We start from the raw sequence: 228,305 nt of genomic DNA on the forward strand, positions 1-228,305 counted from the left end.
CGGACCATCAGTTGAACGTTCAGGTCATCTGAAATTCTAGCGGGAATATACCGACTACGCCGTGAGCACGAGTGGGACGTTTTTGACAAGATAGTCAGAATTTATGGTAAATCAGTAAAACCGGTTCCTCGCGCATTTATCCTTTCTGCCGCGCCCGGCGTGCGTAATATTACGCCCCTGACGACCTTGGCTCGCTATCGTCGTCTTGCGGCCCTGGGGCCCTTGCTGGACTCTACAGACGCATCGCTGTCCGGTCTGGCCGGCATCAATCTGCTGAGGGACTATGTTCTCGCCGAGGACGATCGCGCTCATGCCTATGCACGGGCCATGGCGCGTTTTATGGCGAGCCAGTTCCCGGATACATACAACGATGAATTGGCCAAGCCCGGCAGTGACGGCACTGAGCGTTATCTCAGTCGCCAGGCGGCTTTCCTTCTTGGTATCTCCCTGGTGCAGAACGCCGGTGACGTGATTGTCGCCGTTGATTCGGCGGTTCAGGGCAGCTATGCAAACCTGGACGTTGATCTGATCGACTTACCCGAGGTTGCGGTGGAGTTGAGTGACCCGCTACTGCTGACAAGCCAGCGAGTTTATGCCCAGCCCGGACGCTCGGATACGCTTCCAGCCAACCGTTCGGACTTGCTGATTTCAGCAGAGCTGATGTTTGACTACAGCGAGGATGGGCGCGTGCAATCCATCAGTTCCGAAGGCTGCCTGGCGCCCTCCATGCAAGAGCTTGCCCGGCTGTTCGGTGTTAATGGTTATATGGCAAAGCTCAGTACCCAGTGGTTGCCATCGGCGTCGCTATCCCCTCAGAGCAGAATTGCGTATTCAAATCCGGGTATTGATGAGCGGCTGGTGTTCGACTGGGCAGCCGGCACAGCCACCTTCGAAACCGGCACAACGTGCCATCTGCTGGAGGGCATTCAGCCGGGCTCGACAGAGTTGGGTGGAAATCCGGAGATAACTTACAGCTGGAGTTTCAGCAATGGAAAACTGTCAGAGGTGGTCGCCCGGATTCCCCGGCAGTCCGGCACTATTGTTCGGACATTGGTGCCGGAGTTGTCCAACGCGCCAGCCGGGTTTTTTGGGTACCGGATGATGGAAGAAGGAGTTGAGCAGGAGTCACTGATTTATAGCGGTGGGCTTCAGAATTGTACAGTTGAGGACGATGTTGATGCGCAGATTACGGCGCAGGTAGTGACCGCATATCAGAGCTATGCGTTCTCCGGGTATGAGCCTCAGCCAGCTGGTTTTAACGGCCTGGTGTTGGAGTTTGATACACGAGGCGAACTCAACCGGCCGCTGAGATACGGTTTTCTGTCACCAGAAATGGCCGGGCTGGATACCGTCGATGCCGAGCCTGGATTCGAATGGGCGCTGTATTATCCTGCCGGAAACAGCAGTATGCCTGCGGGTGAGGCCCTGAACCTGATCCAGGCGGCCTATCTCAAGAGCTATGGCGGAAGCCGCAACTGTGGTCGCGAGTTTGAGGGGGTGCCGTCTGGCGTTTATGCAAGAGTAGACTATATCTACGAGAATCTGTCGGAATACCTTGTCGGGCTGCTGGAATGATCAGCGGCTACGAAGGATCAGACAATAACAGGGAGTTGGAGTAATCGCATTTCTCAGGGAGAGAAATGGTGCCGAGGAGAGGACTTGAACCTCCACGCCCTTGCGAGCACTAGCACCTGAAGCTAGCGTGTCTACCAATTTCACCACCTCGGCAGGTGATTTGCAGATTTACCGTTAGTTTGTTGAAAACTAGGCGTTTCTGCCAAAGATGAAGGTATGCTTCATCAGATGGCGCGTACTTTAATAATTCCGACTGTAGCTGTCAAACGTTTTTTCAGTAATTGGACGGCAGGTATTTGTGCCTATAAAGGGTGGGTTGTTAGGCAGTCGATCCGTACCAACGTATACTACATTGCAAACGAATATGAACAGCGCCGTTGTGGCGCCGCATTTAGCAAGGATTTTAATGGTTTCCAGGAATAAAAAACACAAAGACCCCCACGCGGGCCGTGAGGCTCAAAACTATGAAAACCCGATTCAAAGCCGGGAATTCATTCTCGCGCACCTGAAAGAACGTGGGGCGCCGGCAACGCACGAGACATTGTGTTCCGAGCTTGGCCAGACCACTCCGGAAGGTATCGAAGCACTCAGGCGGCGCCTGATTGCCATGTGCCGGGATGGTCAGCTTATTTGTAACCGTCGCGACGCGTTCCTTCCGATTGAGGAAGCCGATCTGGTCAGCGGTCGAGTTATTGGTCACAGAGATGGCTTCGGCTTTCTGGTGCCGGATGATGGTGGGTCTGATCTGTTTCTTACCGCACGCCAGATGCGCATGGTGTTTCACGGTGACAGGGTTGCCGCACGGGTAGACAAGGTTGATGATCGTGGTCGGCGTGAAGGCGTTATCGTTGATGTTATAGAACATCGCACGCACCAGACCGTCGGGCGCTTTTTTAATGAAAGCGGTATCGCCTACGTGGTACCCGAGAATGCCAGGATCAACCACGAAGTGCTGGTGCCGGAAGAGCATATTGGTGAGGCTTATCACGGTCAGTACGTTGTTGTGGATATTTTGCGCCAGCCCACAATGCGCAGCAAGCCCACCGGCAAGATCGCAGAGATTCTGGGGGAACATATGGCCCCGGGTATGGAAATTGATGTGGCTATCCGTTCTTACGACATTCCCCATAGCTGGCCAACGGAAGTAGGCGCTCAGGCAGCGGCTATTCCAGGGGAAGTGGAAGAGAAAGACAAAGCCAATCGTGTGGATATCCGCAATATGCGGCTGGTGACCATCGATGGCGAGACCGCACGGGATTTCGACGACGCCATATATTGTGAGCCGAGGGGCCGTGGTGCCTATCGTCTGGTCGTAGCAATAGCCGATGTATCCCATTACGTACGCACCGGCTCGCCTCTCGATGAAGAAGCCCTGCGCCGGGGCAACTCGGTGTACTTTCCGGACCACGTGGTGCCCATGCTTCCGGAGAAGCTGTCCAATGGCCTGTGTTCCCTGAACCCTGACGTTGATCGCCTGTGCATGGTGGCAGATATGACCATCAGCGCTGCTGGGAATATCAGTGGGTACACTTTCTACCAGGCGGTTATGCGCAGCCATGCGCGGCTAACCTATAACAAAGTCAGCGACATGCTGGAGCGGCCAGATTCAGAACCGGGTTATCGGTTGTCTGCCCAGTACGCAGATGTGCTTCCGCATCTGCATAACCTGTACGATCTTTACAAGCTGCTGCGTAAAGCGCGAACGGAACGTGGGGCTATCGATTTTGAAACCACGGAAACCCAAATTGTTTTCGATGCGGAACGTAAAATCGAAGAAATTGTGCCGGTACATCGCAACGATGCCCACAAGATTGTGGAAGAGAGCATGCTGTGCGCCAACGTGGCCGCGGCGCGTTTCCTGAAGAAGCACAAGATGCCGGCACTTTATCGTGTGCATGATGGCCCCTCGGAAGAGCGGCTCAACTCGGTGCGTTTGTTCCTGGGTGAACTTGGTCTGCAGTTGGGTGGCGGAGACAAGCCAACTTCGGCCGATTATCAGGCGCTGCTATCCCAGATAACAGACAGGCCGGACGCCAATGTGATCCAGACGGTTATGTTGCGTTCGCTGAGCCAGGCGGTCTACAGCCCGGAAGAGAGTGGCCACTTTGGCCTTGGCTTCCCGAGTTACGCCCACTTTACCTCGCCGATTCGCCGATACCCGGATCTGGTTGTGCACCGGGCTATCAAGTCCCGGATTCATAACCCCGAGGTTACGAAGGATGTCGTGTCACCCCGCGTCTTTGATCCGGAGTTAGTCGAATACCCTTACGACTATGCCCGTATGGAGCAGCTGGGTGAGCATGTGTCGATGACCGAGCGGCGCGCTGATGATGCCACTCGCGATGTTATGGCGTGGCTCAAGTGCGAGTTTCTCAGTGATCATGTCGGAGAAGAGTTTGACGGGGTTATAGCCGCCGTTGTGCCGTTCGGGTTTTTTGTCGAGCTGTCTGGTGTGTATATCGAAGGCCTGGTGCATGTTTCCACACTCAGCGGTGATTACTTCCACCACGATGCGGCTAAGCATCGCCTGATTGGCGAGCGCACAGCGGTTAGCTTCCGCCTGGGTGACGAGCTGCGCGTCCGAGTGACGCGGGTTGGTATGGAAGACCGCAAGATTGATTTGGAGCTGGTTAGTGAGCCAAGGCGTCGGCAAGCAGATCGGGATGCTCTGGATGTAGCCAAGCGGGATACCCGAAACAAGGATGGCAAGCGAGCTGATAAGGGTCGCAGCCGAGGCAGAACGCCTGCGGGCAGCAAATCTGGCAAGGGCGGAAAGTCTGGAAAGCCTGCAAAGGCAAAAAAACCGGCCAGTGCAAAGGCCCAGTTGGTGGCGGATGCCGCCCAAGAGGCCAACCAGAAGCCGAAAAAAGGCTCTCGCAAGCCAGCCGGTGTCAGCAAGCCTCGGAAGCCACGCAAAACAGATAAATAACAGGAAACCTAACCAGTGTCCGAAGAATTTGTATTTGGCTGGCACGCGGTTGAGGCTGTCCTCAAGCGCGAGCCGGGAAGGTTGCAGAGGGTCTGGATTCAGACTGGCCGGCAGGACAAGCGAGTAAAAACCATCACCGATGCCCTGGATGAGTTGGGGGTTAAGTGGGGGGTTGTGCATCGTAAGGAGCTGGATGAGCGGGTTGGCGGAGTTCACCAAGGCGTTGTTGCGGCGGTCAGTGAAAGCCGCGAATGGACGGAAGACGATCTTCTGACTCAACTTGCGGCAAGTGATAAATCCCCTTTTTTGCTTGTGCTGGATGGCGTAACCGATCCTCACAATCTGGGAGCGTGCATGCGTACCTGCGATGCAGTCGGTATTCAGGCTGTTATCGTGCCGAAAGACAAATCAGCTTCGCTGACAGCGGTAGCGCGGAAAGTTGCCTGCGGTGCGGCGGAGACTGTTCCTTTTGTTCGCGTAACCAATCTGGCGCGGTTTCTTCGCACCCTGAAGGATCAGGGTGTGTGGTTGATCGGTGCTGCTGGTGAAGCCGAGGCTACGTTGTATCAGGCAGACTTCAAGGGCCCGGTTGCGTTGGTTATGGGTGCGGAGGGCGCGGGCATGCGCCGGCTCACGCGGGAGCACTGCGATCAGCTCATCAATATTCCCATGCTGGGGCATGTAGACAGCCTCAACGTTTCTGTGGCGACCGGTGTCTGTTTGTATGAGGCATTGCGCCAGCGCCTTGGTTAACTCTTGCACGGACGGTCGTGTCCGCCTAGAATACGTCACCCCTTTTCCAAGGGGGAGGTTTTGTATTGCTTTTAATCAGGCATGCTTAGTCTCGCTTTTGATCGGGCCTTTCTTGTAACGCCTTATTGATAAAGCAAAAAACCGGCGGCTCAGGCTGCCACCTCCTTGCTTTCTTGCTTCCCGGCCAGTCCGCGAATTAAGGAAAGCTGTTCAATCCGTAGGGAGAACTCATGCGTCACTACGAAATCGTGTTTATGGTACACCCGGATCAAAGCGAGCAAGTGCCCGCGATGATCGAGCGTTATACCAGCGTCATCACTGAAGATGGCGGCAAGGTACATCGCCTGGAAGATTGGGGCCGTCGTCATATGGCTTACCCGATCAACAAGATTCACAAAGCTCACTATGTGCTGATGAACGTAGAATGTTCACAGGCAGCGATGGACGAGCTGACTCACAACTTCCGGTTCAACGATGCCATCATCCGCGACTTGATTCTGCGTCGCGATGAAGCCGTTGCTGATATCTCTCCGATGAAAGCCGCTGAGTCCCGTGAGGACCGTCGTTCCGGCGGAGATGATCGCCCACGTCGTTCAGCTGAATCTGATGACCGTCAAGACGACAGTCAAGATGACAGTCAGAAAGCTGAAACCCAGGACGAAGAAGAGTAATTAACCGGAGTTGAGGAGTTACGTTATGGCTCGTTTTTTCAGACGTCGCAAGTTCTGCCGTTTCACGGCGGAAGGTGTTAAAGAGATCGATTACAAGGATCTGGACACCCTGAAAGGCTACATCACTGAAACCGGCAAAATCGTGCCCAGCCGTATCACTGGCACCAAAGCACGTTATCAGCGTCAGCTGGCAACCGCTATCAAGCGGGCCCGCTTTCTGGCACTGCTGCCGTACTCGGACAGCCACGATAACTAAGTAACAGATAGACAGGACTTGGGACCATGCGTGCACTGGCACAATTTGTAATGCGCGGTCCCCTTCAGGCCAGCGGAGTAGCAGCAGTAACAACTGCGGTACCCTTGCTGTTCTGGATTGGCGCAGCGGTTGTCGGCCTGGTTATTCTCAGGCTTGGCATCAGTCAGGGGCTTACTATTGGACTCTGGGCATTACTTCCAGCGCTTGGCTGGGGTGTGTTTGGAGGTGATCCGACAGCCTTGGCGGTTTTGCTGCAAGTGATGCTGATGGCGTCATTGCTCAGAACAACGCTGTCCTGGGAAAGAGCCCTTTTAGGAGGGAGCTTTCTGGCGATCGTTATGGGGCTTACGTTGCCCATGATGTATCCCGGTTTGCTGGACGAACTCGTTCGCGCCGGGGTCAGTTTTTACGAACAGTACAATGCTGAGGTGGCTCGTACGCTCGGGAGTGATCTTGAGACGGTTATACGGGACACCATGAACGCCAGTATGGCGGGCAGTTATCTGGCAGTAGGCTTGGGCATGACAATGCTGGCCAGATCATGGCAGGCGGGATTGTATAATCCCGGCGGTTTCCGTTCGGAATTCCATGGTCTGAAGTTGTCTCCCGCTGTTGCTGCGGTCTTTGCCGCCACCATGGTTGTAGGTCCGTTTCTCGGGCTGAACTCCATGTTACTGATATGGGTAGCCGGAACGCCGATGTTTTTGGCGGGTCTTGCACTGATTCATGGCATTGTCGGACGTAAGAACCTGAGTGGCCAGTGGCTTGCAATGTTCTATGTTGCGCTGGTTCTTCTGGGCCCAAGTCTGATGATTCTGTTAGTAGTTCTGGCATTTGTGGATAGCTGGCTGGATATCCGGGGGCGAATAAAGCCTGCCGGGCCGGCTGAATAAAGCACGAAGAGGTTAACGAGATGGAAGTTATTCTGCTCGAGAAAGTTGCAAACCTTGGCACCCTGGGTGACAAGGTAAAAGTTAAATCCGGTTACGGCCGTAATTACCTGCTTCCGTACGGTAAGGCTGCGCCTGCCACTGAAGCAAACCTGAAGGCGTTTGAAGAGCGTCGTGCTGAGCTTGAGAAAGCTGCAGCCGGCAAGCTGGCAACGGCTCAGGCGCGCGCTGAGGCTCTGGAAGGTGCATCCTTCACAGTTACCTCTAAAGCGGGCGACGAAGGCAAGCTGTTCGGCTCCATTGGTGTTCGCGATATTGCAGACGTGATCACTGCTGCGGGTACCGACGTTGAGAAGAGCGAAGTTCGTCTTCCGGAAGGCCCGCTGCGGACGACCGGTGAGTACGAAATCGAACTTCAGCTGCACTCAGACGTTGAAGTGACTGTTAAGCTGGCGGTTGTTGCCGAGTAAGTTTCTTACCCTGTAACACGCTGGTGGCTTGCCGTGAGCTCTTTGGAGTTCATTGCCAGCCAAACCGACAGGCCCGAACCGTTTATACGGCTTTCGGGCCTGTTGCTTTCTGGTATGCTGTCAGCATCCAGTAACCCCCTCCCATCGCTACGACATTCCACATACACTGTCGTGGTGACGATGCTTAACTGAAGATATGTTCATGGCCAAGCCTAATCTGAAGCCCGCTAGTACTGATCCAGAGACCAGCCGAATCAAGGTGCCCCCTCATTCCGTTGAAGCGGAGCAGGCAGTGCTGGGTGGCCTGATGCTGGACAACCGGCGGTTTGATGAAATTACCGAGATAATCTCCGCAGCGGACTTCTATCGCCAGGATCACAGGCTGATTTTTGGTGCGGTAGAGCGCCTTGCCAGCGAGAACGAACCGTTGGACGTGGTCACCCTGGCAGAGTTTCTGGAGCGGGCCGGTGATATTGAGGATGCCGGAGGGTTGTCTTATCTTGCTGAGCTGGCAGAGAAAACGCCGGGCGCTGCCAATATTCGTGCCTACGCCGAGATTGTTCGCGAGCGCTCGATCCTCAGGCAGCTTGTGGAGGTTTCCGGGAAAATATCAGACTCTGCGTTTAATCCCCTGGGCCGCAACAGTAATGAGATTCTGGATGAAGCTGAGCGAAACGTATTCCAGATCGCTGAATCCAGGGTTAAAGAAGGTTCCGGTCCGCAGTCCATCAACCCGATTCTGACCAAAACACTGAGTCGCATCGAGGAGCTGTTCGAATCTGGTGAGCAGACAACGGGGCTTACCACCGGGTTCAGAGATCTGGATGAACAGACGTCGGGTATGCAGCCGGCCGATCTCATCATCGTGGCGGGTCGACCCTCGATGGGTAAGACCACATTCGCCATGAACATTGTCGAGAATGCACTGATCAGCACGGGCACTCCGGTTCTGGTATTCAGTATGGAGATGCCGGCAGATGCGCTGGCCATGCGTATGCTTTCGTCTCTTGGCCGTATTGATCAAAGCAAAGTACGCGGCGGCAAGCTTGAGGAAGATGACTGGCCCAGACTGACTTCTGCCGTCAGCCTGCTTAAAGACAAGCCGCTGTATATTGATGACACGCCCGGCCTCAGTCCTACTGAGCTGCGCTCCCGGGCGCGACGAATTGCGCGTGAGAACGACGGTAAAATTGGCCTGATCATGGTGGACTACCTGCAGTTGATGCGGGTGCCAGGCAACACCGAAGGCCGGACGGCGGAGATCTCCGAAATTTCCCGGTCTTTGAAGGGCATTGCGAAAGAACTCAGTTGCCCTGTTGTAGCGCTTTCGCAGCTAAACCGGAGCCTTGAGCAACGTCCGAACAAACGTCCGATCAATTCCGATCTGCGGGAATCCGGTGCGATTGAGCAGGATGCCGACGTAATCATGTTTGTGTACCGTGATGAGGTATACAACGAGGATACGCCAGATAAGGGCATTGCCGAGATTATCATCGGTAAGCAGCGTAATGGTCCCATTGGGACGATTCGTCTGGCGTTTATCGGCAAATACACTAAGTTTGAAGATCTCGCCCACGGTGACTACAACGACTATGGTGGTGAATACTGATGCCGCGCAGCACAACTGCCCACATTGATCTGGATGCTCTGCGCACCAACTATCGCAAAGCTTGCGAGCGTGCGGGCAATGCCAGGGTTATGGCTGTTGTGAAGGCTGATGGCTATGGCCATGGTATTGCCCGTATTGCATCCGCCCTGGCGGATATAGCGCCCAAATACGCCGTTGCCTGCATTGAAGAAGCTTTTGCTATTCGTGCTGCAGGCCATCCTCAGCCGGTGGTATTGCTTCAGGGTGTACATGCTGCGGATGATCTGGCGGATTGCGTAAAAAATCAGTTCGAACCGGTGTTGCATGGTGGGCACCAGTTGCAGTGGCTGGGACAGGGTAACCACCTGCCAGACTTCTGGCTGAAGGTTAACACCGGTATGAACCGCCTGGGCTTTCGGTCTGATGACCTCCCGTCTGTTATGGCCAGGCTTGAGAAAATGAACGCTTTTCCCTGGCTTCAGGGCTTTGTCAGCCACTTTGCCTGCGCCGACGATGCCGGGAGCACAATGACCTCGGCCCAGACTGCCACCTTTGAGGCGGCAACCTCTCCCTGGCCCTCGCTGATGAAAAGCGTGGGCAATTCTGCGGCTCATTTTATTCCCGGCCAACCACTGTTTGACTGGAGTCGCCCGGGTATCATGCTTTACGGCGGTTCACCTATAGTCGGCAAGACAGGCCCCGAGCTGGGCCTTGAGCCTGTGATGACCCTTGAGGCGCCTTTGATAACCACCCGAACTGTCAGGGCCGGTGAGAGCGTCGGTTATGGGGCGGCCTGGGTGGCAGAGCGCGACACCCGTATGGGTATGGTGGCTATCGGATACGGAGACGGCTATCCCCGCCATGCTGGCACCGACACACCGGCCGCCATTGGTGGTCGCCGTATCCGGCTGATTGGCCGGGTGTCCATGGATATGCTGGCGGTGGATCTGAGCAATGCGCCGGAGGCCCGGGAAGGCGATATGGTTGAACTCTGGGGGCGCACCGTTGGGGTGGATGAAGTGGCCAGCTGTGCTGGCACCATTTCTTATGAGTTGCTGACAGGTATCACCAGCAGGGTTCCTCGCATCTGCGGATAGTGTGCTCAGGCATCTTCAGGCTGATGAATGATTTCCTCGATGAAATCGAGAATAGAGGCCAGACTGCGGTCATCGAGTTTTTTAAGCACTTTGTGGACGACCATTTTGCTGCCTTTGAGCATGCTGCTGATGCCCACCCTGGCCATGCCCAGCATCATGTTGCTGGCCCTAAGGCGCCGAAGTGGCTCCAGGAAAAAGAAATCCAGGCCTGCGTCGGTCAATTCCACGATCAGATTGTAGAGTTTGTCGACTGCCTCTTTGTCGGCTTTGCCGCGCTCACGCAGCTCCTCCACAGTATAAAGGGCGCGAGTGCGTAGCTCGTCGGGAATAGGTGCAACAATGTGGCTGTGTTGTTTCAGCATGGCGATCCCTGTTGTTGTATGCTTCTGAAAATGTATACAAAGGTGCTGCTGTTGCCGGCATCTTGAGGTGCAATCATTTTACAAAGCCGTCGCGGGAAGCCATTGGCCGGCAGGATGCCCATGACGTGTCATATCAGTAATATCCGGAGGCATTGAACCCTAGTGCATGTACTTGTCGTTCACGATTATGGCCCCTTGGGAAAAGTCCTGCTTGAGCGTCTCAGAGAGACATCTTTGCATGTCAGCCCCTTGCTGGTCAGTAACCCTGCCAGCGCCAATCTCAGCGCGCTGGAAAGCTGGATCCCGGAAGACACCGATCTGATCGTCAATGCACTATGGCTGGCAGACCCGGAAGCCGCTGAGCTGGACCCTGAAGGTACACACAGAGCCGCGTTTTCCTTGCCGGTGGCCATTGCGGAGTATGCCCGCGACAGGGGGGTTGCGTTGTTCCAGCTGTCGTCGTGCTATGTGTTTGACGGACGTAAACAGAGTGGCTATATCGCCTCCAATCCCGGCCAGCCGGTAAATGAGTTGGGCAACTGGCAATGGGAGTGCGAGCAGGCATTGCGCACGCTTTTGCCCCGGCACATTATTTTACGCACCGGCTGGAGCCTGAGCCGCTTTATTCGGAAGGTTCAGGCCAGCACCGCATCAACTGACGCGTTGGCCTTGCCTGGGCGGTGTGTGGGCCAGCCTGTATCTGTGAGGGATCTTGCGCGGGTCATGACCGCCGTTATACAGCAGTTGGATTGTGGGGCCGAAGTGTGGGGGACATTCCAGTATGCCGGCGCGGAGGAAATCAGTCTGTATGAGCTGGGCCTGGCGATTGCCGGCTTACCGGGAATACCGGAAAGCCTTCATGTGGTAGATAACACGCCGGCATGGGGCGCTTTGGAACCGCCAAATACCACGCTCATCTGCACAAAAATCCGCAATACGTTTGGCATCAAGCAGTTTCCCTGGCGCTCCGGGCTGGTTGATGAGTTGGCAATACTGAGAAGCGAGGCTAAGCAGGTAGAGGCCCGAACGCCGACCGCATAGCGGCAGGCGGTTTCAGAAAACCCAATCTATTGCTGGCAGCCCTGGCGGGAAAATTCCCGGGTTACCAGTTGCAGTGCTTCAACATCCAACAGTTCTACTTCCCGGCCTCGTGCACGGATGATGCCCTGATTCTGGAAACGGGTAAAAACACGGCTGACGGTTTCAACAGCGAGTCCCAGGAAGTTGGCTATGTCATTTCTTGCCATGGGCAGGCTAAAGTTTGTGGGCGACATGCGCCGGCGCTGGAAACGACTGGACAGTGACAGAAGCAGCGATGCAATGCGCTCCTCGGCGGTGTTTTTGCTCAACAGCATCGCGAGTTGATGACTGTTCTGGATTTCCTGGCTCATCAGGCGGTACATGTGGTGCTGCAGGTCGGGAAGCTTGCCTGTGAGTTCCTCCAGCTTTTCAACCGGAAACTCGCACACGCTGGTGCGCTCCAGAGCCTTGGCTGTGCAGGCATACGCTTCGCTGCTCATGCTGTCCAGGCCGACAATCTCACCAGGCATAAAGAAGCCTGTGACCTGCTCTTCACCGCTTTCGGTAATGATGGATGTCTTGATTGACCCGCTCTTCACAGCAAAGCACGAACGAAACTGTGTGCTCTGATCAAAAATGTGCTCGCCGCGATTGTAGATGCGACCCTGTTGAACGATGTCTTCCAGGCGGTCCAGATCGTTATCCTGAACAGCGAGTGGCAGGCAAAGATTGCTAAGGCTGCACTGGTGACAGGAAGCTTTCAGGGGAGAGGGTGCTTGGCGGAATCTGAGTGCTTGGGCCATTGCGGATAACCGTCCAAATTGATGCAAGTCAAATGGGTACTTTAATACGCGAGCGCGACTTTGCCAATGACCAAACTTAAGGAGATGTGCATATAGCAGAAAAAAGGCGGAGCCGCAGAACCGAACCCCGCCTCGATAGCCATCAGTCTGGCAGTCTCTCGAACACCAGAGAGGCGTTTGTCCCGCCAAAGCCGAAGCTGTTGGACATAACAGTATCAAGCTTTGCCTCGCGGCTCTGAGGGCCCACCAGTGGCATATTAGCAATGGCCTCATCTACCGAGGAGAGGTTGGCAGTGCCGGCAATAAAATCATGTTGCAGCATCAGCAGGGAATAGATGGCCTCATGAACGCCTGCAGCGCCGAGTGAATGCCCTGAAAGAGATTTGGTGGATGAAATGGCGGGAATATCCGAACCAAACGTTTTCTGCACGGCGCCCATCTCGGCGACGTCGCCTACCGGAGTACTGGTGCCGTGGGCGTTGATGTAATCAATTTTACCGCGAATGGTCGCCATTGCCTGCTTCATGCAGCGCTGGGCGCCTTCGCCAGAAGGCGCCACCATATCGTAACCATCTGAAGTAGCACCGTAGCCCGTGAGTTCTGCAATAATGGTGGCGCCACGCTTCTTGGCATGTTCCAGTTCTTCAAGCACCATCATGCCGCCGCCACCGGCGATCACAAAGCCATCCCGCCCGGAATCGAAGGGACGAGATGCGGTTTCAGGCGCATCGTTGTATTTGGTGGAAAGCGCGCCCATGGCATCAAACATCATGGTGAGGCTCCAGTCTTCTTCTTCACCACCACCGGCGAAAACAATGTCCTGCTTGCCGCTCTGGATCTGCTCCATGGCGTGACCAATACAGTGCGCACTGGTAGCGCAGGCAGAGGACATGGAGTAGTTCACACCACGGATCTTGTAGGCCGTCGCCAGGCAAGCTGAAACTGTACTGGTCATGATACGGGGCACCATGTAGGGGCCGATGCGCTTCACGCCTTTTGCCCGCATGATGTCGGTCGCTTCCACCTGGCTTGAACAGGAGGAGCCCCCTGAACCGGCAATCAGCCCCGTGCGATCGTTGGAGATCTGTTCTTCGCTCAGGCCCGCTTGGGCAATTGCCTGCTCCATGGCGAGGTAGCTATACATGGCAGAAGGGCCCATAAACCGTCGCATTTTACGGTCAATAACGGTGGTATCGACTGTCGGAGAACCAGAAACCAGGCTGCGAAACCCCATCTCTTTGTATGTTTCGTTGAAGCGGATACCTGAGGCCCCGTTCCTCAGGCTTGCATGAACCTCATCAAGAGAGTTTCCGAGGCACGAAATGATACCCATGCCGGTGACGACGACTCGTCTCATAATGTTCTCCTTCAGTGGCGGCGGCCAGAATGGATTGCTTTGGAAGCGGCCTTCTTCTCTCTGAGTTTAGACTCTTTTTCGGCGTCGGCCGCAGCGGCTTTAATAATTTCCCGTTCCACCATCTCGGGTGTCTCCAGAGAAATCCGCCCCAGAGTGCCGGCACGAAACTCATTGAGCAGTACTTCGGAGACCTTGTTCAGATCGGGTACGCCACCACGACCCAGGAAATGACGCTTGGCCGCGATACCATCCATTATGGCCAAGCCATCCACCGGCAGTTCATCAAAACCGTAACGCGCTTTTATCAATTCCGGATAGGCTTCCCGTAAATAATCGGCTTCAAACAGGGCGATATCTTCGAAATCCAGTACGGAGCTGCGAATGGCTCCGGTAATCGCCAGCCGGTAGCCGCAAGCTTCGGGTGAGAGCTTCGGCCACAGAAAGCCGGGGGTGTCGTAAAGAAGGATGTTGTCCGGCAGCTTGATGGTTTGCTGCGATTTGGTCACGGCCGGCTCATTGCCGGTTTTCGTGGCCGGGCGCCCGGCCAAGGTGTTGATCAGAGTGGACTTTCCGACGTTGGGTATTCCCAGAATCATAACCCGCAGGGCGCTTTTCTGACGATCGTGGTTGGGCGTCATTTCGCCGGCCAGCCGCAGGATATCCAGTGCCTCACCGCGTTGATTATGGGTGAGGGTGATGGTTCGAACGCCGCGTTCTTTCTCCAGCCATGTTTGCCACTTTGCAGTGATCTCAGGATCGGCCAGATCGCGCTTGTTAAGGACTCTGATCAGCGGTGTTTCCCCACGCAGTTCGGGCACCAGCGGGTTTTCGCTGCTGAAAGGAATACGTGCATCGAGTACCTCAATGATGAGATCCATCTGAGGCATGATCTTTTTGATCTCCTTGCGGGCTTTGTGCATGTGCCCTGGAAACCAGTTAATAGCCATCTTTTACGCTCCGGCGGTGTTTTAACCGCATCATTATGAAGGGGAATGACCAAACTTTCACATTTGTTTCAATGCACTCGTGTGGCGGGTTCCAGGAGAACATGGTGCACAACATGTACAAAAAGAAGGGGTACCGGGGTGAAAAACAGGCGCGGGATGTTTTAGGGTGTACCAAATCGCTCAACTAAATCGTTAACGGAGATTTCTATGAAACTCGCAAAACTGTTCGGTACCGCCCTTGTTGCATTGAGCCTGTCGGCCCCGGCATTGGCCCAGCAAGCAGCGGGTGGTCAGCCGGATCAGGTTGCCCAGCTCGCACAGATGGTCGGGTTGTCAGAGGATCAGCAAGAAGAGATTCGAGGCATTCTTGACGAAATGGAGGGTGAAATTGGAACACTGCGTGAAGAAGCGCGTGCCCTGCAACAGCAAATGCAGAGTGAAATCAAAGCGGATTACGATGAAGATTCCATCCGCGAGCACGGCGAAGATCTGGGTGATGTGACCGGCGAGATTGCGGCGCTTTCAACCCTTATGCAGGCCAAAGTAGACAGCGTGTTTACTCAGGAGCAGCGCGACGAGCTGGACAAGAAGATGCAGCAGATGCGCCAGCAAATGCAGCAGCAGCGTCAAATGCAGCAGGGGCAATAAGCTCTCTGCGGCTTTAACGGCTCTGTAAAGTGGCCGCCTCAGTCCACGGTGACTTTTGAGGCGGCTTCTTCCAGAGAGTCAATCAGGTGCTTCAGGCGCTGGCTCATGTCAGCACTCTCTCCCAACTGAACAACCATGCTCTGGGTGGCTTCACGAATGCCCTGCACGTTAGCAAGCACAGCATCTGTTCCTGCAGCCTGCTTCGCGGAGACGTTGGCAATTTCTTCGTTCGTCTGATCAATCTGGCCCACCACCGTGTTAATCGCTTCCAGCGCGTTGCGCCCCTCTTCCGATTCTTCCACGCAACGGCTTGCTTCAACTGAACTGCCGGTCATTTGCTGCACGGCGGCTTCCATGGTTTTAAGCAAGCGATCTATCGTGTCCTGAATCTGGCCGGTGGAGACTTGAGTTCTTTGTGCCAGGTTGCGAACTTCATCAGCCACTACGGCAAAGCCTCGCCCCTGTTCGCCGGCTCTTGCGGCTTCTATAGCTGCATTCAGCGCCAACAGGTTGGTCTGCTCGGCAATGCCCCGGATTTCGGTAATAGCCTGTCCGATTTCATGGCTGTTCTCCGCCAGGACCTCGACGCTGCTTGCAGAGTTGCGAACCGCTGTCGCCAGTGTGCGAATGCTGTCTGCACTGCGACCAACACGCTCGCTTCCTGACATCGCCGTTTCCCGGGCTTCATGAGAAAGCGTTTTGGCGATACCGGCTTGCTCGGCAATTCCGACAAAACTCTGCAGCATCTGCTCGATGACTTCTGTGGAGCGATCGGCGTTTGCTTGCTGCCGGTTCAGATCATCGCGTCGCGCATCCGCTGCGACCGTCAAAGTTTGAGCCTCGCTGTTCAGCCTCTCAATCGCTTGTTTCATGCTGCGCACGACACCAACGGTTCGGTCCTGCATGGCATTGAACGCCTGTGCCATTTCGCCGATTTCGTCGCTGGAATTTATATCTGCCCGCCGGCTCAGGTTGCCACTGCTTTGTACCTGAACCATGGTGTCTTTCAGGCGGTTGATATGCCGCTCAATAAAGGAAATCAATAACTGGGAGCCAGCCATTTCCACGGCCATGAGCAAGGCGACTACAAGAGCAAAGCCTGCTGCGGTATTGCGAAATACGCTGGGGAAGCTTTCCCCGGTGTGGCTGGCAATGGTGTGCATGGCGTAAAACGCCAGCAAGCCAAGAACGATAAGCACAAGGATATTCAGCAGCCAGAACTTGTACTTCAGCCGGGCGTTTCTCAGCAGCGTTAACATGGTGACTCAGTCCAGGGATTTTACGGGAATCTGCATGGCGTTTGAGGCGGCAGGCACCTCTGGCACCGCAAGCCCAAGGTTGTTCTTGTCGAATACTCTGTCGGCGCGATAACTCGAGCGAACCATCGGGCCCGAAGGCACCTCCATAAAGCCTTTCTCAAGACCGATCTCGCGATACCGGTTGAACGCTTCCGGTGTTACATACTGCTCTACCGGTAGATGATTGGGCGTGGGTCGGAGGTACTGGCCCAGCGTAAGGATGTCCACGCCAATGGCGCGCAGGTCGTCCATCGTGGCCAGAATTTCTTCTTCGGTCTCGCCCAAGCCCAGCATCAGGCTGGTTTTGGTGAGCACGTCGGGGCGGTACTGTTTGGCATGGGCCAGCACGCTGAGGGTTTTCTGGTATCCGGCACGAGGGTCACGTACGCGGCGCGTCAGCCTCTCCACGGTTTCCACGTTCTGCGCGAATACTTCAAGGCCCGAATCCAGCACCTTTTCTACATCAGACATCACTGCATCAAAGTCTGGCGTCAGTGCTTCCACCGCAACATCGGGTGTGCGCTTCTTGATCGCTGAGACGCAGGCGGCGTAATGGGCGGCGCCGCCATCATCCAGGTCGTCCCGGTCTACTGAGGTAAGCACAATGTAGCGCAGCCCCATGAGCTCCACGGATTTGGCTGTGTTTTCCGGCTCGTCTTTGTCCAGCCATCCATTGGGATTGCCAGTATCTACCGCGCAGAAACGGCAGGCGCGGGTGCATACCGAGCCCATCACCATGATAGTTGCGGTCCCTGCGGTCCAGCACTCACCGATGTTGGGACAATGAGATTCCTGGCACACGGTGCTCACCCGGTTTTCGGTGACGTTTTTGCGCACGGCTTCAAAGCGTTCACCACCTGGCATGCGTGCTCTCAGCCATTTGGGCTTGCGGTCAACCGGTACCGACTCGTGCTTTGCTGAGCGCTTCACGCCATCCTTGATGGCCGAAAAACCATGCTCGTTGCGGAATTTGGAACCACTGGTGACGCGGGGCTTTGCGCTTTCGCTCATTGCAACCGGACTCTCATTAAGGCTAAAGGGAACTTTAGAGAATAATCGGCTGACGGGGCAGTTACAAGGCAGGTAAGGGCAATCACGAGGTGCTGGAAGGGGGTCGAAAGGTACCGGGCACGACCTTCGTCGTACCCGGTTGAGGCTAATCAAGCCTGAGCTTTATCCAGCGCCTGGGTAATGTCGGCCAGTATGTCGTCTATGTGCTCAATGCCGATGGACAGGCGCACCAGGTCTTCACTTACGCCTGCGTTCTTGAGCTCCTCCGGGTTCAGCTGGCGATGCGTCGTGGTTGCAGGGTGACAGGCCAATGATTTGGCATCACCAATGTTCACCAGACGGTAGATCAGATCCAATGCATCAATAAACTTGGCGCCTGCTTCGCGCCCGCCCTTAATGCCGAAACTCACGATGCCAGAAGCTTTACCGCCGCAAATTTTCTCGCAAGTGGCTTTAAACGGACTGTTCGCCAGAGCTGCATAGTTTACCCACTCTACTGCAGGGTGATCCTGCAGGAAGTTGGCAACCTTTTCGGCGTTCTCGCAATGGCGCTCCATGCGCAGCCCCAGAGTTTCAAGGCCCTGCATGATCAGGAACGAGTTGAACGGCGAGAGGGCAGAGCCGGTGTTACGCAGCGGCACAACGCGGCAGCGACCAATAAACGCAGCAGCGCCCAGGGCTTCTGTGTAAACCACGCCGTGGTAGGACGGATCTGGCTCGTTCATCATCGGGAATTTCGCGCCGTTGGCTTTCCAGTCAAACTTGCCGGAATCCACGACGATGCCGGCTACGGTGGTACCGTGGCCGCCAATATACTTGGTGAGAGAGTGCACCACGATATCCGCGCCGTGCTCGAACGGGCGGCAGATGTAGGGCGTAGCTACAGTGTTGTCCACGATCAGCGGAATGCCATGCTTATGAGCAACTTCGGCCCAACGGGCAATATCCACTACATTGCCCGCCGGGTTGCCAATGGACTCGCAGAACAGAGCGCGGGTCTGGTCATCGATGGCTTTTTCGATCGCATCGAAATCGTCGTGGCGAACCATGCGGCATTCAATACCCTGGTTGGGCAATGAGTGGGCAAACAGGTTGTAGGTGCCGCCATACAGCTGGCTGGTGCTGACAATGTTATTGCCAACCCGGCAAATGGTTTGCAGTGCATAAGTAATGGCAGACATGCCAGAGGCAACTGCAAGCGAGCCCACGCCGCCTTCAAGGGCGGTCATGCGCTCTTCAAGCACCGAGTTGGTCGGGTTCATGATCCGGGTGTAAATGTTGCCCGCAACCTTCAGGTTGAACAGGTCTGCACCGTGCTGGGTGTCGTCAAACGTGTAGGACGTGGTCTGGTAGATCGGTGTAGTGGCCGCCTTGGTGGTCGGATCGCCTTTGAAACCGGCGTGAAGGGCGAGCGTCTCGAATTTCATAGTAACTTCCTTGCGAATGGACAATTGGCGTTATTGGGTTCGGACGTCAGTATGCCATATAGATTTGGCGGGGTTTATAACGGTATGCGATCAAGGCATGCCGGAAAATAATTTGGACTCGACAATAGCCAGCTACCGCCTTGACGGGGCGACGGAGTCCGAGTCCGGGAAGAGGGTGTCGTAGCACCAGGTGAACACAAAGGCGTACACGAGATAGAACAGCGCGAACGAAATATCCAACACGAGCGCCTTCAGCAACTCGATGTCCATCCACCAGGCAATAATCGGAAGGAAGGCCGTCAGCAGGCCTAGCTCAAAACTGAATGCGTGCAGCAAACGAAGTTTGAAGGATTTGCGTGTTGAGCCCGTCAACCGTTTTAGCGTGTGGTCAAAGCCCAGATTGAAGATGTAGTTCCACACAGTGGCCAAGGTTGCGCCAATGAGCCCGAGCACGCCGGTTTTTTCAAGAGAATAACCAAAGGCAAAGGCCGCAAGGGGAACGGAAATCAGCAGGCCAATAATTTCGAAGGAAACCGCTTGGCGGATTCTGTCGCCAGTCGTTCTCATGAGGTCTCTCCCCAGAGGCAGGGCGCAGAAGGTTTCGTTGCCCGGAAATAAAAAAAGGCCGCGACGTGAATCGCGGCCTTTCTCGAATAATGGTAGCAAGGGGCGGAGTTGAACCGCCGACCCCAGCATTATGAGTGCTGTGCTCTAACCAACTGAGCTACCTTGCCATCGCTTCACCAAAGGAAGCGGCGCGTATATTATGTACGGAGGGTCAAAGTGTCAAGAGCTGGCCGGTAAATCTGATCGAGGAACGCTTTCCGTATGTGTGCTATCTTCCTTTAAATTCTTTTGAAACATGGCGTTGAAGCGCTCTCCGGATTTCAGGCCGCCCCCTTGGGAAATAGGATTTACCATGGTTGAAGACCGCACAGACAGCCCCCTGACCTTAAAATTCGGGCATGAGGAACTGATCATTCGCCGCCGCTACGAGTTGATCAGCATCGTTAACGACTTCTTCATTGCTATCTGGTTTCTTCTGGGCAGCATCCTGTTCCTGTATCCGGAATACGAAAAAGCGGCCATCTGGATGTTCATTATTGGCAGTTTCCAGTTTCTGGTTCGCCCCACCATCCGGCTGATCAGCCACATCCACCTGCAGCGGATACCGTCGAGCAACTGGGAAAGCTAGAAACCGTCATCGACAGAGCTGCGGACACCGAACCCGCTTTTGCGAACAGCGTGGGTGTAAAATTCGGTGAAGCGCGTTCTGTTAGTTTGCCGTACCGCGAGGTGCGACAAAAATCGCTTCGCCTCCTTTGCCGAGCAGACAGAAGGATGTTGCATATCATGAAAACGGATGAAGCGTTTGACCCAGTGACAGTGGGCCTGTTTGGTTTTGCAGGACAGCCCATTGAGCTCGACTCGCCGTAATTGCATGGCGAGAAACGGAACAATTCGACAATTGTCGAAAAACTTCGTAATTTTCGGCTGGACAACTTACAACCTTGTGAAAAATATGGAATATTCAACGAGTAGCGATGGTAAATAGGCGTATATTGATAGATGTCATTTGTTGCTGAATTAGCGGTTATGTTCTCGGAAAATGGAGTTGAAATTGACCAAAACGTTTTTGCTTGATACCTGGTTATTTTTTAGATCTAATTTTAATTATATTATTCTGATAGTGTTTCCATTCACTATACCGTTAGAAATTTTTTCGTTCGTCTACTATGAATTTTTAGCCGAGGCTGAAGGTGGATTGGCACCATTTATCCCTGAGCTTTTCTATTTGTTTTTTTACCCGATCTTCAATGCAGCCTTAGTGTTTTTTGTGGCTTCCGTCATTAAGGGGCGATCTATAACTGCTACCCAAGCATGGGGGCTCGGTATAAAGTATTGGCCGTCGTATTTTGTATTGACGGTTATTTTGATTTTAGTGGTTGGTTTTGGGTTCGCAATTTTTATATTTCCAGGCCTGATTTTGGCTGCGCGGCTTGCCTTTTCTGAATTTGATCTATTAATAAAAAACGAAAGCGTTGGGCAAAGCCTGAAATCAAGCTGGAAATCAAGTAAAGAGTATTTTTGGGTTCTGCTGAATGGAGGGTTGGTAATAACTTTTGTTATTTATGCGCCTTATTTCCTGATCTTTTCTATTCTCAGCGAAATTGGCTTGTACTCAGAAATTTTGTATCTAATTCTTAGTATCATCGAGTCCGCGTTGATGGCTTTATATACGATATATGCCTTTAGGGTTTACGACTTTTCTAATCAACAACACAACAAACAACGAAAGGCGGATGCGTGATACGCGCCGCCTAGTTCTACGTTATAAACTACATTGCCGCCCGTGCTGGCGGCATTAAAGCCTCTGGTTGCCCGAGTACCATCAGCAAGGTTGGTCCAAAGATTCACATCTCACTCCATTCAACTGTCACGATGGTAAATACCGTCAATCAGTGACAACAGAATTGCTTTGTGTCGTGGAAGGTTCGTCACAGTATCTTTAGCAGCCACAAGGTTTCCATCAAGTCGCATGCTTATGTAGCCGTGAATCATTGACCATATCGCAATTGCATCTGTTTCGATGTCCACGCGGTGGTTTGCATGATCTTGTCGCAGCAATGAAAGCAGGGCGGAATAGACTCGCTCCATTTCCTTGGCTATAACTGGATCGTCCTGATCGATCAGCTGGCGTTGCCAGAGGAGCTGATAGCGATTGGGGGTGTCGAAGGCAAACTGGAAACAGGTTTCAGCGAAGGCCTGAATGGCCTGTTCTGGTTTATCTGATAAACCGGTTATCGCTTTTACGGTTAGATCAGCCAGGTTGGCAAAAACTACCGCAGCGATGGCGGTCAGCAGTGCTTGCTTTGTTGGGAAGTGATTGGCGGGGGCTGAATGGGCCACGCCGGTATTGCGTGCTACGGCGCGAATAGTGACGCCCTCAACTCCTTGAGTATCGAGCAGCGCTAATCCTTCTCGAAGCAGCTCTATCCTCAGATCGCCGTGCTTTTGCCCCGCGGTACGTTTCTGTTTCGTTTTCAAATTGACACCGTCCATATCACTCAATAAACTGACACTGTCCATTTTAACGCCTCAAGCTGGTTGTTCTACTAACTTCTAAACAATAAAGAGAAATCCAATGAACTCAAACCACATCATTTGGCCTGTGCTAGCGCAAGTTTTTCTGACCCTGATCATGCTCATTATGCTTGGAGCGAGAAAGGCCAAGGCAGTAAAGGCCGGTGAAGTAAATCGGAAACAGGCGGCATTGAACAATCGAGTATGGCCGGAAGATGTGGTCAAGGTCTCCAACAACATTGCCAACCAATTTGAAGTGCCGGTGTTGTTCTACGTGTTATGTTTGGTGCTCTACAGCATTAATGCCGCAGGCGTGGTCGCCTTGGTTTTGGCATGGCTTTTCGTGGTGAGCCGATTCGCTCACGCCTACGTGCATATTGGTTCCAATTATGTCCCAATGAGATTCCGGCTGTACCTTGTTGGGTGTTTGGTATTGATTGCAATGCTTATACTGGTAGCCTGGAAGCTCGCAACGCTCGGCCCATTGGCCTCTAACTGATGCAAGACGCTAGCTCCCTATGGAGATGAAATGTCTTTACAAGTGATCTCATCAGATGAACTCACACAGCGTTGCAGGCTGTCGGATGGCCGGCTAGTTGATATTGAAATTGATGACACAGGTCTGGAAATAACGGTTACCGCTGTTAATGGTCCGAAACTTGGTTCAGTCGAATTGCGAGCCACAAAGTCCGGCCACTACTATTTGATGTGGATGTACCTTGATCAGGATGGAGGCGCATTCAAAAGGTGCGGCATCGGGCGCCAAGCCCTGAAGTTTCATAATGAATCCTTCGGCAGCCTATTTACGGCCGCTCCAAATGATGGGCGGCAGCGAGACGATCGCAGCCACCTCACTGGCGATGCACGCGGTTTCATTCGGAAAATGAGGGATGAGGGCCTTGTTTTACCATCAGATCCTTACCTGTAGCCTGAGAGCCAAGAATTCACGGAATCTGCATCTGAACTGCAATTCGGTTCAGGTTCCCTTCACGCTGCTTGCTGCGGCTCAAGTGTTCATGATCATGATCTTCTTATGAAGTCCAAAACCAGTCGCCTCGATCGTTTTGTTAGCCAGAATACTGATTTTTCGATTTCAGATACACGTTTGCTGGTTGCTCAAAAACGGATTCTTGTGGATGGCTTGCCGGCATATTCAGTCCAGCAAAAGGTTACGCAATTCACTCATGTTGTGCTGGATGGCAGGTGCCTGAAGAATAACGATCCCGTTTATTTTATGCTGAATAAGCCCAAGGGTGTTGTTAGCGCGACCAAAGACCTCAAGCACCGTACCGTTTTGGACCTTATCCAGCACCCTCGAAAGAACGAACTGCACATCGTCGGGCGCCTGGACCTCAATACCACGGGGCTGGTTTTATTGACTAACGACGGCGCATGGTCGCGTTTGATCAGTTTGCCGGAGACAAAGCTCGCAAAGACTTATGAGGTTACTGTCTCCGAGCCGTTGATTGATGAGTACGTTGCGGTGTTTCGAGAGGGTATTTATTTTGCCTATGAAAACATCACAACTCAGCCCGCGTGTTTGGAGATTCTCTCCGAGTACACCGCCAGGCTCTCACTGGTTGAAGGCAAGTACCATCAGGTCAAGCGGATGTTTGGCTACTTTCGAAACGAAGTGTTGGCACTTCATCGGGTTTCTGTCGGGAATATATCTGTGGCTGGGCTTGGAGTGGGGGAGAGTAGGCCGCTGACTGAAAAAGAGCGCTGCTGTTGAGTAAGGTACTTGTCGGTTCAGTAGCCGGTTGGCGTGTTAGTGTGTTGGTTCAGAAATTCTTACCTTATTATCTGCTGGGAGGCTTGCCATGAATTTGGCGATTGCACTGCACGCGTTATCTGCGGTTGTCTGGGTTGGCGGTATGTTCTTCGCCTATATGGCGTTGCGCCCTGCTGTGGTTGAGGTGGTGGAGGCTTCCCGGCGCGGTGGGCTCTGGTGTCAGACGCTGACCCGGTTTTTTCGTTGGGTCTGGCTGGCGATTGCGTTATTGCTGGTGACCGGTTACTGGATGATTTTCAACGTGTTTGGCGGCATGGCTGGAGCGGGCTGGCACGTTCATGTGATGCAAGCTCTTGGCCTGATCATGATGCTCCTGTTCTTCCATGTTTACTTCGCCCCTTTTCGCAGGTTGAAGCACGCGGTTGCCGAGAAGAATCCCGAACAAGGCGCTCGTTGCGTAGGCCAGATCCGCAGGTTGGTGGGTATCAATCTGATCATCGGTCTTGTGGTGGTTGTGATTGGAGCAGGTGGGCGCTGATGGTTAGCCCCTCCTTTCAATGAAGGAGGGGCTGGACGGGCACTGAATTAAACGTTAAACCGGAAGTGGATCACGTCGCCATCCTTAACAATGTATTCCTTGCCTTCAAGGCGCCATTTCCCGGCTTCTTTGGATCCGGCTTCGCCGTTGTACTTCACGAAATCGTCGTACCCGATGATTTCCGCACGGATGAAGCCGCGCTCAAAGTCGGTGTGGATGACGGCGGCGGCCTGTGGAGCAGTCGCGCCTATTCTCACAGTCCAGGCCCGTACTTCTTTTACGCCGGCTGTGAAGTAGGTCTGTAGGCCCAGCAAGCTGTAACCGGCGCGGATAACGCGATCAAGCCCCGGCTCGTCCATGCCCATTTCACTCAGGAACATGCTTTTTTCGTCGTCTTCGAGCTCGGAGATTTCCGATTCGATTTTGTTGCAGATGGGAACGACAACTGCGTTCTCGGTTTCTGCAATCTCGCGCACGGTATCCAGGTATGGATTGTTTTCGAAGCCGTCTTCGCTCACGTTGGCGATGTACATGGTTGGCTTGATGGTTAGCAGGCAGAGTTCGCGGATCAGCAGCAGTTCGTCTTTATCCAGCCCCATACCGCGCACGGGCTTGCCTTCGTTCAGTACGGGCAGCAAGCGTTCAAAGATTTCGATCTGGGCTTTTGCTTCTTTGTCACCGCCTTTGGCAATCCGCTGAACACGCTTGATGGCCTTTTCAACAGTATCCATGTCGGCCAGTGCAAGTTCGGTATTGATGATCTCGATATCGGCTGCGGGATCAATTTTATTGGCAACGTGAATAACGTTGGGGTCGTCAAAGCAGCGTACTACGTGAGCGATGGCTTCGGTCTGGCGAATGTTGGCCAGAAACTGGTTGCCCAAGCCTTCGCCTTTGGATGCGCCCGCGACCAGGCCGGCGATATCTACAAATTCCATGGTCGTGGGCACGGTGCGCTGCGGTTTAACGATTTCCGCCAGTTTATCAAGCCGGGGGTCGGGCATGGCGACTACGCCTGCGTTCGGCTCGATGGTGCAGAACGGGAAGTTTTCCGCGCCGATGCCTGCCTTGGTCAATGCGTTGAACAGGGTGGATTTGCCGACGTTTGGTAGGCCGACGATGCCGCAGTTAAAACCCATGGAATGCCTCTGGTGGTACGGGGAAGTTTGGGCGGATTATACCGGTGTCCGGCAGAGTGTGCGAGTAAGGGATATCAGGGGTGGCGCTTTGGCTCGGAGTGTAATCGTGAAGGGTCAGGCGATGGTGGGTTTGAAGCTGTGCAAACGGTTCATTGCGGCAGCAAGATTGCCAGAGGCAGCATCGGGCAGAACCCGCATGGTTTCGTCGAATACTGCGTTCAGATCTTCTGTTTCACGCTTGCCCAGGCGGCCCAGTACGTAACCGGTGACCTTGCGGCTGTCGCCAGGGTGTCCGATACCAATGCGCAGTCTCTGGAACTCATTGGTGCCAAGATGGGCGATGGAGTCTCTCAGGCCGTTGTGCCCGCCGTGGCCTCCGCCTTTTTTAAGCTTGGCAGTGCCGGGGGGAAGGTCGAGCTCGTCGTGAGCGATCAGTATCTGGCCGGGGGGTATCTTGAAGAAGTCAGCGAGGGCTTTTACGGACAAGCCGCTGCGATTCATGAAGGTAGCGGGGTTCAGCAGGTGAAGCTCAAGGCCTTGCCACTGAATGCGGGCGTAGTGCCCATGGTACTTCTTTTCGGGGCGGAGCGACTGGCCCGCATGGCGGGCCAGTGCTTCGACGAAGAGTGCGCCGGCATTATGGCGGGTATTCTCATATTCGGGACCGGGATTGCCCAGTCCAACCACCATGACAATATCCTGTACCATCTGCCAACGCCTCCGGAGTTATTACTCCTTTTCTTCGCCTTCTTCGCCTTCTGCTGCTTCGTCTTCTGCATCGTCAGCCTTGACGCCTTTCGGCTTGCTGACAGACACAACAGCGTGATCGTGCTCTGCACCGTGCTGCAGGGCAGGAATACGAACACCTTTCGGCAGTTTCAGGTCGCTCATGTGAACAATCTGGTCCATCTCTACATCGATCATGTCGATTTCGATGAACTCCGGCAGGTTTTGCGGCAGACAAGCTACCTCAACCTCGGTCATCAGACGGAACGCAACGCCACCAAAGGTCTTGATCGCAGGAGCCGCGTCTTCGTTCACCAGGTGCAGCGGAACGTGAACAAAGATTTCCTGGTCCTTCTCCACGCGCTGAAAATCGGCGTGAGTCAGCAGCAGCTTGTACGGGTGCCGCTGAAGGTCCTTCATGATCACGCTCTCTTTCTTGCCATTCAGTTCGATGGTCAGGATGTGAGAGAAGAAGGCTTCGTTTTCCAGAGCTTTTTTCAGCTCGTTGTGCCAAATGGAAATCGGAGTGGCTTCTTTGCCGGCACCGTAAATGATGGCCGGAATCTTACGCTCTTCGCGACGCAGGCGGCGGCTCGCACCTCTCCCCTTGTCGTCACGAGGAAATGCTTCAATAACAAAGTCCTGAGACATGGTTTGTACCTCAATCGTCACCTGAACTGCCCGCGACCAGGCGTTGGGACAGGTGATGTTTTCGAAAAGCCGGATGTTTCCGGCTTACTAAAAGAGTCGGGAGCCTGATCAGGCTCCCGACTCGGTATCTTTATGACAGCTTCTGGTAACTTGCTGTTTTTCCGAGTATTACGGCGTTCCGTTTACTCAGATATTCTCAAACAGGGCACTGATGGACTCTTCGTTGCTGACGCGGCGGATGGATTCCGCGAGCAGTCCGGCCATGCTGAGGGGGCGGATTCTATCACAATTCCTGGCTTTGTCACCCAGAGGAATGGTATCGCATACAACGAGTTCATCCAGGTCGGAGGCACTGATGTTTTCGATAGCCGGGCCGGAGAGGACAGGATGGGTGATGTAGGCCACTACCCGGGATGCGCCACGTTCTTTAAGCGCATTGGCTGCTTTGCAAAGTGTGCCGGCGGTATCCACGATGTCGTCCACCAGGATGCAGGTCTTGTTTTCAACGTCGCCGATAATGTGCATTACCTGAGAAACGTTCGCTTTCGGCCGGCGCTTGTCGATGATGGCCAGATCGGCGTCATCCAGTCGTTTGGCAACAGCGCGGGCACGTACAACGCCGCCTACGTCCGGAGAAACCACAACAAAGTTCTCGAACCGCTGCTTTTCGATATCTTCCAGCAGGACTGGCGTGGCGTAGATGTTGTCTACCGGCACGTCAAAAAAGCCCTGAATCTGGTCAGCGTGAAGGTCTACGGTGAGAACGCGGTCGACGCCAATGCTGGAGATCATGTCGGCAACAACTTTGGCGCTGATGGCGACGCGGCTGGAGCGCACCCGGCGATCCTGGCGAGCGTAACCATAATACGGGATGACGGCGGTGATGCGTGATGCAGAAGCGCGGCGCAGGGCGTCGGCCATCACGATCAATTCCATCAGGTTGTCATTCGTGGGATAGCACGTGGGCTGGATGATGAACACATCGTGGCCACGTACATTTTCATTGATCTCAACGGTGGTTTCGCCGTCACTGAAGCTGCCTACAGTGGCCTCTCCCATGGGGATGTGGAGTTTTTTGGCGATAGCATGGGCAAGCTCTGGGTTGGCATTGCCTGAGAAAATCATCAGCTTGGACACGATGGCATCCTTCTCGTTTTCGGCGGTTTGGTCAGAAGAAGCGGGAGAAAGTTGGCTGGGGTGGCAGGATTCGAACCTGCGCATGACGGGATCAAAACCCGTTGCCTTACCACTTGGCGACACCCCAGTATCGTGCTTTTTTGGCATCATTCCAGCTCTGTCAGCTTTTGGTGAAGAGGTGATACGTTCACCCCTTTAGCTACGAACCCGGTGATGCCGGAGGGTTTGCTTTCCCAGATAATCCGGGCTGCGGATTCTGTAGGGAAACGTCCAAATATGCAAGCCCCGGTTCCGGTTAATCTTGCAGGTCCGAATTCTGCGAGCCATTCCATGCTCTCGTTGACCTCAGGATACAGTCTTCTGACCACATCTTCACAGTCGTTTCGGCACCTCGAGGCGTCTCCCTCAAAAGCGGGCGCTATTCTGATTCTCGGGGTGTCCCTTGTCAACCCTTGCTCTGAAAATATCTTTCCGGTGTTGATGCTACAGGCAGGTTTCAGGACCAAAAACCAGTCTTCTGGCGGGGAAGCAGGGGTCAGTTTTTCGCCTATACCTTCCCCGAAAGCAGCATGGCCTCGCACAAACACCGGCACGTCGGCGCCAAGTGTCAGGCCGATTTCCGCAAGCTCGTCGAGCCCCAGCCCAAGTTGCCAGAGGTGGTTCAATCCCAGCAGTGTGGTGGCCGCATTGGAGCTACCGCCGCCAAGCCCACCGCCCATAGGCAGGCGCTTGGTGATGCCGATGGTTACACCTGGCAGGTCGCCTGATGTCTTTTTCGCAAGCGCACGCGCAGCTCTGATGATCAGGTTGTCTTCATCCGCCACCCCGCTTATGGGGCTCTCAAGCCGGATATCAGACTGCTCAGGGTTCAGGCTCAATGTGATGTCATCACCGTAGTCGAGAAACTGGAACAGTGTCTGCAGCTCATGGTAGCCATCCGGCCGCCGTCCAACAATGTGCAAAAAAAGGTTCAGTTTGGCTGGAGATGGCAGTGTGATAGTTGCTGTCACGGAGTCAGGTCCTGCCAACTGCTTACTACAACACGTACGCGCTTATCCTCTTTCAAGGCGGTGATTCTGGCGGGCAGGGCGGGTACGTCGCCTTGTAGCTCGTGCCAGCGATCGTAACGGATTTCCCAACCGGCCTGGCGAATCATGGCGAGTTCACCCCGATCGTCAAACAGTAGCCGAAAATCACCGCCAGGTGCAGGCAGGCCGCGTATCCACCACGTCAGGCTCTCCATCGGGAGTTGCCAGCCGGTGGCGGCTTTCATCAGCGCATCCGGGTCTCCGGAGCGATAGGTTTCACCGTTAGAGAGCGTCAGCTCAATGAAGCCCGGCACGCCTTTCAGATTCGTGCTGCCCATTCCGAGGAATGATGATGACAAGCCGAGATCGTAAGCTTCGCCTTCCTGTATCCAGTAGTTGATGATGGCGGTGCCACTGTCCGAAGGCTGGCGTACTGCCAGTTTTCCAGACAGTTGCCAGTGATCAAACCGCCTGAGCTTGGTGGAGCGGTCCTGCCAGTCAGCTGGAGGTTGGTCGGTCATGCCCTCGGGCAGTGGCTCCAATTGAATGGTGGTACAGGCGCTCAGGCTGGCAATCAGAATCAGGGCTGCCCAAATGCGAATAGCCTGCCCCATCATTGGTCACCGTTGTTGGTCAGCCGCTCAATGGTCTCACGTAAAACAGCGTGATCCGGATCCTGCTCAAGCCCTTCTTTCCAGACAATTTGGGCCTGCTCTTCGGCACCGTTCATCCACAATGCTTCGCCATAGTGGGCAGCGACTTCCGGATCCGGAAAGGCGGCCCAGGCGCGAGACAGGTAATCCAGCGCAGGCTCGAGTTGGCCTTCCTGGAACAGAACCCATCCCATGCTATCGAGAATGGCGGGGTTTTCCGGGTCGAGCGCGAGAGCCTGTTCGATGTAGCTGCGGGCTTCCTTCATCCGGTCCGTACGAGTTGTGAGTATGTACCCCAGGGCGTTGAGTGCGACGGCGTTGTCGGGGTTGTCTTCAACAATCTGCTTGAGATCTTCTTCGGCTTTGTCCGGCTGATCCAGAGCATCGAACAGCATGGCTCGCGCATAACGTATCTGAAGGTTCTCAGGGAACTCCTCAAGTGCGCTGGAGCCCGCTTGGAGTGCCTCTTGCTGCAGCCTTTGGTCGAGCAGAAGATTTACCTCCAGTAGCCAGTAATTTTCTGCCCGCTCCGGGTTGGTGCTGCGCAGAGAACGAATGTTGTCCCGAGCCTCCTCGAGCCTGCCTTCTGCGGCCAGCAATGCGCTGGCCCGGGCGAGAGCGGGCAGGTAATAGTTGCCCTGTTCCACGCTCTGGTAGTAACCGATGGCTTGCACTGCGTTGCCGGCCTCATCTTCAATTCGGCCCAGATAATAACTTGCTTCGCTGGTGTGGTGACCCTGTTCGATAAGTCGCGTGAGTTCTTCCTTTGCGAGTTCAAGCTGTCCGTTTTCCAGAGCTACAAGCGCGTGTGATAGTCGCAGCCCGGAGTTGTCGGGGTAGCGATCTGACAGGCGGCTAAACTCATCCTGAGCGGCCTGCAATTCACCTTCGCTGATCAACATGCGTCCGTAGAGCGTGCCCATTTGGCGATTGGCCGGGAAGCGCCGGGTGTTTACCAAAAGGTGATCAAGGGCTTCGATTACTTCGCCGGTTTGGTACAGCAGGTCGCCCTTGAGAATGATGGCGGGCTGAAAGTTGGGTTCTTCTTCAAGCAGAGGCTCCAACCGTAGAAGCGCAGCATCAGGATCCCCTGTGATTTTTAGCAGCAGGGCAATGCTGTATTCCAGTTCCGGGGTGTCCGGATGGCGGTTTGCCATTTCTTCATACAAGGCCAGCAATTCTCGTTGCTGTTCCTGAGGGAGGTTTCCTGCCATGGCCGCAAGGCTGTCGAAATCTGCGTCGCCACCCTGGTCCAGAATCCTTTCCATATACCCCAGGGCGGATTCGAGTTCATTGCGTTTAACGGACTGTATGGCCGAAACCCGAAGTGCCTGAAGGTTTTCCGGATCTACATCAAGCCAAAGCTCTGCCAGCTGCTTTTGCGCATTGTCACCATTGAGCGACTGGGCAATGCGCATGGCCCGCTCAATAACATTTTTATCCCGGGATTGTTGCGCAGCTCTGAGGTAATTGACAAGAGTGACATCGTACCGGCCACGCTGAGCTGCAATTTCTGCCGAGAGGAGCAGGTACAGGGTTTCCGGCTCAAAATCAGCGTATTCAACCGGCAGGTCGCCGCTTGTTTGCCCGATGCCTTCCTGCTGGTTTGTGTCGATTTTCTCGTCGGCGGCCGATGTGTCCCCCGAACCGGTTATACTGGCGCAACCTGCCAGTGAGAGGCCGAACAGACAGGTAACCAAAAGCGGTGCGGATTTGTGCATGCAACTTCCCGTGATTTGTCGACTACGCATCTTGAGTAACCCGTATCACCTCTTTTTTTGAGTTGAGTCGGGTCCCGGCGGCGACCGGTTCCCTATAATGGCATAAGCTCCTGTTCTTGCCCAACCTGTCCGCACTTCCCGAAGCACGGTTGGTTTTGGGTGGCAGCTGACGGCTTGGGCCGCTAAAATGCCTGCAGAATGGCGTTCGTTTACATCGCACATCGGTAAAGGATTGTAGAACCAAGAATGGCATTGCTAACGCTGGGAATTAATCATCGCACGGCCCCTGTCGAGTTACGGGAGCGGGTTGCGTTTACGCCTGAGCGCATGTCAGAGGCGTTTGCGGAGCTGCGTGCGGCGTCTGGCGCCAGTGAGGCGGCCATTCTTTCCACCTGCAATCGCACAGAACTCTATCTCGCGGGCGACGATGATTGCGCGCCGATGGTGCTGCGCTGGCTGGCGGGCTTCCACGATCTGGATGCCGCCGAGCTTGAAGAAGTGCTTTACATCCACCGCGACGCGGATGCGGTCAGGCACATGATGCGCGTTGCTGCCGGTCTGGATTCCATGGTTCTGGGTGAGCCACAGATATTCGGCCAGTTAAAAGATGCCTACGCTCTGGCCCGGGAACACGGCGGGAGCGGCTCGTTTCTCTCTCGCATGTTTGAGCAAACCTTCTCCGTTGCCAAGCGCGTTCGTACCCAGACCGCCATCGGCGAAAACCCGGTTTCCGTCGCTTATGCCGCCGTAAACATGGCTCATCGCATTTTCGCGGATATGTCGCAGAATAAGGCGCTGCTGATTGGCGCAGGCAAAACCATCGAACTCGTCGCTCGCCACCTTGCAGATGCCGGCGTGAAGAACTTCATTGTTGCCAATCGCACGTTGGAGCGAGCTCAGGCTCTGGCAGAATCCCGAGGCGGCCGCGGCATTCTGCTTTCGGAGATTCCGGATTACCTGGCCGATGTCGATATTATTATTTCATCCACTGCCAGCCCGCTGCCTATTCTCGGCAAAGGCGCGGTGGAGCGCTCTCTGAAGAAACGCAAGCATCGGCCGTTTTTCATGGTGGATATTGCTGTGCCCAGGGATATCGAGCCCGAAGTGGCTTCCCTGGCGGATGTGTATCTTTATACCGTTGATGACTTGCGCCAGGTGATCGAAGAAAATATTCGTACCCGTGAGGGTGCTGCCCGTGAAGCGGAAAATCTCATAACAGCTGGCGTGCAGGAGTTTCTCAGCCAGCTCCGCGCACTGGATGCGGTTTCCACACTGAAACAGTTCCGGCAGCGTGCGGAAGTGTTACGAGACATAGAAACCGAAAAAGCCCTGCGCGCTTTGCGCAATGGCGGCGATCCCGAAACAGCGTTGCGCAGTCTAGCGCGAGGCCTTACAAACAAACTCCTGCACGAACCTTCTATACAGGTTCGCAAGGCCACCACCGAAGGGCGTGCTGAGGTGACTGAGTGGCTGAGAGAGCTGCATCAGCTCGATGTGTTGGACGCAGACGCGACGACCACCCCGGAAAAAATATGAAACCATCGATACAGTCCCGCCTCGAGCAGCTTGTAGAGCGCTACGAGGAGGTGAGTGCTTTGCTCAGCGATCCCGCCACAATCGCACACCAGGACAAGTTTCGGGAATTATCCCGGGAGTATTCCGAGATTGAGCCTGTGGTGCAGTGCTTTCAGGCTTGGAAGCACTCTCTGGACGATATCAGTGAGGCAAAAGAACTCGCGAAAGACGGCGATGCCGACATGCGGGAGATGGCCGCAGAAGAACTTGAAATTGCCGAGCAGAAAACCGAAGAGCTGGATGAAGAACTGCAGCGCTTGATGCTGCCTAAAGATCCGAATGACGGCAAAAACGTGTTTCTGGAAATCCGCGCGGGAACTGGCGGTGATGAAGCCGCAATTTTTGCCGGAGATCTGTTCCGCATGTACAGTCGTTACGCCGAGCGCCGGCGCTGGCAGATTGAAGTGCTCAGCGAGAACGAAGGTGAGCATGGCGGTTATAAGGAAGTCATTGCCCGGGTTGCGGGCGACGCTGTATACGGCGCATTGAAATTCGAATCCGGTGCGCACCGGGTTCAGCGGGTGCCGGAGACCGAATCCCAGGGCCGCATTCACACCTCTGCCTGTACCGTTGCCGTTATGCCAGAGGCCGATGAAGCCGAGGCGATCGAGATCAACAAAGCTGACTTGCGCGTGGATACCTTCCGCTCCTCGGGTGCGGGCGGTCAGCACGTTAACAAAACCGATTCCGCCATCCGGATTACCCACCTGCCAACCGGTATCGTGGTGGAGTGTCAGGAAGAGCGCTCACAACATAAAAACCGCGCCAAGGCCATGAGCTTTCTGGCTTCACGGTTGAATAATGCGGAAACTGAGCGGCAGCAGAAATCCATGGCCGAGACCCGCAAAAGCCTGGTGGGTAGCGGCGATCGCTCTGAGCGTATTCGTACGTACAATTTCCCCCAGGGCCGGGTAACCGACCATCGCATCAACCTCACGCTTTACAAGCTTGATGATGTCATTGCGGGTGATCTGGATTCCGTGGTTGTGCCTCTTCAACAAGAGCATCAGGCGGAGCTTCTGGCCTCGCTTTCCGATGACGAGTAAACCTTCACTGACCTGTGAGGCGCTGCTGGACGATGCGGCGCGCCGGATTGCAGGTGATTCCTCCCGGCTCGATGCCGAGTTGCTCCTTGCCCAGGTTACTGGCCTAGGCCGTTCTGCCTTCCGCGCCTTTCCCGAGCGCGAAGTGGAAGTGCGGCTGGCAATAGAATTTGAAGAGCTTGTAATGCAACGTGTGCAGGGTATGCCGGTTGCCTACCTGTTGGGTCATCAGGAGTTCTGGTCCCTTCCGTTCAAAGTAAGCAGCAGTACATTGATTCCCAGGCCGGACACCGAGTGCCTGGTAGAGCAGGCGCTGGAATTGCCCTTGCCGGACAGTGCCCGGGTTGTTGATCTTGGCACCGGCACAGGAGCCATCGCTTTGGCGCTGGCCAGCGAGCGGCCCGGCTGGGCGATCAGTGCCTGCGACCTGATGGAAGATGCGGTGGCATTGGCACAGGCAAATGCCAGCCAGCTAAAGTTACCGGTGGAGGTTTTCCAGAGCCGTTGGTTTGCCGGATTGCCCACTGGCAGTTTTGATCTGATAGTTTCCAATCCACCTTATGTCGCTTCGGGTGACCACCACCTCGATGAAGGCGATGTTCGCTTTGAGCCGGCCTCTGCACTGGTATCCGGAGCTGATGGCCTTGATGACATTCGCCTGATTGTGAGTGAAGCGCCTGCCTGGCTGAATGCCGAAGGTTGGCTGCTTCTGGAGCACGGATTCGATCAGGCCGAAGCCGTTCAAGGGCTGTTCACCACCCGAGGGTTTGCTAAGGTGGAAAGCCGGAAAGACTACGGCGGCAACGACCGCATGACCCTGGGGCAGTGGCCCCGAAAAGGAGACCTCCATGCTCAGTGATGAAGAACTCCTGCGCTTCAGCCGTCAGATTTTGATGCCCCGCTTTGATATTGCGGGGCAGCAGGCACTGAAGTCCGCCCGCGTTGTGATAGTAGGGTCTGGTGGCCTCGGTTGCCCGGTTGCGCTTTATTTGGGGGCGGCCGGTGTTGGCCACATAACGTTGGTAGATGATGACGTTATTGAACTGGCCAACCTGCAGCGCCAGATCGCATTTGAGACGGCTCAAATTGGCGAGTCCAAAGCGGAAACCCTGGCCGCGCGAGTACGCAGTATCAATCCGGCAGTGTCTATTTCTGTGGTTAACCGCCGCCTTGAACTGAACGACTTTGACCGCGAAGTAGCCGAAGTCAGCCTGGCACTGGATTGCTCGGATAACTTCAGCACCCGATTCGCCTTGAACCGCGCTTGTGTAGCCGCCGGCGTTCCGTTGATCTCTGGCGCAGCTATCCGGGGTGAAGGCCAACTCAGTGTTTACGATAGCCGGAATCCCGAATCCCCTTGTTACCACTGTCTGTATCCCGAGCAGGGCAACGAAGACCTGACCTGTTCTGAAGCCGGCGTGATCGCCCCGCTCGTTGGTATGATCGGTTCGGCCCAGGCGATGGAAGCTATCAAAGTAATTTCCGGAGTTGGCAGACCCCTTGTGGGTCGGTTACTGCTTCTGGATGCCTGGGAAATGCAGTGGCGTGAAATGAAGCTTAACAAGGATCCTGATTGTCCGGTTTGTGGGTCTGAGCACGTCTGATCGAAGCAGGAGCGGCAGGCAGACATCGCCAAAACACGCTGTGAATACTTCCCTGTGCGCTCGGCTCCGCCATCCATGGCTCCGCACGGTTTTGGCGATGTCTGCCTGCCGCACCTGCTTCTACATTTGTTCCGCGTTCTAGCCTTTCAGCGCCTGAAACTTCGCTATTGCCTCTTTTCTACTTTCCTTCAAATCAATGATCGGCCTTGGGTATCCACCCGGAATCACGCCGCCCTTGGACGGATCGTGGATGCGCTTGTTATCCAGCTTTGCCAACTCAGGCACCCACTCGCGGATAAACTCACCTTTCGGATCGAAACGCTCGCTTTGAGTCACCGGGTTGAACACACGGAAGTAAGGCGCCGCGTCGGTGCCTGTAGAGGCGCTCCACTGCCAGCCGCCGTTGTTGGAGGCCAGAAAACCATCCACCAGTTTTGACATGAAATAAGCCTCGCCCAGCCGCCAGTCGATGAACAGGTTTTTGGTCAGAAACATCGCCGTAACCATACGCAGCCGGTTGTGCATCCAGCCGGTCTGGTTGAGTTGGCGCATGGCGGCATCTACCAAGGGGATGCCGGTGTTGCCGGATTTCCAGGCTTCGAAGTGCTCGCCGGGATCGTTCCATTGCAGCGCTTCGGTTTCCGGTTTGAAGGCGCGATGCATGCTCACTCGGGGGCAGTGGTACAAGGTGTGTATGTAGAAATCCCGCCAGGCGATTTCGTTAATCCAGGTCACCAGGCCTTCCTGGTTGCCTCCCATGCCTTGCGCTTGTCGCCCGGCGACCAGGCATTGGCGGCCTGAGAGCACACCATTGGCCAGATAGGGTGAAAGCTGGCTTGTGCTATCAAGAGCAGGGAAGTCTCTATGCTCTTTGTACGCGCGGCCGTGTTCGCTGAGGAAACACTCTAGCTGCGAGTGCGCTGCATCTTCTCCGGTTTCTACCAATGCTGGCGGGGCATTTTCAAAACCATCGGGAATGCTTGTAATGCGTTCCGGCTGAATGGCATCGCCCCGGGCCTTGGGTACTGGGTAAAGTGTTGGCTGGGTTGCATCAATCCAGGTGCGCCAGCGGCGGGAAAAGGGGGTGAATACGGAGTAGGGTTCGCCCTGGCCGGTCAGTATTTCACCCACCGGCGCCACGGTCTGGTCGCGATATTTGCAGGTAGTGATGCCCAATTCATCAAAGCGGTGCTTCACGGCTTTGTCGCGCTTGCGTTCGTTAACGCCATATTCTTCGTTGAAGTGAAGCTGGCGGACGCCGAGGTCCTGGCAGTGGGCTTCAAGCGCTGAAATGCTGTCGCTGAAGTCCTCAGCTTCTATAAAACAAAGCGGTATGCCGAGTTTTGCCAGTTCCTGGGCCAGGGCATTGGCATGGGCAACCACAAACTGAACCCTGGCTGGCGACCAGTCGTGCTCCTGCCATTGTGCTGGCGTGAGGATGAAACAGGCGCGAACGTCTGTGTTGCCTCCCGGTTTATCCGATTCTTTGCAGGCTGCGGTAAGGGCCGGATTGTCGGCGATTCGCAAGTCGTTTCTGAACCATACCAGTTGCGTCATTGTCTGTTCCGTATAGGGTTCGGGCTTTGAATGTAAGGGTAATTACATCGCTCTGTGGTAATAAAATCACATAGTTGGATATTCGCCCGGGGTCACTGATTGGATTATAGTTGTCGCAACTTTACCAGCCGTATTCGTGGGAGATTTACAGCGTTTATGGATATCGAAACCGAAAGCCGGCGTGACGGTGTCTGGGCTCAACCGTATGAGTTTGTGACCGGCCAAACCCAGCACCACAAGCTTGGGCACGTTCGGCTGTGGGTCACTTTGCTGGAAAAAGAATGGCAGGTGCGTACGGAAACCCGGGAGCCAGAGACAGATCCCGTGGGCTGGACAGAATCCACAGGCCATCGGTTGCCTCCTGAAAGCGAGTCCCTGAAGCGGTTTGTCCGGGACGGGAATTCCTCCACGGTAACCTTCATACCGGCGGTGGCCAATCTTCCAACGGTGATTCGTCCTTACCACCCGCTGACCATTCCCGCGGGCACTCGTTGCACGATTTACGTAGGAACGGTTGTCTGGATGAAAATCTGTACCGGACAAAACCAGACCCTTCTCACAGAAGTTCCTCTGGCGGTGCCATCGCTTACCTGGGTGGGCAGAAATACGATGGAGGGTGAGTTGTGCTACGCGTCGTCAAACTTTGGCCGCCTGGTACTTGAGGCCGTGCCGAAACGTGCATGGCGGGCGGTGACTCCGGTCACGATTATTAATCGCAGGACCGAGCCTTTGCTGTTGGAGCGCTTCAGCCTGCCTACGCCGTTATTGTCATTGCATCAGAACGATCGCGGAGAGCTTTGGACACCGGGAGTGGTTGTGGAAGTGGCAACGGATATGAACTCCGCGAGTTTGCATGTGGATGAAGGGTTGCTTGTTGCTGCAGGCCCTTGCAAGAAAGTGGCGCCGGCCCGTGAAAAGACTGCCAAAGGGCGTCTGGTGCGCGCTATCGACCGGGTGTTTGGTTAATGCACATTCTGTGGAGTAACGATTGTGGCTGAAGAGCTGAAAACAGGTGCATTGAGCGTGTTTTCCGACATAGCCTGGGGGCAGTGGATCAGCTCCGGCTTTTTGCTGGTGCTCGGCATCGTGCTTGCGTCATTGGCTGCGCGCAGTGTGTCAAAGGTAATGGCGAAGCGCAGTTCCCGGCACCACACAGTCATGGTTCGGCGGCTGGTTTTTTATGTCATTTTTATTCTTTTTGGTATGGCAGCGCTGAGGGAAGCCGGATTTTCGCTGGACGTCGTGCTGGGTGCGGCCGGTATTCTGACCGTCGCCATCGGTTTTGCGTCGCAAACGTCTGCGTCCAACATGATCAGCGGTCTGTTCCTGCTTGTTGAAAAGCCCTTTGAAATCGGTGACTTCATTGAAGTGGAAACTATCATGGGCGAAGTGGTGGGAATCGACATGCTCAGTGTCAAGCTGCGAACCAGAGATAACCTGTATGTGCGCATTCCTAACGAAACCCTGATCAAGACGCCGGTTGTTAACCGCTCACGTTTTCCCATTCGCAGGATCGACCTTCAGGTTGGGATTGCCTATGCTGAAGACGCACAGAAGGTAGAAGCCCTGTTGCTGGAGCTGGCGGAAAAGAACCCTGCCTGCCTTGAAGAGCCAAAAGCGTTTGTATTGGTAACCGCTTTTGGCCCTTCGTCGGTGGATTTGCAGTTTTCCTTCTGGGTGCCAAAAGACAAGGTACTCGAGAGCAAAAGCGGTATGCTCGTTGCTGTAAAGAAAACTCTGGACAGGGCTGGCATAGAAATACCCTTCCCGCATACCAGTATCTATGCCGGCAGTCATTCCGAGCCCTTCCGTGTACAGCTTATGGCGCCGGAAAAAGCCATCGAAAAGGAACCGTTGGATGTCGACAAAGACAGCTGAAGCTATCAAAACCATTGAGCCGACACCTGCTGACAACAAACTCAGCCTTGGCTGGCGGGAGTGGGTGGCATTACCTGATCTGGATATAGGCCGCATCAAGGCGAAGGTGGATACCGGAGCGCGTACCTCCTGCCTGCACACGTTTCGCACGGAACCCTACACAAAGGATGGCGAGCGCCGGGTTCGGTTCTGGGTGCATCCGGTTCAGAATGATATGCACCACGTGGTGGAGTGTGATGCCCGTGTTCTCGATGAGCGTGATGTATCGGATTCAGGCGGCCACAAGGAACTGCGGCTGGTCATTGAGACCACTCTTGTCGTTGGCGGCCAAAGCTGGCCCGTTGAAATGACCCTGACAAACCGGGACACCATGCGGTTTCGCATGCTGATCGGTCGTACCGCCATGGCGGGCCGCACGATGGTTTATCCCGAAGCTTCCTATCTCGCCGGGGAACCGGCTTTAAGGTCTGAAAAATGAAAATTGCTGTTCTTTCGCGCAACCGGCATTTGTACTCTACCCGTCGTCTGGTGGAAGAAGGTGTCAATCGTGGTCATGAAGTGAAGGTTATCGATTGCCTGCACTGCTCCATGAATATTACGTCTGCCAATCCACGGATTCATTATCACGAAGAAGTGCTGGAAAACTTTGACGTTGTGATCCCCCGTATCGGAGCGTCCGTTACCTTCTATGGCACAGCGGTTCTGCGCCAGTTCGAAATGATGGGAACCTTCCCGGTGAACGAGTCTGTTGCCATCACCCGTTCCCGGGACAAACTGCGCTCCCTGCAGTTGCTTGCCCGCAAAGGCGTCGGCATGCCCATTACCGGTTTTGCCAACAAACCGGATAACGTGCCGGAGCTGCTGAAAATGGTGGGCGGTGCGCCGGTTGTTATCAAGCTGCTGCAAGGCACTCAGGGCATTGGCGTAGTGCTGGCGGAAACCCGCACAGCGGCGGAGAGCGTGATTGAGGCCTTCATGGGCCTCAAAGCCGACATTCTTGTGCAGGAGTTCATCAAGGAAGCCGGCGGCGCCGACATTCGTTGTTTTGTTATTGGCGACAAGGTGATTGCGGCCATGAAACGACAGGGTGCCGAGGGCGAGTTTCGCTCCAACCTGCACCGTGGTGGCAGTGCGTCTCTGGTTCGTATTACGCCGGAAGAGCGAAAAACAGCCATTACCGCAGCCAAGTCCATGGGCCTGAACGTGGCAGGTGTCGACTTGCTTCGCTCCAGCCGTGGCCCGTTGGTGATGGAAGTGAATTCTTCGCCCGGTCTGGAAGGTATTGAAAACGCCACTGGCAAGAACGTAGCGGGCATGATTGTGAACTGGATTGAAAAGAATCAGGCGCCCTGGCGCACCAAAACAAAAGGTAGAGGATAATCGATGGCGCGCGCGCCCTTTGAAATGGCCGGAGTAAAAGTTCAGGCTGGCACCCGGCAGACCATAGAAATTCCGGTAGCAAAGTTGTACACCCATACCCCCTTGCACATACCTGTGGAAATTGTGCACGGGCGCCGGGACGGCCCGGTACTGATGGTGTGCGGAGCCATACACGGTGATGAAATTGCAGGTGTGGAAATTGTGCGCCGTGTGCTCACCAATTCGGCGCTGCGCCATCTGCGCGGTACTCTGGTGGCGGTGCCTATCGTGAACATTTTCGGATTTGTGCACCGCACGCGTTATCTGCCCGACAGGCGCGACCTGAACCGCTGCTTTCCTGGCAGCGAAAGAGGCTCTCTTGGTGGGCGTATTGCGTATCTTTTGCGTACCCAGATTATGGAGCAGGTAACGCACATCATCGATTTGCACACGGGCGCCATTCACCGCTTCAACCTGCCGCAGGTTCGGGCGGAACTGAAAAACCCGGAAACTGCCCGTATGGCAGAAGCATTTGCGGCACCGGTGATTATTGATGCAGGCCTGCGGGACGGCAGTTTGCGCGCCTACGCAGATTCTCTGGATATTCCTGTAATCACCTATGAGGGCGGCGAAGCACTGCGCTTTGACGACGTTGTAATTGGCAGTGGCGCCAAAGGCGTGATGCGAGTGATGCGGGAACTGGAAATGGTTCCTCCACGCAAAGGCCGCAGTACGACGAAAAAGCGTTCGGAAATTGCAGCCAGTTCGCAGTGGGTGAGGGCAGAGATCGATGGCATCATGCGCCCCGTTGCGCAGCTCGGGCAGAAAGTACGCAAAGGCCAGAAGCTTGCCATGGTAGCCGATCCCTTTGGTGAATCTGAAACAGCGATTATATCACCCTGCTCGGGCATCGTGATTTGTGTGAATAATCTGCCTTTGGTTAACGAAGGCGAGGCGATCTATCATATCGCGCGGTTTGACGAGCTGAACGAAGCCGAGAAAGCCATGGACTATTTTCGCAGCTCATTTGAGGCCGAAGTGAGCGAAGCCGTTGTGCCCATGCACCCCTGGGACGAACTCCAGAAATAAACCACAGGAGCCGCCATGATCTGGGATCAGACGTTTGTTGACCTGGCACCGCTGCCGCGAGGATTTCATCTGGTAAACAATGAAATCCTGGCCCAGGCGCCGGACATGACCAACTGCGAAGTGGGTTTGCTGCACCTGTTTATCCAGCACACCTCCGCTTCGCTGGCAGTCAACGAAAACGCCGACCCGGACGTGCGCGGTGACCTTGAACGCCACTTTAACGTGATGGTGCCTGAGCGGGCCCCCCACTATGAGCATGTTATGGAAGGGCCAGATGACATGCCTGCCCACATCAAGAGCATTCTTATAGGCCCGTCACTCACTCTGCCCGTGCATCACGGGCGCCTGGCGCTTGGAATATGGCAGGGCATTTATCTTTGCGAGCACCGGGACAAGGCCGGTGGCCGCCGGATTGTGGCTACGCTGCAAGGGCGTTGGTGAGCAGCTTTGGCTGCGATCACATACTGGCAATCGGTTCAACGGGGAACCATTCGGTTACACCCTCAATACGGCTGCGGTTATCGCCGATGCGTATGGGTATACTCCAGCGCTTGACCACGCCAGATCGCGTTGGGTCCTCAACCGTGTCGGCATGGGCTGCACGGGGTTCGATCCAGCCATAACTTCGACCGTTCGAAACCTTTGCCCAGCGCGCTTCGGTATCGCCCTTGCTGTCGACGAACGAAGGGGAACCCGCAGGGGCTACCATGCCCCAGGTAGGGCTATGACGATTGGCTTCGACGCCCTGGGCTGAGAAACGCAGGAAGGGCTCATCTTGCTCGCCCATCAGCGTTAACGGTGAATCGCCGCGGTAGGACAAAAAAAGCCCTGGGCGAGCACTGCCAGGCATGGCTCTTATCAGCGCCTGACCTTTCAACGCACCGACGTCCTCTACCCGTGCTTCGACGATACCAACTGCCGTGGGCACATACTCGAAACGACCGGAAATCGCGCTTTCGGTATCGCCCAGCGTGACCGGCACCGACCATTGGCCAACAAAGGCACGCTCTCCCGCATCCACTACCTGGTGGGGCAGATCGACCGCGTCTGTGCGCAACCGCAGATCGAACCAGCCCCAGTTAGGCGTCGCTTCAACGACCGTCCAGCGTGGATCGCCCGAAGCGTTCGCCGGAATCGCGCCGGGTGCCATGAGGGTGTTGGTGCGGTGAAACGCTGCGGTGCCCAAATCCCCTTCGGTGTTTTCCGGGCCAATGCGCAGAAAAAGCCGACCTGTTTCATCCTCGATGGTCAGCGACTTGCCCGTGGGATTGGAAACCAGCAGTTGGGGTGCCAGGGTTTTGCGCAGTTGCACCCGCAGTGACGACAGTTCCGCCGGCAGAGGGTCGAGCACTGCGTACACGCTGCCGTTGTCTTCATTCGAACTTCCGCCGTGGCCATGGGCGGCAAGCGCCCAAAGCAAATTGGCGGCGATGAGCGCGAAAAAAAGCCCCCCCCGAGGGGGAAGGCTAGGGTTGCAGCGACTCATCAGTTGTTGCCAGCGAGATTGGTGAAGTCGATAACCAGGCCTTGCAATGCGACTGGCAAACCATCGACGGTCTGTTTAAGCACCGAAGCACCGCCGTCGATTGCAATGCCGCCCTCGGTCAGAAGCTGCGGCGTGCCGTCACGAAGCTGGCCAAGAGTGGGTACTGCGCTAACGCCACCCGAGCTCAGGTCGAGGAGTGGATCCAACAGCGAACCGCCATTGTTGCCACTGTTGAGCAGTCCACCAAGCAGACCTCCAGCCACACCGCCATTGTTTTCGTCTTCTTGCGGCGCCGGTTCGATCTGCTGGGCGAGTGGGCCATGCGGGTTACCAGGGTCGGCCAGCACGCTCACAGGCGTGGACTTCGAAGGTAAACGCATGCCGTCTTCGGCCTTGTAGCTTACAAACAGCATATACTGGCCAGCCGGCAGAACCGCGCGGTTGCTGGTCATCTTGACCGTTACCTTGTCGCTATTGCGGCCTATGATCGGCAACGCCACGGCGCGCTGATCGCCATCAATCAGGTGGGTGGTTGCCTTGCGACGAATAAGCATGACCTGGTCAATATCTGTCCGGTCCGTGCGGATATCAAACTCACCGCCATTTGTCAGCAGGGCGACTGGCGCTTCTTCGATCGTCGGGCGATCGTCACGCGTAGCGTAGGGCGGTGTGTAGATCTCGAACGAGGGGTCACGCCCGGCGTAGTCCGCAAATCCCAGCTCATCCAGGTTGATGAACGATAGATAGGCTGTGTTGATCGGCGAGTGGCCGCCCACCAGAACCCGTCCGTCGGTCATCAGTACAGCTGTGTTGTGGTAGGTGCGCTCACGATGAGCCGAGGCCATCGGCTTCCAGGTTTCGGTTTCAATATCAAAACGTTCAGACTGGATAATCGCGCCTTCCAGCCCGGTCGCTACCACGCCGTCGCGGGTGCCGCCGGAGAACACCATAACGCTGTTGTCGGGCATCATCACGCCCGAACCGTACCAGCGTGGCTGGTTGAGTGAGCCGGTCAGGCGCGACTCATACGCCATGTCGTCGCCGTTTGTGGTAACGGTGTCGATACGCGACGAGGAAATTGGCAAATAGCCACCCGGGCTGCCAGCCGTAACATACGTTGGTACACCACCAGCCGTCAGGAACTCAGACTCGTGATAACCGCCGTTGCTGTCCGGCCGCAGTGGCAGCTGAATCGAGAAGGTTGAACCACGCATGCCGGAGCCGATGGCGCGCTCTAGTGCTCGATCGTCGACCGGGGTTTCCAGAAGTTGACCGATTGCGGCCGTTGGGTCATCCAGGGTCTGGCCGACCAGGTTACCCAGAAGTTGCTCCACCTGGTCCGGATTGATATTGGTTGGATTCAGCGTGGTGCTCAGCGCTGCCAGACCTAACTCGTTGAGCCGCAGCGGAAGACCGGCATAACCAAGATCGGTCCACTGCTTGGTGGACGGGTTATAGGTGCCGACAATGTTCCAAAGCGCCTGGTCATAGGCCTGCCCGAATGGGTTGAATGCTTGGCCGCCGGCATTGTAGAAAACGTGGCCGTTGGGCAGCAGATGCATGCGCGGGAACAGTGGCAACGAGCGTTGTGCCGCCGAGCCGTTATTGCTCCAGGTGCCGCTGTCAATATCGTAGGTTTCGGTCTGTGCGACGTTTCGGCCAGACTGAAGCGGGTCCTCAGGGTAAACCGGCTTGAGCAGTTTGGTTACGCCGCTGGCCACAAATATGTCGCTGTTGGCCAGGCTCACCAGACTTGGATACCAGCGGCCGTACTGCATGTCACCGCTCTGGCTCCAGGTGTTGGTCTCGGGATCATAGATACGTGAGGCCTTCAGGCCTTCCAGCTCCACTACGCCCACAGGCAGGCCGTCGATGCCGGGCTCCGAATAGTAGTCGGTGCCGCCGACCGCCATCATTCTGCCATCGGGGAGAAATACCACGTCGGCACAGAACAGCGCGCCGTCATTCATGTCGGTGTTGTCAGCCGTATCAAGTAGTCCGCCGGTCAGCGTGGTGCTGTCGTTGCCGTCGGGGTTGGCGCCACCGTCGTTCTGCGCCGGCTTGATCCAGGTTGGTTGGTCATTCTCGTCCAGAGTCATAACGCGCGACTGGTCGTTGACCGACACCTCGCCAAACTGGGCTATTACTGCGAGTTCCGCGTTTTCCGTACCCTCAAGCGCATTCAGATAAATGAAACGGCCATCACCCAGCACAGCAATGGTGCCTGCTGCTGGCTTGCATTGAAGGTTGCCGTCGGCTTCCTGGATGCAGCGTTCGCTGGTAGCAATCTGCTCCCCGTCTACCTGAATGGTCGGTTCGGCGAAGGGTTTACTGAAGAATCCACCGTCGCCTGTGACTTCAGAAGGTTGGCCGTCACCGGCACTTTTGCCGTTGCCGCCAAGCAATCCACCCAGTAGGCCAGCGTGTGCCGGCGTTGTCCCGACGATGGCCAGTGCCATCGCGGATGCGAAAGATACTCGAATGTAGCGCTTTGCTATGCGCATGCAACTTTCTCCTGGCATGAGCCGCCCCAAGTGCGGTTCTGCGTTTTTGTTGTATTTCCCACCCGGTATTAAAAACGGGCAGCCAACACCAGATACGCAGTGGGAGTGGAGAAAGTTGCAGCTGGTTATGTGTTTTTTCTCATCTTCAACGAAATGGCGGCTCATCAAAGCTACGCAGCTTGCGCGAATGCAGGGTGTAACGTTCAGTGCGCATCAGTTCCAGCGCGCGGATGCCGATATGCAAATGCTGGGTAACCGCACTTTCATAAAAGGCACCTGCTGCTCCGGGTAGCTTGATCTCACTGTGCAGTGGTTTGTCGGAGACGCACAGCAGAGTGCCGTAAGGCACGCGAAACCGATAACCCTGCGCGGCGATGGTGCCGCTCTCCATATCAACCGCGATGGCGCGGGCCAGGTTAATCTGCGAGCGCTCCTGCGCCCAGCGCAGCTCCCAGTTGCGATCGTCGTAAGTTAATACAGTGCCGGTGCGCAGTCGGCGCCGGAGCGTGTCACCCTCGTCGCCGGTGATCTCCGCCGCCGCCTGCTGCAGCACTTGCTGTACTTCAGCTAGCGCCGGCAGTGGAATGTTCGGTGGCAGTACACGGTCAAGAATGCCGTCTCTGCGCATATAGGCATGGGCCAGCACATAGTCACCAATGACCTGTGACTGTCGTAGCCCACCGCAGTGACCGATCATCAGCCAGCAGTGCGGGCGCATTACGGCGAGGTGATCGGTGATGTTCTTGGCGTTGGATGGCCCTACGCCAATATTGACCAGGGTAATACCTTGCCCGGGCTCCGAAGCCTTCAGGTGATAAGCTGGCATCTGGAACCGGTGCCAGACCACAGAGTCGACAATCGCCTCCATTTCATCGTCGGCCATGCCCCGCTCAATCACCACATTTCCGGGCAACACCATGCTTTGAAAGCGTGAACCGCCCTGCAGCATGTCAAGCCCGTGACGAATAAACTGGTCGACGTAGCGATGGTAGTTGGTCAGTAATATCCACGGCTGCACATGTTGCCAGTCACTGCCGGTGTAGTGCACCAGCCGGCGCAATGAAAAATCCGTGCGCGCCGCATCGAACAGAGCCAGAGGCATTTGCTCCAGCTCCTGCCAATCGTAGAGGCCATCGGCGGTGCTATCGCTGGTGGCGGACAGGTCAGTACTGGGAAATACCCGCGACAGCTCGCTGGCGGTAACGCCCGAAGCGCCCAACTCGTCGCCTTGCTCAACAACATAGGGATAGGGAATGTTGACCTGGCTCCGCCCGACAGCCACAACGACGGTGAAATCCCTCATCATATGCCCCAGCTGGCTCTCCAGATATCGCCTGAAAGCCTCGGGCTGAGTCACGGTAATAGTGTAAACACCGGGCACCTGCAGCCGCGCGTAGGCACGTATGCTGTTGGGCACTTCGCCCTGGGATTGATAGGTCAGGCGCAGTTCCGGGTAACGGAAGGTGCACTGGGAATCCTGCGGCAGTTGGCGATAATCAAGATACTGCTTCAGCGCCGCGCGCAGTGCGCTGGTGGCTTCTTCATAAAGGGTGGCAAGGCGATCAACCGCCGCTTCAGGGGTGGTTACTACAATAAAATCATCATCGCGAGATGGTGTCATGACAGGCCTCAAAGTTATTTAACAGGCTTTTACGTCCCACTGCCCTCGTTGCAACCGGTAAAGTACATGCGGCCGCAACGGGCTACGCTCGGGCAACCCGGGATGCTCAAACTCTCCACTGTAGTTCATGCCGATGCGCTCCATGACACGGCGCGATCGCCGATTGCCAACAGTGGTAAAGGAGACAATTTCAGAAAGCCCTAGCTGCTGAAACGCAACATGTAACGCACCGCGAGCAGCCTCAGATGCATAGCCTTTCCCCCAGTGAGTTGACGATAACCGCCAACCAATCTCGACACACGGAGAAAAAGGTAGCGTAGCAATAGGCACGTGTAACCCACAAAAACCAATAAAGGGCTCGGTATCCTTAACCTCTACCGCCCAGAACCCCCAACCGCGCTGCTTGATGAGCGTGCGGATTTTCTCCGCCATTTCATTGCTCGCCTGACGGCTCAGCGGCTCGGGAAAGTGCTGCATAACCCGTGGGTCTGCGTTCAGAGCTGCGAATGACTCGAAATCGCTTTTTTGCCATTGCCGTAATCTGAGCCGACTGGTCTCAAATTCGAATAGTTCTGCCATAGCGGGAGACATTTTCCTCCTGAAACCTAACGCTTTGGTTTCGCGTCGCCTACCGATCGGTGCTCGGTAGGCGTTCGGGGTAGGGCTATCAGGCCCGGAACTTACTACAGTGATTGGTTATACACTCCCTGAAACGAGGGCACCGCTTAATCAAACCGCAAGGTAGGTGGTCTCGGTCGGACTTGGTTGTTCAGCCAGTTAATGTTGAAAAAGTGGGTGATAGGGCCGGCTTCATCTTCCTCCAGAGCTGATTCAAGGTCTGAAAGCTGTGCCACCAGAGACTCCAGTCTTTCATTTGTTGGAGCTCCCAGGTATCTGATGTTCAGGAGTTCTCTCAGGGTCTCAGCTTCGGCAAGACCGATAAGGTAAACTTCACCAATGCTTTCGTTGCACAACCTGTCATACCCGGCCATGGCCGCCTCAAGACCCCTGCGACATTCCCGGACCTCAGCGAGAAATACCGAGACAACTCCGGCGGTGACGGGGCTGCCCTTCAGTTGAGCTTGCAAGGCATGCAAACGTCTGAGGTGAAGGTGAACACCAATACCCGTTGCGTAGCTTGGGAGAATAAGCCGGGCAATGTCCGGCTGTGTGTTGAGATAGGTTATGGAATTATTCAGCGACCCGTCGCCAGTTGCGTTGAACTGATCGTTGACAAAGGCAATAAGCTGTTGCTCATAGGTTGTCCCACTGCCTGAGTCATTCATTTCTGACTTGACCAGCCTGGTCAGTTCAATGAATTTGCTGGACGTGGTGAGCAAATCAACGGAAAGATCTATCGCTCTATCTCTTGTAAGTTCATCTCTGATAACCTTTTCAATAACGGCTTTTATCTGCTGAATATTGGGCGCAGCGGGAGGCTCCTGATCTTCGAAAGCCAGTAAGGCTAACCCCCCGAGAGACAAAACCAACCCCGCAGGTAATGCCCCCACTGGACCCAGTGCCGCAATACCCGTTGCGAGACCACCAATCAAGGCAGCGGCAATCAAGAAACCAGTGTTGTCAGGGGAGACGCTGCCGTGAGTGAAAATTTCATCATTTTCGCTCTGATATTCGTTCAGTACCGTTGTCCAGTCAACCAGCTTGAAATGGCGGCCATCATAGTTTGCGATGAGCGTGTGCGATGCATTATAAGGCCCGCCACGATCTGATTTTGCCGCCCAACCAACCCCTCCATTCATACCACCAGCAGACCAACTGATCATAAGGCGTTTCGATCCATGGTCGTGTTGCCATTGCGGATTCGCAGCGTTTACAGAGCCGTGTCCTCCGCTACTGAAAGACGCAATCATGAATTCGGGTGCCTTGCGGTTGTAATCGTTCCAGTCAAACAGTTTAAAGCTGAAGCTACTAACCCCTTGTCCACATTTGATCGTTAACATGGTATTCCCTTTCCTTGAGAGTCTGATTTCGCGCCAACGAACAGCCTGATCAAATGGCACTTTGATGTGGTTTTAGCCAGTGCACCGACGGTCTGACTGGGCACTCATAAGAAACATAGCCGGCAATGGTGATTCTTGCACTGAACTTACCGCATTAGCGGAGTGATGCACGGTATTCGCAACGTTGGCCTGATTGAGTAAACGCCGAGCATCTGTGAGCAAGGACTTAAGACCTAACTCGAAATGCGGGCGGTTGCAGCGGCTCAATGTTTCCGCTCATAAAGCGTCTATTAGCACTCAAGTTCAGTGTGGCGGAATTCAACCCATAGGCCTTTATTAATGGGTGAGAACGTACCCATTCCTTAGGGTTTATTTTCAGGTTTTTCAGAAAACCTTTGTTTTATGGCCGTTTTTTAATCTGGCCTGCTCCTTGCTACTTCTTTTGCATCGCAGCCCTTCCGGGCTTCGTCGAGCACCCAATAAACAAAATGAACCAGGGAGCATTCTCTATGAAGACCCAAGCCATTATGGCGGCGGCATTCGCCTCTACTCTTATTGTTGCTAGTCCTGTTATTGCCCAGGATCGGGCCGGATGGCCGGATAACTTTACCGTGGGAACGGCCAGCCAGGGCGGTACTTACTTCGCCTATGGTTCAGGCTGGGCTAACTTTGTTGCGGAAAACCTGGGTGTTTCCGGAGGTGCTGAAATCACCGGAGGCCCTATGCAGAACATGGCATTGGTACATACCGGTGATCTCAAATTTGGCTTGACCACCATGGGTCCGGCTCGTGAATCCATGGAAGGCAACAGCCCTCTGGCTCCAGGCATGAAGATGGACAACGTTTGTGCCATGTTCCCCATGTATGAGACGCCTTTCTCGGTGACTGCGCTTAGCAGCTCCGGTATCACTTCTATTTCCGACATTCCGGATGGTGCCACTATCGGTTTTGGCCCGGCGGGCTCAACGTCTGACACCTATTTCCCGCGCATGATGGAAACCTTGGGTGTGGACTTCAAGCGCCGTAACGGCAGCTGGTCTGATCTTGGTGGTCAGCTACAGGATGGCCTGATTGATGTTGTGGCTTTTGCTGCAGGCATTCCGATTCCGGCTGTGAGCCAGCTGGAAGTTCAGACCGATGTAAACATCATTGGCATGACCGATGAGGAAGCAAAGAAGGTTACTGATAACTTCCCGGTATCTGAATTCATTATTCCGGCAAGCACCTATCAGTCTCTGGACAAGCCGTCGCGTGTGGTTTCCATGTGGAACTTTGCCATGGTGAATTGCGATGTGCCTGAAAGCTTTGTGTATGAAATCACCAAACTGACCATGGAGCAGAACGAAAGAATGGTCTCCATCCACAAGGCCGCCCGTAACTCGGTTCCCGAGAATTACAAAAAGAACAACGTTCTGCCCTGGCATGCCGGTGCAGCTCGCTGGTTCAACGAGAACGGTTACACCATCGAAGAAAGCAAGATCAAGTAGCACTCAAGCAAAGCCAGTTGATCTGAATGCTTGAAAGAAGGGGGCCGCAAGGCCCCTGAACAATAGCCGGCAGTTAGCCGGCTCCGATTTGCCTGCAGGCAGGATACCCAATGACACTTGAACGAGACCCCAAAGATTTTTCCGACGTGGAGGTGGGCGAAGACCACGTGCTTGCCCACGATGTGGACCAGGAACCTGTAGAGGCAAATCGCAGGCTGTTTGAAGGCAGCATGATGAAGTTTGTTTCTTTGCTCGCGATTGTTTACTCATCCTTCCATCTCTATGTGCTGAACATCGCACCTCTGGAAACCTGGTCGTTCAGGATCGTGCACATTGCCGGGGCGCTTGTTCTGGGTTTTGTTCTGTTTGCCGGGGCCCGTTTTGTTTCTGCCGAAGAAGGCTCTGCGCGCCATCGCTGGACTACGTGGATAGGCGCCGCTGCGCTTTTACCGGCATTTTACGTGCTGTATCAGACGTTTTCGTTCTGGCAGATGGTCCAGAACGGCGCCATGCGAATTCCCGTTGAACTGGAAACCTGGCATTTTGGCTGGCCCCTGCTGGCGGTAACGGCTGTAGGCATTGTGTTGAGCTGGTTCCATCAGCGTGAACGCTCGCGTTTCAGCGTGCCGGATCTAGTGTTGATTGTATGCTCGATCGCCGTCGCGGCTTACTTTCTGGTGGCTTACAACACCGCCATGCGCATGTCGACGGGCACCTCGTTTGCGCCGGTGGGCATATCCTTTGCCGCCGTTGCGGGCACAGCGCTGATTATGGAGCTTACCCGCCGGGTCGCCGGCCTGGCGCTGGTAATCATTGGGCTGGTGTTTCTGGTGTATGTGTTTGCCGGGCCATATCTGCCGGGCTTTCTGGGCTATCCGGGGCTGTCTGTACAGCGTTTTTTCAGTCAGGTTTATACCGATGCCGGTATTCTTGGGCCCACCACGGCGGTGTCGTCCACGTACATTATTCTGTTCATCATTTTTGCCGCGTTTTTGCAGGCCTCAAAAGTGGGTGATTACTTCGTAAACTTCGCGTTTGCGGCGGCCGGGCGTTCACGGGGTGGTCCCGCCAAGGTGTCCATTTTTGCCTCCGGCCTGATGGGTATGATCAACGGCACCAGCGCCGGCAACGTGGTATCTACCGGGTCGCTGACTATCCCGCTGATGAAAAAAGTGGGTTACAGCAAAAAATCCGCCGGCGCCGTGGAAGCGGCGGCCTCTACCGGTGGCCAGATCATGCCTCCGATTATGGGGGCAGGTGCCTTCATCATGGCCGAGATTACCGGTATTCCGTATACCGAGATCGCCATCGCGGCCATTATTCCTGCAATTCTGTATTTCGCGTCTGTTTACTTCATGGTCGATTTTGAAGCTGCAAAAACCGGTATGCGTGGCATGCGGGAAGACGAGCTGCCAAAACTGCGCACCATGGTTAAACAGTGCTACCTGTTTATACCGATCATCATTCTGGTGGTGGCGTTGTTTATGGGGTATTCGGTGATACGGGCCGGTACTCTCGCCATGGTGTCTGCAGCGGTTGTCAGCTGGTTCTCGCCGAACAAGATGGGTGTTCGCGCGGTTCTGCATGCGTTGGAAATTGCCTCGTACATGGCCATACAGATTATCGTGGTGTGTGCGGCGGCAGGCGTTATCGTTGGTGTGATTTCCCTGACCGGTGTCGGTGCCCGCTTCTCGGTTCTGTTACTTGATGTGGCAGAGGCCAGCCAGCTTCTGGCACTGATCTTCGCCATGTTCATCTCCATTCTTCTGGGTATGGGAATGCCGACAACGGCCGCCTATGCCGTTGCCGCTTCGGTGGTCGCGCCGGGCCTGGTGCAGCTGGGTATTGAGCCGCTGACGGCGCACTTCTTCGTGTTCTATTTTGCGGTGGTTTCTGCCATTACGCCGCCGGTTGCTTTGGCATCTTATGCTGCCGCAGGGATCTCCGGTGCCAACGCTATGGAAACCTCGGTAGCCTCTTTCCGGATTGGTATTGCGGCGTTCATCGTACCCTTCATGTTCTTCTACAACGGTGCGCTGTTGATGGAAGCAGGATGGATTGATATCGCCCGTGCTCTGGTCACCGCGCTCTTTGGTGTGTACATGTTGTCGGGCGGCGTAATGGGTTGGTTTGCCGATGTGTCGGCCCCCTGGCTAGCGCGTTTGATGCTGATCGGCGCTGCATTGCTGATGATTGAGGGCGGCCTGGTATCGGATCTGGCAGGTATCGCGCTTGCAGCGATGGTGTTTGTGATGCAACGGCAGCGCAAAGGGCGCGTGGCAGCGGCCTGAGTGTTCCGGCATTGGTAAGTGTGGGGAGGGCGCAGCACTGAACGTGCTTGCCCTCTTTGCGCTTGTCCTTCAAAGGGCCGGGCTATACTCTGGCGTCCTTTAACGGTGTTGCGGGAACCGGGTTATGTCCTACCGGATAGGCGCTTTTTTTGTCTTTGTGGTCACCCTAGCGGTGTCCTGGATACTGGGTGGCTGGGTTGGCTACCGGCAGGTTGAGCAGGACAGTCTTGAGGAGTCTTTCCGCTATCGCCAGCTTGTCGGGAACGAGCTTAACCGATACCTGCCTATTCCCGAACTTATGGCAGAGCACCCCTTGCTTGCCGCCGCACTGAGCTCTCCTGACGATCCCGCCATTATTCACCAGGCCAACGAACAGATGCAGCGCATGGCCACGATTGTGGGCAGTTCCGATGTTTATCTGATGGACACGTCGGGGCTTACGATTGCGGCCAATAACTACCAGCAGGCAGACAGCTTTGTAGGCCGGAATTTCGCCTTCAGGCCGTACTTTTATGAGGCGATGGAAAGCGGCCATTCGGCGGTCTACTTTGCACTTGGGCTTATGTCGGGCGTTCGGGGCCTCTACTTTTCTCACCCGGTTCGCGGGCAGGGCTCCGAGGTTCTGGGCATTGTTACGGTAAAAGTACTGGTGCATGAGCTGGAGTCTCAATGGCACCGGCCAGGTTCCTTACGCGAGGCCGAAATGGTGGTGCTGGATGAAGCTGGTGTCAGCTTCCTGGCGAGTAAGTCCCAATGGCTTTACCGGGATTTTACCGGCAATGCCGAAGACGCTCCAGGTGAGGCGTCGCGCCAGCGTTACCCGGGCCGTGACCTCAAACCGGTCGCCCTGAACTATCAGGAGAAGCCCCTTGGCTTGTCTGGCTCCTCCGAGACGTTACGCATTAGTGAGAATGGCGGTGGCCGGGAGTACCTGAGTGTTCGAACACCTTTACCCAGGCTGGACTGGACGCTGCAGGTTATGGTGAGCACTCGCTCGGTTATCTGGGCACGGCTCGGGTTTGTGGCCGGAGGCGTCGCGATCTTTTTCGGTGGTTTTCTGGCCTGGCTCTACTTGCGTGAGCGTTACCGTCGCGAAGCGGAACTGGCCCTCAGGGGCGAGCAGCTTGAGCTCAGCGTGGCGGAGCGAACGGTAGATCTGGAGCGTTCCAATCGCAAACTGCTGGACGAGATACGGGAGCGGGAGCGCACCCAGAGTGAGTTACGGGAAACCCAGCAAGAGCTTATTCAGGCAGCCAAGCTGGCGGTGCTGGGGCAGATGTCTGCGGGCCTTAATCATGAAATGAGCCAGCCCCTTACCGCCATTCAGACCTACGCAAGAAATAGCCGTCGCTTCCTGGAAAAAGGCGCCGCCGATATGGTGGATGAGAACCTCAGTGAAATCGTACTCCTTTGCGACAAGATGGCGGAGCTCACCCGGCAGTTCAAGGTTTTTGCCCGCAAGTCTGAAGGTCCGCCAACAATTGTCGATTTTCGCCTGTCGGTGGATGCGTCGCTGAAAATTATTACGGCGCAGAAGAGCAGCGCGGGTGTTGATATTAAATGGGGCCGCCCTGAGCACCCGGTTTTTTGCCATGGGGATCTGATTCGCATTGAGCAGGTGATGGTTAACTTGCTTGCCAACGCTGTGCAGGCTGTTGAAGGCCAAGCGCAACCGGAAATTACCATAGAGGTTGAGGGCAAAGAGGGGAGCTGGTGCTGTCTGGTTCGGGATAACGGCTCCGGACTACCGGCGAATACAGAGCAGATTTTTGAACCTTTCTTTACCACCAAGTCAGTCAAGCAAGGCCTCGGGCTCGGGTTGTCTATCTCAAGGCAGATTGCTGATGCCTTGGGTGGCCGGCTTACCGGTCGCAACCGCAGTGATGTATCCGGTGCGGAATTCGAATTTACCCTGAAAAAGCGGGAGGCCACGGAATGACAGAACCCTCGGTAATCTTTGTGGATGATGATCCACACATCCGTAATGCCATCGCTCAGGCGCTGACTCTCGAAGAGATGCCTGTGCGCTGTTTTGAGAGTGCCGAATCCGGCCTTGCAGCCATTACGCCGGAATACAACGGCGTGGTGCTGTGTGATTACAACATGCCGGATATGGACGGGCTTGAGATGCTGAGCGCCGTTCAGGCTCTGGACAAGACTATTCCCGTTATTATTCTGACTGGGCAGGGCGACATTAGTACGGCGGTTTCCGCCATGCAGCAGGGTGCCTATGATTTCATCGAGAAGCCGTTTAATCACGACGAGCTGATCGAACTGCTAAGGCATGCGTTGGAGAAGCGGCACCTCGCGCTGGAAAACCGTCGCCTGAAGGCCCAGCTGCGCCATCTGGCCCGGCCTGGCCCGAGGATTCTTGGCGATACACCCAGCATGCGCAAGGTGATGGATACCATCGCACCGATACTGGACATTACCGCGAACATTCTGCTGTTTGGTGAGACCGGCTCCGGCAAGGATGCTCTGGCTCGTTATATCCACGAAAGCGGACCGCGTGGCGCGCACAATTTTGTGGCGATCAACTGCGGTGCTGTTCCGGAAAACCTGATTGAAAGTGAGCTGTTTGGCCACGAAGCCGGGGCGTTTACCGGTGCGGATAAACGCCGCATTGGCAAGATCGAGCATGCCCACCGTGGTACCTTGTTCCTGGATGAAGTTGAAAGCATGCCCATGCCGCTGCAGATCAAGCTGCTCAGAGTGCTGGAAGAGCAAAAGGTCGAACGCCTGGGTAGCAATCAGGTTCAGGAACTGGATGTGCGCATTATTGCGGCTACCAAAGCCGATCTCAAAACCCTCAGTGACGAAGGCCGTTTTCGCGCGGATCTTTATTACCGGCTGAATGTGGTGAAAGTGGATATTCCGCCGTTGCGCGAGCGCAAAGAAGACATCCCGATGTTGTTTCACCACTTTGTTTTGATTGCCGCCGCTCGTTACGACCGGGAAAGCGTGCCACTGGATGCCAGCCAGGCCGCGCGGCTTATGCACCACAGCTGGCCGGGCAATGTACGTGAGTTGCGCAACCTGGCAGAGCGCTATGTGCTGCTGGGTGCAGCGGCTCTGGAGGAAGGTGAGCCGGCAGCCAAGGCCGATGTGAGTGGGCGGCGAACCCTCACCGAAATGATGGACAGCTTTGAGCATTCGGTGCTGACCAGTGCGCTCAACGCTTGCAACGGCAGTATCAAGGACACCATGGTGCAATTGGGTGTTGCCCGCAAAACGTTGTACGACAAAATGAAGAAGCACGGTCTGGATAAAGTTCAGTTTAAAGACTGACTCATGGTAAAACCATGTTTCGTATGGTGATCACCGATCGATTGATAATGGTACGAGTGTTTACACTCTGTATAAAAAATACGTAATACTCTTAGTGAAAATTTGTTCGGGTGTTCTTACTATCGCGGGTTCTTTTTCAGGGCCGGAGTTCCGGCCCATTCCCGCAATAGACAGAAGAATCGCCTGACATGAAAAATCTGACCATTCAAACACGGGTGCTGCTTCTGGCCCTGGTGCCTGTAGGTTTACTAACGGTGCTTTTGACCACGTATAACCTGAAGCAGGCCAAAGACATTGGTGATGAAGCGTTGGCCGGGTTTTACTCGGATATGGAGGCGAGCAAGCGCCAGGAACTTAAAAACTATATCGAACTTGCGCGAACCTCAATTAGTCATCTTTATAATCAGCCTGGCTCGGCTAATGATCCCGAGGTTCGAGCGCAGGCATGGGATATCCTGCGTCAGCTACGTTTCGATGACTCCGGCATTCCGGGTTATATCTTCGCCACTGACACCCGTGGCCTGACCGTTATGCATGGCGCAAATCCGGCATTAGAAGGCAAGAACCTCTGGGACGTTCAGGATCCCAACGGTACCTATCTGATCCGCGAACTGGTCAGAGTGGCCCGTAGTGGCGGTGACTATGTTTCCTATGAGTGGCGGAACGAGAGCACAGGTCAGGTTGCAGCGAAGCTTGGTTATGCAGTGATGCTTCCGAAGTGGGATATTATGATTGGTACCGGGTTTTGGGTAGATGGCCTGGAAAAACAGGTCGCTGCCATGGACAAGAAAGTCGGGGAGGCCCTCAGTAGCGCAGTAATCGGTTCAGTAACCACTTCGTTGATCGCATTGGCCATCATCGTGTTTTTAGCCTTGATTGTAGTGCGCAGCATTATCGGGCCACTTAAATCGGCGGTATCTGCCATGAATGACATCGCCAGTGGCGATGGCGACCTGACCCGTCGGTTGGAGGTAGGCGGCAAGGACGAATTGGGCCAGCTCGCGACGGCTTTCAACAGCTTTGCAGACCAGGTGCACGGGTTGGTTGAGCGGGTACTTTCGTCCACTCGCACTCTGAATGAAGCTTCTACGGAGCTGAATCAGATAATGGGGGAGGCAGAGCAGGGAGTAGAACGGCAGAAATCTGAGAGTGATCAGGTCGCGACGGCCATGAACGAGATGACCGCCGCTGCTCAGGAGGTTGCCAATAACGCCAGTGAAGCGTCTGATGCAGCGGACCAAGCCAACGTGCAGGTATGCGATGCTCAGGGGCTGGTACATCAGACCATCGATGTGATCGGTGGCTTGTCCGAGCAGGTTGAAGAGGGCGTTAAAGTTATTGAGAAGCTTGGTGCTGATTCCCGCAAGATCGACAGCGTTCTGGAGGTGATCCGTGAAATAGCTGACCAGACAAACCTGCTTGCCCTGAATGCTGCCATCGAAGCGGCACGCGCCGGCGAAGCGGGTCGGGGCTTTGCGGTTGTGGCAGATGAAGTTCGCACGCTGGCAAGCAGGACCCAAAAGAGCACTCAGGAAATCCAGGAAACCATCGAGCGGCTACAGTCCGGTGCTGGCAACGCAGTGAAGGTGATTGGTTCGATCAGTGAGCGCAGTGAGGCCGCCGTTGCGGAGACGCGCAAGGTGAATGATGCGCTGCAGAGAATCAATCAGGCGGCCGGTACGATCAACGATATGAACACCCAGATTGCCAGTGCCGCCGAGGAGCAGACCAGCGTTTCCGAGACCATCAACCAGAACGTTCACGAGATTGTTGCGATCACGGAGCAGACAGCTCAGGGGACCTATCGGGCAGGCTTGGCAACACAGCGGCTTAAGGCGCTGGCGGCAGATATGTCAGATCAGGTCAGTCGTTACCGGGTGTGAGTGCCAGAGCGTTAAAAGCCGGGGCCTTGACCCCGGCTTTTTTGGCTCTGTATCAGAGGTTGGCTTCCGCAAACTCCGCAAGCAGTGAGCGCGGCACACCTTGCAGGTGAATGTGCCCGCCGTGACCGAAGTTCTTGAAGCGTTCGGTCATGTAGGTCAGGCCAGAGCTCAGAGCACTCAGGTAGGGTGTGTCGATCTGCGCCAGGTTGCCCAGGCAGATCACCTTGGAGCCGTTACCCGCGCGGGTGATGATGGTCTTGATCTGGTGTGGAGTCAGGTTCTGGGACTCATCAATAATGATCAGGCTGTGCTGGAAGCTGCGGCCACGAATGTAGTTCATGGATTTGAAGTGCAGGGGCACCTTGCTGAGAATGTAGTCCACACTGGCGGTCATGTTCTCATCGTCTTCGTGCAGTGCTTCGAGGTTATCCACGATGGCGCCCAGCCAAGGCTCCATTTTTTCAGCCTCGGTGCCGGGCAGAAAACCGATATCCTCATCCAGGCCCTGGGTAGAGCGTGTGGTAATAATCCGCTTGTAAAGCTTGCTGGCAACGGTCATTTCAATGCAGGCCGCCAGCGCCAGAATGGTTTTACCGGAGCCGGCTGAGCCGGTGAGGTTGACCAGGTGGATATCCGGATCAAGCAGCAGGTTCAGGGCCATAGCCTGATAGATATCCCGGGGCACCAAGCCCCAGACCTCTTCGTTCATCAGATCGTGCTGGTGCAAATCCCGGATGACCACCTGAGTGTCGGTGATATTGACTGCTCTGCCGATAAAGCCCTGTTCATCAAGCACAAACTCGTTGATGTTGAGTTTTGCCAACTCGCCTTCGCGTTTGAGGATATGTTCGGTTACCCCCTCGCGCTGCTGGGTTTCCACTTTGGCAATGGTGTCCCAGAAGGAGTTCGGGAACTCGATATAGCCTTTTGGAAGCAGGTCAATGTCATCAACCAACTGGTCGTTTTGGTAGTCCTGGGCCTCGACACCAAAGCCACGGGCTTTCAAGCGCATGTTGATGTCTTTACTGACCAGTATGATATCCCGGGACTTGTGCCGTTCCTGAAGCGCAGCGAGGGTGTTGATGATCTTGTTGTCGTTCAGGTGCTCGGGCAGTGAGTGGTTGCCGGTGTGCTCGGTGCTCATCAATATGGAGAGCGTGCCCAGGGGCTTCGCCATCTTGGCCCGAACGATGGGTACACCTTTTTCAATATCCTTGGGGCTCGCGTCACCAAGTAGCCGGTCGATGGTGCGGATTGCCTGGCGACAATCAGCCGCGACACTCTGCTTACCGGATTTCAGGCCGTCGAGTTCTTCAAGGACGGTCATCGGGATGATGACATCGTGTTCTTCAAAGTTGAGGAGGGCGTTCGGGTCGTGGATCAGGACGTTGGTATCGAGGACGTACATTGTTTTTTGAGCTTTCGGTGCACTTTCCGGTGTTCTGGGCATAGGGGGCGCTACCTCTGTGATGGTTCAGCTGTTACTGGCGCAGCGTTTCGTAAGCTCCTCATTCGAGACGACTTTCAGCATATCATATGTCGTTACAATGCCGGTTATCTTTGCATCCCGGGTGACAAAAATCCGGTGCAGATGCTCGCTCATCATGATGTTGGCAATGTCGCGCACCGGCGTTGTTTCGTCAACCGATAATACGATGGGCGTCATGATATCCCTGACTTCTACCGGCACTTTGCCCATTTCCTCAAAAAGCACCAAGCGTAAACGCCTTGCTTCCTGTTGGTCTTCCACGGTGAGTTCATTGCCGGGCTCGGATCGCTTGGCATTCCAGCGGAATTCTGTGATGTCTTTGAGTGTGGCAATGCCAACAATGTCACCGGATTCATCCGTAACAGGGCTGCCGGTAATTTCGTTGTCGGTGAGAAAGCGGGCCAGGCGATCCATAGTCCAGGATTGCGGTACCGCCTTGATGCTGGGTGTCATTATCTCGCGAGCAAGCACGGTCATCGGATGTTTTCTGCCTTATGAATCTTTTCCCCAGAGCTTAGCGCTTCGCACTCTGCCCGTCACCCCTCAGTTGCCGTCAGGTTGCCTTACATTAACCAGGCGGCCATCTGCGTCATATACCAGGCTGAAGCCCTGATAGCGCTCTTGGGCAGATACCCGTTCCAACGTTTCCATGGACCTCACCGGTATATCAATCAGAAGCGTGTTTACAAGCCATCCCGGCAGTGCGCCGTTCGGGTCTGTGTGTTGTAGCCAGATCATTCGGGTTTTGGTGCCTTCGGGGATAAACCGGTACAGGGTGTCTGAGCGATCAACCCTTATCCGGTTGCTGATTTCTGCCCGTTTGCCGGGGGTGGCGCTCATCTCCATGATGATTTCACCGGCAGACTCGTTACCGCGTGTGCGGATATTCAGAACATAATCACGATCTGTTACCGGCCACGGCATGTCATTAACAGAGTAGGCATAGCGATCATGAAAGCTGTTTTTGCCCACGCCGTAGGATTCGGAGCAGTTCAGCACCCACTCAATACAGGATGCCGGATCCACCATGACAGCCATTATGGCTTCGATGGGGGCGTCGAGCAGAGCCTCTGCTTTGAATGCCTGAAAACTGGAGTCGCTTTGCTCCATGGTGTATACACGAATATCGCCGGTTTCCTTGCGCAGGCTCCATGCCTCGCTGTCTTCGGTCGGCAGTGCCGCGCGGGCGGTGGCAGCTGCTATCGCAGAAACCAGCAGGGCGCAAATCACACCGCTGATGACTGAGGCCCAGCCTTTCAATCCATGGGCTTCGGTCTTTCTCATAAGCTACACTTCCTTGGCGATAAGGAGGCCGAGTCTAACATGAGGCGTTGGGCGTTATGTCTCCTGAACCAGGGGATTGTGAACCAGGTAGCGGCCCGGTGAAGCAGTTCGTAAAATTGGCCCGATCTGACGATAACAATGACCAACACAAAACTGATTGATGCAAAGGGGCGCATCTCACCGGGTGTGCTTGACCGGCCCGTAGATGAAATAAACTATCTGGATTACGACTTGCGAACCGTGATGGATCGCCCGCGTTCGGAGCTGGCCCGGCGGTGGGGCTTCAACCAGTTTCAGTTCGTCAGCGCGACGGGACCTGGGTGGGTGTTTGGCCTGGCTATTGTAGATTTGAAATTGATGGGAAGTGGTTTTTTCTATCTTTACGATTTCGCCTCCAGACAAATGCTGGAACACAGTTTCATGAGCCCGTTGGCGCTGGGCACCCGGATTGAGCCCTATCCAGAACATGGGGCAGCCTCCTTTACTAAAGGTGAGGTTATCATGCGCATTCTGCCTTTTGCCGGGGGCAGGAGTATCTCTGTATCCGCGCCTGGCGGTATCCGCGTGGAGCTAACGCTGAAAGAGGATAATGATCCTCTGCGTCTGCTTTGCCCGGCGGGCTACAACGGTTGGGTGTTTACCCGAAAGTCGGCGGGCCTGCCGGTGGAGGGTGAGGTCCGCTGGGACCATCGCCTCTGGCGGTGTGATGAGACCACCCGTGGTGCAATTGACTGGAGTTGCGGCTTCATGCGCCGTGAAACCGCCTGGAACTGGGCAAGCCTGGCCGGCCGTTTAACGGATGGCCGTTCCATAGGCATTAACCTGGCCGCCGGTGTTAATGAAACCGGCATGACAGAAAATGCGCTCTGGCTGGATGGACAATGCCAGAAGCTCGGTGCTGCCCGGTTTCACTTTGATCGTTATCATCCCGGAGGCGACTGGCATGTGAGCACCGAAGATGGCCGGGTTGATCTGCACTTTGAGCCCGCAGCCGCAAGGAAAGAAAAGCTCAACGCGGGGATTATGGCGTCCAATTTCCGGCAGTATGTTGGTACCTTTAATGGAATCATTACTGATGAGGGAGGCGAAAAGATTGCTATTCAGGGCTTGAAGGGGTTGGCCGAGGACCATTTCGCCCGGTGGTAATGGCCAAGTCTCAGTGAAGGGCACCTGCCTGTACAGAACCGGGCAGGTGCTTTTTTTCATGTCAGGCGGTCTGGCCTGAGCTGGCTTCAGCGTTCCGGCAGCGTTACGTTCAACTCCAGAACGGAGCAACTGCCGTTGCGGTCAACTTCTACCTGGACCATATCATCACTGATCTGGACATATTTGCGGATCACCGCCAACAGTTCCTGCTGCAATTGCGGCAGATAGTCGGGCTGGTCGCGCTGGCCGCGCTCGTGGGCCACAATAATCTGCAGCCGTTCTTTTGCCACATTGGCGGAGCCGGTCTTTTTGCCTCTGAAATAATCGAGGAAACTCATCCGTCAGCCTCCTTTGAACATCCGTGAGAAGAAGCCTTTTTTCTGGTTGGTCATGAAGCGCTGTTCACGCTCCTCACCCAGAAGGCGTGCAACTGCGTCATCGTAAGCCTGGCCGGCATCGCTTTCGGCTTCCAGAATAACCGGCAACCCCTGGTTTGAGGAGTTGAGAACAATCTGGCTTTCCGGGATAACGCCCAGCAACGGAATGGCGAGAATCTCTTCGACATCCCCTACAGAAAGCATTTCGCCCCGCGCAACCCGGTCCGGGTTATAACGGGTCAGTAGCAGATGCTCTTTGACCGGTTCCTGGCCCATTTCAGCGCGCCGGGACTTACTTTGCAGAATGCCAAGAATCCGGTCGGAGTCCCGAACAGAGGAAACTTCCGGGTTGGTTACGACAATGGCTTCATCTGCATAGTACAAAGCCATCATCGCGCCGTGCTCGATACCGGCAGGCGAGTCGCAAATGATGTAGTCGAATGTTTCGGAGAGTTCGTTGATGACTTTCTCAACGCCCTCTTTGGTGAGAGCTTCCTTTTCCTTCGTCTGGGAGGTTGGGAGGATATAGAGCGTATCGACCCGTTTGTCCCGGATTAGCGCCTGGCTCAACGATGCTTCGCCTTGTATGACATTTACGAAGTCATACACTACACGGCGTTCGCAGTTCATGATCAGGTCCAGGTTGCGCAAGCCAACGTCGAAGTCAATCACGACCGTTTTGTGGCCACGTTTGGCAATCCCGGTGCTGATGGAGGCGCTGGTGGTGGTTTTACCGACGCCGCCCTTTCCTGAGGTAACGACAATGATTCTAGCCAAGGTTCAATTCCTGTGTCTCGGTGGATTCGTCGTGTCTGCCGGTTAAACCGGTCAAATTATTAGGCTTGATTCCGGTGTCAGGCCTTATCCAGTGGCGTTACCACCAGCAAGTCGTCCCTGAGCTGAATCTGCACAGCGCTTTTCCAGCCACTATCCTGAAGATCTTCGGAGATTTTATAGTGTCCTGCGATGGACACAAGCTCTGCCTCAAGTGATTGGCAAAAGATTCTTGCAGATTCAGCTCCGTGGATGCCCGCCAAGGCCCTGCCTCGCAGTGGTCCGTAGATGTGAATGTTGCCTGCCGCCAACACTTCTGCGCCCGCCTGGACCGAAGCCAGAATAACCAGATCGCCATCGGGAGCGTGGACTTGCTGGCCTGAGCGAACCGGTTGGCTGATGATTTTGGCTGGCACAACATCCGGCGCAGCCCGAGGTGCGGGTGCTGCAGGTGGCTCTGGTGCTTTTTCAGCTGCGGCGCCAGTGTCATGGGCCCGGTCTCTCTGGCCGGTTCCAGGCATCAGGGCTAAAGCGGCTCCCCGGGCCAACCGTCGCTGATCGTCACTACCTCCGCGAACGCCAATAACATGGATATTGTTACGCCGGCAGGTGCCGATAATTTTGAAGAAATCCAGCTCACTGTCGAGGCCTTCGTACTTTTCCAGGCTGATGATAAGCGGAATATCCCGGAAAAAACCGGGGGCCTGGCTGATCTTGTCCCTCAATGTTTCTTCAAATTCGTCATTATCGAAATAGTAGAGTTCCAGAGCTGTCATGGAAACGCTGGCGCTTCTCAGCTGGAATCCCTGTTTTATCCCGGAGGTGGCGGTGTCACTCATGAGTGGGTCTCTTCCCTGGTGTCTGGCTCGGGTGGTGTTTCGCGTAGGCGCAGCGGTGGGTTTTCAAAACGGATGCCGGACCAGCCTGTACTGATGAACTGTCGGATATTGGCGTGGCTTTCATCGGCGGGGTTGTCCAGAACCTGCTGATAATGCTGCGCAAATAGCTTGAGGGTATCGGCCTCGTTAAGGTTACAGTATTGAGCAATGCCGAACACCTGGCAGGATCCTGTGTTTTCTCCGGCGGCATTGAATCCAGGGCCGTTATGGAAACCCGTAGGCTGATAGGTAAAGTGCCGTTCGATCAAAGCCAGAGTGTCACCAAAATCCGCATGGCCACCGTCCAACGACGCCAGGTGAATACGCAGTGCATCGTTTACGTTCATTATTTGTGGTCCTGCCTGGGACCGGTCTGGTTGGCCGCCTTCCACTCTTCGTAGGGCATGCCATAGATCTCTTCACGGGCGGCGGGATCAGACATCTCAAAGCCCCGCTCACCGGCTTCTGCCCGGTACCATTTGGAAAGGCAGTTGCGACAGAACCCGGCCAGATTCATCAGATCAATATTTTGAACATCGGGGTTGTCGCGCAAATGTCCAACCAGACGACGAAATGCCGCTGCTTCTATTTCGGTGCGTTCAGAATCTGGAATGGGGTTTGTCATGGGGCCTCGTGATGATATCCGGTAGTGATCTTGGAGTTCCTGACATTCTCAGCATCTTACTTTAAGATACAAGGCTGTATAAATGTACAGAAACCCGACGCGAGCGCAGTGATTATGCCTCAACGCAAGATCATCCACGTGGATTGTGACTGCTTTTATGCGGCAGTAGAGATGCGTGACGACCCTACACTGCGAGATGTTCCGCTGGCGGTGGGCGGTGCGGATGGCCGAGGTGTTGTTACCACCTGCAACTACAAGGCCCGTGCGTTTGGTGTGCGCTCTGCTATGCCCGGCAGTGAAGCCCGGCGGCTGTGCCCGGGCCTGATAACTGTGCCAACGGATATTCCCCGTTATCGGGTCGTGTCGCAGCAGATTATGAGCATTCTCCGTGAACTGACGGATATTGTTGAGCCTTTGTCCCTGGATGAAGCCTTTCTGGATGTTTCCGATATTACCGATCACCGTGGCAGCGCCACGCTGATGGCCCGGTACCTGCGGGAGCGGGTTAAAAAGGAAGTGGGGATCACTATTTCTGCGGGCGTGGCCCCCAACAAATTCCTCGCCAAGATTGCCAGCGACTGGAAAAAGCCCGATGGGCTGTTTGTGGTAAAACCTGAGGATATCAACGATTTCGTCCGGGAGCTGAAGGTTGAGAAGCTGTTCGGGGTGGGGCAGGTGACAGCGGCGAAACTGCATGCACTTGGCGCACAAACCTGTGGTGATCTGCAGGCGCTGGGCGTCGAGGTGTTGATCGAACATTTTGGTAAGCAGGGGTATCGGCTGCATGAAATGGCCCATGGCCGGGACGAGCGCCCTGTGGTGGTTTCGCGGATTGCCAAATCCGTGAGTGTAGAACGTACGTTCTCCCAGGATTTGCCCGATATGTCGGCCTGTGAAACCGTGCTGGCATCGCTGGCCGCCGATCTTAACCTCCGGCTTTCTCGCAAAGGGCGGGAGAAGCCTATCCACAAACTGTTTATCAAAATACGGTACAGCGATTTTTCCACGCACACTCTGGAACGCGTGCGGGAAAATATAAAGGAACCGGCTTTTGAGGATTACCTGCCACTTCTGACTGAGCTGGTAACCAATCGCGATCGGCCAGTTCGCCTGCTGGGCCTGGGTGTGCGTTTTCGCAATGATGATGCGCCCGTTACTCAGCTTCGGTTGTTCGATTAAGGTCAGCCGGGAAACAGGGCGAGGAAGTCGCTGAGAAAGTACAAAGTTGACAGATAACCCATCAGGCTTCCGATCAATGCACCAGCTACAACGTCGGTGGGGTAGTGCAGTCCCAGAACAACCCGCGATGCAGCCACGCTCAATGTAAATGGAAGGGTGGCCAGCGCCAGTTTGGGCGTCGTTGTGAATAGCATGCTCTGAAAGCACGCGGCGTGAAGCGTGTGTCCGGAAGGAAAACTATAGCGGTCTAGCGGAGGCGTACCGCAGTTAATGGACGGGAAGGATATAAACGGTCGTTCGCGGATCAGCCAGTGTTTAAGGAGTTTATAGACCAAGGTGCAGGTCAGGCCTGTGAGTGTCATCAGCAGCGCCAATCCAGCGCCAGCGTGGGGTGCGACGAAGGGGGTGGCCAAAATCAAGGCGTACCAGAACCATCCGTCACCCAACCGGCTTACCAACTGGAAATAGCAGAATACCGGCCGGAACCTGACCATTCGATTGATGCTCTGACAGAAGGCGTACTCACGCTGATCTGCCAATTCAAAGAAGCGAGATGCTTTGCCTGTTAATGGCATAATGTTGGGCCTTTGGGCGTTCGTTTAGCACGAGTTGCTCGAATTTTTCGATCTGCGAGTCCCAGCTCAGTTGGAGCGCATCCAGCCGTGCCTGGACGCGAATACGGCTGAGCAGAGTTGGTTGGTTAACCAATCGGAGAGCCCCGCTAATGAATTTCTCATCCATGGCCAGTGGAGCCTTTATGCCGTTTTCTTTGTGGCGGATGTGTTCGCTGGCCGCGGCGTCGTCGTAAGCAACGACGGCGAGACCGCTAGCCATTGCTTCAAGTACGACGTTCCCAAATGTGTCGGTTTTGCTGGGAAACAGGAACAGGTCACCGGATGCATAATGGCGGGCGAGATCCTCGCCACGTTTGATGCCGCAAAAAATATAGTCTGGGTGTTTCGTGGCCAACTGTTTGCGCATCGGGCCATCACCCACCAGTACAAATTTGGCTCGAGGATGCAACTTGCGTATGCGCTCATAACATGCCACTGCCATCCTGAGGTTTTTTTCTGCGGCCAGTCGCCCTACATAAAGCACTGCGCAGCTGTTTTCATCGAGTCCCCAATGTGTGCGCAGCGATTCGTCACGCTTGTTGGGTGTAAAGTAGCTGCAATCCACTCCACGGCTCCAAAGGCCGGTCGGCGTGATGCCCATTTTTGCTGTGACCTGCTGCATTGTCTTTGTGGGAACCAGCGTTATCGCTGTGCGATTGTGGAACCAGCGGCCATAGGCGCAAAGCAACTTTTCCAGAGCCCCGACGCCGTAGTATTGGCTGTACTGGTGAAAGTTGGTGTGGAAGCCAGAGCTGACAGGGATGCCCATTTTTCTTGCCGCAGAGACTGCAGCTATGCCTAAAGGCCCCTGGGTAGCGACATAAACTGCGTCCGGCCGGTTGGTATGCCAGAGCTGCCGGAGTTCGCTGCTTTTGGCTAGGCCGAAACGCAGATCGGCATAGCCGGGCAGGGGCAGACCCGCCACAACATATTCCTGCGAGAACAGCGCTTTATTTGCGCTCAATATCACGCCTTTGCGCTCTTGGCGTTGCCGTGGGCGTACAACGGTGACTTTGTGCCCATGCTGCATTAGCCCTTGGCACAGGTGCTTCAGCGTGTTGGCAACGCCATTGATTTCGGGCGGAAACGTTTCAGAAACGATGGTAATGTGGTGCTTTCGCGGGCTGGCCTGCTTGTTTTTCATCACAACGTTTTCCGGAGTTGCCTTGACATGCCTTCACTATGGGCGTGACGAGTGACAGTTATGCGACGCTCCTGTGACATTCTCTTTACTTATTTAACAATCTGAACCGGAGATGCTATGCAAACCCGAAAGCTCGGCAGTACGGACATAGATGTCACCCTGATCTGCCTTGGCACCATGACTTGGGGCGAGCAGAACACTGAGCAGGATGCTTTTGAACAGTTGGATTACGCCACTGCTGAGGGCGTGAATTTTATCGATACCGCAGAAATGTATCCGGTGCCGCCGCGGGCAGAGACTCAGGGGCTGACCGAAACCTATCTGGGCAACTGGCTGGCCAAACGAGGGCGCCGTGATGATCTGGTAATTGCCTCGAAAGTCGCCGGGCCGGGGAATGGGTTGGGTTATTTGCGCGGTGGTCCGCGACTGACCCGCGATCAGATTGTGAAAGCCTGTGATGCCAGTCTGAAGCGCTTGCAGACCGATTATATTGATCTGTACCAAGTGCATTGGCCGGATAGAAACACCAACTATTTCGGCAAGCTCGGTTATGAGCACGACTCGAAAGAGAAATCCACGCCGATTGAGGAAACTCTGGAAGCGCTCAATGGATTGGTTCAAACAGGAAAGGTTCGGCATATCGGCCTCTCTAACGAGACGCCTTGGGGCACGATGGAGTACCTGCGGCTGGCTGGCGAAAAAGGCTGGCCGCGGATTGCCAGCATCCAGAATCCCTACAATCTGCTGAACCGGTCTTTTGAAGTGGGCATGGCCGAAATAGCACACCGGGAGTATACGGGTCTGCTGGCCTATTCGCCTCTGGCTTTCGGTATGTTGTCTGGCAAATATATGGGCGGAAAATGGCCTGAGAAAGCCCGCCTGACGTTGTTTGAGCGGTTTAGCCGCTATACCAGCGGTGGTGGTGCAGATGCGACTCGCGCCTACGTGGAGCTTGCCCGGCAAAATGGCCTGTCTCCGGTTCAGATGGCTCTGGCTTATGTAAATAGCAGGAGCTTTGTTACCAGTAACATCGTGGGCGCTACTACCATGGAGCAGCTTCGGGAAAACCTTGGCTCGCTCAGTGTGGATCTTAGCCCGGATACACTGGAAGCGATTGAGACCATTCACAAGGAGTTTACTTACCCTTGCCCCTGAACGGTGGGTGTTATTGAACGTTGACCCAGGTTATTGAACCAAAAGGGATGGGCCGCTTCGGACGAGGTGGTCGTTACAGTTCGAAACATTGCGGATTATTTTTTGACAAAAAGAATGCAGTCCGGTGACAAAAAGGCGGCGCAATTGTGTGTGAATTCACATCTTTTCGTCGCCCAGAGGTTAGACTTTGGCCTAAGGTGAAAGTATTATTCCGGTTCAATGAAAAGGTCATCGTAAGTATCATGATTATTCGCATTTTTGTCGCATTGCTTGTTCTCAACGTTACCGCATTTGTGGTTCGCGCTGACGCATCTGAGCGCATGTTTAATGAGCCGAGCGAAATCATGACCGCTGAAGACATTTATGAGCTTCAACAACGTATGGCCGGGGATTTTGATGACGCCGCAGATGCCGTTGCTGAAATCGGCTCTCGCCTGCTAAGCCTCTCACTGGTGCGAACAGATAACAGCGGTAAGCAGTACGCGTCGTCTCCTGTTCAGGCGGACCACGGCGTTGCGCTATTGAATGAAGGTGCCAGCCTGAACCTGAAATGGAACTTCTGATCCCTGCAGCCCGTAATCAGCCTCTGAATATACGGTCTGTTGGCCTTCTCCTCCCGCTCACCCCGAGCAGCCGTCAGTTTTCCTCTTTATTTATCTGATTCTTCAAGCCATAGCTGATTAACGCTCGCAACCATGATCTGATGCATTGTCTGGTTAGATTTGTCATGTGATGATTCACTGATGGCTACACGCTGATTGATCATGAGGATGCGTATATGGCGGTAAGCAGCAAACAACGTTTGAATGACCCGGAGCGTTGCGTGGATGAAGTTATCCAGCGGGTTGGCAAAAAAATCATGTTGGGCCTGCCTCTCGGGCTCGGAAAGCCGATCCGCTTTCTTAATGCGCTTTATCAGAGGGCCAAGGATGACCCGGAGATAAATCTTCACATCTTTACAGCGCTGTCACTTCTGGCTCCCACCGGAAGTTCGTCCCTGGAAAAGCGTTTCATGGGGCCGTTTGCAGAGCGCCTTTACGGTGATATTCCGGATTTGCAGTATGCCCGTGATGTCAGCAATAACTGCCTGCCGCCCAATGTTCAGGTTTCCGAATTTTTCTTCAAAGCTGGTAGTTATCTCAATAACCGTAGCCAGCAGCGTCACTATGTATGCACGAATTACACTCATGCCGCGCGTGACCTGATGGACCTGGGTGTCAATGTGGTGGCTCAGATGGTATCGCCCGGTGAACTGCATGATGCTCCGGGCACGGTCAGCTTCAGCTGCAACCCGGATTTGAGTCTTGATCTGTTGCCAATGCTTCGTGCGCGGGAAGCTGAAGGTAATCCGGTGGCCATCGTGGGCGAAATCAATCGCCAGCTTCCCTGGTTCGGTCGTGATGCTGCCGTGGCCGAAGATGAGTTTGATATGGTGTTTGAACATCAGGCTTCGGAATATCCGCTGTTTTCTGCACCCCAAATGGCCATCAGTCCGGAGGATCACCTGATTGGCTTTTACGCCAGTGCGATGCTCAAGGACGGCGGGACCCTGCAGCTGGGCATCGGCTCTCTCGGAGCAGCTCTGGTGCATAGCGCAATTCTTCGCCACAGCGATAACGATGCCTGGCGGACTATTTTTGATTATCTGAAGGTCGCTGAAAATTTCCCTCTGGTGGAAAAAGAAGGTGGAACCGGAACCTTCGAAAAAGGCCTTTATGGTTGCAGTGAAATGATGGTGGATGGCTTTCTGTATCTTATGCAGGCTGGGGTCGTCCGGCGAGAGGTATATGATCATGCTGATCTGCAAATACTGATCAATAATGGCGAAATTGATGAACAGGTTTCGCTGGCTACATTGGATGTGCTTCGCAGGGAGGGGCTTATTGATTCACCTATGCGGGCCCGGGATGTAGCCTGGCTGACGCGGTACGGGATTCTCCGCGCAACGGTTGAATTCAAGGGCGGCCGACTCCGGATTGGAGAGGATTCACTGGACGCGGACCTGGATGACCCAGGGGCAAGGGAGGCGATTGGCGCTCTGGCCCTCGGTGAGCGTCTTACAGGGGGAGTTGCGATGCACGGCGGGTTCTATGTTGGCCCCCAGCAGTTTTATCAGTCGCTTCGCGAGCTTTCAGATGAAGATCGCAATCGTATCTGCATGACGAGTGTCAATTTTATAAACCACCTTTACGATCATCGCTTTGGCAATCAGCGACTCAAGGCGGCCCAGCGGATACACAGCCGGTTCATCAATACGGCCATGATGTATACCCTGAGTGGCGCGGCGGTTTCCGACGGGCTGGAGGATGGCCGCGTCATCAGCGGTGTCGGTGGTCAGTATAATTTTGTTTCCATGGCCCACGAATTGCCGGAAGCCCGCTCCATTATCGCTTTGCGAAGTACTCGTAAAGCTCAAGGCACAGTGGTTTCGAACATTCTTTTCAATTATGGGCATTGCACGATTCCACGCCATCTTCGGGACGTCGTGATCACCGAGTACGGCATTGCCGATCTGCGCGGGCAGTCAGATGAACAGGTGTATCTGCGTCTGATCCGCATCGCAGATTCCCGTTTTCAGCAGGGTCTGCTCAGACGGGCTCAGAAAGCCGGAAAGGTCGATGTGGCATTCCGGTTGCCTGCGAGCTGGCTGAATAACACTCCGGAGGCCATCGCAAAGCTGTTTTCAGAGGCTGGAGGCAAAGAGTGGTTCCCGGCGTTTCCCTTTGGTCGGGACTTTACTGATCAGGAGCTGGTTCTGGGTAAGGCACTCAAAAAACTGAAGACTGAAACGGCGACTCGCCGTGGTAAACTGTCGGCCCTCCTGCAAGCCATTCGCGCCAAGGATGAACAGGGTCGGTATGCAGAGTTGCTGCAACGAATGAGCCTGCATCAGCCTTCAGGGCTGCGTGAAAAACTGGATCGCGGTCTTGTGATCCACGGTCTGCAAATGACAGAAAATCCATCGGATACAGGAAACTCGAAAGCCTGATGCAAGCTTCTCAAGAAAAACCGGACGTTTTTACCGTTCATTATGTGCTGAAGAACAAGATCGGAGAGTTGGTTGATACCTCCGAGGGCAGTGAGCCGCTGCACTTTCTTTACGGTAGCCCCGATATCATCAAAGGTATCCAGGAGGCCGTGAAAGATCGCAATGCCGGGGACTGTTTGGAGGTGACCGTTCCACCCTCGATGGCCTATGGCGAACACAGGGAAGATCTGGTTCGGAAGATTCCCAAATCCATGTTTGAAGGTGTCGAAAACCTGCAGGTCGGCATGAAATTCCAGACCAATACTGGCGACAATGCACAGATTGTTCAGGTTATGGGAATCGACGGCAATCTCATCCGGGTCGATGCCAATCACCCGTTGGCCGGTTTCACCCTGTATTTTGACCTGGAAGTCATTGAGCGCCGTGAAGCAACCGACGAAGAAATCGCCCAAGGTCGGCCACTTTCCTGAGTGAGCCGGCGTGACCCGGGCAGAGCTCGGCCGGGCTCAGTGTTTGTCACTGCGCGTAACCGCAGGATAGCTCCATGTATATTTCTGAATAGCATGTATAATTGCTGTTACATCAGGTTGTCTGTATCGTCAGATGCAGGCAACAAACTGAACCCGGAAAAATAAAATCAGAGATGGACCGCGTGGAACAGACAAACGAAAGTTGGCGAATTCTTATTGTCGAAGATGATGAGCGGCTGGCCGAGCTGACCCGGGAATACCTCGAAAGCAACGGCTTGGCTGTATCACTCGAAACGCATGGCGGCAATGCCGTAGAGCGCATCCGCAACGAGCAACCAGATCTTATTGTGCTGGATTTGATGCTGCCTGGTGAAGATGGTCTTTCCATTTGCCGCCGTGTGCGACCGTTTTACTCCGGCCCTATCATTATGCTGACTGCGCGTACTGATGATCTGGACCAGGTGCTTGGTCTGGAAATGGGCGCGGACGACTACATCGGCAAGCCTGTTAAGCCCCGTGTGCTTCTTGCCCGTATCCGCGCCTTGCTGCGCCGTGTGACGGAAAATGCGCAAAACAGTGCGGATGAAGCAAATGGCGAAGAGCCTTCGCGCCTGCAGTTCAATGACCTCGTGGTAGATCGCTCCATGCGTGAAGCCTGGCTTAGCGATGTGAGTATTGACCTGACCAGCGCCGAGTTCGATCTGCTTTGGCTTTTGGCCAGCAACGCCGGTCGAGTGCTGAGCCGTGAAGAGATTTTCACCGCGTTGCGGGGCATCGAATACGATGGTCAGGACAGGTCCATTGATGTCCGTGTTTCCAGGATCCGTCCGAAAATCGGCGACGATCCTATCCATCCCCGCAGGATCAAGACGGTTCGAAGTAAAGGCTATCTGTTTGTGAAAGAAGCCTGACAATTCAGCTCTTAACGCCGGCCCGGGGTTTCCGGTCGGCGTATTCCTGCCAGGGTTCGTTGACATGCCCCTGAAGTTTTCCCTCAAGCTCTATGCCCGCCTGGCCAGCCTTGCTGCGCTGGTGATATTGCTTTGTGTTGCCCTGTTCGTTGGTATCAACTCCGTACGTTCCCAGTTTTGGCATGAGCGATTCTCTGAACCGCTGATGCGTTGGCTGGCTTCCTCACCTGCGCCGGAGCAACAGTACCATTGGCTGGTATCCCGGTACGATCTCAGGGCCGCAGGTGCCAGCGAACTCATGCTTTCCGAGGTTATCCGTGAACGCCTGGGCTATGACCAGGTGGTGGCGGTAGAAACCAGCCTGGGATATCGGTTTCTCATCACCGGGTTTCACGGTGAGGCTCTGCAGTTCAGGGCATCTGACCCTTACAGGGATATCGCTGTGGCCTCTGCACAGATTTTACGTGTGCACCTGGATGCAGCCGGTTATGAGGAGCGGGAAGAGGCGGTTGAGCGGCTGGCAGCGGGTCTGAATGTGACCGTTCTCAGGGTTCAGGGCCCTGATTCCTTGCCGGGTGATGAGGTTCTGGAGCGGGTTTACAGCCGCGGCTCCGCTTTTTATCACGAAAACGGGGAAGGGCGGGTTCTTGTGCAGTTGGCAGACGGCGAATTGATTCAGGTTACCCTGCAGGAGCCCTTCAACCCCTGGGCATGGCCTGTTGTTTTGCTGTTGCTGGTGGTGTCAGGCAGCATTCTGGCTTTGTCTCTGATTCTCGTTCTCCGTGGGTTGGACAGCAATTTGCGTAAAGTGGAATCCGTTGCCGTTCGAATTGCCCGCGGGGAGATGGGTGCGCGAGTAGAGGCGGGCGAGGGCACTACCGTGTCACGGTTGGCTGCGGCCTTTAACGGCATGGCGGAGCATATACAGCGTCTTGTGAACGTTCAGCGTGAAATGATTCATGCGGTTTCCCACGAACTGAGAACACCGGTTGCCCGCATTCGCTTTGGCGTGCAGATGATTGAGGATTGCCAGGGCCAGGAAGCCCTGCAGAAGCAGCTTGACGGTATCGATGGCGATATTCAGGAGCTGGACGAACTGATTGACGAAATCCTGACCTATGCTCGCCTTGAGCAGGGTGGTCCGGTGTTTTCGCTTGAGGAGGCTTCCGTCACGGACATCGTGACTCAGGTTGTGGCGGAACAGCAGCGCGTCCGGCCTGCTCTGAGCATTGCAGGCGAAATCGATGAAGAGACAGAGCGCTTGGCTATGGCCGACGTTGAGCCGCGCTACATCCACCGTGCTATCCAGAACCTTGTTGGGAATGCCGGACGCTACGCAACGGGCAAAGTGCTTGTTCGCTGTCATATCGATGAAGATCATTGCCGGGTTGATGTGGAGGATGATGGCCCGGGTATCCCGGAAGAAGAGTGGGAAAAGGTGTTTACAGCGTTCGCTCGACTTGACGACAGTCGCACACGCACCTCGGGTGGGTATGGGCTGGGCCTCTCCATCGTACGCCGCATTCTGTACTGGCATAACGGGCAGGCGTTCGTAAGCAGGAGTGACAGCCTTGGCGGTGCGCGTTTCAGCCTGGTGTGGCCGCGTAAAAAACCGCAGGAACCCGGTTTTTGAGGAAAGTGTAAAAAGACCATGAAGGCAGTGTGAGACAGCTCTCAGGCTATCACCTGATGTAACAAAGCTGCTACACAATCACTACTGAAATTCAAGCCGCCTGTGCCGATAATCGAAAGCGTAAGGGATGACTTTTGATGTTGTGATTCTTACGAACTTTCCTTGTTTCATTCGTCATTTGAGGGTCGGTTTTCCGGCCCTTTTTTTTCTTGATTTTTCATGCCTCCTGCGACTTTCCACCGCCTGTTTTTCTCCTGAACCCGCGCCAGTATTCCTGTTCTCTGGAGTCTGCTGGTTAGGCTGTGCGCTCAAAAGCTATGAGATGGTCGGCTTCTACCCGTACCGGAACAGTTTCGCCCAGATTGAAGTCCAGGTGGCTGCGGAAAAGCGCTTCAAACTCGGTATCTTCAGAGCAGCGGAAGCGATAAAGCGTTGAAGTGCCAGCGAAGGTCTTTTCCACGACTTTCGGGCGCAGGTCTGAATCCGCATCGTAAATAATATCATCAGGGCGAATGAGCACGTCAACCAGAGTGCCGGGAGGCCATTTATAGGCGCGGTTGCCATAAATAATGCCCAGCTCGGATTCTATGATATCCGGCCCCACGGCCTTGCCCGGAACAAACCCGCCTTGCCCCACAAAACTCGCAACAAAACGGTTCACAGGTTCGTGGTAAAGGTTATAAGGCACATCCCATTGCTGGATTTTACCGTTCTGGAGCACCGCCACCTGATCGCACATGGCAAAGGCTTCTTGCTGATCGTGAGTCACAAGGATAGCGCTGATGCCAAGTGTTTTCAGAATCTCACGAACGTCCAGACTCAGCCTTCGGCGCAGGTCGGTGTCCAGATTTGAAAAGGGCTCGTCAAGCAGGATCAGCGTTGGCTCCGGGGCGAGGGCCCGGGCCAGTGCAACCCGCTGTTGTTGGCCGCCCGAAAGTTCGTGCGGATAATTCTCCGCCAGATCCTGAAGGTGAACAACGTGAAGCAGTTCCATGACTTTGAGTCGTTTCTCGGTTTTATCCAGCCCACTTAGTCCGAAGCCTACGTTGTCGGCAATGCTCAGGTGCGGAAACAGGGCGTAGTCCTGAAAAACCATGCCTATGCGGCGCTTCTCAGGCGCAAGCGTACGGCCTGGGAGGCTGATCTGCCGGGACTGCAGGCATATTTCGCCTCCGGTTAGCGGAAGAAATCCTGCCAGTGCCCTCAGGATGGTACTTTTTCCGCAACCACTAGGCCCGAGCAGGCAGCCGATGTCTCCATGGCTGAGTGCGAAATTGACATCTTTTACAACAGCGTCTCCGCCATAGCCACAGGTCAGGTTATTTACTTCAAGCAACCAGTTGTGAGAGGTGGTTTCGGGCGTGCTCATAAATCTTAGTCCAGGCGGTTCAGGATCAGGAATTCCAGCAGAGCTTTCTGGGCGTGGAGCCGGTTTTCTGCTTCGTCCCAGATTACCGAGCCTGGGTGGTCCAGCATGTCTGCAGAGATTTCCTCGCCACGGTGAGCGGGTAGGCAGTGCATGAGCAGAGCGTCGGTCGCTGCAATATCCATCAGAGCCGAGTTGATCTGGTAGTTTCTGAAGGCTTTTTCGCGGGCTTTCTGTTCGTCTTCCTGGCCCATGGAGGCCCACACATCAGTGACCAGCAGGTCGGCGTCGCGCGCAGCTTCAGCGGGCTCGCGCATAAGGGTTACGTGGGCGCTGTGAGCTTTTACGAGTTCAAGGTCTGGCTCGTAACCTTGAGGTGTTGCAACGTTCAGGTGGAAATCGAACTGTGTGGCGGCATTAATATAGGAGTGGCACATGTTGTTGCCATCACCTATCCAGGCCACGGTTGCGCCCCGGATACTGCCGCGATGCTCGCGATACGTCTGCATGTCGGCCAGCAACTGACAGGGGTGGAAGTCATCTGTGAGAGCGTTGATAACCGGTGCGCGCGAAGCCCGTGCAAACTTTTCAACCGTTTCGTGGGCGAATGTGCGAATCATTACCGCATCGACCATGCTGGAGATAACAATGGCTGAGTCTTCTATAGGCTCACCGCGGCCAAGTTGCGTATCCCGTGGAGACAGAAACATGGCGGAGCCGCCCAGTTGAGCCATGCCGGCTTCGAAAGAAACCCGGGTGCGAGTTGAGGACTTTTCAAAGATCATCGCCAGCACGCGATTTTTCAGTGAATCCCTGACCTTGCCCTGGCGCCATTCGTTCCGGAGCTTGGATCCATGATCCACCAGATTCTCCAGCTCGGTCGTGGTCATGTCATTCAATGTCAGAAAATGCCTTGCTGCCATGTGATGGCCCTTACCTTGGTGAAGCCCTGGATGAGTATAAATACTGGTGAAAAAACGGGGGCATCAAGTCTATCCGTTCACGCCAATGATGACAACGCTGCGGGCTGAGGGCTTGCCCTGCGTCAAATAGTAGTGTTTGTTGAGGAGCTCGCCCGCCGTGTACAATGGTGTCTACTAAAAGCAGGTCCACAGCGCAAAACGCGCACCAGGCTGTTCCGTTTCAATCAGAGGTGAATGTTCATGGACATTAACGAAACCATTAAAACGCAACTCGCAGACAACCCGATTATTCTTTACATGAAGGGATCGCCGCAAGCTCCGCAGTGTGGTTTTTCTGCCAAGACGTCTCAGGCTTTGATGGCATGTGGTGAGCGTTTCGCGTTTGTAAATATTCTCGATAACCAAGAGCTGCGTGAAGGCCTGAAAGTTTATTCGAGCTGGCCTACGTATCCGCAACTTTACATCAACAGTGAGCTGGTGGGCGGGTGCGACATCATTATGGAGATGTCCGAGAACGGCGAATTGGCCAAGTTGGTTAAAGAGGCTGCCAAGCAAGCCGAGGCCTGATTTCTCTTTATCCTGCAGGTTTCCTGCAGGGTCAGAGCCGCGACGGAGAGAAGACCAGTTTTACTTCGAAGCGGTTCTTGCCACTTTGCTCAGGCGGTGGTTCCGGATAAGGGCTTGCAGACAATGCAGCCCTGTATGCTGCGTTGTCTATTGGTTCTATCCCCGTCGAATTGATCACCCTCACCCTTGTTAGTGCGCCATTATTCAGCAACTGGAGCTCAAGTTCCATAGCGCTTGAGCGTGTCAGTTCCCTGATTTCCGGTATTCGCAGTGTTTCCAGCTTGGCAGCGAGATGCATGGCCAGTTTGATAAGGTAGGGGTCCTGTTCTGCAGGTGACTGCGTGATCCTTGCGACCTCGCTGGAGCTTTGACTGATCGTAGGCTGCTTTCGGGATTCTGGTTTTGGCGCTGCCTCTGCCCCTGAAGAGCTCGAAGCCACGACAGGTTCCGCCAGCCTTTTTTGTGTCTGTGTTGTCGGCTTTTTTGCCACTGCTTTACTGTCTGGCGTGATCTCAAATGGCAGGTTGCGGTGAACAACTCTATTACCAGGGTCTGAGCTGAAAGGCGAGGCAGGGGCACTGGAAGGACTTTGCGCAGAGATCAGTTCCAGGCTCAGTTTTTGCTGGTGTCGAGCTGGCAGATCGGGCAGGACGGAAGGAACGCCAGACAGCAAAAGCGTGTGAATCAGGAATGCGCTTGATAAGGCGAGGGCGATCCGATACTTCGCCGGAAGGCTGTTATAGCTGCCGTGCTCCAGCATTGATCTCAGGTTGCTCCATTATTACCGGATGATCGCTGCGCCGAGTGCCTTGGACCCACAGGTCGACTGCGGGCCCAAGGCAGGTCAGGCAGTCTTGCTGCGCAAGGAACCGACTACGGCATCCAGTGCCCGATCAATAAACGCCCCTTGTTCCAGCAGTGTCATTCTCCCGCGCCGCATTTCATGGGCGAGTTCTACCCGGTTTTTTTCAATAACTTTCAGGCCCATGCGATTCACAAATACAAAGCAGTCTGCCTCTTCGATGATTGCTGAAAGCTTGCACCGGAAGCTCGCACCGTTTACCAGGCGGAACTCAACCCAGTTGCCTATCTCGATACCGTCAATCTGAGCCATAAACTCCGCAATAGCAGCGTCCTCAGGCTGAAGTTCAGCTTTGCTTCTGACGTCATCTTCCTGCTCGTCTTCAGTCGCCAGTGGCGGCTCGGGGAATTCCATGCTGGAGCTTGCACGAAAGGCTTCTGCCAATTCGTGCTTGAGCTGGCTCATGGTGTCATCAAGCTTGGTGGCGTTGTATGAGACCTCTTCCAGCCCTGCACGAAGCGACTTGAGCAGGCCGGGTACGACGCGAACCCACTGGTCTCTTTCGGCATCTTCCTGATGCGGATGGAGGCACCAGATTAAATCATCAACAACTTTTACGCTTTCCTGCCAGCGATGCTCCACATCGTCCCGAAGATAGGCCAGAAACATGACCCGGCTCCAGCCATTAATGAGGATGTTATAGGTGGGTTCCGGCAGCCGATAACGAGCTACGCGTTCTTTGATCACGCGATCGACCAGTTCCTGGGCTTTCTGGGATTTGATGCGCCCACGCTCGGATTCACGGGTACGCTGTTCCACCAGGGATGCCTTGCGATTTTCTCTGGCAAGAAATTCTTCAAACTCGTCGTTCAGCGCTTCGAATAAAGCGATATCACCGTCGAACTCACTGAGGATTCTCTGCACAATGCCGTGAATTTTATCGTACAGTTTGTCTCTGGTTTTTTCGTCACTGTTACTCCAGCCTATGCCGGCACGGGCAAGAGCATTGAGAAGCTTCCTTGCCGGGTGCGTGGTCTTGCTGAAAAAGCTCTTGTCTTTGATGACAACTTTCAGGATAGGTATTTGCAGCCGGCTGATGAGGACCTGAACCGGTGCAGACAAATTGTAGTCATCAAGGATAAATTCAAAGAGCATGGAGACAAGGTTAATCAGATCCTCGTCCATTTCCTTGAGTGCAGGCTTTTTGCCATCTCTGGTGTTGGCCTGGGCCAGAATCTGTTGAACCGCCTCACGAAGGTCAATGGTAATCGGTTCGCCTGCGCTGAGGTTGTGTTCAGAGCCGGCCTGAGTGCTGAAAGGTAACGATGCCAGCAAACTGACCAGTTCACTGCCCCCGATAACCCGAATATCGGGATCATGTTGGCGCGAAGGCACTCCGGCATTTGCCCGTTGGCGCGCCAGCAGTTGATGAATTTGCTCAAACACGGCGTTGCTGCCAGCGCCGCCGTCTTGCCGGCCTTCATCGGATCCAGTCGCGCTTTTCGTGCTCTCGGCAGTGGATTGACCTTTAGCAGCACTGTGTTGCTGGCCACTTTTTCCGTGGTAGCGGAAATTGGGGATGACGCCTGCCTGGATGAGAATTCTGTTTGCTTCGTCCAGCAGCATGCCCAGATTCGATACAACGTACCGATCGAACTGTTTGAGCAGTATCAGCCGTTCGCGGATCTGTATTTCAAGCGCCTGGATGGCTTCGGTGAAGGCACTGCAAAGATGCTCGGGTGCCATGGGGTTTACTGGCGATTCGTCCGTGGCGCCGTCGTAGACCTGACTAAAGCGGGTCTGGAGCTGCAAGAGAGGCCCCTGAAAATGGGCTTTGGCTTTGGTGATCATGGCGTTCAGAGCAACTTGCTCTTCCAGATCATCATTGCCGACGAGTGCGAGGCTGTCGGCATTTGCCTGCCGACTCAGGGTCTCTTCCTGAACCGGTCCAGTGTAGGGAGGATTGGCAAAAAATTGCGCAACCGTATTCTGAAAGTGACGCTCTACGCCTTTCCGCTTGATGCGGATCTCGCGCATGGCCTCAAAATAGCGGTTCTGCTCATTGTTACTTCGGGCATTATTGGCCAGTTCGAAAAGCGAATCATCAACAGCATCGAACGCGCCTTGCAGCAGATCTCCGAGCCCGGCAACTACTGTGTCGCGGATGCGGGTGACCTCCACAGGAACCGGCTGACTGCTTCCCGCTTCCCTGTGCTCACGGAGGTAATGTATGCCGGACTGCTTATTCATCGCCGACTCCTGTTTACGGCTCAACCGGGTACATGACCGAGCTAGACTGTCTGTTTTTTGGTTATAGACTAAATTTACCGCATTTTCTGCTTGGTTAACATGAATAAAAACTAACCTGTGTGTTAAACCGAAAAATAAAGGGTGTTCCGGCGGAACACCCTTTATTTTTACGCCGACGTGAGAGCCGAGCTTCCGCCCTCAGGTTACGTATTCCGGGCCAACACCCATGCTCCAGATCACTACGCTTATTGCCAGGAGGGCGACAAACATGACCAGCCCGACAGTAAGCACCGCTGTAGCAAACATGAATCCGCGATCCTCAGGAATCTTCATCAGGATGGGCAAGCCTTCGTAAAGCAGGTATACCGCGTACGCAACGGCGACTAGTCCTGCCAGCATAACGACCCAGATACTGGGGTAAACCGCGATAACTCCGATCAGGAACATAGGTGTGGCGGTGTACGCGGCCATTGTAACGCCCCGCGGCGTTTGATCCGCCACGCCGTAAGTTGCTGCAAAGAAATCAATGAACTTGCCGAGAATGAATATGCCGGACAGCATGGCGGCATAAAACAACAGGGACAGGCTCAGGGCACTGCTGATTGACAGGCGCGTTATCTGACCGTCACCGATTTGCCAGCCCACCTGGCTGGTTCCAAAGAAACCTGCCAAAGCGGGTATCAGAGCGAGAAGCAACACGTGCCCTGTATAAAGCCGGGCAACAGACTCGGAATCTTTTCGGATGGCTTCCCATTGTTGATCGGGATTAGTCAGAAGGCCAAAGGTATGCGTGAGACTCATGGACAAACTCCTAGCGATTATTATTGTTTCGCACTCACCCTCAGTGTTAGCGGTGGATTGATATGCGTCAAGGAGTCAGTTACATTTTGATCTTTCTAGAACATGCTCTTCTATAACCGGAAGGTCTATCGGGAACAGGTGGGGAGGCGTGTCAGCCTATGGAAAGTGCTCGTTTTTTGCGCTTTTTCGGGTGCACAATCGCCGCCTTTACGACGTTGTCCTTGATCTGCAGCACCTCCACCCGGTGCCCGGTTACCTTCAGGCAAACGTTGGTGTCCGGAATGTTCTCGAGGGTTTCCGTGATCAGGCCGTTAAGCGTTTTAGGGCCGTCTGTGGGTAGTTTCCAGCCCAGGGTTTTGTTAATGGTGCGCACGGCGGCCGTGCCATCAATAATGAAAGTGCCGTCTTCCTGAGGAATGATATCGGGACTGGTTGCCGCGTAGTCTGTTGTGAACTCGCCAACAATTTCTTCCAGAATGTCTTCCAGAGTAGCGAGCCCGAGCACATCGCCATATTCGTCGACAACAATACCAAAGCGGCGCTTACCTTTCTGAAAGTTGATGAGCTGCGTATTCAGGGGGGTGCTTTCGGGAACAAAATAGGGTTCCTGGCAAAGCTGCAGGACCATGGCCTTGTTAATGTCCTCTTGCTGCAAAAGCTTCGTGGCACTGCGCAGGTGCAGAATGCCCTGAATGTCGTTGATATCTCCCTTGAATACCGGAAGTCGTGTGTGCTGGCTGTTTCTCAGTTGTCGCAGGATGGTGTCGATGTCGTCGTCCAGATCGATTCCGGAGACTTCGTTGCGTGGCACCATGATGTCGTTGACCGTCACATTTTCCAGGTCGAGAATGCTGACCAGCATATCCTTGTGCTTTGCTGGTATCAGTGCTCCCGCTTCATTTACCAGGGTTCTGAGCTCCTCTCTGCTGAGATGGTCGCTGGCGGCGTCGTCCGGGGAAATCCTCAGAATCCTGAGGATGATTCCTGTAAACAGGTTTACAGCCCACACGATCGGATAAAGAATTTTCAGTAACGGCCCGAGAATGTAGCTTGCAGGGAAGGCGATTTTTTCGGGGAACAGTGCGGCCAGGGTTTTGGGCGTGACTTCGGCGAAAATCAGAATGACGATTGTTAGCAGCAGAGTCGCGATCGCAATGCCTGCATCACCCCATATGCGGATCGCAATAACGGTGGCGATGGACGACGCCAGGATATTGACGAAGTTGTTGCCGATCAGAATTATGCCGATAAGCTGATCGGTACGTTGCAGCAACCCCTGCGCCCGCTTGGCGCCTTTGTGACCGGTTTTCGCCATGTGCTTCAGGCGATACCGGTTGAGCGACATCATTCCGGTTTCAGAGCTGGAGAAAAATGCCGATAGCATGATTAGCCCGACGAGGATAATCGACAGCGCAGTAAGCGATGTACCGTCCAAACCAGAGGTGTCCTTATGTTGCTGACAAGTAGCGAAAGTAGGTTGTGATCGTGCATGGTGTCAAGATGTTATGGCTGAGATATCAGCTGCCCATCTGGAATACCAGTTCAAGAACGAATTTGCTGCCATAAAAGGCCACCATCAGGAGCGCGCAGCCTGCCAGTGTCCAGCGGCTTGCAGTCATGCCGCGCCAGCCCTTGGTGTAACGCCCGACGAGCAAGGCAACGAAAACCAGCAGCGAGAGCAGAGAGAAGACGGTTTTATGGGCCAGATTCTGGGCAAACAGGTTTTCAATAAAAAGTGCGCCCGTCACGATGGCCAGAATGAGCATAACCACGCCAGCCCAAACCATTTCAAAAAGCAGGGACTCCATGGTTTGCAGCGGCGGCAGATTGCGTATCAGGGTGCTGTTATAGTTTTGTTTCAGTTGCCGGTTCTGGAAGTACAGCAAGGTTGCTTGTATAGCCGCCAGGGAAAACAGGCTGTAGGCTGTCACCGATAATGCGATATGAGAAAGCACACCGTAGCTTTCATCGGAGACCAGACGCGATGGCGTATGGGTGATCAGTGTCATGATAATGGTGAGCGCCGCCAGAGGGTAAACGCCCAGAAAAAGGCTCTGTACCGGTTTTCTCAGGTTAAGGCCCAGCAAAAGAAAAACGATCAGCCAGGAAATCAGAACCGAGCTTTTGAAGAAGCCCAGGTCTACGCCACCATCGTGAAGGATGGTCTGGGTAATCAGGAGCCCGTGAGCTGCAAGCGCCAGCATGCCGATCAGGGTAGTGATTGCAATATTACTGTGCACCTGACCACGAAAGTGAAGTGCTTGTAGAGCGGTGCCGACGCTGTACAGAAAAAGAGAGGTGACCGCGAGAATCAGCGTTCCCATGACTTCCTTATTAACCACTGTGCTGGCTGGGAATCGGCAGGCATCGCTGCCGATTTGACCGGATTGGTCGTTTCAGGACGATAGTCTGGTTATAATGTCGCGATTATGCAACAGGAATCAAGGAGCCGGACCCGGCTCTGTGGTTTGTGCACTCAATTTATCCGGGGTACGGAAGAGCAACATGTTTGAGAACCTCCAAGACCGACTTTCCGGCAGCCTGCGCAAGATTTCCGGTCAGGCGCGGCTCACCGATGACAATATTAAGGACACTCTCCGCGAAGTGCGTATGGCACTGCTGGAGGCGGACGTCGCCCTGCCGGTAGTGAAGGACTTTGTTGAAGGTGTCCGTCAGCGGGCTATAGGCCAGGAAGTCCAGCGCAGCCTTACCCCGGGCCAAGTGTTCGTAAAGGTTGTACAGCAGGAGCTTGAGCGGGTAATGGGTGAGGGTAATGAGACCCTCAATCTCGCCGTTCAGCCACCGGCAGTTATCATGATGGCCGGCCTTCAGGGTGCGGGCAAAACGACCACGGTTGCGAAATTGTCGCGTTTTTTGAAAGAGCGACAGAAAAAGACAGTCATGGTGGTGAGCGCCGACATCTATCGACCAGCAGCGATCAAGCAGCTGGAAACCCTGGCGGCGGAAGTTGGTGTTGAGTTTTTCCCCAGTTCCGCTGATCAGGACCCGATAGCCATTGCTGAAGGGGCGGTTGCAGCTGCTCGCAAAAAGCACATCGACGTGGTGATTCTCGATACCGCGGGGCGCTTGCACGTTGATGAGCAGATGATGGGTGAAATCGGTCGCCTGCATAAAGCAGTAAGCCCGGTTGAGACCCTCTTTGTAGTTGATGCCATGACAGGGCAAGACGCGGCGAATACTGCCAAGGCATTTAACGATGCTTTGCCGCTGACCGGCGTGGTACTGACCAAGACCGATGGTGATGCCCGGGGGGGTGCGGCTCTCTCTGTGCGGCACATCACGGGTAAACCCATCAAGTTTCTCGGGGTTGGCGAGAAAATAGATGCTCTGGAGCCGTTTCACCCGGATCGGGTTGCGTCCCGAATTCTTGGTATGGGCGATGTGCTCTCCCTTATTGAAGAAGCCGAGCGCAAGCTGGATCAGAAAAAGGCTGAGAAGCTCACCAAAAAGATCAAGAAAGGCAAAAGCTTTGATCTTGAGGATTTCCGCGACCAGCTTCAGCAGATGAAGAGTATGGGTGGTATCGGCGGCTTGCTGGACAAGTTGCCAGGTATGGGTCAAATGGCCCAGGCCGCGCAGCAGCAGGTGAACGACAAGTCCATGGGGCAGCTGGAAGCGATCATCTGCTCAATGACCGCGAAAGAACGCCGCCATCCGGATGTAATCAATAATTCCCGTAAGCGCCGAATCGCTACGGGTTCAGGAACACAGATACAGGATGTGAACCGTCTGCTCAAGCAGCACAAGCAAATGCAGAAAATGATGAAGAAATTTGGCAAAAAAGGCGGAATGGCGAATATGATGCGCGGTCTCGGTGGTATGATGCCGCCGGGCGGTGGCGGCGGTGGGATGCCACCATTTGGCCGTATGTAAAAAGCCTTACACGGAAAACCTTGAAACAGTCTGTTTCACTGTTTTCTTTGGCGCATTTTTAGCATAGAATAGCGCCCCTTTCGAGTATGGGTCTCCGCGTCAGCCACCATTGTGGCCAGCGTGAAACGTACAAAGTTCGTATAACAGAACAGGATATTGGTTAAATGGTAACAATCCGTTTGGCTCGTGGCGGTTCCAAGAAGCGCCCGTTCTATCATCTGACAGTAACTGACAGTCGCAGATCACGCGACGGCGCCTTCATTGAGCGCGTTGGCTTTTTCAACCCGATCGCCCGCGGTCAGGAAGAACGTCTTCGTGTTGATCGTGACCGTGTAGATTTCTGGATTGGTCAAGGTGCACAAACCAGCGATCGCGTTGCGCAATTGCTCAAGGCTGCTGTGTAAGTTTTACTGACCACCGGGGTTGTTGTATGACGCAGAATCCTCAGGAAACTGTGATCGGTCGGATTACCTCGGTATTTGGGGTTAAAGGGTGGCTTAAGGTTTTTTCTTTCACCGACCCCAAAGAAGGGATACTTGAATACACCGGCTGGGTTCTTGATCTCGACGGTAAGCGTATCCCAGTGAAGCTTGAGGAAGGTCGTCGCCAAGGGCAGGCGATCGTAGTCAGGCTGAAGGGTATTAGTGATCGCGAGCTGGCTCGTACGTATTGCGGAGCCGAAATCAGGGTTCCGACTACAGAGTTACCGGTGCTTCCTGAAGGGGAGTATTACTGGCACCAGCTGGAAAAGCTTGATGTATTCACCGTTGACGGCGAATGCTTCGGCTGTGTGGATCATCTGATTGAAACCGGCTCCAATGATGTTCTGGTGGTGCATGCGACAGCAGGCTCCATCGATCAGCGCGAGCGTCTGATTCCCTATCTTCCCGGCGAAGTGGTTCGGGAGGTGGATCTGGCAGATCGCAAAATGATCGTAGATTGGGATCCGGAGTTCTGACGGGTGTGGATTGGCGCAGTCAGTCTGTTTCCGGAGATGTTCCAGGCGGTAACGAACTACGGGATAACGAGCAGGGCAGTGCGCGACGGTCTTCTGACCTTCGATAGCTGGAATCCCCGCGAGTTTACTCATGATCGTCATCGTACGGTTGATGATCGGCCATACGGTGGTGGCCCCGGTATGCTGATGAAAATTCAGCCTCTCAGGGATGCCATTCACGCAGCGAGGAACGCTGCGCCCGGAAAAGCCTGCGTGGTTTATCTTTCGCCTCAGGGTGAGACGCTGAACCAAGCCGTTGTCGAGTCGCTTGTTGCTGAAGAACAGCTGATTCTGGTAGCTGGGCGGTACGAAGGCGTTGATGAGCGCCTGATAGCGGCAGAGGTTGACCGGGAGATTTCGCTGGGAGACTTCGTGCTTTCTGGTGGCGAGTTGGCGGCTATGGCTGTCATCGATGCGGTTACACGCCTCATCCCCGGAGCGCTGGGTCATGCGCAGTCGGCAGAGCAGGATTCTTTTGCTGACGGGTTGCTGGATTGTCCGCACTACACCCGGCCCGAAGTTTACGAAGGTCAGGCGGTGCCGGATATTTTGTTGGGCGGTCACCATGGTCAGATCCGGCGTTGGCGGCTTAAACAGTCGCTGAGGCGAACCCGGGAGCGACGCCCCGACCTGCTGGAAAAGCGGGTGCTTACGGACGAAGAGCGTGAGCTGCTGGGTGAGATTTTAAACGAACCGTGTGCCTCTGAGTCATCAGGGCATTAAAAGATTGGGTATCAGGAGCATTACGATGAGCGGCAAGAACAACATCATCAATCAACTTGAAACAGAACAGATGACCAAGGAAATCCCCGCGTTTGCGCCTGGTGATACCGTGGTTATTCAGGTTCGCGTAACTGAAGGCAACCGTGAGCGTCTACAGGCGTTCGAAGGCGTTGTTATCGGCAAGCGTAACCGTGGCATGAACTCCTCTTTCACCGTACGGAAAATTTCCTACGGCGTTGGTGTTGAGCGTACATTCCAGACCTTTTCCAAGCTGATCGACAGCGTTGCGGTGAAGCGTCGTGGTGACGTGCGTCAGGCCAAGCTTTACTATCTGCGCGAGCTTTCTGGTAAGGCAGCGCGTATCAAGGAAAAGTTGGGCTGATCAGCGATTTGCTGAACAACCTTGCAGTGAAAAAGGCAGCCTGAGGGCTGCCTTTTTCGTTTATGGCAGGCCTGAATGCAGTGTTTGAAAAGTGGGGTGTCAGAGGGCGACAGTGTGAGATCAGAGGATGAAGCGGTAATTGTCCGGTTTGTTGATGCAGTCTGGCTTGAGGATGGTTTGGGTGAGAATACCCGACAGGCGTATCGAAGCGACTTGCAGCGTTTGGCGGCCTGGTTGGAAAAACAGCCCGGGCGGCCGTTGTTGACTAATGCGCGGCGAACGGATGTGCTGGCCTGGATGGCCAGCGGGCTCGCAGAGGGCGTAAAGACGTCTACGGCAGCTCGTCGACTTTCAGGCATTCGTCGATTTTACCGCTTCTTGCTCCGGGAGCGGCTCATTACCGAAGATCCTACATTGCGTATAGACAGTCCTCGGCTTCCCCGCCGCTTGCCGGATTCGCTGACCGAAGAGGAGGTGGATGCACTGCTTGCGGCACCGGATCCCGGGTTGCCGATTGAGCAGCGCGACAAGGCCATGCTGGAGATTCTCTATGGTTGTGGATTGCGGGTGTCGGAACTCACGAGCTTGCGTGTTGACCAGGTGAATCTGCGCCAGGGGGTTATACGCGTGACCGGCAAAGGTGATAAGGAGCGCCTGGTTCCGCTGGGGGAGGAGGCCCTGGACTGGCTCCTGCGGTATATGAAGGAAGGTCGCCCAGAGCTGCTCAAAGGGCGCGCGTGTGATGCGCTGTTTCCAGGTAACCGGGCTGCGGCCATGACGCGACAAACGTTCTGGCACAGGATCCGCCATTACGCCGTGCGCACCGGTATCCGCAAGCATTTGTCGCCTCATACGCTCCGTCATGCCTTTGCAACTCATCTGCTTAATCATGGTGCAGATCTGCGCGTGGTTCAGATGTTGCTGGGTCACTCCGATCTTTCGACAACGCAGATCTACACCCATGTTGCGCGACAACGTTTGCAATCCTTACATCAGGCCCACCATCCTCGTGGTTGAGCCTGCGAATATTAGGTAAGGTAACGATTTGAACTTTTGTGGCGAGCAGATGTCGCACGTAAATCCGATAATACCCGACTGAAAAGGTATATTTACCAGAATGAATGTAAAACGGTTTTTTATGGTAGCAGTGATGGCGGCTGGTGTTCTGGGTTCGCCTTTTAGCATTGCCGGTGATGTTGAAGACAGCATCAGCGAGCGTCTCTCCAGTGCCGTGCCCGGGCTGAAAATATCGTCAGTGAAGGAGTCTGAGGCGAAAGGGCTTTATGAGGTTCGGAGCAACAACGGAGACACGATCTACACGACATCCGATGGTCAGTACCTGCTAACCGGCGATTTATTGAAGGTTACCAGCGGGGGCATTGCCAATGTGACAGAAGAGGGCAGGGCCGGTGAGCGGCGCAAAACCATGGAGAGTTACGGTGAAGACGGCCTTATCACTTACAAGGCCAGCAACCAAAAAGCAGTTATTGATGTGTTCACCGACATTGATTGCCCGTACTGCCGCAAGCTCCATGATGAGGTGTCACAGCTCAATGATTACGGTATTACCGTGAATTACTATGCCTACCCACGATCCGGCCCTGGCACCCCATCTTTTGCAAAGTACATCTCGGTCTGGTGTGCCGAAGATCAACAATCGGCGATGGATGCAGCTAAATCTGGTAAAGCCGTTGAAACAGCGACCTGTGCCAACCCTGTTCTGGAGCAGTTCGAGCTTGGTCGGCGTATTGGTGTAACCGGCACTCCGGCTATCGTGCTGGAAGACGGCAACGTCGTGCGGGGCTATGTGCCTGCAAGGGATCTTGCGAACGGCCTGGGACTGCTCTGATATAACTGTTCGACGGGTTGCATCCCTGTCGATTAATGTTATATGACAAGCTTTTGGTTCAGGGCTTATTCAGCGAGCCCTGAACCGGTATACTATGCGGCCTTTCAGTGCTGCAACATCATAATGCTGCACTATTACAATACATCAGCACCCCTTCGGGATCAGAGGTGAGAGCTTGAAAGACGTCAGTGTCGGAATCTGCGGACTGGGAACCGTTGGCGGCGGTACATTCAATGTATTGACTCGCAACGCCGCTCTTATTGCGGGCCGTGCGGGCTGTAATATCCGGATTACCCGGGTTGCCAGCCGACGCAATCGCGACGATCTGGATTTTGGCGATGTGCCTTTCAGCACAGAAATTTTCGACGTGGTGAACGATCCTGCGGTTGACGTTGTGGTAGAGCTGATCGGCGGCTACGAAACCGCGCGTGAACTCGTGCTCGCGGCCATTCGCAACGGCAAACATGTTGTTACCGCCAATAAGGCGCTCGTCGCCGTTCACGGCAATGAAATATTTGCCGCAGCGGAAAACGCAGGCGTTGTGGTTGCTTATGAGGCCGGTGTGGCCGGTGGCATTCCTGTCATGAAAGCCATTCGCGAAGGCCTGGCGGCTAACCGTATCGATTGGATTGCCGGCATCATCAATGGCACGGGAAATTACATTCTGACCGAAATGCGTGCAGGCCGGGCTTTTGCTGAAGTTCTTAAAGAGGCTCAGGAGCTCGGTTACGCAGAAGCAGACCCCACCTTTGATGTTGAGGGTATTGATGCTGCCCACAAACTGACTATTCTTGCTTCGGCCGGCTTTGGCGTTCCTCTGCAGTTTGAAAAAGCCTTTACCGAAGGGATTTCATCAATCACACCCTACGATATCGCTCATGCCGAGCAGCTTGGCTACCGCATCAAGCACCTGGGCATTGCTCGCCGTCGGGATGAAGGTATTGAGCTTCGCGTACACCCGACACTGGTTCCTCAAAGTCACCTGATTGCTCAGGTTGATGGAGTCCTGAACGCCGTTCTTGTAGATGGTGATGCGGTTGGCCAGACCATGTATTACGGCCCGGGTGCCGGCGATGAAGCAACGGCCTCTGCTGTGATTGCCGACATTGTGGATGTTGCTCGCATTGTCGCGAGCGGAAGTACGCTGCGAGTACCTCATCTCGGGTTTGCTCCGGATGCCCTGGAAAATCTCGACGTCCTCTCCATGGAAGATATTCAGTCGGCTTACTATTTGCGCATAACGGCTCTGGATCGTCCTGGCGTCCTGGCCAAAATTGCATCGATTCTGAGTGAGCATGGCATCAACATTGAGTCGATCATGCAGAAAGAATCCGAGGTGCAGGATGGCCGCATTCCCGTCATTATCCTGACCCACACAGTGCAGGAACGACAAATCAACCGCGCTATCGAAGAGTTGGAATCCCTGTCCGATACTGATGGCCCGGTCGTTCGCATCCGCGCCGAAAATTTTAACTGAGAAACCCTAACTGGCAGGTACACACGTGAGATACATCAGTACGCGGGGAGAAGCACCCGCACTGGGATTTGAAGACGTTCTGCTCACAGGTCTGGCCCCGGACGGCGGCCTTTATGTACCTGAGGCACTTCCGCACTTCAGTCTGGAGGAGATCCGCAGCTGGCGCGGGCTTCCGTACACAGAACTTGCGTTCAATATCATGTACCCGTTTGTGGAGGAGGCCATTCCCGAGGCTGAGTTCCGGCAGATGCTTGATGACACTTATGGCGTGTTTGCGCATAAGGCGGTCGCACCGCTGGTTCAGCTCGATACTAACGAATGGGTGATGGAACTGTTTCGCGGGCCGACCTTGGCATTCAAGGATTTCGCCCTTCAGTTGCTGGGCCGGTTGCTGGATTACGTGCTCGGAAAGCGCAAGGAACATGCAGTCATAATGGGTGCGACCTCCGGTGATACCGGCTCCGCAGCCATTGAAGGCTGTCGTCGATGCGAGCACGTGGACATCTTTATCCTGCACCCTTACGAGCGCGTTTCGGAAGTGCAGCGCCGCCAGATGACCACGGTTCAGGGTGACAACATTCATAATATTGCCGTTCGTGGTAATTTTGATGACTGCCAGCGTATGGTCAAAGAGAGCTTCGGCGACCAGTCGTTCCTGGGTGGCAAAGCAAAACTGGCGGCTGTTAACTCGATCAACTGGGCCCGGATCATGGCTCAGATCGTTTACTACTTCCATGCGTCTCTGGCCCTCGGTGGCCCGGATCGCAGCATGGCGTTCTCGGTGCCCACCGGTAATTTCGGGGACATCTTTGCCGGTTATCTGGCGAAGAAAATGGGCTTGCCGATATCGCAGCTGGTTATCGCCACCAACAGAAACGACATTCTTCATCGCTTCATGAGTGGCAACAAATACGAGCAGCACCAGCTTGAACATACGCTCTCCCCGAGCATGGATATTATGGTGTCCAGCAACTTCGAGCGTTTGTTGTTTGATCTGCATGGACGCGATGGGCAGGCGGTTAAAGAGTTGCTTGAAAACGCGGCTAAAGGCCCTGTCAGTATCGAAGGTTATCGGTGGAAGAAGGCCCGCAAGCTGTTCGACAGTGCGGCAGTTGATGACAAGGCTACGTGTGACACCATCCGTGAAGTCTACGAGCAGAACGAATACCTGCTGGACCCACACACCGCTATTGGCGTGCGCGCTGCTCGTGCCTGTCGCCGGGATACCGGGATTCCGATGATCACTCTTGGAACAGCCCATCCGGCCAAATTCCCGGACGCCATCGTCGAGTCCGGCCTGACTGTAAAACCAGCACTTCCGGCTCACATGGCGGATCTGTTCGATCGTAAAGAGCGCTATACGGTACTTGATAACGACCGGGCAGGTGTACAGGCATTCATTGCCAAGCACTGGAAGAATACCTGACCCGGTATGACGCCAAAAAAGATCCTGCGTCGCCTCCGCCCGGATAATACTCCGGGCTGGGGGCAAAACCTGCCTCCCTTGCTCCGCCGCCTGTACGCCGCTCGCGGTGTTACCTCCGATGACCAGTTAAGCTATACCCTCAGGCATCTTGCTTCCCCTTTTGAGTTGCGGGGCATTGAGCGTGCGGTCGAACTGCTGGCAGACGCTATCACTCAGAACCAGCGGGTACTTGTACTCGGAGATTTTGACGCCGATGGCGCTACCAGCACTGCGGTCGCCATGCTCGGGCTTTCCATGCTCGGTTTAAAGAGTATTGATTTCAGGGTACCTAGCCGCTTTGCGGATGGCTATGGATTGACTCCGGGGATCATTGAGCGCCTGCAAGAAGAGGGTGAACTGCCGGATCTTCTGGTGACGGTGGATAACGGAATCTCGGCCATCGAAGGTGTAGACGCGGCGAAGAAACTGGGTATCAAGGTGGTGGTTACGGATCATCACCTTGCCGGCGAAACGCTGCCGGACGCCGATGCAATAGTAAATCCCAATCAGCCCGGTTGTGCCTTCCTGAGCAAAAACGCCGCTGGCGTAGGCGTGATGTTTTATGTGCTCACGGCGCTGCGCAAAAAGCTGAGGGAAGCAGGCCGCCTGCCGCAACCAGAGCCCAATCTGGGTAACCTGCTGGACTTGGTGGCGCTTGGCACTGTAGCCGATGTTGTGCCGCTGGATCACAACAACCGCATCTTCGTTGAGCAGGGCCTGCGCCGAATCCGTCAGGGCGAAGCCCGTCCAGGAATTCTCGCACTGCTTGAAGTGGCTGGCCGGGAACACACCAACATCAGCTCGACCGATCTGGGGTTTGTGGTTGGCCCACGCCTCAATGCCGCTGGCCGGCTGGACGATATGAGTGTTGGCATAGCCTGCCTGCTGGCGGACAGCCCGGATGAAGCCCGGCGCCTTGCCCGTGAACTGGATACCTTCAACCGGGAACGCCGCACTATCGAAAAGGACATGAAGACTCAGGCGCAGGATTTGCTCGCCTCCATGTCTTTGGACCTGGAAGGGCTGCCCTGGGGGCTGGCGCTATTTGATCAGGATTGGCATCAGGGTGTAATCGGTATTCTTGCGGCCCGTATTCGCGAGCAGACCCATAGGCCGACGATCGCCTTTGCTCCAGACGAAAATGGCGTGGATATAAAAGGTTCTGCCCGATCAATTCCGGGGCTCCATATCCGCGATGTGCTGGCGGTTGTGGATTCCCGTCATCCTGGTGTTATGCATAAATACGGCGGCCACGCTATGGCGGCAGGTATGACCCTGGCACGGAGTGATTTTGATACCTTCATCCGGGCGTTTGATGCGGCAGTGAGGGATACCCTCACTGCCGCAGATCTCGAGGCTGCAATCACGACTGATGGGCCGTTGAGTTCTGATGAGCTGTCCCTGGAAACGGCGGCTCTGCTGAAGCGCGCTGGCCCTTGGGGGCAGCATTTCCCGGAGCCTTTGTTTGATGGCGAGTTTCGGGTGGTCAGTCAGCGTATTGTTGGCGAAAATCATTTGAAGCTGGTTTTGCAGCCAGTGGATGGCAGCGGGATCATTGATGCTATTGCGTTCAATACCGGGCCGGAAGTTCCCGATTACACGCGCACGGGTGTTCGGGTGGTTTATAAGCCCGACGCCAATACCTTCCGAGGTCGGACGAACCTTCAGCTGTTGGTGGATTATCTGGAGCCACTTTCCTAGCTGGGCTGGCTTTTGAGGCTGGCCAGGAGGCGGGTGCTCTTTTCTTCTGGAAAAAGCAACTCGCTGCGCTCAGACATCTTTTTCCGGCAGAAAAGAGCACCAGCCTCCTGACCGATTGGAAAGCACGGGTAGATCAACAGCGGAGAACTCCGTTTGTTAACATGCGGCTTGCTCCCAATGTCGGGCGCTGGTCAGGAACGGCCTGCCGGGAGTGTCGAAAACATGGATGTTTTCGTCAAGCGTACATGGACGTATTCACAGCGTCTCCCGGCAGGCCGTTCCTGATCAGCGCTTGTGCCAAACCAGCGGACAACGGCTGATTTGCCGTCAGAATTCGGGTAGAATCCCGCCACGGTTTTTCTCACCATTTTCCAATACGAGTAAGGTTTTCATGGAAATTAATCCCATTGTGACGAAGATTAAAGAGCTTCGTGAGCGTACTGAAGCGCTCAGGGGGTATCTTTGACTATGATCAGCGTAGTGAACGACTAGTTGAAGTAGAGCGTGAGATGGAAATGCCCACAGTGTGGGATGATCCTGAGCGCGCGCAGGCATTGGGCAAGGAACGCTCCGATCTCGATCTGATTGTAAGCACCATCGACAACCTCACAACCGGTCTTTCCGATGCAGAGAGTCTGCTGGAGATGGCTGTAGAGGAAGACGATGCAGACACAGTAACCGAGATTGAATCCGATCTCGAAACTCTTGATGCCAGGCTCGAAAAGCTCGAGTTCCGTCGGATGTTTTCCGGTGAAATGGACGCCAATAGCGCCTATCTCGAAATCCAGGCCGGGTCTGGCGGTACCGAGGCTCAGGATTGGGCGAATATGCTTCTGCGCATGTACCTGCGCTGGGCTGAGAGCCGTGGTTTCAAGACAGAGATTGTGGAACTGCAGGAAGGTGATGTGGCTGGTGTGAAGAGTGCCACCATTCATATTCAGGGCGAGTATGCGTTCGGTTGGGCGCGCACTGAAACCGGTGTTCACCGCCTGGTTCGCAAGTCGCCTTTTGATTCAGGTAACCGTCGCCATACCTCTTTTTCTTCAGTGTTTGTGTCGCCGGAAGTGGATGACAGTTTCGAGATTGAAATTAACCCGGCAGACTTGCGAGTGGATGTTTATCGCGCCTCTGGCGCCGGTGGTCAGCACGTCAACCGGACAGAATCTGCGGTGCGCCTGACTCACAATCCGACGGGCGTTGTTGTGGCCTGTCAGGCCGGTCGCAGCCAGCATCAGAACAAAGATCAGGCCATGAAGCAGCTTAAGGCCAAGCTTTATGAGCGTGAGATGCAGGAGCGTAACGCCGAGAAGCAGAAAGCCGAAGACGCAAAATCCGATATTGGATGGGGCAGCCAGATTCGTTCCTACGTGCTGGATGATGGCCGTATCAAGGATTTGCGTACCAAGGTCGAAACCAGCAACACCCAGGCGGTGTTGGACGGTGATATTGACAAGTTTATTGAAGCCAGCCTGAAGATGGCGCTGTAATCAGCGCCATTGCCAGGCCAACCCGGACACCCCTGATTTTCTAGTGAGCCAACATGACTGAACACACCAAGAATGCACCGCAAGAGGACAACAGGCTGATTGCCGAGCGTCGCGCCAAACTGGCAGAGCTGCGCGAGAGTGGCAATCCCTTCCCCAACGATTTCCGACGCGATGCCACCGCCGCCGAACTGCAGGCGAAATACGGTGACAAGAGCAAGGAAGAGCTGGAGTCCATGGGCATAAAGGTTGCCATTGCCGGTCGCATGATGCTTGATCGCAAGGCATTCAAAGTGGTTCAGGATATGACTGGCCGTATGCAGATTTACGCGACCAAAGATGTGCAGAAAGATACCAAACACTGGGATCTTGGGGACATTGTGGGTGTGCGGGGAATGCTGACCAAATCCGGCAAGGGCGATCTGTATGTGACGATGGATGAGTATGTTCTGCTCACCAAGTCACTGCGTCCGCTGCCGGAGAAGCACAAAGGCCTGACCGATACCGAATCGCGCTATCGTCACCGCTATGTGGATCTGATGGTCAATGAAGACAGCCGCCGGGTATTTCTTGCGCGCTCGAAGATCATTACCGCCATGCGTCAGTTTTTCGCCGATCGCGATTTCATGGAGGTGGAAACTCCCATGCTGCAGGTTATTCCCGGTGGTGCGACCGCGCGGCCGTTTATGACCCACCACAACGCTCTGGGCATTGATATGTACCTGCGCATCGCGCCTGAACTGTATCTGAAGCGCCTGGTTGTAGGCGGTTTTGAGCGGGTGTTCGAGATCAACCGTAATTTCCGGAACGAGGGGCTTTCTACCCGCCATAATCCGGAATTTACCATGGTGGAATTCTATCAGGCGTATGCCGATTACAACGACCTGATGGATCTTACCGAAGACATGCTGCGCGCTATTGCTGAGCAGGTGCTGGGCACGACCAAGGTAGTCAATACCCGCATCCTGGCTGACGGCACGGAAGAGTCTATCGAGTACGACTTTGGCAAGCCCTTTGAGCGCCTTACAGTAGTGGACGCTATCCTGCGCTACTCTCCGGATGTCACTGCCGAGCAGCTTGCGGATGAGGCTTCTGCGCGGCAGGTGGCCAATGACTTGGGCATTCACGTGAAAAATGGCTGGGGTCTGGGCAAGATTCAGATCGAGATCTTTGAAGCGACCGCAGAGCATCGCCTGATGCAGCCTACGTTCATCACCGAATACCCGAAAGAAGTGTCGCCGCTTGCGCGCTGCAAGGACAGCAACCCGTTCGTGACCGAGCGCTTCGAGTTCTTCGTGGGTGGCCGCGAGATTGCCAACGGCTTTTCCGAGCTTAATGATGCGGAAGATCAGGCAGAACGCTTCCAGGCGCAGGTTGCTGAAAAAGATGCCGGCGACGACGAGGCCATGTTCTACGACGAAGATTACGTTATGGCGCTGGAGTATGGCCTGCCACCAACTGCAGGTGAGGGCATAGGTATTGACCGGCTGGCCATGCTGCTGACCAATTCGCCCTCCATTCGCGACGTAATCCTGTTCCCGGCCATGCGCCCGGAGCACAAAGCCGAGAGCTCCAAACCGGAGGAATGACCATGCACCCGGTTGAGGAACTGGCAAGCCATCTCAGGCCCGACCGGGGCTGGAGTGAATACCTCGCCGGCGAATTCCGTCAGCCCTACATGCATGTGCTGGCGGAATTTCTCGCTGCTGAAGAAAGCGCCGGGAAGGTTCTCTTCCCGGACAGCAAACACTGCTTTAATGCCTTGAATAGCACGCCTCTGGATCAGGTGCGTGTTGTCATTCTTGGGCAAGACCCCTACCACGGCCCCGGCCAGGCCCACGGCCTGTGTTTTTCCGTGAGGCCGGATGTTCCGCCGCCACCGTCACTTGTTAACATGTTCAAGGAAATCCAGAGTGATCTGGGTATTGCGCCGCCGGATCACGGCTGTCTGCAACCTTGGGCGGAGCAGGGCGTGTTGCTGCTTAACAGCGTACTAACGGTGGTTCAAGGGCAAGCCGGCGCGCATCAGGGAAAAGGCTGGGAGGCGTTTACCGATCGCGTGATTGAGACAGTGAATCAGGAGCGTGAAGGTGTTGTGTTCTTGTTATGGGGCAGTTATGCCAAAAAGAAGGGGCGGCACATTGATCGTAACCGCCACCTTGTGCTGGAAGGGCCGCATCCGTCACCGCTCAGTGCTTATCGCGGTTTCTTCGGTTGCAAGCATTTCTCCCGGGCCAATGAATGGCTCCGGGAGCAAGGGGGGGAGCCTGTAGATTGGAGGTTGCCTTCCAAAGCAGGCCTGATTGCCCGTTATAAATAGTCCTGATCCTATTGAAGCAAAGCCATTGCAGCTTCCATCTGGGCGTTCAAATCTTCCTCTTCATTCATATCGATATTCGGGTCAATACCGAGGCGATCGAAAGCTGAGATGGCCGTCCAATCCATCTCTGCCCATGGGTGCTCGGAGCCTGCAACCAGTTGCAGATTGGCGACCATGACCAAGTCGGCGTAATCGGCTGAAGGTACTTCTCTCTGGAAGTTGGCGTATTCCAGGGGAACATTCTGCAGGTCCTTCGGGAAGTCCCACTTTTTAAGAATGGCTGTTCCGATTCTTGGATGCAGTTCCTCAATGATATTGTCCAGCATTATGCTGCTGACCTGCACATCCTCGTCTTCCACATAGCGCAAAATGGGCAGTACACCAATCAGGTGCACCAGGCCAGCCAGGGTGGCCTGATCCGGCTTCAGCTTTGTGTAATGCTGGGCCAGTACGTGGCAAACACCAGCCACTTCGGTGCTGGTTTGCCATGTTGCACGCAGGCGCTTGTCGATCATGTCAGAGGTTGCCTGGAACATCTGCTGCATGGCCAGGCCCATAGCCAGGTTGCTGGTGTAGGCCATACCGAGCCGGCTTACCGCCATGTTCAGGTTCTCTATAGCACGGTTGCCCCGGAACAATGGGCTGTTGCAAACGCGGATGATGCGAGCCGAGAGGGCTGTATCGTTGCTGATAACCTTGACCAGGTCACCAATGGCCGAATCTTCGGACTCGGCGATATCGCGCACCTGAAGCGCAGCTTCCGGCAGGGTGGGAAGTACCAGTTTGTCGTTTTCGATTGCGGCCGTAAGATCCGCTTTGATGGTTTCGGCAATATTCGACATAGTTAGGCAAGGGTCCGCTTGTCAGTTCGGGAGGCCCGTGATGGTGTCGAGCGGGCGCTCCGGAAGGTCAGAAATATGAACTCTATTTATAGCAAATTCTCACGAGTTTGCCTGTCAACTTATGTATCCTTTGGTGCGCCGCCTTCACGTTCGGTAACGGTGTAGGGCAGCGGTCGCTGTTCCAGTAAAGCTCCTGGCTGGCCATCTGTTGACAGTTCGCCATTGGCAGCGTCGTGGCGGATGACCGCAAGCAGTTCGCAAGAGCCGTCGTCGAAGCCCACGGAGTTGACCACTTCGCCCACTGAGCGTTCGCCCGCCTTGACGGAGGTTCCCGGTGTGGGAGGAGAGTTACCCCCTGCGACGCTAAAGCGAAACAGACTTTTCTTGAGCTGCCCAAGGAAATGCATCCGCGCGATCACTTCCTGGCCGGTGTAGCAGCCTTTTTTAAAGTGGACGCCGCCCAGATGTTGCCAGTTGAGCATTTGAGGCACATAGGATTCGCTGGTGGCGGTGCTTAGCATGGGCACGCCCGCTGCAATCTCGGATGCCTGCCAGTCGGCCAGAGTCTTTTGGGGAATGTGATCCAGTTTCAGATCTCCTGCGGAGGGTTGCCACAGCTCAAAGCGCGGGAGCCCTTCCGTTGTGTTTTCTGTGCGGATCAGAAACCCGGAGTCGAGCGTCAGAGTGTCGCCCGGCAATGCCAGGCTGAGCAGTTCTCCTCCCGCAATACTCGAGGCGGCTTCATTGCCCAGCAGCCCGATGATTTGCCCCTCGGTTTGTGCTGTCATGGAGGTGCCACGGAACAGCATCATGTATTTGCGCAGGTGAGCCATGACTGGATCTGCCAGTTCGGAGGGAAGATCCATCAGAATGTCGTTGCCGTCGCGCACAAGACGAGTCAGGCAGTAAGCGCGGCCTTTGGGCGTCGCGCCGGCTGCCCGGAGCGATGTGCCTGTTTTGATGTCATCAAGGTTCTGGCTTAACTGTCCCTGCAGGAACTTGTCGGTACCCGGGCCGGAGATACGAACCAGAACACGATTGGTCAGCAGGATGTGGCCCGAAGTCGGGGGTGGAAGCTCGGCTGATGTGTATGCGGGCGTGGCTGAAACAGGTGTTTCTGTACCAGTCATGGGAAAACTCCGGGCAGAAAGCTATTCAAATGATTGCTGAGCGCGGCCCAGTCGGAGCCACATTCTCAGGCGGCGAAACTGATCTTCGGATACATTACCCGCAATCCATCCACCAGAGAGTAGCACAACCGGGTATGAAGAAGACCTGGAGGCTACAGGCTGCAGTTTCAAGAGCGCAAATTTCGAATTGATGCGGCTCGACGGTCTGGCACTTACCGCCAGAGTTTGCCCGTTGCCAAGGCGGGCATAGAGCGTACCCATGTCCTGATGCAACGCCAGAACGGCCGCATTCCCTGCCAATAATCCATTCAACCGATACTGGTAGAGCGCGCCTGCCAGGGTTACCGGTGCCAGCGCGTACATCCAGTGCTTTCCGGAGGCGCCGGCTATCAGTGCGAAAGTGCTGGCAACCAGCCATGGTGCAGCGGCCAGGCAACCCGCCACAACACTGCGTGTAATCGTCAGGTCAATCCGGTTGGACACGGGCAAGGATGATGTCAACGATGCGCTGGAGATCCGGATCATCAGAGCGGCTGCGCTGCATGAACCATTCGAACATATCGGCATCCTCACAGCTCAGAAGCCTGTTGTAGCGTGCCTGATCATCCTTGTCCAAATCCCGGTAGGCTTCTTCCAGAAATGGAATCAGCAGGACATCCAGTTCCAGCATTCCGCGGCGGCTGTGCCACCAGAGACGGTTGAAATCCGCATTGCCCGCTTGGGTGTCTTGCATATTTGCTCTCTTGGTCGTTCCCTTTACGGTGAAGGGGTTCTGTAGGTTGTTGGTATCAGTACGGTATCACGGACCTCGTGTAGCAGCCCCGGATAATCCAGTGTGTAATGCAGGCCTCGGCTTTCCTTGCGTTGCAGCGCGGCACAGATAATCAGGTCGGACACGGTGACCAGGTTCCTGAGTTCAAGAAGGTCGTTGGTTACCCGATAGTTACTGTAAAACTCGCCGATTTCGTCGGACAGGAGATCAACCCGGTGCTTCGCCCGCTGCAGGCGCTTGGTTGTACGCACAATGCCCACGTAATCCCACATAAAGTGACGCAACTCGTCCCAGTTGTGAGAAATTACAACGTCTTCATCTGAATCCCGAACCTGGCTTTCGTCCCATGCCGGGGCCTCAGGGGGAGAAGGGATGTCCGCTTCCCGGCGCGCAATATCGGCTGCCGCTGCCTGACCATACACGAGGCATTCCAGCAACGAATTGCTGGCCATACGATTGGCGCCATGTAGCCCGGTAAATCCGGCCTCCCCGACTACGTAGAGCTGGTTGATGTCGGTTCGTGCCCGCTCATCGCTGACAATGCCGCCGCAGGTATAGTGCGCTGCAGGCACCACAGGAATGGGCTCGCGAGTAATGTCGATGCCAAACTCGAGACATTTCTCGTAGATGGTGGGGAAATGATGCCGGACGAAATCCGCAGGCTTGTGGCTTATGTCCAGATACAGGTGGTCTGCACCCAGCCGCTTCATTTCATGGTCGATGGCCCGGGCCACTATGTCCCGTGGTGCCAATTCGCCGCGCTTGTCGAAACGATCCATGAAGCGGGAGCCGTCCGGCAGCTTCAGAAGTCCCCCTTCGCCCCTTACCGCTTCGGTAATCAGGAACGACTTGGCGTGCGGATGGTACAGACAGGTCGGGTGGAACTGGTTGAACTCCATGTTGCCAACACGACAGCCTGCACGCCAGGCCATGGCAATGCCATCACCGGATGCGCCGTCAGGATTGGTGGTGTAACGGTAGGCCTTGGATGCGCCACCGGTAGCGATGACGGTGAAGCGCGCCCGGAAAAGTTCTACATGGTTGTCTTCAAGGTTCAGTATGTAGGCGCCAACGCAGCGGTTGCCTGGCAATGCCAGTTTGCGATTGGTAATCAGGTCTACCGCAACACGACCTGATCTGAGTTCGATGTTGGGTCGCGCTTGGGCCTGAGCTGCCAATGTTGTGGATACCGCGTACCCCGTGGCATCAGCGGCATGAATGATGCGTCGGTGGCTATGACCACCTTCGCGGGTCAGGTGGAGCTGGGCATCGGTGTCCCGGGTAAAGTCAACGCCGGTGCCGATGAGCCATTCAATGCTTTCCTTGCTGTGCTCCACAGTGAAACGCACGGCTTCTTCGCTGCACAGGCCTCCGCCAGCAGCGAGGGTATCCTGCACATGGTTTTCGGTGGAGTCCTGGTCGTCCAGAACAGCTGCTATGCCGCCCTGGGCCCAGAGTGTGGCTCCGCTGCTGATGTCACCCTTGCTGACCACGCATACCTTTAGATGCTCCGGCAAGTTAAGCGCAACGGTCAGTCCGGCAGCGCCGCTGCCGATAATGAGAACATCATATTCATAGGACTGTGGCATCGGGTCGTTATCGCGGGCCATAATGTAGACGTGTATTGAACTAAATTTTACGCTTGCTGTCTATTTGGCCTGACAGATGATCGGTCTTATTAGGCTGAGTCGTCGTTTCGTAAAACGGGCGCCGGACAGTGAGCATGAACCATCAGAAACTCGTATCGGCCGGTAAGCTGGCCACTAAAACAGAGCGCACCGGCATAGCGTCCATGGCACCCGAGAACGACCAGAAACAGGCTGAACAGCCAGATAGTCAGACCGATCTGCAACTTGTTCGCAAAGTCCGGAACGGGGATCGCGCAGCGTTTGATCTTTTGGTGGTCAAATATCAATCAAGGTTGGCTTCTATAATCAGCCGTTATGTTTACGACAGCCAGGAAGTCATGGACCTTACCCAGGAAGCGTTCATCAAGGCTTACCGGGCCATCGACCGTTTTCGTGGTGACAGTGCCTTCTACACTTGGCTTTATCGTATTGCGGTGAACACCGCGAAAAATCATCTCGAGTCTCGCAGCCGAAGGCCCCAGGGTAGCGCGGATTCGGCTGAAGCGGAGAATTTTGATGACGGTCGGCGGCTGCGGGATATCGCTTCGCCGGAACGTCTTTTGCAGCGTGATCAGCTGCAGAAGGAGCTAAGTAGCGCCATAGCCAACCTGCCAGAAGAGCTCCGTTCGGCATTTTTGCTGCGGGAGTATGACGGGCTCAGTTATGAGGATATAGCGCGAATTCTGGAGTGCCCGATCGGGACAGTGCGCTCACGTATTTTCCGGGCCAGAGATGCTGTTGATAGACATCTTGGGCCTCTGCTCAATCATTCGGTGACGTAATTGAAGGTGCATCCTATGGATGATCGTCTCAGAGAAACACTGTCGGCCATGATGGACGATGAAGCCGACGAACTTTCGGTTCGACGCCTGTTATCACATGAAGGTCAGGACGACGTGCGTGCTCAGTGGCAGCGATGGCAGGGCATTCACGATCTTATGCATCGGGGCCATTCACCGGCTGAGGGCGTTGATGTCAGTGTGGCCGTGCGCGAAGCGCTCGACGGCCGCATCAGATCGCAGGTGCCGGCTGTATCGCTCAGCTGTGAAGCGCCGCGCCGCTGGCAATGGCCGGCGGTGGCAATGGTTGCCGTTGCTTTACTGGTGGGCTTTGGTGCTGGCGCGGGCTGGGATGCCGGAGAGGTGTCTCCCGGTGCGCTGGCGTCTGCACCTGTAACGGAAACGTCCGATGCCGAGTCTGCGGGCAATGTATCGGCCGGGGAGCGTGCACCGGTTCAGGAAGTTGCCTTGCAAGGGCTTGATGAAGAGCAGTGGGAGCACATGAGCCGCTATCTGCTGGAACACGCCCAGCACAACAGCGTAGGTGCCGGACAGGGCTCGGTGGGTTATGCCCGCCTTGTCAGTGCAAATGGCGGCTATTGATAGCAATTAATGAAGGTGTTCATGAACAAAGCCCGTTATTTCGGCCCGAGTCTGACTAACCTGTCATTGCGTTGGCTCCTTACGCTTACATTGGCGATGGTTTTGCCCGCGTCAGCGTTTGCTGAAGAGAAGTCAGCGGCCTACTGGCTGGAACAGTTGGGGCCGGCCCTTAACATGACCTCTTATCGCGGCGTGTTTGTATACGCCCGAGGGTCCAGTGTGCACTCCATGCAGATTGCCCATCGCTTTCACAACGGCATTGTGGAAGAGCGCCTGGTTCTACAGGACGGAGGCAGTGGAGAGATTGTTCGCCGGGATATGAATGTGGTCTGCGTGCTCCCTGAGCAGGGGAAGGTAAGGCTGGATCAGGTTATTCCATCCGGGCCGTTCGCGGAGGCATTTGCAAGCCAGCTGATTCCCGTAAGCCGCTGGTATAGTGCCGAATTGAAAGGCGAAGACCGTATAGCCGGCTATGACGTGATTACGGTAGCCCTGACGGCCAAAGACCGGCATCGATACAGTCACCGGCTGTGGCTGGAAAAATCCACCGGTCTTTTGGTGAAAAGTCACGTGCGGGCCGCTGGTGGCGAGGTGCTGGAGCACTTTCAGTTCACCAGTCTTGAGATTACTGACGATATTCCTGACGGTGAACTTGAGATCCGCACCGAGGGTCGTGAGGTCTCCCGTACACTGGGTGATGCAGGTCAGCGTTTGGGTTCGCAGGATGGCTTGTCAAAAGCATCGCGTATGCATGGTTGGCATCTTGGCTGGCGCCCGGAAGGTTTTGAGCCTGCTGCAGCGCCCATGTCGGGCAATGGGCAAACAGTTGCGTTTTCAGACGGGTTGGCGGCTTTCTCTGTATTTGTTGAGTCCGCAGGCAGAGTGAGCATGCCCACGGGCGCAACCCGCATTGGGGCAACAACGATTTATATGCACCAACTGCAAAGCGGGAATCAGGCCGTTCTGGTGACCGTAGTAGGCGAAATACCGCCAGCAGCGGCGCGCCAGGTCGCTGAATCGGTGCAGGTCAACGAAGCGTTTATTTCGGGTGCCTCTGAACCGTGATTACCGAGACAGGAAAAGTCGTTGCTGTGACCGGTGAGCACGCCTGGGTCCAGACTATACGTACCAGCGCCTGCGAGAGCTGTGCGGCACGTAATGGTTGTGGGCAGAAGGTGCTGGCTTCGGCAACTGGCGGCCGTGCCAATCAGGTTCGTGTCGTTAATTCCGTGAACGCCCGTGTGGGTGAAGATGTGACGCTTGGTATTAACGAAAGCGCACTCCTTGGTGCTTCTCTGCTGGTATATGCGCTTCCTTTATTGCTCATGGTTGCGGCCAGTATAATCGGGCACCAGCTGTCCGATGAGAGTGATCTGGCGGCTATGGCGGGCGCCGTTGTCGGTCTTGCATTCGGCTTTTTGATAAGTCGAAAATTACAGAGCCGGAATGCCGGCAACTATGAACCCATGCTGCTCCGGATTAACCGCATCCCGGCCGGGGTAGCTTCTCATCCCGACTCATTAACCTGATATACAGGGGGTTCCGACATGCTGAGAACAACTATTGAAGTAACCCGGCTCTCCCCGACATCACTCACTCAGAGGGTGTCGGGTTCTCTGTTGGTGGTACTGTTTGCTATGGTGCTGCTGGCTTGGAGCCAGGCAGGCTTCGCACGAGGTTTGCCGGACTTTACCGGGCTGGTTGAGGAAAACGCAGGCGCGGTCGTTAACATAAGCACCACCAGTGCTCCCGCAACAGGAAACACGCGCTTTCACGGTTTGCCTTTTGATGAGCGACAGCTCGACCAGTTGCCGGAGTTTTTCCAGGAATTCTTTCGCGGTCCCCAGTCGCCCTTCGGTGGCGCCCCGGGTAATTCTCAGCCGACTCGCTCCATGGGGTCAGGGTTTATAGTGTCCGCCGATGGTTACGTGTTGACCAATAATCATGTAGTTGAAGGCGCTGATGAGATTATTGTCCGCCTCAACGACCGTCGTGAGTTGCCGGCGACTCTGGTAGGCACAGATCCCCGTTCGGATATGGCCGTTTTGAAAATCGAGAATGGGGACGACCTGCCTGTGGTAAAAACAGGGCGCTCCAAGGACCTCAAGGTCGGTGAATGGGTGTTTGCGATCGGCTCACCGTTTGGCTTCGATTATACCGTTACAGCCGGCATTGTCAGTGCGTTGGGTCGTTCGCTCCCGTCAGAAAACTATGTGCCGTTTATCCAGACCGACGTAGCCATTAATCCGGGAAACTCTGGGGGCCCTCTGTTCAATCTTGATGGCGAAGTGATTGGTATTAATTCGCAGATATATACTCGCTCTGGCGGTTTCATGGGGGTCTCGTTTGCTATTCCCATTGACGATGCCATGAGCGTATTTCGTCAGATTCGCGACAAGGGCGCGGTTTCCCGTGGCTGGTTGGGTGTGCTGATCCAGGAAGTGAATCGTGATCTGGCAGAGTCTTTTGGGCTCAAACGCCCACGGGGCGCATTGATTGCCGAGGTTATGGATGGTTCGCCAGCCGAGGCTGGTGGCTTGCAGTCTGGTGATATCGTGCTTGAGTACGATGGTGATGACATTCAGCTCTCGTCGGATTTGCCGCCCATGGTGGGCCGCACTCCGGTAGGTGAGACGGCTCGATTGACCGTTCTTCGCGGAGGAAAAGAGATCGCACTGGATGTAGAAATCGGTCAACTGCCAGACGAGCGCGGTGCCCAGCAGTCTGTTCCCTCTGGTGGTGGTAGCTCGTCTACGGCGCCGTTAGGGCTGACCGTTGAGCCTCTGCCTTCGGATCTCGCTGACTCTATTGGCGTGCCAGGTGGCGTTCTGGTGGCTGGTGTTGGCAAAGGGCCAGCCTATGATGCCGGCATACGCACCCGTGATGTGATCACCGAAATAAACAGGAAGGCGGTGTCGTCAGTTGCGGATTTCCGAAAAGTCATCAAAACACTGCCAGAAGGGCGTGCGGTATCCGTTCGCGTAGTGCGCCAGGGCAGGGCGATCTATCTTGTTATGAAGCCCTGATGGCAGGTGTTTGAAAAGACATAGCAATATTACAAAGAGCCCCGAAACCTGATGTTGGAAACGACAGGCTTCGGGGCTTTTGCTATACTGCGATGCTGAAATAATAAGAGCTGCCACGGAATGGATCAGGCCAGATTATGAACAGAAAGGATCTCCCCCTCCTGCAACTTCTGAAACCTCGTAATGCCTGGCTCGCCTGGCTGCTTCTGGTCATAGCGATCGCTGTAACGGTGGCGTCCTGGCAGTTTTCCATCCGGTTGGTCGAAGATCGCACGGAAGCCCGGTTTCGTACCCAGTCGCTGCAATTGAAAACCGCCATTGAGGAACGATTGCTCAACTATGAGCAGGTTCTGGCGGGCAGTGCCGGTCTTTTCGCGGTCGCGGGTGACATTTCCCGTGATCAGTGGCGGGAATATGTTCACAAGGTCGACATCAATCGTTATTACCCGGGCATTCAGGGCATCGGGTATGTTGAGCGTATTGAAGTGCGGGATATGGCCGAACACATTGCTTTGGTGCGTGCAGAGGGGGTTTACAAGTATTTGGTGAAACCCCTGGGAACCGGGCCTTTCTATTACCCTATGGTTTATCTGGAACCCGGGACTGAGCGCAACCTGAAAGCACTGGGCTATGACGCGTTCAGTGATCCGGTTCACCGCAAAGCCATGGAGCGGTCAAGGGATGATGCCATTCCGACGGTAACGGCCAAAGTGGTTTTGGTGCAAGAAGAGCTGGCGGAGGGGCAAGCCAGTTTTCTGATGTACTACCCGGTTTATCAGGGTGGGGAGGTGCCGGGAATACGGGCAGAACGCCGCATGATGCTGGCGGGCTTTGTGTTCAGCGCGTTTCGTATGAATAACCTCCTTGACGGCATCATCGGCCTTATTTCACCGTTTCTCGACATCCGTATTTACGATAATGGCGTCGTTGGCCGTGAAAATCTGATGTACGGTTCGAACCTCGGCTCCCTGGACAATGAGTTCAGTTTTGAAATGAGCCAGACTGTAAGCCATGGCGGACGTGACTGGCTCCTGCAAACCCGTTCCACGCCAGCTTTTGACTATCTTGCGTCCGACCCGCGCCCGTCGATCGTGCTTGGAAGCGGCGTTGTTATCAGTTTGCTGCTTTTTGTCGTGGCACTGGTGTTGATTCATTCTCGCCTTATGGCGCAGATCGGTGCCGGGCGTTATCGAGCGATTACGGAGGGCGCGGCCAACGTTACGCTGGTTATGGATGAGGAGGGTACGCCGCTTTATGCCAGCCCCTCCAGCTATGACATTCTCGGGTTCGATCCCGACGAAGTTCAGGCGCTTGCGCTGGAAAGCCTTGTGCACGAAGATGACTGGCCACAGTTGGAGCAGGGTTTTGACAATGCTGTGGAATCACCGGGCAAGCAGATGCCGGTTATCCGGGCACGGATCCGCGATGCCGATGACAACTGGCGCGACATGGAAGGCACCTATACCGCCATGCTGAAGGTGCCCGGTGTTAACGGTGTAGTGCTAAGCCTGCGTGACCTGACCCAGCTGAAAGCGGCGCAGTCCGAGCTCCACAGGCTTGCGTTTTACGACCCCCTTACAGGTCTGGCCAACCGCCAGTTATTCCGTGATCGTCTCAACAACATCGTGCGCAGAAGCCGCAGAAGCGGTGTTCCTGCAGCGCTGATGTTCCTGGACCTTGATGGCTTCAAGCGTATTAACGATACGCTGGGGCACGATGCCGGCGACGAACTTCTGTGCCAGGTGGCACAATGGCTTGGCGGCTGTGTGCGTGAAGAAGACTCTGTGGCAAGGCTTGGTGGCGATGAGTTTGTGGTGTTGTTGTCACAGGTCAGTGGCACCGATGCGGCTGCCAAGATTGCAGAAACGATTCTGCGCAGGTTGTGCCAGCGGATTCGTCTGAGTGATCATGAGGTGGGCATTACAGTCAGTATTGGTGTCACCATGATTCCCGATGATAGCGAAGACCCCGGCACCTTGATGAAATATGCGGATTTGGCGATGTACCGGGCCAAGGAAATGGGCCGTAATACCTATCAGTTTTTTAAGCCCGCCATGAACATCAAAGCCGCCCGCCGTTTACTTCAGCAGGAAGAGCTGGCGAGCGCTCTTGAAGGCGAACGCTTTGTTCTGCATTACCAGCCCAAGGTAGATCTGAGCAGTCAACGGGTGATTGGTGTTGAGGCATTCCTGCGTTGGCACCACCCGGAAAAGGGTCTGGTCTCTGCGCAGCAGTTTATCGGCTTGGCAGAAGAAACCGGGTTGATTGTACGTCTGGGTGAAATGGCATTGCGCCAAGCCTGTATTCAGGTTCAGGCGCTTGAGCGGGCTGGCTTTGAGGCCTTGAAAATGGCGGTCAATCTTTCTGTCAGGCAGGTCACCGACTCCCGTTTCCTCGATATGGTTCGGCAGGTGATTACCGAAACAGGTGTCTCGCCCGAAAAGCTTGAACTGGAAATGCCGGTGGAACTGCTGAATGAAGACCCGCGCATGCTACGTGAGTTGCTTGTGTCACTAAACGATCTGGGTGTCTGCCTGATTCTGGACGATTTCGGAGCCGGTTCCTGTTCCCTGGTTGCTTTGCAGCAGCTTCCTCTCGATGTTATAAAAATTGATCACCGCTTTATCCGCGATATTCCGTACAATGTCAGCGCGACCGATGTGGCTTCTGCAGTTATTGCGCTGGCGCAGGAGCTCCACCTTACCGTGGTTGCCGAGGGTGTAGAAACACCGCAACAACTTAGCTTCCTGAAATCTGCCGGATGTACGCAGTGCCAAGGCAACCTTTTCAGTTATCCGCTGGATGAAGATGCGCTGATTGGCTTTCTTATCCGGCAGTATGAGCGGCCGCTGATTTGCTGATCATGGCAATGGCGGCCGGTTACCGGTAAAATCACGCCGGCCCCGGACCTCGTAATGGCACCCCCGGGCTCAATCCTTTGCCTTTTTATGAGTATTCATTGTCTGTGACTGAACTGAGCCGAATCCGTAACTTCTCCATTATCGCCCACATTGACCATGGAAAATCCACGCTTGCAGACCGTTTTATCCAGGTTTGCGGAGGCCTGACGAATCGGGAAATGGCCGAACAGGTGCTGGATTCCATGGATCTGGAACGGGAACGGGGCATCACCATCAAAGCTCAGTGTGTCACGCTGCACTACACGGCGCAGGATGGCCAGGTATACAAACTGAACTTTATTGACACTCCCGGTCACGTGGATTTTTCCTACGAAGTATCGCGTTCGCTGTATGCCTGTGAGGGCGCACTACTGGTTGTGGATGCCGGCCAAGGGGTGGAAGCCCAGTCTGTAGCCAACTGTTATACCGCCATCGAACAGGGCCTGGAGGTTGTGCCGGTTCTGAACAAAATGGACTTGCCCCAAGCCGAACCGGAGCGGGTTGCTGCGGAAATAGAAGACATTATCGGTATTGATGCTTCGGATGCGGTGCGCTGCTCCGCCAAAAGCGGAATGGGTGTTGAAGATGTTCTGGAAGACCTGATCAGGAAAATACCGCCACCTCAGGGTGACCGTTCGGCACCATTGCAGGCATTGATCATAGATTCCTGGTTCGATAACTATCTGGGTGTTGTCTCTCTTGTCCGGGTTACCCAGGGCATTATGAAAAAAGGCGACAAGATCGTTATCAAGTCTACCGGCAAGGCCTGGAATGCCGACAAAGTGGGGATTTTCAACCCCAAACCCTACGACACCAACATTCTGGAAGCCGGTGATGTGGGCTTTGTGGTTGCCGGTATCAAGGATATTCACGGTGCTCCGGTCGGCGACACCATCGTGCATCACAAGTTTGCCGCGGATACACCTATGTTGCCCGGGTTCAAGAAGGTGCAACCGCAGGTTTATGCGGGGCTGTTCCCGGTAAGCGCTGACGACTACAACGATTTCCGCGACGCGCTGGAAAAACTCACCCTGAATGACGCCTCACTGTTTTACGAGCCTGAGAGTTCCGATGCTCTGGGCTTCGGCTTCCGCTGTGGTTTTCTGGGCATGCTGCACATGGAGATCATTCAGGAGCGGTTGGAGCGTGAGTACGATATTAATCTGATCACCACCGCGCCTACGGTTATATACGAAGTATTGACCAAGCAGGGTGAGACACTGTCGGTGGACAGTCCCTCAAAGTTGCCGGATATTGGCTCGATCGAGGAAATGCGCGAACCCATCGTCGAAGCGAATATCCTGGTGCCTCAGGAACACTTGGGTAACGTTATAGCGCTTTGCGAGGAGAAGCGAGGCGTTCAGAAAAACATGCACTTTACCACCAATCAGGTGCAGCTGACCTATGAGCTGCCAATGGCCGAAGTGGTGCTCGATTTCTTTGATCGCATCAAATCTGCCAGCCGTGGCTTTGCTTCTCTGGATTACCACTTCGTGCGTTTCCAGCAGGCGAATCTTGTGCGCCTGGACGTACTTATCAACGGTGAGCGTGTGGATGCTTTGGCGTTGATCGTTCATAAAGAACAAGCGAACTACAAAGGGCGTCAGCTCATTGAGAAAATGAAAGAGCTGATCCCCCGGCAGATGTTCGATATCGCCATTCAGGCAGCCATCGGTAATCAGGTGGTGTCCAGGGTCAGTGTGAAAGCGCTGCGCAAAAACGTAACCGCAAAATGTTACGGCGGAGATGTCAGCCGAAAGAAAAAGCTGCTCCAGAAGCAGAAGGAAGGCAAAAAACGCATGAAGCAGGTGGGCAATGTTGAGGTGCCTCAGGAAGCGTTTCTTGCCGTATTGAAAGTCGATAATTAAAAGGCATCTGGATGGATATTGATTTTCCCCTGATTCTGGTGGTTCTGACCTTTGCGTCGGGGCTTATCTGGTTGGCAGATATACTGTTTTTGCGCAAACGTCGCCTTTTGGCGTCTGAGACGGACGTTGGAAGAGAGGAAGCGCCTAAAGAGCCCTACCTGGTCGATGTTAGCCGTTCATTTTTCCCGGTGCTGGCCATTGTGCTGGTACTCCGGTCCTTTCTGGTCGAACCCTTCCAGATCCCCTCCGGCTCCATGCTGCCAACGCTGGAAGTCGGCGACTTTATTCTGGTTAACAAATACGCCTATGGCCTGCGATTGCCGGTTTCCGGGACTAAAATACTGGATATAGGGGACCCGGCCCGGGGTGATGTGATGGTCTTCCGCTACCCCAAGGACGGCGAAACCAACTATATCAAGCGCGTGATCGGTCTCCCCGGAGACACGGTGCGTTATCGCGACAAGCAGCTCTTCGTCAACGGTGAGCAGGTTGAAAGCGAGTTTGTTGTGCGTCTGCCGCCGGTGGAAGTTCGCAGGGAAGATCTGGGAGACGTGGAACACGACATTTTCCTGACCATGGGACGCCCGGGTGCGGCCGGTGAAGGCGAGTGGGAGATACCGGAAGGGCACTATTTCATGATGGGCGATAACCGTGATAACAGTAACGACAGCCGTTACTGGGGTACGGTTCCGGAGGAGCTGATCGTGGGCAAAGCCTTTGCAATCTGGATGCACTGGCAATCTTTCACCAGCCTGCCATCCTTCAAGCGTGTAGGCGGTATTGAGTAATTCTGACTATTCTGGAGTTCAGTTGTAATGAAGAAAAATAATCTATCCGCCATGGGCCGCCAGAGTGGTGCTTCGGCGCTTGTAATTCTGATTATGGTGTTATTTTTCGGCAGCCTGCTGTCTCTGGTTATCAAGATCGGGCCGGTGTACATGGATGACCATACCATTCAACAAGCTCTGGAGGGTCTGGATGGCACTGAGGGTTTGTCTCGTATGGGGCCAGCACAGCTCCGTACCCTGATCAACAAGCGCTTGAGCGTTAATAATATCCGCGGCTTTGATGCCAAGGATATTACGGTTGAGAAAGACGGCGAGCTGGTGATAATCAATGTGGATTACGAAGTTCGCAATAACATTTTCCGCAATGTGGATACGGTTGTTCACTTCCAGCACAAATATGAGTTGAAGGGCAAGTGAGTTCGCAGCCGGATCTGGATCAGCTACAGCGGCGCATTGGCTATCAGTTCAAGTCGCCCGAGCGCCTTACGCTGGCGCTTACTCATCGAAGTTATGGCAACCAGAATAATGAACGGTTGGAGTTCCTTGGAGACTCCATCGTAAATATGGTCATCGCTGAGTATCTGTTCCTGAACTTTGAAAAGGCCCGGGAAGGTCATCTAAGCCGCTTGCGGGCCAGAATGGTCAAAGGTGTCACTTTGGCTGAGATCGGCCGCGAATTCCAGCTCGGGAGCTACATGCGTCTGGGGTCAGGCGAGTTGAAAAGCGGCGGCTTTCGCCGTGAATCCATCCTCGCCGATGCGGTAGAATCAATCATTGGTGCCATCTACCTCGACAGCGATTTCGAGACCTGCCGGGAACAGATATTGCGTTGGTTTGAGCTCCGCCTTGAGCAGCTGGACCTTCAAGACACCCAGAAAGATCCCAAGACCCGTTTGCAGGAATATCTGCAGTCCCGACAGTTTCCGCTGCCCAGATACGATGTTATCTCTGTAGATGGAGAAGCTCATAACCAGACATTTCATGTGTCCTGTGTGTTGTCTTCGCTGGATCGTGAAACCAGCGGGATTGGCAGCAGCCGCCGCGTGGCGGAGCAGGAAGCGGCACGTAGCGCGCTGAAACAACTCGGCGTGGAGACACCCTGATGAACGATATTACCCGTCCTGAAAACCCCGACAGCCGTTGTGGTTTCGTAGCGATTGTTGGTCGCCCCAACGTTGGCAAGTCGACTCTGCTGAACCATATTCTGGGGCAGAAGTTGAGTATTACCTCTCGTAAGCCACAAACCACGCGCCACAAGGTGCTGGGCATTAAAACCATAGGTCCGGTGCAAGCGATTTATGTGGACACGCCCGGCATGCATGTGGAAGAGCCCCGAGCTCTGAACCGTTACATGAATAAAGCGGCGACTTCGGCACTTTCCGGTGTGGATGTGGTGGTATTCGTGGTGGATCAGTTGGCTTGGACCACTGCCGACGAAATGGTGCTGGAAAAACTGGGTAAGCTTGAGTGCCCGGTTATTCTGGCGGTAAACAAGGTGGACCGGATTGAGAAACGGGAAAACCTGTTGCCGCACCTGGATATGCTTTCCCGGAAACGCGACTTTTCTGAAATCATCCCTATGTCAGCGTTGAAGGAAACTAACCTTGAGCCTCTTGAAGAGGCGGTGAGCCGTTTTCTGCCTGAGAGCGTCCATTTTTATCCCGACGATCAGATAACCGATCGCAGCGAACGTTTTATGGCTTCGGAGATGGTGCGCGAGAAAATCACTCGCCAGCTCGGGGCCGAGTTGCCGTACTCAGTTGCGGTCGAAATAGAAGAGTTCAAACGCGATGGCAAGACACTGCATATATCGGCGTTGATTCTCGTGGAACGCGAGGGTCAGAAAAAAATCATGATCGGCGATAAAGGCGACAGGTTGCGCAGCATCGGCCAGGACGCCAGGGCCGATATGGAGCGCATGTTCGACAGTAAAGTCATGCTGCGATTGTGGGTGAAAGTGAAGCGCGGTTGGGCCGACAGTGACCGCGCTCTGAAAAGCCTGGGCATGAACGATCTCTGAGGCTGCCATGCGCGCTGAGGCGCTCTCCTTGAGGGACTCTCGTTGAGACACTATGAGCAGAGACGCGCAACAGCAAGAACCCGCTTATGTGATACATCGACGGCCCTGGCGGGAAACCAGCCTCATGGTCGATCTGTTTACCCTCAATCACGGTCGCATGAGCGTGGTTGCCCGGGGTGCCAGTAGCAGCAAGAGCCCGCTCAAGGCTCAGCTCCAGCCCTTTCAGCCCCTGTTGCTGGGCTGGGTAGGGCGCGGTGATCTCAAAACCCTGACTCAGGTAGATGTGCGCGATGGCCCGGCGTTGCGTCGCACCATATCTCTGTACAGCGGCTTGTATCTGAATGAGCTGATGCAGCGGATATTGCCCCAGGCCGACCCCCATCCAACACTTTTTGCGGCTTATATTGAGGCGCTTGGCCTGCTTGCTGAAACGTCTGATGTCGAGCCTGTGTTAAGGCGATTCGAGCAGGCGTTTGCCGCGGCTCTGGGTTACGATTTTGCCTGGGATCTGGCGACGGATACAGGCCAATCCATCCGTGCTACGCACACCTATTGCTACGATCCGGAACAGGGTATTGTCGAAGGTGCTTCTGCCGGTGTGCGCTTGCAGAACCTGCCCGGAGACGCCCTTTTGGCGCTTGCCGCCGGGGATTACGAGGCCGCCGCAAGCCGTCGGGTCTCAAAGCGGGTCATGCGCGTACTGACAGATTATCTGTTGCAGGGGCGCCCGCTGAACAGTCGCAGCCTTTTCAGTCATCCAAGGGGAGAACGACATGAATCCTAGAGTATTGCTTGGTGTCAATATCGATCATATTGCTACCTTACGTGAGGCCCGGGGGACGCGATATCCCGATCCTGTCCAGGCGGCATTGATGGCGGAGGAAGCTGGCGCAGACGGCATAACAATCCACCCCAGAGAAGATCGGCGGCATATTCAGGATCGCGATGTATTGTTGCTGAAGGAAGTGCTTCAGACAAAAATGAACCTTGAGATGGCTGTCACCGATGCAATGCTGGATTTTGCCGAAAAGGTTAATCCTGAATGCGTCTGCCTGGTTCCGGAAAAGCGGGAAGAGTTAACGACCGAGGGCGGGCTTGATGTGGAGGGCCAGGAAGACCGTGTCGCCAGGGCCTGCGAACGATTGGCCAAGCAGGGTGCAGAGGTTTCCCTGTTTATCGATCCGGATCCTGCGCAGATTGATGCTGCGGTGCGCTGTGGAGCTCCGGTTATAGAGCTTCACACCGGGGAATACGCTGAGGCGGTTGGTGCAGAAGCTCAAGACTCGGCCTTCAAGGCTCTGGCTGATGCAGTGTCTTACGCTCGCAAAAAGGGCCTGATTGTGAATGCGGGCCATGGTTTGCATTATCACAACACCGAGCGGGTCGCCGCGCTCCCTGGAATAAACGAACTTAATATCGGGCATGCGATCATTGCCAGAGCGGTATTTTGTGGCCTTAAAGAGGCTGTCCGGGATATGAAGGAGATTCTTGAACGGGTGCGCGGAAGGGCCTGACCAGCCCTGATGGCGGAGTGTTGCATAACATCATCAGCTGGTCTCCCGCTGATGATGTTTTCTGAACAGCTCTTGCCAGTCAGTCTGCTCGCTCCAGCTTTGCAGTCGCTCCACGGCGGCGATCAGCTGATTCTTCTGCAGCTCTGCGTCTGGGGTTGAACCCTTGAGCGCAGTTTCCAGGCGATTTGCCGCCGAGCGCAGCTCCGGAACCCCGCAGTAGCGTGTTGCGCCGTGAAGTTTGTGCACGCATTCCAACAGGTTTTCCAGGTCGTCTTGGCCCCAGAGCTGTTCAATCCGGGTCAGGTCGGCAGGCAGCTGCTCCAGGAGCATACTGAATAGCTCTTCTGCAAGATCGGCCTTGCCTGCTGCCAGCTGAATGCTTTCATCCACACTCACGCAGTCCCGCTGCATTTTGCGTGTTGAGGGTCTCAAAGCACGTCTTGTATCCCGGACTTCCGGCACAGAAAACAGGCCAGCTTGGCTGGCACCTTCGCAGTGGTACCCCGTGCACTCCAGTATGGTTTCGGCAAGCTGTCCGCTGCTGATGGGCTTGGGAAGGTAACCGTCAAAGCCCTGTCTGAGCAATCGTTCCTGTTCGTCGGCCAGTGCATGCGCCGTAAGTGCAATGATCGTTGTTCGGTGATTGCTGGTGTCCAGTTCACGAAGGCGGGAGGTGGTTTCCACGCCGTCCATACCCGGCATCTGAAGGTCCATGAAAACCAGATCAAACGATTTTTTCCGGGTTTTGCTCAGTGCCTCAAATCCGCTTGATGCGCCCTCTGCAGCCAACTGATAGTCCTGCAGCAGCGTCATGACGAGTTTCAGGTTGGCTTCGTTATCATCCACGGCCAGTATTCTGGGCATGGTGACGGGAGGCGGTGGCAGGTGGGGCGCATTTTCCTGGTGCGAAATACCGTGCCCAGCGGTGTTAATGCCGTGCACCAGAAGAAGCAGTTCGTTATAAAGAGCGTCACGGCACACCGGTTTGGAAAGGTGACCACTTGCCAGTCCGGATAAAAGTGTATCGTGCACTTCCAGGGTGGGGGTGAGCAACAGTGTGCGGCAATCGCGTTCGATCTCCAGAGCCCGAACCAGTTCACAGTACTGGTTCGAATTGAGCAGGTGTCGGGTAATTCCGACAATCGCGGCAGCGTACCCTGACTGGTTTTTTTGAGCGTCCTCGATCTGTTCCTGCATGGCGCCTGGCGATGCAACGCGGTCAACCGTCATGCCCCATTCCCGCAGGAGATGCTCAACCGCAAGGCCGCAGGTCTTCTGGTGTTCCAGGTAGATAATCCGCTCACCTCGTAGAGCATCTCGGGGCGCAATCACCTCACCGCTGGAAGAAAGCTCCGGTGTCAGGGTAAACCAGAAGGTGGAGCCTTTCCCCAGTTCACTTTGCAGACCAATCTTGCCGCCCATCTCTTCCACCAGGCGCTTGGAAATAGCCAGGCCCAGCCCGGTTCCGCCGTACTGCCTGGCCGTTGACGCGTCGGCCTGACTGAATGCGTTGAACAGTGATTGTTGCTGAACCCGAGACAGTCCCACGCCGGAATCTGTGATGCTCAGGCGAAGGGTAGCCCGATTGTTTTCCTTGTCCTCATCCTCAAGACTGGCACGCAGTACCACCTCACCGGTCTGGGTAAATTTGATGGCATTGTTGACCAGATTGGTGATCACCTGCTTGACCCGCAGGGGATCGCCCATGATGTTGTCCGGTACATCGTTGTAGACCAGAGGCACAAGGTCCAGGTTTTTGCTGTGGGCTGCAGGTGCCAGCATAACCATGACTTCTTCCACTATGTCCCTGAGTTGGAAAGGAACGCGATCCAGGATCAGCTTGCCGGCCTCAATCTTCGAGAAATCCAGAATGTCGTTGATGATCGTCAACAGAATTTCGGAAGACTTGCGTATGGTGCTCAGGTGATCTCTTTGCTGGCGGGGCAGCGGACTTTTGAGCAGTAATTCGGTAAAGCCGATAATACCGTTGAGCGGCGTTCGGATCTCATGGGACATGTTTGCCAGAAATTCAGACTTTATCCGGCTGGCCTCCAGGGCCTCCTTGCGCGCGAGGTCCAGTTCAATATTCTGGATTTCAATGGTCTCCAGAGTCTCGCGCAGGTCTTCCGTTGCCTGATCAATGTTCTGTTGCATTTCTGCCTGGGCGTTGCTCAGTTCCTCCGCCATGGCGTTGAGGCCGGATTCCAGCTGCTCAAATTCCGGACCTGCACAGGTATGAACCCGAGTATCGAGTTTACCTTGTTTGAGCTTAGCCACTGCCTCGTTCAGTTCGAACACCGGGCCGGTAAAGGCGCGGCTCAGGCGCAGTGCGATCAGCAGACTGAAAACAACGCCGCCAAGTACCAGTAGAAGCGAGAGCAACAAGGCCTTGTAAGTCTCTTTTTCAGTGCGGATATGGGACATCTCTACGGCTACCCAGCCCAATGGTGCGCGTTGTTGTGCGGCTGACTGCAGGGAGTCCGTATCAAGCATGCTCTGAATCATCAGGTCCTGCAGGAAAACCGGAGTGACAAAACGGGTGCTGGTTTTGCGGGCGATGCGGCTTGCCTGTTCGCTTGCCAGCTCTTTGCTGTCAAGGTTGTCAGAACTGCCCGGGCCGGTGTGCAGCAAGCGGCGGCGGTCGCTGTCGAAGAACGTGATTGATCGCACATCCTGCTCTTCCAGAAGCGCGTTGGACAGGTTGCTTAACAAACTGCGATTGGCGGTGAAAAGGCCGTATTCAGAGCCGGCAGCAAGCTGGCGAGAAAGCGATTCGCCGCGATCCTTTAGCAGGCTTTCAATGTTGGTCACCCAGCTATAGGTAAAAAACAGCCCCAGCATCAGTGTGGTGAGGAGGGTGGGAACCAGAGTTACCACCAGCACTTTTTTGCGAATGCCCCAACGCCGCATACCAGATTCCCGAAGAATAGCTTAACGCCGCTTGTTGAAGCGGGTTACGTCCTTGTAATAGTAGATCGTCCGGGCACATTTAACCTTGTTTTCAGTGCCAATCTGAACGGAAAATACACACGTGATATAGCCGGCAGTCATGGAATTAGCGAGAAGCTGTATTGGGCGACCGGGGCCATAACGCGTATCATGCCAGCGCAAAAGTGTACCACAGGGTTCTCATATGCATTTTCCCACAATTGAAGATTATGTCGGGCATACGCCTCTGGTTCGGTTGCAGCGCCTTCCTGGCGATACCAGCAATGTGATTCTGGCAAAGCTGGAGGGCAATAACCCGGCCGGCTCCGTAAAAGATCGGCCGGCCATCGGGATGATTCAGGAAGCTGAGCGCCGTGGTGAAATCAAGCCAGGCGACACGCTGATTGAGGCAACCAGTGGCAATACAGGTATCGCTTTGGCGATGGCTGCGGCAATCAAGGGTTATCGCATGATGCTTATCATGCCGGCGAATATGAGCGAGGAGCGCCGGGCATCCATGCGCGCTTACGGCGCCGAGATTATCACCGTAAGCCAGGAGGAGGGCATGGAAGTGGCCCGGGATATGGCGCTCAGAATGGAAGCGGAGGGTAAGGGCAAGGTGCTTGACCAGTTCAGCAACCAGGATAATCCGCTATCCCATTACCGGACTACCGGCCCGGAAATCTGGGAGCAGACCGAAGGGCGTGTCACTCACTTCGTCAGCTCCATGGGTACCACAGGCACTATTATGGGTGTTTCCCGCTACCTCAAAGAGCGCAATCCTGACATCAGCATCATTGGCCTTCAGCCAAAAGAAGGTGCGTCCATACCTGGTATCCGCCGTTGGCCGGAAGCCTATCTTCCCAGCATATACGACGCGACGCGTGTGGATCGTGTGCTGGACATCGGCCAGCAGGAAGCCGAAGAGACCATGCGCGCTCTCGCAGAGAGGGAAGGTATTTTCTGCGGAGTGTCTTCTGGTGGCTCCATCGCAGCGGCGCTTCAGCTTTCAAAGCAGGTTGAAAACGCCATTATCGTGGCCATTATCTGCGACCGTGGCGACCGCTATTTATCGACCGGCGTCTTCCCCGGCGCCTGAACCTGACGACACCAAGAGAACAGATTATGAGCAGACGACGCAGGAAGGTACTTCCTACGGAACCCGTGCGCTGTGACGTGGAAAAGCTAAGCCATGATGGTCGCGGTATCGCTCGTCAGGACGGCAAAATCCTGTTCGTGGATGGCGCTTTGCCGGGCGAAAAAGTGATGGCCAAGGTGGTGTCGACCCGAAGCAAGTTTGATGAGCTGCGTACGCTTGAGGTGCTGGAGGCAGCGCCCGATCGACAGCTGCCCCCCTGCGAGTTCGCAGACCTGTGCGGTGGCTGCAGTCTGCAGCACATGAGCAGCGACGCGCAGATCCGGTTCAAGGAAGACACGCTGCGCGAGCAATTTGCGCATTTTGGCGGCATAGAGCCTGAAGAGTGGATTGAACCGCTGCGTCCGGATAGCAACCTGGGATACCGCCGCAAGGCGCGCATGGGCGTGCGCTACGTCAAAGCCCGTGAATCGGTTCTTGTGGGTTTTCGGGAGAAACGCAATAGTTTCCTTACGGATATTGATCGCTGTGTGGTGCTGGATCCACGCATTGGCGAGCGTATTGTTCCGCTGCGCGAGTTGCTGCACAGCATGGACGCCTATGCCCGCATCCCCCAAGTGGAGGTTGCCTGTGGTGACGATACTGCGGCCATGGTGTTCCGCAATATGGATGACCTGAGCGGTGGCGACCGGGAAAAGCTGATTGCTTTTGGCCAGGCCCACGACTTGCATGTTTACCTTCAGCCCAAAGGCCCCGATACAGTTCACCGAATTTGGCCGGAATCAGCGGGCCGGGTTGATGAGCGCCTCAGTTACCGGCTTGATGCGTTCGATCTGACCATGAAGTTTCATCCCATGGACTTTACCCAAGTCAATGCGGGCATCAACAAGGCTATGGTAAACAGGGCGGTGGATTGGCTGGATGTGCAGTCGGGAGAGCGAGTGCTGGATCTGTTCTGCGGTCTTGGCAACTTTACGCTACCTCTGGCACGAAAGGGCGCTCAAGTCATTGGTGTGGAAGGTGACGATGCCATGGTAGCCCGAGGTCGCGAGAATGCAGAACTCAATGGGCTCACGAATGTCGCATTCCATGGCGCTGATCTACACGGTGATTTTACGGGCCAGAGCTGGGCAAAAGAGGGTTTTGATAAAATTCTGATTGATCCGCCGCGCTCCGGTGCAGAGGAAATCTGCAAGTACCTGACCGCATTTAATGCCAGACGTATCGTGTATGTGTCCTGCAATCCGGCCACACTCGCCCGGGATGCAGGCGTGATGGCGCGGAACGGGTACCGCTTGGTGCGCGCCGGTGTGATGGACATGTTTCCTCACACCACCCATGTCGAGTCTATAGCTCTGTTTGAGCAAGACTCGCGTTGAATCTTTTTGTACGCAGCAAAGGACTGCTGTGTGAACCATCGGGATTAACAAGGCAGATATGGTAAAAGTCCGCGAAGACTATGCAATGACTGGCGATGGCCAGGTCGATATTGAGGGATGGGTGCAACAGATCGCCTCGCAGACTCAACTGGAGGATGTGGAGCAGTTTCGCCGGGCTTGTGAAAAAGCCGCTGAAATCGATTTGCAGGCATTTCGGGAAGATCGGCTGTGGGCCTCTGGTTCCAGCAGTTTTCGCATTGGCATTGAAATGGCTCAGGTGTTGGCGGAGCTGCGCCTTGATCAGGCCAGCCTTGTTGCCGCCATTCTGTACCGGGCTGTGCGAGAAGAGCGGGTTGCCCTTGAGGTTATCCACAAGGAGTTTGGTGACGAGATAGCCGGGCTGATCAATGGTGTACAGCAGATGGCGGCCATTTCCTCCATACACCATCCGCTCAAAGGCAATGTCCTTGGGCAGAGTGAAGGCCAGTTGGACAATGTCCGGAAAATGCTGGTTACCATGGTTGATGATGTCCGGGTCGCGCTGATCAAGCTTGCTGAGCGCACCTGCGCTATCCGCGGTGTGAAGAACGCACCGGAAGAAAAGCGTATGCGGGTCGCCCGGGAAGTATTCGACATCTATGCGCCTTTGGCTCATCGCCTGGGTATAGGTCACATCAAATGGGAGCTCGAAGACCTCTCGTTTCGTTACCTGCATGAGACGGCGTACAAGAAAATAGCGAAACTTCTGGATGAAAAACGCCTCGATAGAGAAGGCTATATCCGAAACGTCATTGGCACCCTGCAGGCAGAGCTGAAAGCCTCAGGCATTGAAGCCGCGCTCTCCGGCCGCGCCAAACATATCTACAGTATCTGGCGAAAAATGCGCCTCAAAGGCATCGATTTTTCCCAGGTATACGACGTCAGGGCTGTGCGGATTCTGGTCCCGGAGGTTCGGGATTGTTATGCGGCTCTCGGAATTGTGCACACGCTCTGGCGCCACATACCGAATGAGTTCGATGATTACGTTGCCAACCCCAAAGAAAACGGCTATCAGTCGCTGCATACTGCGGTGATTGGGCCGGATGGCAAGGTCATGGAAGTTCAGATTCGTACTCATGCGATGCACGAAGATGCTGAGTTGGGTGTTTGCGCCCACTGGCTTTACAAGGGTACGGACAGAGGCAACAAATCTTCCGGCTACGATGCCAAAATAAACTGGCTTCGCCAGGTACTGGAGTGGCAGGAAGAATTGGGTGATCTGTCCGGGTTGGCGGATCACCTGAAGTCTGATGTGGTCTCGGATCGGGTCTACGTTTTCACGCCTGAAGGGCATGTTGTTGATCTGCCCCAGGGCGCAACACCGGTTGACTTCGCGTACCGTGTTCACACAGAGGTTGGCCACGCCTGCCGCGGTGCCAAGGTGAACGGTCGTATTGTACCGCTGACGTATCCTTTGAGGACGGGCGAGCAGGTATCCGTTCTCACCTCTAAAAACCATGTCGCGCCTAGCAGGGACTGGTTGAACCCGAACCTTGGCTATATTCAGACCTCAAGGGCCCGAGCCAAGGTAACGCATTGGTTCAAATTGCAGAATCGCGAACAAAACGTGACCGACGGCCGTGCCATTATTGAAGACGAATTCAGACGTCTTTCTTTGCACGATATAGACCTGGGTGCGCTGGCGGTAAAAGTGAACTATCACAATGCCGAAGATATGTTCGCTGCTATTGGCGCCGGTGATCTTCGCCCAGCGGCCGTCGCCAACGTTGCGCAGCAGATGCTGGAGCCGAAATCCGAACAGCTTGACCTGAAGCTGACAGCTCAGCGACGCAAACCCTACGATACAGAATCCGATATCCACATCCTGGGCGTGGGCAAGTTGAAGACTCAGGTTGCTAAATGCTGCAAGCCTTTGCCTGGAGATGCCATCGGCGGATACATCACGGTTGGACGAGGCGTCACGGTTCACCGCCAGGATTGCCTGACATTTCTGAATTTACGGGAGCTGGAGCCCAACCGCATTATTGAAGTGAGTTGGGGTGGGCAACAGGCTTCAGTCTACCCGGTGGATATCGAAATCGAAGCATACGACAGATCCGGTCTGTTGCGGGATATCACCCAGGTTTTATCGACATCAAAGAGCGATGTTCTGGCCCTCCACACGGTGACAAATCGTGATGAGAACACTGCCACCATGATTCTCAGTGTGGAGATCTCCAGCCTGGAGCAGTTGGCGCGATTGCTGGCTCAGATCCGCAACCTCCCCAATATTATCGACGTCAGGCGCAAGCGTTCATGAGCTATTCCATTGATGACCTGAAAGTGTTGATGGCCCGTCTGAGAGACCCGGAGACCGGTTGTCCCTGGGACGCCAGGCAAACATTCAAAAGCATTGTGCCGCATACACTTGAAGAGGCCCACGAAGTGGCGGATGCCATTGAGAGGGAGAGCCATGCGGATCTAAAAGACGAATTGGGCGATCTGCTGTTCCAAGTGATTTTTTACGCACAGATAGGCGCGGAGGAGGGCCATTTCAGCTTCGATTCTGTGGTCGATAATCTGGTGCGCAAGCTCGTACGCCGTCACCCTCATGTGTTTCCGGAAGGCACGCTGGAAAGCCGTATTGATCCGGACAGCCGGCCAGATGAAGCCTGGATCAAAGAGAGTTGGGAGCGCATCAAAGCTGAAGAGCGGGCTCAGAAACAGATGCAAGATTCACTGGCAGCGACGCCAGGCCGGCTTGACGGCATCGCCCGGACCTTGCCGGCGATGGTGCGGGCCGAAAAATTGCAAAAGCGGGCGGCACGGCACGGGTTTGACTGGCCCAACATAGAGCCGGTGTTCGACAAGCTGCACGAAGAAATCGATGAACTGAAGGAAGCCTGGCAGGCCGCCGAATCCGGACAGGGTGATCTTGATGCCGTTGAGGATGAACTGGGTGACCTGCTGTTCGTGTGTGTGAATCTGGCGCGCTTTATGAAGGTTAACCCGGAACAGGCGGTCGGCCGTACCAACCACAAGTTTGAGGCGCGGTTTCGGGCCATTGAGCAGGTTCTGGAGCTCCAGGGCCGCTCATTTGACGAAGAAACCCTCGAAGCACTCGATGAGATCTGGCAATCCGTTAAGGGTGTGGAAAAGAAAAACTGACAACCGGTAGGCATAGGTACAATCCGTTACCAAATTGCCAGGTTTCCAGTCATGAGCTTCGTCTACACTTCTCACAAGCAAACGCACCTTTGTTTGTGCGCTGTGTGTTCTCAACTGGATGCAGGAGTCAGGTTCGATGAAAATCAATGATCTGGTCAGTTACTGGGACAAGCATGCACGAGGTCGGCTTGCCAGAGATGCCTGTTTTATGGCGTTGTCTGATCAGCACCACCGGCAGCTTGAAAAGCTGGCGGCCCTCTATCCCCTGAAAGCCCCTCAGGATCTGATGCGGGACTTGATATCGGCCGCGCTGGATGAAATAGAAACCGACTTCCCCTACGTCCAGGGAGCCAAGGTAGTGGCTTACGATGAGGACGGCTTTGAAATATACGAAGATGAAGGTGTCACCCCCGAATTCGTGCGCCTGAGCCAGAAGCACTTCAAGCGCCTGAAAGCACGCCAGCTTGAATCCGTGGCGTGACTGAGCAGCCCTGAGTCAGGCTGGCTTAACTGCTTTTACCTTCCAACTTTTCTTTCAGTGGGCCCTGGCTGGCCAGATCGTCCAGGGCTGCACCAATCACATCATTGAGAATGTCGCTTTCGCTGCGGTCAGGATAAAGCTCTGCCAGCGCAGAGATGCGCGCTGCGTCTTCCAGCGGAAGTCTGAGATTGTAGTCGTGGGTTCGCTCTGCAGGCTGTTTTTTTTGTTCCCACTGTTTGGGCAGGTCCGTGACTTTCATGGAAGCTCCTCGTATGTGTTACCGCAACTACGGCAGCAATCGCCAATAGACTTTTCCGGCTGTTCCTTAGTATCGTTAGTTTACTTTGCCTCCGTCAATTTAAAAGGACGCCAATGTGACTGAGTTGCACCCTGATCTTCGTGAAAATGTCCGTATGCTGGGCGAGCTGCTGGGGCAGAGTATCCAGCGCCATCCTGGTCAGGACTGTTTCGAGCTTATTGAGGAAATCCGTGCTGCGGCCAAATCTGATCGGCGGCAGGAAAGTGGCTCCGGTCAACGCCTGGTCAATCTTCTCGGCAAGCTGAGTGACGATGAACTGCTACCGGTTACCAGAGCGTTTAACCAGTTCCTCAATCTTGCGAACCTTGCTGAACAGTATCATGGCATTCGCCGAAGGCGGGGTCACCCTTCTGACCTGATGGTTGAACCGATCGACGGCGTATTTGAGCGCCTGGAAAGCAGCGGTGTCAGCCCTGAAGCGCTGCACAAGTGCGTGGCGGACCTGCGGGTAGAGTTCGTGCTAACAGCGCACCCTACTGAAGTGGCGCGCCGTACGCTGATCATGAAATATGATGAAATGTCGGAGTGCCTGGCCAGCCTGGATCACGATGACCTTATGCCGGCTGAGCGAGAGGCGATTACAGAGCGTCTGTCCCGGTTGGTGGCAGAGGCCTGGCACACGGATGAGATCCGGCATGAGCGGCCCACCGCAGTTGATGAAGCCAAGTGGGGGTTTGCGGTTATCGAAAACAGTCTTTGGCATGCTCTGCCGCGGTTTCTCGGGAACCTTGACGCATCCCTGCAAAAGGCGACTGGAAAGGGCTTGCCATTGCAGGCGACTCCAGTTCGCATTGCGTCCTGGATGGGTGGAGACAGGGACGGCAACCCGAACGTCACCCATCAGGTGACTCAAAAGGTGTTTCTGCTCGGGCGCTGGATGGCGGCGGATCTTTTTCTCCGTGATATTCAGTCATTGCGGGCCGAGCTTTCCATGTGGCAAGCGAGTGACGAACTGCGGGGCCTGGCAGGCGACTCCCGGGAGCCTTATCGGTTTGTGCTGGCCGAACTCCGGGAGCGTCTGCTCAAAACCCGGGATTGGGCTGAGGCCAGGGTTAGTGGCGAGCCTGGAGATTCTGCAGGCATCCTTTTTGAAAACCACGATCTGACGGCTCCGCTGGAGCTCTGTTATCGCTCATTGGTTGAGTGCGGGCTCGAACACATCGCCAAAGGTTCGTTGTTGGATACCATTCGCCGAGCTCACACGTTCGGGCTTCCTTTGATTCGTCTGGACATCCGGCAGGAGGCGACCCGCCACGCCGAGGCAGTAGCCGAGATGGTGGAGTATCTTGGTCTGGGCGACTATCTGTCCTGGACGGAAAACGAGCGCCAGGCATTTCTTGTGCGGGAGCTCCATGGACGTCGACCGCTGGTTCCCCGGAACTGGGAGGCTTCTGAGTCGGTGCGTGAGGTGCTGGACACTTGTGAGGTGGTTGCGAAGCAAACACCGGAAGCGCTGGGCTCCTATGTTATTTCCATGGCCAGCAAGCCCTCGGATGTGCTCAGTGTTATCCTTCTGCTCCGCGAGTCGGGTATGAAATTTCCCATGCGCGTGGTTCCTTTGTTTGAAACCCTGGACGACCTTCGTGGCGCGCCCGACAGCATGGCGGCGCTTTACCAGGTTGAGTGGTATCAGAAGTACTGCGAGGGCCGACAAGAGGTCATGATCGGCTACTCGGATTCGTCCAAGGATGCCGGCCAGCTGATGGCCGCATGGGCTCAGTATCAGGCCCAGGAGAAGCTTACTCAGGTAGCGAGTCAGTACGGCGTGCATCTGACGCTCTTTCACGGCCGCGGCGGAACGGTTGGACGTGGTGGCGGACCGGCGAATCGCGCGATCCTGTCACAGCCCCCAGGCTCGGTGAATGGCAGTTTCCGTATTACCGAACAGGGTGAAATGATCCGCTTCAAATTTGGCCTGCCGCAACTGGCAGTGCAAAGCCTGACGCTTTACACCACAGCGGTGATCGAGGCGACGCTGCTGCCACCACCAGAGCCGCAAGACAACTGGCGTGAAACCATGGACTGGCTGACCGAACGCTCACTCAAGGCCTACCGGGAAGTGGTTCGGGAAAACCCGGATTTTGTGCCTTACTTTCGTCAAGTGACTCCTGAGCAGGCGCTGGGGAAACTGGCGTTGGGTAGCCGGCCCGCGCGCCGCAAGGCCTCAGGTGGTGTGGAAAGCCTTCGGGCCATTCCCTGGATTTTTGCCTGGACCCAAATGCGGCTGATGCTGCCCAGTTGGCTGGGCAGTGATGTGGCGCTCGAAGATGCGGCCAGAGAAGGGCGGCTGCCCGTGCTGCGTGAGATGATGCAGGGCTGGCCATTTTTCCGGACCTATGTAGACATGCTTGAAATGGTATTGGCCAAAGCGGATCTTCGAATCGCCGGTTACTACGAAAAGACCTTGTTGGACGACGATAAGTTGAGAGCGCTCGGTGCCAGCCTGGGCCAGCGTCTTGAGGGCTGTGTTCAGCGCCTTTTGGAGCTCAAGGAACAACAAGAGCTGCTGGAAGGAGAGCCGGTGTTTGCCCACTCCATGCGTGTGCGCAACCCCTATACCGACCCCCTGCACTATTTGCAGGCGGAGCTGCTGAAGCGCGATCGTGAGAGCGAAGGCAAGGGTAAGGTTCCAGAGCTGGTAGAACGCGCGCTTAAGGTTACAATGGCGGGCATTTCCGCCGGTATGCGAAACACCGGTTAATAGCACCGGTAACGGATAAGGGGTGTAGCCCCTGCCATGGACAACAGGAGTATTCTTGTGGCTCTCGCAGTGCGACTGGAGCGGTTCCTAGATCAACAAGGCATAGCCTACAAAGAACGAGCTATTGGTCGGGTTCCAAGCCTGGATGCGGCGGTCGCTGCTTTGGGACAATCCCGTGAGACGGTTATCAGAGCAACGCTGCTGATTGATATCAGCGGTATTGTGATGGTGGTTCACAGATACGACAGTGCGCTTGATGCAGAAGCCCTCCGGCAAATGACCGGCCGTCACTTGCAGCCACTCACGGCGCACCAGACCATGCGGCTGTTCAGCGACTGCGATCCGGGATTTATACCACCGATTGGCAATGCTTATGATCTGTCCGTTCTGTTGGACGATGATATTGCCCGGGCCGAGCAGGTTCTGTTTTCCAGTGGCACGGACCACTCTCTGGTTGAAATGAATAGCCATGCTCTGAGCATGGCCATGGCCGGCTCGCGGGAAGGGCATCTGGCGATCCGCGGCCCGGGTGATGATGGTGCCCGGGAAGCGCTGACGTTAGCAGAAGTGGCCAGCAAGCTGAAAAAACTGTATCGCCTGCCACCCATGCCGGCATTGGCGTTACGCATACTGCGCCTGACTTCCAACAGCGAAGCCACGGCCCGTGAGTTGGCAGAGCTTATCGAGTTTGACCCCAGCCTGACAGCACAGGTGATGCGCTATGCACGATCGGCACTGTTCAACTACCCCGGCCAGATCAATTCCGTTCAGGAGGCAGTAACCCGCGTACTGGGCTTTGATCGTGTCGCCCATATCGCACTGGGTATTGCCTCTGTGCGCGCGTTTGAAGTGCCCAGGGCAGGCATCCTGGGAATGGATAATTTCTGGCGCCACTCACTATACTGCGCCTTTTTGTGCCAACGAATTGCGCCTCGCTGTGGTGCAGCCAAGGGCTTGGCATATCTATGTGGCCTGCTGCACAACTTTGGTTTGCTGCTCGTTGGCCACCTGTTTCCCACCGAATTCAAGGAGCTCAACCGGTTGCGCGAAGCGAACCCGGAAACCAGCATGCAATCGCTTGAGCAGCAGGTGTTTGGTCAGGGCGGCGAGCAGGAAATTATTGCGGTTGGGCACGGAGCCATTGGCGGTATTTTGCATAGGTTATGGGAATTGCCTGACCCGGTGGTCAAAGCAGCCGGTGTTCATCAGCAGCCAGGTTATCAGGGTGAGCATGAGAATTATGTGATGATGGTTCAGCTGGCCAATGCGTTGTTGAAGGAACGAGGTATCGGTGATGAGTTTAACCCCGATGACATTCCGGCCTTGCTGAATGGGTTGGAATTGGCGCCTGCGGTCGTAAGCGAGTTGATGGACGAAATTGAACAGGTTGCGCCGGAACTGGACGCTCTTGCATCATCACTGACCACCTGACAGCGACCTTCCGGATCTTCTGCAACGCGTGCGTTTTCTTGAGATGATACGGAGGTCGACTTTCTCTGAGGTGCCTGACTTCGTATAATGCGCCATCGTTGAATCCTTCGGGCATCGGTTCTGAAGGGAGAGGTTGTCGCAAAGGCGCAGATTTTTGCCGCAACTTTTCAAACTATAATGACGAAAACGGGAGCACAGCGTTATGCGAATCATCATGTTAGGCGCACCAGGCGCGGGAAAGGGGACTCAGGCCCAGTTCATCACTGAACGCTTTGGCATTCCCCAGATTTCCACCGGCGACATGCTTCGGGCAGCGATCAAGGCTGAATCCGATCTTGGTAAACAGGTCAAAGAGGTTATGGCAACCGGTGGCCTGGTGTCTGACGACATCATCATTTCGCTGATTGAAGAGCGGATAAAGCACCCGGACTGCAAAAATGGCTATTTGCTTGACGGTTTCCCCCGCACTATTCCCCAGGCTGAAGCCCTGAAAGACCAGGGTATTGTTATCGACTACGTTGTCGAGATTGCCGTGGATGACGAAGAAATTGTCAGCCGTCTGTCAGGCCGCCGGGTGCATGAAGGTAGTGGCCGTATCTACCACGTCAAATACGATCCGCCCAAGGTGGAAGGCAAGGACGACGAAACCGGTGAGCCGCTGGTGCAGCGCGCGGACGACAAGGAAGAAACCGTTCGCAAACGCCTGAAGATTTATCACGATCAGACAGCGCCTTTGGTCGGCTATTATAAGGATCTGGCTGAAAATCAGCCTGAACTGGCACCTGAATATGTGCGGGTAGACGGAGTTGGCAGCCTGGACAGCATCCGTGATCAGATTCGCGCCAGCCTGAAGTAATCCAATGACGCTCTGCCGAGGCCGCGCTCGCTTGTGAAACTTTTGGCACTGGACACCTCCTCGGAGGGCTGCTCTGCAGCCCTTTTTGCAGATGGTAAAGTTACCGAAAAATTTGAGATTGCTCCTCGAGGGCATACACGTTTGCTGATGCCGATGATTCGAGCGTTGTTGGCGGAACAAGGACTGAAACCTGCAGGTCTTGACGCTTTGGCGTTCGCTCGCGGCCCCGGCTCATTTACCGGCGTTCGTATTGCCACAGGTGTGGTTCAGGGATTGGCGTGGGGCCTTGGGCTACCAGTTGTTGCTGTATCTTCTCTGGAAACGGTTGCTTTGGGGGCCATTGAAGCTTTGCAGGTGGGTGAGGGCGAGGGCATTGCTGTTGCTTTTGATGCCCGTATGAGTGAGGTCTACTGGGGATGTTTTCGCAATCGTTCGGGTATGCCGGAATTGCTGGGTGAGGAGAGGGTTTGTCCGCCATCCAGAGTGGCTCTGATGGACGCTGGTATTGCAAATTGGATTGGCGCAGGCCAAGGCTGGGCTTTTCGCGACGGCATGCCTGCCGACGTATCAGCACGAATCAATTCCGTAGATGAAGCACTTATCCCCCGGGCCGGCTGGGTAGCACGCCTGGCTGCGGTGAAGTATAGCCAGGACATGGCTGTGCCGGCAGAGCAGGCCCAACCGGTATACATTCGCGATGAAGTTACCTGGAAGAAGCTGCCTGGCCGCGAGTAAGTCTTTTAATCAATCCGGACTTCTTTCATACTTCGGTAAATTGCGATGATTTCTCCGAAGCCAGTGGTGCTCTGACGATGATTGGTGGTATTAATCCAGGCAGTACACTTTCCTATCATTCGGGCGCCAACAGCCCCGTACGGGAACGCAGTGATGTTGCCCGCTCCCCGGCATCTTCTCCCGAGAAGACGGCCGAATCAGCCCGCCGTGATCTTGCAGAGAGCCCACTTCAGCCAGCTTCAGAACGAAGTGTCAGTGAAAGCACGGAGCGTCGTGTAGAGGCTCGCCGCGCGGTTGAGGATGTGCGCCTGGAGCGTTTCCGGGCGGATGAGGTACCACTACCTGCGGCCCGGGCGCTATCGACCTTTGCCAGCGTCGCTGCTTCAGGTCAGGAATCCGGTAGCACCGTGCTTGCCGGAATCGATGTTATGGTCTGATGTCGCGCTCCAACGTTTCGAATGTCTCTCCCAACGCTGAAACCATCCCGCTGGCAATTGCCAGAAGCCCCCTTGGTGATGATCACCAAGCGCTGTCCCTGAGTTCTGATCTTTCCTTGCCTTACCTGGGTGTTGTGCTCCCGAAAGATCTGCGACATGCCAATGCACTGCTGTTTCTGGATGAAAACGGTTTGTGTCTTCAGGTCGCTGGGAAAGGTGCTCCAGGCCCGGTGAGGGCAGAGTTCGTAACCGGAAAGATGGGATACCGTCGTGAGCATGGTGGCGGTTCAGGCCAGCTTGTAGCGCGTGCCGTGGGCTTGCAGAAAACAAAGGCGGGCCTGCACGTACTGGATGCCACGGGAGGCCTTGGCCAGGATGCTTTTGTGCTTGCCAGCCTGGGGTGCCGGGTTAGCATTTTCGAGCGTAACCCAGTAATTCATGCGTTGTTGGCAGATGGCCTGGCGCGGGCGGCACTGAATATGGATTGCGCGCCAATCGTCGCCCGGATGACACTCCGGGCCGGTAGTAGTATTGACTGGCTGACTAGTACCGGAGAAGAACCGAAAACGCCCGACGCTGCGGATGTCATCTATCTCGACCCCATGTTTCCACACAGGGACAAATCAGCGCTGGTGAAGAAGGAAATGCAGGTGTTCCGAACCCTTGTGGGGGATGATGACGATTCAGAAGCCTTGTTGGACGCCGCATTAGCCGCAGCAAAATATCGGGTGGTGGTGAAACGCCCACGCAAGGCTCCGGCGATAGACGGGCCGGAGCCAGGCACCCGGATAGAGGGCAAGAGCAGTCGTTACGACATTTACCCGATACGCGCACTGCCCCAGCGCTAAAAGCGTTTCTATCTTCTCCGGGCAGCCAGGCATCTGTCAGATGCCCAGCATGGTCACTTGCTGAATAGCCTGGCGCTTCTCAACGCTCAGTACCAGCCTGGCATCGTCGGCCACCTCATCCAGTCCTTCGCCGTAGCAAAGTAGCCCGTTGTCATCTTTTGTGATAACGCCGTTCTTCTGCATGTTTGCGATAAAACTCCGGAACAGGCTCTTGTCGAAAAACTCGGGTGCATTCAGGCCGAACAGAATGGACATGCGCTCAGCCAGAAGTGTGCTTTGCTCTTCCAGCTCCTCTGCGGTGATTTTGGCCGAACCGTATTTCCGCAGTATTCCCAGAGCGATGTGGTAACGCTCCACCGTCTGGATGATGAAGCGAGACAGTACCCTCAAGCGCAGCATGGCCTCGGTGCCTTCTTCCGGGCGCTCGATCCGGTCATTGTCAAGAGCGACCAGCAGTCCCTGATTTACCAGAACATCAATCCATTGATTGATCACTGCTTCTGCTTCGGCGGGTTGGTACTTCAGGAACAGTTCTGACTGGATGTAGGGGTAGGCAACGCTGGCGAGAAAAACGATCCTCTCCCGGGCCAGGGAACTTTTGTTCTCGAACAGGCTGGCCACCAATGCCGGCAATGCGAAAAGGTGCTGGATGTTGTTGCGATAGTAGGTCATCAGGATGGCATTGCTGCCTTGAAGTCCGATGATGTCGCCCAGTTTTTGCGGCTGGCGCGAGATCAGCCCCATGGATTCACAATAGGCGACCCAGTCTTTGCCGGTTCCCTCTGGCAAGGTTACCGTTTCGGCGTAAGAAAAGGCTTTCAGCAGCTCCGCGTACTGATCTGCCAGACGAATAAGCTGACCCTCATCCATCGCCAGTCGCTCAGCGCCAAGCAGCACGGTTGCGGTCATGCCAATGGGATTAACGGCAACAGAGGCATTGATGTCCGAGGCGACTCTCAGTGCCAGGTGGGAAACAGCATCGTTCAGCCAGGCAGGGCGGTATTCGGAATCATAGGCCTCATCCCGCCAGCTTTCATGAACCTCGTCCAGGACGTCAGACAGATGTATGGCTTCACCAAAGTTCACCGCAACCCGCCCAAAGGAATTGCTGAGTTTGCGGGCGGTCTTTGCCAAACCAAACACGCTTTCTTTCTGCTTTTTCTTGCCTCTGAGTTCTCCAAGGTATGAGCGCCCCTCCATGACCTTTTCATACCCTATGTAAACGGGCACGAACACGATGGGCTTGCGATGATCGCGCAAAAAGCTGCGTACTGTCATGGAGAGCATGCCCGGGCGCGGTTGTAGCATGCGCCCGGTGCGGCTGCGACCGCCTTCGACAAAATACTCAATAGAATAGCCGCGGGTAAGCATGACATGCATGTATTCATTGAAAACCGTCGAATACAGCGGGTTATCGCGGAAGCTTCGGCGCATGAAAAAAGCACCGCCCCGGCGCAGAATCGGACCGACCACCGGCATGTTCAGGTTAATCCCGGCAGCGATATGCGGGGGCATCAGGCCGTTCTTGTAGAGTACGTAAGACAGCAGAAGGTAATCGATATGGGAGCGGTGGCAGGGCACATAAACCACGGCGTTGTTCTGCGCGGATTCCTTCACCACGCGGATGTTGTTGACCAAAATTCCGTTGTAGATGCGGTTCCACAACCACGCCAGAAGCACCTCAAAAACACGGATGGTAACGACCGACATATTGGCGGCGATCTCATCGGCGTATTTGAGCGCCCGGGCACGTACTTTTGCCGGAGCAATGTCCTCGTCTGCTGCCGTTTGCCGTATGGCTTCCTTTACCGCCTGGGTTCTGAGCAGGCCTTCAACCAACGTTCTCCGGTGAGAAAGGTCGGGGCCAAGCACAGCCTGGCGAATTTTGCGGAAATGGGTGCGCAGAATGCGGGCAAGCTTACGGTTTGCGCGCTCCTCGCTGTGACGATATTCCTCGATGACCTGTTTCAGGGAGAGCGGTTTATTGAATTGCACGTAGGTGTTGCGGCCGTGCATCAGAATGATCAGGAACTTCTGCAGCCGGCCAGCGACAGACCAGGTGTCTGATAGCAGCAGCTTCACCAGAGATCTTTCTTTGTCCGGGGAGCGGCCCCAGAAGAGAGAAACCGGAACAATCTGAACATCCTGCTCCGGATTTTCTAGGCCGTAGCGCACCAAGGCCTGAAATTCGGAGGTGGGAGCGGGTGTCTGGCGCTTGCGGAACAGACCGCCAGTGCGCCGATACAGGAAAAAAAATGAGTGTGAAGGGCCATTTTTTACCGGAAGCGATGTGGTTGCCCCCGGCAGTTGCGCTCGTATCACCTCCTGTTCAAGTACCAGACGGCTGGAAAGAGAACTGTACTGCAACACGTAACAGACTGGTTGCTCAGACGACAGCCCCAGGGCATCAACGCTGTTTCCGCTGACATCGGTCCGGACCCACAAAAACAGTATTTTCCGGAAAAAGGTCAGGATCAGGCTTCGAATACCCTGGTAAAGACGCATAAAAAGTCGCTCCGATGAAAACAGGTGCCAAGTTTACTTGGTTGCGCACAGGCCGGAAAGCCACGGCTGCATTCTTGCTGATCACTGCTCTGTGATACATTTCGGTCTGGCCCTTTTATAACCAAGGTTTGGCGACAAGATGGCGACATCAACAAATCAGTGGAGTCCTGGCTGGACCACCAAGGCACCCGAGCAGGGTGATCTTGTTCTGGCGCTGTCTGGCTCCGGTGTTTTCAAACCGGAAGACGGCTGGTTGCACGCGCTGGAGGCTATCCCCGGTAATCCCGACACTGCAGGTTTTGTATCGCTGGGAAGCGTTAATGGCCGCCCGGTTTTCGTAACGCAAGTGCCGGAATCTCTGGTTGCGGACCGTGACGTTGTCCCGCTACGGGATGCACTGATGGTGATCAGCGATGTACCCGCGGCCATGCTCAGTACTGGTTTTCAGGTATGGCAGTGGTTTCAGGATCATCAGTACTGTGGCCGCTGCGGTGGTGGCACGGGTTTTCATCCGCGGGAGCGGGCGAGGTGGTGTAGCAACTGCAGTATTCCCTGGTACCCGCGGCTTGCTCCCTGCGTTATCGTGGTTATACGCAAGCAGAATCGTTATCTCCTGGCAAAGTCGTCTCGCGTCAAACGTCATTTTTACAGCCTTATTGCGGGTTTCGTGGAGCCGGGAGAGAGCCTTGAAGCTGCGGTTGCCCGTGAAGTTAAAGAAGAAACCGGTTTGGATATCACCAACATTCAATATCAGGCATCAGAGCCCTGGCCCTTCCCGCATCAGTTGATGGCAGGGTTCTTCGCCGATTATGCCGGTGGCGAGTTGGTTCTTCAGGAAGATGAACTGGCGGATGCAGGCTGGTTTTTGCCCGGAAGCAGACCCCCGGTTCCGCCGGATACCACCATATCCGGGCGCCTGATTCGGGATATGGAAATCAGGATCGCTGGCGGAGGGCGAGGACTTTGAGCGAGCATGGGGCGCCCCGAATTCTGGTTTTTGACTCCGGTGTTGGCGGGCTGAGCGTTGCGGCTTGTGTTCATGAAAAATTGCCACACGCGTCGATTGTATATCTGGCGGATAACGCAGCTTTTCCCTACGGCGGGCAGCCAGAATCTGTTGTGATTGAGCGCTGCTGCACCCTCATTGCCGGCGCGCTTGAACAATACCCTTGCGACGCGATTGTTATAGCTTGCAATACCGCCAGCACCATCGCGCTGCCGCACCTGCGAGCGATGACAGATGTACCGGTAGTTGGTGTGGTGCCGGCTGTTAAACCGGCAGCAGCCCGGACACTGAATCATCGCATAGGCCTTTTGGCCACGCCGGCAACGGTGCGCCGGCCCTATCTCGACGAGCTGGTTCGGGAGTTTGCTGCAGACTGTCAGATTGAGCGTGTGGGCCACCCGGGGCTTGTGCAATGGGCGGAAGGTTTGGCGCGGGGGGTGCCTGTACCTCAGGGTGAACTCGACAATGCGGTAGCGAGACTGCGCGATGCTGGAGTCGATACCGTTGTTCTCGGATGCACCCACTATCCGCTTTTGCTCGAGAGCCTCAGGCAGAGCTTGCCTGAGGTGAAATTCTGGGTGGATTCAGGGGATGCTATTGCCCGACGTGTGGTGTGGCTCATGGAACAAGCCGGTAAGCCTGCAGGCGCGCTTGAGTACGGAGGTGAGCCGTGCCCCGTGGCTGCAGCACTCTTCTCAGGCAGCGCTCCAGAGGGAGTTGGTAGCTATATGACGGGGCTGAGCCTGCAGCCGAATAGGGTTGTCGGGAACTGGCCCGAAAACTCATAACAGTCGTGTAAGTTTGAACATGGCAAGAAACTCCAGAGCAGGCATGCTGCGCTTATGACAGCAGTAGGTTTTGAAGTTGTCGCCCCGGAATCGTGACTTGGTGAATTCCAACCCCTTGAAGTTATAGAGGAAACTGCCTCTGTTGTAGAGGCCATGCAGGATTCGCTTCAGAATCCGACCTTCCTGATGTTCCGTATTGGCATCGAGAGACAATGGGATAAGCCCCAAGTCCAAGTAAGGGATGCCCTCAGCTTTAAACGCTTCTATGGCGTGCGCCATCAGGGTATAGAAAATGCCTTGCTTGAAATCTGCGTTGGCGCGAGAGATGTTTGGGACGTAGCTGGTGATTTCGTTGTTGCGATAAATCGGGTCAAAGTAGATAAACCCGACAGCCTTGCCATCCTGGTAAGCGTAGAAATGTCGCTCATTCTCCCGGTAATCCATGTCCATAGGGCGAATCAGAAAGCGGATCTCATTGCTTTTGCATTTGCGGGTGCGAATCCAGGCTTCCGAGATTTCGCGAGTATGGTCGTCGCTGAAGCGCTCCTGCACGGTAATTCCGCTTTTTTCAGCCTGATTCAGTGCCGTGCGCAGAATCTGTTTTTTCTTGCCGCTCAAGGACCACTTGCCAAGGTCGATTCGCGATTCGCTGCCAAACTGCGTGCCATACAGGCCGAAACGCATGTGCAAAAAGTCCACAACCGGCTTGGAAACCTGAACATAGGAGGCGTTTGGGAAGCGCTGTTGGAAGCGTTCAAGAATCGCTCCGAAGTTTTCTGGTGCACATACCGGGTCGGAAAGAACGATGGTGGCACCCCATTTGCGCATATAGGCTATATACCCCATGTCTGGCACATCGAAATACTGCATATCTGGCTGCAGAGTAGAGAAGGACTGGGAGTGGGCGCCGAACCTCTTAAGATAACCCACTCTCTCACTGAAGGTGAATGCAGTGCTCTCAGTCTCTGCGGTCTGGCCAAGTGCAAGTATCTGATCTGACATAGTGATTCTCCCCGATTTTTATTTTCTGACAGGCTGTTTCTTACGCCTGCTTGCGGCCGAGAATTGACCAGTAGCAGTCCATGTTCATCAGCTTGAAATGCTTTTTCTCCGTGACCTCGAGGCCCAGGCGCTGCATGTGCTCCGGGTAGTTATAGATTTTGTGGAAGGCATTGTTGGCGAAGAGCCAGAAGGTGAAAACGGCCATGTACCAGTACAGCTTCTTGAACATGCGCGAGAAAATATTGCCGGTCGGGTAGCAAAAATCACCTACAACAACACGGGCGTCGGCCTTGCCCAGTTGAATCAGATGCTCCAGAACCTGCACCATCATGGTTTCGTCAAATACATTGAGGAAAAAATTGGCGACGACCATGTCGTGCTGGCCTAGTTCGTTCACTTTCATGATGTCGTTGTGAATGCGGCGAATGGTCAGGTGAGGGGCTTCGTTTTCCTGCGCTTCTCCGAACTTTCTCAACATGGTTTCCGACAGATCAACCACAGTCACCTCGGCTCCCAGTTCCGCGGCGCAAATGGCGTCTCTGCCGTGGCCAACACCGGCAAAGAGGATGCGGTCGCCGGGTTTTACCGTTTCCACATCCAGCATGGCTGTTTTACAACGATGGATGTTCTTGCCGCTGTATAAATTGCTGAGGAAATCGTATACGGGGCCAATGTAGCGGTACTTGTCGCGCATGATGACTGCTGCCTGTTGTTGTTGGCTGGGATATTGCCACCGTTATTGTCATTTTTGTCCTGACGACATGTTCAGAACGTTTCGGGGGCCAATGCCTTATGAATTCGAGCTTAGTGAACAGGATGGGGGAATTATGTGCAGCAATACGCATTTCTGGATACACAACTTAACGCAAGGCAATACTTTGCAAACAGTGTCAAGGTTTGGGTTAGGAGTGTCTGACAATACTCGACTGGGTGACGAAATCAGCCAATGACGGCTGCACGGACAGTTGATTGTGCCAGTAATTTGCTGATTTCCGCCGCAGGCAGCGCCGGGCCGTAGAAGAAGCCCTGTACCTGATGACAGCCAAGGGTGCGCAGGTACTCAAGTTGTTTGTCTGTTTCCACGCCTTCGGCAACGATTTCCAGCTTCAGGCCGTGGGCCATGGCGACGATAGCGTTAACAATGCACGCGTCATCCTCGCCACTGCGAATGGCTTGAACGAAAGACTGATCGACCTTCAGGGTGTGAATAGGTAACCGGTGCAGGTAGTTAAGTGATGAATAACCGGTACCAAAATCATCAATGGCGATGCGGATGCCAAGATCGGCGAGTTCGCGCAGCTTTTGGCTGATTTGCTCCAGGTCGTTCATGATGACGTTTTCGGTAATTTCGATCTCCAGGTTGCCTGGAGGGAATCGATTTTCTTTAACCCGGTCCATCAGGGTTTCCACAAATCTGGGATGTTCGACCTCAACGGGAGAGAGGTTGACTGCCAGGCGCAGTTCCGGGTGGCCAGAGCGGATCCACTCGGTGACATCTTTGCAGGCCTGGTCCAGAACCTGCTCGCTCAGTTGGCTGATCAGCTTGGTTTCTTCTGCCAGGCTCAGGAAATCCCGGGGGTAGAGTAGGCCACGTTCAGGGTGCTGCCAGCGCACCAATGCTTCAAGGCCTAAAATCTGATCGGTCGCTGCGCAAACCTGGGGCTGATAAAATACTCTCAGTTCACCCCGCTCGAGTGCCAGGCGCAGGTCTCGCTCCAGATGCAGGCGATTGGTGCTGTCGATACTCATGCTTTCCGAGAAGAAGCGATAGCTGTCTTTGCCTCTGGCTTTGACGTTGTACATGGCGATATCCGCATTCTGGATAAGCTGCTCCATGGTATCGCCGGCTTCCGGGAATATGGAGATGCCAATGCTGACGCCTACGAACACTTCATGCTCCCCCAGAAGAAATGGTGCTTTGAGCGTCTTGATCAGTTTTCTGGCGATCTGGCTGGCATCTTCGTTGCCGTGAACAGACGGCAGCAGCAGCGTGAATTCGTCACCTCCAAACCGCGACAGGGTGTCGCCCTTGCGCAGACAGCCTTCGAGGCGATGGGTCACAGCTTGCAGTAGCCTGTCGCCCATTGCGTGCCCGAGGGTGTCATTGATAACCTTGAAGCGATCTAGATCCAGGAACATCACAGCCAGCTGCTGCCTCGCTCGGCGGGCATGGGTGATTGCCAGTTCCAGGCGATCTTTGAACAAGGCACGGTTCGGCAAGCGCGTGAGCAGATCGTGATAAGCCTGAAAGTTGATAAACGCCTCGGCTTCCTTGCGCTCGGTAACATCTCTGGCAGTTCCGTAGTAACTGGCGTTCTGGCCATTGCCACCTCCCCGAGTGCGGCTGTTGTACGTCCAGGGCTGGGGGTCAATGGGAAATGCAGTTATTTCAAAGTGTCGTGTGGCTCGCCTGCTGCCACGTGTTTTAAGGCGTATTTCCAGCGTGCGGGGATTGTCTGCATTGATATTGGGCGCATTCAGCGCGTAGATTCCTTTGGCGACATCACGGTCGTCCAGAATATGCCGGAAATGCTTCCCACAAAGCTCAACCGGCTTGTAACCCAGCAGGCTTTCTACCTTGCTGTTGATAAAACAGAAACGACCGTCGGCATCAAGCATGAAGACGATGTCGGGCGAGCTGTTTACGATGTACCGGTGCAGGGCTTCGGATTTCTCAAGGCGCACCTGTATGTGTTCATGGGCCTTGAGTAACGATTGCTTGCCAGCGACGCCTTTTACTGTGGCGATCAGCTCTTCCGGATCAAAAGGTTTGCGGATGTAGTCCAGAGCGCCGCGCCGAAGCGCCCTGCTGACAGCGGTGAATGAGCTTTCCCCACTGATTACGATGCTGCCGCATTCGGGCTGTTGGTTCTCAAGGTAGGCCATAACGGCGAAACCATCGACCTCCGGCATCCGCAAGTCCAAAAGGGCAAGATCAAAACGCTGGATCTCTATCAACTCACACGCGTGCTTTCCACCATTGGCCTCGGTGACATCATAACCGCAGCCACGTAGCAACGAGGCCAGCGAACTCACCAGGCGCGGCTCGTCGTCAACCACGAGAATGCGTGCCCTTGCCTCCTGCGAGATAAGCCTGTTGGACTGTTCAGGTGCCATCTGTGCGTATCCGTTCTTCTCTATCAGTCGGATTTGGATTCTTCCTGGCTCGCCGCCGGCAGCAGGATTCGGAAAGTGGTGCCTTCCTGTCCCGCGTGACAAGCAATGATACCGCCCATGTCATCCACAAGTTGCTTCACAATACTAAGGCCGAGACCACTGTGGCCTTCCCCTTTCGTGGTTTTTCCCGGCGTGAAAAGCGCGTCCCGGATAGTATCGGCGATGCCTGTACCAGTATCGGTCACTTCTATTTCAACCCAATTGCGGTGGCCTTGCCACACCGGGGCTGATGTTTTCATGGTAACGCTACCACCGTCATTTGGCAGACTTTCTACGGCATTTCTGACCAGATTAATCATAATCTGGCGTATGGCTGACGGGCCGGCAATAACAAACGCCGGTGTATTGCACATTAACACGTTAAAATGCAGGTTGCTGGCATTGAAAAGGCTGCTTTCAAACACCCGTGCGAGGCTTCGCAATTCGGCATTGAGGTCAGATGTTGTTTCATCTGTGTTGCTGTCGGTATCTTGGCTCATCTGCAGCAACAGGTTACCCGCACGATCCAGTTCGTCGCGCACAACATCCAGTTCTTCTTGCGCGTCTGGGTCATCCAGCCGGTTACGCAGCTGATGAATGTACTGCCGTATTATAGTCAGAGGATTGCTGATCTCATGCACCTGCTTGCGCAGTTTTTCGGTGGCAACGCTATGATCTATTCCGGCGCTCTGTGCACCGCTCTCGAAAGATGCATTTTTTTCCTGCAGAACAGAGGACAGTTGCTCCGTAAACAGGCGTACAAGCTCCGTGGTTGAATCCGGTGTGTTGCCGTCGGTACCCAATAAAAACACGCCAGCGCAGCGGTCACCGGCTACAACCGGGATTGCTGTCAGTGAGGAGCTTCGCAGCAGTGATAGAAGCTGGCGGTCCAACACGGCAGGCGCCTGCTCGTTCAGGCTGACAGGTGTTCTGGAATTAAACGCCTCAGTGAGCACGCTGCCGCCGGGCTGCGCGGTTACCGCCATGTGAGGCGTTGCCCCAGTGGTGCCGGAAAGCAGAACAAGGCTGTCGTCATCGTACCCGAAACACAGTGCGGGCAGTCCGGTAATCAACGTAAGGCTGTTTACCGTTTCGGCGAGAATAGCGCCGCTATTGCCGGTAAGGTCGGCAAAGCCGATGGCTTGCTGGGCAATAGCCTGTCGCAATACGGTCTGACGGAGTTCTCGTGATCCGGGCTCGGAACGGTAGCTGTTGAGTAGCGGTATGCCGAGGGAGGCTGCCATCGCGGATACATCGTGGCCGATTCGCCGGTTTATTTCCCGGGTCAGCTCTTCACTGAGCCCGAACAGCGTGCCTGCCGCCGCAATGCCGGCCGAATCAGATAGTGCCAAACGGGTGGAAAGGCTGATGACCTTGACAAGATGTCCGGCATCCCGCAGCTCTGAAGGTGGTGCCTGTTGGTAACGCATAGCGTCCGCTGCGAAAGGACCCAGACCCCAGGACGTAACGAGCTCTGCAGCAATGTCTGATTGCCGATTCATATACTCCTGCCGGGCTTCGGCATCAGGGGTTTTAATAGCGATCAGTTCCCCGATATTATGCAGCATGCCTAGCATAAAAGCCTCGTCGGCTTCCGGATAACGAGTCAGGGTGGCGAGAGCACGGGCTGTCAGAGCGGTGGTCAGAGCGTGTCGCCAGAAATCCCGTAACTGTTGCCATGCGCCGGCACCCAGTTCGAGCAAGACCTGTTGCAGGGCGGCGGTGAGTAGGAGTGTTTTAAAGCGCTGGGTGCCAAGGCGCAGCAAAGCCTGGTCTACTGAGCGAATGCCGGGTGCTGAGCCGTGCAGAGGAGAGTTACCCAGTGCTAGAATCCGAACCACCAGGGCTGTGTCTGAGGCGACGATTTCGCTGATCTTGCGATAGTTTTCATCCGTGTTGCAAGCCTCAAGCGCGCGCAGCGTGATCTCCGGAAGGCTAGGGAGCTGAAGGTCAGGTAATGTATTCATAAATTAGCCTGTTGCGCACGGAGACCAGTTTGTGAAACTCTGTTCATTTTTTGCTTTCAAAGATGGAGCTTAGACAAAAACGCGGTGATTGAACACAATCATTGATCTTTAATTGATCAGCGTATTCACCGCGACGCGATATGTGTACAATTTTTACAGATTAGAGCGCATTTGTTGTTGTTGCAAGGATGTGAAAACGCATGCCATGAGTGCTCAGGGTAGTCCCAAACACAAAACGAACCCACCCAGAACTATCGCTGTGACGGGCGGCAAGGGGGGCGTGGGTAAGACATCGGTCGCGCTTAATCTGGCGCTTACTCTGGCTCGTCATCAAAAACGTGTGTTATTGCTGGACGGTGACACCGATCTTGCCAACGTCAGCATCATGCTGGGTCTCTACCCGAAGCGTACGCTTGCAGATGTCATTGCCGGCGAGTGTAGCCTCGAGGATACTTTACTGGAGGCGGATTTCGGTCTGCACATTGTTCCCGGGGCTTCCGGCGTTCAGGAGTGCATGGACATGGAGCCCGACGAGAGCTTTCGCATTCTGCGTGCCCTCTCCAGGCTTGAGAGCCGTTATGATTACGTTATAACGGACACCGCTGCAGGCCTTCAGCCGACTGCTTTACATATGATTGCTGCGGCTGAGCTGGCTTGTGTTGTGGTTACTCCGGATCCGGCGTCGTTGACGGATGCGTTTTCCCTGATCAAAGTTCTTAAACGCCGAGGGTACCGCAGAACGCCCAGTGTGCTAATTAACATGGCCCAGGGTGTCAGCCAGGCTCGTTCTGTGTTCCAGCGTCTCGATTCCGCCGCCCAGCGCCATCTGCAATGCTCTCTTCATTATTTGGGGGGCATCTGGCGCGACGAGACATTGCGCCAGTCGGTGCTGAATCAGCGACCGGTTGCGCTTTTGCCGCCTTCGGACCCGTCTTGTCGTCAGTTCGACACCCTGGCAGACATGGTCGATGTGCGTTTATCGAAATTCCCCCCTCGTAAAGCCGGCATTGCCGCTTATTGGCATTCGGTTTCGAAGCGGAGCCCGGGGCGCAAGCAGAAAACTGATGCGGCTTTGGCCGCAACGGCAAGCCCCCGCGAGCGATGTCTGCAGGCCGTTGGCGAACTGGAAGCCATATTCGAGCAAGCCCCCGAGAATGCAATGCTGCGTTACGACGCATTCACTCGTTTGTTCGCCTTGCTGGGCCAGGCGCCAGACAGTGATACCGTCGAAATTATTCAGGCCGGGCTTGGCGCAATCGACTGGGAGGCCCTGGCCCCCGATCAGCGTGAGCATCTGGCAAGTCACCTGAGACTTCTCGCGGATGAGATTTCGGTGTCTCCAGAGTCTGTAAAAAACGAGCAAGGCCCCGCGCAATCTTCACTTCCTGAACCCTTCTACGACCGTGTCAGCTTTGGTGATCAGGACAAGCTGGTCAGGGCGTTGAAAGAACAACCCTCCGATATTTCCCTGGATCAGTTTCTCCGGTCGCTTGCGGACAAGTGAGATCGCAGCGGCTTAGAGCTCTTTTTGGCTGAAGGCACTACATTGAGCACTAGCGCACAAACATGCCGGATAATCCGTCATTTCATCAGCTGTGTTTGTGGCGTAGCGTTCTGGTAATAAGGATGCGGTATGTCACGGCACTGTCATTGAGATTGTGTAAGGATCAGGTACTGCAAGGATCCGGGAAAAGGAGTTTTGACAATGGTAGCGCAGCAAAGGGGAGCGGGAATGTCTTCGTCAAAGGTGCTGGAGCAGCTTCGTGGTAAGCATGTCCTGGTTACAGGCACCACGGGTTTTTTAGGGAAGGTTGTTCTGGAAAAACTCATTCGGGCGGTACCGGACATAGGTGGCATCCATCTGTTGATAAGGGGTAATGGTCGTTACACTGATGCTCGCAGTCGTTTCCTGAATGAAATAGCGACTTCATCTGTATTCGATCGCTTGCGCCATGAGATTGGCGAGGCTTTCGAGGTGTTTCTCGAGGAGCGCTTGCATTGCATCACGGGCGAGGTGACGCAGCAGCGTTTTGGTCTGAAGCCTGAAGCATTCCGAAACCTTGCGGGCAGCATTGATGCCGTTATCAACTCCGCTGCCAGCGTCAACTTCCGGGAGGAGGTGGATAAAGCGCTGACCATCAACACCCTATGTCTCGAAAATATCGCCGGGTTGGCGCGCCAGAACCCGGAGCTTGCCGTTATTCAGGTGTCCACCTGCTACGTAAACGGCATGAACTCAGGGCAGATTGGGGAATCGGTGATCAAGCCTGCGGGCGATGATATTCCCCGCAACCCAGCGGGCTACTATGAAATCGAAGAGCTGATCCGGATGCTGAACGACAGCATTGCAGATGTGCGCTCGCGCTATTCCGGTAAAATGCTGGAGCGCAAGCTCGTGAATCTGGGTATCCGCGAGGCCAATCGTTACGGCTGGAGTGATACTTATACTTTCACCAAGTGGCTGGGTGAGCAATTGCTGATGAAAGCCCTGGATGGCCGTGCACTCACCATTGTTCGCCCATCCATTATTGAGAGTGCGCTCGAGGAGCCAGCGCCGGGCTGGATTGAGGGTGTGAAAGTGGCCGATGCCATCATTCTTGCCTATGCCAGAGAAAAGGTAACCGTGTTTCCCGGTAAACGCTCGGGCATTATTGATGTTATCCCCGTCGACCTTGTCGCGAACGCCATTATCCTGGCGGTCGCTGAGGCGCTTGATGAGCCGGCACAACAGCGGGTCTATCAGTGCTGCAGTGGCAGCTCCAACCCTGTATCCCTGGGTGAGTTTATTGATCACCTGATGGCGGAAGCCAAAACCAACTACGCAGCCTATAAACAGCTTTTCCGCCGTAAGCCGGTCAAGCCTTTTATTGCTGTGAACCGGGCCGTTTTCGATGCTCTGGTGGGCGGAGCGCGTATCCCCCTGAGCATGGCGCAGCGTGTGATGCGACAGCTGGGCATGCTGGGAAAGGAACGTGACCTCAAGGTATTGCGAAATCTTGATACCACCCGTTCGCTGGCCACTATTTTCGGTTTTTATACCGCGCCGGATTACATATTCCGCAATAATGAGTTGCTGGCGCTGGCATCGCGCACGGGAGAAGTCGACAAGGCCCTGTTTCCGGTAGATGCGCGCCAGATTGATTGGGCTGTGTATCTGCGCAAGATTCATCTTACAGGTTTGGACCGTTACGCACTCAATACGAAGAGCAAGCCCCGCCAGCGTCCCTCCAGAGTCCCCAAGCAAGCGGCCTGATTATGCGGCTATAGTTCAAGTGTGTTAGGACGTTGGTCTAATTCAATGTTTAGTGGCACACATGGTGAACTACAGCTATGTGTCCGCAGGGCCGGTGCGCCCGATAGCAGCTCTGAATTAACAAAAACCGACAATGACGACAGACTCTGATCAAGGGGGAACACAATGACTGATAAACATCTTTATCCGGTAAGCCCGGACGTGGCCAAACGAGCCTTGTTGAACCGGGAGCAGTATGACGAAATGTATCGTCAATCAGTCGAGGATCCGGATACTTTTTGGGGCGAGCATGGCAAGCGCCTCGACTGGATCAAACCGTATTCCAAGGTCAAGAACACTACTTTTGATTACAGCAACCTTTCCATCAAGTGGTTTGAAGACGGACAGCTGAACGCTTCTGCCAACTGTCTTGATCGTCACCTCGAGACGCGCGGCGACCAGACGGCCATTATTTTCGAAGGCGACGATCCGGCTGATTCCCGTCACGTCACCTATCGCCAACTGCATGAAGAAACCAGCAAATTTGCCAACGTGCTGAAAGGCCTGGGTGTGAAGAAAGGTGACGTTGTCACTATCTACATGCCAATGATTGTTGAAACTGCCGTGGCGATGCTGGCTTGCGCGCGTATTGGTGCGATCCATTCGGTTGTTTTTGGCGGCTTCTCTCCGGAAGCGCTTGGCGCTCGGGTTGCCAACGGCAAGTCTCGCTTTATCATTACCTCAGATGAAGGCCTTCGTGGCGGCCGCAAGATTCCACTCAAAAAGAACGTGGATGCGGCTTTGAAGAATGAAGGCGGCGCGAGCGTCGAGAAAGTTATCGTTGTCAGCCGCACCGGCAATAAGGAGGTGCCCTGGAAAGAAGGCCGTGATGAGCGCTATGAGGATCTGATGAAGTCTGTTTCTGCAGATTGCCCGCCAGAGCCCATGAACGCGGAAGACCCTCTGTTCATGCTGTACACCTCGGGCTCGACCGGCGCGCCCAAGGGTGTGCTGCATACGACTGGCGGTTACATGGTATACGCTTCCATGACACACGAGTACGTGTTCGATTATCACGATGGTGATGTCTACTGGTGCACCGCGGATTTCGGCTGGGTCACCGGTCACAGCTACATCCTCTACGGCCCGCTGTGTAACGGTGCGATTTCCGTATTGTTCGAGGGTGTGCCAAATTACCCGGACAGCTCGCGCATGGGCCAGATTGTCGACAAGCATCAGGTGAATATCCTCTACACAGCACCTACTGCTATCCGGGCGTTGATGGCTGAAGGCGAAGAGTGCATGAACGGCACAACCCGTAAGAGTCTTAAGTTGCTCGGCTCTGTCGGTGAACCAATCAACCCGGAAGCCTGGGAGTGGTACTACCGCGTGATCGGCAATGGAAAGTGCCCGATTGTGGATACCTGGTGGCAAACAGAAACCGGCGGTATTCTTATCTCGCCGTTGCCCGGTGCGGTGGATCTGAAACCGGGCTCTGCGACAGTGCCATTCTTCGGTGTACAGCCCGGACTTGTCGACAGCGAAGGTAAGATGCTGGAAGGAAAGGCTGATGGCAATCTCGTGATTATAGACAGCTGGCCTGGCCAGATGCGCACGATTTACGGCGATCATGAGCGCTTCAAACAGACGTATTTCAGCGCGTATAAAGGTATGTACTTTACCGGCGACGGCGCCCGTCGTGATGAAGATGGCTATTACTGGATTACCGGCAGGGTTGACGATGTTCTCAACGTATCCGGCCACCGCCTCGGTACCGCCGAGGTCGAAAGCGCTCTGGTGGCCCACGACAAGGTTGCTGAAGCAGCGGTTGTTGGCTTCCCACACGACATCAAGGGTCAGGGCATTTATGTCTATGTGACTCTGATGCAGGGTGAAGAGCCTTCTGATGAGCTGAAAAAGGAGCTTGTGCAGTGGGTACGCAAGGAAATCGGACCTATCGCGTCTCCGGATGTGATTCAGTGGGCTCCGGGCTTGCCTAAAACGCGATCAGGCAAGATTATGCGGCGGATTTTGCGTAAGATTGCTGCAAATGAACACGACCAGCTGGGAGATACCTCTACATTGGCAGATCCTGGTGTTGTCGATGAGCTCATCGGCAGTCGCGAGTTCAAATAAGGTCTGGAAGCAGGCCGTAAACCTGTGAGGAATCGGTTTAATGACACAAACAATTATCGTCGCTGATGATCACCCGCTGTTTCGGGCAGCTCTGAAACAGGCGGTCAATCAAGCGGTACCTGACGCCGAAACCGTAGAGGTTGATAGCATCAAGGCACTTCAGGCGTCGGTAGACTCGCACCCGGATGCAGATCTGGTTCTACTTGATCTCAATATGCCGGGTGCCCACGGTTTCTCAGGGCTTGTGTTCATGCGTGGACAGTACCCAGGGTTGCCGGTGGTGGTTGTGTCTGGTTCGGAAGAGTTGCAGGTGATGCGGCGGTCGATTGACTACGGGGCATCCGGCTTTATTCCAAAGTCGGCGCCTCTGCCCACCATTACGGAGGCAATACGAGCCGTTCTGGAGGGGGATGTCTGGCTGCCGGCAGGTGTGGCAGACAAACTCGAACGCATGCATTCCGACACCACTGACTTCTCAGAAAAACTGGCATCATTGACCCCGCAGCAGTTCCGGGTGTTGGGTATGTTGGCAGAAGGGTTGTTGAACAAGCAGATCGCCTATGATCTTGAGGTGTCCGAAGCTACCATCAAGGCGCATATAACGGCCGTGTTCCGGAAGCTTGGGGTTCGCAATCGCACGCAAGCGGTGATTGCGATACAGCAGATGGAGATTGACCCTTCGGATCAGTCGTTGTCCGGGAGCTGAATCTCAGATTGCTAGAATAAAAAACGGGAGCCCGCAGGCTCCCGTTTTTTATTCTACCTGCTCATAGGAAGGGCTCATTTGCTACCGGCGTAACCTAGCTCCTTGTTAACCAGATTGAACAGCTCTTCACTGTTGTGCCAGCGATCAAAATTCTCGAGAAACTGGTCTGTAAGGGCTCGCTTCCAGCCGATAAAATCGCCGGCCATGTGCGCCGTCATGATGACATTTTCCATATCCCACAAAGGATGATCGTCAGTTAGTGGCTCTTCCTCAAACACATCAAGCCCGGCGCCGGCAATCTCACCGCTCGTTAGCGCGGAAATCAGATCGTCGGTTTTAACAATGGGCCCGCGCCCGATATTGATCAGGCGCGCGGTGTTCTTCATGGCTTTGAAGGCTTTCTCGTCAAACAGACCTTCCGTTTGTGGCGTAAGAGGTGCTGCAATAACCACATAATCGGCATGGCCCAGTTGGTTGTAGAGATCGTCATTGCCATGAACCGCAACAAAATCCGGGTCGTCTTTGCGGGCTGTTCTGGCTATACCGTGCGGCCTCAAGCCAGCCGACGCAACGAGGCGTCCGATCTGACGGCCGATGGAGCCTGCACCCACCACCAGAACCTGCTTGCCCTCGGCTCTTTCTGTATCCCTGTGCTTCCACTGGTGCTTCATTTGCAATCGGATAGAGGCCGGGAAATCCTTGGCAAACATCAAAATGGTGCACAGCACGTATTCGGCAATCGTCCGGTCAAATATGCCTCGGGCGTTGGTGACCACAACATTGCCTTTGGTGAGGGCCGGGAACATCAAGGCATCGACGCCGGCACTGGTGGCGTGTATCCATTTCAGCTTGTCTGCGCAACCCCAGGCGGCTTCAAGAGCCTCAGTGCGAAAATCCGTTACCATCATGATATCGGTGCCCGGCAAAGTGCTTCGCAGAGTTGCCTCGTCACTGGCAAAGCGCACTTCTGCGCGAGCCCTGAGTGAATCCATTCCCGGTGGCTCCTGTTCTCCGGGTGCAGTGAGAACGGTTACCACAGGCTTGCTGCGTTGAGTCATTGAACCTCCGCCTGGTCAGATATCTGATTGTCGTAAGTGTTTTGTCCGACGCTTGTTATTTCCGCTGTCAGGCCATCAGCACAGTCTGGTAGGCAGATGCCGCTGGGTCAACCTCAGCTTGGCTCTGTTGTTTTCGGGGCGAGCTGATAGGCACGTACTAATACCTACGTATTGTTTGTCTGTTTTTGTCTTGTATGCCCTGACCTTACTGACTAACCTGCAGTGGTAGATCTATTTGCCCCCGTTCCCGTTGCAGGAGGTTGTTATGGCAGATGCCGCCAACAGAGATACCGGCCAGGAAAGCCCGAGGAAAGTGAAGTACCGGAAAACCAAGGCCAGTTGGAACCCTGCCATGCAGGCCGTTCCAGTGCCGGGTATTCGGCGTATGGTCAATATGGCAGCCACCATGAAAGATGTTATCCATCTTTCGATCGGCCAGCCGGATCTGCCAACACCAAAACATATTATCGATGCTTATGTTGATGCCCTCCACGCGGGGCAGACTGGTTACACCATGGACGCCGGGCTTCCTGAATTACTGGTGGCGCTGAGGGACTATTACGGCAAACGCTACAATCGCAAGCTCACCAGAGACAACATTCTGGTCACCAGCGGCGCCACGGAAGCCATGTATCTCGCAATTTCTGCCACAGCAGCGCCGGGGCGACAGTTCATCGTGACGGACCCCTCCTTCCTGCTGTATGCGCCTCTGATTCGCATGAACGGAGGTGAGGTCAAGTTTGTACCAACTCACGCGGAGAACGATCACCAGCTCGATCCTGATGAGGTGATTCGTGCCATGGGGCCGCGCACTTTTGCCTTGATACTCAACAACCCGAATAACCCGACCGGGGCGGTTTATCCCCGCAGCACGGTAGAAACCATTCTGGAAGAATGCGCCTACCGGGGCATACAGGTTTATGCCGATGAGGTTTATGACCACCTGATTTTTGATGACGATGATTTTGCCAGTGTTCTGAATTGTTCCATGGATCTGGACAACATCATGTGCATCAGCAGCTTCTCGAAAACCTACAGCATGGCGGGGCTGCGTATCGGCTGGGTGATTTCCAGCCAGGCGGCAATCAAATCCCTGCGGCGTTATCATATGTTCACGACTTCGGTTGCCAATACGCCTTCGCAGTTCGCAGGTGTGGCGGCGCTGACGGGCGATCAACAGTGTGTGAAGAACATGGTGGATATATATCGTGAGCGCCGGGACAAGGTGGTCGAGTTGATAGATCAGACTCCCTACATGACCGGTTACAAGCCAGGTGGCGCTTTCTTTGCGTTCCCGGGTTTGCCGCCCCATGTGGATGGTTCGGATCTGGCGCTGCGCATGCTCAAAGAAACCGGTGTGTGCATGGTGCCGGGAGATGCCTTTGGCGAGGCCTGTACCAACGCTGTGCGTATCAGCTTCTCCACGACCTGTGAGAACCTTGAAGCAGCGTTTGACCGAATTATTCCATGGATGGCCAAACAACAGTTCTGAGGTGCGCCTATGTCGGCTCTGGATTCTGTACTTATCCAGTGCCCCTACTGCTGGGAGACGCTGGATATCAGCGTCGACCCGTCTGTAGTGGAGCAGGAATACGTTGAAGATTGCCAGGTATGCTGCCAGCCCATTCTATTGCGGGTTGTTTTCGATGATAATCTCACACCTCACGTAGATGCCCGGGCCGAGAACGAGTAAACGGTCTGTGCAGCCGCCGCACAGATGCTCAACCCATGGAGAAACAACGATGAATAAACTGCACCTGAGTGGCCTCTGGAGCTTGGTGCTTCTGGTGCTTGCATTATCCAGCGGTTGCGCCAGCCTTTCCCCATACTCAATCTCGGAAGGCGAACTGGAGAGTCACCTGCAGGACGCGGTCCGTGACTACGATCGTGTGCAGCTCAAGAGTGGCTCTCCGCTAAGTCTTAGCCTTGATGGCGCCGACGTTACTCTGGGGCCGGATGGTCGGGACGTCGCAGTGATCGATCTGAAAGGGCAGGTCGCGCTGAACGCATTTCTGGCCAAGCTGCCGGTTGATATTGCTTTGAAAATTGAAGGCGCACCGGTCTATGACAGCAAGGAAAAGGCTATTTACATCCGCAGGATAAAACTGCTGGAAAGCAGTGTTGATGCGGGTTTCTTCAAAGGCGATCTGGCGCCGATCACCGACAACGTAATGCGGGTCGTCGCCCAGATGCTCGAAACCATGCCGGTTTATCGCCTGGATGAAGCCAATACTGCTCAGCGTCTGTTTGGCATGGTGCCCATGGATATACGTGTAGCGCCGGGCCGTCTTGAGTTTGTCATGGCTGATTAACACGTTCTTATGGTTGAAGAAGAGCCAGAAAGCTTTTTCTGGCTCTTCTTGTCCTGCTTGTCAGTCAGATAGCCTCTGGCAGATAGCTTCGCCGATCTCGCTGGTTCCCCGCCGGGCACTGGCACTCCCCGCCAGATCTGCCGCTACAGCGTCAAACAGCTCCTTGCCAGCCGCCGCCATAACAGGATCCTTACGGCCTAGCCATTCCAGCATACGCGCCGTGGTAAACAGCATGGCTGTGGGGTCCGCCAGGCCCTGGCCGGCAATGTCCGGAGCACTGCCATGGGTGGGTTCGAACATAGAAGGCATGTCCGGGTCCGTGGGGTTCAGGTTGCAGGATGGGGCGACGCCCATACCACCCGAAAGCACGGCCGCGAGATCCGTCAGAATGTCGCCCTGCAGGTTGCTGGCAACCACTACGTCAAAGGCCCAAGGGCTTTGCACGAACTTCATACAGGCGGCGTCTACCAGCTCGTGGTGCGTGGCCACGTCCGGGTACTCTTTGCTGATGTCCTCAAATGCCTCGGTGTACATGTCGCCCCAGTAGCGCAACGCGTTGCGTTTGGTTACCAGGCACACCTGGCTTTCACAAGCGCTGCCGTCAAGATTACGGAACTTCCGGGTACGCCCTTCGCTTGCACGCTCCGTTGCCCGGGCACGAGCCTGCTCAAACCCATAGCGAATAATGCGGTTGGTCGCCTTGCGGGTAAACACTTCCATTTGGGTGGCAACCTCATCTTCGGTTCCCTTGCGCAGCCGGCCACCCTGGCTGACATACTCCCCCTCGGAGTTTTCCCGGATTACCAGCATATCGATGTCTTTCGCACGCTCATCGGCAAGATACTGACGGGCGCCGGGTAACAGGCGGGCAGGGCGTTCGCAAACCCACTGATCAAAGCCTTTACGCATGTCCAGCAAGGGCGCCAGCGAAACGCTGTCGGTTAAAAGGTACCGATTCGGGTCGTCCAGAGGCCCCGGATCACCCAAGGCGCCGAGTAGTATGGCGTCGTAGGCTTTGAGCTGGGCCAGGGCGTCGTCAGGCATGGACTCGCCATGTTCCTGATGCCATGCATGAGAGGGCCAGGGGAAGCGCGTCCATTCAAGTGCAAGGCCATGCTTCGCGCGCAGGGTTTCCAGACAGCGTATGGCTTCGCCCACGACTTCCGGGCCAATACCGTCGCCCGGGGTTACGGCAATGCGGGTAGTTTGGGCCATTTTGGAGACTCCTTAAATTGAAAGGCTTGTATGAGTGATAAAGCCCAGTGTAGTTGCGTGTCTAGGGGATGCCAGTGTTTGACAGACTTTTACCGTAAGTCGTTTTACCAGCAAGCTTTTCGTGGCTATAGTGGCTGCCGGATATTTTTTACTGATCCGCCCGGTATGCTCGGCTCGAAACATCGGAGACTAGTGTGATAAAACCAGAGATCCTGTTTGATGAATCTCACTGTGAGCAATGCGCCTGCGGAGAAGGGCTCGACTTCTCTTTGACCTTTGCGTTCCAGCCCATCGTTGATGTATCCAACAAAACCGTCTACGCCTATGAAGCCTTGGTTAGGGGGCCGGAAGGTGAGGGTGCCATGCACATTCTCGGTAAAGTGAACGAGAAGAACCGTTACGCCTTTGATCAGATCTGCCGGGTAAAGGCCGTAAAGCTGGCTGCCAAGCTTGGTATGAATACCCGCCTGAGTATCAATTTTTTGCCCAACGCGGTGTATAAGGCGGAATACTGCATTAGAACAACGCTGGCGGCAGCAAAAACGTACAATTTTGATACCAGTAAAATTATCTTCGAGCTTACGGAAGGTGAAGATCTGACGTCGGTCGGCCACCTTGTTTCGATTCTTGAAGCCTATAAGGAGATGGGGTTCAGCACGGCAATCGACGATTTTGGCGCGGGCTACTCCCGCTATAATATAATGATTGCCAGTCCGCCCGACCTGCTAAAGCTGGATATGGCTCTCGTACGCGATATTCATAAAGAACCTAACAAGCAGGCTGTGGTTGTGGGAATCATTACGATGATGGCGCTATTAGGCGGTAAAATTGTGGCGGAGGGAGTAGAAACAGAAGAAGAATATTTCTGGCTTCGCTCCCAGGGTATTGCTCTCTATCAAGGCTATCTGTTTGCAAGACCCGGTTTTGAGTGTTTACCTGAGCCGTATTACCCAGCCTGACATCACCTCTAACTTACAGGAAGCCTGACTGTTGCTCTATCGACTTATTACCATTATCGGCGGCCTGGTTTTTGTCGCCGCCTTGTTTGCTCTGGTCTGGTTCTTTTGCCGAAAGTTTCTTGAGCACCGTGGGGTCAAGGAAAACCTGACTGATCGCGCCACCACACTCGCCACCTGGACCTTTGCCGGCATCAGTGTCGGGTTGGTGTTTGCGGTGGTGGGTGCGTTTTTACTTGGGCCTTGGGCGTTTTATCGCACGCTGCGCGGCCAAGGCGTTGCTATTTCGGATGGCGCAGCCATCTGGTGGGGCTTCGGTATTGTGACTGCTTCACTTGGCATTACCGCGATCGGTTTTTTTGGTTTCCTTGCCGCTGTGGGTGCTTACTGAATCGCCTTGAGCTGTTCCCGAAACCAGATGAGAGCCGGCTCCCGGCCATAAGCCTTGTGCCAATACAGGTGCACATCCAGTGAAGGCAGGTCCGCTGGCGGGTTCATTATGGTAATGCTCGCCCGTTCTGCAATAATTCTGGCGTAGGTTTCCGGCATGGTCAGCAAAAGATCGGTTGCCTCCACGACCCTGCAGGCAGCGTAGTAATGCTGGCAACGCAGTCGAATGCTGCGCTGCACCCCGAGCCGCGACAGCTCAAAATCCTCAATTCCGGGCCCCTCCGTACGTGATGAAACCAGCACGTGACGCGCTGAAAGATACCCATTCATATCCAGAGCCTGTGATGCCAGCGGGTGACCCTCCTGGGCCAGAACCACAAGCCTGTCCTGCCTTAGTAGTTCATGGGATGTCTGGCTGCTGACCGGTAAGAGCACATCGACAGCGAAGTCCAGCTTGCCGGCTGCGAGCTGGGTTTCCATATCCCGCCGGGGAATACGCTTGCTGACGATCTCCAGTTCCGGATACGGATCCAGCCGTTGCATGAGCTGCGGCAGAAACGTTGACTCCAGAACATCCCTCAGGCCCAGCGAATAGGTTTTGCGTTGGTTCGCCGGATCAAACGCATGAAATTGATTAACAGCGCCCTGAATCTGGGTAAGCCCGGGTTTCATGGATTCCAGGAAGCGGCGGGCAAGAGGCGTTGGCACCATCTGGTTGCCCTGGCGCGTGAATAGCGGGTCGTCGAAATGATCCCGCAGGCGCGACAATGAATGGCTCACTGCCGGTTGCGTAAGGTGCAAGGCTTTTGCTGCCCGGGTAAGGCTGCCTTCCCTGTATATGGTGTCAAAAACATGCAGAAGATTGAGGTCCAGGCGGTTCCCGGCCATAACGACAGTGCCTCAGTTTTATAAGTATAGTTAATAGTAAACGATAAGAATAATTCAGTCGCGTAATAGTTGGTGCAACCTTAGACTGGATTCAATGTGCTTATATTCATCGCACCAGCTTGTGCAATTTCTACGAGGATTCGGCAATGGATTTCAGTATCTCTGAAAAAGGTCAGGATTATCTGAAACGTGTAAAAGCGTTTATGGCGGAAGAAATCTTCCCGGTGGAAGCCCAGTACCACAAAGAACTGGCGTCGCTTGAAAATCGCTGGGTTGTGCTGCCAATCATCAAGGAGTTGAAGGAAAAGGCCAAAGCCCAGGGGCTCTGGAACATGTTTTTTCCGGACGAAAAGCACGGTTGTGGCCTGCTTAACTCCGATTACGCTCTGATTGCTGAAGAAACGGGCCGCAGTTTTATCGCGCCTGAGATTTTTAACTGTAATGCGCCGGATACCGGCAATATGGAAGTGCTGATCCACTACGGTTCCGAGGAACAGAAGGCCGAATGGTTGCCGCGCTTGTTAAGTGGCGAAATTCGTTCCGCGTTCTGTATGACTGAGCCGGCTGTCGCATCTTCTGATGCAACCACTATGGAAGCAACTGCGGTGGTTGAGGGTGACGAAGTGGTGCTGAATGGCCGCAAGTGGTGGAGCACCGGTATCGGTCATCCTGACTGCAAGGTCGCTATTTTTATGGGTCTTTCAGACCCGGATGCCCATAAGCATCGTCGTCACTCCATGGTTTTGGTGCCGCTGGATGCACCGGGTGTGAAAATTGAACGTATGCTACCGGTGTTCGGGGAGTACGATGAGCCTTATGGCCACGGTCAGGTGCTGTTCGAGAACGTTCGACTGCCCAAGAGTGCCTTTATTGCAGGCCCCGGGCGCGGCTTTGAAATTGCCCAGGGTCGTCTTGGGCCTGGCCGTGTCCACCACTGCATGCGTGCGATCGGTGCGGCAGAGCGCACACTGGAGCTTCTGGTTAAACGGGCGATGAGCCGCGAGGCGTTCGGGCGCCCTCTGGCCAAGCTGGGTGGTAACCCGGATATCATTGCCAATGCCCGCATGTCGATCGAACAGGCGCGTTTGCTGACTCTTAAATGTGCCTGGGCTCTGGATACCAAGGGCATTGCGGGTGCGATTCAGGAAGTCGCCATGATCAAGGCGTTGATTCCGAATATGCTACAAACCATTGTTGACCAGGCAATTCAGATCCATGGCGGTGCGGGTGTGAGCGATGACGACTTCCCGCTGACCCAGTTGTTTGCTTATGCTCGGGTACTGAGGCTGGCAGACGGCCCGGACGAAGTGCACCGTGCCACAGTGGCTCGCATTGAATTGCGCAAATACAAAAACTGATGGAAAACACCATGACACAAAGAGTATTCGTAACAGGCGGCGCAAGCGGCCTTGGTCGGGCCATTGCGCTGCGTTATGCAAGAGAAGGTGCCAAGGTCTGTATCGGTGACATTAATCCCGAACAGGGCATTGGTGTTGAACAGGAAATTAACAATGCCGGTGGCGAAGGCTACTTTGCAGAGTGCGATGTCCGGCGGCTGACGGATCTGGAGAAGATCTGTGCGGATCTCACTGAGAAGTGGGGTGGTGTTGATGTGGTGGTGAATAATGCCGGCGTGGCGTCTGCCGGTTCGATTGAAGATACCACCATGGCCGATTGGGAGTGGATTCTTGATATCAACGTGCTGGGAGTGGTGCGTGGCTGTAAGGCATTTACGCCGCAGTTCAAGAAGCAGGGTTCAGGTGTGTTTGTGAACATCGCATCCATGGCAGGCCTGATGCTGGCGCCGCTGATGGATAGCTACAATGTGTCCAAGGCTGGAGTGATCGCCTTGTCGGAAACACTGAGCCAGGAACTTCGGAGCGACGGTATCCATGTCAGCTGCGTTTGTCCGGCGTTTTTCCAGACCAATCTGACCAATAGTATGCGGTCGGATATTCCCGGTATTCAGCAGAATGTAAACAAGCTGATGAAGCGCTCGACTATTTCAGCCGATCACGTTGCGGAGGATATTGTACGTTCGGTCAAAAACAAGGATTTCTGGGTGTTGCCCCACGCCAAAGAGCGCCGCCTCTGGATATTCAAACGCTACGCGCCATGGGCTTTTGACAAGCTCATGTTCGAAGAGAGCAAGCGCTGGATGAAGAAGATGGGCGGCAAGGCCAAGACCTGAACGGTACATGGGAATAGAAAGGAGAGTGATGAATGACCCAGATTGATCAGGCCGCAAATATTCGCGAAGGTGAAGAGCTGGATCTTTCGGCAGTAGATCGCTTCATGAAAGGTGCCATTCCGGATCTTACCGGCGAGCCGGTTATCCGCCAATACCCGGGCGGTGCCTCCAACCTGACTTACCAGGTGGACTACGGTGACCGTTCGTTTGTTTTGCGCCGCCCACCTTTTGGCAAGATTGCAAAGTCTGCCCACGACATGCTGCGTGAAGCGAAGGTAATGCGGGCGCTGAAGCCCGTCTATCCTTATGTGCCTGATATCATCGCGATTTGCGATGATCACGACGTTCTGGGATGCGATTTCTATGTGATGGAGAGAATGAAAGGCATCATCCTGCGTCAGGATTTCCCCAAAGACCTGGAGCTGAATGAAGCCGATACACGCAAGTTGTGCCTGAGCGTGATTGACAAGATGGTGGACCTGCACCGCGTTGATGCCATGGCTGCGGGGCTGGATTCGCTGGGCAAGGGTGATGGCTATGTTCAGCGCCAGATTGGCGGCTGGAGTGATCGTTTCCGTAAGGCTCGCACAGACGATGTCGGCGATTTTGAGGTAGTAATGTCCTGGCTGAACGACAAGATGCCAGATGACATTGCCCAGGTTGTGATTCACAACGATTTCCGCTTCGACAATGTGGTCCTGAACCAGAACAACCCTTTTGAAGTGATCGGGGTGCTGGATTGGGAAATGGCGACGATTGGTGATCCGCTGATGGACCTTGGCAACACGCTTGCTTACTGGATTGAGGCGGACGACGAAGGCCCGTTCCAGATGCTGCGCCGTCAGCCCACCCATCGCCCGGGTATGCTCACGCGAAAAGAAGTGGTGGCGTATTACATGGAGAAGTCTGGCTTCCAGGCAGATAACTTCGATTTCTATGAGATTTACGGGCTGTTCCGGTTGGCGGTGATTGTTCAGCAGATCTATTACCGGTTCTACCACGGCCAGACCAGCGACAAACGCTTTGCGGCGTTTGGCCATGCCGCCAACTATCTTGAAAAGCGCTGCCAGCGACTCATTACAGAGAGCTCTCTGTAATGGCTAAGGTGTACCTTGTGCGCCATGGCCAGGCTGGCTTTGGCAAGGAAAATTACGATCAGCTTTCGCCCCGGGGCTGGGAGCAAGGCAGGGTTCTGGGCCGTTGGATGGTCGACAAGATAGCGCCTGCGGCGATCTTCGGTGGCGATCTGCAGCGCCACCGGGAGACTGTTGAAGCCATCGCGACCGGGTACGGTGCGCAGTTGCCGGATATGCAGGTGGCTCCGGGCTTTAACGAGTTCGATCACGTTTCTGTTGTTAACCGCTACCGGCCCGAATGGAGCGATCGGCAGGTTATGGCGAGAGACCTTGCGGCTTTCCCGAAACCTGCGGCAGCCTTTCAGCAGACTTTTGTGAGCGCCTTGCGCCGATGGGCTTCGGGAGACTATGACGCAGAATACGACGAGAGCTGGACGGATTTTAAAAACCGGGTTCTCGCCGCTTTTGATGAAATGATTGAATATGCAGACGGCGGGGATGTTCTGGTGTCCACATCCGGCGGGCCCATCGCAGTGGTGTGTCAGCACCTTCTGGGCCTGAAAGACGAGAGAGCCTTGGCGCTAAACGAAGTAATCGCCAATACCAGCGTTACCCGCGTTCTTTATTCCGCTGGCCGCCGCAGCCTGTCTGTTTTCAATAATTACAGTCACCTTGAGGCGGAAGACCCCGCCCTGGTGACGTTCCGATAACACATTGAGGTGACCGAATGAGCAAGAAAGACCTGTTTGATCTGACCGGCAAAATCGCCCTGATTACCGGTGCCAGCCGTGGCATCGGCGAGAGCATTGCCCGCACGCTGGCAGATTACGGTGCTCACGTGATTGTGACCAGCCGCAAGATTGACGGCTGTGAAACTGTGGCCAGCAGCATCCGCGAGTCTGGTGGCAGTGCCGAGGCCTATGCCTGCCACATTGGTGAGATGGATCAGATCGAAGCCATCTGGGCCTATATTGAAAAGGAGCATGGCAAGCTGGATATTCTGGTGAACAATGCCGCAGCCAATCCTTATTTCGGCCCGGTCGAAGACACAGATCCGGGTGCCTTCCACAAAACCGTAGACGTGAACATTCGCGGTTACTTCTTCATGTGCGCCCGTGGTGCGCAGCTGATGAAGAAAAACGGCGGCGGTTCGATCGTTAACGTGGCGTCTGTAAACGGTGTGAATCCAGGCCATTATCAGGGGATTTATTCGGTGACCAAAGCCGCCGTGATATCCATGACCAAATCCTTCGCCATGGAGTTGGGCCATCAGAATATTCGCGTGAACGCTTTGTTACCGGGGTTGACGGACACCAAATTTGCCAGCGCTTTGACCTCTAACGAAGCTATCAAGAAGCAGGCTATGGCACACATTCCCATGAAGCGGGTGGCCGATCCCGATGAGATGGCCGGCACTGTGCTGTACTTGGCATCCAGTGCCTCCAGCTACACCACTGGTGCCTGTATCAATGCTGACGGCGGCTATCTTACAATCTAACTATTCGTAAACTCGTGATGCGACTTCGGAGCCCGGTTGGCAGGTAAGGGCTTTGAAGTCGCCTCTCAATTCTGACGCCTGGCGTGCCAGGTGGTCGAGATGAGAGGGCTGGCTTGCCAGTAACAGAATCTGAACCAGCAAAGCCATGGCCTCCATACTTCGATTCATCATCTCTGCGTAGGCATCTCCCCTCGCAGCTTCCGGGTTATTGATCAGTTCGGTGATCGTTTCGGCAAAACCGCGTTGATTACGTTTCTCAAGAGCATCAAGCAGGGCTTTCTGCCAGTTGCGACGGCCCTCCAGCCAGATCCTCGTTTGCCCGACGCGTTTGTCTGACCATTCGGTGATAGACGTTTGGTGTCCGCCGTTCAGGCTTCCCAGCCACCGTTCAGCTCGCTCAGTGGTGCGCTCCGCTCGTGCCTCTGCAATCGCCTCAGGATCACCGACCAGAAATTCCGCTTCGAGCTCCCGCTGTTTATTGGTCATATTGTCAGCAAGCTCCCGCACCTGCTCATCACTGAGGCTGGAGAGCAGGCTGATAGCAGTCGGCGTTATCTGCTGAAGCAGGGGCGGGAAGAACGTCATCAGTTGGCTTTGAAGGCTTTGGACTTTTGCTGGGTTTGGGTTACCTGAAGACAGATCGCTCTGAAGCCTGTTCAGCCATGCCCGGTAGCGCGGTAATTCCGTGCTACAGTGCCACTGCTTCAGATTATCAATATCAGCCTCCAGCTGTTGCTTTTGAGGTTGTGTGAGCGTAACGAAATCTTCAACCCACCAGACAATTCCCCAGTCGGCGTAGCGGTAGGCAAGGCGGGTTGAGCTGCACCCTGTGACAAGAAACGCAGAAATAAGCACCAGAGCAACCGCTCTTCCTGCGCGTACGTCAGAGACGAGACCGCACTGATCCATATGGCGCTTTGCTCGGTAAAAAAGCCGGTCGAAAAAAGATTGCATGCTCATTATCATATCTTGCCTGAGTCCAACAATTTACGCCCCCCCGGGGGTTTCAGATGTGGCGATCTGAAGACCTTTATCCTGAATAGGAGAGCTCATGAGCCGAATCAAACCTGCCCGCCAGCGCCAGCTTGTGTTCGGATTTTACATGTCCGGAATGATGTCGCTGCTGATGTCCGGAGTAATCACCTTTATTAACACTGGCATAGATAGCGAGTTCGTTTATCGCTGGATACCCGCCTTTCTCGTTGCATGGGCGGTGGCCTTCCCGCTGGTAACTGTCATAGCGCCGATTGCGGTGAAACTCACCGAAATAACCCTGGCGCGACCCGGCAAAGAAAATAAGCGTACACCTGTAAACTGAAATGTAAAATTCTATAATCTGTTTTTTTGTCCCCCCGTAAGTTATCTCGACGCACATTTAAGGGGCTCAATGTGTGCAGGTTCGAACCACTTAATTTTGGTAGATAACCTTGGAATAGAGGGCAATAGACAATGAAAACAAAATTTGCACTAACTATGGCTTTGGCCGGCAGCGTTATGCTGGTGGGTTGTAGTGATAATGACGACGATCCGGTAGCACAGGAACCTACATCGAAAGCCAGGGCGGTGCATGCGGTTTCAAGGAAAGCGTTGGGCTGCTAGAAGTCGCTACAGCTGAAGATTATCAGATCCGGGTAACGCCACGCCGGCTCTGGATAACTTTGAATACGGTAATTCATCAGGTTACATCAGTGTTGCGTAAGGCGACTATGTTGTATTTATTACTTCACCCGACGGTGCCACTGAGTATTTTAAATCCGGCAGCTTGTCTTTGGAAAATAACGGCGTATATACGGCTATCGCTCGCCTGAATGAAAATCCTGATAGCGTGGCTACTGTGACTCTGATGGACGATTTTGTGGTAGGCCCGATCTGAAAAATCCAAATTGGCGTTGAGCGTCAAAGCCCCGGAGATCCGGGGCTTTTTTATTGAACGGAAGTTTTCGGAGAACCGGAATCGAATCGGGAAAGCGCCGTACCCGTAGGTGGTCGGAAGTGCAGAGAGTAAAGAATTCGATCCAGAACAGCCTGGCCATTCCAGGCGGGATCGTTATTCACCATTCCTACGACAGCCCAAGTCGTGTTGTTCTCATCCCGTGTGAACCCGGCAATTGACCGCACGTTTTCCAGGTAGCCGGTTTTAATGCGTCCCTCGCCATCCATGCCGGTGTTGCGCAGACGGCGGGCCATGGTTCCGTCCATGGCGATAATCGGCATGGAGGCCATGAGGTCTGAAACGTAGGGGCTGTTCCAGGCGTGTTGCAGAATTTTCGTGCCTTGCCGGGCAGTGATTTTGCCATGGCGGGTCAGGCCAGCACCATTATCGATGACCATTCCAGCCGTGTCGACGCCTTTGCGCTCCAGCCAATCGTAAATGACGCGAATACCGGCAACCCGGTCATCGTCTTCGTTATCCAGTCGGTTTTGCGCGCCAATGGTCAGCAACAGCTGCCGAGCCATCACGTTGCTGCTCCATTTGTTGATGTCGCGCACCATGGTCACCAGATCGGGCGATGTGGTTTTCATAACCAGTCGCGCCGTTTCCGGAGTTAATCCGTTCAGGTTTCCACCGGATACGATAATGCCCATCTCTCCAAGCAGAGAACGGATCATCGAGGCGCTGTATTGTTCGTGGGGCAAAAGAGAGAGGTAGGTCGTGGTGCGACAGCCTTGCGGCAGCTCCCCGGTTACCCGCACGGTGACTCTTCCACCGTCCTGAAATACCGGTTCCCAGTCAAAGCTGCGGCGCGACGGGCAGGCGCCGTCGGCCACTGCAGTTACCCGGTTGTCGATAACGATTTCGCCAAGGGCCGGCGTGCTCCAGGCTTGGGTGCCGCGTTCGTCGGCACGCACCTGGAAGTGCATGAGGTTGAGGTTGGTCAGGTACGCAGACGGTTCAACCAGGAACGGAGCATGTGGATTGTCGCCATTGTCTTCAAACGCGGGAAAACCACCATCGATTTCAAAATAGCTGCCATCCAGCACCAGGTTGCCATCGATGCGGGTAATTCCCATATCCCGGAGTTCCCGCAGGGTTGTCCAGAGCCGTTCGTAGGTGAGTTTCGGGTCGCCACCAAAGCGTACGTAGAGATCGCCCTTGAGGGTGTCTCCGACCATTTGTCCGTCTGTCAGAAAATCCGTATCCCAGTGATGGGTGGGGCCAAGAATCTCCAGCGCGGCGTAGGTGGTGATCACCTTCATGATGGAACCAGGGCTCATGGGCACATCGGCATTAATGTTCTGATCAAGCCCCGGGCCGTTAAGGGGTACTGCAGCCATGCTAAGCGCTTCTTCGCTTTTAAGGGATTCTGTCGCGTAGTCCCGCATCTGGTTGGCCCATAGGCGGCTGCTGTTGTAACCCACGCTGTCATCATCAGCCAGTGCCGATGGCAGGTTTGCCAGAGCCGGAGTCATGGCAAACGCGACGGCAAAAGCCAACGCTGGATGCCTGCGACGAAGGCTGACTCTTTGTGCGCGATTTGAATGCGGCATACCCGTAATCACCATGATGGCTGCTTGATGAGCTATTAAAAACTCCCTACATGAACAATAGCCCATCTTTGTGACTTGTACTATGCAGAGAACCTCTACATGACGTTAAAAAATGCCAGTAGACCACTTGTTTGTACAGGAATTTCGTGACTGAGTGTAAGCCGGCATGCGCGAACCGTCGAGTTGGGTATCGAGAGGATACCGACGCATACACGGCTGCCAGCCCTCACGTTTCATTCGGGCCAATGGAAAGTCGTTTTATTTGGTGATAATGATTGGATTATCGATTGAGGATTTTATTATGTTTAACAGACTTGCTCACCATGCGAACGTGCTGGGTTCCGTCGCAACCTCGTCGTTAACTGCCTGGCGTGGATGCCTTGTGGTAAGCGACGTGCCGCAACCGGAAAAGCCACTTGTGCTGTATGACATGGAAGGCTGCCCATACTGCCGGCGAGTTCGCGAAGCGCTGACCGCACTGAATCTTGATGTGCAGATCCGGCCCTGTCCCAAGGGTGGCCGAGTGTTCCGGAAGCGGGCAGAGGAAACCGGCGGCAAGCAACAGTTTCCTTTGCTGATCGACCGGAACACCGACACCGTGATGTATGAGTCGGAAGCAATCATCAAGTATCTGTTCCTGCAATATGCGGGGCGGTCAGTGCCTGGCTACTACCGTGAGCGTGTGTGGCAACCGGTTCTGGGTTCGTTCGCCTCTGTTGCCAGCGCCATGAGGGGGTTACGTGCCAGCCCGGGTAAGCAGCCAGAGCAGCCGCTGCATTTATGGAGCTTTGAAGGAAGCCCGTTTTCTCGCCTGGTACGGGAGAGACTGTGCGAGCTTGAAATCCCATACACCCTGCATACTCTGGGTAAAGAGCACTGGACTGAAATCGGGCCTGCGAAGCAACGTATCAAGCCAGGGCCATACAGACCAGCACCCGGAGGAAAGCGCGACGCGTTCTTCAAGGCACATGGCAGGGTTCAGGTGCCTTACCTTGAAGATCCTAACACCGGGGAAGGGTTGTTTGAGTCTGGCCGCATACTGGATTATCTGGATGCGCAGTATGGATAAAAACAATCGTCAGTCAGGCTGTTTCAAGGACTTTTGGGCAGGTATCATTGCCGACCATTGAGAGCGTTTTCAAACGCCCGTGAAATCAGAAGCAGGAAGTCTATGTATACCGGCCAGTGCCTGTGTGGCGACATTACCTTTGAATATGAAGGCCCTTTAGGTCCTCTCTCTCTGTGCCATTGCAGCCAGTGTCGGCGTGCACACGGAAGCGCATTCTCTGCCAGTTCACCGGTGCAAAAAGTGCGCTTCCGGTTTTTATCCGGACAAGAACGGTTGTCGGAATACGAATCGCGCCCGGGTAAGTACCGGGCTTTCTGCAGCCGCTGCGGCAGCCATTTGTACAGCCGTGTGGATGCGATTCCCGGCATTCTCCGCCTGCGGGTGGGCGTGATTAATGAGCCCCTGGAAAAGGGGCCGGCGCAGCATGTTTACACTGGCTCAAAGTCGGACTGGTTTGAAATTACCGACGCATTGCCCCAATACGAAAAGACCGAAAGGACCGGCGACCCTCATTGAGCCGGCACCATTCGGTAGACTTTCCCCTCCGGTGAGTCTGTTAATAACCACAGTGTACCGTCTGGCGCTGTTCGAACGTCGCGGATTCGTTCTTTCAGCGTAGTGAGTAAATCCTCCTCGCCGACTACCTGGCCGTTTTCGATTTCCAGCCGAACCAGCTTGCGCAATTTGAGGGCACCCACGAACAGGCTGCCTTGCCACTTGGGAAATTCCGCGCCGGCGTAAAACGCCATGCCTGAGGGCGCAATGGATGGATCCCAGTAGTGCAGGGGCTGAGCCATGCCGTCTTTTTTGGTGTCCAGAGTGATCGGAAGCCCCGAGTAGCCAATGCCATAGGTTATTTCGGGCCACCCGTAATTTGTGCCGGGGTTGAGGATGTTTATTTCGTCGCCGCCGCGCGGGCCGTGCTCGTGAGTCCAGATATCACCGGTTTCAGGATGCACGGTCATGCCCTGAATATTGCGGTTTCCCCAAGTGAGCAGCGTGTTATTAATATTCGGGTCACCAAGCCCCGGGTTGCCCGGCGCCGGCTCGCCATTCACCGTAATACGATGGACACCGCCGGCGTCGTCCCGGGTGTCCTGAGCCCGGTCCATCTCACCACGGTCACCAACGGAAATATAAAGATAGCCGGATGCATCAAATGCCATTCGCCCACCGAAATGGCGCGAGGTGTTGGAGCGCGGAAGTGCTTCGAAGATGACGGTTACGTTTTTCAACTCCTCATCTTCAAATTGAGCGCGGGCTGCTCGCGTTGTCATTCCTCTGCTTGATCGGTGTGCGTAGCTGAGGAACAAGGTTCTGTTCTCTTTGAAATCCGGATGCAAGACGATATCGAGCAGTCCGCCCTGGCCTGATACCGCGGGCGTTGGGAGCCCCCGAACCGCTTGCGGTAACAGCTCTCCATTCTGGATCACCCTTAGCCTGCCAGCTCTCTCCGTAACGAGCATGGAACCACCAGGGAGGAAGGCCAGGCTCCAAGGGTGTTCAAGTCCTTCAGCCACAGTTTCGAGCCTGAATTGTGCGTCTTCGGAGGAGAAAGTCTGGCTTGCGGCAACGACCGGGAGCCCCAGAAAAAACAAACCGCTCAGTGCGATCAAGGGTTGAATAAGGTTCATGCATTCTCCCTCAGGTATTGCAAATGATAATCACTATCATTAATATAATTATATAGTCGTTCCACAGAGCAGATGTTGCTCATACCATCTGTTTACACCATAAGCTCAGGGAGATACAGCCATGATGGCAGAACAGGAAATGATCGAAGGGTTGAAGATTGCAGCCGGTGCAGGACTGTTTGTTGCGCTAGTGGTTGTCGGGCTTGCGGTTGCGCTGTAACCACCGGTCCAGTTTGTCAGCAAATTCTTTTTTATCCGTCTGGTTGAACGGAGCCGGGCCACCTGTAACTTGTCCGGCACTGCGCATCTCTTCCATGAAATTTCTCAAAGCGAGGCGCTGGCGAATGTTTTCCTTGGTAAAAGCCTGACCCCTGGGATTAAACACATCGGCACCTTTCTCTATAGCTTCGGCTGCCAACGGAATATCTTGTGTAATTACGAGATCACCGGCGCTGAGCTGACCCATAATTTCGTTATCCGCCACATCGAAACCCTGCATGACCTGTCTGGCTTTGATATAGGGGCTGGGCGGCAGCTTGATCACATGATTGGCAATGAAGATCGTCGAAACCTGCCAGCGAGTGGCTGCTCGGCAGAGAATTTCCCGGATGGGAACAGGGCAGGCATCGGCGTCGACCCAGATTGGCATGGCTGGCTCCTTCATTGGTTCAGTTTTTGAGAGTTTACCTGTTGTTGCTGTGAGCCTGGTAGTGGAGGCCCGCGTATTCTCAGATACGGCTTTGGTATTTCTGCAGCCCTCTTATTGGGGCGCGGCTTTTCCGCAGGTAGGATGTTATGAATTTGAAAATGGCGGTTTCGGGGTTGCTGGCACTGTTTTGTCCTTGCCTGCTGTTGCAATCGCCAAAGGCCCTTACCAGAGTCTCGCCGGGAGGTTGGTGGTATAATACTGCTTAAATTCAACTAACAGGAAACTCAAATGTCTCAACTTCCACCTTGCCCCCGGTGTGCGTCTGAATATACCTATGAAGATGGGGTTCAGCTTGTCTGCCCTGAGTGCGCTCATGAATGGACAGAAGCAGAGGCAGCTGCGGCAGCAGCGGGCAAAGTGGTGCGCGATGCCAACGGTAACGAACTTCAGGATGGAGATACGGTTACTGTCATCAAGGATCTGAAGGTTAAGGGTTCAAGTTCGGTTGTAAAGGTTGGTACCAAGGTGAAGAGTATTCGCCTGGTAGACGGCGACCACGATATTGACTGCAAGATTGATGGTATTGGTGCGATGAAGCTCAAATCCGAGTTTGTAAAAAAGGTCTGAGGCCCGCAACGTCGAACTCTGACGGGCTCTCTGCGACATTTTGACGCGGCGAGCTACTTGCGCTGACCTGGTCTGAACGCAACACTGTGCGCATTACAATCTCCAAGTCTGACATTAATCATTGTCAGCTCCACAGTAGCGACACGAGACATCATGAAAAATCTAATCACACTGCTGTTTGCCAGTAGCGCACTGGTCACATCGTTCCTTGCCACATCTGTAACGGCCAATGAGCACGCTCACGGCGGCGTTGTTATAGAGCATCCTTGGAGCCGGCCAACGCCGCCAGGCACTCCCATGGGAGTAGGTTATCTGGTTATCAGGAACCACAGCGACAGGGATATCACGCTGATCAGCGCAAGCACGCCCAGAGCAGACCATGTTTCGATTCATGAGACGCTAATGAAAGACGGTGTTATGCGCATGGAGCCGCTTGATGACGGGTTGGCAATATCGGCCGGAGAGGCGGTGGAGCTCAAACCCCTGAGCTATCATTTTATGCTTGAAAAGCTTACGGCACCTCTTAAAGAGGGTGAGGACATTCCTTTGATTCTGGAATTTGAAGGTGCAGAGGCTATTGAAGTCGAGTTACGCGTACAATCCCTGGACGCTGATATGAAAGGGCAGGGAATGGATCATTCGGGGCACACGATGGATCACTGATTATCCGTGGTCAGGCTGCCAATGGCGTTTCCAAAATTCAGAATGTGCAACGGAAACGTCACTGGCGATATTGTTCATCCGGGCTGGTGTTAAGAGCAGCCACCGCAGCAAACACCGGGATCTCCGTGTTTACCTTTCTTCACGGTTTCTTTTTCGGTGCTTTCAAACGCTCCGGCGGCTTGCTCATCGGTTCCCCCTTTGAGTTCCTCAGTCTCCATTTTGTCGGCGGTTTTGGGGCTGGCTACTTCTTTAAATAACTGTGTCATCAGAGATATCTCTTTTGGGTTTTAATAAGATTCATGTGTTATGTATCTTATTGCGAGTTAAAGGGGTAGTCAATGGGTGTTTCCGAGGTGGAAGTAGGTAACAAACGCAAGCCTGTCGAAAAAGATCCAGAGTTGCGCTTTTGTGCTAAAGTCATTCGCGAATATACTTATAGCCAGGTTTTGTGGTCCTTGGTGTTTTCCACGGAGCCATAATGGCAGCATTTCAGACGGCACAGGTCGTCTTGTTGTATGGGAATCTGCAGTATATGGATAATGACAACAACACTGTGAGTCCTTCATCACGGCGTGAGCGTGGGCTGAAATTCTGGCAGGTTGCCCGCCGGGTGTGTCAGCTTGCAGCCGCTGTCGATATTTCCTTTTTCTTCCTATTTCATTTTCTCGGCTCACCCATCCTTGCCTGGATAAACGTTGGCAGCGTTGCGTTATACGCGGCTGCTTACGTCGCTCTTGAGCGCAGGCAGAATCGCCTTGCTATCGCGCTGATCTGGCTAGAGGTCATTATTCACTCGGCGCTCGGCACTATAATGCTCGGGTGGGGCAGTGGTTTTCATTATTATCTGCTTATGTTCATTCCGGCGTTGTGTATCAGCTCGGTACGTCGTGGCACGATTTATTCTCTAATAGTGGGGCTTTGGGGCTACTACATAGGGCTCGATATTCTCATGTGGTTCATCGAGCCTTTTCAGCCGATTTCGTCCGGAGCTTTGTTCGGCGTTCACTTGTTCAATCTGAGCGTCGTATTTGCGATGTTCGCCTACCTGTCCTTCTTCTATATGAATATGGTGGTCTCTGCGCAGCGCAAGCTTCGAAAGTTGGCTACCGTTGATTCGCTGACAGGGCTGTTCAATCGCAGCCATGGCAGTGACCTGGCTGAAAATGAAATTGCACGTTTTCGCCGGGCCAAGCATCCCGTGGCGTTCATGCTTCTGGATGTCGACCATTTCAAATCAATTAACGATCGCTATGGTCATGAAATGGGGGACAAAATTCTGGCCGAGATTGGGCAGCTTATTCCGGCGCAGCTGCGCACCCAGGATATTGTTGCACGTTGGGGTGGTGAGGAGTTTCTGGTTATTCTCCCGGACACTGGAATCGAGAGCGCGCTGGCCAGCGCAGAGAGAATAAGGAGCGCTTTTCGTAGCCATGATTGGAAAGCCGCTACAAGTGAGGCGGTCGCCGTTACTATCAGTATTGGTGTGAGCGAAATGTGTGAAAATGATGATCGAGGTTCTGTTATCAGTCGCGCAGACAGGGCTCTGTATCGCGGTAAAGCCGGGGGGAGAAATCGGGTCGAGCAGGGGGAAGCTCTGGAGCAATAATACGGGAGCAACAAAAAAGGCAGCCGAAGCTGCCTTTTTTAACGTTGTCTGTTAATTAAACAGCAACAACGTTCTCTGCCTGAGGACCTTTCTGGCCCTGAGTCACGGTGAAATCAACCTGCTGGCCTTCAGCCAGAGTCTTGAATCCGCCGCCTTGAATAGCGCTGTAGTGAACGAATACGTCAGGGCCGCCTTCACGAGTGATAAAGCCAAAACCTTTTGCTTCGTTGAAAAACTTAACAGTACCGGTAACAGTAGACATAATAAATATTCCTGAATTCAATCATTTAATGTGCTGCCAGATCATCACGTTGATGGCTGGTCAGCGATATGCGGAAACAAAAAACTTGCGTGATCAAAAACAGGACGATGCACTACTTGCGGGTACAAAAATGCGTCTTATTGATGAAGTGCTTTGCTAAATCTTTCCAACGAGAAGCACTCTACCTGTTGGCCAAGGAAAAGCAAAGCATTTTCTTGTACGCATAAACCCGACATTTTCAGCAACATGAGGTATGTTTGCGTCAGCGTTTCAGAATTTGCGTGAATTAATAGAGGAGTTTTGCCTTGTCTGAGCTATCCACCTACGAAAGTTTTTCCGTCACTGTTGAGAGCAAGATTGCCCATGTTCAATTCAGTCGCCCGGAAGCGATGAATACCATGACCAAAGCCTTCTGGCTTGAGTTGCCCAAATGCATGCAGGAGATTGAATCGAACACCGATGCGCGGGTTATTGTGGTGTCATCCACGGGTAAGCATTTCTCTGCGGGGATGGATCTTGGTGTCTTTACAGACTCCAAAGCTGTGCCCATGAGTGGTGATCCTGGCCGTATGGCAGAGAACTTGCGCCGGGTTGTACTGCAGCTACAGGATACTCTGACGTCTCTGGAGAACGTTCGCCTGCCGGTATTGGCGGCTATCCAAGGGGGCTGCATCGGCGGCGCTCTGGATCTGGTGTGCGCAGCCGACAGCCGTTACTGTGCGGAAGACACATACTTTACGATCAAGGAAACCGAACTCGGCATGACGGCCGATGTGGGTACCCTTCAGCGTTTGCCCAAACTGATGCCGGAAGGCGTTGTGCGTGAGCTGGCTTACACTGGCCGTAAGCTGTCTGCGCAGGAAGCGAAAGCTCTTGGTTTTGTGAATGCTATCTACGCCGACCAAGAGGCAATGATCGCAGGTGTTATGGACATCGCCGCTCAGATTGCCGCCAACTCACCGCTTGCGGTTACTGGTTGTAAAGAGATGCTGAACTACAGCCGTGACCACACCGTGGCGGATAGCCTGAAGTACATGGCAACCTGGCAGGCCGGCATGTTCCGCCCTACAGACATGATGAAAACGTTCCAGGCCAAAGCGCAGAAACAGGCGCCCAAGTATGATGACCTTTTCGCTGTAAAAGGTCTTTTTGAATAGTAGATGGCCTTGAATAATCGCCGTAAATCGACAGTTTCTCCGGTTATCGCCCTGGTGTTCCAGGGTGGAATCGGGGTGGTCGGGTTGCTGGCAATTCTCATCTTGGGTATTCCTGTACAGATCTCCGGAGACGGAATCTTACCCAGTGTGCTTTACGGAGTTCTGGGTGCCCTGTGCACGTACGCAGGACTGTTACTACTCACCCAAATTCCCGGCCTGTTCCCGAACAACCTCGCCAGGCAAATGCGCGGCCTGCACAGATTTGCTTCCGGTTATTCCTGGTTTGTTCTTTTCCTGCTCTCGGTTTTCGCCGGTGTAGGTGAAGAGCTTCTTTTCAGGGGCGCTTTGCAGGGTTGGCTTACCGTGCACACGAATACCACGACCGCCGTCTTGGCGGCATCCGTGCTTTTTGGCCTGGTGCACTACGCGTCCTTTACTTACTTCGTCGTTGCTGCGGGCCTCGGGTTGGTTCTTGGGTTGGCTTACGCAATAACCGACAGTATTCTACTGGTAATGGTATGGCATGGCGTTTACGACTTGGTGGCGCTGTTTTGCCTGCTCCGGTTTCCTGAATGGTTCGGTATCAGTGTGCGATCGAAAGATTAAGAGCGTGCCGCTTGCAATGCAGCCGTTAGCCGTTCCATAACACCTCCGCTGTGGCGCCAGAAGTGCCAGTACAGCTCCACCTCCAAAGATTGACCGGGAGCAATACTGATCAGTCGTCCTGTCTCAATTTCATACTTCGCCTGAACCTCTGGAATCATGCCGTAACCCATGCCCGCCAGAGCCAGTTTTACAAAGCCTTCAGAAGACGGACATAAATGATAGGGAAAGGCACCGTGGTAGCCACTCTGAGCCAAAAACCGGTGCTGTAACTGATCATTTGGGCCAAACACAATTGCAGGTGCCGATTTCAGGCTCTGATCATTAAAGCCCTGACTGAAATACCGGGTCGTGTATGAAGGCGTCGCCAAGGGCAGGTAGGTCATGGTGCCAAGCGGAACGCAGCGCGCCCCGGCTACCGGCTGTGGATTGCTGCACAGGCAGGCGGCCACATCACCCTCGCGCATTCGGCGCAGTGCGATGTCCTGATCCTCGATCACCATATCCAGTAACAAGGCTTCCTCACGACTGAATTCACCGATGGCATTTGCCCACCAGGTTGCGAGGCTGTCGGCATTGAGGGCAATGCGCAACCGTGCGGCAGGCTCGGAAAGGGCCGGAACTGATTTCGCGAGATCGCGCTCTAGCAGTTGAACCTGTTGAACGTGGTTCAGTAGCTGCTGCCCCGCTGGAGTGGCTCTGGGAACCGGGCTGCGTAGTAACACCGGCTGCCCAATGCGGACTTCCAGGGTTCGGATGCGCTGTGAAATAGCGGACTGACTCAGGCCAAGCACTGCGCCTGCGCGCTCAAAACCACCGGTCTCGACAACGGTGGCGAGGGCTTCCAGCAATTTGTAATCGATCATAAGTAAAATTGATGCATCATTATGAATATGAATTTCAAGTATAGCGGCAAGCAGCTATTCTTGCGGCATCAAAAATGGAGCAAAAAGCCGTGCTTGAGAGTTCTTTAGAAAGTTACCTGACGGGTTTGATTGTGTGCGGCGGGATTATTGTCGCCATCGGAGCGCAGAATGCCTACGTGCTGAGCCAGGCGATCCGGCGCGAGCACCACTGGTGGGCGGCGGGTTTTTGCATGGCGGCAGATATTACTCTTTTCACGCTTGGCATGTTCGGGGTCAGCGCAGCTTTGATGGCCATGCCGCAGGCGCTGGAAATCCTGCGCTGGCTCGGGGTGGTTTTTCTGGGATGGCTGGCGCTTCAGGCGTTTGTGAGGGCCAGCCGGGGCAGGGCGGCTCTTGAAGCCGGTGAGGTATCGCGCCGCAGCCTGAAGGGTGTTCTATTTACCACGGTGGCGGTTACCTTGCTGAACCCTCAGGTGTATCTCGATACCCTGTTGTTGATTCCGGCAGTTGGCGCACAGCAGGAAAACGCGACGACCTTTGTGGCGGGCGCCAGCAGCGCATCTGTTCTGTGGTTTGGTTTGCTGGCCTGGAGTGGGTCCGCACTGGCGCCGGTTCTGTCACGCCCGCTGGCGTGGCGGATTATCGACAGCGTAATTGGTGTGATGATGGTGGCCATCGCGCTTCACCTGGCACTCAATGGCAGTCTGTAGCGTTAATCAGAAGAATCAGTCAAACCGCCGTGCGCCAGAGAAACGGTCTTTCCAGTAGTAACCATTCAGTTCCGACATGATGACGCCGGAAGACGTTGATGCATGGATAAACAGGTTGTCGCCCATATAAATTCCGGCGTGCTGGTCTTTTCCGGCAATTCTGAAGAATACGATATCGCCAGGTTGAACGTCTCCAGGGGGAACCACATCACCGTACCGCAGCATTTGCGACGTTGTGCGCGGCAATTTTTGCCCCAGGCCTTCACGATACGCCGTCGTGATAAAGCCTGAGCAGTCGAAGCCACGGGCGGTTGTGCCACCGTACTGATAAGGCGCGCCCTCATAGCGCTCAAAGGCTTGCCAAAGTTTTTCAGCCTTCACGGAACCCGGTGCGGACTCAGCAGGGGAATATTGCAGTGCGGCGCGTCCGGGCTGCAGCGATTGATTACTGGCGCAGCCACTCATCACAAGCGAGGAGAGGGCCAAAATGATGACGTATCTGAAAGCTTGAACCATGCAAATTCCTGAGCTGCTGTTCTTTGATTTCACTGTATTACCGGTCCCACTTTATTACCGAATCCCCAGGATGTCAGGTTACGGTTTGCGGGATTTGTTACTATTGCCGGATGCTGAAAATATCCAATGCTGTTGAAATCGCTGAGTGGGAAATAGAAATCACCCAGATCCGGGCTCAGGGCGCCGGTGGTCAGAACGTCAACAAAGTAGCCTCGGCGGTGCATCTTCGCTTCGATGTGCAGAATTCCGCCTTGCCGCCGTTCTACAAGGAACGTCTCATGGCGCTGCAGGATCAGCGCATAAGCAAGGAAGGCATAATTGTGATCAAGGCCCAGTCTTTTCGTACGCTGGAGCTGAACAAGGAGGATGCGCTGGAGCGTCTGAAGGAACTGATTCAGGAGGCGGTCAAAGTGCAGAAGGCGCGTCGCGCTACCCGGCCCTCAAAATCTGCCCGGCGTAAGCGGGTTGACCGCAAGACACAGAAAGGTAAAACCAAAGCCCTGCGGGGCAAAGTTCAGGTCTGACTCATCTCTGGCTCGCGCTTTTTGGATTCGATTTCCCTGATAAACGATTCAATATCAGCGAAAGCCTCTTCGGCCTCCGGCAGTAACGGCGTGAAAATCTGCCAGACGTGAACCATCCCTGGCCAGGTGTGCAGCACCACTTTCGAACCCTGTGCTTTTGCCTTGGCCGCGTATCGTCTGGCGTTATCCAGAAGCATCTCGGAATCACTGGCCTGAATCAGCGTGGGCGGCAGGTTGGCAAGGTTGCCCAGCAGTGGCGACGCGACGGGGCTGGTTGGCGAAATACGGAATGCTGCAAGCGTTGCCCACCAGATAACCGGTCGGGGGATCTTTGACAGGCCCCCAAACATGGGCCCCAGCATGGGATCTGTTGCGATATTACGGCGATTGCTCGGTGCGCTCATTGTAAGGTCTGTGGAGGGGGAAAACGCGATGGCACCATCCGCCTGGCGCAGGCCGCTCTCACGGATCCATGCCAGCAGGCCAAGAGTATGGCTGCCACCGGCTGAATCTCCTGATATCAGAATAAACGAGGCTTCATCCGGGCCATCTGGACCGTTTTCTGTAAGCCAGGTGTAGGCTTTTCGGCAATCACGCACACCGTCCATGAACCGATTCTCTGGCATCAGGCGATAGTCCACGGCGAAGACGGCTGCATTGGCAATGTGAGACAGGCGATCCGTAATAGACCTATGGCTATGGGGACTGCCCGCCGCCCAGGCGCCGCCATGGATGTAGAGAATCCGCCGCTGGACGTCGGCACCGGGAGCGATAACCCACTCGCCGTTCGGGCTGTCGCATTGCCGGAACTCTGATCCGAGCCGCAAACCGTCACTCAGGCTGTCCATATGCTTTCGCATTGCCATGAGTCTCGCCTTGCCGCGAAGACCTTTTCCTGACCTGCCCATTTCCTGGATGCGCCCCAGAACTTCCTGATTCTCGGCGCTTGGGGTTGCCTGTCTTACGGAGTACTCATCCTCATCCAGGTGCGATAAATCCTCGATGCGAAACAGAACGAAAGTTAAGGCGACGATGAACAAAACAACAGCGGCGATAATCCAGAACATAAGTTGTCCGTATCCTGAAGGTTGGCCCTGTGAGCTTGGGCGCACTATGCTTTGGTTACAAAGCATCGCAGATTTTTGCGAGTTCTGCCCTCAAATGTCACAAAAGGAGAGGGGTGTTGCAAATAGCCTATCGGGCCAAGGACATCACTGAAGCGCATATTGTCGCAGGGCTGTTGAACGCTAACGGCATTGAAACTTACGTAGGTGGTCATTACCTGCAGGGTGCAATGGGCGAAATTGGCGCGGCAGGGTTCAGTAATGTTCATGTAGGAGATGAGGATCTCTATCCGGCGCGACAGCTGGTTGCGGAGTATGAGGCGAGTAGCCGTGTTACCCCGGCCTCGGATGGGGGCGATGGCAAGCCCGATTCCTATGCCCGCTGGTTTTTGTTGGCCATGGCCGTGCTGGCGCTGATATTGCTGAATCTCTGATACACGTAGCCAAATGAAATTTAATTGATGAAAGGAGCGAGCAATTTATGGCAAATAGCCCCACAGAAAACCCCGTTATGTTGATCACCGGCGCATCTTCCGGCATTGGTGCTGCAACGGCCCGGGCGGCAGCCAAAGAAGGTTATCGCCTAGTTCTGGCAGCCCGCTCGGCAGACAAACTAGAAGCTCTGAGGGCTGAACTCGGTGGTGACGGCGAAGTGCTGATTGTCGAGTGTGATGTACAGAAGGGTGACGACCAGAAAGCGATGGTTGCGCAGGCCCTGAAAAAGTTTGGTCGCCTGGACAGTGTGTTTGCCAACGCTGGCCGGGGAGGGGAGCCGGGCGGCTTCAGTGAAGCCGATCCGGATGTCTGGAAAGATATGATTCTCACCAATATTTACGGGGTTGGCCTGACCATTCAGCATTGCCTGCCGGCACTTCGTAAAAGCAAGGGACACTTGTTGCTGACAGGCTCTGCGGCGGGCAGGGTTTCGATTCCCGGTTCGATGTACAGCGCGACCAAATGGGCTGTTTCGGCTATCGGTTATAACGTAAGGGAAGAGTTGCGAGGTTCCGGGGTGCGGGTAACCTTGATAGAGCCTGGTATGGTCGATACGCCATTTTTCGATAAACCGCCGGCTCACGCGCTGATGCCAGACGACATTGCCCGCGCGGTGATCTATGCCGTGTCCCAGCCTTCTCATGTGGATGTAAATGAAATTCTGGTGCGGCCAACGCCCGCGGAGTAGGAAAAACAGCCAGGCACGTGCAGCATTGCCTATCGCTTAACGCTGCGCTGCCGTGGCTTTCCGGCTTTGGGACGCTTTGACGATTTGGGCTTTTTCCCGCTGTCAGGCTTGGCCCCAGGTGGTTTTGGCCTGGCTCCGGGAGCTTTAGGCCCGGTTCGGTGGCCAGATCCCGGTGGCTTGGGCGATTGATTTAAAGAACTTTTGGGTTTACCTGCGGGCTTCTTTTTTGCAGCTGCAGGCTTACCCGGCGCGACATCAGACGATGAATCACGAATCGCCTCAAACAGGCCCGCCAACTCCTTTTCTGTAAGATCCCGCCACTGGCCCACTGTCAGCCCTTTCAGGTTGACGTTCATAATGCGAACGCGTTCCAGTCGGGTAACTTCAAATCCGAAATGCTCGCTCATTCTGCGAATCTGGCGGTTCAGCCCTTGTACCAGCGTTATGCGAAATACAAAGCGGCTCTCCTGCTCCACTTTGCACTTTTTGGTCATGGTGCCGAGGATGGGTACGCCTCCAGCCATGCCTTGAATAAACGATTTGGTGATGGGCTTGTCGACCGTGACAACATATTCTTTTTCATGATTGTTGCCAGCGCGCAGGATTTTATTCACCAGGTCGCCGTTGCTGGTCATAAAAATCAGACCCTGTGAATCCTTATCAAGGCGCCCAATCGGAAAAATACGCGTACTGTGGCCAACAAAGCGCTGAATGTTGTACTTTTCCGCATCATCGGTGGTGCTGACTATGCCCACTGGTTTGTTAAGCGCTATGAAGACCAGATCTTCTTCCGCTCGGGGCTCAATTATCTGGCCGTTCACCCTGACGGTATCCATGGGTAATACCTGATCGCCCACGCTGGCCCGCTTGCCATTAATATAGACCTGGCCCTGCTCAATGTAGCGGTCAGCCTCCCGGCGTGAACACATGCCACTTTCGCTGACGTATTTATTAAGACGGGTGGAGTGATTTTTGGTCATCGATTGTCCGGTCGTGTATCTGGGTCAAGGCATCATAACAGGCGAAAGCCTATCGATTCGCGCTTTGGTATCGAGTCTGCCATTATTCCCGGGTTTGAGCTTGCGGTGCTGGAGAATGCATGCAAAAACCATCGGCAGAGGCAGTAATAACACCTGAAAGCAGAGTTTGTGAAGGCGCAGTCTGCAGCGTTTGCGAGCGGGGTGTGCTTGCCAGTTTTCGGAGCGTAGAGGGGTGGGAATATTTGCGCTGCCCGCACTGCGAAGCGACGCTTATGGCGCAGGCGAACTGGCTTGCGCCGGACGAGGAGCGGGCGGTTTACGATCTCCATGATAATCGCCCGGAAGACCCGGGTTATCGGGCCTTTCTCGAAAAGCTTGCCTTGCCGTTGCTTGATCGTATTCCCCCCGGCGCTTCAGGGTTGGATTTCGGTTGTGGGCCAGGCCCCGCGCTTGCCGATATGCTGCAAGATGCAGGGATGGAGGTGGTGCTTTACGATCCTTTTTTCTACCCCTCCCAGTCAGCGCTGAACCATCAGTATGATTTTATTACCTGCACAGAGGTGGTCGAGCACCTGCATCACCCGGCGAAGGTCTTCGGTCAACTGGATGGCTTATTAAAGCCCGGAGGGTGGCTTGGCGTAATGACCTGTTTCCAGACCAGCGATGACCGGTTTGATAACTGGCATTACCGGCGGGATCCCACCCACGTTGTATTTTATCGTGAGGTGACACTGGCGCTTATTGCGGAACGCTGGGGCTGGACAATGATTGTGCCCCGAAAAGACGTGGCAATTTTCCATAAGCCGTTATGAAAACCGGGGGCAATTGAAGCGCCCCCGGTTGTGCTTGGCAACCGAACACTTATAGCCAGGTGAGACCCACGCTGATGATCACGCCCGTGATTATTAACAGCATGAGGCAATAGCCCATAATGTCCTTGGCTTTTAGCCCTGCAATAGCGAGTACCGGCAATGCCCAGAAGGGCTGCAGAAGGTTGGTCCAGGCATCGCCCCAGGCCACGGCCATGGCCACTCGTGGAATGCTTGCGCCAAGCTCTTGAGCTGCAGGAAGCATGACCGGCGCCTGCACGGCCCACTGACCTCCACCGGAGGGTACAAATATGTTCACCAGCCCTGCGCTGATAAAGCTCCAGAACGGCAGACTCTCCGCCGTTGCCATGGAGACAAAGCCGGAGGAAATGCTGGCTGCCAGGCCCGAAGCTGTCATCACGCCCATGATCCCGGCATAGAACGGGAACTGTATAACGATGCCTGAGCCACCTTTGACCGCTTCATGCAGGCTACCGAGCAGTCTTTTCGGTGTTTGGTGCAGAATGATCGCCAGGAACAGGAACATGAAATTCACAATATTCAGGTTCAGGCCGCCACCGTTCATAAAATACTGAAAAATGAACGCCAGGCCGCTGAAGCCAACCAGCCAGGCCAGTACCCGGCTGTTTTCGAGGTGGTCTGCAGGGCGGTTTATAATAACGGTGGTATCAGGCTCATCATCAAGTACCGCAGGATCGACATAGGTGCTCTCTTCTTCTGAGGGCAACATCAGGCGGTTCACCATGGGAACAACAATAAACAGTGCCACAATGATCGCCAGGTTAAAGAATGCGAAGATGGTTTCGCCGGTGCCAATTACGCCGATCATGTCTGCGGTAAAGTGCCCGTCAGTCGCGATAACCAGAGGAATTGAGCCGGCCAGGCCACCGTGCCATACGATAAAGCCAGAGTACGCGCTGGCAATCAGCAATGGGTAGTGGACTCTGACTTGCCGGGCCAGTGCCTTTGCGAAGAGGGCGCCAACGACAAGGCCGAATCCCCAGTTAATCCAGCTGGCAATAAGCGCGACGAAGGTCACCAGAACAATCGCCTGGCCAGGCGTACTGGCGAGGGCAGCAATGCGGTTGAGTATTCCCCGGACCAACGGCGTGCTGGCAAGCATAAACCCGGTAACCAGAACGAGCAGCATCTGCATTGAGAAGGTAAGCAGGTTCCAGAATCCGTTACCCCACATCTCAATCACTGCCATGGGGCCATGGCCTTCAAACACCATCGCGGCGACGAAAGCGAACAGGGTTAGAATCAGTACGAAGATATACGGGTCTGGCAGGTATTTGTCGACCAGACTGACCATTGGTCGTGCAGCTCTGTCTAGCATTTTTATCTCCTTGTTTTTATTAAAGTTGGCAAAGAGGAGCATAGGCGCTTGTGAGCTGAAAGCCAAGCTGGACGAAAAAAGTATAGAGATACTATTAGTGAGGAGGTTGTATACAGCCAGAACAAGGCTGTATTGCCTGCTCAGAAGGTAGAAAGCCCGGTTGCTTCCATCAGGCGGTAACGCCAGTAACGGAGCGTCGAATCGTCGGCCCAGTGTTCATAGGGAAGGCTCATGACAGGATCGCTGCCGGGGCCGGATTGCCACTGCCGTTCGAAAAAATTGACCGCTTTAGTGGCTACTTCAGAATTCGATGGAACGGAAACCCACACATCGGTTTCGAGGTTAAGATCGTCCAGGTTGCGCCGTGTGAAGTTGGCTGAGCCCAGCAATAGTTCAGTAGGGCCTGCCAACGGACGCAGGGTCAGTAACTTGCTATGGCATTGCTCGCCGAGCGTGTTGCACCAGCGTACAGGAATACCCGCGTTGTGAAGTTCCAGAGCCACCTGTCGATTGGGTATGCCACTTTTTTGATGACCGAAAGCTTCATTGTTGGCGTCGAGAAGTACGCGCAGTTTTGCGCCTCGTTTATGGGCGTCGATCAGGGCGGCAACGATATCCCGGTGTGAAAGGTAGAAAAATGCGAGGTCGAGTTGGCTTCCGCTCTGGGCTCCGGAGATCATCCGAAGTGCCGAATCCAGAATGGCTGATTCCGTTTTTACCGCAATCTTGCCAGCATTATTATGCTGACCAGTTGCTTGACCGATACCGGCCTCACTGACCAGCCTGTCCAGTGCAGGATTGGACTGACCGGACAGGGCCAGCATCGCTTGCTCACTCTTCAGGACATCGGTGACCGCCGGGCCGGTAAAGCTGATGGCAATGTTGCTGTGACGGCTGCTGCCATCGTGCGGATTCGCTGAGGTTATAAGGGCGCGCAATGTTTCCCCTTCATCAGCCACCAGAACTTTTCGATGGTTTGCTTTGAAGTTGGGGAGTGCAAGATAGCTGCGAATGGTAACAGGTTGCTCCCCCAAGGCATTCGGGAGCCAGCCACCTTCGGGATTATTACCGAACCACTGACAGCATAGTCGCCAGATTGCAGACCAGGCCGGGTTGCTGTCACGCAGCGGCTGCAGGTTGGTTTCGGTTACCGGAATGCCTGCCTGGCGCAGTGCCTGAAACCAGGGCGAAACAGAGCCTCCGTAAAGCGTGTTCAGTGGATCCGAGATAACCACAACCTCAAGCTCCGGCTGTTCGGCCTTGCGGCTGACCAGTGCCTCCGTAAGCTGTTGTGACAGAGGTCGATGCTCTACGTCTGCAGGGCTACTGCTGTTGAAGAGGAACATGTCGATCAGCACGAAGGATTTGGCTTGGCCAATGAGGCGAAGGATTTCGTCGAAAATCTCATGGTCGCGGGTTTCTGAACCATCGTTGTGGTGATAGGTCGCGTCCACCAGTATTAACGCGTCGTTCAGGGGAAGTGCGTCACCGTTGTGGCTGATGCCGTGAGGCAGGGGCTTATAGGCATGGTAAAAGCCCACGCCGACAAGTGTCAGAACAATGAGTGCGAACACTACCTTTAGCGACATAAGAGCTCAGTATTCCCGGTGCGGCTTCAGCGGATTTTGCTTTCAAGGACCAGTGCGGAGAAACGCTCCAGTAACCCGGATGCCTCCGGCGCGCGAACCACCGAATCTATCATCGCTTGCGAGTCGAACCCTTCGCGTTCCAGATCTGGCGCCTGCACACCCAGATAGGCTCTCATGATGGCATCCGTAAATTCCGGGTGGAATTGCACGCCCCAGGCGTATTTGCCCACCCGAAACGCCTGATGTGGCTCAAATTCGTTGCGGCCAAGCAGGACGGCGCCTTGTGGAAGGCTTAGCACGGTCTGTTTATGGGTGAGCTGCGCACGGAAGCTGTCAGGCATGCCGCGAAACAAAGGGTCATCCTTGGCGCTGTTTAGCAGTTCGACGCGATGGGTGCCGCTCTCACGACCACCCGGATGATAGCCGACCTCACCACCTAAAGCGTGTGCCAGAAGCTGGTGCCCATAGCATACGCCAAGCAACGGAACTGCCTTGTCAACAACCCGTGTCAGCCATAGCGCTGCGTTTTCGCTCCAGGGTTCGCGATCACTGACCATGGCTGGGGAGCCCGTTACGACAACGCCGTCCCAGTCGGTCGGGTCGCCCGGTAACTCTCCGGCTACCGTATTAATCACGGTAATGTCCAGCCGTGGTGACAGCCCCCTCACGAACCACTCCTCAAAATCACCGAACTGTTCTTTGAGGCCCGGATAAGTGCTGCCTGTTTTAAGGATCACCACTTTCGGGTTTGGCTGGCTCACTGCTCTGGTAGTTCCGCGTTGTGAAAGATGTTCTGCACGTCGTCCAGTTCGTTCAGCATGTCGCAGAACTTCTCGAACATGGGAATGTCATCGCCTTCCACCGGTGTTGTGGTTTTCGGCAGGAACTGGATGTCGTCTACGTCGAAGTCAATATCAGCAAATGTGTCTGTCAGTGCCTGGCGGGCTTTGGCGTATTCGGTGTTTGGTGTGAACACGGTAATCTGGCCGTCTTCATTCTCAATATCGGTAACGTCGACATCTGCTTCCATCAGGGCTTCAAGCACCGCTTCTTCGTCTTCATTTTTGAATACGAAAATCGCGCTGTGATCAAACATGTGCGCAACGGTACCCGGTGTGCCGATTTTGGATTTGGTCTTGGTAAATGCCAGGCGAACATCGCCGAACGTGCGATTGGGATTATCAGTAAGGCAGTCCACGATCACCATGCAGTTGCCGGGGCCGTAGCCTTCATAACGGGCAGGCGAGTAGTCTTCGCCGGCACCACCACGGGCTTTATCAATGGCTTTTTCGATAACGTGTGAAGGTACCTGATCTTTCTTGGCGCGATCAATCAGACCACGCAGCGACAGATTGCCATCCGGGTCTGTGCCGCCGGACTTGGCGCTCATATAGATTTCGCGCCCGTACTTGCTGTAGACCTTGGTTTTGGCCTCTGCCGTTTTGGCCATGGATTGTTTGCGATTCTGATAGGCTCTGCCCATTTTTGCGCTGCCTCATACTTGCTGGGGAAAAGTGCGGATTTTACGCAAGAATAGCGATTTGGGACAGGCCTATTTGAAGGGCGGCCCCTCAGCGCTCAGATGTAATCGGCCGGCACTCGGTAATTGTCCTGCACCATCAAGTCGATACCGCACTCCATATTGCTGACCCAATTGAGGAATCGGTCAATCATCACGGGGCCCTCGAAGCGTTTCCCGTGCTGTGGGACAATCATTGCAACATCCATTTCGCGGATCATGTTTGCCCACAGTCGGCATACCTTTTGCGATGCAATGTAGCGCCGATGGAACCCGATCATGTGGGGGATGTGTCGATCAAAATCGGTTACCGGCATGTGGTCATCGTCACCGCCCATGGACGCACCAAGATCCCCGGAAAACAGGATTCTTGAGACCGGATCGTAAAACTGCAAGTTGCCGACTGAGTGCATGAAGTGGGCTGGCAGACACTGGAGGTAGGAGTCCCCGAACCTTACATTAGCCCCTGAGTCGGGAATGCTTATGATGCGGTCGTAAACGCTGCCGCTGAGCTGATTGGTAACATAGCTGGACACCAGGTGAGGGAGGAATCTGGCCCACAGCTTTGAGGTCACAATTTTCGCATTGGTATGGACAATCCAGCGGTCAATGGCGCCGATGATGTCAGGGTCCTGGTGCGACGCAAATACAAAAGCCATGTCTTTGATGTTCATGAACTTGGACGCAGCCACGGCAAGCGGGGTATAGGTCAGATCGCCGCCAGGATCGATCAGCGCTTCTTGCTTGCCGTCAACGATCAGGAACTGGTTGGACTGGACACCTTCGCCGGTGACGAGGGAATCGAACATCAGGCACTTATGGTGCCCGTTATCAAACAGGACAATGGGGTTGTTTGCCATCTTGATCTCCGCAGAATGAGAACCGACTGGGGTGGCCGGATAATGCAAGTTGCGCGGAGGGTACAAAATAGTTGGGTAACGGCAGTTGCTTCAGGTCAATAATCTGATATCCATCAAGTAATGTTTTGTTTCGCCCGATCCCGCGGCTAGGCCAGCCGCGGTACCTTCTTGATGCCACGGCGAATAGCCCATTCCAGGCCAGCACCCACCAGCTTTCCGGTAAACGGCACGATGTCGTCGAATGAAATGCGGTAGCGCACGCGAGTGAGCCCCTCTGGTGTATCTTCAAAGCGAATGCGGCCCAGGTGATTTCGAATCGGGCTGAAGCTGATGATGGTGTACTCAATCAGTGAGTTCGGTTCGAAACTGGTTATGGTTTCTTCCAGCCCAATTGGGCCGATGCCAATTCGGCGTACTGAACCCAAACCGTTTGGGTTAGCCTGATCGCTGTCCTTTATGCGCTTCACGGGTGCCCCGAGGAGTTTTCCGAAGCGTTGGTGATCAGCAAACAGAGCAAAAACCTTGTTGCGAGGTACGTCGAAGGTTTCATTGATTTCGAAGGTATGTGTGGCCATCAGGATGCTCTTTTGTTGTCTTTCAAACCAAGACTAACGGTTTGGGCTCTACAACAAAAGTCGTAGTTGGTTAGTGTCTTGGAGTATGCCGGTAATCCCTTGGGGATTGCCCCATCACTTTTTTGAACAGTCGAGAGAAATAATAAGCGTCGTCATAGCCAAGGCGATGGCTTATTTCTGTAAATCTCAGGTTCGTAGCATCCAGCATCTGACACGCTCTTTCCACTTTCAGATGAAGAAAGTGCTGGATGGGTGATGTCCCGGTTTGTTCCCGGTAGCGCGTCGCAAAATGTGCCGGGGAAAGCCCTGCGAGGTCGGCAAGCTGCTCCAGAGTAATGCGTTCATCAAGGTGTTCACGCATATAGTTGTTGATGATATCCAGTTCGGCCTGCCGTTTGTGGCCGGTTTCGTCTACGCTGATCGGGACTGCAGTCAGCAGTTGCCGCAGGCGGTTGGCGGCGTGAATCAAACCGCGGGCGCGAAAACCCGTCTGGCGAACAGAAAGCAAACCGTTGAAGTCCACCAGCAGTCTGGGTTGTCGCCCCAGATGACGGATTGGCGTGGAATCATCAAACCCCATGTAATGGCGAAATTCGTCCGCCAGCGGCCCGGTGTAATGCACCCAGTGAATGGTCCAGGGGTTCTTGGGGTCAGCTGTATAACGGTGGTTCGCTCCTGCGGGCAACAACAGGAGATCTCCCGCTTCCAGCATATGAGCTTCGCCTTTCACGTTCAAAAATGCCTTTCCCTCTGTGCAGTAAATCAAAAGATTGTCGCGGTGGTGCTCCCGGTGCATATGATGGCCAGTCGCCCGGCGGTAATGGCCAAAGGCCAGAGGGTAGAGGTCGCGGGTCAGGGGGTGTTCAGACAAAAGCCTGATGATTGGGGCGGGCACAACATAGCGTATGCTGTCCTTGGGTACCGGCCACTGGGAGGTCTGTGCCATATTTTTCGCTGCCGTTTATTTTGTTGTAATCGAAAGATAGTCCATTAAGTGCGAAATTTAGTCAATCTTCAAGTGCCGGGCGGCGTGCTATGGTCTTACCATACATTGTCAAAGCGCCGAGCATACATTGCGAATGCCTCGGGGCTTTGGCCTGCTCTCGCACAACAACAAACAGGGATATCGAGATGAAAAACGTTCCACTGTACCTAGCTGGCGAATTCGTTCAGAGCCAGACCAACGAATGGATTGATGTCACCGACCCGGCCACCAACGAAGTCATTGCGCGTGCGCCTTGCACCACAGACGCTGAGATGCGCAAAGCCATTGATACCGCCGGCGAAGTGTTCAAAACCTGGAAAGAAGTTCCGGTTTCCGACCGTGCCCGCGTCATGCTGCGTTACCAGGCGCTGCTGAAAGAGCACCACGACGAAATTGCTGAAATCCTGTCCCAGGAAACCGGTAAAACTTTTGACGACGCCAAAGGCGACGTTTGGCGCGGTATTGAAGTGGTTGAACATGCGGCCAACGTAGCTTCCATGATGATGGGTGAAACCGTTGAAAACGTAGCCCGTTCGGTTGATACCCACTCCTGGATTCAGCCGCTGGGTGTGTGTGCGGGCATTACGCCGTTCAACTTCCCGGCAATGATTCCCTTGTGGATGTTCCCGATGGCGATTGCCTGCGGTAACACGTTTATTCTCAAACCGTCTGAGCAGGATCCGCTTACTCCAATGCGTCTTGCCGAACTGTTTGAAGAGGCCGGTGCACCCAAGGGTGTGCTTCAGGTTGTACACGGCGGCAAACAGCAAGTTGATGTTCTGCTAACCGACCCCGCTATCAAAGCAGTGTCTTTCGTGGGTTCTGTGCCGGTCGGCCGTTACATCTACGAAACCGGCACCCGTAACATGAAGCGTGTTCAGAGCTTTGCCGGTGCCAAGAACCACATGGTTATCATGCCGGATGCGGATAAACAGCAGGTTCTCAATGCCCTGGTAGGTGCATCTGTAGGTGCTGCCGGCCAGCGTTGCATGGCCATTTCAGTGGCAGTGTTCGTAGGTGAAGCCCAAGCCTGGATTCCGGAACTGAAAGAAGCCATGGCGAAAGTTCGCCCGGGTGCCTGGAATGATTCCGGGGCCAGCTATGGCCCGGTTATCTCTCCCAAGGCCAAGGATCGTATTGAATCTCTTATCGCTACCGGCGAAACCCAGGGCGCCAATCTGCTCCTGGACGGCCGTGGCTGCAGCGTTGATGGTTTGCCCGATGGAAACTGGGTTGGCCCAACCCTGTTCTCCGGAGTGACCACCGAGATGGACATCTATAACGAAGAAGTCTTCGGTCCTGTGCTTGCCTGTATGGAAGAGGAAAACCTCGGGGATGCCATCGCCCTCATCAACAAGAGCCCATACGGTAACGGTGTCTCGATCTTTACCAGCTCTGGCGGCGCGGCCCGTCGCTTCCAGCACGAGATTGAAGTGGGTCAGGTGGGTGTGAACATTCCCATCCCTGTGCCCCTGCCATTCTTCTCGTTCACCGGTTGGAAGGGATCCTTCTACGGCGATCAGCACGCTTACGGCAAGCAGGCAGTGCGCTTCTATACCGAGACCAAAACCGTTACGTCACGCTGGTTCACCAGTGAGGCTGCTACGACAGAAGCAAACTTCTCTATCCAGTTGCGTTAATTGCGTTGACGGTGGGACGATTTGGGCCGGAAACAGATTCCGGCCCCTTTTTTATCCCGCGTGACCAAAGACTCTTGAATCTGGAGCCTGACGATGGACTTTAACCTGACTGAAGATCAGCTGGCGTTTCGCGAAGCGGCTCGCAATTTTGCTGAAAAATCCATGGCGCCCCACGCAGCCAAGTGGGACGACGAACATATCTTTCCGGTAGACACGCTGAAAGAGGCCGGCGAAATGGGCTTTATGGGGATCTATACCCCGGAAGCGCTCGGCGGTATGGGACTTTCCAGGCTGGATACGTCGGTAATTGTTGAAGAGCTTGCAGCTGCATGCCCTTCAACAGCTGCGTTTATAACCATTCACAACATGGCAACCTGGATGGTTGCGAGCTTTGCGTCCGATGACCTCAAGCAGGACATTGTTCCGAAGCTGGCCAGTGGTGAGTGGCTTGCGTCTTACTGCCTGACCGAACCCGGTGCGGGCTCCGATGCTGCCAGCTTGCGAACCAAAGCGGTTCGGGATGGCGATAGCTACGTGATCAACGGTAGCAAGGTCTTTATCTCCGGCGCCGGTGATACCAATATTCTTGTGCTCATGGCTCGTACCGGTACTCCGGACTCCGGTTCCAAAGGCATTTCTACTTTCGTGATTCCCGCGGATGCCGAAGGTATTTCCTACGGAAAGAATGAAGAGAAAATGGGCTGGCACAGCCAACCAACTCGCACGATTAATCTTGAAAACGTTCGGGTTCCTGTAACCAAGCGGGTAGGTGAAGAGGGCGACGGCTTCGCCATTGCCATGAAAGGTCTGGATGGTGGCCGCCTCAACATTGCCACCTGTTCTCTGGGCGGTGCACAAGCAGCGTTGCTGCGAGCCCGGAACTACATGCATGAACGTGAGCAGTTCGGTAAACCTCTGGCCGCGTTCCAGGCTCTACAGTTCAAGTTGGCGGATATGGCAACCAACCTTGTGGCAGCGCGACAGATGGTGCGCCTTGGCGCCTTTAAACTGGATAGTGGCGATACCGAAGCCACATTACACTGCGCTATGGCCAAACGTTTCGCAACCGACGTCTGCTTTGATGTGGTAAATGACGCACTGCAACTGCATGGCGGTTACGGTTATATCCGGGAATACCCTCTGGAGCGCTATTTGCGCGATTTGCGTGTGCACCAGATTCTGGAAGGCACCAACGAAATCATGCGCCTGATTATTGCCCGTCGCCTGCTGGATGACGGTGTGGCCGAGGCCATTCAATAACTCGCAAAAAATAACAGGAGAAGAGTGATGAGCGATCTGATTCAGCTCGAAAAACGCGGACACATTGCGATACTGACCATCAATAACCCGCCGGCCAACACCTGGACCGCTGACTCCCTGCACGCTCTGACAAAAATCGTTCGTGAGCTCAATGAAGACAAGGACATTTTTGCGTTGGTTCTGACCGGGCAGGGTGAGAAGTTCTTCTCCGCCGGAGCCGATCTTAAAACCTTTGCTGATGGCGACAAAGCCCGGGCCAACGACATGGCTCAACTTTTTGGCGAAGCCTTTGCGGCATTGACAGCATTCCGGGGCGTCTCCATCGCCGCTGTGAACGGTTACGCCATGGGTGGCGGCCTTGAGTGTGCACTTGCCTGTGATATCCGCATTGCCGAAGAACATGCCCAGATGGCGCTGCCAGAAGCAACGGTTGGCTTGCTACCTTGTGCTGGCGGCACCCAGAACTTGCCGTGGGTCGTGGGTGAGGGTTGGGCCAAGCGTATGATTCTTTGCGGTGAGCGGGTCAAGGCTGACAAGGCACTGCAGATTGGGTTGGTTGAAGAGGTTGTGGCCACAGGCAAGGGCCTGGAGAAGGCGCTGGAGCTGGCTGAAATGGCGTGCAAACAGAGCCCGTCTTCGGTTGCCCGCTGCAAGACTCTGGTGATGAGTTCTCGTGATGGCCGCAGCCACTCTGATAGCTGGCGCATGGAGCGTGAGCTGTTTGTTGAGCTGTTCTCAACCGAAGACCAGAGAGAGGGCGTGAATGCCTTTCTGGAAAAACGTAAGCCGGAATGGAAAAACCGCTGAAAACCGAAACATACCGGTTCAAGGATTTCTTATGAGCAACCAACCGATTGTTTTTGAAGAGTGGAAAACCGCCGACGGCGCATTGATTGCCGTAGCCCGGCTAAATACGCCCAAGGCGCTCAACTCGCTCTCTCTTGAGATGATTCGGATGCTGACGCCACAGCTCAAAAGCTGGGCTGAGGATGACCGCGTTCGCGCCGTATGGATTGAGGCCGAAGGCGATAAGGCGTTCTGTGCAGGCGGAGACATAGTCGCGCTTTACAGGAGCATGACCGAGCCTCAGAGCGGAAGCGGCGCCAGCATCGGCACTGCGTTCTTCACTGAAGAATATGAAATGGATTATCTGATCCATTCGTTTCCGAAGCCTGTGGTGTGCTGGGGACATGGCATTGTGATGGGTGGTGGCATTGGCATCATGGCAGGCGCTTCCCATCGGGTAGTTACTGAAGCATCGATGCTGGCCATGCCCGAGAGCAGTATCGGGCTCTACCCGGACGTTGCGGCGGGCTGGTTCCTGAATCGAACCCCCGGGCGCACGGGGCTTTTTCTGGGGCTAACCGGTGCTCGCATGAATGCGGCCGATGCCCTGTTCGTAGGCCTTGCCGATCGCTTTATCAAACATGAACACAAAGCGGCTGTGGTCGCCGATCTGACCGCACACAACTGGCAGGGTGAAGACGCCTTCGCCGTGGTGGGCAGCGTACTCCGGCAGCATGAGAATCAAAGCGCTGACGCCTTGCCTGAGTCTCAGGTACGGACGCATTTCGATGAGATAAACCGTGTCACTGATGCCGACAGCCTGGCTGATATGGTTGCGCAGATGAAAGAGCTTGCGAGCGGTGACGGCTGGCTTGCCAAATCAACCAAGCCATTGGAGACCGCATCGCCAACGTCGCTGGCGCTTTGCTGGCAGCATTTGCGTAACTGCCGTCTGGATAGCCTTCGCGAGGTTCTCGATAAAGAGCTTACACTCTCCCAGAACTGCCTCACCAAAGGCGAGTTTGCCGAAGGTGTGCGGGCGCTCCTGATCGACAAGGATAAACAGCCGCGCTGGCGCTACGCATCGCTGGAGGAAATCGACAGCGAGTGGATTGACAGCTTTTTCGAAAACTAGCCAAACAGGGCGCCTGAGCGGGCGGCCTACTCAACCGAATACAAAAACAAGGGGATGAATATGGCAACGATTACCTTTATCGGCTTGGGCAACATGGGTGGCCCTATGGCCAGCAACCTTGTAAAAGCCGGGCACGACGTAACTGTGTTTGATCTCTCAAAGGACGCAGTCGCTGCACTGGTTTCCGAAGGCGCAAAAACCGCAGACACGGCCCACGAAGCGGCCAAAGGCGCGGAGTGCGTGATCACCATGCTGCCGGCCGGCAAGCACGTTGAAGCGGTATATCTGGGTGAAGACGGTTTGCTTGCGGCCCTGCCCGGGGGCACTCTGGTTATTGATTCGTCCACCATCTCGCCGGAAACGGCTCGTGGGGTAGCGGAACAGGCCGAGGCCAAACACATTCCATTCCTTGATGCCCCGGTTTCAGGCGGTGTGGGTGGCGCCAAAGCGGGCACTCTGAGCTTTATCTGTGGTGGCGATGAGGGCACCTTCAATAAAGCGAAGCCAATTCTTGAAGACATGGGCAAGAACATTTTCCACGCCGGCGACCACGGTGCGGGTCAGGTTGCCAAAATCTGCAACAACATGCTGTTGGCCATCCTGATGGCAGGCACCAGTGAAGCTCTGGCTCTGGGTGTGAAAAACGGGCTGGATCCAGTAGTACTTTCTGAGGTCATGAAGCAGAGTTCCGGCGGTAACTGGGCGTTGAATGTCTATAACCCCTGGCCCGGAGTTATGGAAGCGGCGCCCGCATCACGAGGGTACGAAGGCGGCTTTCTGGTTGATTTGATGAACAAGGATCTTGGTTTGGCGTTCGATAATGCCGTGAAGAATCACGCAGCAATTCCCATGGGCTCTCTCGCCCGCAACCTGTTTGAGCTTCACGCAGGGCAGGGTAATGGGACACTGGATTTCTCCAGCATCCAGCGTCTGTACAAGCCTGACTAATACCCACCGGGGCGCGATTTTTCGTGCCCCGGAATCTCCCTCCAGGAACCCCTTTCCCCAGCCAGTCCATTCCTGTCTTTCATATCTCTGTATGTCAGCGCAAATACTGTTGAGCAAGATAACTATAAGTACGACAATGAAGTTTCTGAATGGTGGATCGGTAGCGAGTAAAGCGTAGCCGGTTTCTGATCACGGTTGCGGGCTGTTTTACCTATGCTGACGAATACCTTTGTACTTTACTTATCGACCGTGTTGATCTGGGGCTCGACGTTTATAGCAATACCCCTGCAGTTGGGTGAGGTCCCCGGTGACGTATCCATTGCTTACCGGTTTGGGCTATCTGCGCTGGTGCTGATGTTTTGGTGCAGCCTTACCCGGCGGAATATGAGATTCGGCTTTCGCCAGCACCTGTGGATGGCAGGCCAGGGCCTGATGCTGTTCGGGTTCAACTATATGCTGGTTTATCAGGCTTCTGCCGATATCACCAGTGGTTTGATTGCGGTGGTGTTTTCTACCATTATCGTGATGAACATCATCAACGGCGCCCTGTTTTTTGGCAATCGCGTGCCGCGCGCAGTTATTGCGGGAGCAGCGCTCGGGCTTGTGGGTATCTGCCTGGTGTTTTTGCCCGAAGTTCGCGCTCTGGACGCCGATGGCACCACCTTGCGCGCCATCATCCTGAGCCTGGTGGGAACCTTTATTACGTCGTTCGGGAATATGCTCTCCGCCCGCAATCAGTCTTCAAAACTACCTGTCATGCAGAGCAACGCCTACGGTATGGCTTATGGTGCCCTCACGCTGGCGCTCATTGCCTGGGGCCGGGGTGAGGCGTTTGTTTTTGAAACCACATGGACTTACACGGGCTCTCTGGTCTATCTGGCCCTTGTGGGTTCTGTGCTGGGCTTCGGCAGTTTCCTTACGCTGCTCGGGCGCATAGGGCCGGAACGTGCAGCCTACTGCATGGTGCTCTTCCCGATAGTGGCGCTTGCGCTCTCAACTGTGTTCGAAAATTACACCTGGACTGCCGAAGCGGTTGCTGGCGTGTCGCTGGTGCTTGCCGGTAACCTGCTGGTGATCGTTCCCAGGCAGCAGTTGCTGCGTGTATTGCGGATCTTTCGTCCCGCCGTTAGTCGCCATGCGAAGTGAGTTTGGCACCCGGCCCCGATTTCCGGATTGAGATCGTCTATAACCTGGATACAGCTAGTCCAAGCCCAAAACTGGGGGTTTAACCAAAAAAATTGAAATTTATCGGATTTTTTCGGAATAACTTTTCAGCTGAATCGTCATCAAGATGAAAACTACCCATAAAGGGTCATCAAAGGAGGACGAAGTTATGAAAAAACGTATCCTGACATTTGCCATCTGTTCCATCCTTTCTACCGGTGTTTATGCCGCCGAGGGCTCTGGTTCTGCCAATGTGCAAGCCGACGCCAACATGAACGCCAGCGCCAGTTCTAATAATGGCGTTTCTGCCCAAGGCGATGGATCAGCTTCCGCTGAAGGTAATGTAAATGGCGAGGCTGCACGTCGCGAGGCCTCTGAGGAGGCCCGCGCTGCCAGTAGCGAAGCGCGCCAGAAAAAGAATGCAGCCGTTCGTGCCGGTGTCGAGACAGGTGAGAAAGTGCGCAGTAAAGCTAGCGCCACTGCAAATGCGGCCACGACTACGGCCGCTGAAAAACGTGCAACCGCGCAGGATCGCATGAGCAAGGCTCGCAATGCCGAACTCCGGTTGGAAACCAATCAGCAAGTCGGTACCTCGGTTTCCGATTCGGTAAAAAGTGAAGTCCAGAAGTCCGTGAAAGGAAGTGTGAAGGGTACCGCCGGTGGCCGTGTATTTTAATCACCCCGGATAGCAGTAGCCGGGCCTTTTGGCCCGGCTTTTTTCTGGCCAGGAGATGCCTTATGACGTTGAATAAATTCTTGTACAGGTTGCCGCTAGCGGTCGTGCTCTGTGCAACGACCCCGTTTCTTTATGCCTCGGAGCATGCCGAACTGAATGGCCATGTGGAGGGCGGAATGGAGTACGACAGTAACTTGACTGTAGACGAGCTGAACCGTTCGTCTGACTCCAGTGATGAAGCCTGGGTGTACGACGCTGGGTTGGAAGCTATTCTGAAACCGGCCAAAGCTTTGAATTTGACGATGGGCTACTCGCTTTCCGGTAGCCGCTATCAGAGCAACGATGAGTTTGATCAGGATATTCATTTGGCTTCTGCGGATCTGAGCTACGATTTTGATCCGGTCACGCTGGGCACCAGCTACCACTATTCCCGCGCCACACTGTCCTCCGACCCTTTCCTGGACTTCAAACGAGCCAGTGTCTATCTGGGAAGTCTTGTAGGGGAAGATGTCTATGTGATGGCCAGCCTGCAGGACAAATCCAAGGATTTTGAAGAGGGCAGTGCCCGAGATGCCGATATTCGAGGTGTCAGTATGGATGCCTTTTTCTTCTTTAACGAAGCCCGCAGTCACCTGTTGATCGGAGTAGATGGCGATCAGGAAGACGCCGGCGCCGATGCTTACGACAATCGGCTGATTCGCGTTCGTGTCAGTCTGGCTCACAAGTTCCTGATGGCGGAGCAGGAAAACCGTCTGCGCCTGAAATGGCGTTACGAAAACCGGGAATATGATGAAATCAGCATCGCACCGTCTGATCCGCTGCTTAACAACCCGCTCACTGAGGATTTGCAGGAGCGCACCTCGGATCGGCGAATAGATAGGATTTACATCGTCGAAGCTGGCTGGCGCATCGGCCTGAGCGAGGTGTTGAGTTTGGAACCACACATTTCTTTCGGCCATTACACATCGAACGTGGCGTCTGCGGACTACGATAAAACCGTTGCGGGCGTTACGCTTCGGGCGGGGTTTTGAGCCGCTCTGACCGATCGTCCAGAAAACCGTGGCCGAAGCTTGGGTCATGGCCTTTTTCGCCCAGATCTTCAGCATCGTTGATCAGCGCCCGCAACGCCTGCTCCGGGCTCAGCCGGAGCAGGCGACAGGCGAGCAGAGCTGCAACCACTGGCGAGGCCAGGGATGTGCCGCTTTTAGTAACCTGGCTGCCATCAGGGTGCGCCACAGTAATGTCCACACCGCGGGCGGCGAATGCCACCTGTTGTCCCCGATTCGCCCACCGATACAAAGCTCGATTATTATCCACGGCCGTCACGCCGATCACGCCGTCATACGCCGCAGGGTAAAGTGGCGGCGCGGCGGGTCCTTCATTGCCCACCGCGGCCACCAGAGTAACGCCCTGCTGATGTAAGCGCCTGATCACCGATGCCAATATCCGGTTATCTGGCCCGGTCAGGCTGATGTTAATTACCGCGACCTTTTGCTCGGTCAGCCAGTTTAAACCCTCCAGGAGATGTGCGAGTGTCGCCCCCGATGCCACATCGGAACGCTTGTAGAACACTGAGGCACTAAAGAGGCTGGCGCCCGGTAGTCGCGCCTCTGCTTGTGTTGAAGGTCGTCCCACCAATACGCTGGCGACGGCAGTGCCGTGAGCCTGGGGCTCGGCAAGATCGCCGGTGTGGTTGCCCACCGCCAGGAAGCGTTGTTGAACGATACGGGCCTTGGAAAATGCGGGGTGTTCGTTATTGACGACAGTGTCTACCATGCCTACACGCACTGGCTCCGTGCACAGGCTGCGAACGGACGGGCTGACCGCTTGCGGCTCAGCCTGATGAGGTGTGCTTTGCGGCGTGTAGATGTGATTGCGGTCGAGCTGATCTGCCAGTTCCGGCAGCAGCTCGCGCAGCGCCGCATGGGAATCCCGCTCCGGGCTCACCCGAAAACGCACCACGGTGAGCCCGAGCCCGTTAAGTTGCTGGCGTTGCAGGATCGTGATGTCGGGGTGACGGAGCTGGCTCAGCTCTTCTTCAGAAGCAGTCAGCAGCCATTGTCTTGCTACCGCCCGGGTTCCGTCGCTTTGGCGAGCGTCGAAGAAGGCGGTCACGCCGTCACGGGTTTTTATCGGTAGCATCTCTGGCAGTGATGCTTCAAGGCCCGTTGGTACCTCAGAGGCCTCAGCAATGCGACGATTGGTGTCCTCAGTGATCTTGCGCTCGACCAGCCGTTCAGCTCTGCGTTCGACCTGATTGGTGATGGCTTCAATCCTTCCATCAAGCAGGTTGCTCGGGCCGGCACCCAGGGCCTGCGCGGGAAGCACGGGAAAGGTCAGGAAGATAAGCAGACGGATATTCAATCGAGGTATCATTGTGTGCAACCATAATTTGTCGGGCTTTATGCAAGATAACGGCTGGGTCGGAAAATAATTCCCGATCAGCGGGAATAAACCCTGATGTGAGCCGTTATACACCTAACACATAGCAACAATGAGCGCCATGCGACAGGAACTTACCCGACTACTGCCCGGTTTACGACGCTTTGCATACTCATTGACCGGTTCCATGCCCGACGCGGATGATCTACTGCAGAGTACAGTAGAACGGCTGCTGAGCCGCTCGCGCCCGGATGATGCAGACATTACACGATGGGCATTTCGGGTTTGCCGGAATGTGTGGATAGACGAGTGCAGGGCCAGAAAGGTTCGTAGGAACGCTGCGGAACAGCCGGAACTGACCGAAGGCCTGGTGGTTGATGGGGAGCGTCAGGTGGCCAACGAAATCGAGGTTAGTCGGGTCGATGAAGCCATGGGTCGATTGCCAGAAGATCAACGCCAGATAATCTCTCTGGTGGCTATCCAGGGGCTTTCGTATCAAGCCGTTGCCGAGATCCTGTCGGTGCCCAAGGGTACTGTAATGAGTCGGCTGGCCCGGGCCCGGGTCGCCTTGAGCGATGCGCTCACGCCTGAAACAACGAGGACCGACAAATGACCAGAGTTGATGAAACCCTCTGTGCTTTTCTTGACTGCGAGCTGTCGCCTGAGGAAATGCAGCAGATCCGGAACCGGTTGGCGGTGGAGCCCGCTCTTGCGGCACGACTTGGTGAGTTGGCATTGGTTGATCAGACCTTGAAGGCTCATTACGGCGAAATTGATGGCCGGCCTCTGCCAGAAGCGGTGAATCAGATGTTAGCAACCACGCGCGATGAGCCTGAACGACCGAACAAAGTGCTCCGCTTTCCGCTCTGGCAGCGGCTTCAGGCGCATACCGGTAAGGCTATTGCCGCAGCTCTGGTTGCCGGCTTTGCACTGGCTCAGTGGCTGTCACTGACACCGGCCGGCACCGATGCAGCTTGGCATTCGGTGGCGCAAGGGCTGGAAACCACACCCAGCGGCGTCAGCTCCACTCTGGCTACCGGAGAACAGCTGATGCCGCGACTGACCTTTGTGAATCAAGAGGGGGAATACTGTCGCCAGTTCCGGCTGCAAGGCCACGCCCGGAGCTCTGAGAATATTGCCTGCCGCAGCGCCGCTGATACTGGTGGCTGGAGCTTGGCGGTGCGTGTGGAAGTGGCAGACACGGTTCCTGCTGATCGTTATCAGGTAGCCAGTGGTGGTTCGGTGCTGGATGATACGCTGGATCAGATGATATCTGGACCGTTGGTTGCACCAGACGCCGAGCTGCGCCTGATTCAACAAAACTGGGCAGCCCAGCCTTAACGCGCGCCGCTCTCGGGAGCAACAAAGCGGCGCTTGATGCTGGGCCGGGCCTGTGTTGCCCAACCGACGGCTCTTTTCAACACACCCTGAGTAAAACGAAATGAACTTTCCTCTTGTTACAACAGATTGGCTGGCGGACAACCTGGCCAGGAAAAATCTTGTTCTTCTCGATGCCAGTATGGCCAACGTGATTGGCAGAGAGCCAATTGTGTATGACCTGCCTGTAGTTATTCCGGGGGCGAGGAAGTTCGATCTGGAGGGGAGTTTTTGTGATCTGAACTCTACGCTGGTTCATGCCTTTCCGGGGAAACAGCAGTTCACACGGGAGGCTCGCAAGCTGGGGATAAATGCCGACAGCCTCGTCGTTGTTTATGATAATCAGGGTATTTATTCTGCGCCGAGGGCTTGGTGGATGTTTCAGTCCATGGGACACGAAAATACGTTTGTTCTGGACGGCGGCCTGCCTAAATGGCTGGCGGAGGAAAGAGAGACCGCTTCCAGCCTGGCGCAGGAGCCTGCAGCATCTGGAAACATCACAGGTACATTTAAATCAGGCATGGTGTGTGGTTCAGGTTATGTTCTGAAAGCACTGAATGCAGGACAGATAACTGCCGTTGATGCGCGTTCTCCCGAGCGGTTTTATGGGAGGGCGCCGGAGCCAAGAGAAGGCGTTCGTCGCGGGCATATCCCTGGCTCACACAACCTGCCGTTTGCCCAGGTGCTGAATGAACACAGCTTCAAAAGTGCCGAGCAGTTAAAGTTAATTTTTGCGAGAGCCATGCCAGCGGATAACCTGCAAACCGTGTTTTCCTGCGGCTCTGGCATCACAGCCTGCATTATATTGATGGCGGCTGTTATTGCGGGCAATGAGAATAACCTGCTGTATGACGGCTCCTGGGCTGACTGGGGAAGCAATCCGGCTTTGCCGGTTGCTACATCAGAATGAGCGATATCAGCTGCTCAAATTGTCAGGCCTGTTGTTGCCGCCTTGAAGTGATATTGATTTCCGAGACAGGCGTACCTGAACGATTTATCGACACGGACGAGTGGGGCGGCCAGACCATGGCGAGATCAGACGATGGTTGGTGTGCCGCATTGGATCGCAGCACAATGTCATGCTCGATTTACGAGAAGCGACCGTTTATTTGCCGGGAGTTTGAAATGGGCGGCTACGAATGTATTGCTGAACGCGCCGCCAATGAAGATCCGGTGGACTAAAACACCGCTTTCAATGAAACCGATCAGGATTCTTGGGCGAATTTTACTCGTATTCTGTTTTTCGCGATTCGGGCGTCGTTCAGGCGCGCCTTGGCCATCTTGGCTTCCTTTGGATCCGGCATTTCCACAAAGCCAAAACCCTTTGACGTACCTGTTTCTTTATCTAAAACCAGAGTGCATTCAGTAACAATGCCGTGAGCTGCGAACAGTTCCCGGATTTCCAGTTCTGTTGTCGTGCGAGCGAGGTTACGGACTAATAGTTTCATGATGGGCCATATAAAAAGGTAATTATCAGCTCAATTGTTTCAGTGTGGATTGGTAAGAACAAGCTGTTTTGTCTGCCTGATGAGATCTGGTGCGTTTTTGACACAGAGGGTGTTTGATTAACAGCCGTTTTTGCGACAGAATCCTTGCCTGGATTCATACAGAACCATACCTTCAAGGATTGAAGATATGCCCCAGGCAAACGGATTGCAGTTTACCGCCAGTGTTGGCGACCTCCCCTCTGATCTATTTTCTGTTGTCGGCTATACGCTGACCGAACGGTTATCCGAACTGTTTCACGGCTGCCTTGAGCTGGCCAGTACCAACCCGGACGTGGGTGCGGGTGAGGTTCTGGAACAGCAGGTGGATCTGGTGGTCTGGCAGGATGGCGTGCCGCTTCGCCGCTTCACCGGCGTGGTCAACGAGTTTGCCCGGGGTGATTCCGGCCACCGTCGCACCCGCTACGAACTCATCATCCAGCCGCCTCTATGGCGCTTGGGGTTGATGCACAACAGCCGCATCTTTCAGACCCAGACCACCGACACCCTCGTGCGCACCCTGCTGGAAGAGCGGGGCATTGCGAACTCAGTGTTTGATCTCAAGCGCAATCCTCAGGAGCGCGAGTACTGCGTTCAGCACCGGGAAAGTGATCTGGCGTTCATTGAACGCATGGCCGCAGAGGAAGGCTGGCACTACCGTTACCAGCACGGCAGTGTAGACGGGGATGAGCAGCCGGGCCTGGTCCTTGCCGACCACCACGGCGACGCACCTCGCCTCGAACCTGCCGAATACAACGGCAAAGCCGGTGGAAGCACCCAACAGCCGGCGGTCTTCCGTTTCCGCTACGAAGAACGGGTGCGTGCCGCCTCGGTTGCCATGAAGGACTACACCTTCAAAAATCCTGCTTATGCCCTGATGCACGAACAGAGCGCCGCCAGTGCAAACCAACGCCAGGATTATCAGCACTTCGACTACCCGGGCCGCTTCAAAGCCGACGCCAGCGGCCAACCGTTTACCGAAGCAAAGCTGGACGCCCTCAGAAACGACGCCAGTACCGCCCACGGCGAAAGCAACCGCGTCGACTTTACATGCGGTGCCAAAACCGAACTCACTGAGCACGACAACCCCAGCCTGAATCGGGACTGGCTGCTCACCGCCGTTATCCACACCGGCAAACAACCCCAGGCCATGGAAGAAGAGGGCGGATCTGAACCGACCACCTATCACAATACGTTCAGTGCCGTGCCCGCTGACAAAACCTGGCGGCCAAACCCCGCCCATCGCCCACTCATGGACGGCCCGCAAATTGCCATAGTGACCGGCCCAGAAGGTGAAGAGATTCACTGCGATAAACACGGCCGGGTAAAAGTGAGGTTTCCTTGGGATCGGCGCCAGCCGCCAAATGAGGTAGAGAGCAGTAAAAACGATGAGCACAGTAGCGCCTGGTTAAGGGTCAGCCAAGGCTGGGCGGGTGGCCAGTATGGTTTCATGGCTCTGCCGAGAATTGGCAACGAAGTCATCGTCTCCTTCCTCGACGGCGACCCGGATCAGCCCATCATCACCGGCCGAACCCATCATGCTACCAACACACCGCCCTACGCGTTACCGGAACACAAAACCCGCACCACCCTGAAAACCCAGACTCACAAGGGAGAAGGCAGCAACGAACTGCGGTTTGAGGACGAAGCCGACCAGGAACAGATCTACATCCACGCCCAGAAAGATCTCGACCTGCTCACCGAAAACAACCGTACCGAAGTCATCAACAACGACAGCCACCTGACCGTTGAGAACGACCGCTTCAGCCACATAAAAGGCAGCAAACACCAAACCATCGACGGCGAAAAACGCGAACAAATCGGCAAAGACCACGGCTTCAGCGTAACCGGCTCCTTGCACCTGAAAGCGGGCACCGCCTGGCTCAGTGAATCCGGCACAGAACTGCACATCAAAGCCGGACAGAAAGCGATTATTGAGGCGGGTGCTGAGATCACCCTCAAAGCGGGTGGTAGCTTTTTGAAGATTGATCCCACCGGCGTTGCTATCGGTGGGGCTTCTATAAAAATGAACGCTGGTGGTTCGGCGGGTAAGGGGAGTGGGCAGAAAGTTCAGATTCCGGAGATGCCTGGGGTGGTTGAGGTGAGGGGGGTGGTAAAAGCAGCGCCTGAAAAGCTGCCAGAATTACCCCAACGCCCCTGGTCAAAACCAGACCAGATACGGGCAATCAGGAACGCAGCGAATCAGGGCAAGGGAATCTGCCAGGTATGCTCTCCCAAGTCACGAGAGGTTGTTTGATGAGCAGTCTGGCAGGGCTTTCTGATACCGGAAAAACGTTCATTCTCATAGACGGCGCGAAAGTGAGTGACTTGGCTCAGGTCATATACCGTGACGAAGAAGTTCCTCGTTGCGATGCACTGTACAGAGGAACCGAGCTGTCTGACCTACTGGAGATATCACCCTGGTTGATTGAAACAGACATGAGTAGCCCGCTGGCCCGGAGGTGTTTCGGTGACTGGAAGCACTTGGGGGCAGCTATTGTATTCCAGGCAATCCGCCAATTTGACGAGGTAATGGACCATTTGCGCGGATTGCGTATGGCTCGCTTGGCAACGGGCGACGAGGTTATTTTTCGCTTTTACGATCCTGAAGTTGCGCGGCATCTGTTGAAACGAGATCACGTGGGCGAGGATGTGAAGCGCATCATGGGCCCGTGCAGCGCGATTGCTATTCAGGATCGTCGCACCGGTGGGTGGGACTGCATTCGTAATGATCAACCCAATAGTGAGCCGCAGGCTGAGATGTTCAACATTCGTGAGGAACATCAGGTTGCCATGGAGAGAGCGGCGGAACAGACCGCCCTCAGGAAGCTCGAGCTTCACGTTGCAAACTACTTTCCCCATTTGCTTCAAGAAACTGAAGCAGACGAGCAGGATTGGGGGGTAGTCTCTGCGTTAGTCCACGCAGCAAAAGCGCGAGGGTTGTACAGTCCCCGCGATATAGCCCTGTATATCAATACAATTGGCTGGCTTGGACACCATGCATTCGAAGGCTGTGAAGTACAGAATCTGTGGAAAGAGAATTCTGCAGTGCCAGGCAAAGCCATAGCGCGAATTGCAGAATTCGCCGAGAAAAAGTCAACGGAGGGACTGGTTCATGGGTAGTGCTAACAGCTCAGCGTTTTTACAGGGTGCTGATGATATCGACTCAGCGGCGCAGATGTGCCCGCTGCAACTCAAAACCGTCGCGTTGTATCCAGTGCGTTGGGCGATCAATCAGGAAGAGATCGCGCTGCCTGCCAACTTCCAGCCACCTTCCGTTGCACTCGGAAACACGCATTACTGCATTCGAAAACTGACGCCCGGTTGGGTCTATATGTTCTCCGAAGTTTTCGGAACGCTGCATGAATACCGAGTCAATGAGCAAGGCCTGATAACCGATGTACAGCCCGGTGTGAACTCAGTACTGCTCCCAGATGTTGATGCGCAAAGTGCGTTACCTGCCATACACCACCCTGCGGAAGGGAAAGTACTTCTGAAATTCGTTCAGCATCGATGGACCGTGCGTTTACAGGAACTTGTACGAACGGATACGCAAGTTCGTGAAGAGCACATGCAGTCGTTTGACTTAAGCGGCCTCCCGGAAAATCGTGAAGGTTTAAATATCAGTGAAACCGAAGCCATAAACGGAGTGGTCGAAGATTTTCGGCCAGAACCAATGGATTTCGAGTGGAGCCTGACAGACTTCGCGCAAGGCGTCAGTGAGTCGGATTTGCAGGGGCAGTGCAAAAAGGAAACAGAATTTTCTTACTGCGTTGCCCTTGACGACGAAATCGGTATCGCCTCCGAATTGGGGCAACTGCATGCCCTGTATGTAAATCTGATTATGAATTACGCGGAGGAAAACGCATACGCCTACACCGCGTCCCAGATGGTGGGTGGGCTCATCGCCCGTGAGGTCAGCAAGAAGGACACGCCTGAAGACAAACAGGAAGTCACCGAGGGCCTGAAAGAACGAATTCGTTCCAGGGAAAAGGACGCATTCATTGAAAGCTACCACAAAGAGCTTGAAAAGTATGACCAGGCGCGGGCATTGGTATTTGATGATTGGAGGCGGTGGATTGACTCCGCGCAGATAGCCAGAAAACTGGAGTTCAACGACTGCTACTGTGCGGAAGGGTTTGAAGCGGTCGAGCAGGAGCTGGCCGATATACTGGATGGCTATGTCGGTGCGGAAAAGGGCAAGGAAGACGCCGAAAAGTGGTTGGCTGCGGACGAGGGCGAAGCCGGTGCGGTCGGGAACATGCTGAATACCGTGTTGTTCCTGGCGTCTGCCACTAACGGCATGGCCCAGAAACTGAAGGACCTTCCCGGCTTTGACTATGGCAGCCTGAAGATTGTAGACAGTATATTCGATATGCCGGCGTATGTGCCCGTGAGCACCGCCACCGACACCCTCATGCTGGAATTTGCCGCCCCCGCCGCGAAAATGGGGGCCTGGGCGAAAGACCCTCAAACCTGGCCGCAGTGGAAAAAGTGGACCAAGGCCGTCCAGAACCGCTATGGCATTGATGTCCACCGGAATGGAATATCGCTGAATACTGCGGCGGACCTGCTTCAGGCGGTCCACCGCAAATCGTTGGAAGCTGCATCCGGCCATAAGCTGTCCGAACTGACAATGACCCCCTTGGCCGCCGGAATGGCGGACGCAAGGGTCAGGAATTACCTCAACAGAACGCTGATTGACGTGTTCCACTTGACCCCGGACTTCAAGGATAACCCCTTTGGCTGGCTCCATACCCGCCTGGATCCGGTGGTTGAAAGCATCAAACAGAACCGGGGCAAGTTCATTGGGGCAGTGACCTTCTTTCATGCGGTTAATATGGCAAGCCTGTTCTCCGGCCTGGATAGGACCCAGCGGGATGTAATGCTGGGCGACACATCTACCCTCGACCGGTGGGGATACTTTGTATCCGGCCTGTTGAGCATTGGCGAAGGCGTGGTTAACCTCAGCGGGTTGCTGATCAGAGAGGAATACGCCAAAGCCTTGGGGGCTAACTTGTCAGCAGCTGGGGCCAGAGTGTCGGTGGCTATAAGTGGGGGCAGAATTGTTCGGTATTTCTATCCTGTTGCGAATGGTTTTGCGAGAACCACAATAAAGTACCTCCCCTATGTTGGTGTTTTACTGGCGATAGGTCTCGAGGGACGAAGGGGGTATCAGGCGTTGGCTACTGGCCATGATGCGATGGCGGCCCTCTCCGGGGTCCAGATCGGACTTAGCTTAGGCATCACCTACCTGGCTTCTTTGGGGGTGGCGGGTGCGCTTACCGGAGCGGGTGTGGCTGTTGTACTCGTGGTGGGTGCGGTTCTGATTGCAATCTCCTTCGTCATCAGCATGGTACAGCTATACATCGCCCGGTCCCGGATCGAGGATTTCCTCTCACTGTCATTCTGGGGCAACGCGCCCACGTTGCGCTACTGGGATGAGCAGTCCCGGCCATCAAGCACAGAACTGCTGGAGGCAAGCCGAACTGTCAACTCTCGGGATGAAGGCGTCGAAGTCAGGCGCTATTTCGAAACCGAACTGGATGCGTTCTATTACATGCTGTTCTCGCCCATCGTTCGGATAATCGAGCATATGCCCAGGCACCCGGCTCAAACCCGGCAGGGGGAACATACGATCCTGTCGGAACTGACATCCTTTGCGGTGTATTTTCCGGGTTATGGTGCGGGAACCTGCAAATTCTCCGTGAAGCTGTTCGAGGTGGACACGAATTGGTTTGAGAAAGATGAGCCAAACGATATCACCGGCCTGTTTTACGGGGGGGCGAAGTTGGACGCCTCTACTGAAGGTCTTTTGTATCGGTTCACTCACTACAATCACAAAAAGTGTAACCAGCTTGAAATGCTGATTGAGTACGAGAAGGACGGTCGCAAAGTCACGGGTGAGAATGGGCTCCGTTTGATCCTGGATGGTAACGATGTGGAGGAACTGGGTGTCGATGAAAGACTCGCCTTTGAAGTGTGATTTTCCAGAGACAGATCTGGAACAACATCTGGAAAAGAAGCTGTACTGCACCCATGGTGCACGGCTTGCCAGCCCGCCAGCCAGAAAAGTGACAGGGGTATCTGAGTCCTCGGAAAAAATGGAGCATGGCGTTGCTTATATAAGCGAGAGGTTCATGGACATCCGGACGGCTTTTTTGAAGTTTCGAGGAGCACAATTGGGCATAATAAACCTGTTCATGATAGTTGTGCTACTGTTGGGGTGGGTTGTTAGTCTGTTCTATTCAAAGGCTTTTCTGGCGGTATTGGTCGCTTTCGGACCTATCTGGATGGCTATCTACCTGTTCGAGATTTTCTTCCCTCTTACGCTGCCGGTCCGGATCGACCGACAGGAGGGGGTTGTGTACGTAGGGCATAGGGGCACGTTCTACCGGATTCCTTGGGACGAATTGGAGGTGACCTTTTCCTACAACTGGCAGTATCTGGGTTCTGGTGTTGTGTGGGAGCGGCAGTACTACGCTCACCTGTTCATGCGGGAAAAGCATTACTTTTGCGGGAAGACCCCCAAGATGCCGCTACAGCGTAAGAAGATCTCCTCCGGGTTTAAAGAAGAGGATATGTATCGAAAATGGAATTTCATCGTTCGATATTATAACAAAGGGCTTATTGAGGAAGATGCTGATCATCTCGCTGTTATTAACTTTGACTCACTTCGTAAGGACATAGCTTCAATTTCAACTGGAAAGCGTATTGGCGAATATTTCTTTTTGATCCTTTTAATGCCGACCATGATTTGGTGGAAATTTACTCCCTTCAAGTATAAGTGGCCGAAAGAAATTGAGGAGGTTTTTGGTAAGGCTAATAATTACTGACTGCGAATCAAGGATTTCCAGTCACTGCTTTCTACCCCATTGATATGCTGAGAAGGACGGTCGCAAAATCACGGGTGAGAAAGGGCTCCGTGTGGTCCTGGACGGTAACGATATGGAGGAACCGGGTGTCGATGAAAGACTCGTCTTTGAATCCAGAGCCGGAAGTCTTTCAGGTTCCTCATATACTCAAGGTCGTGTTTTTCGGAACCTGTCAGCCTCTTCCGGATATTTCCATGTTTGAAAGCTATCGCCCGCCTGGGAAATAGGCGTAGGTCTCTTAATGCGCACGACCCTTGCCAAGAAAACGATCAACAACGAGGATCGTACCAACAGCAAGAGCTGACTTTATAACGCCCCCAAGTAAGAACGGCAAAACCCCTTTCATAAAGGCACTTTCTGGCCCGATGGTAAATGCCAGCCATAACCCACCGAAACCAAGGCAAACGGCGTGACCCAGCAGCATAGCCAGGAAGGCCAGAGCAATATGGTTTGCGTTCCAGCCACGCTCAAAGAGTAAACCAACGATGGCAACGGCCAATGGAAAGGCAAAGAGGTAACCCGCTGTCGGCCCGGAGAAGTAATCCAGCCCGCTGGAACCACCGGCAAGAACAGGAATCCCCAGAGCGCCGAGAGCCAGCCATAGAACGGTTGAAACAGTACCAAGCTTCCAGCCAAGGAGCCCGGCAATGGTGAGTAGCACATAGGTTTGAGCGGTAATAGGCACCGGCACCATTGGGATCTCGATATGCGATGCTACGGACAGGCACGCGATTGCTACCGCAACAGCAAAGAATTTCCAGCTTGCTGGCCGGCCATTCGGGTCGACAGGGCTGAAACTATGGTTTGGCTTGGAAGTCATTCTTTTCCCTCATTTTGAATTTGGTTTTTTCAATTAGTCAGGCTCTTCACCGTCGCACCATAGCCTCAGGCTGATTCAGCATCGCAATCAGTGGGTTCTTTCTATACACGTAGCTCTTCAAGAGGTAACCCAGCAGCAGCCCAAGGGCGAAACCGCCCAAGTGTGCGGCCCAGGCCACGCCGCCCTGTCCGGAAAACATGCCAGCCAGATTGATCAAACTCCATATCAGAAAGTACCAGTGGGGGGCGAGTTTCTTCTGGTAGACGATAAACATGAAGGTGAGGCTGGCGTGGCGGAACCACACCAGATAGAGGCCGAAAAGGGCTGCAATAGCGCCGCTGGCGCCAACCAGTAGCAACGGGCCCTGGCTGGTATCGAACAGCAGCAGCTCGGCCAATGCCGCCATCATACCCGCGAACAGGTACAGCGCCAGGAATGCGGCATGGCCTAGGGCATCTTCAAGGTTGTCGCCGATAATCCACAGGAAATACATGTTGCCAGCCAGGTGCGCCAGCCCGCCGTGTACAAACTGGTATGTCAGTAGTTGCAGCACAAAGTGTGCGGGGCTTAGGGTATCCGAGTTAAGCGCCAGGTTCTTGAAGATCCATTCATTGATCTCCGGTGAAAGCAGGCCTGCGCCAAAAACCAGGCTGCACAGAACAACCAGGGTGCGGGTGATCCAGGGTGTGCGCTGGGGCGATACGTTGTATTCGGCTGGCATGGCCGTAAGAAATTGGAACAGCCAGGAGTCCCAGGACACTTTCTGGTTCAGGTCAGTTAATGCCTGTTGTAGTTTCGGTGAATGCATCACCTGATCTATTTCATGCTTATCAAGCCAGACACCATCGCAGTCTGGGCAACAATCGATTTCGGTGGTGTAGTGCATTAGTAGCTGATAATTGGTCATGGTTACGTGGCAACGTATACACAGGCGTTCGCTGGTATGAAGCGCGGGGCCCAGGTGATGCTCGTGTTCGTATTGGTCTATACACTCATACTCTTGGGCAATGGCATGGTTCAGCGATCCATCTTCAAACCATACACCATGGCAGTTATGGCAGCGGAGTATGGCCGGGTTGCTGGTAGGTTTCAGACCTTCAGTGGTGCAGGAGGGGCAGTATTTAGTGTGTATTCCGGGCATGAAGTCCTTTTCCTGATTCAATAGTGTCTATTATTGAGTCTGTCGGGATGAGTTATTGTTCGGTTTCAGTCATATAACTGGGGGCAAGCGCCATGCTTTCGGCGAGCAGTTCGCAGTCTTCATCATCTTTGATTGTAATGGTCAGCCCGGGCATGGCCCAGTTCTTTTGATATGGCAGTTGCAGAACTTTCCGCACCATATGGGTGGGATTCTTTGACCTCACATAAAAAAAGCAGCAGGGCGCGCCCGCTGCTTCTTGTCTACGTTACTTGCAACACACTACATCGTCATACGCGAGTCAATGTGACGTCAATGTTGCCACGGGTCGCGTTGGAGTAAGGGCACACCTTGTGGGCTTCTTTGATCAACGTGTCGGCTTGGGTGTCGTCCATACCGGGCAAGGAGATTTTCAGCTCCACTTCTATACCGAAACCGCCGGGGATCTGGCCAATACCAACTTCACCTTCAATCGATGCATCTTCCGGCATGGGCAGCTTGTCGCGGCCCGCCACAAACTTCATTGCGCCGATAAAGCACGCAGAATAACCGGCTGCGAAAAGTTGCTCGGGGTTGGTGCCTTTGTCGCCAGCTCCGCCCATTGCCTGGGGTGTGGTTAGCTCAACGTCCAGCACGCCGTCAGAGGAAATGGCGCGGCCATCGCGACCGCCGGTTGCTTCGGCTGAGGCACGGTACAGAATTTCTTTAACAGCCATAGTCTTAACTCCTCATGGTTCCGTTTATTCGATGGCAGCTTATGCTGCCATCAGTCAGCGCACCAAAAATGTGTGCTGCATGGTTAATAACTTAACGCACAATAATTTAGTGCGCAAGATAAAGGTGAGGCGCTTTATCGGTGGGTTATCTGGTTTGGTTAAATCAGTGCTTTCAGATTTTCGCGCAGTTTTAACAGCTGGCGTTTCAGCTCGGCCAGGTCAGGCTTGGACTGGCCGCTGGCATTGATGATGCAACCGGGAACGGTTTGGGCCTGACCTTGAAGTCTTCGCCCCTTGTCCGTGAGGTGTAGCTCAACCACACGCTCATCCTCTGCCCGGCGTATTCGTGTCAGCAGTCCATCGGCCTCAAGCCGTTTAAGCAGGGGAGAGAGTGAGCCTGGGTCAGTCAGCAGGCGCTTGCTTATGTGGCTGACGGTGATTCCATCTTCCTCCCAGAGAACCAGCATGGCCAGGTACTGGGGATAAGTCAGGTTCAGTGCCTTTAGCAATGGTTTGTAGGTTTTGGTCATCATCAGTGATGTGGAGTGAAGGGCGAAACAGAGTTGGTTGTCGAGCAGAAGCTCGGAAAAGGATGTGTCTTTAGTCATGGCAGTAAAAACCGTCGCGCTAAGAATTTGTGCACAAGTTTACGGCGATAGCCGGATGTATTTCTAGCCAATAAACTAGGCAGGGCTGAATTTGCCCCTTACAGTACGCAGATTACCCAAGGAATGTGGTATTTATTCAGCGGTTCCTGAATGGATTGCAACAGAGATAAAAATTTATGAAGGGACTCGTAGCTTTCCTTTTATTACCAGTAAGCTCCTTTATCAAAGTCAGTACTTACCGCTGGGTTAATGACAAAGGTCAGGCTCACTTCGGTGATTAGCCGCCTGCAAACCCAGAACGAATGCGATACGTGAGTTTGGGCAGGTTTTCTGTCCCCCTCAACGCACGCGGCATTCTATAATCTGAAAACTCTTCGCCAGGCAACGGATGTCCTATGGAAAACGAACAAAACTCGATTGAGCAACCCGGCCCAAAGCCTGGAAAGACTCTGGCCGATCTTTCCACGCCTATCTACGGGCTCTTTATTCTGGGTGTTCTGTACACCTTGTATCTTGCTCATCAGATCATCTTGCCGATGGTGTTGGCGTTACTGACAAGTTTGCTGTTGTCGCCCTTGGTCACTCGCATGTGTGCGGGGCTGCGTATCCCGCGGGTCGTCAGTTCGCTGATACTGGTGTTGCTGGTGCTTGCAGCCATAGCGGGAGTGTCCATGGCCGTCGCCACACCTGCGCTGGAGTGGGCAGGCAAGGCTCCGGAGGGTATTTCACGATTGCTGGTGGGCGAAAGTGAGTTGAAGCGGCAGATAAGCAAGGTTACCGAATCTGCTCAGAAAGTGGAGGACTCCGTGAGCGAGCTCTCCGAGGGTGGTGGTAAAAAGAAGTCTCCAGAACCAACAACCGTGGTTTTACAGACCGAATCCTGGCGTGCCCAACTCATGAGCAAAGCCCGTGACGGCATTGCGGGTCTCGCCCTTGCCATGGCGCTCACTTATTTCCTGCTGGTGAGTGGCGACAGGCTGGTGCTGAATTTTGTGCGGCAGCTACCGCGAAGCCACCGCAGAACGGTGCTGCGAATTACCCGGGGTTCCCAGCATCAGATTGCTCAATATCTCGGGGTTCTCGGTATCAGTAATACCTCTGTTGGGGTTGCAACTGGCCTCATGGCTTGGGCTATCGGCTTGCCTGATCCGGCTGTTTGGGGGCTGGTGGCTGGCCTTGCGCGTTTCATCCCTTATCTTGGGGTTATCCTCACCATTCTGTTACTGACGGTTGTTTCTGCCGTAAGCCTGGACACGTTGTGGATGATGGCGATTGCACCGGTTGGTTATCTTGCTCTCACCACCATGGTGGGTTTCTTCATCGAGCCGTGGATACACGGTTTTCGCATGGCGATTAACCCGGTGATAATTTTTGTTTCCATCTTTTTCTGGGGTTGGCTCTGGGGGCCTGTGGGTGTCCTGTTGGCGGTGCCGCTGATGACCATTATTCAGGTTGTGTTAAAACAGATTCCCAAGCTACGCCCAATATACAAAGTCATTGCTCGCTAGTGCAGAATCGGGGAATAGTGGATACCCGCGTCACGGCCTGACACCTGCGTGAATGTCTCCTATCCTGAAGGGGTACTTAATACACTCCTCAGGCAGGGAAGATTATTCACTTATGACCCCAAACACCATGAAAGCCATGGTTCTCAACGGCCATGGCGATATCGATAAGCTTGAGTATAAAGATGTGCCCACGCCGTCTCCTGCGCCGGGTGAAGTGCTGGTCCAGGTAACCGCGACCGCCAAAAACAACACGGATCGCAAAGCCCGGGAAGGGCTGTACCCCACCAAAAAAGGCGAAACCACCTCGTTTCAGATGGGGGGTAAACCCACGCTGCTTTTCCCCCGGATTCAGGGCGCTGACATCGCTGGCCGCGTTGTGGCTGTGGGCGTCGGCGTGGATCCAGTCCGTATTGGTGAGAGAGGCCTGCTGGATTTTAATATCTATGCTGATGATCGCCCGGACATCAATCTGACCCCGGATTATTACGGCCATGGTGCAGATGGTGGTTACGCCGAGTACGTCGCCGTTCCCTCGGATCAGTTCCACTGTGTACCAAATGAAGATCTGGCTGACGCACAGCTTGCCGCAATGGGCATGTGCTCGTACCAGACGGCTATGCACATGCTAACGTCCGCCGGTGTGACCACTGGCGAGCGAGTTCTGGTTACCGGTGCCAGCGGCGGTGTTGGCACCGCATTGATTCAGCTTTGTCGGATTATGGGGGCGATACCCTACGCACTGAGTACCTCAGATAAAGCGGCGGCTCTCTTGGAATTGGGGGTCGAGTTCGTGCTCGATCGTTCCGATATGGACAGCTTCGTTGAGCGCGTGAAAGCGCAAACCGGCGGCAAACCCTTTGATGCAGTTATGGATCTGGTGGGCGGAGATATGACCGACCGCTTCATAGACGCCATGATTTTCGATATGAACGCCCGCAAGACCTACCCGCGCTTGAGCATTGCGGGCGCCAGTGGTGGGAACATCAGTGAAATCCTTTGGACACGAATTTACCTGTATCAGGTGCAGATTTTTGGCGTTTCCCATGGTACCCGTGAAGAGGCAGAACAGCTGATGGAGTGGATTCGCGGCCGGCAACTCAAACCAGTGCTTCATGGCGCTTTCAGGCTTTCGGAATTGCACACTGCAGAGCGTTATTTCATGAACCGTGGCAGCAATTATCTCGGCAAGATAGTCATAGTTCCGGATTCCCAATGGGAAGAACATGGCGAGCCCTGGTCTCTGGAGCGTAACCCATGAAGCAGGCATTGACGATTCAGCTTATGGACACCCATGCCGGAGGCGATGTCAGCCGAATTGTGACTGGCGGTATAGCACCTCTGCCGGGGGACAGTGTGCGAGCACAGATGGAGTACCTTCGTGACGCCGCCGACGGTTTGAGAAAGTTGTTGCTGGAAGAGCCTTATGGCATCCCCGAGATGTCTGTCGATTTACTGGTCTCTCCATCTGATCCCCGCGCGGCGGCCGGGTACATCATTATGGAAGTGATGGGTTACCCGATTTACTCCGGCTCCAACACCATCTGCACGGCGACCGCTGTACTTGAGGCAGGAATAGTGCCCAAGAAGGAGGGCAGGCAGAGCTTTTTACTGGAGTCTCCGGCCGGCCTCGTTCGCATTGATGCTCTGGTTGAAAACGGCGTGGTTGAAGCCATCACCTGCGAAGGCCTGCCAAGTTACATAGATACCTATCGCGCGACGATTGACGTGCCATCACTCGGCACAGTCACTTACAGCGTAGCCTACAGCGGCGGGTTTTACGCGCTGGTGGATGCCGAATCTCTGGGTTTCGACCTCACTCTGAGTGAGGAGCGCAAACTTACGGGCGCTGCTCACGCCATTGTTGAAGCGATTCAGGCAGAAAGGGGTTTTTCTCACTACACATTGGGTGATGTAGGGCCGCTGCCATTTCTGCATTTTATGGGGCCGGTGCACCAGGTGGCTGAGGGATATTACCGCTCCCGCTCTGCGACCTATGTGCATCCGGGGGTTATCTGTCGCAGCACAACCGGTACGGGCACTTCCGCCAGGCTAGCCCTGATGAATTACGAAGGGCTTGTCCGCCCCGGAGACAAGCTTGAAACAGTGTCCCTGCGGGAAACCGGCTTTATTGGCGAGTTCTCTGCCGCCGAGCAGGCGGGCGAACATCAGGTTGTGAAAAACAACATAACCGGGAAGGGCTATGTCATAGCGCATTCGGACATCGTGGTGAATTGCGACGACTCGCTGGTGGATTGTGATGGGCTTCGCCATATCCTCAGTAATTGCCCCCATTCCTGAGGTATGTACGCCTAAAGTTTACCTTTACGTAAAGTGAAGGCTATGCTAAATCTTCATCCATGCATTTAAAGATAAAAATAGCAGGAGTTGATCATGAGCCTTCCGGAATACTCAGACGTCTATAACAACTTTGATCCCGCCGCTCTGGAAGCGGACATTCTGGATGGGAGTCTGGAAAACGGGCTGAACGTCTGCCATGAAATTTGTGACAAGTGGGCAGCCGACCCAAAGAAAGTCGCGCTATATTACGAAAAAGACGGTGGTGGTGATGGTGTACTTACCTTTGCTGAGCTGAAAGAACAGTCTGCTCGTTTTGCGAACTATCTGACCTCCCAGGGCATTGGAAAAGGCGACCGGGTTGCCGGCTTGCTGCCAAGGACTCCGGAACTGCTCATTGTGATCGCCGGCGCACTGCGTGCTGGCGCAGTCTACCAGCCGCTGTTTACAGCCTTCGGCTCTGGCGCTATCGAATATCGCCTTGAGCGTGCAGGCACAAAGTTGGTTGTGACAGACCCGGCAAACTACCCCAAGCTCACCGAGGTGAAGGGTTGTTCGCCAGTACTTTGCATAGATGCAGATAAAGCGGGTGCCGGTATCCCGGATTTCCGCACTGCGCTTGCTGAGCAGAAGCCGGATTTCGAGCCGGTCATGATCAAGGGTACCGACCCATTCCTGCAGATGTTTACCTCTGGCACCGTGGGCAAGTCAAAAGGCGTTGCCGTGCCGGCCCGGGCTCTGATGGCTTTCTATGTATACATGAAGTACGCCATTGATTTACGCGATGACGATACCTTCTGGAACGTTGCAGATCCTGGCTGGGCGTACGGCCTCTATTATGCTGTTGTAGGGCCACTATTGATGGGGCATGCCACCCACTTTAATCCGGGCGCGTTTACCCCGGAATCCACCTACGACATGATCCGCAAGTACAAGATTACCAACCTGGCCGCTGCGCCTACGGCCTACAGGCTCCTTAAGGCCAATGACCACGTGCTGCCCGAGGGCGAGAACCTTGGCCTGCGTGTAGCCAGCAGTGCGGGTGAGCCCCTGAATCCGGAGGTGGTTAACTGGATCAAGAGCCGTCATTACTGCCCGGTTATGGATCACTATGGCCAGACTGAAACCGGTATGACCTGCTGCAACTTCCACGCGCTTGAGCATCCTGTGCGACAGGGGTCGATGGGCTACTCATCCCCGGGCCACAAAGTGGTCGGCCTGAACGAGAAGAATGAAGAGGTGGGCGAAGGTGAAGTCGGGCAGATTGCTGTCGATGTGAAGGCCTCTCCGCTGTTCCACTTTGATGGCTACACCTGGGGTGAGAAAGATCCTTTCGTGAAAGGTTATTACCTGACCGGTGACATGGCGATTTGCCACGGTGATGGCAGCTTTTCATTCAGCGGGCGTGACGACGATATCATTAGCACCGCCGGTTATCGGGTTGGCCCTGCAGATGTGGAAAGTACGTTGCTGGAACATGCCGCCGTTGCAGAGTCTGGCGTGGTTGCAAAGCCCGATGAGAAGCGTGGCTCGATTATCAAAGCGTACGTAGTCATCAAGGATGGCCAGCAGCCTGCAGATGATCAGGCCCTGCGGGACGAGCTGCAGGATCTGGTTCGTCGACGCCTTTCCACTCATGCGTTTCCCCGTGAAATCGAATTTGTGGATGAGCTTCCAAAAACCCCCAGCGGCAAAATTCAGCGATTCGTACTTCGTAACCGGGCTCAGGACGAGTCCAACACATGAAGATTACGTTTGAAGAGTTGGACCGGTTTCTTCAGGAGCAGTTTCCCCAAGGTGCCGCCTACGGCAGCCTGAGGAAGCTTGGCGATGGTTGGGCTGAGATGAGCCTCGATGTTGACGATGGGCACTTGCGGCCAGGAGGCACAGTGTCCGGCCCGGTGATGATGGGGCTGGCAGATGTCACTCTATACGCTGCTCTGTTAAGTCGAATCGGGCTGGTCCCCTTGGCGGTGACCACCAATCTGAATATTAACTTTCTCCGGAAACCTGCGGCCCATACGCCAATCTGGGCGAGAGCGACTATGCTTAAAGTAGGGCGCACCATGGGCGTGGGTGAGGTTTTTATCTATTCGGAAGGCGGAGACGAGCCGGTTGCTCATTCAACGATGACCTACTCTATACCGCCGAAAAAACATGAGAATTAGATTGACGTCTACGTAAACGTCAATCTAATCTGTAAAGCAAGTAAAACGTACAACAATAACAAAGGCAGATTGGCTCATGAGTGACCAGTTCGTACTGGAGACCCGAAACCTTGTTAAAGAATTCAAGGGCTTTGTTGCGGTCGACGACGTGAATCTGAAGATTCAGAAAGGCCACATACACGCTCTTATCGGCCCTAACGGGGCAGGCAAGACGACCGTGTTTAACCTGCTCACCAAGTTCCTCATTCCGACCCGGGGCCAGATTCTGTTCAATGGCGAAGATATTACCTCAATGAAATCCGCCGGCATTGCGCGTAAAGGCGTTGTGCGTTCATTTCAGATTTCAGCGGTTTTCCCCCACATGACTGCCCTGGAAAACATCCGGGTTGCCTTGCAGGGATTTGAAGGTTCGTCATTCAGTTTCTGGAAGTCCGGAGCATCCCTGAACCGACTCAATGAGCGCTGCATGGAATTGCTGGACTCTGTGGGTCTCACCGAATACGCCAATACGACAACCGTGGAATTGGCCTACGGGCGCAAACGGGCGCTGGAGCTGGCGACGACGCTGGCTATGGAGCCAAAGTTGCTCTTGCTGGATGAGCCGACTCAGGGCATGGGTGCAGAAGACGTAGACAGGGTGGTTGAGTTGGTGCGCAAGGCCGCCGACGGCCGGACGGTATTGATGGTTGAGCATAACCTGAGCGTCGTCAGCAAACTGTGTGACCGGATTACGGTTCTGGCGCAGGGCTCCGTCCTTACGGAAGGTGATTATGAAACAGTTTCGGCTGACCCCCGTGTCCGCGAGGTGTATATGGGAACTGGCTCCAGTGGTGAACGCGGAGCTGTCGAAGAGGGGGCAGCCAAATGAGCGTGAATGCGACGAAGCAGTATGAGCAGCTGCGCATTTCCGGGCTGCACGCATATTACGGCGAATCCCACATTTTGCATGGCATGGATCTGGTTGTTAACCGGGGCGAGCTGGTCACGCTGCTCGGTCGCAACGGCGCAGGGCGCAGTACTACCCTCAAGGCGATCATGAACATGGTGGGCCGCCGCACTGGCTCTATCATGATAAACGGCGAGGAGACCATGTCTTGCGCCCCGCATAACATTGCGAGGTTGGGTGTCGGGTATTGTCCCGAGCATCGGGGTATTTTCGCGTCACTCAGCGTCCATGAAAACCTCACACTACCGCCGGTGGTGCGAAGTGGAGGCATGAGCCTGGAGGAAATCTACTCCATGTTTCCGAATCTCTATGAACGTCGCTTCAGTCAGGGCACCAAGCTCTCTGGTGGCGAGCAACAAATGCTGGCCCTCGCCCGAATTCTGCGCACCGGAGCCAATATGCTGCTGTTGGATGAGATTACTGAGGGCCTGGCACCGGTTATCGTGGAGAAACTGGGACATGTGTTGGTCGATCTCAAGAAAAAGGGACTGACCATCGTACTGGTAGAACAGAACTTCCACTTCGCAGCGCCTCTGGCTGATCGGCATTACGTCGTTGAGCATGGGCTGATTGTGGAAGAGGTCAGTGCCGATGAGCTGAGTGCCAAGCAATCAGTGCTGGATGGCTATTTGGGGGTGTGATCCCGGATAAGTAAAAGAGAAACAAGAGCAACAATAAACCTGAACCAACGCAACACAGTAGCGGAGATATAACAATGACAATGATGAAAAAGCTTCTGACTTCAGCAATTGCCTCAGCCATGATGGCCGGTGGTGCCCAAGCCGCAATTTCAAACGATACCGTCAAGATCGGTTATCTGGCGGATATGTCCGGCACCTACCGGGATCTCGCGGGACCAAACGGCCAGAAAGCGCTGGAAATGGCTATTGCCGACTTTGGCGGAAACGTGAACGGCAAGAAGATCGAGGTCGTCAGTGCTGATGACCGCAACAGCCCGGATACGTCCTCCAGCACCGTTCGCCGTTGGGTAGAAAACGAAAACGTAGACATGGTTGCGGGCATGGTTGCCTCGTCTGTGTCCATCGCAGTAAGCAAGATCCTGGAAGAGAATGACCGGCTCGGTATTATCTCTGGTTCCGCCGCCTCCAGCATCACCAACGAACATTGCACACCGAACCACATTCACTATGTGTATGACACCTACCCACTGGCTAACGGTACTGCCAGCGCAGTAGTAAAAGAGGGTGGGAAAACCTGGTATATGCTGACGGCTGATTACGCCTTTGGTCACTCTCTGGAGAGTGATGTCAAAAACGTGGTCGAGGCCAACGGCGGGGAAATCATTGGTGCCGTGCGGCATCCATTCCCGACGCAGGATTTCTCCTCGTTTATCCTTCAGGCTCAAGCCTCTGGCGCTGACGTGATTGGCCTGGCAAACGCAGGTGCAGACACCACCAATGCAATCACCACCGCCAGTGAGTTCGGGGTAACCCAGTCTGGCCAGACCCTTGCCGCGTTGTTGCTGTTCCTGACCGACGTTCATGCACTGGGTGCTCAAACCGCTCAAGGTATCCAGCTGACTACTGGTTGGTACTGGGATATGAACGAGGAGACCCGTGAATGGTCGGATCGCTTCATGAAAGAAACTGGCGTTCGGCCGACAATGGTTCACGCGGGTATCTACTCTAGCGCCACGCAATACCTTAATGCGGTTGCCGCCACCGGCTCTGACGACGCGCAGACTGTTCGCAAGCAGATGATGGACACACCCATCAACGATATGTTTGCGAAAAACGGCAAGATTCGTGTTGACGGCCGTATGGTGCACGACATGTATCTGGCAGAAGTGAAGACGCCGGCTGAGTCCAAGAATGAATGGGATCTTTACAAGATTCTGCGGACTATCCCGGCTGACGAGGCATACCGCCCGCTGTCCGAGAGCAAGTGCAAGCTGGTTAATAACTAAAACGAGCGGCCTTCGTGGCGCATTCTGCAAAATTGCGGGGTGCGCCCGGAAAGCTGACTGGACAACAAGCCAAATACCAACCTCTGTGCTGCCCCTGGAGTTAGCCCAATGTCCATGATTTTCGGCGTTCCTCTAGCTGTGCTTTTTGGCCAGCTTCTGATCGGAATCATAAACGGCGCCTTTTACGCCCTGCTGAGCCTTGGGCTCGCCGTCATCTTCGGCCTGCTGAAGATCATCAATTTCGCCCATGGTGCCATGTATATGCTTGGCGCTATGGTCACTGTTCTGATGTTTGACGCCTTAGGAGTCAACTACTGGGTGGCGCTTTTCCTGGCACCTTTGCTGGTAGGAACCTTTGGTGTTCTGATTGAATATTTTCTGTTGCGCCGTATAGCGGGCCAGGATCATATCTATAGCCTGCTCCTCACGTTCGGTGTTGCTCTGATCATCCAGGGCGTGCTGATCAACTGGTTCGGTGTATCGGGCCTGCGCTACACCATGCCGGACATGTTCAAGGGCGGCGTTAACCTCGGCTTTATGTTCATGCCGTACTACCGCGCCTGGGTTATCGTGGCGGCGCTGTTGGTGTGCTTTGGCACCTGGTTTGTCATTGAAAAAACCAAGCTGGGCTCTTATCTGCGCGCTGGCACCGAAGACTCTGAGCTGATGCAGGGGTTCGGCATCAATGTGCCGCTGTTGATCAGCCTCACATACGGCTTTGGTGTGGCGCTCGCAGCGTTTGCCGGTGTTCTGGCCGCGCCAATCTATTCAGTAACGCCGGTTATGGGTTCCAGTACGCTGATTGTTGTGTTCGCGGTGGTCGTCATCGGTGGGATGGGGTCGATTGGTGGTGCCATCATTACAGGCATCCTGATGGGCGTTATCGAGGGCCTGACGAAAACCTTCTATCCGCCAGCATCCTCAGCGGTCATCTTCCTGGTCATGGTTCTGGTTCTTATGTTCCGGCCCAGTGGCTTGTTCGGTAAGGAGGCATAAACATGAACCAGCCACAAAATACTGCCGACATTCACAAGGTTATTGTAGAGCAGCAAGCGGCTCAGGATCGCAAGAAGCTAATACTGAATGGTGTGTTGTTGCTCTTTCTGCTCGCGGCACCGTTCGTATTCTATCCGGTGTTCCTGATGAAGATTTTGTGCTTCGCGTTGTTCGCGGTGGCATTCAACCTTCTATTTGGCTTCACAGGGCTGCTTTCGTTTGGCCATGCCGCTTTCCTCGCTTCGGGAGGTTATACAACTGGCTACCTGCTCAGCAACTTTTCGGGGCTGCCTACGGAACTCGGTATTCTTGCAGGCACACTGGCCGCAACTATTCTGGGCTTGGGGTTTGCGCTGCTGTCTATCCGCCGGCAAGGCATCTACTTTGCGATGGTGACTCTGGCGCTGGCTCAGTTGGTGTTTTTCTTCTTCGTTCAGTCCGAATTCACTGGCGGTGAGGACGGCATGCACGGCATTCCCAGAGGTCAGCTGTTCGGTCTGATTAACCTCGAAGACAACATGAACATGTACTATTTCGTTTTGGCGGTGTTCATTGCCTGTTATGTGCTGGTGCAGCGGATCGTCAGCAGCCCTTACGGGCAGGTCCTGAAAGCTATTAAACAGAACGAGCCCCGTGCAGTGTCTCTGGGTTATAACGTCGATCGTTACAAGGTTCTGGCGTTTGTCATCTCTGCTGCCCTGGCGGGAGTGGCAGGCTCCATGAAGTCTGTAGTGTTTCAGCTGGCGTCACTGAACGACGCGCATTGGCACATGTCCGGCGAAGTCATTCTTATGACCCTGGTCGGAGGCATGGGCACTCTGCTTGGCCCGGTTGTGGGTGCAACCTTCGTGGTCAACATTGAGTATCACCTCTCCCAAGGCCCGCTCAGGGATTGGGTAGATCCGATTCTCGGTGGCGTGTTTGTTATCACGGTGCTGGCATTCCGCAGCGGTATTGTGGGTGAGATCCAGAAGTTCGTTCGGAAGAATATGGGGTAGTGACAGAAACCCGGGATGGGAAAGCCGAGAAAGAGTGGCATAAGCGCACTAATTAATTCTCATCTTTGTACCTTACCCCAGGCCGATGGCGTTCTCTGTGCCATCGGCCTTCCACCAGTTGGGCCGCAAGTTATGAGTATGAAGCGACGCCCCATATTACAAGCACCACGAGGGTGATCACGATGGCAGCCGATATTTTGTGACGTTCAAAAATAGCTTGGGCGCGATTGCCTGCAACGAGAACAAGCAGCCCCAGACCATAGTATCTCAGTGCCCGGGACAAAGCAGACGCGAGCATAAATAGAAAAAAGGAATAGCTGGTGGCGCCAGCTGCAAGCATGGCAATCTGAAACGGAATCGGAATAATCCCTACGCTTAGGATGAACCAGAACCCATCCTCCTCCATCCGCATGCGCACATGCTCGAATTGTTCGGGTGTAGAAATCATCCCGACGAGCTGTTGCCCGACGGCATCAAACACGTAATAGCCGACAAAATAGCCCACAGTGGCGCCTGCCAGGCAGCCGAGCAGAGCTATAGTGCCAAGCAGAAATATCTGATTGCGGCGGGCCTGCATCAGTGGAATGAGGATCGCTTCCAAGGGGATGGGTATGAGAATGGATTCGAGGAAAGAGGCAATGCCTAACCCCCAGAAAGCATGGCGGGAGTAGATCAGCTGAATGACCCTTTTCTTGATGCGGGCTCCTCCCCGGGAAGGGCTTGAGCTTGCGTCTTCCATCATCTCTCCTGAAACAAGTAGCCATGCAGGCATTGGTTAGTGCCGGTGCGCCAGGACGTTAAGCCTTTATGCGTTGATTCGTCGATATGCGGCTTCCAGAAAACTGTAAATACCGAAGGCAAACAAACCTAAGGCAGTGATACCGAGAAGCCAGTTACCATAAGGGCTGGTTGCCAACGCGTTCAAGGCTTCGCCCATGCCAGCAATGTCTCCGGAGCGGGCTTTAAGAGCCGACTGAATCAGGAACCAGCCAATCATCAACCAGATGATCCCCCGGGCAATTAATCCAAACTGGCACAGAGGGCTGGCCCAGCTCTTTTGACCCGGTGGAATGTCCATGTGTTTTTCGAAACCCGCTGTGTAACCCTTAACGATGTGGGCCACCCCGGCGCCAATGACCGCCAAGCCTACCAGTCCCAGCGCAATCTGGCCCGGAGTGGAGGCTATAAGACCTTGTGCGGAGCCTGAGCCGCTGTTCGAAGTGCCGCCGGAAGCTCCCAGCAACGTGGTGGTATAGAAGGCCAGTAATGCGTGAGTAATGGCACTGGCAAGAAGCCCTCCGCGCACCGCCAAGCCTTTGACAGATGTGCCGTGTTGGTCTGTGTCTTTAATCGCCTGAATCAATCGCCAACTCACATAACCCAGCAGGCCAACTACAAGCACCACTAGCATCGTCTGGCCGAGCGGTTGCTGCATCAACTTTTGAATAGCACCACGACTATCCACCGTGCTGCCTCCCATACCGATGGCAGACATTATTGCCAGCCCACCGATCATCACATAGATCAGCCCGCGAGCCCCGTACCCCAGGCGGGCAAACCATTTCATTTTGTGCTCGTTCGTGGGTTTACTCATGATGTCGCCTTATTCGTGTAGAAGCTGTTGTCAACCGCGGGGTATTTTTCGCTGCCGCCAATCGGACCATCTTTTCTAATATCGAGCATCAGGGCAAGAACCGCAAAATGGTTATTTGCCCTAGACTAGTGGCAGATTTTCTCAGTATCCATGATTCTGTGCTCCATTGTGCGGGATTGTTTGATCAGTGCAATTCCAATACATCAGAATATTGATTTAAAAATTTCGAGTATGAGTAGATTGCAAGTAGCGGTTTTGGGCGTAATCCGGAAGTTTGTAAGGAAAACCTGAGATGGTGAAAAAAACCGGGTGGGGAAGTCGGTGGTATTCGGGGTGATCCGGCACCTTTCTGGGAGCTTAAATATTTATAACCAAGTAGAATATTAAATAATTATCAATAATTTAGATGTATTTTTTGAAGCTTGACACAAAAAAATTGCCTCTCTATTGTTGCTGACACTCAGCCTGTATGTCAGGTTTAAGGAGACTTAACGCGGTGATAAAAGAATTCGGCGTTATGTCCGATTAAAATCAGCTCCAATCCATCAAAAGCCTGGGCTCCGAATTCTGAAGTAAAGGATCGAGTTGACCTGAGACCCAGTCGAAAAGGGAGGAACTACTGATGTTATATTGGGCCTTAGTGTGTTTGGTAATAGCCATTGTAGCGGGTGTGCTTGGTTTTGGTGGTATCGCCGGTACCGCAGCAGGCATTGCCAAAGTTTTGTTCTTTATTTTCATCGTATTGCTTGTTGTTTCTTTGGTAATGAACGCAATGAAAGGTCGCGGGCCATAAGCCTGAGTGGAGTTCGATCCCAGCAGTGTTTTTTTAATTTCACGACAGCAAAATTGTTACGCTGATTCGAAACGAGAGGAAAGTGTTATGAATAACGATATTATGGAAGGCAACTGGAAGCAGCTTAAAGGCAAAGTGCGTGAGAACTGGGGCAAGTTGACCGATGATGAGGTCGATGAGATCGCAGGCAAGAAAGAGAACTTTGTCGGCAAGATTCAAGAAAAGTATGGTATGAAGAGAGATGAAGCGGAGAAAGAGTGGGATAAACTCTCGAAGTAATCATTGTCTCTGACTTTCACTACGGCCGGTGGCGTATCAAATGTCATCGGCCGTAGTTCGTTATGCCTGTCTTTTCCAATTATTATTTCCACCATTAAGACAAGATATAAATTTAACTATCAATATATAAATCGCAATCCTTAATCGGACGCCTTTGCTCGTCCACCCGTACCCGATACCTGGATACGAACTCCTCGCCGGATAAGGGCTTACAAAAAAATGAAGATTTGTACCTGTCGGCAGCCTCGGGAACACACATACTCGAGAGTAGCGGTTGTTTCGATGCTTTCGGCTATATGGTGATCCCCAAGAACCTGAGTCGTGAAAGTGCGAAAATTGCGTAGTCGAGGTCAGACATTGCTGCAGTTTCGGTAAGTTCCAGTTGCAGCAATGTTAGCTCAACAGAATGTTCATGGATGAGCTGCTCGAAGCGATCAACGAAGTTCCTGTCACGAAACTCACGGCTGAGATAATCAACCGTGTTGATCCGCCCTTGGCATTGACTCAGATCTGGGAAAGCACCTCAATGATGCGTGCGCAGAATGCGTCCAGATCCTGCGGGGTCCGGCTCGTAATCAGCCCGTCGTGATAGCACACCTCTTCATCCACCCATTTGCCACCGGCGTTTTGAATGTCCGTTTTCAAGCTGGGAAATGAAGTCAGAGTTCTGTCTTTTATTACGCCAGCCTCGACGAGTAACCAAGGGGCGTGGCAGATTGCGGCGACTGGTTTGTTGCTGTTGAAAAAATGTTTTACGAAAGAAACTGCATCCCCGTTCTGTCGTAATGTGTCTGGATTTGCAACGCCGCCAGGCAAAACCAGTGCGTCGTAATCATTAGCATTCACTTCGCTTACTACTTTATCTACGGGAAAATTGTGCGCTTTGTCGAGGTGGTGAAACGCTTTGATTTCCCCTTGTTCCAACGATATGAGGTGAAGAGTGGCTCCGGCGCCTTGCAAGTCCTTCCAGGGACGTGTTAGCTCGATTTGTTCAACGCCGTCGGTCGCCAGAAAGGCGATTTTTTTATCATTCAGTGGTGCGTCCATAGGAGAGTCATCCTCTGATGTTCGGGGAATTGAGTTCGATACTAAACAATAGATTTATAACATCGGCCGGACCAAGTTCAAAATCAAGTAAGGTTACGAAAATCTAAGTAGATTATCGCCGATTACGATCGAATGCCCAGGCAACCAACATGGCATTCTGAAACCGAATTTGGATAGCCCCCCATCCCCAGACGGCTGGCCAGCATTGACTCTGCGCTTAGCCAGACTAAGTCAAGTTTATTGAGGCAAGGGCCAGCAGGTGGCAATCAATATTTTGTGGAAGCGAAACCCAGCGACGTGATTCGTCGACGCCAACCGCTTCTGCATCATTACTGGAGCGTCACTTGGTCCGCGCAGTCGCCTTTGTTAGGTTAGAAGGTGTGACATGGACTGCCTAATCAGTGAATTTGGCCATTGATCACTTTTACTTGGAAAAGCGCCCGCAATGCAACTTCGCTTCGGGCGATCGCAAGAGTAACGTTATAAAGGAGTACGACAATGCGAAAATCTATCATACGCGCAATGGGTGCCTCGCTGCTCGCAGGTGGGGTGGCTATGAGTCTTTCAGCGGTTGCGGCAGAGGGGCTGTATACCATGGATGAGCTGAAGGATGCAGATGTTTTTGACAGTACAGGCGAAGAGATCGGTGAAGTCGAAGATATTTTGATGAGTAACGATATGTCGGTACATTCGTTGGTTATCGAGACTGGGGAAATACTCGGTTTAGGCGGCAATGAGGTCGTTGCGGAACGCGGCACTTTTACCGTCGTGAGGGCCTCCGACAAAGGCGACTTCGATGACGTCGAGTATGAAGTCCACATGGAAATGACTCAGGACGAGTTGAAAAAATTGCCGGAGTACGACGAGGATTGGTGGAACCAGACGAGCCAGAGTTTGCAAAAGGCTTGGGAAAATACCAAAGAAGTCAGTGAGAGTGCTTGGGAGAACACAAAACAAGCTACTTCTTCAGCCTGGTATAACGTCAAACAAGGCGTTGAGGAGATGGGTGACGAAGTCGAGCAAGCGACTGAGTAAGCCACTCCGCCGGGAAGCGCCCAGCGAGGCGCTTCCCGCACCTTTCCTCTTACCTCTCCCCACATTCCGATTTCAAACTCGTAATCGGCTCAGCGTATGCACGACCGGCAAATGCTATCCAAGCTTGTATCATATGACTCGGCTTACTAGAGTAAAGTAGGGTTTGCTTTCTCAGGAAGGGCGCTGAGGGCAGACCTGTAAAATCCTGAATGTGATTTTCATTTTCAAATCATGGGGGATGATATGAACGACGTAAGCTCTGATGGTACTTATCAGTGTGCCCAAGAAGGTTGCACCTGCAAAGTTGCGGATGACGAGACACATTTCAAGACTGTGACGGGAATATTCTGCTCAAAAGAGTGTTCGGAAGGTAAAGGTTGTCAACATTCCGGCTGCAATTGCGCATCAAACAGTTAAGTGAATTCAGATCGAGAGGTTGCGGCAAGCCCTCGACCTCTCGATCCGGTTTACAAAGCGGTTCTTTTCTGTTTGAAGCGTGTCGGCCTCCGCATTCGATCGGTGAGGATGCTGGTCACGGGTCAGCCGGAATTACTTTTGAATAATGGTCGCTTTATTATGCCCGCCCTTCGGCGATCAAGAGTAACCGAGAACGAAGTGCGTGCTGCAGCCCGAGCGGCCGGTGTAGCCGATATGGCGACGATCGACGCTATCGTGCTCGAAACGGATGGCTCATTCAGCGTCATCCAGAGTAAGTCAAAGCCAGAGAATTCGAGTCTTGTCGGTGTGAAAGGATTCTCGCCAACGAAGAGTGGCTGAATGGTCAATGATAACCCCGGTGAACCGTGCTGCAAGCAAAGCCAGTTCTCCCTGGCCCCCGTTAAAAGGGCCAAGGAGGTAGTGTTGCCGTCTACGCGGGCATGTCATTTGCCACGCTATCACGGGACCAGACCCGGTGCTGCCCAAGCGCATCTTTGAAGCGATCGAACACATCATCGATGTTCTCGCCCAGCAATATGCCTTGATCTTCCGGCACGTTAGCTGCGTAAAGTAATTCTTTGCCTTCGCCGAGAAGTACGATGACTTTCAAATGCTTGTAGGCTTCTTGCAGATAGTAACGACCCTGGCCAGAGTTCGCTAGCTCCGCTACGCTGTCCTTGCCGCCTGGAACAATAACTGCATCCATGGTTACCGAAGGCAAACCATTAAGCATCGCATCGCTTTCGACGTTGCTCCCGTCCGCTCCTTTGATAGGTGCCATTGATGGCGCAATCACCATTGCAGTAGCGCCTTCTTCCTCCAGTTTCTGTCGTAGCTTGTTTACCTGGTCAGAATTGACACCGTTAGCCGCAAGAATCGCGATCTTTCGATGCTTGATATTACCTGGCAGCCGCGCCATCAGACTAAGGGCCGGGGATTTGTCCAGCGAACTCGTGCCCAGTTCATCCGCGGAAGCTGTGGGCGCTGAGGGCGCATCGATACCATGTATTTTTCCCACTGCCTGGGCCAATTCAATTGAAATGTTGGGTAAGATTTCGGTGATAACTCTTTCGCGGATGTGGGGCCGTTGTACTTTAGACAGCTCAAATGCATAGGCCTGGATTATATGGGCCTGTTCGACTTCGGTCTGGCTGTTCCAGAACAACCGAGCCTGGGAATAATGATCGCCGAACGAGTCACTTCGGGCCCGCACCTTATTCGCGTCAACTCGTTCATGGTGGCTTTCAAAACCGCCGTTCTCTGGGCCAGCCGGGGTTTCTTTTGGCCACCCGCCGTCAATAGAATTGGGCTCGTAGGAGGCTTGGCCGGTATTGATGGTTTGCCTATGCACGCTGTCACGTTGGTTATTATGGTACGGGCACACCGGACGGTTGATGGGGATCTCATGGAAGTTGGGTCCACCAAGCCGCAACATCTGGGTATCGAGATAGGAGAAAAGGCGCCCCTGCAACAGCGGATCGTTGGAGAAATCGATCCCGGGAACAATGTGTCCGGGGCTGAATGCCACCTGCTCAGTTTCGGCAAAATAGTTGTCCGGGTTGCGGTTCAGAACCATTTTTCCGATAGGCGTGACAGGCACCAGCTCCTCCGGAATGAGTTTGGTCGGATCCAGAATATCGAAATCGAATGAATGCTCATCCTCTTCTTCGATCACCTGGATGCCCAATTCCCACTCTATAAAGTCACCATTACTAATATCTTCCCACATGCCCCGACGATTGAAATCCGGATCACGACCCCAGAGTTTCTGTGCTTCGTCCCAGATCAGCGAACATGTACCCGCCAGGGGTTTCCAATGGAATTTAACAAAGCGGGATTTCTCCTCTTTGTCGATCAGCCGAAAAGTGTGTACGCCGAACCCTTCCATAGAGCGGAAGTGCCGAGGAAAGGCTCGGTCAGACATGGTCCAGAGAACTGCATGCGTCGCCTCTGGCATCAGGGAAACGAAATCCCATAGAGTATCGTGAGCTGACTGTCCTTGGGGGATTTCGTTGTGAGGTTCTGGTTTTACGGCGTGAACAAAATCTGGAAACTTGTTCGCATCTTGAATAAAGAATACGGGGATATTGTTGCCGACCAGATCCCAATTACCTTCATCTGTATAGAATTTTACCGCGAAGCCGCGCACATCCCGAACGGTATCGTTCGAGCCCCGGGAGCCTTGCACGGTGGAAATGCGAGTAAAGACTGGTGTTCTTTTATCAGGGTCCTGAAATAGGCCCGCTTTGGAAAACTGTGCTGCGTTCTCATAAGGCTGGAAATAACCGTGTGCGGCAGCGCCACGAGCGTGAACGATACGCTCGGGAATTCGCTCGTTATCAAAATGGTTCATTTTCTCCCGGAAAATGAAATCTTCAAGGAGGGTGGGGCCACGTTCGCCTGCTTTGAGAGAGTTGTGGTTATCGGCGATACGAACACCTTGGTTTGTACGCAGATCGTGTCCTTCCGCATTGGAGCGTACTGTTTCCAGTTGTTCGTTCTTGCTATGTTCGTTGGTTTTTCCGGTGTCGTTTGCTGGTCCTGAATTGCTTTCAGTATGCGGATTTTTAGCCATTTCAGCACTCCTTTTAGAAATGCCGGCAACTTCAAAATACCGACTCTGGCGTTTTTACTTCTAATATTTTTCTATAAAGTACGGAGCTGTTGATTTCCGTAATACTCCGCTCTGTAGATTGAGATATATCCATTCAAAAAGCTATGAATAATCGGAAGATTTCAAAGCTTATGGCATAAAAAAGTGCGAAGTAAAGCGCAAGAGCTTACGAAATTTTAAAAAAACCAAAGTTTTGTAGGCGAAAATAGCTTATATACTCGCGTGGAAGTCTTCCGCATTGCTGGTATACAGCCTACATTTGGGTGCAGCGCTATGGTATCGCTATCCTTCATGTGGATCATCACGTTGCTAAAAGTGTTGAAATACTACTAGACTTGGAATCACGCCAATTTGTCGGTTAATCGGTATGGTTATTAGAATCCTAAATGGTTTGCAGGTCCTGGGGAGCTTTCTTGACTACGCAAAAGAAGAAAGAGGCAGCAGGCTTAATGTGAATGCTAATAGGGGGAGATAAGAGCATGTCTGAGCATGATGGAGCGGTTCTGGGAGAAAACTACTCCCATAAAATCAGCGCGGAGTTCGATAGTCAGGTGGCTGCAGAACGTAGCGCAGAGGCGCTGGAAAGTTTAGGAATACCCCTTGCACAGATCCGGATCATTCAGCCAAATGATCCTGGTATGGGTTCGAAGCTGGAGCCCGAAGCTCAGGGCATCGCCCGCTCCATGGTCAAAGCGCACGTGCGGTTTGGGTTAATAGGCTTGGTGGTTGGTTTGGCTGTTGCAGGGCTGTTGGTCTCAGTCGGCCCGGCTCTGACTCGTTCAAGTCCCTTGATGACGTTTATCGCTTTTGGCTTCTTTTTCCCGGTGCTTGCTCTTTTGTTCGCTGGTGCGGTATCTCTGCGGCCAGACCATGATCTCGTCATCGAGAAGGCGCGTATGGCAAAAGATGAGGGCCGCTGGACGGTGGTTGCGCATTGCGACAGTTTGGAGCAGCAGACATTGGCAAAAACAGCAATGGATAACAGCGTTCAAACTTTATAACGATATTTGAGATAAATTGTAACGGCGCTCTTCCGTTGTATGGAAGGGCGCCGTTAAGTGGTTATCTATGGTGAAGCGTCTCGGCAAACATCGTCGAGATGTGGAACAAGAACTGGTAGCCCTTGTGCCAGATTCAAAGCTATGCGCTTCCTAAGTTCGGTTTCAATATGCGCAAAACCCGCAGGTGTATCGTTTTTGGAGTCATACATCTTCCGAGCGAGTGTTCCTGGAGCGAGAGCGCC

General features: G+C 54.5%; 221 protein-coding genes and 3 tRNA genes. 138 read left to right on the plus strand and 86 right to left on the minus strand.

Annotation, left to right across the window (positions count from 1 at the left end):
- The first annotated feature begins 159 nt into the window (after positions 1–159).
- Positions 160–1,575 carry a hypothetical protein gene (locus tag FFI90_RS15095; protein WP_144779045.1) on the plus strand — a complete coding sequence of 472 codons (1,416 nt, stop codon included), beginning with the start codon at positions 160–162 and terminating at the stop codon, positions 1,573–1,575.
- Positions 1,576–1,641: 66 nt separating this feature from the next.
- Here FFI90_RS15095 and FFI90_RS15100 read toward each other — a convergent pair.
- Positions 1,642–1,728, minus strand: a tRNA-Leu gene (locus tag FFI90_RS15100).
- Positions 1,729–1,981: 253 nt separating this feature from the next.
- Here FFI90_RS15100 and rnr point away from each other — a divergent pair.
- From rnr to alr, 8 genes are all read left to right on the plus strand, one after another.
- Positions 1,982–4,504: a ribonuclease R gene (gene rnr, locus FFI90_RS15105; RefSeq protein ID WP_144779047.1), complete on the plus strand. Its 2,523-nt coding sequence runs from the start codon at positions 1,982–1,984 to the stop codon at positions 4,502–4,504.
- 15 nt (positions 4,505–4,519) lie between these two features.
- Positions 4,520–5,257 (plus strand): 23S rRNA (guanosine(2251)-2'-O)-methyltransferase RlmB, encoded by a 738-nt coding sequence (gene rlmB / locus FFI90_RS15110; RefSeq protein ID WP_144779049.1) that lies wholly within the window; start codon positions 4,520–4,522, stop codon positions 5,255–5,257.
- A 230-nt stretch (positions 5,258–5,487) separates the two neighbouring features.
- Positions 5,488–5,928, plus strand: a complete 441-nt coding sequence (rpsF, locus tag FFI90_RS15115) for a 30S ribosomal protein S6 (RefSeq protein WP_144779051.1) — start codon at positions 5,488–5,490, stop codon at positions 5,926–5,928.
- A gap of 25 nt (positions 5,929–5,953) precedes the next feature.
- Entirely contained in the window at positions 5,954–6,184 is a 231-nt protein-coding gene (rpsR, locus tag FFI90_RS15120) for a 30S ribosomal protein S18 (protein ID WP_071264330.1), read from the plus strand.
- A 26-nt stretch (positions 6,185–6,210) separates the two neighbouring features.
- Positions 6,211–7,077 (plus strand): YybS family protein, encoded by an 867-nt coding sequence (locus FFI90_RS15125; RefSeq protein ID WP_144779053.1) that lies wholly within the window; start codon positions 6,211–6,213, stop codon positions 7,075–7,077.
- A 20-nt stretch (positions 7,078–7,097) separates the two neighbouring features.
- Complete coding sequence (gene rplI / locus FFI90_RS15130) at positions 7,098–7,544, plus strand: 50S ribosomal protein L9 (protein WP_144779055.1); 447 nt, start codon at positions 7,098–7,100, stop codon at positions 7,542–7,544.
- 202 nt (positions 7,545–7,746) lie between these two features.
- Positions 7,747–9,153 carry a replicative DNA helicase gene (gene dnaB / locus FFI90_RS15135; RefSeq protein WP_144779057.1) on the plus strand — a complete coding sequence of 469 codons (1,407 nt, stop codon included), beginning with the start codon at positions 7,747–7,749 and terminating at the stop codon, positions 9,151–9,153.
- On the plus strand, positions 9,153–10,229 hold the full coding sequence (gene alr / locus FFI90_RS15140; protein ID WP_144779059.1) for an alanine racemase: 1,077 nt from the start codon (positions 9,153–9,155) through the stop codon (positions 10,227–10,229). The genes dnaB and alr overlap by 1 nt, the downstream gene beginning before the upstream one ends.
- Before the next feature lie 5 nt (positions 10,230–10,234).
- Here the strand turns inward: alr and FFI90_RS15145 are convergent, their stop codons facing one another.
- Positions 10,235–10,591, minus strand: coding sequence for a hypothetical protein (locus tag FFI90_RS15145; protein ID WP_144779061.1), 357 nt, complete (start codon positions 10,589–10,591; stop codon positions 10,235–10,237).
- 162 nt (positions 10,592–10,753) lie between these two features.
- On the opposite strand from FFI90_RS15145, the gene FFI90_RS15150 reads away from it, so the two are divergent.
- Complete coding sequence (locus FFI90_RS15150; protein ID WP_144779063.1) at positions 10,754–11,632, plus strand: sugar nucleotide-binding protein; 879 nt, start codon at positions 10,754–10,756, stop codon at positions 11,630–11,632.
- 26 nt (positions 11,633–11,658) lie between these two features.
- On the opposite strand, the gene fnr is transcribed toward FFI90_RS15150, so the two are convergent.
- From fnr to ylqF, 3 genes are all read right to left on the minus strand, one after another.
- Entirely contained in the window at positions 11,659–12,414 is a 756-nt protein-coding gene (fnr, locus tag FFI90_RS15155) for a fumarate/nitrate reduction transcriptional regulator Fnr (RefSeq protein ID WP_144779065.1), read from the minus strand.
- Between the two features lie 142 nt (positions 12,415–12,556).
- Entirely contained in the window at positions 12,557–13,771 is a 1,215-nt protein-coding gene (fabB, locus tag FFI90_RS15160) for a beta-ketoacyl-ACP synthase I (RefSeq protein WP_144779067.1), read from the minus strand.
- A gap of 11 nt (positions 13,772–13,782) precedes the next feature.
- The gene (ylqF, locus tag FFI90_RS15165) at positions 13,783–14,718 is read right to left on the minus strand and encodes a ribosome biogenesis GTPase YlqF (RefSeq protein WP_144779069.1); all 936 of its coding nucleotides are present in this window, start codon (positions 14,716–14,718) and stop codon (positions 13,783–13,785) included.
- Between the two features lie 207 nt (positions 14,719–14,925).
- Here ylqF and FFI90_RS15170 point away from each other — a divergent pair, with 207 nt between their 5' ends.
- Entirely contained in the window at positions 14,926–15,366 is a 441-nt protein-coding gene (locus FFI90_RS15170) for a Spy/CpxP family protein refolding chaperone (protein ID WP_144779070.1), read from the plus strand.
- A 38-nt stretch (positions 15,367–15,404) separates the two neighbouring features.
- On the opposite strand, the gene FFI90_RS15175 is transcribed toward FFI90_RS15170, so the two are convergent.
- The 5 genes from FFI90_RS15175 to FFI90_RS15195 all read right to left on the minus strand — a co-directional run bounded on the left by FFI90_RS15175 (position 15,405) and on the right by FFI90_RS15195 (position 19,836).
- Entirely contained in the window at positions 15,405–16,625 is a 1,221-nt protein-coding gene (locus FFI90_RS15175; RefSeq protein ID WP_144779072.1) for a methyl-accepting chemotaxis protein, read from the minus strand.
- 6 nt (positions 16,626–16,631) lie between these two features.
- Complete coding sequence (gene lipA, locus FFI90_RS15180) at positions 16,632–17,675, minus strand: lipoyl synthase (protein ID WP_144779074.1); 1,044 nt, start codon at positions 17,673–17,675, stop codon at positions 16,632–16,634.
- A gap of 149 nt (positions 17,676–17,824) precedes the next feature.
- Positions 17,825–19,102 carry an O-acetylhomoserine aminocarboxypropyltransferase/cysteine synthase family protein gene (locus FFI90_RS15185; protein WP_144779076.1) on the minus strand — a complete coding sequence of 426 codons (1,278 nt, stop codon included), beginning with the start codon at positions 19,100–19,102 and terminating at the stop codon, positions 17,825–17,827.
- A gap of 132 nt (positions 19,103–19,234) precedes the next feature.
- Complete coding sequence (locus tag FFI90_RS15190; RefSeq protein WP_144779077.1) at positions 19,235–19,669, minus strand: PACE efflux transporter; 435 nt, start codon at positions 19,667–19,669, stop codon at positions 19,235–19,237.
- Between the two features lie 90 nt (positions 19,670–19,759).
- A tRNA-Met gene (locus tag FFI90_RS15195) sits at positions 19,760–19,836 on the minus strand.
- Between the two features lie 185 nt (positions 19,837–20,021).
- On the opposite strand from FFI90_RS15195, the gene FFI90_RS15200 reads away from it, so the two are divergent.
- Entirely contained in the window at positions 20,022–20,297 is a 276-nt protein-coding gene (locus FFI90_RS15200) for a YrhK family protein (RefSeq protein ID WP_144779079.1), read from the plus strand.
- Here FFI90_RS15200 and FFI90_RS20530 read toward each other — a convergent pair.
- Positions 20,294–20,545 (minus strand): phage integrase N-terminal SAM-like domain-containing protein, encoded by a 252-nt coding sequence (locus FFI90_RS20530; RefSeq protein WP_144779081.1) that lies wholly within the window; start codon positions 20,543–20,545, stop codon positions 20,294–20,296. The genes FFI90_RS15200 and FFI90_RS20530 overlap by 4 nt on opposite strands.
- Positions 20,546–20,723: 178 nt before the next feature.
- Here FFI90_RS20530 and FFI90_RS15210 point away from each other — a divergent pair, with 178 nt between their 5' ends.
- On the plus strand, positions 20,724–21,413 hold the full coding sequence (locus FFI90_RS15210) for a YciC family protein (RefSeq protein WP_186318003.1): 690 nt from the start codon (positions 20,724–20,726) through the stop codon (positions 21,411–21,413).
- 119 nt (positions 21,414–21,532) lie between these two features.
- Here the strand turns inward: FFI90_RS15210 and FFI90_RS15215 are convergent, their stop codons facing one another.
- Positions 21,533–22,192 carry a TetR/AcrR family transcriptional regulator gene (locus tag FFI90_RS15215; protein WP_144779085.1) on the minus strand — a complete coding sequence of 220 codons (660 nt, stop codon included), beginning with the start codon at positions 22,190–22,192 and terminating at the stop codon, positions 21,533–21,535.
- A gap of 55 nt (positions 22,193–22,247) precedes the next feature.
- Between FFI90_RS15215 and FFI90_RS15220 the strand changes: the two genes are divergently transcribed.
- The 4 genes from FFI90_RS15220 (at position 22,248) to FFI90_RS15235 (ending at position 24,456) form a co-directional block, all read left to right on the plus strand.
- Positions 22,248–22,685, plus strand: a complete 438-nt coding sequence (locus FFI90_RS15220) for an MAPEG family protein (protein WP_144779087.1) — start codon at positions 22,248–22,250, stop codon at positions 22,683–22,685.
- A 30-nt stretch (positions 22,686–22,715) separates the two neighbouring features.
- The gene (locus FFI90_RS15225; RefSeq protein ID WP_144779089.1) at positions 22,716–23,114 is read left to right on the plus strand and encodes a hypothetical protein; all 399 of its coding nucleotides are present in this window, start codon (positions 22,716–22,718) and stop codon (positions 23,112–23,114) included.
- A 105-nt stretch (positions 23,115–23,219) separates the two neighbouring features.
- Positions 23,220–23,918, plus strand: a complete 699-nt coding sequence (locus tag FFI90_RS15230; protein ID WP_144779091.1) for a pseudouridine synthase — start codon at positions 23,220–23,222, stop codon at positions 23,916–23,918.
- Positions 23,919–24,006: 88 nt separating this feature from the next.
- A complete protein-coding gene (locus tag FFI90_RS15235) occupies positions 24,007–24,456 on the plus strand; it encodes a CopD family protein (protein ID WP_144779093.1) in 450 nt (149 codons plus the stop codon).
- Between the two features lie 47 nt (positions 24,457–24,503).
- Here the strand turns inward: FFI90_RS15235 and ychF are convergent, their stop codons facing one another.
- From ychF to FFI90_RS15275, 8 genes are all read right to left on the minus strand, one after another.
- On the minus strand, positions 24,504–25,595 hold the full coding sequence (gene ychF / locus FFI90_RS15240) for a redox-regulated ATPase YchF (RefSeq protein ID WP_144779095.1): 1,092 nt from the start codon (positions 25,593–25,595) through the stop codon (positions 24,504–24,506).
- Positions 25,596–25,709: 114 nt separating this feature from the next.
- Positions 25,710–26,303, minus strand: coding sequence for an aminoacyl-tRNA hydrolase (gene pth / locus FFI90_RS15245; protein WP_144779097.1), 594 nt, complete (start codon positions 26,301–26,303; stop codon positions 25,710–25,712).
- 21 nt (positions 26,304–26,324) lie between these two features.
- A complete protein-coding gene (locus FFI90_RS15250; protein ID WP_144779539.1) occupies positions 26,325–26,972 on the minus strand; it encodes a 50S ribosomal protein L25/general stress protein Ctc in 648 nt (215 codons plus the stop codon).
- A 186-nt stretch (positions 26,973–27,158) separates the two neighbouring features.
- Positions 27,159–28,109: a ribose-phosphate diphosphokinase gene (locus tag FFI90_RS15255; protein ID WP_144779099.1), complete on the minus strand. Its 951-nt coding sequence runs from the start codon at positions 28,107–28,109 to the stop codon at positions 27,159–27,161.
- A gap of 52 nt (positions 28,110–28,161) precedes the next feature.
- Positions 28,162–28,236, minus strand: a tRNA-Gln gene (locus FFI90_RS15260).
- Positions 28,237–28,255: 19 nt separating this feature from the next.
- Entirely contained in the window at positions 28,256–29,119 is an 864-nt protein-coding gene (gene ispE, locus FFI90_RS15265) for a 4-(cytidine 5'-diphospho)-2-C-methyl-D-erythritol kinase (RefSeq protein WP_144779101.1), read from the minus strand.
- Positions 29,116–29,751: a lipoprotein insertase outer membrane protein LolB gene (lolB, locus tag FFI90_RS15270; protein ID WP_144779541.1), complete on the minus strand. Its 636-nt coding sequence runs from the start codon at positions 29,749–29,751 to the stop codon at positions 29,116–29,118. The genes ispE and lolB overlap by 4 nt, the downstream gene beginning before the upstream one ends.
- Positions 29,751–31,511, minus strand: a complete 1,761-nt coding sequence (locus tag FFI90_RS15275) for a tetratricopeptide repeat protein (protein ID WP_144779103.1) — start codon at positions 31,509–31,511, stop codon at positions 29,751–29,753. The genes lolB and FFI90_RS15275 overlap by 1 nt, the downstream gene beginning before the upstream one ends.
- 246 nt (positions 31,512–31,757) lie before the next feature.
- Between FFI90_RS15275 and hemA the strand changes: the two genes are divergently transcribed.
- From hemA to FFI90_RS15295, 4 genes are read left to right on the plus strand one after another with little or no spacing between them, the layout of a single operon-like run.
- Complete coding sequence (hemA, locus tag FFI90_RS15280) at positions 31,758–33,047, plus strand: glutamyl-tRNA reductase (RefSeq protein WP_144779105.1); 1,290 nt, start codon at positions 31,758–31,760, stop codon at positions 33,045–33,047.
- Complete coding sequence (prfA, locus tag FFI90_RS15285; protein ID WP_144779107.1) at positions 33,044–34,132, plus strand: peptide chain release factor 1; 1,089 nt, start codon at positions 33,044–33,046, stop codon at positions 34,130–34,132. The genes hemA and prfA overlap by 4 nt, the downstream gene beginning before the upstream one ends.
- A complete protein-coding gene (prmC, locus tag FFI90_RS15290) occupies positions 34,122–34,988 on the plus strand; it encodes a peptide chain release factor N(5)-glutamine methyltransferase (protein ID WP_144779110.1) in 867 nt (288 codons plus the stop codon). The genes prfA and prmC overlap by 11 nt, the downstream gene beginning before the upstream one ends.
- The gene (locus FFI90_RS15295; protein ID WP_144779111.1) at positions 34,978–35,733 is read left to right on the plus strand and encodes a HesA/MoeB/ThiF family protein; all 756 of its coding nucleotides are present in this window, start codon (positions 34,978–34,980) and stop codon (positions 35,731–35,733) included. The genes prmC and FFI90_RS15295 overlap by 11 nt, the downstream gene beginning before the upstream one ends.
- A 138-nt stretch (positions 35,734–35,871) precedes the next feature.
- Here the strand turns inward: FFI90_RS15295 and phrB are convergent, their stop codons facing one another.
- Positions 35,872–37,290 (minus strand): deoxyribodipyrimidine photo-lyase, encoded by a 1,419-nt coding sequence (phrB, locus tag FFI90_RS15300; protein WP_144779113.1) that lies wholly within the window; start codon positions 37,288–37,290, stop codon positions 35,872–35,874.
- Positions 37,291–37,446: 156 nt separating this feature from the next.
- Here phrB and FFI90_RS15305 point away from each other — a divergent pair, with 156 nt between their 5' ends.
- Genes FFI90_RS15305 through FFI90_RS15330 form a run of 6 tightly spaced genes read left to right on the plus strand, consistent with a single transcriptional unit; the run spans position 37,447 to position 42,057 of the window.
- The gene (locus tag FFI90_RS15305) at positions 37,447–38,256 is read left to right on the plus strand and encodes a hypothetical protein (protein WP_144779115.1); all 810 of its coding nucleotides are present in this window, start codon (positions 37,447–37,449) and stop codon (positions 38,254–38,256) included.
- A gap of 24 nt (positions 38,257–38,280) precedes the next feature.
- Positions 38,281–39,168, plus strand: a complete 888-nt coding sequence (locus FFI90_RS15310) for a mechanosensitive ion channel family protein (protein WP_246123608.1) — start codon at positions 38,281–38,283, stop codon at positions 39,166–39,168.
- Positions 39,149–39,646: an ATP-dependent zinc protease family protein gene (locus FFI90_RS15315; protein ID WP_144779117.1), complete on the plus strand. Its 498-nt coding sequence runs from the start codon at positions 39,149–39,151 to the stop codon at positions 39,644–39,646. The genes FFI90_RS15310 and FFI90_RS15315 overlap by 20 nt, the downstream gene beginning before the upstream one ends.
- A complete protein-coding gene (gene rimK, locus FFI90_RS15320; RefSeq protein WP_144779119.1) occupies positions 39,643–40,548 on the plus strand; it encodes a 30S ribosomal protein S6--L-glutamate ligase in 906 nt (301 codons plus the stop codon). Before FFI90_RS15315 ends, rimK begins: the two co-directional genes overlap by 4 nt.
- A gap of 3 nt (positions 40,549–40,551) precedes the next feature.
- Positions 40,552–41,616 (plus strand): succinylglutamate desuccinylase/aspartoacylase family protein, encoded by a 1,065-nt coding sequence (locus FFI90_RS15325; RefSeq protein ID WP_144779121.1) that lies wholly within the window; start codon positions 40,552–40,554, stop codon positions 41,614–41,616.
- 15 nt (positions 41,617–41,631) lie between these two features.
- Positions 41,632–42,057 carry a secondary thiamine-phosphate synthase enzyme YjbQ gene (locus FFI90_RS15330; RefSeq protein ID WP_144779123.1) on the plus strand — a complete coding sequence of 142 codons (426 nt, stop codon included), beginning with the start codon at positions 41,632–41,634 and terminating at the stop codon, positions 42,055–42,057.
- 16 nt (positions 42,058–42,073) lie between these two features.
- Here the strand turns inward: FFI90_RS15330 and FFI90_RS15335 are convergent, their stop codons facing one another.
- The 5 genes from FFI90_RS15335 to FFI90_RS15355 all read right to left on the minus strand — a co-directional run bounded on the left by FFI90_RS15335 (position 42,074) and on the right by FFI90_RS15355 (position 49,188).
- The gene (locus FFI90_RS15335; RefSeq protein ID WP_144779125.1) at positions 42,074–43,102 is read right to left on the minus strand and encodes a hypothetical protein; all 1,029 of its coding nucleotides are present in this window, start codon (positions 43,100–43,102) and stop codon (positions 42,074–42,076) included.
- On the minus strand, positions 43,102–45,606 hold the full coding sequence (locus tag FFI90_RS15340) for a galactose oxidase early set domain-containing protein (RefSeq protein WP_144779127.1): 2,505 nt from the start codon (positions 45,604–45,606) through the stop codon (positions 43,102–43,104). The genes FFI90_RS15335 and FFI90_RS15340 overlap by 1 nt, the downstream gene beginning before the upstream one ends.
- A 145-nt stretch (positions 45,607–45,751) precedes the next feature.
- The gene (gene amn, locus FFI90_RS15345) at positions 45,752–47,227 is read right to left on the minus strand and encodes an AMP nucleosidase (protein WP_144779128.1); all 1,476 of its coding nucleotides are present in this window, start codon (positions 47,225–47,227) and stop codon (positions 45,752–45,754) included.
- A gap of 18 nt (positions 47,228–47,245) precedes the next feature.
- A complete protein-coding gene (locus FFI90_RS15350; RefSeq protein ID WP_144779131.1) occupies positions 47,246–47,806 on the minus strand; it encodes a GNAT family N-acetyltransferase in 561 nt (186 codons plus the stop codon).
- 146 nt (positions 47,807–47,952) lie between these two features.
- Positions 47,953–49,188 (minus strand): hypothetical protein, encoded by a 1,236-nt coding sequence (locus tag FFI90_RS15355; protein ID WP_144779133.1) that lies wholly within the window; start codon positions 49,186–49,188, stop codon positions 47,953–47,955.
- A gap of 509 nt (positions 49,189–49,697) precedes the next feature.
- On the opposite strand from FFI90_RS15355, the gene FFI90_RS15360 reads away from it, so the two are divergent.
- From FFI90_RS15360 to FFI90_RS15380, 5 genes are all read left to right on the plus strand, one after another.
- Positions 49,698–50,675, plus strand: coding sequence for a TAXI family TRAP transporter solute-binding subunit (locus FFI90_RS15360; protein ID WP_144779135.1), 978 nt, complete (start codon positions 49,698–49,700; stop codon positions 50,673–50,675).
- A 110-nt stretch (positions 50,676–50,785) separates the two neighbouring features.
- Positions 50,786–52,966, plus strand: coding sequence for a TRAP transporter permease (locus FFI90_RS15365; RefSeq protein WP_144779137.1), 2,181 nt, complete (start codon positions 50,786–50,788; stop codon positions 52,964–52,966).
- A gap of 124 nt (positions 52,967–53,090) precedes the next feature.
- Positions 53,091–54,905 (plus strand): sensor histidine kinase, encoded by a 1,815-nt coding sequence (locus tag FFI90_RS15370; RefSeq protein ID WP_144779139.1) that lies wholly within the window; start codon positions 53,091–53,093, stop codon positions 54,903–54,905.
- Positions 54,902–56,254, plus strand: coding sequence for a sigma-54-dependent transcriptional regulator (locus FFI90_RS15375; protein ID WP_144779141.1), 1,353 nt, complete (start codon positions 54,902–54,904; stop codon positions 56,252–56,254). The genes FFI90_RS15370 and FFI90_RS15375 overlap by 4 nt, the downstream gene beginning before the upstream one ends.
- 188 nt (positions 56,255–56,442) lie before the next feature.
- Entirely contained in the window at positions 56,443–58,137 is a 1,695-nt protein-coding gene (locus tag FFI90_RS15380) for a methyl-accepting chemotaxis protein (protein WP_144779143.1), read from the plus strand.
- Positions 58,138–58,189: 52 nt separating this feature from the next.
- Here the strand turns inward: FFI90_RS15380 and FFI90_RS15385 are convergent, their stop codons facing one another.
- The 3 genes from FFI90_RS15385 to FFI90_RS15395 form a co-directional block, all read right to left on the minus strand.
- Positions 58,190–59,545, minus strand: coding sequence for a PhoH family protein (locus FFI90_RS15385; RefSeq protein ID WP_144779545.1), 1,356 nt, complete (start codon positions 59,543–59,545; stop codon positions 58,190–58,192).
- 66 nt (positions 59,546–59,611) lie between these two features.
- Positions 59,612–60,103, minus strand: coding sequence for a CBS domain-containing protein (locus FFI90_RS15390; RefSeq protein WP_144779145.1), 492 nt, complete (start codon positions 60,101–60,103; stop codon positions 59,612–59,614).
- A 66-nt stretch (positions 60,104–60,169) separates the two neighbouring features.
- Positions 60,170–60,910, minus strand: coding sequence for an START domain-containing protein (locus FFI90_RS15395; protein WP_144779147.1), 741 nt, complete (start codon positions 60,908–60,910; stop codon positions 60,170–60,172).
- 138 nt (positions 60,911–61,048) lie between these two features.
- On the opposite strand from FFI90_RS15395, the gene FFI90_RS15400 reads away from it, so the two are divergent.
- Positions 61,049–62,056 carry a DUF2804 domain-containing protein gene (locus FFI90_RS15400; RefSeq protein ID WP_144779149.1) on the plus strand — a complete coding sequence of 336 codons (1,008 nt, stop codon included), beginning with the start codon at positions 61,049–61,051 and terminating at the stop codon, positions 62,054–62,056.
- An 86-nt stretch (positions 62,057–62,142) separates the two neighbouring features.
- On the opposite strand, the gene minE is transcribed toward FFI90_RS15400, so the two are convergent.
- The 5 genes from minE to FFI90_RS15425 form a co-directional block, all read right to left on the minus strand.
- Complete coding sequence (minE, locus tag FFI90_RS15405) at positions 62,143–62,394, minus strand: cell division topological specificity factor MinE (protein WP_071266111.1); 252 nt, start codon at positions 62,392–62,394, stop codon at positions 62,143–62,145.
- 3 nt (positions 62,395–62,397) lie between these two features.
- Entirely contained in the window at positions 62,398–63,210 is an 813-nt protein-coding gene (gene minD / locus FFI90_RS15410) for a septum site-determining protein MinD (protein ID WP_144779151.1), read from the minus strand.
- Between the two features lie 77 nt (positions 63,211–63,287).
- On the minus strand, positions 63,288–64,046 hold the full coding sequence (gene minC, locus FFI90_RS15415; protein ID WP_144779153.1) for a septum site-determining protein MinC: 759 nt from the start codon (positions 64,044–64,046) through the stop codon (positions 63,288–63,290).
- The gene (locus FFI90_RS15420; protein WP_144779155.1) at positions 64,043–64,432 is read right to left on the minus strand and encodes a HopJ type III effector protein; all 390 of its coding nucleotides are present in this window, start codon (positions 64,430–64,432) and stop codon (positions 64,043–64,045) included. Before FFI90_RS15420 ends, minC begins: the two co-directional genes overlap by 4 nt.
- Complete coding sequence (locus tag FFI90_RS15425) at positions 64,432–64,710, minus strand: DUF1244 domain-containing protein (RefSeq protein WP_144779157.1); 279 nt, start codon at positions 64,708–64,710, stop codon at positions 64,432–64,434. Before FFI90_RS15425 ends, FFI90_RS15420 begins: the two co-directional genes overlap by 1 nt.
- Before the next feature lie 114 nt (positions 64,711–64,824).
- On the opposite strand from FFI90_RS15425, the gene dinB reads away from it, so the two are divergent.
- Entirely contained in the window at positions 64,825–65,889 is a 1,065-nt protein-coding gene (gene dinB / locus FFI90_RS15430) for a DNA polymerase IV (RefSeq protein ID WP_144779159.1), read from the plus strand.
- A 2-nt stretch (positions 65,890–65,891) separates the two neighbouring features.
- On the opposite strand, the gene FFI90_RS15435 is transcribed toward dinB, so the two are convergent.
- The gene (locus FFI90_RS15435) at positions 65,892–66,464 is read right to left on the minus strand and encodes a phosphatase PAP2 family protein (protein ID WP_144779161.1); all 573 of its coding nucleotides are present in this window, start codon (positions 66,462–66,464) and stop codon (positions 65,892–65,894) included.
- Positions 66,430–67,647 (minus strand): glycosyltransferase family 4 protein, encoded by a 1,218-nt coding sequence (locus FFI90_RS15440; RefSeq protein ID WP_144779163.1) that lies wholly within the window; start codon positions 67,645–67,647, stop codon positions 66,430–66,432. Before FFI90_RS15440 ends, FFI90_RS15435 begins: the two co-directional genes overlap by 35 nt.
- A gap of 117 nt (positions 67,648–67,764) precedes the next feature.
- On the opposite strand from FFI90_RS15440, the gene FFI90_RS15445 reads away from it, so the two are divergent.
- The 6 genes from FFI90_RS15445 to FFI90_RS15470 all read left to right on the plus strand — a co-directional run bounded on the left by FFI90_RS15445 (position 67,765) and on the right by FFI90_RS15470 (position 74,805).
- Positions 67,765–68,802 carry an NADP(H)-dependent aldo-keto reductase gene (locus FFI90_RS15445; protein WP_144779165.1) on the plus strand — a complete coding sequence of 346 codons (1,038 nt, stop codon included), beginning with the start codon at positions 67,765–67,767 and terminating at the stop codon, positions 68,800–68,802.
- 242 nt (positions 68,803–69,044) lie between these two features.
- Complete coding sequence (locus FFI90_RS15450) at positions 69,045–69,365, plus strand: hypothetical protein (RefSeq protein WP_144779167.1); 321 nt, start codon at positions 69,045–69,047, stop codon at positions 69,363–69,365.
- Between the two features lie 215 nt (positions 69,366–69,580).
- Positions 69,581–71,791, plus strand: a complete 2,211-nt coding sequence (locus tag FFI90_RS15455) for an acetyl-CoA hydrolase/transferase C-terminal domain-containing protein (protein WP_144779169.1) — start codon at positions 69,581–69,583, stop codon at positions 71,789–71,791.
- Positions 71,791–72,261, plus strand: a complete 471-nt coding sequence (locus FFI90_RS15460) for an FKBP-type peptidyl-prolyl cis-trans isomerase (protein WP_144779171.1) — start codon at positions 71,791–71,793, stop codon at positions 72,259–72,261. The genes FFI90_RS15455 and FFI90_RS15460 overlap by 1 nt, the downstream gene beginning before the upstream one ends.
- Positions 72,262–72,434: 173 nt before the next feature.
- The gene (locus tag FFI90_RS15465) at positions 72,435–73,172 is read left to right on the plus strand and encodes a response regulator (RefSeq protein WP_144779173.1); all 738 of its coding nucleotides are present in this window, start codon (positions 72,435–72,437) and stop codon (positions 73,170–73,172) included.
- Between the two features lie 64 nt (positions 73,173–73,236).
- Positions 73,237–74,805, plus strand: coding sequence for an ATP-binding protein (locus FFI90_RS15470; protein WP_144779175.1), 1,569 nt, complete (start codon positions 73,237–73,239; stop codon positions 74,803–74,805).
- Positions 74,806–75,100: 295 nt separating this feature from the next.
- Here the strand turns inward: FFI90_RS15470 and FFI90_RS15475 are convergent, their stop codons facing one another.
- Together FFI90_RS15475 and argF are read right to left on the minus strand one after the other, a co-directional pair.
- Positions 75,101–76,174: an ABC transporter ATP-binding protein gene (locus FFI90_RS15475; RefSeq protein WP_144779177.1), complete on the minus strand. Its 1,074-nt coding sequence runs from the start codon at positions 76,172–76,174 to the stop codon at positions 75,101–75,103.
- A gap of 5 nt (positions 76,175–76,179) precedes the next feature.
- Positions 76,180–77,094: an ornithine carbamoyltransferase gene (gene argF, locus FFI90_RS15480; RefSeq protein ID WP_144779179.1), complete on the minus strand. Its 915-nt coding sequence runs from the start codon at positions 77,092–77,094 to the stop codon at positions 76,180–76,182.
- 240 nt (positions 77,095–77,334) lie between these two features.
- Between argF and grxD the strand changes: the two genes are divergently transcribed.
- Positions 77,335–77,661, plus strand: coding sequence for a Grx4 family monothiol glutaredoxin (gene grxD, locus FFI90_RS15485; RefSeq protein WP_144779181.1), 327 nt, complete (start codon positions 77,335–77,337; stop codon positions 77,659–77,661).
- Positions 77,662–77,692: 31 nt separating this feature from the next.
- On the opposite strand, the gene FFI90_RS15490 is transcribed toward grxD, so the two are convergent.
- The 5 genes from FFI90_RS15490 to FFI90_RS15510 form a co-directional block, all read right to left on the minus strand.
- Positions 77,693–78,421 (minus strand): energy transducer TonB family protein, encoded by a 729-nt coding sequence (locus FFI90_RS15490; protein ID WP_144779183.1) that lies wholly within the window; start codon positions 78,419–78,421, stop codon positions 77,693–77,695.
- Between the two features lie 84 nt (positions 78,422–78,505).
- Positions 78,506–80,713 (minus strand): DUF1631 domain-containing protein, encoded by a 2,208-nt coding sequence (locus tag FFI90_RS15495; RefSeq protein ID WP_144779185.1) that lies wholly within the window; start codon positions 80,711–80,713, stop codon positions 78,506–78,508.
- A 198-nt stretch (positions 80,714–80,911) separates the two neighbouring features.
- Positions 80,912–81,514, minus strand: coding sequence for a Yip1 family protein (locus FFI90_RS15500; RefSeq protein ID WP_144779187.1), 603 nt, complete (start codon positions 81,512–81,514; stop codon positions 80,912–80,914).
- 151 nt (positions 81,515–81,665) lie between these two features.
- On the minus strand, positions 81,666–82,949 hold the full coding sequence (locus tag FFI90_RS15505) for an HlyC/CorC family transporter (RefSeq protein WP_144779189.1): 1,284 nt from the start codon (positions 82,947–82,949) through the stop codon (positions 81,666–81,668).
- A gap of 82 nt (positions 82,950–83,031) precedes the next feature.
- The gene (locus FFI90_RS15510; protein ID WP_144779191.1) at positions 83,032–83,838 is read right to left on the minus strand and encodes a cytochrome C assembly family protein; all 807 of its coding nucleotides are present in this window, start codon (positions 83,836–83,838) and stop codon (positions 83,032–83,034) included.
- 181 nt (positions 83,839–84,019) lie between these two features.
- Between FFI90_RS15510 and ffh the strand changes: the two genes are divergently transcribed.
- From ffh to ung, 13 genes are all read left to right on the plus strand, one after another.
- Positions 84,020–85,408, plus strand: coding sequence for a signal recognition particle protein (ffh, locus tag FFI90_RS15515; protein ID WP_144779193.1), 1,389 nt, complete (start codon positions 84,020–84,022; stop codon positions 85,406–85,408).
- Positions 85,409–85,572: 164 nt separating this feature from the next.
- Positions 85,573–85,812 (plus strand): 30S ribosomal protein S16, encoded by a 240-nt coding sequence (gene rpsP, locus FFI90_RS15520; RefSeq protein WP_144779194.1) that lies wholly within the window; start codon positions 85,573–85,575, stop codon positions 85,810–85,812.
- A gap of 26 nt (positions 85,813–85,838) precedes the next feature.
- Complete coding sequence (gene rimM, locus FFI90_RS15525) at positions 85,839–86,366, plus strand: ribosome maturation factor RimM (protein ID WP_144779196.1); 528 nt, start codon at positions 85,839–85,841, stop codon at positions 86,364–86,366.
- Between the two features lie 3 nt (positions 86,367–86,369).
- Positions 86,370–87,128 (plus strand): tRNA (guanosine(37)-N1)-methyltransferase TrmD, encoded by a 759-nt coding sequence (gene trmD / locus FFI90_RS15530; protein ID WP_144779198.1) that lies wholly within the window; start codon positions 86,370–86,372, stop codon positions 87,126–87,128.
- A 25-nt stretch (positions 87,129–87,153) separates the two neighbouring features.
- Complete coding sequence (rplS, locus tag FFI90_RS15535; protein WP_144779200.1) at positions 87,154–87,510, plus strand: 50S ribosomal protein L19; 357 nt, start codon at positions 87,154–87,156, stop codon at positions 87,508–87,510.
- A 114-nt stretch (positions 87,511–87,624) separates the two neighbouring features.
- Positions 87,625–88,527, plus strand: coding sequence for a site-specific tyrosine recombinase XerD (gene xerD / locus FFI90_RS15540; RefSeq protein ID WP_425463109.1), 903 nt, complete (start codon positions 87,625–87,627; stop codon positions 88,525–88,527).
- A gap of 100 nt (positions 88,528–88,627) precedes the next feature.
- Complete coding sequence (locus FFI90_RS15545; protein ID WP_144779204.1) at positions 88,628–89,359, plus strand: DsbC family protein; 732 nt, start codon at positions 88,628–88,630, stop codon at positions 89,357–89,359.
- Positions 89,360–89,534: 175 nt separating this feature from the next.
- Positions 89,535–90,836 (plus strand): homoserine dehydrogenase, encoded by a 1,302-nt coding sequence (locus FFI90_RS15550; protein WP_144779206.1) that lies wholly within the window; start codon positions 89,535–89,537, stop codon positions 90,834–90,836.
- Positions 90,837–90,861: 25 nt separating this feature from the next.
- Positions 90,862–92,262, plus strand: coding sequence for a threonine synthase (thrC, locus tag FFI90_RS15555; RefSeq protein WP_144779208.1), 1,401 nt, complete (start codon positions 90,862–90,864; stop codon positions 92,260–92,262).
- Positions 92,263–92,268: 6 nt separating this feature from the next.
- Positions 92,269–94,002, plus strand: coding sequence for a single-stranded-DNA-specific exonuclease RecJ (recJ, locus tag FFI90_RS15560; RefSeq protein WP_144779210.1), 1,734 nt, complete (start codon positions 92,269–92,271; stop codon positions 94,000–94,002).
- A 391-nt stretch (positions 94,003–94,393) separates the two neighbouring features.
- Positions 94,394–95,489 (plus strand): peptide chain release factor 2 gene (gene prfB, locus FFI90_RS15565; RefSeq protein ID WP_144779212.1). Its coding sequence is split into 2 segments (ribosomal slippage): positions 94,394–94,465 and positions 94,467–95,489, totalling 1,095 coding nucleotides; the frame shifts between segments, so codons are not numbered across the junction.
- 53 nt (positions 95,490–95,542) lie between these two features.
- Positions 95,543–97,075 (plus strand): lysine--tRNA ligase, encoded by a 1,533-nt coding sequence (gene lysS, locus FFI90_RS15570; protein ID WP_144779214.1) that lies wholly within the window; start codon positions 95,543–95,545, stop codon positions 97,073–97,075.
- 2 nt (positions 97,076–97,077) lie between these two features.
- The gene (ung, locus tag FFI90_RS15575; protein WP_144779216.1) at positions 97,078–97,806 is read left to right on the plus strand and encodes a uracil-DNA glycosylase; all 729 of its coding nucleotides are present in this window, start codon (positions 97,078–97,080) and stop codon (positions 97,804–97,806) included.
- Between the two features lie 8 nt (positions 97,807–97,814).
- Here the strand turns inward: ung and FFI90_RS15580 are convergent, their stop codons facing one another.
- From FFI90_RS15580 to nadB, 5 genes are all read right to left on the minus strand, one after another.
- Positions 97,815–98,648, minus strand: a complete 834-nt coding sequence (locus FFI90_RS15580; RefSeq protein ID WP_144779218.1) for an HDOD domain-containing protein — start codon at positions 98,646–98,648, stop codon at positions 97,815–97,817.
- Between the two features lie 119 nt (positions 98,649–98,767).
- Positions 98,768–99,778, minus strand: coding sequence for a CAF17-like 4Fe-4S cluster assembly/insertion protein YgfZ (gene ygfZ, locus FFI90_RS15585; RefSeq protein ID WP_144779219.1), 1,011 nt, complete (start codon positions 99,776–99,778; stop codon positions 98,768–98,770).
- Between the two features lie 21 nt (positions 99,779–99,799).
- Positions 99,800–100,279, minus strand: coding sequence for a hypothetical protein (locus tag FFI90_RS15590; RefSeq protein ID WP_186318004.1), 480 nt, complete (start codon positions 100,277–100,279; stop codon positions 99,800–99,802).
- Positions 100,245–100,511, minus strand: a complete 267-nt coding sequence (locus tag FFI90_RS15595; RefSeq protein ID WP_144779223.1) for an FAD assembly factor SdhE — start codon at positions 100,509–100,511, stop codon at positions 100,245–100,247. Before FFI90_RS15595 ends, FFI90_RS15590 begins: the two co-directional genes overlap by 35 nt.
- Positions 100,512–100,534: 23 nt before the next feature.
- Positions 100,535–102,139, minus strand: coding sequence for an L-aspartate oxidase (gene nadB / locus FFI90_RS15600; protein WP_186318009.1), 1,605 nt, complete (start codon positions 102,137–102,139; stop codon positions 100,535–100,537).
- 134 nt (positions 102,140–102,273) lie between these two features.
- Between nadB and rpoE the strand changes: the two genes are divergently transcribed.
- The 13 genes from rpoE (at position 102,274) to pdxJ (ending at position 115,676) form a co-directional block, all read left to right on the plus strand.
- Positions 102,274–102,960 carry an RNA polymerase sigma factor RpoE gene (rpoE, locus tag FFI90_RS15605; protein WP_144779227.1) on the plus strand — a complete coding sequence of 229 codons (687 nt, stop codon included), beginning with the start codon at positions 102,274–102,276 and terminating at the stop codon, positions 102,958–102,960.
- Positions 102,961–102,975: 15 nt separating this feature from the next.
- Positions 102,976–103,560, plus strand: coding sequence for a sigma-E factor negative regulatory protein (locus FFI90_RS15610; RefSeq protein ID WP_144779229.1), 585 nt, complete (start codon positions 102,976–102,978; stop codon positions 103,558–103,560).
- Positions 103,561–103,581: 21 nt separating this feature from the next.
- On the plus strand, positions 103,582–104,625 hold the full coding sequence (locus FFI90_RS15615) for a MucB/RseB C-terminal domain-containing protein (protein WP_425463110.1): 1,044 nt from the start codon (positions 103,582–103,584) through the stop codon (positions 104,623–104,625).
- Positions 104,622–105,089 carry a SoxR reducing system RseC family protein gene (locus FFI90_RS15620; protein WP_144779231.1) on the plus strand — a complete coding sequence of 156 codons (468 nt, stop codon included), beginning with the start codon at positions 104,622–104,624 and terminating at the stop codon, positions 105,087–105,089. Before FFI90_RS15615 ends, FFI90_RS15620 begins: the two co-directional genes overlap by 4 nt.
- A gap of 108 nt (positions 105,090–105,197) precedes the next feature.
- On the plus strand, positions 105,198–106,586 hold the full coding sequence (locus tag FFI90_RS15625; protein WP_246123636.1) for a DegQ family serine endoprotease: 1,389 nt from the start codon (positions 105,198–105,200) through the stop codon (positions 106,584–106,586).
- 137 nt (positions 106,587–106,723) lie between these two features.
- The gene (locus FFI90_RS15630) at positions 106,724–109,447 is read left to right on the plus strand and encodes a bifunctional diguanylate cyclase/phosphodiesterase (RefSeq protein WP_246123610.1); all 2,724 of its coding nucleotides are present in this window, start codon (positions 106,724–106,726) and stop codon (positions 109,445–109,447) included.
- A gap of 104 nt (positions 109,448–109,551) precedes the next feature.
- Positions 109,552–111,354: a translation elongation factor 4 gene (gene lepA, locus FFI90_RS15635; RefSeq protein ID WP_144779236.1), complete on the plus strand. Its 1,803-nt coding sequence runs from the start codon at positions 109,552–109,554 to the stop codon at positions 111,352–111,354.
- Between the two features lie 11 nt (positions 111,355–111,365).
- Positions 111,366–112,142 carry a signal peptidase I gene (gene lepB / locus FFI90_RS15640; RefSeq protein WP_144779238.1) on the plus strand — a complete coding sequence of 259 codons (777 nt, stop codon included), beginning with the start codon at positions 111,366–111,368 and terminating at the stop codon, positions 112,140–112,142.
- Between the two features lie 27 nt (positions 112,143–112,169).
- Positions 112,170–112,559, plus strand: a complete 390-nt coding sequence (locus tag FFI90_RS15645) for a DUF4845 domain-containing protein (protein WP_144779240.1) — start codon at positions 112,170–112,172, stop codon at positions 112,557–112,559.
- Positions 112,556–113,245, plus strand: coding sequence for a ribonuclease III (gene rnc, locus FFI90_RS15650; protein WP_144779243.1), 690 nt, complete (start codon positions 112,556–112,558; stop codon positions 113,243–113,245). The genes FFI90_RS15645 and rnc overlap by 4 nt, the downstream gene beginning before the upstream one ends.
- Entirely contained in the window at positions 113,245–114,162 is a 918-nt protein-coding gene (era, locus tag FFI90_RS15655) for a GTPase Era (protein ID WP_144779245.1), read from the plus strand. Before rnc ends, era begins: the two co-directional genes overlap by 1 nt.
- Positions 114,163–114,214: 52 nt before the next feature.
- Positions 114,215–114,946 carry a DNA repair protein RecO gene (recO, locus tag FFI90_RS15660; protein ID WP_144779247.1) on the plus strand — a complete coding sequence of 244 codons (732 nt, stop codon included), beginning with the start codon at positions 114,215–114,217 and terminating at the stop codon, positions 114,944–114,946.
- Complete coding sequence (gene pdxJ, locus FFI90_RS15665; protein WP_144779249.1) at positions 114,936–115,676, plus strand: pyridoxine 5'-phosphate synthase; 741 nt, start codon at positions 114,936–114,938, stop codon at positions 115,674–115,676. Before recO ends, pdxJ begins: the two co-directional genes overlap by 11 nt.
- 33 nt (positions 115,677–115,709) lie before the next feature.
- Here pdxJ and FFI90_RS15670 read toward each other — a convergent pair whose 3' ends face one another.
- A complete protein-coding gene (locus FFI90_RS15670; RefSeq protein WP_144779251.1) occupies positions 115,710–118,586 on the minus strand; it encodes an ATP-binding protein in 2,877 nt (958 codons plus the stop codon).
- 223 nt (positions 118,587–118,809) lie between these two features.
- Here FFI90_RS15670 and cysM point away from each other — a divergent pair, with 223 nt between their 5' ends.
- The 5 genes from cysM (at position 118,810) to FFI90_RS15695 (ending at position 124,707) form a co-directional block, all read left to right on the plus strand.
- Positions 118,810–119,703, plus strand: coding sequence for a cysteine synthase CysM (cysM, locus tag FFI90_RS15675; protein ID WP_144779253.1), 894 nt, complete (start codon positions 118,810–118,812; stop codon positions 119,701–119,703).
- Positions 119,704–119,729: 26 nt separating this feature from the next.
- Complete coding sequence (gene rlmD, locus FFI90_RS15680; protein ID WP_144779254.1) at positions 119,730–121,079, plus strand: 23S rRNA (uracil(1939)-C(5))-methyltransferase RlmD; 1,350 nt, start codon at positions 119,730–119,732, stop codon at positions 121,077–121,079.
- Between the two features lie 58 nt (positions 121,080–121,137).
- Positions 121,138–123,378: a GTP diphosphokinase gene (gene relA / locus FFI90_RS15685; protein WP_144779256.1), complete on the plus strand. Its 2,241-nt coding sequence runs from the start codon at positions 121,138–121,140 to the stop codon at positions 123,376–123,378.
- On the plus strand, positions 123,375–124,226 hold the full coding sequence (gene mazG / locus FFI90_RS15690; RefSeq protein WP_144779258.1) for a nucleoside triphosphate pyrophosphohydrolase: 852 nt from the start codon (positions 123,375–123,377) through the stop codon (positions 124,224–124,226). Before relA ends, mazG begins: the two co-directional genes overlap by 4 nt.
- Positions 124,227–124,362: 136 nt before the next feature.
- Positions 124,363–124,707, plus strand: coding sequence for a pilin assembly protein (locus FFI90_RS15695; protein ID WP_144779260.1), 345 nt, complete (start codon positions 124,363–124,365; stop codon positions 124,705–124,707).
- A 25-nt stretch (positions 124,708–124,732) separates the two neighbouring features.
- Here FFI90_RS15695 and FFI90_RS15700 read toward each other — a convergent pair whose 3' ends face one another.
- Entirely contained in the window at positions 124,733–124,966 is a 234-nt protein-coding gene (locus FFI90_RS15700; protein WP_144779262.1) for a hypothetical protein, read from the minus strand.
- 115 nt (positions 124,967–125,081) lie between these two features.
- Between FFI90_RS15700 and ppc the strand changes: the two genes are divergently transcribed.
- From ppc to FFI90_RS15730, 6 genes are all read left to right on the plus strand, one after another.
- Positions 125,082–127,727 carry a phosphoenolpyruvate carboxylase gene (gene ppc / locus FFI90_RS15705; protein ID WP_144779264.1) on the plus strand — a complete coding sequence of 882 codons (2,646 nt, stop codon included), beginning with the start codon at positions 125,082–125,084 and terminating at the stop codon, positions 127,725–127,727.
- 57 nt (positions 127,728–127,784) lie between these two features.
- The gene (locus FFI90_RS15710; RefSeq protein WP_144779551.1) at positions 127,785–129,158 is read left to right on the plus strand and encodes an HDOD domain-containing protein; all 1,374 of its coding nucleotides are present in this window, start codon (positions 127,785–127,787) and stop codon (positions 129,156–129,158) included.
- Between the two features lie 202 nt (positions 129,159–129,360).
- Positions 129,361–130,014, plus strand: coding sequence for an adenylate kinase (adk, locus tag FFI90_RS15715; protein ID WP_144779266.1), 654 nt, complete (start codon positions 129,361–129,363; stop codon positions 130,012–130,014).
- 33 nt (positions 130,015–130,047) lie between these two features.
- Positions 130,048–130,749: a tRNA (adenosine(37)-N6)-threonylcarbamoyltransferase complex dimerization subunit type 1 TsaB gene (gene tsaB / locus FFI90_RS15720; RefSeq protein ID WP_144779268.1), complete on the plus strand. Its 702-nt coding sequence runs from the start codon at positions 130,048–130,050 to the stop codon at positions 130,747–130,749.
- Positions 130,750–130,826: 77 nt separating this feature from the next.
- Positions 130,827–131,186, plus strand: a complete 360-nt coding sequence (locus tag FFI90_RS15725) for a UDP pyrophosphate phosphatase (protein ID WP_144779270.1) — start codon at positions 130,827–130,829, stop codon at positions 131,184–131,186.
- Complete coding sequence (locus tag FFI90_RS15730) at positions 131,186–132,034, plus strand: class I SAM-dependent methyltransferase (RefSeq protein ID WP_144779272.1); 849 nt, start codon at positions 131,186–131,188, stop codon at positions 132,032–132,034. The genes FFI90_RS15725 and FFI90_RS15730 overlap by 1 nt, the downstream gene beginning before the upstream one ends.
- Before the next feature lie 36 nt (positions 132,035–132,070).
- Here FFI90_RS15730 and plsB read toward each other — a convergent pair whose 3' ends face one another.
- Positions 132,071–134,539, minus strand: coding sequence for a glycerol-3-phosphate 1-O-acyltransferase PlsB (gene plsB, locus FFI90_RS15735; protein ID WP_144779274.1), 2,469 nt, complete (start codon positions 134,537–134,539; stop codon positions 132,071–132,073).
- Between the two features lie 139 nt (positions 134,540–134,678).
- Between plsB and nudC the strand changes: the two genes are divergently transcribed.
- Both nudC and murI read left to right on the plus strand, forming a co-directional pair.
- Positions 134,679–135,506, plus strand: coding sequence for an NAD(+) diphosphatase (nudC, locus tag FFI90_RS15740; RefSeq protein ID WP_144779276.1), 828 nt, complete (start codon positions 134,679–134,681; stop codon positions 135,504–135,506).
- Complete coding sequence (gene murI, locus FFI90_RS15745) at positions 135,503–136,333, plus strand: glutamate racemase (RefSeq protein WP_144779278.1); 831 nt, start codon at positions 135,503–135,505, stop codon at positions 136,331–136,333. The genes nudC and murI overlap by 4 nt, the downstream gene beginning before the upstream one ends.
- On the opposite strand, the gene FFI90_RS15750 is transcribed toward murI, so the two are convergent.
- From FFI90_RS15750 to FFI90_RS15765, 4 genes are all read right to left on the minus strand, one after another.
- A complete protein-coding gene (locus FFI90_RS15750; RefSeq protein WP_144779280.1) occupies positions 136,328–137,335 on the minus strand; it encodes a DUF2156 domain-containing protein in 1,008 nt (335 codons plus the stop codon). The genes murI and FFI90_RS15750 overlap by 6 nt on opposite strands.
- Before the next feature lie 40 nt (positions 137,336–137,375).
- On the minus strand, positions 137,376–138,029 hold the full coding sequence (locus FFI90_RS15755) for a class I SAM-dependent methyltransferase (protein WP_144779282.1): 654 nt from the start codon (positions 138,027–138,029) through the stop codon (positions 137,376–137,378).
- A 245-nt stretch (positions 138,030–138,274) separates the two neighbouring features.
- Entirely contained in the window at positions 138,275–140,452 is a 2,178-nt protein-coding gene (locus FFI90_RS15760; RefSeq protein ID WP_144779284.1) for an EAL domain-containing protein, read from the minus strand.
- 23 nt (positions 140,453–140,475) lie between these two features.
- Positions 140,476–142,458 (minus strand): HDOD domain-containing protein, encoded by a 1,983-nt coding sequence (locus tag FFI90_RS15765; protein WP_144779286.1) that lies wholly within the window; start codon positions 142,456–142,458, stop codon positions 140,476–140,478.
- 205 nt (positions 142,459–142,663) lie between these two features.
- Here FFI90_RS15765 and FFI90_RS15770 point away from each other — a divergent pair, with 205 nt between their 5' ends.
- The 4 genes from FFI90_RS15770 (at position 142,664) to FFI90_RS15785 (ending at position 148,532) form a co-directional block, all read left to right on the plus strand.
- A complete protein-coding gene (locus FFI90_RS15770) occupies positions 142,664–143,962 on the plus strand; it encodes a MinD/ParA family ATP-binding protein (RefSeq protein ID WP_144779554.1) in 1,299 nt (432 codons plus the stop codon).
- Positions 143,963–144,190: 228 nt separating this feature from the next.
- Positions 144,191–145,711, plus strand: a complete 1,521-nt coding sequence (locus FFI90_RS15775) for a fatty acyl-CoA reductase (RefSeq protein ID WP_246123614.1) — start codon at positions 144,191–144,193, stop codon at positions 145,709–145,711.
- A gap of 165 nt (positions 145,712–145,876) precedes the next feature.
- Positions 145,877–147,826 carry an acetate--CoA ligase gene (gene acs / locus FFI90_RS15780; protein ID WP_144779290.1) on the plus strand — a complete coding sequence of 650 codons (1,950 nt, stop codon included), beginning with the start codon at positions 145,877–145,879 and terminating at the stop codon, positions 147,824–147,826.
- A gap of 40 nt (positions 147,827–147,866) precedes the next feature.
- On the plus strand, positions 147,867–148,532 hold the full coding sequence (locus tag FFI90_RS15785; protein ID WP_144779292.1) for a response regulator transcription factor: 666 nt from the start codon (positions 147,867–147,869) through the stop codon (positions 148,530–148,532).
- 74 nt (positions 148,533–148,606) lie between these two features.
- Here FFI90_RS15785 and FFI90_RS15790 read toward each other — a convergent pair whose 3' ends face one another.
- Positions 148,607–149,590 carry a D-2-hydroxyacid dehydrogenase gene (locus FFI90_RS15790; RefSeq protein ID WP_144779295.1) on the minus strand — a complete coding sequence of 328 codons (984 nt, stop codon included), beginning with the start codon at positions 149,588–149,590 and terminating at the stop codon, positions 148,607–148,609.
- A gap of 265 nt (positions 149,591–149,855) precedes the next feature.
- Between FFI90_RS15790 and FFI90_RS15795 the strand changes: the two genes are divergently transcribed.
- Genes FFI90_RS15795 through FFI90_RS15805 form a run of 3 tightly spaced genes read left to right on the plus strand, consistent with a single transcriptional unit; the run spans position 149,856 to position 151,902 of the window.
- Positions 149,856–151,082 (plus strand): pyridoxal phosphate-dependent aminotransferase, encoded by a 1,227-nt coding sequence (locus FFI90_RS15795; RefSeq protein WP_144779297.1) that lies wholly within the window; start codon positions 149,856–149,858, stop codon positions 151,080–151,082.
- A 9-nt stretch (positions 151,083–151,091) separates the two neighbouring features.
- Entirely contained in the window at positions 151,092–151,283 is a 192-nt protein-coding gene (locus FFI90_RS15800; protein WP_144779299.1) for a CPXCG motif-containing cysteine-rich protein, read from the plus strand.
- Between the two features lie 49 nt (positions 151,284–151,332).
- Complete coding sequence (locus FFI90_RS15805; RefSeq protein WP_144779301.1) at positions 151,333–151,902, plus strand: YceB family lipoprotein; 570 nt, start codon at positions 151,333–151,335, stop codon at positions 151,900–151,902.
- 60 nt (positions 151,903–151,962) lie between these two features.
- Here the strand turns inward: FFI90_RS15805 and FFI90_RS15810 are convergent, their stop codons facing one another.
- Complete coding sequence (locus FFI90_RS15810) at positions 151,963–153,117, minus strand: isocitrate/isopropylmalate dehydrogenase family protein (protein ID WP_144779303.1); 1,155 nt, start codon at positions 153,115–153,117, stop codon at positions 151,963–151,965.
- 194 nt (positions 153,118–153,311) lie between these two features.
- On the opposite strand from FFI90_RS15810, the gene FFI90_RS15815 reads away from it, so the two are divergent.
- Together FFI90_RS15815 and FFI90_RS15820 are read left to right on the plus strand one after the other, a co-directional pair.
- Positions 153,312–154,076 (plus strand): EAL domain-containing protein, encoded by a 765-nt coding sequence (locus FFI90_RS15815; protein ID WP_144779305.1) that lies wholly within the window; start codon positions 153,312–153,314, stop codon positions 154,074–154,076.
- Between the two features lie 31 nt (positions 154,077–154,107).
- Positions 154,108–154,464: a hypothetical protein gene (locus FFI90_RS15820; protein WP_144779307.1), complete on the plus strand. Its 357-nt coding sequence runs from the start codon at positions 154,108–154,110 to the stop codon at positions 154,462–154,464.
- Here the strand turns inward: FFI90_RS15820 and FFI90_RS15825 are convergent.
- Complete coding sequence (locus FFI90_RS15825; protein WP_144779308.1) at positions 154,458–155,351, minus strand: LysR family transcriptional regulator; 894 nt, start codon at positions 155,349–155,351, stop codon at positions 154,458–154,460. The genes FFI90_RS15820 and FFI90_RS15825 overlap by 7 nt on opposite strands.
- 146 nt (positions 155,352–155,497) lie before the next feature.
- Between FFI90_RS15825 and FFI90_RS15830 the strand changes: the two genes are divergently transcribed.
- From FFI90_RS15830 to FFI90_RS15850, 5 genes are read left to right on the plus strand one after another with little or no spacing between them, the layout of a single operon-like run.
- The gene (locus tag FFI90_RS15830) at positions 155,498–156,709 is read left to right on the plus strand and encodes an acyl-CoA dehydrogenase family protein (protein WP_144779309.1); all 1,212 of its coding nucleotides are present in this window, start codon (positions 155,498–155,500) and stop codon (positions 156,707–156,709) included.
- 11 nt (positions 156,710–156,720) lie between these two features.
- Positions 156,721–157,542: an SDR family oxidoreductase gene (locus FFI90_RS15835; protein WP_144779310.1), complete on the plus strand. Its 822-nt coding sequence runs from the start codon at positions 156,721–156,723 to the stop codon at positions 157,540–157,542.
- A gap of 32 nt (positions 157,543–157,574) precedes the next feature.
- Positions 157,575–158,639 (plus strand): phosphotransferase family protein, encoded by a 1,065-nt coding sequence (locus FFI90_RS15840; RefSeq protein WP_144779311.1) that lies wholly within the window; start codon positions 157,575–157,577, stop codon positions 158,637–158,639.
- Positions 158,639–159,328, plus strand: coding sequence for a histidine phosphatase family protein (locus FFI90_RS15845; RefSeq protein ID WP_144779312.1), 690 nt, complete (start codon positions 158,639–158,641; stop codon positions 159,326–159,328). Before FFI90_RS15840 ends, FFI90_RS15845 begins: the two co-directional genes overlap by 1 nt.
- Positions 159,329–159,345: 17 nt before the next feature.
- Positions 159,346–160,116 carry an SDR family oxidoreductase gene (locus FFI90_RS15850; RefSeq protein WP_144779313.1) on the plus strand — a complete coding sequence of 257 codons (771 nt, stop codon included), beginning with the start codon at positions 159,346–159,348 and terminating at the stop codon, positions 160,114–160,116.
- Here FFI90_RS15850 and FFI90_RS15855 read toward each other — a convergent pair whose 3' ends face one another.
- Positions 160,117–161,076, minus strand: a complete 960-nt coding sequence (locus FFI90_RS15855) for a DUF6279 family lipoprotein (protein ID WP_246123616.1) — start codon at positions 161,074–161,076, stop codon at positions 160,117–160,119. It lies immediately after the preceding gene.
- Positions 161,077–161,167: 91 nt separating this feature from the next.
- Here FFI90_RS15855 and FFI90_RS15860 point away from each other — a divergent pair, with 91 nt between their 5' ends.
- Positions 161,168–161,434 carry a DUF2798 domain-containing protein gene (locus FFI90_RS15860; RefSeq protein WP_144779314.1) on the plus strand — a complete coding sequence of 89 codons (267 nt, stop codon included), beginning with the start codon at positions 161,168–161,170 and terminating at the stop codon, positions 161,432–161,434.
- 605 nt (positions 161,435–162,039) lie between these two features.
- Here the strand turns inward: FFI90_RS15860 and dacB are convergent.
- The gene (gene dacB, locus FFI90_RS15865; RefSeq protein ID WP_186318010.1) at positions 162,040–163,527 is read right to left on the minus strand and encodes a D-alanyl-D-alanine carboxypeptidase/D-alanyl-D-alanine endopeptidase; all 1,488 of its coding nucleotides are present in this window, start codon (positions 163,525–163,527) and stop codon (positions 162,040–162,042) included.
- A gap of 379 nt (positions 163,528–163,906) precedes the next feature.
- Here dacB and FFI90_RS15870 point away from each other — a divergent pair, with 379 nt between their 5' ends.
- Positions 163,907–164,674: a glutathione S-transferase N-terminal domain-containing protein gene (locus FFI90_RS15870; protein WP_144779316.1), complete on the plus strand. Its 768-nt coding sequence runs from the start codon at positions 163,907–163,909 to the stop codon at positions 164,672–164,674.
- 102 nt (positions 164,675–164,776) lie between these two features.
- Entirely contained in the window at positions 164,777–165,190 is a 414-nt protein-coding gene (locus FFI90_RS15875) for a GFA family protein (protein ID WP_144779317.1), read from the plus strand.
- Here the strand turns inward: FFI90_RS15875 and FFI90_RS15880 are convergent.
- Both FFI90_RS15880 and FFI90_RS15885 read right to left on the minus strand, forming a co-directional pair.
- On the minus strand, positions 165,184–166,308 hold the full coding sequence (locus tag FFI90_RS15880) for a PQQ-dependent sugar dehydrogenase (RefSeq protein ID WP_144779318.1): 1,125 nt from the start codon (positions 166,306–166,308) through the stop codon (positions 165,184–165,186). The genes FFI90_RS15875 and FFI90_RS15880 overlap by 7 nt on opposite strands.
- A 187-nt stretch (positions 166,309–166,495) precedes the next feature.
- Positions 166,496–166,957: a YaiI/YqxD family protein gene (locus FFI90_RS15885; RefSeq protein ID WP_144779319.1), complete on the minus strand. Its 462-nt coding sequence runs from the start codon at positions 166,955–166,957 to the stop codon at positions 166,496–166,498.
- 288 nt (positions 166,958–167,245) lie between these two features.
- Here FFI90_RS15885 and FFI90_RS15890 point away from each other — a divergent pair, with 288 nt between their 5' ends.
- Together FFI90_RS15890 and FFI90_RS15895 are read left to right on the plus strand one after the other, a co-directional pair.
- A complete protein-coding gene (locus FFI90_RS15890) occupies positions 167,246–167,584 on the plus strand; it encodes a zinc ribbon domain-containing protein YjdM (protein WP_144779321.1) in 339 nt (112 codons plus the stop codon).
- A 153-nt stretch (positions 167,585–167,737) separates the two neighbouring features.
- Positions 167,738–168,247, plus strand: coding sequence for a copper chaperone PCu(A)C (locus FFI90_RS15895; RefSeq protein ID WP_144779323.1), 510 nt, complete (start codon positions 167,738–167,740; stop codon positions 168,245–168,247).
- An 89-nt stretch (positions 168,248–168,336) separates the two neighbouring features.
- Here the strand turns inward: FFI90_RS15895 and FFI90_RS15900 are convergent, their stop codons facing one another.
- Positions 168,337–168,513, minus strand: coding sequence for a CCGSCS motif protein (locus FFI90_RS15900; protein WP_144779325.1), 177 nt, complete (start codon positions 168,511–168,513; stop codon positions 168,337–168,339).
- A gap of 212 nt (positions 168,514–168,725) precedes the next feature.
- Here FFI90_RS15900 and FFI90_RS15905 point away from each other — a divergent pair, with 212 nt between their 5' ends.
- The gene (locus tag FFI90_RS15905) at positions 168,726–169,853 is read left to right on the plus strand and encodes a GGDEF domain-containing protein (protein WP_246123618.1); all 1,128 of its coding nucleotides are present in this window, start codon (positions 168,726–168,728) and stop codon (positions 169,851–169,853) included.
- A gap of 55 nt (positions 169,854–169,908) precedes the next feature.
- On the opposite strand, the gene FFI90_RS15910 is transcribed toward FFI90_RS15905, so the two are convergent.
- Positions 169,909–170,115: a cold-shock protein gene (locus FFI90_RS15910; RefSeq protein WP_071266268.1), complete on the minus strand. Its 207-nt coding sequence runs from the start codon at positions 170,113–170,115 to the stop codon at positions 169,909–169,911.
- A 305-nt stretch (positions 170,116–170,420) separates the two neighbouring features.
- On the opposite strand from FFI90_RS15910, the gene FFI90_RS15915 reads away from it, so the two are divergent.
- On the plus strand, positions 170,421–171,272 hold the full coding sequence (locus tag FFI90_RS15915) for a crotonase/enoyl-CoA hydratase family protein (protein WP_144779327.1): 852 nt from the start codon (positions 170,421–170,423) through the stop codon (positions 171,270–171,272).
- Positions 171,273–171,275: 3 nt separating this feature from the next.
- Positions 171,276–171,878, plus strand: a complete 603-nt coding sequence (locus FFI90_RS15920; RefSeq protein WP_144779329.1) for a CPBP family intramembrane glutamic endopeptidase — start codon at positions 171,276–171,278, stop codon at positions 171,876–171,878.
- On the opposite strand, the gene FFI90_RS15925 is transcribed toward FFI90_RS15920, so the two are convergent.
- Positions 171,875–172,741 carry a LysR family transcriptional regulator ArgP gene (locus FFI90_RS15925; protein ID WP_144779331.1) on the minus strand — a complete coding sequence of 289 codons (867 nt, stop codon included), beginning with the start codon at positions 172,739–172,741 and terminating at the stop codon, positions 171,875–171,877. The genes FFI90_RS15920 and FFI90_RS15925 overlap by 4 nt on opposite strands.
- A gap of 74 nt (positions 172,742–172,815) precedes the next feature.
- Between FFI90_RS15925 and FFI90_RS15930 the strand changes: the two genes are divergently transcribed.
- Positions 172,816–173,451, plus strand: a complete 636-nt coding sequence (locus FFI90_RS15930; RefSeq protein ID WP_144779333.1) for a LysE/ArgO family amino acid transporter — start codon at positions 172,816–172,818, stop codon at positions 173,449–173,451.
- A gap of 15 nt (positions 173,452–173,466) precedes the next feature.
- Here FFI90_RS15930 and FFI90_RS15935 read toward each other — a convergent pair whose 3' ends face one another.
- Entirely contained in the window at positions 173,467–173,967 is a 501-nt protein-coding gene (locus tag FFI90_RS15935) for a C40 family peptidase (RefSeq protein ID WP_144779335.1), read from the minus strand.
- 110 nt (positions 173,968–174,077) lie between these two features.
- Between FFI90_RS15935 and arfB the strand changes: the two genes are divergently transcribed.
- Positions 174,078–174,491 (plus strand): alternative ribosome rescue aminoacyl-tRNA hydrolase ArfB, encoded by a 414-nt coding sequence (arfB, locus tag FFI90_RS15940; protein ID WP_144779336.1) that lies wholly within the window; start codon positions 174,078–174,080, stop codon positions 174,489–174,491.
- Here arfB and FFI90_RS15945 read toward each other — a convergent pair.
- Positions 174,482–175,558: an alpha/beta hydrolase gene (locus FFI90_RS15945; RefSeq protein ID WP_144779338.1), complete on the minus strand. Its 1,077-nt coding sequence runs from the start codon at positions 175,556–175,558 to the stop codon at positions 174,482–174,484. The two genes, arfB and FFI90_RS15945, sit on opposite strands and share 10 nt — an antisense overlap.
- Before the next feature lie 113 nt (positions 175,559–175,671).
- On the opposite strand from FFI90_RS15945, the gene FFI90_RS15950 reads away from it, so the two are divergent.
- Complete coding sequence (locus FFI90_RS15950; RefSeq protein WP_246123619.1) at positions 175,672–175,989, plus strand: putative signal transducing protein; 318 nt, start codon at positions 175,672–175,674, stop codon at positions 175,987–175,989.
- A 47-nt stretch (positions 175,990–176,036) separates the two neighbouring features.
- Complete coding sequence (locus FFI90_RS15955; protein ID WP_246123620.1) at positions 176,037–176,738, plus strand: SDR family oxidoreductase; 702 nt, start codon at positions 176,037–176,039, stop codon at positions 176,736–176,738.
- A 29-nt stretch (positions 176,739–176,767) separates the two neighbouring features.
- Here FFI90_RS15955 and rluF read toward each other — a convergent pair whose 3' ends face one another.
- Positions 176,768–177,718 carry a 23S rRNA pseudouridine(2604) synthase RluF gene (gene rluF, locus FFI90_RS15960; RefSeq protein ID WP_144779342.1) on the minus strand — a complete coding sequence of 317 codons (951 nt, stop codon included), beginning with the start codon at positions 177,716–177,718 and terminating at the stop codon, positions 176,768–176,770.
- A 119-nt stretch (positions 177,719–177,837) separates the two neighbouring features.
- On the opposite strand from rluF, the gene FFI90_RS15965 reads away from it, so the two are divergent.
- On the plus strand, positions 177,838–178,530 hold the full coding sequence (locus FFI90_RS15965; RefSeq protein WP_144779344.1) for a methyltransferase domain-containing protein: 693 nt from the start codon (positions 177,838–177,840) through the stop codon (positions 178,528–178,530).
- Positions 178,531–178,579: 49 nt separating this feature from the next.
- On the opposite strand, the gene FFI90_RS15970 is transcribed toward FFI90_RS15965, so the two are convergent.
- From FFI90_RS15970 to FFI90_RS16000, 7 genes are all read right to left on the minus strand, one after another.
- Entirely contained in the window at positions 178,580–179,887 is a 1,308-nt protein-coding gene (locus tag FFI90_RS15970) for a short-chain fatty acid transporter (protein ID WP_144779346.1), read from the minus strand.
- 140 nt (positions 179,888–180,027) lie between these two features.
- A complete protein-coding gene (locus FFI90_RS15975) occupies positions 180,028–181,476 on the minus strand; it encodes a phospholipase D family protein (protein WP_144779348.1) in 1,449 nt (482 codons plus the stop codon).
- Between the two features lie 26 nt (positions 181,477–181,502).
- Positions 181,503–182,237 carry a glutamine amidotransferase gene (locus FFI90_RS15980; protein WP_246123621.1) on the minus strand — a complete coding sequence of 245 codons (735 nt, stop codon included), beginning with the start codon at positions 182,235–182,237 and terminating at the stop codon, positions 181,503–181,505.
- A complete protein-coding gene (locus tag FFI90_RS15985; RefSeq protein ID WP_144779350.1) occupies positions 182,234–182,959 on the minus strand; it encodes a YebC/PmpR family DNA-binding transcriptional regulator in 726 nt (241 codons plus the stop codon). The genes FFI90_RS15980 and FFI90_RS15985 overlap by 4 nt, the downstream gene beginning before the upstream one ends.
- Before the next feature lie 95 nt (positions 182,960–183,054).
- On the minus strand, positions 183,055–183,855 hold the full coding sequence (locus FFI90_RS15990; protein WP_144779352.1) for an oxygen-binding di-iron domain-containing protein: 801 nt from the start codon (positions 183,853–183,855) through the stop codon (positions 183,055–183,057).
- Between the two features lie 146 nt (positions 183,856–184,001).
- Positions 184,002–184,430, minus strand: a complete 429-nt coding sequence (locus FFI90_RS15995) for an SRPBCC family protein (protein ID WP_144779354.1) — start codon at positions 184,428–184,430, stop codon at positions 184,002–184,004.
- Between the two features lie 70 nt (positions 184,431–184,500).
- Entirely contained in the window at positions 184,501–185,376 is an 876-nt protein-coding gene (locus FFI90_RS16000) for an AraC family transcriptional regulator (RefSeq protein WP_144779356.1), read from the minus strand.
- A 185-nt stretch (positions 185,377–185,561) separates the two neighbouring features.
- On the opposite strand from FFI90_RS16000, the gene FFI90_RS16005 reads away from it, so the two are divergent.
- The 8 genes from FFI90_RS16005 to FFI90_RS16040 all read left to right on the plus strand — a co-directional run bounded on the left by FFI90_RS16005 (position 185,562) and on the right by FFI90_RS16040 (position 194,055).
- Positions 185,562–187,055 carry a CoA-acylating methylmalonate-semialdehyde dehydrogenase gene (locus FFI90_RS16005; protein WP_144779358.1) on the plus strand — a complete coding sequence of 498 codons (1,494 nt, stop codon included), beginning with the start codon at positions 185,562–185,564 and terminating at the stop codon, positions 187,053–187,055.
- Positions 187,056–187,148: 93 nt separating this feature from the next.
- Positions 187,149–188,315 carry an acyl-CoA dehydrogenase family protein gene (locus FFI90_RS16010; RefSeq protein WP_144779360.1) on the plus strand — a complete coding sequence of 389 codons (1,167 nt, stop codon included), beginning with the start codon at positions 187,149–187,151 and terminating at the stop codon, positions 188,313–188,315.
- A gap of 27 nt (positions 188,316–188,342) precedes the next feature.
- On the plus strand, positions 188,343–189,122 hold the full coding sequence (locus tag FFI90_RS16015) for an enoyl-CoA hydratase (RefSeq protein WP_144779362.1): 780 nt from the start codon (positions 188,343–188,345) through the stop codon (positions 189,120–189,122).
- 31 nt (positions 189,123–189,153) lie between these two features.
- Complete coding sequence (locus FFI90_RS16020) at positions 189,154–190,236, plus strand: enoyl-CoA hydratase/isomerase family protein (RefSeq protein WP_144779364.1); 1,083 nt, start codon at positions 189,154–189,156, stop codon at positions 190,234–190,236.
- Between the two features lie 60 nt (positions 190,237–190,296).
- Positions 190,297–191,184, plus strand: a complete 888-nt coding sequence (gene mmsB / locus FFI90_RS16025) for a 3-hydroxyisobutyrate dehydrogenase (RefSeq protein ID WP_144779366.1) — start codon at positions 190,297–190,299, stop codon at positions 191,182–191,184.
- A gap of 213 nt (positions 191,185–191,397) precedes the next feature.
- A complete protein-coding gene (locus FFI90_RS16030; protein WP_144779368.1) occupies positions 191,398–192,330 on the plus strand; it encodes a DMT family transporter in 933 nt (310 codons plus the stop codon).
- A 187-nt stretch (positions 192,331–192,517) separates the two neighbouring features.
- Positions 192,518–193,024: a hypothetical protein gene (locus FFI90_RS16035; protein ID WP_144779370.1), complete on the plus strand. Its 507-nt coding sequence runs from the start codon at positions 192,518–192,520 to the stop codon at positions 193,022–193,024.
- A gap of 62 nt (positions 193,025–193,086) precedes the next feature.
- Positions 193,087–194,055, plus strand: coding sequence for a surface lipoprotein assembly modifier (locus FFI90_RS16040; RefSeq protein WP_144779372.1), 969 nt, complete (start codon positions 193,087–193,089; stop codon positions 194,053–194,055).
- On the opposite strand, the gene FFI90_RS16045 is transcribed toward FFI90_RS16040, so the two are convergent.
- Complete coding sequence (locus tag FFI90_RS16045; protein ID WP_144779374.1) at positions 194,033–195,400, minus strand: S8 family serine peptidase; 1,368 nt, start codon at positions 195,398–195,400, stop codon at positions 194,033–194,035. The genes FFI90_RS16040 and FFI90_RS16045 overlap by 23 nt on opposite strands.
- A 127-nt stretch (positions 195,401–195,527) precedes the next feature.
- Between FFI90_RS16045 and FFI90_RS16050 the strand changes: the two genes are divergently transcribed.
- The 4 genes from FFI90_RS16050 to FFI90_RS16065 all read left to right on the plus strand — a co-directional run bounded on the left by FFI90_RS16050 (position 195,528) and on the right by FFI90_RS16065 (position 197,965).
- Positions 195,528–196,019, plus strand: coding sequence for an RNA polymerase sigma factor (locus tag FFI90_RS16050; protein WP_144779376.1), 492 nt, complete (start codon positions 195,528–195,530; stop codon positions 196,017–196,019).
- Entirely contained in the window at positions 196,016–196,747 is a 732-nt protein-coding gene (locus tag FFI90_RS16055; protein WP_144779379.1) for an anti-sigma factor family protein, read from the plus strand. The genes FFI90_RS16050 and FFI90_RS16055 overlap by 4 nt, the downstream gene beginning before the upstream one ends.
- Positions 196,748–196,847: 100 nt before the next feature.
- Positions 196,848–197,693, plus strand: coding sequence for a sulfurtransferase (locus tag FFI90_RS16060; protein ID WP_144779381.1), 846 nt, complete (start codon positions 196,848–196,850; stop codon positions 197,691–197,693).
- The gene (locus tag FFI90_RS16065) at positions 197,690–197,965 is read left to right on the plus strand and encodes a YkgJ family cysteine cluster protein (protein WP_144779383.1); all 276 of its coding nucleotides are present in this window, start codon (positions 197,690–197,692) and stop codon (positions 197,963–197,965) included. The genes FFI90_RS16060 and FFI90_RS16065 overlap by 4 nt, the downstream gene beginning before the upstream one ends.
- A 23-nt stretch (positions 197,966–197,988) precedes the next feature.
- On the opposite strand, the gene FFI90_RS16070 is transcribed toward FFI90_RS16065, so the two are convergent.
- Positions 197,989–198,231 (minus strand): RNA recognition motif domain-containing protein, encoded by a 243-nt coding sequence (locus FFI90_RS16070; RefSeq protein WP_144779385.1) that lies wholly within the window; start codon positions 198,229–198,231, stop codon positions 197,989–197,991.
- Between the two features lie 187 nt (positions 198,232–198,418).
- Between FFI90_RS16070 and FFI90_RS16075 the strand changes: the two genes are divergently transcribed.
- The 4 genes from FFI90_RS16075 to FFI90_RS16090 are packed head-to-tail and all read left to right on the plus strand — an operon-like array spanning position 198,419 to position 205,103.
- Positions 198,419–200,524 carry a type VI secretion system Vgr family protein gene (locus FFI90_RS16075; RefSeq protein WP_144779387.1) on the plus strand — a complete coding sequence of 702 codons (2,106 nt, stop codon included), beginning with the start codon at positions 198,419–198,421 and terminating at the stop codon, positions 200,522–200,524.
- Positions 200,524–201,390, plus strand: coding sequence for a DUF4123 domain-containing protein (locus FFI90_RS16080; protein ID WP_144779389.1), 867 nt, complete (start codon positions 200,524–200,526; stop codon positions 201,388–201,390). Before FFI90_RS16075 ends, FFI90_RS16080 begins: the two co-directional genes overlap by 1 nt.
- A complete protein-coding gene (locus tag FFI90_RS16085) occupies positions 201,383–204,253 on the plus strand; it encodes a toxin VasX (protein WP_144779391.1) in 2,871 nt (956 codons plus the stop codon). The genes FFI90_RS16080 and FFI90_RS16085 overlap by 8 nt, the downstream gene beginning before the upstream one ends.
- Positions 204,228–205,103: a hypothetical protein gene (locus FFI90_RS16090; protein WP_144779393.1), complete on the plus strand. Its 876-nt coding sequence runs from the start codon at positions 204,228–204,230 to the stop codon at positions 205,101–205,103. The genes FFI90_RS16085 and FFI90_RS16090 overlap by 26 nt, the downstream gene beginning before the upstream one ends.
- A gap of 277 nt (positions 205,104–205,380) precedes the next feature.
- On the opposite strand, the gene FFI90_RS16095 is transcribed toward FFI90_RS16090, so the two are convergent.
- From FFI90_RS16095 to FFI90_RS16110, 5 genes are all read right to left on the minus strand, one after another.
- Positions 205,381–205,962: a biotin transporter BioY gene (locus tag FFI90_RS16095; RefSeq protein WP_144779395.1), complete on the minus strand. Its 582-nt coding sequence runs from the start codon at positions 205,960–205,962 to the stop codon at positions 205,381–205,383.
- A gap of 46 nt (positions 205,963–206,008) precedes the next feature.
- Entirely contained in the window at positions 206,009–207,103 is a 1,095-nt protein-coding gene (locus FFI90_RS16100; protein WP_144779397.1) for a rhomboid family intramembrane serine protease, read from the minus strand.
- A 52-nt stretch (positions 207,104–207,155) separates the two neighbouring features.
- Positions 207,156–207,302: a hypothetical protein gene (locus FFI90_RS20160; RefSeq protein ID WP_246123622.1), complete on the minus strand. Its 147-nt coding sequence runs from the start codon at positions 207,300–207,302 to the stop codon at positions 207,156–207,158.
- A gap of 88 nt (positions 207,303–207,390) precedes the next feature.
- The gene (locus FFI90_RS16105; protein WP_144779399.1) at positions 207,391–207,816 is read right to left on the minus strand and encodes an organic hydroperoxide resistance protein; all 426 of its coding nucleotides are present in this window, start codon (positions 207,814–207,816) and stop codon (positions 207,391–207,393) included.
- Between the two features lie 158 nt (positions 207,817–207,974).
- Positions 207,975–208,424: a MarR family winged helix-turn-helix transcriptional regulator gene (locus FFI90_RS16110; protein ID WP_144779401.1), complete on the minus strand. Its 450-nt coding sequence runs from the start codon at positions 208,422–208,424 to the stop codon at positions 207,975–207,977.
- Positions 208,425–208,819: 395 nt separating this feature from the next.
- Here FFI90_RS16110 and FFI90_RS16115 point away from each other — a divergent pair, with 395 nt between their 5' ends.
- The 10 genes from FFI90_RS16115 (at position 208,820) to FFI90_RS16160 (ending at position 219,262) form a co-directional block, all read left to right on the plus strand.
- Positions 208,820–209,932 (plus strand): AI-2E family transporter, encoded by a 1,113-nt coding sequence (locus FFI90_RS16115; RefSeq protein WP_144779403.1) that lies wholly within the window; start codon positions 208,820–208,822, stop codon positions 209,930–209,932.
- 112 nt (positions 209,933–210,044) lie between these two features.
- The gene (locus tag FFI90_RS16120; RefSeq protein WP_144779405.1) at positions 210,045–211,190 is read left to right on the plus strand and encodes a zinc-binding dehydrogenase; all 1,146 of its coding nucleotides are present in this window, start codon (positions 210,045–210,047) and stop codon (positions 211,188–211,190) included.
- On the plus strand, positions 211,187–212,230 hold the full coding sequence (locus FFI90_RS16125) for a proline racemase family protein (protein WP_144779407.1): 1,044 nt from the start codon (positions 211,187–211,189) through the stop codon (positions 212,228–212,230). Before FFI90_RS16120 ends, FFI90_RS16125 begins: the two co-directional genes overlap by 4 nt.
- A 93-nt stretch (positions 212,231–212,323) precedes the next feature.
- Positions 212,324–213,973, plus strand: coding sequence for an AMP-binding protein (locus tag FFI90_RS16130; RefSeq protein WP_144779409.1), 1,650 nt, complete (start codon positions 212,324–212,326; stop codon positions 213,971–213,973).
- Positions 213,970–214,395 (plus strand): PaaI family thioesterase, encoded by a 426-nt coding sequence (locus FFI90_RS16135; RefSeq protein ID WP_144779411.1) that lies wholly within the window; start codon positions 213,970–213,972, stop codon positions 214,393–214,395. The genes FFI90_RS16130 and FFI90_RS16135 overlap by 4 nt, the downstream gene beginning before the upstream one ends.
- Positions 214,396–214,471: 76 nt before the next feature.
- Entirely contained in the window at positions 214,472–215,263 is a 792-nt protein-coding gene (locus FFI90_RS16140; RefSeq protein WP_144779413.1) for an ABC transporter ATP-binding protein, read from the plus strand.
- Positions 215,260–215,982, plus strand: a complete 723-nt coding sequence (locus FFI90_RS16145; protein ID WP_144779415.1) for an ABC transporter ATP-binding protein — start codon at positions 215,260–215,262, stop codon at positions 215,980–215,982. Before FFI90_RS16140 ends, FFI90_RS16145 begins: the two co-directional genes overlap by 4 nt.
- 74 nt (positions 215,983–216,056) lie before the next feature.
- Positions 216,057–217,268, plus strand: a complete 1,212-nt coding sequence (locus FFI90_RS16150) for an ABC transporter substrate-binding protein (RefSeq protein WP_144779417.1) — start codon at positions 216,057–216,059, stop codon at positions 217,266–217,268.
- A gap of 108 nt (positions 217,269–217,376) precedes the next feature.
- Positions 217,377–218,264, plus strand: coding sequence for a branched-chain amino acid ABC transporter permease (locus FFI90_RS16155; protein ID WP_144779419.1), 888 nt, complete (start codon positions 217,377–217,379; stop codon positions 218,262–218,264).
- Positions 218,265–218,266: 2 nt separating this feature from the next.
- Entirely contained in the window at positions 218,267–219,262 is a 996-nt protein-coding gene (locus tag FFI90_RS16160; protein WP_144779421.1) for a branched-chain amino acid ABC transporter permease, read from the plus strand.
- A 130-nt stretch (positions 219,263–219,392) separates the two neighbouring features.
- Here FFI90_RS16160 and FFI90_RS16165 read toward each other — a convergent pair whose 3' ends face one another.
- Together FFI90_RS16165 and FFI90_RS16170 are read right to left on the minus strand one after the other, a co-directional pair.
- Positions 219,393–220,034 carry a YqaA family protein gene (locus FFI90_RS16165; protein ID WP_246123623.1) on the minus strand — a complete coding sequence of 214 codons (642 nt, stop codon included), beginning with the start codon at positions 220,032–220,034 and terminating at the stop codon, positions 219,393–219,395.
- Between the two features lie 33 nt (positions 220,035–220,067).
- Positions 220,068–220,856 carry a DUF1206 domain-containing protein gene (locus FFI90_RS16170; protein WP_144779423.1) on the minus strand — a complete coding sequence of 263 codons (789 nt, stop codon included), beginning with the start codon at positions 220,854–220,856 and terminating at the stop codon, positions 220,068–220,070.
- A 622-nt stretch (positions 220,857–221,478) separates the two neighbouring features.
- Between FFI90_RS16170 and FFI90_RS16175 the strand changes: the two genes are divergently transcribed.
- Positions 221,479–221,649 (plus strand): DUF1328 domain-containing protein, encoded by a 171-nt coding sequence (locus FFI90_RS16175; RefSeq protein ID WP_144779425.1) that lies wholly within the window; start codon positions 221,479–221,481, stop codon positions 221,647–221,649.
- Between the two features lie 87 nt (positions 221,650–221,736).
- Entirely contained in the window at positions 221,737–221,928 is a 192-nt protein-coding gene (locus tag FFI90_RS16180) for a CsbD family protein (protein ID WP_144779427.1), read from the plus strand.
- A gap of 504 nt (positions 221,929–222,432) precedes the next feature.
- Here the strand turns inward: FFI90_RS16180 and FFI90_RS16185 are convergent.
- Positions 222,433–222,975: a type 1 glutamine amidotransferase domain-containing protein gene (locus tag FFI90_RS16185; RefSeq protein WP_144779429.1), complete on the minus strand. Its 543-nt coding sequence runs from the start codon at positions 222,973–222,975 to the stop codon at positions 222,433–222,435.
- Between the two features lie 498 nt (positions 222,976–223,473).
- On the opposite strand from FFI90_RS16185, the gene FFI90_RS16190 reads away from it, so the two are divergent.
- Together FFI90_RS16190 and FFI90_RS16200 are read left to right on the plus strand one after the other, a co-directional pair.
- Entirely contained in the window at positions 223,474–224,010 is a 537-nt protein-coding gene (locus FFI90_RS16190) for a PRC-barrel domain-containing protein (RefSeq protein ID WP_144779431.1), read from the plus strand.
- A gap of 519 nt (positions 224,011–224,529) precedes the next feature.
- Entirely contained in the window at positions 224,530–224,787 is a 258-nt protein-coding gene (locus FFI90_RS16200) for a YetF domain-containing protein (RefSeq protein ID WP_342779386.1), read from the plus strand.
- 91 nt (positions 224,788–224,878) lie between these two features.
- Here FFI90_RS16200 and katE read toward each other — a convergent pair whose 3' ends face one another.
- Positions 224,879–227,023, minus strand: a complete 2,145-nt coding sequence (gene katE, locus FFI90_RS16205; protein WP_144779436.1) for a catalase HPII — start codon at positions 227,021–227,023, stop codon at positions 224,879–224,881.
- Between the two features lie 518 nt (positions 227,024–227,541).
- Between katE and FFI90_RS16210 the strand changes: the two genes are divergently transcribed.
- The gene (locus tag FFI90_RS16210) at positions 227,542–228,063 is read left to right on the plus strand and encodes a hypothetical protein (RefSeq protein WP_144779438.1); all 522 of its coding nucleotides are present in this window, start codon (positions 227,542–227,544) and stop codon (positions 228,061–228,063) included.
- The last annotated feature ends 242 nt before the right edge of the window (positions 228,064–228,305 follow it).

This window comes from Marinobacter maritimus (genome assembly GCF_007671675.1).
Lineage (GTDB): Bacteria > Pseudomonadota > Gammaproteobacteria > Pseudomonadales > Oleiphilaceae > Marinobacter > Marinobacter maritimus.

Excerpts from the sequence above, each read along its gene's own strand:
- FFI90_RS15350 (WP_144779131.1), bottom strand. The coding sequence starts at position 47,806 with ATGGCAGAACTATTCGAATTTGAGACCAGTCGGCTCAGATTACGGCAA.
- FFI90_RS16050 (WP_144779376.1), top strand. The coding sequence starts at position 195,528 with ATGCGACAGGAACTTACCCGACTACTGCCCGGTTTACGACGCTTTGCA.
- ffh (WP_144779193.1), top strand. The coding sequence starts at position 84,020 with ATGTTTGAGAACCTCCAAGACCGACTTTCCGGCAGCCTGCGCAAGATT.
- lysS (WP_144779214.1), top strand. The coding sequence starts at position 95,543 with ATGACTGAACACACCAAGAATGCACCGCAAGAGGACAACAGGCTGATT.
- FFI90_RS16100 (WP_144779397.1), bottom strand. The coding sequence starts at position 207,103 with ATGCCCGGAATACACACTAAATACTGCCCCTCCTGCACCACTGAAGGT.
- FFI90_RS15440 (WP_144779163.1), bottom strand. The coding sequence starts at position 67,647 with ATGAAAAACAAGCAGGCCAGCCCGCGAAAGCACCACATTACCATCGTT.
- FFI90_RS16055 (WP_144779379.1), top strand. The coding sequence starts at position 196,016 with ATGACCAGAGTTGATGAAACCCTCTGTGCTTTTCTTGACTGCGAGCTG.
- FFI90_RS15885 (WP_144779319.1), bottom strand. The coding sequence starts at position 166,957 with ATGCCAATCTGGGTCGACGCCGATGCCTGCCCTGTTCCCATCCGGGAA.
- FFI90_RS15970 (WP_144779346.1), bottom strand. The coding sequence starts at position 179,887 with ATGCTAGACAGAGCTGCACGACCAATGGTCAGTCTGGTCGACAAATAC.
- FFI90_RS16150 (WP_144779417.1), top strand. The coding sequence starts at position 216,057 with ATGACAATGATGAAAAAGCTTCTGACTTCAGCAATTGCCTCAGCCATG.
- FFI90_RS15850 (WP_144779313.1), top strand. The coding sequence starts at position 159,346 with ATGAGCAAGAAAGACCTGTTTGATCTGACCGGCAAAATCGCCCTGATT.
- FFI90_RS15730 (WP_144779272.1), top strand. The coding sequence starts at position 131,186 with ATGTCGCGCTCCAACGTTTCGAATGTCTCTCCCAACGCTGAAACCATC.
- FFI90_RS15305 (WP_144779115.1), top strand. The coding sequence starts at position 37,447 with ATGGATATCGAAACCGAAAGCCGGCGTGACGGTGTCTGGGCTCAACCG.
- FFI90_RS15835 (WP_144779310.1), top strand. The coding sequence starts at position 156,721 with ATGACACAAAGAGTATTCGTAACAGGCGGCGCAAGCGGCCTTGGTCGG.
- FFI90_RS15495 (WP_144779185.1), bottom strand. The coding sequence starts at position 80,713 with ATGAATAAGCAGTCCGGCATACATTACCTCCGTGAGCACAGGGAAGCG.
- lolB (WP_144779541.1), bottom strand. The coding sequence starts at position 29,751 with ATGGGGCAGGCTATTCGCATTTGGGCAGCCCTGATTCTGATTGCCAGC.
- FFI90_RS15935 (WP_144779335.1), bottom strand. The coding sequence starts at position 173,967 with ATGGTTCAAGCTTTCAGATACGTCATCATTTTGGCCCTCTCCTCGCTT.
- FFI90_RS16045 (WP_144779374.1), bottom strand. The coding sequence starts at position 195,400 with ATGATACCTCGATTGAATATCCGTCTGCTTATCTTCCTGACCTTTCCC.
- FFI90_RS15760 (WP_144779284.1), bottom strand. The coding sequence starts at position 140,452 with ATGGCACCTGAACAGTCCAACAGGCTTATCTCGCAGGAGGCAAGGGCA.
- grxD (WP_144779181.1), top strand. The coding sequence starts at position 77,335 with ATGGACATTAACGAAACCATTAAAACGCAACTCGCAGACAACCCGATT.
- FFI90_RS15860 (WP_144779314.1), top strand. The coding sequence starts at position 161,168 with ATGAGCCGAATCAAACCTGCCCGCCAGCGCCAGCTTGTGTTCGGATTT.
- FFI90_RS15370 (WP_144779139.1), top strand. The coding sequence starts at position 53,091 with ATGTCCTACCGGATAGGCGCTTTTTTTGTCTTTGTGGTCACCCTAGCG.
- FFI90_RS15905 (WP_246123618.1), top strand. The coding sequence starts at position 168,726 with ATGGCAGCATTTCAGACGGCACAGGTCGTCTTGTTGTATGGGAATCTG.
- FFI90_RS15965 (WP_144779344.1), top strand. The coding sequence starts at position 177,838 with ATGCAAAAACCATCGGCAGAGGCAGTAATAACACCTGAAAGCAGAGTT.
- FFI90_RS15500 (WP_144779187.1), bottom strand. The coding sequence starts at position 81,514 with ATGAGTCTCACGCATACCTTTGGCCTTCTGACTAATCCCGATCAACAA.
- amn (WP_144779128.1), bottom strand. The coding sequence starts at position 47,227 with ATGACACCATCTCGCGATGATGATTTTATTGTAGTAACCACCCCTGAA.
- FFI90_RS16165 (WP_246123623.1), bottom strand. The coding sequence starts at position 220,034 with ATGCCTGCATGGCTACTTGTTTCAGGAGAGATGATGGAAGACGCAAGC.
- FFI90_RS15840 (WP_144779311.1), top strand. The coding sequence starts at position 157,575 with ATGACCCAGATTGATCAGGCCGCAAATATTCGCGAAGGTGAAGAGCTG.
- FFI90_RS16210 (WP_144779438.1), top strand. The coding sequence starts at position 227,542 with ATGTCTGAGCATGATGGAGCGGTTCTGGGAGAAAACTACTCCCATAAA.
- FFI90_RS15460 (WP_144779171.1), top strand. The coding sequence starts at position 71,791 with ATGCAAGCTTCTCAAGAAAAACCGGACGTTTTTACCGTTCATTATGTG.
- FFI90_RS16160 (WP_144779421.1), top strand. The coding sequence starts at position 218,267 with ATGAACCAGCCACAAAATACTGCCGACATTCACAAGGTTATTGTAGAG.
- FFI90_RS15695 (WP_144779260.1), top strand. The coding sequence starts at position 124,363 with ATGAAAATCAATGATCTGGTCAGTTACTGGGACAAGCATGCACGAGGT.
- minE (WP_071266111.1), bottom strand. The coding sequence starts at position 62,394 with ATGAGTTTCCTCGATTATTTCAGAGGCAAAAAGACCGGCTCCGCCAAT.
- arfB (WP_144779336.1), top strand. The coding sequence starts at position 174,078 with ATGCTGAAAATATCCAATGCTGTTGAAATCGCTGAGTGGGAAATAGAA.
- FFI90_RS15365 (WP_144779137.1), top strand. The coding sequence starts at position 50,786 with ATGACACTTGAACGAGACCCCAAAGATTTTTCCGACGTGGAGGTGGGC.
- FFI90_RS15830 (WP_144779309.1), top strand. The coding sequence starts at position 155,498 with ATGGATTTCAGTATCTCTGAAAAAGGTCAGGATTATCTGAAACGTGTA.
- FFI90_RS15235 (WP_144779093.1), top strand. The coding sequence starts at position 24,007 with ATGAATTTGGCGATTGCACTGCACGCGTTATCTGCGGTTGTCTGGGTT.
- rpsP (WP_144779194.1), top strand. The coding sequence starts at position 85,573 with ATGGTAACAATCCGTTTGGCTCGTGGCGGTTCCAAGAAGCGCCCGTTC.
- FFI90_RS15630 (WP_246123610.1), top strand. The coding sequence starts at position 106,724 with ATGAACAGAAAGGATCTCCCCCTCCTGCAACTTCTGAAACCTCGTAAT.
- FFI90_RS15985 (WP_144779350.1), bottom strand. The coding sequence starts at position 182,959 with ATGGGCAGAGCCTATCAGAATCGCAAACAATCCATGGCCAAAACGGCA.
- FFI90_RS15170 (WP_144779070.1), top strand. The coding sequence starts at position 14,926 with ATGAAACTCGCAAAACTGTTCGGTACCGCCCTTGTTGCATTGAGCCTG.
- ylqF (WP_144779069.1), bottom strand. The coding sequence starts at position 14,718 with ATGGCTATTAACTGGTTTCCAGGGCACATGCACAAAGCCCGCAAGGAG.
- FFI90_RS16020 (WP_144779364.1), top strand. The coding sequence starts at position 189,154 with ATGAGCAACCAACCGATTGTTTTTGAAGAGTGGAAAACCGCCGACGGC.
- FFI90_RS15400 (WP_144779149.1), top strand. The coding sequence starts at position 61,049 with ATGACCAACACAAAACTGATTGATGCAAAGGGGCGCATCTCACCGGGT.
- FFI90_RS15385 (WP_144779545.1), bottom strand. The coding sequence starts at position 59,545 with ATGTACGTCCTCGATACCAACGTCCTGATCCACGACCCGAACGCCCTC.
- nadB (WP_186318009.1), bottom strand. The coding sequence starts at position 102,139 with ATGCCACAGTCCTATGAATATGATGTTCTCATTATCGGCAGCGGCGCT.
- mmsB (WP_144779366.1), top strand. The coding sequence starts at position 190,297 with ATGGCAACGATTACCTTTATCGGCTTGGGCAACATGGGTGGCCCTATG.
- rluF (WP_144779342.1), bottom strand. The coding sequence starts at position 177,718 with ATGACCAAAAATCACTCCACCCGTCTTAATAAATACGTCAGCGAAAGT.
- FFI90_RS15455 (WP_144779169.1), top strand. The coding sequence starts at position 69,581 with ATGGCGGTAAGCAGCAAACAACGTTTGAATGACCCGGAGCGTTGCGTG.
- FFI90_RS16140 (WP_144779413.1), top strand. The coding sequence starts at position 214,472 with ATGAGTGACCAGTTCGTACTGGAGACCCGAAACCTTGTTAAAGAATTC.
- relA (WP_144779256.1), top strand. The coding sequence starts at position 121,138 with ATGGTAAAAGTCCGCGAAGACTATGCAATGACTGGCGATGGCCAGGTC.
- FFI90_RS15275 (WP_144779103.1), bottom strand. The coding sequence starts at position 31,511 with ATGCACAAATCCGCACCGCTTTTGGTTACCTGTCTGTTCGGCCTCTCA.
- rimM (WP_144779196.1), top strand. The coding sequence starts at position 85,839 with ATGACGCAGAATCCTCAGGAAACTGTGATCGGTCGGATTACCTCGGTA.
- fabB (WP_144779067.1), bottom strand. The coding sequence starts at position 13,771 with ATGAGACGAGTCGTCGTCACCGGCATGGGTATCATTTCGTGCCTCGGA.
- rplS (WP_144779200.1), top strand. The coding sequence starts at position 87,154 with ATGAGCGGCAAGAACAACATCATCAATCAACTTGAAACAGAACAGATG.
- FFI90_RS15775 (WP_246123614.1), top strand. The coding sequence starts at position 144,191 with ATGTCTTCGTCAAAGGTGCTGGAGCAGCTTCGTGGTAAGCATGTCCTG.
- FFI90_RS15825 (WP_144779308.1), bottom strand. The coding sequence starts at position 155,351 with ATGGCCGGGAACCGCCTGGACCTCAATCTTCTGCATGTTTTTGACACC.
- FFI90_RS15145 (WP_144779061.1), bottom strand. The coding sequence starts at position 10,591 with ATGCTGAAACAACACAGCCACATTGTTGCACCTATTCCCGACGAGCTA.
- rplI (WP_144779055.1), top strand. The coding sequence starts at position 7,098 with ATGGAAGTTATTCTGCTCGAGAAAGTTGCAAACCTTGGCACCCTGGGT.
- FFI90_RS16170 (WP_144779423.1), bottom strand. The coding sequence starts at position 220,856 with ATGAGTAAACCCACGAACGAGCACAAAATGAAATGGTTTGCCCGCCTG.
- FFI90_RS16010 (WP_144779360.1), top strand. The coding sequence starts at position 187,149 with ATGGACTTTAACCTGACTGAAGATCAGCTGGCGTTTCGCGAAGCGGCT.
- FFI90_RS16110 (WP_144779401.1), bottom strand. The coding sequence starts at position 208,424 with ATGACTAAAGACACATCCTTTTCCGAGCTTCTGCTCGACAACCAACTC.
- dacB (WP_186318010.1), bottom strand. The coding sequence starts at position 163,527 with ATGACTCCGGCTCTGGCAAACCTGCCATCGGCACTGGCTGATGATGAC.
- FFI90_RS15805 (WP_144779301.1), top strand. The coding sequence starts at position 151,333 with ATGAATAAACTGCACCTGAGTGGCCTCTGGAGCTTGGTGCTTCTGGTG.
- FFI90_RS16185 (WP_144779429.1), bottom strand. The coding sequence starts at position 222,975 with ATGGACGCACCACTGAATGATAAAAAAATCGCCTTTCTGGCGACCGAC.
- FFI90_RS15990 (WP_144779352.1), bottom strand. The coding sequence starts at position 183,855 with ATGGCAAACAACCCCATTGTCCTGTTTGATAACGGGCACCATAAGTGC.
- FFI90_RS15355 (WP_144779133.1), bottom strand. The coding sequence starts at position 49,188 with ATGTTAACGATCAAATGTGGACAAGGGGTTAGTAGCTTCAGCTTTAAA.
- hemA (WP_144779105.1), top strand. The coding sequence starts at position 31,758 with ATGGCATTGCTAACGCTGGGAATTAATCATCGCACGGCCCCTGTCGAG.
- FFI90_RS15190 (WP_144779077.1), bottom strand. The coding sequence starts at position 19,669 with ATGAGAACGACTGGCGACAGAATCCGCCAAGCGGTTTCCTTCGAAATT.
- FFI90_RS16030 (WP_144779368.1), top strand. The coding sequence starts at position 191,398 with ATGCTGACGAATACCTTTGTACTTTACTTATCGACCGTGTTGATCTGG.
- FFI90_RS20160 (WP_246123622.1), bottom strand. The coding sequence starts at position 207,302 with ATGGTGCGGAAAGTTCTGCAACTGCCATATCAAAAGAACTGGGCCATG.
- FFI90_RS15925 (WP_144779331.1), bottom strand. The coding sequence starts at position 172,741 with ATGATCGATTACAAATTGCTGGAAGCCCTCGCCACCGTTGTCGAGACC.
- pdxJ (WP_144779249.1), top strand. The coding sequence starts at position 114,936 with ATGAATCCTAGAGTATTGCTTGGTGTCAATATCGATCATATTGCTACC.
- FFI90_RS15795 (WP_144779297.1), top strand. The coding sequence starts at position 149,856 with ATGGCAGATGCCGCCAACAGAGATACCGGCCAGGAAAGCCCGAGGAAA.
- rpoE (WP_144779227.1), top strand. The coding sequence starts at position 102,274 with ATGAACCATCAGAAACTCGTATCGGCCGGTAAGCTGGCCACTAAAACA.
- FFI90_RS15420 (WP_144779155.1), bottom strand. The coding sequence starts at position 64,432 with ATGAACGTAAACGATGCACTGCGTATTCACCTGGCGTCGTTGGACGGT.
- FFI90_RS15330 (WP_144779123.1), top strand. The coding sequence starts at position 41,632 with ATGATCTGGGATCAGACGTTTGTTGACCTGGCACCGCTGCCGCGAGGA.
- FFI90_RS16095 (WP_144779395.1), bottom strand. The coding sequence starts at position 205,962 with ATGACTTCCAAGCCAAACCATAGTTTCAGCCCTGTCGACCCGAATGGC.
- FFI90_RS15230 (WP_144779091.1), top strand. The coding sequence starts at position 23,220 with ATGAAGTCCAAAACCAGTCGCCTCGATCGTTTTGTTAGCCAGAATACT.
- mazG (WP_144779258.1), top strand. The coding sequence starts at position 123,375 with ATGAGCTATTCCATTGATGACCTGAAAGTGTTGATGGCCCGTCTGAGA.
- ygfZ (WP_144779219.1), bottom strand. The coding sequence starts at position 99,778 with ATGACTGGTACAGAAACACCTGTTTCAGCCACGCCCGCATACACATCA.
- FFI90_RS16040 (WP_144779372.1), top strand. The coding sequence starts at position 193,087 with ATGACGTTGAATAAATTCTTGTACAGGTTGCCGCTAGCGGTCGTGCTC.
- FFI90_RS15975 (WP_144779348.1), bottom strand. The coding sequence starts at position 181,476 with ATGTCGCTAAAGGTAGTGTTCGCACTCATTGTTCTGACACTTGTCGGC.
- FFI90_RS15995 (WP_144779354.1), bottom strand. The coding sequence starts at position 184,430 with ATGGCCACACATACCTTCGAAATCAATGAAACCTTCGACGTACCTCGC.
- FFI90_RS15395 (WP_144779147.1), bottom strand. The coding sequence starts at position 60,910 with ATGAGAAAGACCGAAGCCCATGGATTGAAAGGCTGGGCCTCAGTCATC.
- FFI90_RS15810 (WP_144779303.1), bottom strand. The coding sequence starts at position 153,117 with ATGGCCCAAACTACCCGCATTGCCGTAACCCCGGGCGACGGTATTGGC.
- pth (WP_144779097.1), bottom strand. The coding sequence starts at position 26,303 with ATGGTACAGGATATTGTCATGGTGGTTGGACTGGGCAATCCCGGTCCC.
- ychF (WP_144779095.1), bottom strand. The coding sequence starts at position 25,595 with ATGGGTTTTAACTGCGGCATCGTCGGCCTACCAAACGTCGGCAAATCC.
- FFI90_RS15175 (WP_144779072.1), bottom strand. The coding sequence starts at position 16,625 with ATGTTAACGCTGCTGAGAAACGCCCGGCTGAAGTACAAGTTCTGGCTG.
- FFI90_RS16060 (WP_144779381.1), top strand. The coding sequence starts at position 196,848 with ATGAACTTTCCTCTTGTTACAACAGATTGGCTGGCGGACAACCTGGCC.
- FFI90_RS15890 (WP_144779321.1), top strand. The coding sequence starts at position 167,246 with ATGTCTCAACTTCCACCTTGCCCCCGGTGTGCGTCTGAATATACCTAT.
- FFI90_RS15785 (WP_144779292.1), top strand. The coding sequence starts at position 147,867 with ATGACACAAACAATTATCGTCGCTGATGATCACCCGCTGTTTCGGGCA.
- adk (WP_144779266.1), top strand. The coding sequence starts at position 129,361 with ATGCGAATCATCATGTTAGGCGCACCAGGCGCGGGAAAGGGGACTCAG.
- FFI90_RS15670 (WP_144779251.1), bottom strand. The coding sequence starts at position 118,586 with ATGCGGCGTTGGGGCATTCGCAAAAAAGTGCTGGTGGTAACTCTGGTT.
- phrB (WP_144779113.1), bottom strand. The coding sequence starts at position 37,290 with ATGACGCAACTGGTATGGTTCAGAAACGACTTGCGAATCGCCGACAAT.
- prmC (WP_144779110.1), top strand. The coding sequence starts at position 34,122 with ATGACGAGTAAACCTTCACTGACCTGTGAGGCGCTGCTGGACGATGCG.
- FFI90_RS15375 (WP_144779141.1), top strand. The coding sequence starts at position 54,902 with ATGACAGAACCCTCGGTAATCTTTGTGGATGATGATCCACACATCCGT.
- FFI90_RS16105 (WP_144779399.1), bottom strand. The coding sequence starts at position 207,816 with ATGGCTGTTAAAGAAATTCTGTACCGTGCCTCAGCCGAAGCAACCGGC.
- FFI90_RS15945 (WP_144779338.1), bottom strand. The coding sequence starts at position 175,558 with ATGTTCTGGATTATCGCCGCTGTTGTTTTGTTCATCGTCGCCTTAACT.
- FFI90_RS16065 (WP_144779383.1), top strand. The coding sequence starts at position 197,690 with ATGAGCGATATCAGCTGCTCAAATTGTCAGGCCTGTTGTTGCCGCCTT.
- FFI90_RS15955 (WP_246123620.1), top strand. The coding sequence starts at position 176,037 with ATGGCAAATAGCCCCACAGAAAACCCCGTTATGTTGATCACCGGCGCA.
- FFI90_RS16005 (WP_144779358.1), top strand. The coding sequence starts at position 185,562 with ATGAAAAACGTTCCACTGTACCTAGCTGGCGAATTCGTTCAGAGCCAG.
- FFI90_RS15435 (WP_144779161.1), bottom strand. The coding sequence starts at position 66,464 with ATGCCATTAACAGGCAAAGCATCTCGCTTCTTTGAATTGGCAGATCAG.
- FFI90_RS15185 (WP_144779076.1), bottom strand. The coding sequence starts at position 19,102 with ATGAAATTCGAGACGCTCGCCCTTCACGCCGGTTTCAAAGGCGATCCG.
- FFI90_RS15360 (WP_144779135.1), top strand. The coding sequence starts at position 49,698 with ATGAAGACCCAAGCCATTATGGCGGCGGCATTCGCCTCTACTCTTATT.
- FFI90_RS15295 (WP_144779111.1), top strand. The coding sequence starts at position 34,978 with ATGCTCAGTGATGAAGAACTCCTGCGCTTCAGCCGTCAGATTTTGATG.
- FFI90_RS20530 (WP_144779081.1), bottom strand. The coding sequence starts at position 20,545 with ATGCAATTACGGCGAGTCGAGCTCAATGGGCTGTCCTGCAAAACCAAA.
- FFI90_RS15340 (WP_144779127.1), bottom strand. The coding sequence starts at position 45,606 with ATGCGCATAGCAAAGCGCTACATTCGAGTATCTTTCGCATCCGCGATG.
- fnr (WP_144779065.1), bottom strand. The coding sequence starts at position 12,414 with ATGGCCCAAGCACTCAGATTCCGCCAAGCACCCTCTCCCCTGAAAGCT.
- FFI90_RS16080 (WP_144779389.1), top strand. The coding sequence starts at position 200,524 with ATGAGCAGTCTGGCAGGGCTTTCTGATACCGGAAAAACGTTCATTCTC.
- FFI90_RS15930 (WP_144779333.1), top strand. The coding sequence starts at position 172,816 with ATGGAGCAAAAAGCCGTGCTTGAGAGTTCTTTAGAAAGTTACCTGACG.
- dnaB (WP_144779057.1), top strand. The coding sequence starts at position 7,747 with ATGGCCAAGCCTAATCTGAAGCCCGCTAGTACTGATCCAGAGACCAGC.
- recJ (WP_144779210.1), top strand. The coding sequence starts at position 92,269 with ATGACGCCAAAAAAGATCCTGCGTCGCCTCCGCCCGGATAATACTCCG.
- FFI90_RS15595 (WP_144779223.1), bottom strand. The coding sequence starts at position 100,511 with ATGCAAGACACCCAAGCGGGCAATGCGGATTTCAACCGTCTCTGGTGG.
- lipA (WP_144779074.1), bottom strand. The coding sequence starts at position 17,675 with ATGAGCGAAAGCGCAAAGCCCCGCGTCACCAGTGGTTCCAAATTCCGC.
- FFI90_RS15790 (WP_144779295.1), bottom strand. The coding sequence starts at position 149,590 with ATGACTCAACGCAGCAAGCCTGTGGTAACCGTTCTCACTGCACCCGGA.
- FFI90_RS15910 (WP_071266268.1), bottom strand. The coding sequence starts at position 170,115 with ATGTCTACTGTTACCGGTACTGTTAAGTTTTTCAACGAAGCAAAAGGT.
- FFI90_RS16175 (WP_144779425.1), top strand. The coding sequence starts at position 221,479 with ATGTTATATTGGGCCTTAGTGTGTTTGGTAATAGCCATTGTAGCGGGT.
- rlmD (WP_144779254.1), top strand. The coding sequence starts at position 119,730 with ATGAGCAGACGACGCAGGAAGGTACTTCCTACGGAACCCGTGCGCTGT.
- FFI90_RS15625 (WP_246123636.1), top strand. The coding sequence starts at position 105,198 with ATGGTGCTGCTGGCTTGGAGCCAGGCAGGCTTCGCACGAGGTTTGCCG.
- FFI90_RS16130 (WP_144779409.1), top strand. The coding sequence starts at position 212,324 with ATGAGCCTTCCGGAATACTCAGACGTCTATAACAACTTTGATCCCGCC.
- FFI90_RS16120 (WP_144779405.1), top strand. The coding sequence starts at position 210,045 with ATGACCCCAAACACCATGAAAGCCATGGTTCTCAACGGCCATGGCGAT.
- FFI90_RS16115 (WP_144779403.1), top strand. The coding sequence starts at position 208,820 with ATGGAAAACGAACAAAACTCGATTGAGCAACCCGGCCCAAAGCCTGGA.
- rpsR (WP_071264330.1), top strand. The coding sequence starts at position 5,954 with ATGGCTCGTTTTTTCAGACGTCGCAAGTTCTGCCGTTTCACGGCGGAA.
- FFI90_RS15800 (WP_144779299.1), top strand. The coding sequence starts at position 151,092 with ATGTCGGCTCTGGATTCTGTACTTATCCAGTGCCCCTACTGCTGGGAG.
- minC (WP_144779153.1), bottom strand. The coding sequence starts at position 64,046 with ATGAGTGACACCGCCACCTCCGGGATAAAACAGGGATTCCAGCTGAGA.
- era (WP_144779245.1), top strand. The coding sequence starts at position 113,245 with ATGAACGATATTACCCGTCCTGAAAACCCCGACAGCCGTTGTGGTTTC.
- FFI90_RS15870 (WP_144779316.1), top strand. The coding sequence starts at position 163,907 with ATGTTTAACAGACTTGCTCACCATGCGAACGTGCTGGGTTCCGTCGCA.
- FFI90_RS15465 (WP_144779173.1), top strand. The coding sequence starts at position 72,435 with ATGGACCGCGTGGAACAGACAAACGAAAGTTGGCGAATTCTTATTGTC.
- FFI90_RS15855 (WP_246123616.1), bottom strand. The coding sequence starts at position 161,076 with ATGAGCATGCAATCTTTTTTCGACCGGCTTTTTTACCGAGCAAAGCGC.
- FFI90_RS15250 (WP_144779539.1), bottom strand. The coding sequence starts at position 26,972 with ATGTCTCAGGACTTTGTTATTGAAGCATTTCCTCGTGACGACAAGGGG.
- acs (WP_144779290.1), top strand. The coding sequence starts at position 145,877 with ATGACTGATAAACATCTTTATCCGGTAAGCCCGGACGTGGCCAAACGA.
- ung (WP_144779216.1), top strand. The coding sequence starts at position 97,078 with ATGCACCCGGTTGAGGAACTGGCAAGCCATCTCAGGCCCGACCGGGGC.
- FFI90_RS15475 (WP_144779177.1), bottom strand. The coding sequence starts at position 76,174 with ATGAGCACGCCCGAAACCACCTCTCACAACTGGTTGCTTGAAGTAAAT.
- FFI90_RS15755 (WP_144779282.1), bottom strand. The coding sequence starts at position 138,029 with ATGCGCGACAAGTACCGCTACATTGGCCCCGTATACGATTTCCTCAGC.
- FFI90_RS15700 (WP_144779262.1), bottom strand. The coding sequence starts at position 124,966 with ATGAAAGTCACGGACCTGCCCAAACAGTGGGAACAAAAAAAACAGCCT.
- cysM (WP_144779253.1), top strand. The coding sequence starts at position 118,810 with ATGCATTTTCCCACAATTGAAGATTATGTCGGGCATACGCCTCTGGTT.
- FFI90_RS15225 (WP_144779089.1), top strand. The coding sequence starts at position 22,716 with ATGTCTTTACAAGTGATCTCATCAGATGAACTCACACAGCGTTGCAGG.
- katE (WP_144779436.1), bottom strand. The coding sequence starts at position 227,023 with ATGGCTAAAAATCCGCATACTGAAAGCAATTCAGGACCAGCAAACGAC.
- FFI90_RS15215 (WP_144779085.1), bottom strand. The coding sequence starts at position 22,192 with ATGGACAGTGTCAGTTTATTGAGTGATATGGACGGTGTCAATTTGAAA.
- FFI90_RS16190 (WP_144779431.1), top strand. The coding sequence starts at position 223,474 with ATGCGAAAATCTATCATACGCGCAATGGGTGCCTCGCTGCTCGCAGGT.
- FFI90_RS15425 (WP_144779157.1), bottom strand. The coding sequence starts at position 64,710 with ATGACAAACCCCATTCCAGATTCTGAACGCACCGAAATAGAAGCAGCG.
- FFI90_RS16135 (WP_144779411.1), top strand. The coding sequence starts at position 213,970 with ATGAAGATTACGTTTGAAGAGTTGGACCGGTTTCTTCAGGAGCAGTTT.
- FFI90_RS15610 (WP_144779229.1), top strand. The coding sequence starts at position 102,976 with ATGGATGATCGTCTCAGAGAAACACTGTCGGCCATGATGGACGATGAA.
- FFI90_RS15770 (WP_144779554.1), top strand. The coding sequence starts at position 142,664 with ATGAGTGCTCAGGGTAGTCCCAAACACAAAACGAACCCACCCAGAACT.
- FFI90_RS16125 (WP_144779407.1), top strand. The coding sequence starts at position 211,187 with ATGAAGCAGGCATTGACGATTCAGCTTATGGACACCCATGCCGGAGGC.
- FFI90_RS16075 (WP_144779387.1), top strand. The coding sequence starts at position 198,419 with ATGCCCCAGGCAAACGGATTGCAGTTTACCGCCAGTGTTGGCGACCTC.
- FFI90_RS15325 (WP_144779121.1), top strand. The coding sequence starts at position 40,552 with ATGGCGCGCGCGCCCTTTGAAATGGCCGGAGTAAAAGTTCAGGCTGGC.
- FFI90_RS16090 (WP_144779393.1), top strand. The coding sequence starts at position 204,228 with ATGAAAGACTCGCCTTTGAAGTGTGATTTTCCAGAGACAGATCTGGAA.
- lepB (WP_144779238.1), top strand. The coding sequence starts at position 111,366 with ATGGATATTGATTTTCCCCTGATTCTGGTGGTTCTGACCTTTGCGTCG.
- FFI90_RS16085 (WP_144779391.1), top strand. The coding sequence starts at position 201,383 with ATGGGTAGTGCTAACAGCTCAGCGTTTTTACAGGGTGCTGATGATATC.
- FFI90_RS16035 (WP_144779370.1), top strand. The coding sequence starts at position 192,518 with ATGAAAAAACGTATCCTGACATTTGCCATCTGTTCCATCCTTTCTACC.
- FFI90_RS15380 (WP_144779143.1), top strand. The coding sequence starts at position 56,443 with ATGAAAAATCTGACCATTCAAACACGGGTGCTGCTTCTGGCCCTGGTG.
- FFI90_RS16145 (WP_144779415.1), top strand. The coding sequence starts at position 215,260 with ATGAGCGTGAATGCGACGAAGCAGTATGAGCAGCTGCGCATTTCCGGG.
- FFI90_RS15880 (WP_144779318.1), bottom strand. The coding sequence starts at position 166,308 with ATGAACCTTATTCAACCCTTGATCGCACTGAGCGGTTTGTTTTTTCTG.
- dinB (WP_144779159.1), top strand. The coding sequence starts at position 64,825 with ATGCCTCAACGCAAGATCATCCACGTGGATTGTGACTGCTTTTATGCG.
- plsB (WP_144779274.1), bottom strand. The coding sequence starts at position 134,539 with ATGCGTCTTTACCAGGGTATTCGAAGCCTGATCCTGACCTTTTTCCGG.
- FFI90_RS15895 (WP_144779323.1), top strand. The coding sequence starts at position 167,738 with ATGAAAAATCTAATCACACTGCTGTTTGCCAGTAGCGCACTGGTCACA.
- FFI90_RS15335 (WP_144779125.1), bottom strand. The coding sequence starts at position 43,102 with ATGAGTCGCTGCAACCCTAGCCTTCCCCCTCGGGGGGGGCTTTTTTTC.
- prfA (WP_144779107.1), top strand. The coding sequence starts at position 33,044 with ATGAAACCATCGATACAGTCCCGCCTCGAGCAGCTTGTAGAGCGCTAC.
- FFI90_RS15750 (WP_144779280.1), bottom strand. The coding sequence starts at position 137,335 with ATGTCAGATCAGATACTTGCACTTGGCCAGACCGCAGAGACTGAGAGC.
- FFI90_RS16015 (WP_144779362.1), top strand. The coding sequence starts at position 188,343 with ATGAGCGATCTGATTCAGCTCGAAAAACGCGGACACATTGCGATACTG.
- FFI90_RS15875 (WP_144779317.1), top strand. The coding sequence starts at position 164,777 with ATGTATACCGGCCAGTGCCTGTGTGGCGACATTACCTTTGAATATGAA.
- rpsF (WP_144779051.1), top strand. The coding sequence starts at position 5,488 with ATGCGTCACTACGAAATCGTGTTTATGGTACACCCGGATCAAAGCGAG.
- FFI90_RS15200 (WP_144779079.1), top strand. The coding sequence starts at position 20,022 with ATGGTTGAAGACCGCACAGACAGCCCCCTGACCTTAAAATTCGGGCAT.
- FFI90_RS15470 (WP_144779175.1), top strand. The coding sequence starts at position 73,237 with ATGCCCCTGAAGTTTTCCCTCAAGCTCTATGCCCGCCTGGCCAGCCTT.
- FFI90_RS15390 (WP_144779145.1), bottom strand. The coding sequence starts at position 60,103 with ATGACCGTGCTTGCTCGCGAGATAATGACACCCAGCATCAAGGCGGTA.
- FFI90_RS15490 (WP_144779183.1), bottom strand. The coding sequence starts at position 78,421 with ATGCTGGAGCACGGCAGCTATAACAGCCTTCCGGCGAAGTATCGGATC.
- argF (WP_144779179.1), bottom strand. The coding sequence starts at position 77,094 with ATGGCAGCAAGGCATTTTCTGACATTGAATGACATGACCACGACCGAG.
- rnr (WP_144779047.1), top strand. The coding sequence starts at position 1,982 with ATGGTTTCCAGGAATAAAAAACACAAAGACCCCCACGCGGGCCGTGAG.
- rimK (WP_144779119.1), top strand. The coding sequence starts at position 39,643 with ATGAAAATTGCTGTTCTTTCGCGCAACCGGCATTTGTACTCTACCCGT.
- FFI90_RS16070 (WP_144779385.1), bottom strand. The coding sequence starts at position 198,231 with ATGAAACTATTAGTCCGTAACCTCGCTCGCACGACAACAGAACTGGAA.
- FFI90_RS15125 (WP_144779053.1), top strand. The coding sequence starts at position 6,211 with ATGCGTGCACTGGCACAATTTGTAATGCGCGGTCCCCTTCAGGCCAGC.
- FFI90_RS15920 (WP_144779329.1), top strand. The coding sequence starts at position 171,276 with ATGGCCTTGAATAATCGCCGTAAATCGACAGTTTCTCCGGTTATCGCC.
- FFI90_RS15615 (WP_425463110.1), top strand. The coding sequence starts at position 103,582 with ATGAACAAAGCCCGTTATTTCGGCCCGAGTCTGACTAACCTGTCATTG.
- FFI90_RS15510 (WP_144779191.1), bottom strand. The coding sequence starts at position 83,838 with ATGGGAACGCTGATTCTCGCGGTCACCTCTCTTTTTCTGTACAGCGTC.
- FFI90_RS16000 (WP_144779356.1), bottom strand. The coding sequence starts at position 185,376 with ATGGCACAGACCTCCCAGTGGCCGGTACCCAAGGACAGCATACGCTAT.
- alr (WP_144779059.1), top strand. The coding sequence starts at position 9,153 with ATGCCGCGCAGCACAACTGCCCACATTGATCTGGATGCTCTGCGCACC.
- FFI90_RS15450 (WP_144779167.1), top strand. The coding sequence starts at position 69,045 with ATGATTATTCGCATTTTTGTCGCATTGCTTGTTCTCAACGTTACCGCA.
- FFI90_RS15725 (WP_144779270.1), top strand. The coding sequence starts at position 130,827 with ATGATTGGTGGTATTAATCCAGGCAGTACACTTTCCTATCATTCGGGC.
- FFI90_RS15580 (WP_144779218.1), bottom strand. The coding sequence starts at position 98,648 with ATGTCGAATATTGCCGAAACCATCAAAGCGGATCTTACGGCCGCAATC.
- FFI90_RS15445 (WP_144779165.1), top strand. The coding sequence starts at position 67,765 with ATGCAAACCCGAAAGCTCGGCAGTACGGACATAGATGTCACCCTGATC.
- FFI90_RS15645 (WP_144779240.1), top strand. The coding sequence starts at position 112,170 with ATGAAGAAAAATAATCTATCCGCCATGGGCCGCCAGAGTGGTGCTTCG.
- FFI90_RS15220 (WP_144779087.1), top strand. The coding sequence starts at position 22,248 with ATGAACTCAAACCACATCATTTGGCCTGTGCTAGCGCAAGTTTTTCTG.
- FFI90_RS15845 (WP_144779312.1), top strand. The coding sequence starts at position 158,639 with ATGGCTAAGGTGTACCTTGTGCGCCATGGCCAGGCTGGCTTTGGCAAG.
- FFI90_RS15900 (WP_144779325.1), bottom strand. The coding sequence starts at position 168,513 with ATGACACAGTTATTTAAAGAAGTAGCCAGCCCCAAAACCGCCGACAAA.
- FFI90_RS15545 (WP_144779204.1), top strand. The coding sequence starts at position 88,628 with ATGAATGTAAAACGGTTTTTTATGGTAGCAGTGATGGCGGCTGGTGTT.
- FFI90_RS16180 (WP_144779427.1), top strand. The coding sequence starts at position 221,737 with ATGAATAACGATATTATGGAAGGCAACTGGAAGCAGCTTAAAGGCAAA.
- FFI90_RS16155 (WP_144779419.1), top strand. The coding sequence starts at position 217,377 with ATGTCCATGATTTTCGGCGTTCCTCTAGCTGTGCTTTTTGGCCAGCTT.
- nudC (WP_144779276.1), top strand. The coding sequence starts at position 134,679 with ATGGCGACATCAACAAATCAGTGGAGTCCTGGCTGGACCACCAAGGCA.
- FFI90_RS15315 (WP_144779117.1), top strand. The coding sequence starts at position 39,149 with ATGTCGACAAAGACAGCTGAAGCTATCAAAACCATTGAGCCGACACCT.
- FFI90_RS15765 (WP_144779286.1), bottom strand. The coding sequence starts at position 142,458 with ATGAATACATTACCTGACCTTCAGCTCCCTAGCCTTCCGGAGATCACG.
- recO (WP_144779247.1), top strand. The coding sequence starts at position 114,215 with ATGAGCAGAGACGCGCAACAGCAAGAACCCGCTTATGTGATACATCGA.